This window comes from Microbacterium sp. TPD7012, from assembly GCF_003075395.1.
In the GTDB taxonomy this organism is placed as follows: Bacteria; Actinomycetota; Actinomycetes; order Actinomycetales; family Microbacteriaceae; genus Microbacterium.
In genome coordinates this window covers 56475-279856 of record NZ_QDFV01000001.1, presented here as the reverse complement: position 1 = coordinate 279856, position 223382 = coordinate 56475, and the positions used below count along the sequence as shown (strand labels likewise).

The window sequence follows — 223382 nt, the reverse complement described above, 5'->3', positions numbered from 1 at the left end:
CGGTGCTCTGCTGACCGTTCGCATCGGTGATCCGATACGGCGTCGACGCGGTGCCGGTGAAGCCGTCCGCCGGAGTGAACTCGACCTGCCCCTCCGGGGTCACGCGCCAGGTGCCCTCGGGTGTGACCAGAGACGTGCCGCCGTCGGTGGCGGCCGGATCGGTGAAGACCGTCGAGGTGGGGACGATCGCGCCCCCGGGTCCGGGGACGTCGTTGCCGACGACGTCGACGGTCACCGGGGTCGCGTGCGGCGTGGTGGTCGAATCGTTCACGGCCGTCGGAGTCACGGCCGTGACCGTGACCGTGATGGTCGACGCCGCGGGATTGCCCAGGCTGTCTGTGAAGCGGTAGGCGACGGGCGTCGTCGTCGGGCCGTCGAAGGTCGGATCCGGCGCGAAGGTCACGACGCCGGTCGTCTGGTCGATCGTGTAGACGCCCTCGCCCGGCACTTCGAGACGGCGGCCGTCGGAGCTCACGACGGATCCGGCCGGCTGCCCGGTCGTCTCGAAGACGACGGATGCCGGCGGAACGGCCCCCGGAGTGCCGTCGGCGTTCTGGCCGGGTGCATCGTTCCCGAGCACGGGGATCTGCACACTGGTCCCCTGCGTCGTCGCAGCGGTGTCGGCGACGGCCGTGGGACCGGGGCGCACCGTCGCGGTCTCCGTGGCGGTGGATGTCTGCCCGTTGTCGTCGACGATGCGGTACTCGGCGGTGGCGTCGCCGCTGAACCCGGGGGCCGGGGTGAAGGTGATCCCGCCGTCGGTGTCGATCGTCCAGACGCCGTCGGGGGTCTGGAGCCTCTTGCCGCCGTCGGTCGCGGTCGGATCCGTGAACACGGTCTGCTCGGGCAGGATGGTGCCGGTTCCCGGCTGGTCGTTCTTGGCTCCCGGGAGCGGGATGGGGGCGCCGAAGACGCCGATGCCGGCATCCGGGACCGCGACGAGCGGCGGGAGCACGTTGACGAAGGCGCAGACGATGTTCGCGCCGTCCGTGCCGGCCGGCGCGGTGAACGTGGCGCTGTTGCCGGTGCCGCTCGCGACGACGGCACCGGTCGCATCGGTGCACGTCCAGGTCGTCGTGTAGTCGTCGAGGTCCGTGGTGCCGACGGGCTCCTGCCGCATCGTGTAGGTCTCCCCCGGGATGATGAGGCCGGGTTCGCTGGGGTCGCCGTCGCCGTCGGGGCCGGAGTCGCTGTCCGGGAAGTCCGGCGTGGTCCCGTCAGGACCGTACGAGCCGCCCTCGAGCACGACGCGCACCTGATCGGTGGGCTGGGCGCGGGGGCCGTCGAATCCTGTGACGGTCTGTGCGGTGGACGGGTTCGCGCAGGAGCCGAGGTCGGTCGAGGTGGCGCCCGTGAGGGTGAACGTGGTCCCGGTCGGCGCGCCCGTGATCGGGTTCGTCTTCTGCAGCACGGTGAGACCGCCGAGGTAGAGGAAGCCGTCGGATCCGAAGGCGATGCCGTTCGTCGCCGCCGTGGTCGTGCCGCGCGACAGCTCGCGCGAGCTCAGGGTGGTGCCGGTGCCGGAGGTCGGGACCGTGCCGTCGGCGACGTACAGGGCGGCCTGGTTCGCGCCTCCGGCGACCACGTACAGCCGACCCGTCTTGTCGAACGCGATGTCGCCGTTCAGACCGGGCGGGTTGGTCGTCGTGATCGACACGACGGGCCCCGCCGGCGCGCTGTTCGTCGCCGGGTCGAAGACGTAGAGGTTGACGGTGCTCCCCGAGAATCCGCCGTAGTAGTACAGCCCGGTCGCCGGGTTGATCGCGCCCATCGTCCCCTGGGCGACGCCCGCCGTCTTGGGCGAGGCCGTGACCGTGCCGTCCGCGCTCGCCGCCGGTTCGTACTCGACGACGCTCGTGGTCGTTCCGGTGATCGCGACGGTGCCGTCGGCGCCGATCCCCAGCTGGTTCGTGCTCGTGCCCGCATTCGCCGGGGTCGCGAAGACCGGTGCGGCGGAGGTCGTACCCGTCGAGAGGTCCAGCTGACCGACGTTCCCCGCCGTGCCGTTGCTGAAGTACAGGGTGTTGATGCAGGCCAGGGGGGCCGCCGCTGCCGCCGGAGCGGCCGCTCCGGCGACCGTGAGGCCGGCGGCGACGAGCACGCCGGCGGTGACCGCGGCGATCGGTCGGGACCGAGGCGATCGCCTTTCTCTCGTGCCGATGATGCGGGCGAAGACGGATGACGGTGACACGCAGGGCCCCTTAGCGGTGGTCTGGTCGGAGGATGGCGTCGTCAGACGCTTCGGCGCGACTGCAGGAGGTCGCGGATCTCGATGAGGAGCTCGGCCTCGGTGGGCAGCGGCTCGGGCTCGACGACGGCGGGACGCAGGCGGTCGGCGCGCTCCTTCGCCTTGTTCATCGGAAGGACGAAGACGAAGTAGACGACGGCGGCGACCGCGAGGAAGTTGATGACCGCGCCGATGATCAGGCCGAAGGCGAAGACCGAGGTGCCTCCGCCGAGCGTCGGCACCTCCACCTGCATCGCCTCATCCAGGCTTCCCGCCTGGAAGAACAGGCCGATCAGCGGATTGATGAGCGCCTCGACGAGGACGTTGACGATGGCCGTGAACGCGGCGCCGATGACGACGGCGACCGCCAGCTCGATGACGTTGCCGCGAAGGATGAATTCCTTGAATCCGTTGATCATTGCTCTGTCCGCTCTCTCCGATGGTCACTGCGGGCGTGGGGAGTGAGAGCGGCTCCGGCCGCCTCACTCCCCGCCCTACCCCCATGTCCCCCACAGGGCCTCCGGGGCGACGGTGAATCGTCGTCGTCCCGGCGCGCAGAAAGCTATCAGCCGGCTGTTCACGCGAAATCGGCCTGCTGTGGAAGATGCTGGAATATCGGTTTCGGCTCTTCGTTCTGCTCTGAGCAGAACCGCTCGAACAGCGCGGATGTCTCGGCCTATCGTGAGGCATGGCCGACATCGTCCCGTTCCCCCGCGCCCCTCGTCCTTCCCGCCGCCCGCGGCCGAGCGACCCGGAGCCCCTCTGGCGCCAGCTCCTCGGCGATCAGCTGCGGCGGCGCCGGCACGAACGCGAGGAGACGCTCACCGAGACAGCAGAGAAGGCCGGTGTCTCGCCGCAGTACCTCTCCGAGGTCGAGCGCGGATTGAAGGAGCCGTCCAGCGAGATGATCGCCGCGATCAGCGGAGCGCTCGAGACCTCGCTCATCGAGCTCACCAGCGCGGTCGCCGACGACCTCCGGTCGACCGTCGCGCCGGCATCCGCCGTGGTCTCGGCCGGGCGCGCGATGTTCGCGCTGGCGGCCTGAGCCTGTCGAAGGGCCGTCAGCCTCGCTCGCCGAGCACCGTGTCGATGAGTCCGTAGTCGAGCGCGGCGGATGCCGTGAACACCCGGTCGCGGTCGGTGTCGGCACGGAGCTCCTCGACCGTGCGGCCGCTGTGCCTGGCGAGGATGGCCTCCATGTCGGAGCGGACGCGCACCACCTCGTCGGCCGCGAGGATGAGGTCGGGGATCGCACCGCGCGACTGCCCTGCGGGCTGATGCAGCACGATGCGCGCGTGCGCCAGGGCCGCCCGCTCTCCTGCGGCACCCGCGGCGACCAGCAGCGCGGCCGGTCCGATCGCCTGCCCCACGCAGGTCGTGGCGATGCGCGGACGGATGTGCTGCATGGTGTCGTAGATCGCCAGCGCGGCACCGGGGTCGCCGCCCTCGCTGTTGATGTAGAACTGGATGCCGCTCTCGGGGCTGTCGGCGTCGAGATGCAGCAGCTGCGCGATCAGCGCATTCGCGACACCGGCGTCGATGCCGGTGCCGAGGTAGATGACGCGCTCCGCCAGCAGGTGCGAGTAGACGTCCATGATGCGTTCCCCGCGCGGATGCTGCGCGATGACGTTCGGGATCGAGTAGGTGCTCATGCGGTCGTCCCCAGACCGACGCGCGCGCGTCGACGCGGCATGATGTCCGCGAGCGAACCGACGATCTCGTCGATGAATCCGTAGTCCAGCGCCTCGGCGGCCGTGTACCAGCGGTCGTGCAGGGAGTCCTCGAAGATCCGCGTGACCGGCTGGCCCGTGTCGTCGGCGATGAGGCCGAGCACGGTGTCGCGCATGTGCCGCAGATCGTCGGCCTGCGTCTCGAGCTCGCCGGCCGACCCGCCGATGCCCGCCGAGCCCTGGTGCATGAGGATGCGGGCGTGCGGCAGGGCGCGGCGCTTGCCCTTCGTGCCGGCGGAGAGGAGGAACTGCCCGGCGCTGCACGCCAGGCCGAGCGCGAGCGTGGACACGTCGTTGGGCACCAGCTGCATCAGGTCGCGGATCGCCAGCATCGACGGCACCGAGCCGCCCGGCGAGTGGATCCAGAGGGCGATGTCGGTCGTCGCGTCCTCCGCCGACAGCGCGAGCAGCTGCGTCATCAGCAGCGTGCCGTTGTCATCGTCGAGGGCGCCGTCGAGCACGAGCACGCGCTCGTGGAACAGGGCGCGTCGGGCTTCGGGCCCGAACTGCGGGATGGGGTTGTCTTCGCTCATGCCCCCAGCATCCGCCGCTCCCCGCACCGGCGGGCCGGTATCCGCCCCCGGCGGATCCGCCCTGAGCAGACGCGCGCCGCCGCCGACCGGCAGGAGAACGAAAACCGGCCGTAACACCCCCGACTCACGGCGCTCCTACGCTCGGGATCATGGCGAAGCAGACGGCACCGGCATGGCAGTGGTCGGAAGACGGGATCAACTTCCGCACCCGCAAGTGGGTGCGCCCCGAGGACCTCAACGCGAACGGCTCCCTGTTCGGAGGGAGCCTGCTGAAGTGGATCGACGAGGAGGCGGCGATCTACGCGATCGTGCAGCTCGGCAACTACCGCGCCGTCACGAAGCACATCTCCGAGATCAACTTCGAAGCGTCGGCTGTGCAGGGCGACCTGGTCGAGATCGGTCTCACGGCGACGCACTTCGGTCGCACCTCGCTCACCATGAAGGCGATGGCGCGCAACATGATCACGCGCAAGCGGCTCCTCACGATCGAGAAGATCGTGTTCGTGAGCCTCGATGAAGACGGCGCGCCCACTCCGCACGGCTACACCGACATCACCTACGACCGCGACCGCATGCCGACCGAGCGACTCGCGACCGGGACGATCCGACTGCCGAGCTGACGCCGAGCCACCCTCCTATGCGCGAACGGCCCCCGTATGGGCGTCGTTCACGGGGGCGGCCCGCACAGAAAGGGGTGGTTCGGCGGTCGTGGCGGCGGCCGCCGCGAAAGCCTGCGCGAGGTCGGCGATCAGGTCGTCGGCTTCTTCCAGGCCGATCGACAGCCGCAGCACGTCGGCGGCCGGTCGGGCCTCGGGCGGCACCGGACGGTGCGTGAGCGCCGCCGGATGCTGGATCAGCGAGTCCACCCCGCCCAGCGACACCGCGTGCGTGAAGAGCGCCGTCGCCGTCGTGATCGTCGACGCGGCGGTGAAGCCTCCTCGCATCCGCATCGCGATCATCGCGCCGGTGCCGCGCATCTGCCGGTCCAGGATGCCGTGCGGATCGCCGTCGAGCCCCGGGTAGAACACCTCGTCGACCTCCGGACGGTCGATCAGCCACTGCACGACGCGGCGCGCGGTCTCCTGCTGTCGCCGCATCCGCACCGGCAGAGTCGCCAACCCGCGGTGCAGCAGATACGCGCCGAGAGGATGCAGCAGGCCTCCGGTCACCGCACGCACCCGGCGCAGCGCCTCGGCGGTCTCCTCGCTGCAGGCCACGACGCCGGCGATGACGTCTCCGTGACCGCCGAGGTACTTGGTCGCGCTGTGCAGCGACATCGCGGCGCCCAGGTCGATCGGGTTCTGCAGGACGGGCGTCGCGAAGGTGTTGTCGACGACGACCGGCACCTCCCCCGCCTGGCGGACGACGTCAGCGATGTCGGCGATGTCGAGCGTCGGGTTGGCCGGCGTCTCGAGGACGACCAGTCCGGTGTCGGGGCGGATGCTGCTGGCCACCTCGTGCGGGTGGCAGTAGGTCGTCTCGGCACCCAGGAGTCCGGAGCCGAGAAGGTGATCGGTGCCGCCGTAGAGCGGGCGCACCGCGACGACATGCCCCTTGCCGACGGCGTTCGTGTGAGCGAGGATCACGGCCGTCATCGCCGCCATGCCCGACCCGAACGCGACGGATGCCTCGGCGTGCTCCAGCTCGGCGAGCGCGCCTTCGAAGCGCGCGACCGTCGGGTTCCAGAGACGGGCGTAGACCATGCTGCCACCCTCGGGCGGGCGCCCACCGGTCGCCATCGCCTCGTACGAGTCGCCCCCGCGCTCGATGTCGGGAAGCGGGTTCGTCGTCGACAGGTCGATCGGCAGGGCATGGACCCCGAGACCCTCGAGATCGGAGCGACCGCTGTGGACGGCGACGGTGTCGGGATGCAACGGTGCAGTCATGCCTCCAGGTTGCAGGAAATCCGGACATCTCGGTGAGGATCGACAGCATCCGCCATCAAACATGAGCAATTCGCTATTCTGAGCAACAGACGACCGTGGAGACGAGGCGACTTTGGCGAGAACACAAGGCTCACCGCTCGACGAGGTCGACCTCGCGCTGCTCGCCGCCCTCCTGGACGACGCGGAGGTCACGAACAAGGCCCTCGCGCATCGCCTCGGCCTCGCGGAGTCGACCTGCGCCCATCGGGTCCGAGCGCTCCGGGAACGCGGGGTGATCCGCGACACGCGCATCCGTGTCGACGAGGCGGCGCTCGGCTACCCCCTGCAGGCGATCATCAAGGTGCGCCTCGCCAACCACACCGGCCCCAAGGTCACCGCCCTGTTCGATGCGCTCGCGAGCATCCCCCGCGTGCTGCAGGTGTTCCACGTGGCGGGGGTCGACGACTTCCTCGTGCACGTCGCGGTGCAGGACGCCACGGCGCTCCGCGACATCGTGCTCGAGCACATCACGATCCATCCGGTCGTCCGCGGCACCGAGACCCAGCTCGTGTTCGAGCTGCGCGACGGCAGCGGCCTGCTCTCGCGCTGAGTCGTCAGGAGACGACGGCGATCGCCCCGGTCGAGGCGCTCTGCAACGCCGGTGCCGGCTTCACGACGGAAGGCAACGCCTCCTGCTCGCGCGCGCGGCGTCGCATCGTCCGACCGAGGTCGGCGGCGCTGACGATCGCGCGGACGACGCCGCCGATCACGAGCATGGCGACCAGCGCGGCGCACGCGGCGAGCAGCGGCAGCCACTGGTTCGCGAAGGATGCCGTGAAGCTCATCAGGGCACCGACGATCCACAGACCCACGGCACCTCCCGTGAGCCCTCCGGCGCCTCGCATGATCGCGATCGCCGCCACGACGGCGCAGACGCCGGCGAATGCGGCCCCCGCGATCCCGATCGGAACCATCACCTCAGCCAGATCGCTGGCCATTCTGAATGTCGTCATGACGACCCCCCGTCAGCGGAATATCCGCTCCTTCGACACTAAGAGAGTGCCAGCGGGAAGCCATCCGTCTCAAGTGCGACTGCGCATCATCCTCGAGAAGGATCTTTTTCCTGCGCGTTCCGTTCTTTTCGGTCAGCGACGGGCGCGTTCGGAGCGGCGCCGGCGCAGCGTGAGCTTCCGCAGTCGCGAGGTGCGGACGGTGGCGATGGGCTGCGTCACGACCGCGTCGACGACCATGGAGCCGTCGGTGGGGCCGACGATCGCGATGGCCGAGGTCTCGGTCGCCTCCGCCGGCTCGACGGGCATCCGGGCCAGCTCGCGGTGCGCGCGGACGTACGCGGGGATCAGCAGCACGATCGCGCCGACCCAGGCGAGCGGGTTGCTCAGCGCGACACCGGCGAAGCCGATCAGAGCGCCGAGCACGACCGCCGCGCCGACGCGCATCACGAGCTCGATCACACCGGTGACCGTCGGCACGAGCGTGTGGCCGAGTCCCTGCAGGGCTCCGCGGAGCACGAAGAGCATGCCGAGGGCCCAGTAGCCGCATCCGTTGATGATGAGCATCTGATGCGCGAGATCCACGACCTCGTCGGACCCGGCGCCGATGAACAGGCGCACCATCGGGGCGCCGAAGGCGATCAGCAGTCCGCCGAGCACGATGCCGGAGACGATCGCCATCCAGGTGGCCTCGACGACGCCGCGACGGATGCGGTCGGGACGGCGACCGCCGTGGTTCTGCGCGGCGTACATCGAGACGGCCAGGCCGAGCGACGACAGCAGCGCCACGGCCAGGCTGTCGACGCGCGAAGCGGTGGTGTAGGCGGCGACAGCGTCGGAGCCGAGGGTGTTCAGCGCGACCTGCACCGTGAGCGTGCCGATCGCGATGATCGACGCCTGGAAGCCCATCGGGAGTCCGAGGCGCAGGTGCTCGGCGACGTCGGCGCGGGTGACGCGCCAGTCCACGCGCCGCAGGTGCAGCATCGGGAGACGACGGCGGACGAACTCGAGGCACAGCAGGACCGAGACCGCCTGCGCGACGACCGTGGCGAGCGCCGCGCCGGCGACGCCCCACTCGAGCGGCCCGACCATGAGCACGACGAGCCCGACGTTCAGCGCGCACGACACCGTGAGGAAGACCAGCGGCGTGCGGGAGTCGCCGATCGCGCGGATGATCGCCGACAGGTAGTTGAAGAACATCGTCGCGCCGGCGCCGAGGAAGCTGATCTGCGTGAAGACCGTCGCCTCGGCCATCAGCTCGGGCGGCGTCTGCAGCAGCGCGAGCAGGGGTGCGGCGATGAGCGGAGCGACGACGGTCAGCAGCACGCTCGTGATGCCGGAGAGCATCACTCCGGTCGCGACCGAGCGACGCACCGCCGCATCGTCACGCGCCCCGAAGGCCTGAGCGATCGGGATGGCGAATCCGCTGGTGAGACCCCACGCGAAGCCGAGCAGCAGGAACAGCAGCGGCCCGGTGGCTCCCACCGCGGCGAGGGAGTCCACACCGAGGTGCCGCCCCACGACGATGGCGTCGGCGAAGTGGTACAGCTGCTGCACGACATTGCCGATGAGGAGCGGGATCGAGAAGGCGAGGATGACACGCCACGGGCGACCCGTGGTGAGAGGAGTGGCCATGAAGAAGCGGCTCGCAGAACTGGGGGGTGATCGGGGGAGGCTCCAGTTTATCGAATCGATTCGGCGCAGCGGAAGACCGGCTCTCAGGAAGTGCAGGGAAAGGAGGCGGGCCCCGGTGGGGGACGGAGCCGCGCGTCGCGGCATCCGTCCTTCCGGTCAGGGCTGGGCCTGCGCCATGGCGGCCGCCTCGGGAGCGGCCGCCTTCGCGACGAGGATCCGCTTGCGGAGCGCCAGGAACAGCAGCACCATGCCGGCGGTGAGCAGCATGTGGCCGGTGCCCGCGATGCCGGCGATCATCTTCGACGACTCCTGACCGAGCACCGTGAGGCAGCCGTGCCAGACGAGCATCGCCGAGGTCAGCACGAGGCCGGCGTTGTAGATCCAGAAGAACCAGCTGAAGAGCCGGCCCTCGGAGAGGGTGAACGCCTTCTCCAGGAGGAGGACGATGAGGAGGACGACGAAGCCCAGAACCAGCAGGTGCGTGTGCACGAGGCCGAGCTGCGTCGCCTCCCCCTCGGGGAAGCCGTTGATCTTGGTGAACTCTCGATAGAAGAGTCCGGAGGCGACGCCGACGAGCATGTAGGCGAACGCGGCGGAGAAGAGCCTGCGCATGGGTGTTCCTTTCGGGTCGCTTCCAGCCTCGGCGCAGCGGCCGATCCGGGGATCCATCGAACGGTTGAGATGCGGATGGCTCTGGGCTGCCCGCGCCTCAGAGCAGACCGGTGTCCCTGGCGATGGCGAGGGCGCGGGCGCGGCTGTCGGCCCCGAGCTTCTCGAACACGTGCACGAGGTGGGTCTTCACGGTCGCCTCGGTGACGAACAGGGTCTTCGCGATCTCACGGTTGGTCGCTCCGGTCCCGAGCAGGCCGAGGACCTCCCGCTCGCGCTCGGTCAGGCGCACGCGCGGAGCCCGCATCACCCGCCCGACCCGCTCGCTGAGCCCCGGCCCGAGCACGAGCCCTCCGGCCGCCGCCTGACGGATCGCGCGCACGATGTCGTCGGGCGCGACGTCTTTGAGCAGGTACCCCGCCGCCCCCGCTTCGATCGCGCCGAGGATCTCGGCGTCGCGATCGAACGTGGTCAGGATGATCACGGCGGGAGCCGGATGCTGCGCGCGCAGGGCGGCGGTGGTGGCCACGCCGTCCATCCCCTCGCCGAGGCGCAGGTCGCAGAGCACGACATCGGGATGCAGGTGCCGGGCGAGACGCACGGCTTCCTCCCCCGACGCCGCCTCTCCGACCACCTCGACGTCGTCGCGATGGTCGAACAGCGAGCGCACCCCCGCACGGACGATGGGGTGATCGTCGACGAGCAGCACCCGCACCACGGTCATCCGTCGCCTCCGGCACCCCGGGCCGGCACAGGGCCGCCGAGCGGGACGTGCGCCGAGAGCGCCGTGCCGTCTCCCGGGGCGCTCTCCACGTCGAGTCCTCCGCCGAGCTCCCGCAGGCGCGCGCGCATGGAACGCAGCCCATAGCCGCCGCCCATCCCGCCCTGGGCGTCCCAGCGGGTCGCGTCGAACCCGATCCCGTCGTCGACGATGTCGAGCCGTATCGCATCGCCCGCATCGGCAAGGGTGACCACCACCCGGGTGGCGTCCGCATGCGAGCGCACGTTCGCGAGAGCGGACTGCGCCGTGCGCAGCAGTGCGACCTCGGCGTCGATGCCGAGCGACGGCAGGTCGTCGTCGACGTGCAGCGCCGTCGCGATCCCGGTCTCCTCGGCGAGACGCACGAGCATCCGCCCGAGGGCGTCGCCGAGTGCTGTGGACTCGAGCTCCGCGGGCATCAGCGCGTTCACGATGCGGCGTGCGTCGGCCAGACCCTCTGCGGCGAGCGCGCCGATCTGCCCGAGCGCGCGGGCGCTCTGCGCGGCGTCATCCGCCTCCAGCGCGGAGCGCGCCAGCATCCCGATCGACGAGACGCTCTGGGCGACGGTGTCGTGGATGTCGCGGGAGACCCTCGTGCGCTCCGCGCTGGCACCCGACTCGCGCTGCGTCCTGGCGAGCTCGTCCTGCAGCGCGGCCATCTCCTGCTGCGTCGCGACGAGCGAGGCGATCAGCCGTCGCCGCTCGCGCCCGTCGCGCACGAGTTCGAGGTAGCCGCGCGAGATGCCGAACGCGAAGACGCCGCCCACGAGCGGACCGATCACGTTCGCATAGCTCGTCGCACCGGTGTGCAGCAGCGGGGCGGCGATGACGACGGCGAGGACCACGGCGCTGAGCAGCAGCGCCCACCGCAGGCGCATCACGAAGCCGGCGAGCAGCCAGAGCGGGAAGGCGAGCCACACGAATTCGGGCGAGACGGCGACCGTGCCGAGCCAGATCAGCGTCAGCCCGAGCAGCCACCAGGTCGCCAGGCGCCGATCCGCGGTGCGTTCACCGAGCAGCAGACCGCCGCCGTACCAGCCGAGGAACACCAGCGACAGCGCGAGGACCCAGGGAAGCGGGATGCCGTCGGCCGACGCGCGCACGGCCCCGATCACGAGCAGCACGACCGTGATGACCGCCTGGCCGATGCGGATCGACCCGATCAGGTTCGCCCACGTGTGCGCGGGCTCCCGCGGCGGCGGCTCGGTGGACGGCATCCTCACATTCTTCCCCCCGACCGGCATCCGGCGCCTCCATCGTTCGGTCGATCCGGTCGATCCGGTCGAGGAGGGAGGTTCCGCCAGGCCCTCCCTCGCGCGACGGGGCGCGCGTAGCGTCGATGGCACGGCCGCGCAGACGGCCGCATCTCCCGACGAAAGGACCACACATGCACATGCGCACGCTCGGACAGGGTCTTCAGGTCTCCGCGGTCGGACTCGGCTGCATGGGCATGTCGCAGAGCTACGGCCCGAACCCCGGCGACCGCGCCGAGATGATCGGCGTGCTGCGCTCCGCCCTCGATCACGGCGTGACGTTCTTCGACACGGCCGAGGTCTACGGCCCCTATGTGAACGAGGAACTGGTGGGCGAGGCCCTCGAGCCCCTCCGCGACGAGGTCGTCATCGCCACCAAGTTCGGCTGGCGCATCGAGGACGGTCGCAGCATCGGCCTCGACAGCAGGCCCGAGCAGATCCGCCGCGTCGCCGAGGAGTCGCTCCGGCGGCTGCGCACCGACGTGCTCGACCTCTTCTACCAGCACCGCGTCGACCCCGAGGTGCCCATCGAAGACGTCGCCGGCACGGTCTCCGAGCTGATCGCCGAAGGCAAGGTGCGCCATTTCGGGCTGTCGGAGGCGTCCGCATCCACCATCCGCCGCGCGCACGCCGTGCAGCCCGTCACCGCTCTGCAGAGCGAGTACTCGCTCTGGACGCGCGATCCCGAAGCCGACATCCTTCCGGTGCTGGGTGAACTGGGGATCGGCTTCGTGCCGTTCAGCCCGCTCGGGAAGGGATTCCTCACCGGGACGGTCGATCAGAACACGTCCTTCGCGGACGGCGACATCCGCGGCACGATCCCGCGCTTCAGCGAGGAGAACCGCGCGGCCAACCAGGCGCTCGTGCGACAGGTCGCCGACCTCGCCACGGCGAAGGACGCCGCTCCGGGCCAGATCGCCCTCGCCTGGCTGCTCGCCCGCGCGCCGTGGATCGCGCCGATCCCCGGAACCCGTCGCACGACGCGGATCGCCGAGAACGCGGCGTCGTCGGCCGTGGCGCTGTCGGCCGACGAGGTCGCCGACCTCGACCGGCTGGCCGACCGGGTCGGCGTCGCGGGCGACCGGTACAACCCGCAGCAGATGAGCTTCGTCGACCGCTGAACCGGGATGGCCGGACCTGCGTCGGAACCCCGTCACCGACGCAATAGCCTGGATGCTGCGGCGGCGGAAGGAGCGCGATGTTCGACAGCCCGCTCTCGGCGTCGGCCTACGAGGTGCTCGGCGTCCCGTCGACCACCGGCGACGACGACCTGCGGCGCGCGTACCGACTGCGGCTGCGGCAGACCCACCCCGACACCGGCGGCGATGCGGCCGTGTTCATCCGGGTGCAGCGCGCGTGGGAGCTGGTCGGCACCCCCGAGGGCCGGGCGGCGTACGACCGCAGCCACGGCATCGGCGTCGAGACGGAGTGGGGCGGATGGCGGGCCCCCACCGCTCGCACCGACACGCGCCCGCGCCCGAAGTCGTATGGCGAGCCCGGTGCGTGGCGGCGCGCCAGGTACGTGGCCCTGCTGCAGGACTGGGCTGGAGAAGAGGTCGCCGACCCGTATGCGCCCACCCTGGTGCGGGCGGCTCCGCGGGAGCTCAAGCGCCTGCTCGCCGACGCCCTCGCCGAGGAGGGGACGGCACAGGCGGTCGCAGGCCTCGGCATGGGCTTCACGCTCTGGCACGGCGTGGCCGTCTCGGCATCCGCCGATGCGGAGACGACGGATGCCGCGGACCGGCTCGATCACATCGTGCTCGGCCCCTCCGGCCTCTACGGGGTGATGTCGGCCGACTTCGGCGGCGTCGTCGGCTTCCGACGAGGAGAGATCACCGGCCCGAGCCTGGGCCACCGGGCGCCGGTCACGACGCTCCTCGCCCAGATCAACGTGGTCGCCCGCACCGCGCGGGTGCGGTTCAGCGGGGCCGTCGTCGCCCTGCCCGATGACGACCTGTCGCAGGCGGTCACCCCGCTCGGCAGCATCCGCGGCCTGCCGGTGGTCGTGGTGCGGCGCAGCGCGCTCCCCCTGCTGCTGCGAAAGGGCCTGCCGGGGTCCCGCGTGATCGGCGGCAACGAGCTGTTCGACATCCGCACGCGGCTCACCCAGCTGACCCGCTTCGCCTGAGCCGAGGGTTCTGCCCGTCTCCGATCAGGAGTAGCGTGCGCGAATGGCGATCTCGACCGCACTGCGCGACTGGCTGCTCGACTCCGATCCCGTGCTGCGCTGGCAGGTCGAGCGCGACCTCCTCGATGCACCACCCGAGGTCTGGCAGGCGACCAGGGCGCGGGTGGCGACCGAAGGCTTCGGTGCCGCACTGCTGGCTCGACAGGATGCCGATGGGCAGTGGGCCGGCGGCGCGCACTTCCCCGCGGGCTTCTTCGACAGCCCCGAGGCTGAGACGGAGGGTCAGCCCTGGGTGGCGACGAGCTGGTCGCTCAAGGATCTCCGGGAGTGGGGCGCGGATGCCGCTGCTCTCGACGGGACGGTCGAGAAGCTCGCCGCGAACTGCCGCTGGGAATACGAGGACCGCCCGTTCTGGGACGGCGAGGTCGACGTGTGCATCAATGCCTACACGCTGGCGAGCGGTGCCTGGCTCGGTGTCGACATGAGCGAGCTGGCACGGTGGTTCGTGGAGCATCGTCTGGCCGACGGCGGCTGGAACTGCGAGGCCGAGGAGGGGCGGTCGACACGGTCGTCGTTCCACTCGACGCTGAACGCCGCGGTCGGGCTGCTGGCCTACGAGCGCCTCACCGGCGACACGACCGTGCGCGACGCCCGTCACGGCGGCGAGGAGTATCTGCTCCGCCGCCGTCTCCTGTACCGGGAGTCCACCGGAGAGGTCGTCGACGGCTTCGTGTCGCGCTTCACGTACCCGCACCGCCATCAGTACAGCGCCCTGACCGCGCTCGACCACTTCCGCGACGCCGCGCTTCTCGAGGGCGCGCGCCCCGATCCCCGGCTGGCGGAGGCCGTCGAACTGGTCCGCGCTGCCCGCCGGCCCGATGGCACCTGGCTGCAGGGCTCGCCGCTCGCGGGCCGCACCTGGTTCGCGGTCGACGCTCCGGAGGGCGAGCCGTCGCGCTGGCTCACCCTGTTCGGAACCCGTGTGCTCGATTGGTGGGATGCCGCCGTCTGACGCGATGTTCCGCCACGGACACCGTTGACAAGGCAACGCAAACCGGTTTACTCTCAATCAAACCGGTTCAACGCTGATGCAGCATGCTCCGGTGCGATTCCACGAGGAGGTGTCATGAGCCGCACGACTATCGCCGATGTCGCCCGCGAGGCCGGCGTGACCAAAGCGACGGTCTCCCACGCGCTCAGCGGCAACCGCCCGATCTCGGAGGAGACCAGGGCGAAGGTCCTCGCCGCAGCCGCGAAGCTCGACTGGGTGCCGAGCCAGAGCGCCAGGGCACTCGCCACCCGCCGCGCCAATGCGGTCGCCGTCGTGCTGGCCCGCGACCCCGAGGTCATCGCGAACGACTCCTTCTTCCCCGCCTTCATCGCCGGCGTCGAATCCGTGCTGGCCGAGACCGAGACCGCGCTCCTGCTCCAGGTCGTGCCGGGGCGTGACGCCGAGGAGCGTGCCTACCGCGCCCTCAGCCATGGCCGCGCAGACGGCGCGCTCCTGCTCGACCTCCGCACCGACGACTGGCGCGTCCCTCTGCTCGACGAGCTCGGGCTTCCCACGGTCCTCGTCGGCGCCTACGACCAGCCGACCACCTTCTCGTGCGTCCGCACCGACGACGCCGCCCCCGTGCACGAGATCATCGCCCACCTCCGCGCCGCCGGGCACGAGCGCATCGCCCACGTCGCAGGGCCCCTCGACTACGTGCACTCGCGCGCACGCGCCGACGCCTACCTCGCCGAGATCGGCGACGACGAGCTGCTCCGCGAGGGCGACTTCACCGCCGCCAGCGGACGCGACCTCACCGAAGAGCTGCTCGCCCTGCCCGAGCGCCCCACCGCCATCCTGTACTCGAACGACACGATGGCGATCGCCGGCCTCTCATACGCCCGCTCGCAGGGACTCTCGATCCCACAGGATCTCGCGATCTCCGGATTCGACGACGACCACCTGTCGGCCCATCTCTCTCCGGCGCTGACCAGCGTCTCGTCGGACCCGGCGGCGCGCGGTCGCGCCGCCGCCCGCATCCTGCGGGAAGTCATCCTCGGAGCGCACCCGCGCACCGAGATCGTCGACTGCAACGTCGTGCACTTCCGCGAGAGCACCGCATAGTCGGCATCCGCATCACCCGCATCAGATCCACCACCTGTGTCGAGGAGGACACCATGAAGAAGATCCGTGCAGTCGCGCTCATCGGCGCTGTCGCGCTCATCGCCACCGGATGCTCCGCCGGCGGAGGCGGTGGCGGAGAAGGCGATGCCTCGGGCACCGGCCCCATCGACGTCTGGCTCTCGAACAACGAGCAGGAGGTCGAGTGGGGACAGGCCGTGGTGAAGGCCTGGAACGACGAGCACCCCGACGAGAAGGTCACCGCGCAGGAGATCCCCGCCGGGTCGTCGTCGGAAGAGGCCATCACCGCCGCGATCACCGCAGGCACCGCGCCCTGCCTCGTCTACAACGTGGCACCCGCAGCCGTCTCGGGATGGGTCAAGCAGGGCGGCCTCGTCGACCTCAGCACGATCGAGGGCGGCAGCGACTACATCACCGAGCGCGGCGGAGACGTCGAGTCGTACTCCAGCGACGGCAGCTACTACCAGCTGCCGTGGAAGTCGAACCCCGTCATGGTCATGTACAACAAGGCGCTGTTCACGGCCGCGGGCATCGATCCCGAGGACCCGCAGATGAACACGTACGACGCGTTCCTCGGCGGCGCGCAGAAGATCGTCGACTCGGGCGTGCAGAGCGCGATCTGGCCGGCGCCGACCAGCGAGTTCTACCAGCCGTGGTTCGACTTCTACCCGCTGTACCTCGCCGAGACCGACGGCACGATGCTCGTCGAAGACGGCAAGGCCACGATCGATTCGGATGCCGGCCGCACCGTCGCCGAGTTCTGGGCGAGCATCTACAAGGACAAGCTGGCGCCGAACGAGGCCGCAACCGATGACGCGATGTCGTCCGGCACGACCGCGATGCAGCTCGCCGGCCCCTGGGCGATCCCCTCGTACGCCGAGACCGTCGACGTCGGCTTCATGCCCGTGCCGACGAGCGATGGCCGCGAGAACCCGGTCACCTTCGCCGACTCGAAGAGCGTCTCGATGTTCACGGCCTGCGAGAACCAGGCCACGGCATGGGAGTTCCTGAAGTTCTCCACCAGCGTCGAGAGCGACGGCCAGTTCCTCGAGGCCACGGGCCAGATGCCGATGCGCACCGACCTGACCGGGACCTTCGCGGACTACTTCGAGGCCAACCCGAACTACGTCGCGTTCGCCGAGCAGGCCGAGGCCACGGCCGACGTGCCCAGCATCCCGAACTCGGTCGAGGCCTGGCAGGCCTTCCGCGACGCATACTCCCCCGCGGTGATCTTCGGCAAGGACTCGATCGACGACTTCCTGAAGAACGCCTCGTCCAAGATCGACGAGCTCGTCGCCGAGTGATCTGATGACCGACAACCGGCGGTTGCGCACCCGATGGCTGGGTGCGCAACCGATCGGCGGCCTGTTCGCGCTGCCGTACTTCGTGTTCGTGATCGCGATCTTCGCGTATCCGCTCGCGTTCGCTGTCTACATCGCCTTCCACGACTACTTCTTCACCGCCCCCGGCACCGAGGTCGAGCGGCCCTTCGTGGGCTTCGAGAACTTCGTCACCGTGCTCACCGATCCGCGCGTGCTCGGCTCGTTCCGCAACACGCTGGTGTTCCTGGTGATCAACGTGCCGCTGACCGCGGTGCTGTCGCTCGTCCTGGCGGCCGCCCTGAACTCCGGCATCCGCTGGGTCGCCGCCTACCGGGTCGCGTTCTACGTGCCGTACCTCACGGCGAGCGTCTCGCTGGTCGGCGTCTGGATGCTGCTGTTCTCGGGCAACGGGCTGATCAACTCGATCCTCGGCCCGCTCGCCCCCGATCCGTCCTGGCTCGTGAACAGCGGTCTCGCGATGCCGATGATCGCACTGTACGTGACGTGGAAGCAGTTGGGCTTCTACATCCTGCTCTATCTCGCGGCACTGCAGAACGTGCCGAAGGAGCTCTACGAATCGGCGGAGACCGACGGCGCCGGCGCGTTCAAGCGCTTCCTGCACGTCACCGTCCCCGGGGTGCGCAGCGCCACCACACTCGTGCTGATCCTGTCGATCATCACCGGCGCCAACCTCTTCACCGAGCCGTACCTGCTCACCAACGGCGGCGGCCCCGACGGCGCCTCGTCGACCCCGGTGCTGCTCATCTACCAGCTGGGCATCCAGCAGCAGAACCCCGACACGGCCGCAGCGATCGGCATGATCCTCGTGATCCTCGTCGGGATGCTGTCGCTGATGGCCAACCGCGCGACCAGGGAGCGATGATGAGACGCAGAAGCAAGGCCCCACGCATCCTGAGCATCGTCCTGCTCACGGTCGCCGCCATCGGGTTCGCCTTCCCGTTCTACTTCATGCTGGTCGGCGCCTTCCAGGAGAGTCCGACGAACGCGCCGAACGAGCTCTTCCCGACCAGCGGATGGACCGTCGACAACTTCGTCGCGATCGACTCGCGGATCGACCTGGTCGGCTCCCTGCTGAACTCGCTCATCTTCACGGCGGGCGTGCTGCTGGGCACCGTCGTCTTCGGACTCCTGGCGGGCTACGCCATCGCTCGACTCGACTTCCGCGGACGCGGCGTCGTCTGGGTGCTCATGCTGCTCGTGCAGATGGTGCCGTTCCAGCTGCTGATGATCCCGCTCTACGTGCAGATCACCCGCAGCTACGGCCTCGGCGACTCGTATCTGGGCATGATCCTGCCCTTCCTCATCAACACGACCGCGGTGTTCATCTTCGTGCAGTTCTTCAAGGCGCTGCCCGTGGAGATCTTCGAGGCGGCGCGCATCGACGGCGCAGGCGAGATCCGCCTGCTGACATCGGTCGCGATCCCGCTCATCAAGCCCGTGCTGGTGACCGTCGTGCTCGTCACGTTCATCGGTCCGTGGAACGAGTTCCTCTGGCCGTTCCTCATCACGAAGGACGCGACGCTGCAGCCGCTCGCCGTGTCCCTCGCGAACTACATCTCGAACGTGGCGCAGTCCACCGCCAACCCGAACGGGGCGATCCTCGCCGGTGCCACGGCGCTCGCGTTCCCCGTCGTCATCCTGTTCATCGTCTTCCAGCGGTTCTTCCGCGCCACCGACCTCGGCGCAGCCGTCAAGGGCTGACTCCACGCCGTCCAGCAGCCGCCGTCCAGCCAGAAAGGGCATCCACCATGTTCTCCGGAGCCTCCTTCCCCCTCGGTCCGTTCACCCCCTACGAGGGCAACCCGATCCTGCGGCCCCGCGGCGACAGCTGGGAGTCGGCGAACCTCTACAACCCGGCGGCGATCGTCGACGGCGACGAGGTCGTGCTGCTGTATCGGGCACACGCCGACGACATCGTCTCCCACATCGGCCTCGCCCGGTCGAGCGACGGCGTGAACTTCACGCGCGAGGACGCGCCGATCCTGTCCCCATCCGAGGATTACGAGACGTACGGCTGCGAGGATCCGCGCATCGCGCTGATCGACGGCACGTACTACCTCACGTACACGGGCTGGGATCGCCGGAGCGCCCAGCTGTGCCTCGCGACCTCGACGGATCTCCGCACCTGGACCAAGCACGGCCCGCTGTTCGACGACTTCGACACCTTCAAGACCATGGACCCTCGCGGGTTCAACTGGTCGAAGGCCGGGGTCATCGTGCCGCAGCGGATGCACGGCAAGTGGTGGATGTACTTCGGCGAAGGTGCGATCTACTGGGCGACCAGCGACGACCTCATCCACTGGACCCCCGGCACGGCCGACACCGAGCCGATGTACTCGCCGACCCCCGGCACCTGGGACGAGGCACTCGTCGAGATCGGCACGTCCCCGGTGGTCACCGACAACGGGCTGCTGCTGTTCCTGACGAACGGCGCCACCCGCGTCGTCAACGACGACGGCTCGGTGGACGTCGACTACCGCTGCGGGCAGATCGCGATCGACCCGGACGAGCCGACGAAGGTCATCGCCCGTCTGCAGGAGCCCTGGCTGCGCCCGCAGACCTTCGAGGACATGCACGGGCTCGTCTCGAACGTGACCTTCGTCGAGGGACTCGTGAAGTTCCAGGGCACCTGGTTCGCCTACTACGGGCAGTCCGACACGACGCTGGCGGTCGCGATCCACGACCCGTCTGAGCCGTGGGGCCGCGCACTGCGCGAGACGGAGAGCTGACGCCGGTCACGATCTGCCGACATGTGCCCGATCTGCCGAGGATTCCCGCAGATGTGTCGGCCGATCGTGACGGGCTCCGCTGATCGTGACAGCCTGACAGTGTGCCCACGATCGATCCGCTGCCCGACCGTCCCGCCCCCGACAACCCCACCGGGAAGCTCGTGCTCCTGCGCCACGGCGAGACGGAGTGGTCGAGAGCAGGTCTGCACACCGGATTGACGGATGTCCCGCTGACCCCTCGCGGGGAGGACCTCGCCCGGGGTGCCGGCGAACTGGTCGCCGACTACGACTTCTCGCTCGTGTTGACCTCGCCGCTGCAGCGGGCCCGGCGCACCGCGGAGCTCGCGGGACTCCACGCCGACGTGGATCCGCTTCTCGTCGAGTGGGATTACGGAGGATTTGAAGGCCGCAGCACGAAGGACATCCGCACGGAGCTCGGCTACGACTGGAGCGCCTTCACCCACGGCGTCATCCGGGGCAAGACCCCGGGAGAGACGGTGGAGGAAGTGGCCGCGCGGGCCTCACGAGTGCTGACGCGCGTGCTCCCCGCCCTGGTCGACGGAGATGTGGCGCTGGTCGCGCACGGCCATCTCCTGCGCATCCTGACCGCCGTGTTCCTGCGGCAGGCCCCGCGATTCGGCGCGCAGATCAGCCTGGACGCGGGATCCGTATCGGTCCTCAGCTACTACCGCGAGCAGCCCGCCATCCTCTCGTGGAACTACGGCCGCGAGCTGCCTCTGGCCCCGTCGGAGTCCTGACCCCGGCACGCAGAAGACCCCCGCAGCCGGCGGCTGCGAGGGTCTCGTCGTCGGATGGACTCAGGAGATGCGCGAGCGGTCGTAGGTCGCGGAGCCGAACCCGAGGATCAGGTATCCGATGACCGAGAGCAGCCAGAGCAGGAAGACGGAGAACACCGTGTCCTTGCCGAAGCCCTTGCCCACGCGGAGGGCGACGATGATGTGCAGGACGATGTTGACGATGGGGATGAGGTAGAGCAGTCCCAGCCACATCGAGAAGCCCGCGATCTTGACGAGCACGAAGGCGTTCACGATCGGGATGATCGCGAGCCAGCCGGGCTCGCCGGCCTTCGTGAAGACCTTCCACAGCGCGATCGCGATGATGACGTAGAGGACGAGGCTGATGACCCCGTAGACGCCATAGAGCGCCGTGAGGTCGGCTTGCGAGGTGATCGAATCCATAGCTGAAAGATAGCCTGAAAGTTTGCTGGGAAGCCAGCACCGATATGCCAGCATCCTTCTTTTGAATCACTCAAAACACCGTGTAGGGTCGAAGACATGGAGACAGCACTCGAGTCGGCACTGCGCGGTGCCGGACTGCGTGCGACCGCGGGCCGCGTCGCCGTTCTCGAGGCACTGGACTCCATGGCCCACACGGATGCGGAGCGGGTCTACCGCGCCGTGTCCGACGTGCTTCCGACCACGTCGATCCAGTCGGTGCACAACATCCTCGCGGACCTGACGACGGCGGGCCTCATCCGCCGGATCGAACCGGCAGGCTCCGCAGCGCTCTACGAGCGGCGCATCGGCGACAACCACCACCACGTCGTCTGCACCGGGTGCGGTGCGATCGGCGACGTGGACTGCGTGGTCGGCGAAGCGCCGTGTCTCACCCCGTCCTCGGCCGGGGGATTCACCGTCCAGACAGCCGAAGTCACCTTCTGGGGCCTCTGCCCCAGCTGCCAGAACGTCGCGCAGTAGTCCGACGCGCCCGCCTGCCCGCCCGGGCAGGGGTACTCGTCGCGCCTGCGCGCAGAAGGAGAAGAAATGACGAATCCGCACATCCCGGCGAAGCCGGCCACCACGACGCAGACCGGTACCCCGGCACCGAGTGACGCCCACTCGCTGACCGTGGGTGCCGACGGGCCCACCGTCCTGCACGACCGCTACCTCGTCGAGAAGCTCGCCTCCTTCAACCGGGAGCGCGTGCCGGAGCGCAACCCGCACGCCAAGGGCGGCGGCGCGTTCGGCACGTTCGAGGTGACCGAAGACGTCTCGGCCTACACGCGGGCGGCGGCCTTCCAGCCGGGCGCCGTGAGTGAGACGCTCCTCCGCTTCTCCTCGGTCGCCGGCGAGCAGGGCTCCCCCGACACGTGGCGCGACGTGCGCGGCTTCGCGCTGCGCTTCTACACGACCGAGGGCAACCTCGACATCGTCGGCAACAACACTCCGACCTTCTTCCTGCGCGACGCCATGAAGTTCCCCGACTTCATCCACTCGCAGAAGCGCCTGGGCGACTCCGGCCTGCGCGACGCCGACATGCAGTGGGACTTCTGGACCCTCTCCCCCGAGACCGCGCACCAGGTCACCTACCTGATGGGCGACCGCGGACTCCCCCGCAGCTGGCGGCACATGAACGGCTACGGCTCGCACACCTACCAGTGGGTCAACGCCGCGGGCGAGCGCTTCTGGGTGCAGTACCACTTCCTGTCGAAGCAGGGTGTCGAGGCGATGGGCGCCGCCGAGGCGCAGGAGCTCGCAGGATCGGATGCCGACTTCTACCGTCGCGACCTGTTCGACGCGATCAACACCGGCGACTACCCGTCGTGGGATGTCTACGTGCAGGTCATGCCGTACGACGAGGCCAAGGAGTACCGCTTCAACCCGTTCGACCTGACCAAGACGTGGTCGAAGAAGGACTACCCGCGCATCAAGGTCGGCACGTTCACGCTGGACCGCAACCCGCAGAACTTCTTCGCCGAGATCGAGCAGGCCGCCTTCTCGCCGGGCAACCAGGTTCCCGGCACGGGCATCTCGCCCGACAAGATGCTCATGGCCCGCGTCTTCGCCTACTCCGACGCGCAGCGCTACCGCATCGGCGCGAACTACAACCAGCTGCCCGTCAACCAGCCGCACGCGGCCGAGGTGCGCAACTACATGCACGAGGGCCAGATGCAGTACAAGCCGAACCCGGCCGAGCACCGCGTCTACACGCCCAACTCGTTCGGCGCTGCCGGCGGGCCCGAGGCCGACCCGGTGGCCGGCGTCGAGGCGAGCTGGGAGTCCGACGGCGAGCTCATGCGCAGTGCCGCGACGCTGCACCTCGACGATGACGACTTCGGTCAGGCAGGCACCCTGTACCGCACGGTCTTCGACGACGAGCAGCGCGCCCGGTTCCTCGAGACCCTGACCGGTCAGGGCCGCGGCATCACGATCGACGAGATCCGCGAGCGGTTCTTCCAGTACTGGACGAACGTGGATGCCGCGCTCGGCGAGGCCCTGCGCCGCGCAGTCTGAGACGGCGCTGCGCGGCGGGGCACGGCCTCGCCGCGCAGCATCCGCGTCTCCTCGCACGGAATGAAGGAGATCTCACGTTCTGCAGGACCGAATCCCACGGATGCTCCTTCAGAACCTGAGATCTCCTTCATCGTGTGAGGCCGCCCCGCTGGCATACCGGTATGCCAGCTCCGCCGGAACGCCGCGCAGTACCGTATCGGCATGCCCCTGTTCTCACGGAAGCCCCAGAGCTCCACGCACGCCGTGACCATCCATTTCGCACAGCCGATGTCGCCGCACGTGCGGCATGCGCAGGAGGACGGGATCGTCGGGACGCTGCTGCCCCAGCTCGACGCGTCCGCGGTGATCATCGGCGGCGGTACCGCACTGTCGGCCGAGGGCGAGCCCGTGGCGGCCGACATCGAGCTCACTGTGACGGCGGTCGACATCGACCGCGTGACCATCGAACTCCTCGGAGTCCTCGAGAGCAACGGCATCGCCCGCGGCTCATGGGTCGCTGTCGACGGGCGGAAGCATCCGGTCGGCTCCACGGAGTACGTGCTGCTGCGCACGCACCTCCACAGCGCGGCATCCGAGGATCTGACGGGTGTGACCATCGCCCTCCAGGCCGCCCTCGGATCCGGGGCGATCGGCTGGCACGACGAGACCTATGCCGGGGCGACCGGTCCGGTCTTCGTGTTCAGCGGGTCGTCGGCCGAGAGCATCCTCGCGGCACTCCGCCCGACGCTTCCGCTGCACTCGTCGCTCGGCGCGGCCGAACTCGCCTCCGTCACCGCGGGGGCCGCCGAATCCAAGTGAAGGCGGTTCGGGTCAGCCCGCCTCGGTCGCGAACATCGACCGATCAGACGGCGACCGCACGCGTGTGGAGCGAGCGATGACCGAACGCGACCACCGCGACGGTGAGCGCGCCCGCGAGCAGCAGCGGCACGGCCACACCGAAGCGCAGGAGCAGCGCGCCGACGAGCGCCCCGACGAAGATGATCGCGATCGCGGCGAAACGCCGGTTCCACACACCCTTCACCCCGCCGTCGACCAGAGACTCGCTCGCGAGAGAGGTGAGGGTGGAGGTCACGACGACAGTCGTCACGTCGGCGACGGCGAGACTGCGTGCGACCGCCGCCTGCATGCCCATCGCCGCGGCCGTGGTCGAGGAGGCGATGAGCTCGAGCACGTCGGACGCCGCCCAATCGGGGATGAGATACGCCACCCCGAGCAGGGCGAGGACGAAGGCCCCCGTGAGGAGCAGGAGAGACACCCCGCCGCTCCATTCCCTCCGACGGCGACGAAGGACCATCCCGCCGATGTACGCCCCGACGGTGAAGGTCCCCAGCGCGATCGCGGGCCCGAGCACCGGCAGATCGTCCGCCCCCGCGACAGCCATGCCGAGGATCACGATGTTCCCGGTCATGTTGCCTACGAACACTCGATCGAGCCCGAGGAATCCGACCGCGTCGACCAGCCCGGTGACGAACGTCAGCACCATCATCATCCAGAGCGTGACGGTGGGCGCACGCTCCCCCGACCGCGGGGCGATCACCGGTGTCGCCATCAGCGGATCCTCTCCAGACTCGTCCGGGACTCAGCGCCGAACCGCAGCACAGCGTCGGCGAGAGCACGGATGCCGTGGGCGGCATCTCCGCACTCACGCTCTCATGCGGTGATGGCTGACGCCATCAGGGTTACGGAGAAAGACCGCCCCGACCGCCCTGATCGACACCGGGTGGGGCCAGAATGGATGCCGTGGCTGTCCCTCTCTCCGACCTGACGAGCATGCCCGACCCGCAGCAGGTGTACGCGGCAGACGGCACGCGGCTCGCGACCTACACCTGGGGCGACCTCGATGCGCCGGTCGTCGTGGCCGTGCACGGCTTCGCGTCGAACGCGCGCGACAACTGGGTGCTCACCGGCTGGGTGCGCGAGCTGACGCGTGCCGGCTACCGGGTGCTCGCCCTCGATCAGCGGGGGCACGGGCGCAGCGCGAAGCCGCATCAGCCGGAGGACTACGGCATCCGCACCCTCGCGACCGACGTCGAGTCCGTGATGGACGCGTATCTCGTCGACGACGCGTTCTACGTGGGGTACTCGCTCGGCGCCCGCGTCGGCTGGGAGGTCGTGCGCGACCTGCCGCAGCGGATCGGCCGCGCGGTGCTCGGTGGCGTGCCCGACGGCATCCCCCTCGCACGGCTGGATCTCGACCAAGTGCGGGCGTACATCGCCGACGGCACCCCCGTGGCGGATCAGACGACGCAGAACTACATCGCCCTCACCGAGCGGGTGCCGGGCAACGACCTGCAGGCGCTCGTCGCGCTGGCCGAGGGGATGCGGGCATCCGGCACGATCGACCCGGATCCGGCGGATGCGCCCACCCGCCCGATCCTGTTCGCCACCGGATCGAAGGACGCGATCATCGAAGGTTCGCGCGCCCTGGCATCCGCCGCCCACGACGGGCGGTTCTTCGAGATCCCGAACCGCAACCACTTCAACGCGCCGGGCTCGCGGGACTTCAAGAAAGCCGCGCTGGCTTTCCTCGCGGAGGGCTGACGCCCAAGCCCGGGTCATGCGGCGCATCGTCGGGCTGAGATCACACGCATGGGCTGAGGATGCGAAGCATCCGCTCCTCCCGACGCGGAGATCTCCTCCCACGTCGCGCGCGGCGGTGGCTCCTACGAGGCCCGGGCACGATGAAGGCCCTCCGCCTTGAGAGACGGAGGGCCCTTCGACAGGCTCAGGGACCCAGCGGACGGGGCTGCTGAGCTTGTCGAAGCACCGTGACGGTCAGACGGTCGCGCTCTCACGCTTCGGCAGCACCCATCCCGCACGCGGGAAGTGGCAGGTGTAGCCGTTCGGGTACTTGATCAGGTAGTCCTGGTGCTCCTCCTCGGCCTGCCAGAACGGACCCTCGGGCTCGATCGTGGTCACGGCCTTGCCCGGCCAGAGACCGGAGGCGTCGACGTCGGCGATCGTGTCGCGCGCGACGGTCTCCTGCTCGGGGCTGAGCGGGAAGATCGCCGAGCGGTAGCTCGAGCCGATGTCGTTGCCCTGACGGTCCTTGGTCGACGGGTCGTGGATCTGGAAGAAGAACGCGAGGATGTCGCGGTAGGTCGTCTTCGACGGGTCGAACACGATCTCCACGGCCTCGGCGTGACCGGGGTGGTTGCGGTAGGTCGCGTGGTCGTTCGAGCCTCCGGTGTAGCCGACGCGCGTGTCGAGCACGCCGGGCTGGCGGCGGATCAGGTCCTCCATGCCCCAGAAACAGCCACCGGCCAGGACGGCGGTCTCGGTGCCGGGGGTGCGGGTGATGGTTCCGGTGTCGGTCATGACTGCTCCTCAGAGATATCGGTGGTGGTGTCGAAGAGGCGGCTGTAGCGACCGTACCCCTCTTCCTCGAGCCTGTCAGCGGGGATGAACCGGAGAGCGGCGGAGTTCATGCAGTACCGCAATCCTCCCGCGTCGCGCGGTCCGTCGTCGAAGACGTGGCCCAGGTGGCTGTCGGCGCCGGCCGAGCGCGCTTCGGTGCGCTTCATGAACAGCTTGCGGTCGGTGCGCGTGGTCACGGCATCCGCATCGATGGGCTTGGTGAAGCTCGGCCATCCGGTGCCGCTGTCGAACTTGTCGGTGGACGAGAACAGTGGCTCGCCGGAGACGACGTCGACGTAGATGCCGTCGTCATGGGTGTTCCAATAGGCGTTGCGGAACGGCGGCTCCGTCGCGTCCTGCTGGGTAACCTCGTACTGCAGATGCGTGAGGGCACTGACCGCCTCGGGGGTCCTGCCGTAGTCGTTCGACATGATCTGACTCCTTGTCCGACGTCGCTGGCTGCGCCGTCACTAGAGGAGAACGGATGCCGGTCCCGTTTTGGTCCCGTGGGACTGGGAGCGGGCTGTGAGTTTCACCCGACTCGATAGAGTTGCCCCCTGAACCACAGACCCTGGGGGAACACATGTCCGTTGGACTTCTCGCCGTCGTCGACGACATCCTGAGCGCCGCGATGAAGGCCTCCGCGAAGGCGGCGGGCGTCGTGATCGACGACGCCGCGGTCACGCCGCAGTACGTGCAGGGGATCACGCCCGCCCGCGAGCTGCCCGTCGTCGGCAAGATCGCGCTCGGGTCGCTCGCCAACAAGTTCCTCATCATCATCCCGGCGGCGCTGCTGCTGACGGCCTTCGCACCGTGGGTGCTGCCGTACCTGCTGATCCTCGGCGGTGCGTACCTCTGCTTCGAAGGTGCCGAGAAGGTGCTGGAGTGGTTCGGCGTGCAGCACGGCCACGCCGACGAGGGCGCGCGCGATGAGAAGAAGCTCGTGCTCGGCGCCGTGCGCACCGACCTCATCCTCTCCACCGAGATCATGCTGATCTCGCTCGCGAACCTCGAGGCGGGTCTCGACATCTGGACGACCCTCGCGATCCTCGCCGTGATCGCCCTGCTGATGACCGGCGTCGTCTACGGAGCCGTCGCACTGCTGGTGAAGATCGACGACATCGGCCTGAAGATGGCGAAGAACCCGGTGCAGCGCGTCCGTCACACCGGCACCCGGATCGTGCGATCGATGCCCGCGGTCTTCCGCTTCATCAGCATCCTCGGCACGGTCGCCATGCTCTGGGTCGGCGGCCACCTCGTGCTCGTGAACCTCGGCGAGGTCGGCTGGCACTTCCCGGTCGACGTGCTGCATGCCGTCGAGCACGCGCTCGAGCCGGCCGGCGCGGTCGTCGTCTGGATCGTCGACACCATCATCTCGGCGATCGCCGGCCTCGCTCTCGGCCTGCTGATCGTCGTCATCGTGCTCGGCATCGGACGGATGCTGGGCAAGAAGCCGAGCTTCCACGAGGGCGAGGAATCCCCCGCCGACGTGCACGTCTGACCCGCGAGTAGTCTCATCGCATGTCCGCATCCCCGAGCAACCGGAGCGCGAAGCGCGATGCCGATCGCTGGTTCCGCGAGCAGGGGCTTCCCACCTTCGTCCCGCTGAGGCGCTGGTTCACCGATCTCCCCCGCCGCGTCGCACCGCTGATCGTGGGCGTGGCGATCCTCGTCTACCTGGTCGGCGACGGGATCGAGCTGACCGTCGAGTTCGCCGAGGATTCGACGGCCGGCGAAGCCGCGCTGCTGACCCTCGTTGTCGTCGGCGTCCTCGCTCTCACCGTCGTCGCCACCTGGGGCGGCTACGTCGCGGCCCGCGCCATCCTGCGCCGGCTCTCGGTCGGCATCGGGACGCTCATCGCGCTCGCGCTCATCATCGCGTGTCTCGCCGGGATCATCGTCTTCGGCTACCAGAACAATCCGCGGGCGACCGTCGGCCCGGTCTTCTGGGCTCTGCTCGTTCTCATCCTCTGCGTGCTCGTCACCGGCATGGGCGGCGGCGCCCTGATCTCCTGGGCATCGCGCCTGGCTGTGCACAATGCCTCGGCGATCGGTCACATGGCGTCGATCGCCCTGCCCGTGATCCTGATGCTCGTCGTGTTCGCATTCTTCTCGGCCGAGGTGTGGCAGATGGCGTCGGCGCTGCACTGGGGGTCGATCGCCCTCGTGGGATTGGTCGTCGCGATCCTCGCGGGCATCGTCGTGCTCCGGGTCAGCGCGTCCGAGATCGACGACGACGCCCAGGCGCCCACCGAGGTCCAGCGGAGGGCGATGCTCGCCGACACCCCGGCCGAGCACCTTCCGGCGCCGGCGGAGCACCAGCGTCTCCGTGCACCGCAGCGCTTCAACATCCTGATCGCGATGACCATCGCCCAGCTGCTGCAGGCGCTGTTCTTCGCGCTGCTGCTCGCCGCCCTCCTGATCATCATCGGGAGCATCGCGATCCCGATCGGCGTCGTGGAGATCTGGCTCGGTCCCGGCAGCGAGTCCCAGCCGCTGATCGTCGAGCCGCTCATCGTCGCCGGCGTCGAGCTGCCGCTCACGGTGAACCTGTTGAAGGCCGCCATGCTGCTCTCTCTGATCGCTTCGCTGCCGTTCGTGTTCTCCGCCGTGAGCGAGGCCCGGTACCGCGAGCGGTTCTTCGATCCGATCATGGTCGACATGCGCCGCGCGATCCTCGTGCGGGATGCGCTCCGCACGAAGGCACCGCGCTCGCGCGACGTCTGACCCCCGGCATCCTGCTAGCGTCGGCGATGCGCACCCGAAGCGCAGAAGACGAGAGACCCCGATGACAGCCGTGCAGATCAGGGATGCCGATGAGTCGGACCTCCCCACGATCACCGAGATCCACAACCATGCCGTGGTGCACACCACCTCGATCTGGAACGAGGACGCGGTCGACGTCGCCGACCGCGCCGCCTGGCTCGCCGACCGGACGGCCCGCGGATATCCGGTCATCGTCGCCGTCGACGACAGCGGCCTGGTCGGATACGCGTCCTACGCGCAATGGCGACCGCACAGCGGCTACCGGCACACCGTCGAGCACTCCGTGTACGTGCGCGGCGATCAGCGCGGCCGCGGCATCGGGAAGACCCTGATGGCCGCGCTCATCGAGCGAGCCCGCGCGGCCGGCATCCACGTCATGATCGGCGGGATCGAGAGCGGGAACGTCGCCTCGATCGTGCTCCACGAGCGACTCGGCTTCGCCGAGGTCGGACGGATGCCGCAGGTCGGGGCGAAGTTCGGACGCTGGCTCGACCTGAGCATGCTCCAGCTCACGCTCGACGACCGCCCCGCGCCCGACGCGGCGCCCTGACCCCGATGGATCTGCTGCGCTGGCTCGCCGAGGCCTTCAACTCGCAATGGGTGCTGCCGGGCGGGCAGACGCTGCTCATCCGCGAGGTCGTGGGCAACGCCTTCGGCCTCGCGAGCGCGATCGGCGGCATGCGGCGGAAGATCTGGGCGTGGCCGGTCGGGATCATCGGAAACGTGCTGCTGCTCACCGTGTTCCTCGGTTCGATCCTCAGTCCTGACCACTCGCTGCCGCATCTGCTCGGACAGGCCGGCCGGCAGGTCATGTTCATCGCGGTCGCGATCTACGGATGGGTGCGCTGGCGGAACGCCGAGGGCGGCCGGGTGAGTCCCCGGTGGGCGCCGACGAGTGCGCGCATCGGACTGGTGCTCGGAATGGTCATCGGCACGGTGGCGCTCACTCCGCTGTTCCGCGCCCTCGGGTCGTGGGAGCCGGTCTGGGCCGACGCCTGGACCTTCGTCGGCTCACTGCTGGCGACCTACGGCATGGCCAGGGGCTGGACCGAGTTCTGGCTCATCTGGATCGCGGTCGACGTCGTCGGCGTGCCTCTGCTGTTCGGCTCGGGGTACTACGCCACCGGGCTGATGTACGTGTTCTACGGCGCCTTCACGGCCACCGGATTCGTGGTCTGGTGGCGGGCGCAGACTCGAACGCAACCACCGATGGTGATCCTTCCCCCCGATCCGAGCCCCCATCGCGGCGGCGACCGCACCGCCGAGTGAGCCCCACGCCCGGATCGGGTCGATAAATCCCAGGTCACCACCCACAGGTTAAGTGCAGCGTTATCTCCGACTGAGAACTCGAACTTCCCGCTTATCTCTGCCGTGGACATAATCGATCTGAAGGGTTCAGTTTCACCCCACGCCTTCACAACCCGACGAGCAACGGAGCCGTCGATGGTGACACTCCGTGTTTCGTGACATCTCGATCGATGGTGCCCGCCACCATGGAAGGACTCTGTCATGCCCATTTCACCGCGTCCCGCCCGACACGACCGCCGGACTGCTCATCGCTGGATCGGTGCCGTCGCCTTCGGCGCCGCCTCGATCCTCGTCCTCGCCGGGTGTGGAGGCTCGTCCGACTCCGGCGACGCCGACGGTTCGGATGGTCCGCAGACGCTGACCTTCGGCCTCTCCGCCGAACCGGCCACCCCGATCACCGGCATGCAGCAGGGCGGTGCGGTCAACCAGCTGCTCACGATGGTGCACCGCGGTCTGATGACCTACGACGAGGCGGGAGCCGTGGTTCCCGGTATCGCGGAGTCGGTCGACACCACGGATCCGACGAGCTACGTGTTCACCATCCGCCCCGATCTCACGTTCCATGACGACACCCCGCTCACCGCCGAGAACGTGAAGAACTCGCTGGACTACTACCGCGATCCCGCCAACGGATCGCAGCTCGCCGCCGGCCTCAAGGACGTCACCGAGATCACGGTCGCCGACGACACCGTCACGATCACCCTCGCCCAGCCGAACACGGCGTTCCTGCAGTACCTCGCCCTGCCGTTCGCCGCGATCGTGCCCGACACGTCGCTCAACGCCGACACCCCCAACTGGGTGGGCGCCGGGCCCTTCGAGATGACCGACCTGCAAGAGGGCATCGGCCTCACCGTCGAGAAGGACGAGGACTTCTACGACGCCGACGATGTCGCGCTCGACAGCATCGAGGTGAAGTTCTACCCCGACGGCGAAGCGCGCACCAACGCGCTGCTCAGCGGCGACGTCGACATGATCGAGTACGTCCCGTGGGAGAACTTCCAGCGGGTGGCGGATGCCGGACTCACGGTCGACGCGCAGCAGGGTCCGTTCCAGTACGTGCAGTTCAACGTGACGGAGGGCCCGTTCGCCGATCCGAAGGTGCGCCAGGCCGTGGCCTACGCGCTCAATCGCGAGAACGCCGTGCTCGCCGCGTTCCAGAGCAACGGCGCCCCGCTGGACGGCATCGTGATCCCCGAGGACGACCCCGCATACGACCCGTCTGCCGCCGAGCTGTGGAGCTACGACCCGAAGAAGGCCAAGGAGCTGCTCGCCGAGGCCGGGTACCCCGACGGCTTCGCGGCCACCCTGCTCTCGACCTCGCAGTACACGTTCCTGCAGGACAACGCCCTGTCGGTGCAGGAGGACCTCCGCGCGATCGGCATCGACGTGACACTCGACGCCCCCGACTGGTCCACCCGCGTCAGCAAGGGCAACGCCGGCGAGTACGACCTCGCCGTCTCGGGCGATGCCGGTGTGATCACCGACCCGTCGTACCTGCTCAACTGGGTGGTCGACAGCCGCAACTTCAACGTCGGCTGGGGCTACTCCAACGACACGCTGCGGGGCCTGATCGAAGACGGTCTGCGTGCCGCCGACGACGACGCCGCCAAGAAGGAGATCTACCAGGAGATCGCCGACATCTGGGCCGAGGACGTGCCGTTCGCCTCGATCAACACCCGTGAGCAGGCGTACGCCTACAACGACAAGGTGAGCGGATTCCAGACCCTGCCCGGCTTCCTGGTCTTCTACAGCTCGCTCAACCTGGCGCACGCCTCGGTGAAGTAGGACCCGTGCTCCTCTTCATCGCGAAGCGGCTGGCGATGGGGGTGGGACTGGTCCTGCTGGTCCTCACCCTCATCTTCTCCGCACTCCAACTCGTCCCGGGCGACCCCGCCGTGCTGCTGCTGAGCACCGGTGACGGCGGGGCGCCCAGCCCGGAAGCCGTCGCCGCGCTCCGCGAGCAGCTCGGCCTCGACCAGCCGCTGCTCACGCAGTACCTCTCGTTCCTCGGCGGCGTCTTCACCGGAGACCTCGGCGAATCGTTCCGCACCTCGCAGCCCGTGCTCGAGGCGATCGGCGCCCGCCTCCCCCGCACGCTGAACCTCGTGGTGTTCGCCACGCTGCTGTCGATCGTCTTCGGCGTCGCGATGGGCGCGATCGCCGCCCGACGCGGCGGCTGGGTCGACACCCTCGTCACCGCCCTGAGCTCGATCGGCGTCGCCCTTCCGGTGTTCGTGTTCGGCGCGGTGCTGATCCTGGTGTTCTCGATCACGCTCGGGCTGTTCCCCGCCGGCGGCTACGTCGATCCGTCGAAGGACTTCCTCGGATCGATCACGAGCCTCACCCTGCCCGCGGTGTCGCTGGCAGTCGGCTTCGCGGCGCAGATCGCGCGCATGACACGGTCGGCCGTCCTCGAGGTGCAGTCCCAGGACTGGGTGCGCACCGCGAAGTCGATCGGGCTGGCGCCGTTCACGGTGTTCCGCCGGCACGTGCTGCGCAACTCGCTGACCCCCGTGGTGACCGTGGTCGGCATCGGCTTCGGCACACTGCTCGGATCGACTGTCCTCGTCGAGAGGGTGTTCAACTACCCCGGCCTGTCGAGCCTGCTCGTCGACGGCGTCACGACGCGCGACTACCCGGTCGTACAGGGCGTCGTGATCGTGATCGCGATGCTGTTCATCGCGATCAACATCGTCGTCGACATCACCTACGGAATCCTCGACCCCCGAGTGAGGCGAGCATGAAACTCAGCCCCCGCGTCCGCCAGGCGATCACGCCTCTGCGGACGGTCATGGTGATCTACCTCCTGGTCATCCTCATCCTGATGGCGTTCGCCCCGCTGCTCGCGCCGTACGACCCCATCGCGCAGAACGTCGCCCTGCGACTGCAGCCGCTGTTCAGCCCCGGTCACCTGCTGGGCACCGACGAGCTCGGCCGCGACATCCTCTCCCGCATCATGTTCGGCGCTCAGGTGGAGCTGTTCATCGCCCTCGGAGCGACTCTGCTCGCGACCGTCCTCGGAACCCTGCTGGGACTGCTCGGCGGCTACTTCAACGGGCTCACCGAGATCGTGACCATGCGGCTCGTGGTCGACGTGATCCTCGCGTTCCCGCCGATCGTGCTCGCCCTGCTGGCCGTGACGCTGTACGGCCCCGGGCCGGTCACGCTCATCATCGCGATCGGGGTGCTCTTCGCGCCCATCTTCGCCCGCATCACCTACGGCCAGGTGCTCTCCACCAAGCGCGAGGAGTACGTGGACGCAGCGCGCACGTTCGGCGCTCCGACGATCGTGATCCTGTTCCGCACCGTGCTCGCGAACGTCTCCGCGCCGATCATCGTCCAGTTCTCTCTCACGATGGCTGCGGCGATCCTGATGGAGTCCGGGCTCAGCTACCTGGGCCTCGGCGTCGTGCCGCCCACCCCGTCCTGGGGCTCCATGGTCGCGCAGGGCCAGCGCTACCTCACCACCGATCCGCATGTGCTGCTCGTGCCCGGAGCCGTGATCGTGCTGACGATCCTCGCCTTCGGCATCCTCGGCGACGCACTGCGGGACCTCCTCGACCCGAAAGCGAAGAAGCGCTCATGACCGAACCGCTGCTGCAGGTCGACGGGCTGTCCGTCGAGTTCGCCACCCCCGATGGGCCGCGTCAGGTCACCTACGACGTGTCGTTCAGCGTCGACCGGCGCCAGACCCTCGCGCTCGTCGGCGAGTCGGGCTCTGGCAAATCCGTCACCGCGATGTCGATCCTCGATCTGCTCCCCCCGAACGCGCGGCGCAGCGGACGCATCCTGTTCGACGGCATCGACCTGGTGCCGATGCGCGACAAGGGGCTGCGCCCGCTGCGGGGCGCCCGCATCGCGACCATCTTCCAGGAGCCGATGACGGCGCTGAATCCCGTCTACACGATCGGGCACCAGCTGGCCGAGGCGCTCACGAGCCACCATGACCTCGACGCCAAGACGGTGCGTGCGCGCGCCGTGCAGCTGCTGCGCGACGTGCACATGCCCTCGCCCGAGGAGAAGGTCGATCACTATCCCCACCAGCTCTCCGGCGGCCAGCGCCAGCGGGCGATGATCGCGATGGCGATCTCCTCGGAGCCCGACCTGCTCATCGCGGACGAGCCGACCACGGCGCTCGACGTCACGGTGCAGGCCGAGATCCTGGACCTGATCGCCGAGATCCAGGAGCGGATGGGCATGGCCGTGCTGATCATCACGCACGACATGGGCGTCGTGGCGGATGTGGCCGATCAGGTCGTCGTGATGAAGGACGGCCAGGTCGTGGAGAGCGCCCCGTCGGCGGAGCTCTTCCGCCACCCGAAGGAGCCGTACACGCAGGCGCTGCTCGCGGCCGTGCCGCACCTGGGCAAGGCGGACGACTTCCTGTCGGCGGCGAGGAACAAGCTGCGCATCGACGGCGTGACCGCCGCCACCCCGCTGCCCGAGACCGTGCTGCGCCTGAAGGATGCCGTCATCCGCTATCCCGGACGCTGGCGGCGGCCCGGGTTCCAGGCCATCAACGGCATCGATCTGGAGGTCGCACGCGGCGAGATCGTCGGTCTCGTCGGCGAGTCGGGCTCGGGCAAGTCCACGATCGGCAAGGCGGCGATCGGGCTGCTGCCCGTGACCGAGGGCCTGCTCGAGGTCCGCGGCGAACGCATCACCGGTCGCCCGGGGCGGGCGCTGCGTCAGCTGCGCCGCCACGTGACGATGGTGTTCCAGGACCCGGCGTCGTCGCTCAACCCTCGGCGCACGATCGGGCAGGCGATCTCCGACCCGCTTCTGTGGCAGGGACTCGTCCGGGATCCCCGCGCACGCCGCACCCGCGCGAAGGAGCTGCTGGAGCAGGTGCAGCTGAACCCCGACTGGTGCGACCGCTACCCGCACGAGCTCTCGGGCGGTCAACGTCAGCGCATCGGCATCGCCCGAGCCATCGCGACCGACCCCGTGCTCATGATCGCCGACGAACCGACCTCGGCGCTCGACGTGTCGGTGCAGGCGCAGGTGCTGGACCTGTTCCTCGCGCTCCAGCGCGAACTCGGGTTCTCGTGTCTGTTCATCAGCCACGACCTCTCGGTGGTCGAGACCCTGTCGAACCGCGTCGTGGTCCTGCGTCATGGCGACGTGATCGAGGAAGGCCCCACGGAGGACGTGCTGCACCATCCGGTCGATGAGTACACCAAGCGTCTGATCGCGGCGGCGCCGGTTCCCGATCCCGAGATCCAGAGGGTGCGTCGCGCCGAGCGGCACGCACTGAGGGGGGCCTAGACATGGAGACGCGACGCCTCGAGCTGTTCGTCACGCTGGTCGACGCCGGCGGTTTCAAGCAGGCCGCCGACAGCCTCTTCATCACCGCCCCCGCACTCTCGCAGCAGATCTCACGGCTGGAGAAGGACGTGGGCGTCGCCTTGATCGACCGCTCCACACGGCCCATCACGCCCACCGAGGCCGGACGCGAGTTCTACTATCGGTGCCGGCGCGTGCTCGAGGCCATGCAGCACATCACGCAGCTGCTCGACGATCAGCGCAGCCATGAGTTCGGGCGGGTGCGGGTCGGGATCGTCCCGGCGATGATGTTCAGCTCGCCGGCGGGAGCCGTACGGCAGTTCATCCGCGCGCATCCGACCGCGACCGTCCAGGTGCGCAGCATCCCCACCTCCCTGCTGGTGGACGAGCTCGAGCAGGGGTCGATCGACGTCGCGATCCTGCTCACCGAGCCCGACCTCAAGGATCTCTCGTCGGCCGCGCTGTTCTCCGAGGACTACCTCGTGGCCCTGCCCGACGACCATCCGCTCGCCGGCGTGGAGGAGGTGGATTTCGCGATGCTGCGCAACGAGCGCATCCTCCAGGGTCCGCGCACCGCCAACCCGACCGGCTACGACGCCGTCGTGACGGCGTGCATGCGCGCCGGGTTCTCCCCGCGCTCGCTCGAGGTCATGGGCTCGTACCTCGACCAGGCCGCCATGGTGTCGGCGGGCATGGGCGTGTGCTTCATCCCGAAGTCGCTGTCGGACATCCCGCAGCACAACGTCGTGTACCGCACGCTGGTCAATCCCTCGGTGGGACTCACCACCTCGATCTCGTGGTTCGAGCGCCGACTCGACTCGGTCGGGCGAGCCTTCGTGCAGCACTGCATCACCGTGCTCTCCGATCCGGAGAGCCTCGTCTCGATCAAAGGAGAATCATGAAGTTCGCGATCGGCCAGATGGTCTCGGGCGGCGACAAGTCCGCCAACCTCGAGGAGATCACCCGTCTCACGGAGGAGGCGGCCGCCGCCGGCGCACGCCTGGTGGTGTTCCCCGAGTTCGCCATGTTCGACGTCCCGAACCTCGACGCCGAGTTCGTGAAGCAGGGCGAGGCACTGGATGGTCCGTTCGTGACGGCGCTGGCCGGACTGGCTCGCCGCACGGGAGTCGCGATCGTCGCGGGCATGCTCGAGTCGATCGACGACGAGTCGCGCGGATACAACACGCTCGTGCTGGTGACGCCGGATGACGGCCTCTCCCGGGTGTACCACAAGCTCCACCTGTACGACGCGTTCGGGTTCCTCGAGTCCGAGCACATCCGCCCCGGCGACATCGACGGCCCCGTGACGTTCACGATCGACGACGTGACGATCGGGATGCTGACCTGCTACGACCTGCGCTTCCCCGAGGCCGCGCGCGAGCACGCCGACGCCGGCGTCGACCTGCTGCTCTACCCCGCGGCGTGGATGCCGGGCGCCCGCAAGGAGGACCACTGGAACACGCTCGCCCGCGCCCGCGCGATCGAGAACACCCTGTATGTCGCCGCGGTGTCGCAGGGACCCGGCGTCGGCACCGGCGGCAGCATCATCGTCGATCCCATGGGCATCACGCTCGGCGAGATCGGCGAGAGCAGCGGCATCGCGGTCGCCGACGCCACGCCCGAACGCGTCGCCCAGGTGCGCTCCGTGAATCCCTCGCTCGCCAACCGCCGCTTCACCGTGGTCGCCTCGGCCTGACGCCGTCGGCACCGAAAGAAAGGAACAACATGTCTCATTCGCTCAAGCAGGGAGCCTGGCTGTCGGACGGCAGCAGCGCGATCGGCGAGATCGTCGCCGGTCTCGGATACGACTTCGTGGTGCTCGACATCGAGCACGGCTCGTTCGACCTCTCGATCCTTGAGCGCTTCATCCCGCTGCTCAAGGGCCTCGGGCTCGAGGTGCTGTCGAAGGTGCTGGTCCCCGAGCGCGGCGCGATCCAGCAGGCCCTCGACTTCGGCTCAGACGGTGTGATCATCCCCCACATCGAAGGGCTCGAGCACGCGAAGCTCGTCACCGACTTCGCGAAGTTCCCGCCGCTCGGCTCGCGAAGCCTCGCGGGCGGCCGCACGATGAGCTACCGCGGATACTCGGACGAGTGGATCGCCGCGCAGGACCGCGACATCAAGGTGTTCCCGATGGTCGAGGATCCGCGGGCCCTGCGCGACGTCGAGGCGATCGCGGCGCTGCCCACCGTCGACGGCATCTTCATCGGCCCCGGCGACCTGGCCGCCATGAGCGGCCGCGGCGCGTACCGGCAGACCGAGGCCGACTTCGACGACTTCCGCCGTGTGATCGCGGCGGCGCGCGCGAACGACAAGCCCTGGGTGCTGCCCGCCTGGACGACCATCGAGAAGGAGTTCGCGGTCGCCGAGAACGCCGACTACGTGCTGCTCGCGATGCAGCACGCCGCGATCGCGGAGGGCTACGGCAACGCCCGCTCGCTCATGGACGACCTGATCGCGACCGCATCGGCGCCTGTCTCCTCCTGATCACCCGCCCCCGCCGACGACGCCCGCTGCCTCCCCGGCAGCGGGCGTCGTCCGCTGTTCCGGCTCCCCGCTCCCGTGTGTCCGCGCGTTTCACCGAGGCTGGATTACTGAGGCCCGGTGACGTTTCATGGTCTCCATGACTCGTCAGATCCGCTTCAACGCCTTCGACATGAACTGCGTCGCCCACCAGTCGTCCGGGCTGTGGCGGCATCCGGAGGATCGTTCGCGCCAGTACAACACGATCAGCTACTGGACGGATCTCGCGAAGCTGCTCGAGAGCGCGACCTTCGACGGCATCTTCATCGCCGATGTGCTCGGCACCTACGACGTGTACGGCGGCACGAACGAGGCCGCGATCCGCAACGGCGCGCAGGTGCCCGTGAACGACCCGATCCTGCTCGTGAGCGCGATGGCCGCCGTCACCGAGCACCTGGGCTTCGGCATCACGGCCGGTACCGCCTTCGAGCACCCGTACCCGTTCGCCCGCCGCCTGAGCACGCTCGACCACCTCACCCAGGGCCGCATCGGCTGGAACGTCGTCACCGGCTACCTGCCCAGCGCCGCGCGGAACATGGGCCAGGAGGATCAGCTCGCGCACGACGACCGGTACGACCACGCCGACGAGTACGTCGAGGTGCTCTACAAGCTGTGGGAGGGCTCCTGGGAGGACGACGCCGTCGTCGAGGACCGCGAGCGGGGCATCTTCACGGATCACACGAAGGTGCATCCGATCGGGCACGAGGGCAAGCACTTCAGCGTTCCCGGCATCCACATCTCCGAGCCGTCTCCGCAGCGCACTCCCGTGATCTACCAGGCCGGCGCGAGCCCGCGCGGCGTGCGCTTCGCGGCCGAGAACGCCGAGGCCATCTTCGTCGCCGCGCCCTCGAAGGAGGTGCTCGCGGGAACCGTGAAGCGCATCCGCGACGCCCTCGAAGCCGCCGGCCGCGACCGCTACGACGCGCGCATCTACACGCTGCTCACGGTCATCACCGGCGCGACCAGCGAAGAGGCGACCGCGAAGCACGCCGAGTACCTCACCTACGCGAGCCCCGAGGGAGCGCTGACCTTCATGTCGGGCTGGATGGGCGTCGACCTGTCGCAGTACCGCGAGGACGAGCCCGTCGGCAACGTCGAGTCGAACGCGATCCAGTCGGTGCTGCAGCACCTGAAGGAAGAGGCGGATCTCGGACGCGAGTGGACGGTGGGGGACTTCGGCCGGCACAACGCGATCGGCGGCCTCGGCCCCACGGTCGTCGGCTCCGGCGAAGAGATCGCCGACGAGCTGCAGTCCTGGGTCGACGAGACCGACATCGACGGATTCAACCTCGCCTACGCGGTCACGCCCGGCACCTGGCAGGACGTCATCGAGCATGTCATCCCGGTGCTCCGCGCCCGCGGCGCCTACCCGGAGGAGTACACGCCGGGGACCCTGCGCCACAAGCTGCAGGGCAAGGGCGACCGCGTGCAGGACACGCACCGCGCGGCCAAGTACCGCATCGGGTCGCGCGTCACCGCGTAGGCCTGTGGGCCTCGCGCTCGGGGAGCAGCAGCACGACACCGAGCACGAGGCTCACGCCCAGCGCGACCATCTCGCCGATCGCGGACTCGAGCGACATGTGCTCCAGATGGAGCGCGTGGTAGAGGAAGTGCAGCACGCCGAACACCGTCCAGGCGATGCCGAGCACGCGGAAGCCGACTGTGCTGCGCCACAGCAGTCCGCCGATGCTCGCCGCGGCGAGCGCCAGGTACATCGCGCCGACGTCACGGATCAGATGCTCGTTGAAGGGACCGTCGACGGACACCCACGACCCGAGCGCGCCGGGGAACGAGTCGTAGAAACCCTGGGGCGCGAAGTACGCCCAGCCGCCGACGAACACTCCGAGCGCGGCGGAGAAGGCGAGGGCGAGGATATGGAGTCGTCTCATACCTCTCCGACGAATCACCGGGGATCAGTGTGAGCCTCGCGGCGATCAGGCGAGCAGCGCCCGGACGTTCTCGACCACGACCTCGCGCCGGCGCGCGGCGTCCGGAAGGGGCACGCGATTCATCTCCGGCGTGAGGGTGTGCCACGCCATCGCGAGAGCACGCACCGCCGTGAGCAGCTCGATCGGCGAGCGATCCGTCGGCAGATGGCCTGACCTCTGCGCGCGCTCGATCTGCGCGAGCTTCTCGGCGTGCGCCTTCGTCAGCACATCGAGCGCCGCGTCTCCGCGCTCGAGAATGTGCCAGTTCGTCAGACGGAGCGTGTTCGGGTTCTGCTCGTACAGGTCGAAGGAGCGAGCGGCGTATCCGGGGAGATCCTCCGCATCGAACGCGGTGGCGTCTCCGACCGCGACCACCCGCTGCGAGAACACCTCGTCGAACAGGCCGTCCTTGCTGTCGAAGTAGCGGTAGAGCATGGCCTTGTTCGCCTGCGCGTTCTCAGCGATGCGGTCGACACGCGCGCCGGCGATGCCGTAGCGGGCGAACTCCTCCTCCGCGGCATCCAGGATGCGCTTCTTCGTCGCCTCTGCGTCCCTGACCATGATCCCCATTCTAACAAGTAACCAGTTAGTTGACAAAGCCGATAACACGAGCGATGCTATGTAACGAACCAGTCAGTTACTTAGGAGTTCTCCATGTCCACCGCATCCGTCGACGTCCCCGTCGGCACCCCTCCCGCCTGGCGCAGGACCGTCGTCCTCGCCGTCATCATGGGCTGCCAGCTCATGATGGTGCTCGACACCTCGATCGTGACCACGGCGCTCCCCCACGTGCAGCGCGAACTCGGATTCACCGACACCTCCCTTTCCTGGGTGCAGAACAGCTACGCACTCGCCTTCGGCGGCCTGCTGCTGCTCGGGGCGCGCACGGGCGACCTGCTCGGGCGGCGGCGGGTCTTCGCTGCGGGCGTCGGCCTGTTCACCGCCGCTTCCCTCATGGCGGGCCTCGCGCCTTCGGCCGATGTCCTCATCCTCGCTCGTGTGCTCCAGGGCATCGCCTCCGCGTTCGCCATCCCGGCCACGCTCGCCCTCCTGGTGCAGTCCTTCCCGCAGCCGGAGGAGCGGACGCGCGCCATCAGCATCTACAGCGCGGTCATCGGCGCCGGCGGCAGCGCCGGCATCATCGTCGGCGGACTCTTCACCGATCTGCTGTCGTGGCGCTGGGGGATGCTCATCAACGTGCCGATCGGCATCGCGGTGCTGCTGCTCGCCCCCCGCTTCCTGCCCGAGACGCCGCGGGCCGCCGGCCGCGTCGACGTGCCGGGCGCCCTCACGGTGACCTCGGGCATGACCGCACTCGTCTTCGGTCTCGTCAGCGCCGCGGAGTCCGGCTGGACGGCCCCCGTCACGATCGCCACCCTCGGTGCGGCATTCGCCCTCCTCGTCGCCTTCGTCCTCATCGAGCGCCGGGCGATCCAGCCGATCACGCCGCTGGGGCTGTTCCGCGACGTCACCCGATCCGGCGCCTACCTCGTGCGGATCCTCATCGTCGGCGCGATGTTCTCGACGTTCTACTTCCTGAGCCAGTACCTGCAGAACGTGCAGGGCTTCAGCGCCGTGGTCGCCGGACTCTCCTACGTCCCGCTCACACTGATGTTCTTCGCGATGGTGTACCTCGTGCGCCCGCTGAGCGCGCGGATCGGCAAGCCGCTCCTCCTCCTGGTCTCGCTCGCGGTGGCCGGTGGCGGGATGCTGTGGCTGAGCGCGATCGACACGGACACGCCGTTCTTCAGCGGCATCCTGCCACCGCTCCTCCTCCTCGGCGTCGGGCAGGGGATCGCGATCATCCTGCTGACCGAGTTCGGCATGACGCGCGTCGCACCGGAGGACAACGGCGCGGCATCCGGTCTCGTCAACACGGCGCACCAGCTCGGCGGAACCATCGGCCTGGCGCTGCTGACCGTCGTCTTCACCGCTGCGGCAGCGAACGCGACGACGAGCGCGGGTGCGCAGGCGGACGCCGGCGCATACGCCGCCGTCTTCCAGTTCGCGACCTGGTTCTACGTTCTCGCCGTGGTCATCGCGGCCGTCATGGTCACGGCGGATCGACGGCGCGGGCGACTCAGTCGTCGGCGCGGCTGAAGACGCTCCGGATCACGACGAACACCACGACGGCGACCACCGCGACGATCGCCAGCTTGGCGATGAACCACAGCACGGAGAAGAGGGCGCTCACCAGCCACCAGGCGATCACGACGGCCAGGATCACGCCGAGGATGGTCCAGATGTTCTTGGTCATGAGTACAGCCTACGGATGCCGGAGCGCGCGAAGCGCCTCACATCTCCCGGGGCTGCGTCGTCGATCCTGGTGGGGCGCAGACGCGCCCGGAAGAAGGAGAGACCACGTGTCCCATGTGAACATCGGCAAGATCTACTCGGCTCCGTACCAGGCGATGCTGGAGTTCGCCGCGAAGGCCGCCGAGGCGGGAGCGGATGCCGGGCTGTCGCCGCTGCTCGTCGAACTGGTCAAGGTGCGCGCCTCGCAGCTCAACGGCTGTGCGTTCTGCCTGCGGATGCATTCGGCTGATGCCGTGAAGCACGGCGAGACGGCCGATCGCCTCGCGGTGCTCGCGGGCTGGTGGGAGTCGCAGTACTTCTCCCCCGAGGAGCAGGCGGCGCTGCAGATCGCCGAGCGGGTGACGCTGATCGGCGATCACGGTCGACGTCATGATCGCGGCATCGACGTCGACGGCATCCTGACCGAGAAGCAGATCGCCGCGGTGACCTGGCTGACGGTCGTGATCAACAGCTGGAACCGCATCGCGATCACCAGCCACTACCCCGTGGCTCCCTGAGGTCGGAGCCCTCCCGCGGCGGCGGCGTCGAGAAGGTCGTGCAGCGCGCCGGCGGCCGCGAGGAGGGCGACGCTCCGGCGGGTGAGCTCGACGAGCCGGTCGGTGAGGATCCGCTGCGCGTCGGCGGTCAGCGCCTGACCGCGCAGCTGGTCGAGGATGCGGGCGATCGGCGGGATGCCGTAGCCGCCGGCGCGAAGCGCCGCGATGACCCGGGCCTCCGTGATCGCCCTCGACCCGTAGGAGCGGGAGCCCGACGAACCGGTGCGCAGCGGATGGAGGATCCCCTCGCGCTCCCAGTGGCGCAGGGCCGAGGTGCGCACGTCGAGGGCCTGCGCGAGCTCGCCGATCGTCATCGCATCCTCGTCGCCGAAGACCTCGGTGGAATCCTGCACGGCGACGTCCAGACCGCGGAGCGCCTCGCGGACGCGGGAGCGCTCACCGGCCAGCGCCGCGTGGAGGTCGTCGATCTGCGCGGCCGCGCCTTCCACGGTGCCGCCGATCAGCACCGGCATCAGCTGCCGCGCCGGCACCGGGCCGATGGCTGCGGCGAGCGCCCGATAGGCCCGGAGCGCCACGAGGTGCTTCTCCTGATAGTGGCGGTACCCGTTGGCTCCGCGGGCGGCGGATGGGATCACCCCGAGCCGCTCGAGGTCGCGCACCTGCTGCGTCGAATAGCCGAGCATCCGCCCGACCTGCGCCGTCGTGAGGGAAGCCACTTGAGAGTTGGTCACGGCATCCTCCTGCCTGCTGGCGTCGAAGTCCACATAAGCACTTCAAGCTCATCATTGAAGCATGGAGATGCAGCAGATCATCGAGAACGTCCGCGGGTTCGACGGCGCACTGGTCGTCGCCCCCGAGATCGGAAGCGACTTCCCCGAGCTCTCGTGGGGCGACGCGTACTTCTACCACGCCCCCGACGGCCGGATGCCGGAACGCACGCAGCCCTACGGGACCATCATCACGAAGGACTACCCCGACGACACGTCGTCCGATCTCGGCACCCCCGGCCGGTTCCGCGTGAACATCCATGTCGGGCGGGAGCGCGCCGACGCCCTCGTCGTGACGGAGGCACACGCCACCGACGCCGATGTGTTCCAGCGGCATCCGCTCTACGGCACCGCCGGCTGGGTCTGCGTGATCGACCCGGCGGAGAACACAGCGGATGCCGTGCTCGCCCTGCTCCGCGACGCCCACGAGGCTGCCCGGTCGCGCACGGCTCGTCGGGCGCGGTGAGGGCGACATGGCCGGAACAGCCTCTCCCCAGTCGCTGAGCGACGCCGAGCGGCGGATCGTCGCCGCCTGGGCCGCCGACTGCGCGGAGCACGTGCTGCCGCTGTTCGCGGCGGAGGCTCCGGAAGACGACCGCGCCGCCGACGCCATCGCCCGAGCCCGGGCGTACGCCCGGGGCGAGCTCGACGCCGCGGGTGAGATCCGCCGCCGCTTCGTCGCGGGGCGTGCGGCGGCGAGTGCGCGCACGCCGGCGGGAGTCGCCGCCGCGCGCGCCGCCGCCCAGGCCGCCGGGGTCGCGCACATGGGCGCCCACGCGCTCGGGGCGGCGGCCTATGCGGCGAAGGCCGTCGAACTGGCGCACCCCGAGAGCCCCGGGGTGCGCGGCCGGGAGGTGGCCTGGCAGCTCGATCGCCTCTCCCCCGACGCGGCGGATGCACTCCGCCGGCTGCCGCTCCTCGGTGAGGACACGGCGGGCCCGCTCGGCCCCGGCCTGCTCGCCTCCGGGGTGCTCGGCGCTGTCATCCGCGAGATCCAGGAGCACCTCGGCCGGCCGTGACCCACCGCTCCCGATCCGCAGGCGTGCACGACTTCGGAGTCCGCGGACGACACCCCGAGCACGGCGACGTCCGAGCGGCGTGTCACGGCCGCATCTCCGAAGTCGTGCCCGCGGTGAGACCGCCCCGCCCCGGCTTCAGCCCCGATTCAGCGTAGGACCGCCACACTGGAGGAATGCGGATCCTGGTGGTCGACGACGAGGTGCGCCTGGCCGACGGCGTGCGGCGCGGGCTCGAGGCCGAGGGCTTCGCCGTCGACGTCGCGCACAACGGGGTCGACGGACTCTGGCGGGCGCGCGAGACCCGGTACGACGCGATCGTGCTCGACCTGATGATGCCGGGGATGAGCGGCTGGAAGGTGTGCGAGGCGCTGCGCGCCGAGGAGAACTGGACGCCGGTTCTCATGCTGACCGCGAAGGACGGCGAATGGGATCAGGTCGAGGCGCTCGAGACCGGTGCCGACGACTACGTCACCAAGCCGTTCTCGTTCGCGATCCTCGTCGCACGCATCCGGGCACTCGTCCGTCGCGGCGCGGTCGCCCGACCGGCGATCCTGGAGGCCGGCGACCTGCGCCTCGACCCCGCCGCCCACCGCGTCTGGCGGGGCGAGACGCCGGTGACCCTGACCGCCCGAGAGTTCTCGGTGCTCGAGTACCTGATGCGTCACCGCGGCCAGGTCGTGACCAAGCGGGCCCTGATCGACGGCGTCTGGGATGACGACTTCGACGGCGACCCGAACATCGTCGAGGTGTACGTCGGTCACCTGCGCCGCAAGCTCGACAAGCCGTTCGGGCGCGAGGCGATCGAGACGATCCGCGGTGCCGGATACCGTTTGGCGGCCGACGGTGGCTGACCGTTCGGTGGCCGGTCGCTGGTGGCGTTCTGTGCGCGGCCGCACGACGCTCGGCGCCACCCTGATCGTCGCGGTGGCCCTCGTCATCGGAGCCGTCTCGTTCTACGCCGTGCTGAGCAGCAGTGTGCGCGGCAGCACCGAGCAGGCGGCCCAGCAGCGCGCCGAGCAGCTCGGCGATCGCGAGGGCGCGTCCGACGGCGCCGGCATCGACACCCTCGACGACGAGTTCGTGCAGATCCTCGGAGCGGACGGCGCCGTGCGAGCGGCCAGCGAGGATGCCCGTGAGGCACTGGGGTCGACGCCCCTCCCGGTCGCCGACGACGCGCAGACGATGACCGTCGACGGCGAGCCGATGCTCATCGTCTCGGATGACATCGACGACGACCAGACGATCGTCCTCGCGGTGTCGGTCGAGGACGACGCCGAGACTTTGGCGACGGTCGCGACGCTGCTGGCCGTGGCGGTGCCTCTCGTGCTCCTGCTCGTCGCGGGCACCACGTGGTTCGTGACCGGTCGCGCGCTCCGACCCGTGACGCGCATCCGTCAGGAGGTCGAAGGCATCACGGCCGAGCGACTCCACCGGCGCGTGGCGGTGCCTGACTCGGCCGACGAGGTCGCCGCGCTCGCGACGACCATGAACGGCATGCTCGATCGGCTGGATGCCGCGGCGACGGCGCAGCGGAGATTCGTGTCCGACGCGTCGCACGAGCTGCGCTCCCCGCTCGCGACGATCCGACAGCATGCCGAGCTGGCGCAGGCGCACCCGGGCGTGACGAGCATCGGCGAGCTGGCCGAGGTCGTGTCCGAGGAGGGGGTCCGGCTGCAGGGGATCGTGGAGTCGCTGCTGCTCCTCGCGCGCCTCGACGAGGGCGTCACCCCGCACGACGAGCCGGTCGATCTCGACGACCTGGCCCTCGGCGAGGTGCGCCGGCTGCGCGCGGCGGGGCAGGAGGTCGACGGCTCCGGCATCCAGGCCGCCCGCGTCTCCGGTGACCCGCGTCTGCTCGGCCAGCTCCTGCGCAACCTGGCGGACAACGGCGCCCGGCACGCGCGCGGCCGCCTCGCGATCGGGGTGACGCCGGCGGACCGCCACGTGTTCGTGACGATCGAGGACGACGGCGACGGCGTGCCGGTCGAGGAGCGCGAGCGCATCTTCGAGCGCTTCGTCCGCCTCGACGAGGCCCGCAGCCGCGACGCCGGTGGCAGCGGCCTCGGCCTCGCGATCGCGCGCGGCATCGCGGCGGCCGAAGGCGGGACCGTCGTCGTCGACGACTCCCGCTGGGGCGGCGCCCGGTTCGTCGTCACCCTTCCCCTGAGCTCCTGACGGGTTCCTGAAGAGGTCTTCAGGACGCTTCAGGAAGGCTTCAGTGCCGGCGCGGGAGCATCGTCACATGGACGACAAGACACCCACCCCCGACCAGACTCCCCGCCACGGCGACGACCAGCCCACCGTGCCCGTCACCCCGACGACGGATGCCGCACCTCAGGCTCCGGCCGCCGGTCAGCACCCGGTGGCTCCGCCCGCCGCGTCCGCTGCGGTCGGGACCAAGCCCCGACGCACCCGAGCCCTTCTGATCGGCGGCGGGATCGCGGCAGCCGTGGTGCTCGTGGGAGGCGGCGTCGCCGTCGGCGCCGCGATCGGCGACGAGATCGGCGACGACGACGACCGGACCTCGGTATCGGACGGCCCTCGCCACGACGCAGACGACCGCGATGACGACGGCGGATCGACGTCGTCCGCCCAGGGTCCCGTCACCGGGATCGGCACGGATTCGGCCGACGAGCTCATCGAGATCGCGGATGCCGCGCGCGGAGCGGCCGACGGCGAGGTCACCTCGATCGACGCGAAGCGCGACGGCGCGTGGGAGGTGCAGCTGACCACCGCGGCGGGCGACGAGACCGAGGTCCGCGTCGACGAGAAGCTCGCGGCCACCGTCGTCTCGACCGAGGCCGCCGACGGCGATGACACCGGCCCGACGCTGGTGCTCGACGACGAGGCGATCCGCTCGCTGGTCTCCGCGGCGCTGGCCGAAGCCGACGGGTTGATCACCGACCTCGATGTCGACGGCGACGACGTGAGCCCCTACGACGCCTCCGTCCTCACGACGGACAACCGCTCGATCGACATCGACTTCACCGCCGAGTTCGCGGTCGTCGGCACCGACACCGACGACTGACGACCGACCCCGCGGCGTCCTCCGCCTCCACGTTTCACACCTTCCCGGAGAAACGTGGAGGCGGTTCTGGTCCACTGGAAGAGCAGCCGTCTCGGGAGGGGTCCCGGGGCGGAAGCGAAAGCGCCGCCCTCCCCTCATCGGGCGGCCGGTGGGCGGGGCTCTCCACTCCCCGCCCACCGCCTCTCCCGGTCATCGGTCGCGAGCAACCGTGTCGCGGCGAACACGGCCCGATCAACGACCGATTCTGAGGAATTCAATTCCTGGGAATATATACGCGGCTCGCACGTTGCATCCTTCATGGACTTCTTCGACGCCCTCGTCCGGTACGAGACCAACCTGTGGAACCACCTCGATGACGCCGTGCGGCACGCCGGAGCACCCGGCCTCGCGACCCTCTCAGCCCTGCGGGTCGTCGATCGATTCGCTCCGGCCGGCCGCGTGCAGGAGCTCCGGGACGAGCTGCGGATCACCGTGGGCGCGGCGAGCAAGCTCGTCGATCGCCTGGAACGCGAGGGGCTGGCGGTGCGACATCCGCATCCCACCGATCGGCGTTCCTCTCTGATCGCGCTGACCGCCGCCGGGGAGACCGTTCTGACTCGTGGCACACAGGCGATGGCGGATGCTCTCGCCGACCACCTCGCGGGGCAGGATCTCACCGAGGTCACGTCGCTCCTCGCCCGACTCGACCGATCGCTCTCCGGCGCGCCGGTCGTCACCGCGGAGGCGATCCGATGAACGAGTCGATGCGCGCCGTCGTGGTGGAGGCTCCCGGAGGCCCCGAGGTGCTTGCCGTGCGCACAGTGCCGAGGCCGCGAGCCTCGAACGATCAGGTCCTCATCCGCGTGAAGGCCTTCGGCCTCAACCGCTCGGAGCTGCACTTCCGAAACGGCCTGGCCTACAGCGGCAGTTTTCCGCGGATCCCCGGTATCGAGGCGACCGGCGTCGTGGAGGAGGCTCCGGGAGGGCAGTTCCTGCCGGGCCAGCAGGTGATGACCATGATGGGCGGCATGGGTCGCGAGTTCGACGGCGGATACGCCGAGTTCGTGCGGGTGCCCGCAGCGCAGGTCATCCCGTTCCGGAGCGAGCTCCCGTGGGAGGTCGTGGGCGCGGTGCCCGAGATGCTCCAGACCGCGTACGGCTCCCTGGCGATCGGCGTGCGAGCGGGCGACGGCGACAGTCTCCTGATCAGGGGTGGCACGTCATCGGTCGGCCTGGCGCTGGCGGTCCTGGCGAAGCAGCGCGGGATGCAGGTCCTCTCGACGACCCGCAGCGAAAGCCGCCGCCCGCTGCTGGAGAGCGTCGGCGTCGACCACGTGCTGATCGACGACGGAGACATCTCGGAACGAGTCCGTGACATCATCCCGGACGGCGTCGACGGAGCCGTGGAGCTCGTCGGGGTGAACGTGATGCGGGACACACTGCGCAGCGTCCGCTTGGGCGGCGTCGTCTGCTTCACCGGGATGCTGTCGGACCAGTGGACCATCCCCGACTTCTACCCCATGGACTGGCTGCCGAACGGCCTGCGGCTCACCTCGTACTCCGGCGAAGCCGCCGACCTGCCGCCGCGAGTGCTGCAGGAGTTCCTGGACGCGGTCGCCGCGGGCGAGGCGCGGATCCCCGTCGGCAGGACGTACGCCATGGACGACATCGCACAGGCGCACCGCGATCTGGAGGCGAACGTCGTGGGCGGCAAGGGCGTGGTGCTGCCGTGAGCACGCCCATCGACTGGGCCCAGGCGCAGTATCTGCGCCGTCGTGCAGCGCTGCCGCTCGCCGTGCCGGATCGCGACGCCGACTCGGCGGATCGGACCGAGGGAGAGTCCGTCGTGGCGGACGCCCGGCAGCACGTCCTTGTCGCCGAGCACTCGGCATCGTCGGTCATCCCAGATATCGCCCGCTCCTGATCGCGTTCGGTGGCGAGAGTCGATCAGCTCGCCGAAGCCGCGACCTCTGCCCGTCGACGGCGGCGCTCGCTGACGAGGAACACGATCAGCAGGATGAAGCCCGTGACGATGACGATGTACGTGCTCAGCGCGGGCAGGAGGACGAGCGGGTTGCCGCTGGTGGGGAACGCGCCGAAGAGGAAGATCGACGGATCGGTGCTCGCATGCACGAGCATCGGCGCGATCAGCGTGCGCGTCACCCGCAGGATCAGGTACATGCAGATGCCGAATCCGAACGTGTAGACGATCTGCAGGAGAGTCGTGCCGAGCCCCTGGTCCGACGTGAAGAGGTTCGTGAAGTGCAGGGCGGCGAAGATGCCCGCCGAGGCGAGGGCGACGGCGATCTCACGGTGGCCCCCCTTGCGCATGAGGTTGATCACGAACCCGCGCGTGACGAGCTCCTCGACCAGGCCGACGAAGAGCCCGGCCAGCAGCCAGGTGCCGACCAGGGTGATCCCCGCCTTCGCGTAGTCGATGGTGAGGAACGCACCGACGTTGATGACGAGCACGACGATCAGGGCGATCCACATCCACCGGCGGCCGCCGAGAGTCTGACGCGCGAACAGCTCCTTCAGCCAGCCGACGGATGCCGCGAACGCGAAGAGCAGGATGCTGGTGAGGATGATGGGCAGCGCCGTGGAGAAGAACACGTCCCCGGCGCTCCCCTTCTCGGCGCGGAGACCGCTCCCCTCGGGGACGGCGAGCCCGAGCAGGAAGCCGATCAGCTCATAGACGCCGAGGTAGACCGCGGCGAGCAGGAGCGCACGCCAGAATCCGCCCCTGCTCCAGAACCGCTTCCATGCCGATGACTGCTCGACTGATGTCTGCCCGGCCATGATGCCCTCCCTGAGGTCCCGAGCGGTCGTCGCCTCCCCGTCAGAGGCGGTCGCCGGTGTCTCGATTCGATGATGGCAGAGCGGCCAGCCAGACGTAGCCGAACGGCGCCAGCACGAGTCCGTCGTGATGAACCCCGCTCAGCAGGTCCGTGCCGCTCAGCGACTCCAGCGACACCGCCTCGTCGCTCACGTTCACGACCGCGACGACCTCATCATCGGTTCCCGCCGCGCGACGGACCACGAGCACACGGTCGTCGAGGAACGCGATCTCCTGCGCGGCGAACGGCGAGAACGCCGCTGTCCCCCGTCTGACCGCGAGCATCGCGCGGACGCCATTCAGCATGCCGGATCGACGCCCCGGCACCTGCAGCTCGGCGTGCAGGGTGTCGGCGTCGAGCACCTCGCGGTTGATGCGCCGCGCGATGTCGCTGTCCTGCACTCCCTGGTGGTCCTGCTGCGACCCGAGCAGCGAGTGGTGATAGATGGCCGGGACGCCGACGAGGGACAGCAGGATGGCGTGGGCCGCGAGCCCGCGCCGCACGGCCGAGGCATCCGGATCCGGGTCCGCCGGGTCGACCAGCGCCTCGAGGAAGTTCGTGTTGAGCTCGTACACCCCCTCGCTGCCGTCGGGGCGCTTGGCCATCGACACCCGTCCGCCGCGGGCGAGCGTCCGCTCGACGAGCAGTGCGCGATCGGCATCCGTCAGCAGCCCCTCGGTGGGGCGCAGGCCGATGCCGTCGTGGCTCGCGAGGAAGTTGAACCAGGTGGCGGTGTCGCTGACGGGTCCCACGCCGCTCGCCCACTCCGACAGCGCGGTCGCCCGGCCCGTCACGAACGCATGCAGCACGAGGGGCGGCAGCGCGAACTGGTAGACCATGTGCGCTTCGTCGCTGCCGTCGCCGAAGTAGGTGATGTTGTCGGCGTGCGGCACGTTCGTCTCGGTGAGGAGGAGGGTGCCCGGCGCGAGCTCGTCGACGAGGATCCGCCAGATCCGGATGATGTCGTGCGTCTGCGGCAGATGGATGCAGGTGGTGCCGGACTGCTTCCACAGGTAGCCGATCGCGTCGAGGCGCACCGTGGTGGCGCCGCGCGCGAGGTAGCCGAGCAGGATGTCGGTGAGGTCGAGGAGCACGGCGGGCGTGCTCGGGTCGATGTCGATCTGGTCGGGTCCGAAAGTGGTCCACGCCCGCGCCATGGTGCCGTCGGGACGCGCGTACTCGTGCACGAGCGGAGTGACGCGCGGCCGGACGACGTGCGAGACGTCGAATCCGGGCCCGTTCTCGGGGAAGGGATCGAGGAAGTATCCGTCGTACCGCTCGTCCCGCGCGAGCCAGGACTGGAACCACGGCGACGAGCTGGAGATGTGGTTGGCGACGAAGTCCAGCGCGAGCGCGTACTCGTCGCGGAGGTCCGCGATGTCGTCCCAGGTGCCGAGCGCCGGATTCACCTGGCGGTGGTCGACGACGCCGAATCCGTCGTCCGAGGTCCACGGATAGATCGGCAGCAGATGCACGTCGCTGATGACGTCGCCGATGTGGTCGCGCAGCACTCCGGCGAGCGTGTGCAGCGGCGTCTCCCCCGGCCGGCGGAACGAGTCGCCATAGGTGATGAGATAGGCGGTGCGCTCATCCGGTCCGACATGATCCGCGTCCTGTCGCGGGGAGGCCAGGCGGGCGCGCCAGGTCTCCGCCAGGTCGAGGAGCGCGGCGAGCACCTCGGCCGCGGCATCCGGGTAGAGCTGCGCGACGAGCGGGGCGAGGCGGTCCTGCAGACCGTTCTCCGTGGTCATGCCGATGTCTCCTTCAGAAGCTGACGGACGAGTTCCATCCCGCGCGCGTCGAGACCGTCGATGCGATCCGAGAAGCCACGGATGCCGGGGGCGGCGAGCACCACGTCAGCCCACTCCTCGCGCAGCGCGAACTCGGGCCGGGCGACCAGGCAGTCGGGGTCGTTGGTCCAGAACCGCCCGTGCTGCCAGGCCCGCGCCTCGACCGACATCTGTCCGCGCAGGCCCTGCGAGCCGTCCTCGCCGCCCTCGTGGAACGTGTCGCCGGCGACCCGCATCGCGTCGACGAGACCGACGCTGGGCAGGATCGGCGCGCCGCATCCGAGCAGGAACGCGTCGTCGCCGAGCACCTCGCGGATCAGCTCGAGACCCGAGCGGTAGGCCGAGATGGGTGTGGCATCCGCGTCGTGGCGGCTGCCGGGCAGCGCTCCGGAGTAGAGGAAGTCGAGCTTCACGTAGTCGATGCCCAGATCGCGGATGTCGGAGAAGACGCGGGTCAGGTAATCGCGCACGCCGGGGTGTGTGAGGTCGAGTCCTCGCATGTCGTCGCCCCAGTTGCGTCCGGCGTCGCCGAGCACCCAGTCCGCATGCTCGCGCGCGACCGACGAGGTCGCGCCGACCGAGAAGGGAGCCACCCAGATGCCCGCGCGACGGCCGCTGTCGAGGATGGCGCCGACCGCGGCGGGCAGCGAGCCGAAGCGCGGGTTCGGCGCCGTCCACTCGCCGGTTCCCAGGCTCCATCCGTCGTCGATCTGCACCACGTCGACGTCGAGCCCCGCGGCGTCGATCGCGCGCACGTTCTCGATGACGTCGGACGCGTGCACCTCTTCGAAGTACTGGTACCAGGTGCACCACACGCGCGGCGCGGCCCACCCGAAGCGGGCGCCGGCTGCTGCGCCGAAGCGGTCTCCGAAGGCGGCGAGCGCGGCGGCGCCCTTCGACAGGCTCAGGGACCCAGGGTTCGACAAGCTCAGGGACCCAGGGTCCGACAGGCTCAGGGACCCGGGGTCGGCATCCGTCTCCACGACGACCCGATCCTCCCGCCATGTCGCGCGGATCGTCGGCACCTCGCGGCTCGCGTCGAGGGTGCCGAACACACGCGCCTCACGCCCGTCACCGGGGTCGACGACCAGCAGGCCCTCCCCCTGCAACGCGTCGTCGGCGACGGGCGTGCCAGGACGGAAGCGCATGGCATGCTGCCACGGCTCCGCCGGCCGGTGGATCTCCTCCCCGCGAGCGGACCAGGTCGTCGGGCTCCAGCTCTGCCAGCCCTCCGCGTACACACGGGCGTCCGGCCCGACCGGGATCTCATCGATGACGGTCACGCTGCTGCCTTCCCTTCAAGGGCTGTCGTCAGTTCGAGCTCGGCCGGGTGCACCGGCATCCCACCGGCCTGCGCGGATTCGACGGCGGCGATCGTCGTCCTGACGGTGGCGGTGACGTGCGCGGCGGAGTTCTCCGGCTCGCGTCCCTCGGCGACGGCGGTCTGCAGCTCGCCCATCGCCCCGGCGAAGCCGTCGGTGAACCACTGCCCTTCCAGTGCGAACTCGCGGCTCTGACCATCCCGGTCGAGCGCGAGCCGGTCGGAGCCGAGCAGCACGCTGCCGCGCAGGGTGCCCTCCGTCCCGTGGATCCAGAACGGGCATCCCCCGGCTGACGCCACGGCGCTCCCGACGATGCGGATCGACGCGCTCGCGCCGGACGAGACGTCGACGCGCAGGTCCGCTCCCCACGGGTTGCGCGCCTCATCGGGCTGCGCGGGAACGCGATGATCGGATGCCGCGACGGCCACGACCGACGTGCCTTCGAGCCAGCAGCGGGTGATGTCGATCCAGTGCACGAGGTAGTCGTTCAGCAGCATGTGCGGCACGTCGTCGAACGGAGTGCCCGCGAGCGGCGGCAGCGGCTTGTCATGCAGGTGGGTGACGCCGACGACATCGCCGATGCGCCCTTCGCGGATCAGCAGCGTCGCGAGTCGCCAGGCCGGTGCCCAGCGCGCGTTCTGGTTGACGGCGACGCGGATGCCCTTCGCTCGGGCCTCGTCGAGCACCTCGGCGAGCCGCGGCAGTTCGGATGGGTCGCTGACCAGGGGCTTCTGCGCGAGCACATGCTTGCCTGCGGCGACGGCCGCCGCGATGAGCTCGAGGCGTCCCGTCGGCCCCGTCGCGAGGTCGACCACCTCGACGCGGGGATCGGCGAGCAGGGTGTCGAGCGAGTCGTGCACGGTCTCGATGCCGAAATCGGCGGCGAGCGCCTCGGCGTCGGCCCGGGTGCGAGAGGTCACGGCGACCACCGGCACATCCCAGGCCCGATAGGCGGGCAGGTGCGCGGAGCGCGCGATGGCCCCGGCGCCGACGAGCCCGACGCCGAGACGGCGGTCCGGAAACGACGGGCGGTACGAGGGGACGGCGTCGTCGGGGATCTCGGAGCTCACTGCACCTGCTCCGGTGCCGCCTCGAACCGCAGCACGGCCTGCAGGATCTCGGGGTCACCGGCATCCAGGCGCGCGAACACGCCGGCGACATCCTCCGCCGGCACGACATCCGACACGAGCGCGCCCGCGTCGACGTCGCCGGCGAAAACGAGGCCCATGACCGTGCGCACCAGCCGCCCCTGATTCCAGCGGCCCCCGAGCGAGACCGGCACGCCGGAGATCTGGCTCGCGACGATGCGCACGCGGTTGTGGTGGAACTCCTCGCCGAGGCGCAGGTTCGACGCCCCGCCCTGATAGAAGCCGGATGCCGCGACCAGCCCCTCGGTCACGACGGAACGCACGGCCTCGTGCAGCGCGCGGTCGGTGCCGGAGAGCTCGATGGCACTGTCGGCGCCCCCGCCGGTGAGCTCGCGGATCCTCTCCCCCGCGCCGCCTTCCCGCAGCGCATCCACCGCGTGGACGGCCCCGAAGGTCGTCGCCATGGCGAGGCGGGCGGCCACCGTGTCGACGGCGATCACCCGGCCGCCCGAGAGCGACGCGAGCCGGGTGGCGAGGAGTCCGATGACCCCCTGTCCGAAGACCGCGACCTGCTCGCCCAGCCGCACGTCGGCGGCGAGGACGCCGTTGAGCGCGATGGCGCCGACGCGGGCGAAGGTGCCGAGCACCGGGTCGACGCCGTCGGGCACGATGCGCCCGGCGACCGCCGCGGCCGGGACGACGGCGTCGCTGCGGTGACCCCAGATGCCGTGGACCACGTCGCCGACGTGCACGTCGGTCACGTCATCCGCGACCTCGACGACCTGACCGACCTCGGAGTAGCCCCAGCCGCTGACCGGGTAGCCGAAGCTCGGCTCGCCAGGCACGAACAGCCGCCGCTCGGCATCCCACGTCGACGTGAGGTACGGATTGGTCCCGCGATACGCGGTCAGCTCGGTCCCTGCCGAGATGCCGGAGTACCAGGTGGCGATCCGGACCGATCCGGGTGTCAGAGGCTGGGCCTCGATCTCGACCAGCTCGACCTCGCGGACGGCGGAGAACTGCACGACATGGGGCACGGGCTGTGCCTTCCTTCCAGGATCGACGGGTGATTCAGCCCTTCTCCGCACCGGCGGTGAGGCCCCCGACGAGGAGCCGCTCCGATGCGAAGAAGAGCAGGATGATGGGCAGGGTGAGGATGACGGACCCGGCCATCAGCACCGTGGTGGGGACCTCGATGCTGCCGGCGAGCTGGGACAGACCGAGCGACACCGTCCACGAGTCGCGCTTCTCGACGAGGAACAGCAGCGCGAACAGGAACTCGTTCCACGCGATCATGAAGATGAACAGGCCGTTCGACACGATGGCGGGCATCGCGAGCGGGATGCTGACCTTGCGCATGATCTGGAACCTGCTGGCCCCGTCGAGCGCCGCCGCCTCCTCCAGCGAGACCGGGATCGTCGCGAAGTAGTTGCGGAGCGTGTAGATCGACACGGCAGCGACCTGCGAGACGTACACGATGAGCAGGCCGACCAACGAGCCGCGCAGCCCGATCTGCGTGAAGAACACGAAGAGCGGCACCGCGAGCAGGATCGCCGGGAAGAAGTACACCGCGAGGAAGAGTCCCGACACCTGACGGCGTCCGAAGAACGCGAGCCGGCTGACCGCATACGAACCCGGGATCGAGACCAGCAGCGTGAGCACGACGGTCGCCAGCGCGACGAGCAGCGAGTTGCGCATGAAGACGATGAAGCCCTGCCCACCGGCATCCACGGGGGCGAGCACGTCGAGATACGTCGAGAAGTCGAGCTCCTCGATCGTGATCCACAGCGCCCCGGGGTTCTGCAGCAGCGAGTCGAGCGACCGGAAGCTCAGCAGCACCATGTAGTAGAACGGCACGACCGCGGCGAGCACCAGGAGCACGATCACGATCGGGCGGAGCACACGGAACAGGCCGTTCTCGAAGCTGTCGCGGGTCAGGCCGCGGCGCGGGGCGCGGGTCGTGGTGGACGCGCTCATGCCTGCTCCTCCTGCTTGCCGAAGAACTTCAGGTAGATGCCGACGAGCACGGCGAGGATCGCGGCCAGCACGAGCGCCTGCGCGGCGGCTGCACCGATGTCGCCCCGCGCGGTGAGCAGGTCGAACACCCGCACCGAGACGACCTCGGTGCCGGCTCCGCCGCCCGTGAGCAGGTAGATGTCGTCGAAGTTGTTGAACGTCCAGATGAAGCGCAGCACGCAGAGCACGGCGATCGTGGGCAGCAGCTGCGGCAGGAGGATGTGGCGGAAGCGCTGGGTGGGCGTCGCGCCGTCGACGCGCGCGGCCTCATCGAGCACGCCGGGCACGGCCTCGAGACGGGCCGTGAGGAAGAGGAACGCGAAGGGGAAGGAGCGCCAGGCCTCGAAGAGGATGACGGTGATGAGCGCGATCGGCAGCTCCACCTGCCACCCGAAGATGCTGACCGGCAGGGAGCGGTCGGAGAGGAAGGCGACCGGGTCCTCCCAGCCGAGCACGTTCTGGCCGAACCAGTTCACGATGCCGAACTGCGGGTTGAGCATGGTCGACCACACGAAGGTGGCGGCGACGACCGGGGCGACGTAGGGCAGCAGCAGCGAGGCGCGCACGAGACCGCGGCCCCGGAACGGCTTGCGGAGGGCGACCGCGGCGATGAGGCCGATGCCGATCGCGAGCCCGGTGCCGCACACGGAGTAGACGATGGTCGTCCAGAGGGCGCTGAAGAAGCCGGGCGAGGTGAGCACGTCGATGAAGTTGTCGAGCGTGTACTCGCCGATGATGCCGGTGCCGCGGATGTTGATGAGCCGCACGTCCTGGAACGCCAGCGAGATCGCCCAGATGATCGGCAGCACCACGGCGACGAGGATGATGATGAACGTCGGCGAGATGAGCAGAAGGCCGGCGCGGTTCTCCTCGCGGTTGTGCCGCGAGCGCCGGCGCGGCTTCGTGGTCCCGGGACCGAGGCGCGCGGCCTCGGTCCCGGATCCGTTCTCGAGAGTGGTCACTTGAGCGACTCGCCGATCGAGCGCACCGCCTCGGCGGCCGTCGCTGCGGCCTCGGCCGGGTCTCCGCCCTGCGCGACATCGCTGACGGCGGTCGAGACGGGGAGCTCTCCCTGGAGGGCGCCGAGCAGGCTGCCCTGACCCTGCGTGATGCCCCAGCGTGCGAGATCCTGCGGACCGGCGGCCACAGCCTCGAGCACCTCGGGCGTGTAGAAGTCCGACAGCGGCGCCTTGGTGTCGACTCCGGCGGGAAGCGTGCCCCACAGGTCGGAGAACTTCGTCGGCTCGTCCGGGGTGCCGGTGCGCACCGGCACCTTGCCCTCGGGAGCGATCGCGATCCACGGCTCATAGCCGTCGCCCATCATGTACTCGATGAACGACTGCGAGGCCTCGGCGTTCGCGCCCTCGGTGATGGTCCACGAGGTGATCTCGCCGAACTGCGCCGGTGCGTCGCCGTCGGGACCGGCGATCGAGGTCACCACGCCGGTGTTCTGCGCCAGGAAGGCGGGGTCGGCCACGCACTCGGGGCACGACGGCTTGGCGTCTTCCCGGAGCCCGGCCATCTCGTCGAGGACGAAGCTCGACCAGATGAACATGGCCGCTCCGCCCGCGAAGTAGGTCGCGCGGGTGGTGTCGACGTCCTGCGCACCGGGCACGGAGTAGTTCTCGGTCAGGTCGCCGTAGAACTCGAAGGCGCTGACGCACGCGTCGGAGTCGAGCTCCACGTCGCCGTCCTTGTTCACGAGCTCGCAGCCGTTGCCGAGCGCGATCTGCTCGAAGGTCTGCTCCGTGAAGGCGTCGCCCGGCGCCGTGGCACCCACGAATCCGGCGACCTCCGGCGAGTCGAGCTTCTCGGCCGCGGCGAGGATCGACTCGTAGGAGTCGGGGGCCTCGAGGCCTGCCGCCTCGAAGAGGTCGGTGCGGTAGAAGAGCATCTGCGTCCACGACTCGCTCGGCACGGCGAGGGCCGTGTCACCGTCGGAGGTCAGCGTCAGGGCGTTCTCCGAGAACGTGGACGGGTCGAGGGCGTCGATGGTCGCAGCCACGGCGTCCGTGTCGACGAACTCGTTGGCCGACAGCGTGCGCACCTGCGGAAGCGAGATGCCGCCGATCACGTCGGGGAGGTCGCCGGCGGCGGCCGACGACGTCAGGAGCTGGGCGAACTGATCCTCGGCGACCGAGACGAGCTCGACGTCGATGCCGGTCTTCTCGGTGAACGCGTCGACGATCTCCTGCGTCGCGGCGACGCGGTCGGGAAGGTCCTCCTGCAGCCAGAAGGTGATGCCGTCGCCTCCGTCGCCGCCTCCCTCGTCGCCGGAGCTGGTGCATCCGGTGAGGGCGAGCGCGGTCAGGCCGACCACGGCCATTGCTACTGCTGTCGCACGGGTCTTCACTATGCGCCTCCTTGCGCTGAGGTCCTGCAGGTCTCTTCGGGGCTCGGTCGGAATGTCACGACCATTAAGACTAAAAGCTAGACATAAGTCGCATAGCTGTCAAGCATTATGCTGAGAACGACCCCCATGGAGGTGGAGATGTCCGGTCCCGGCGATGTGCTCGAGCTGATCCGCGAGCGTCGCGCCTTCACGCGCGGCGACGTCCTCGAGGTGACCGGCCTCTCGCGGATGACGGTCGCGACCCGCATCGACGCCCTGCTGGACGCCGGCCTGATCATCGAGTCCGGCACCGAGAGGGTCTCGGCCGGCCGGCCGTCGCGCCGCCTCGAGTTCAACACGGCGCACGCCCACGTGATCGCCGCGAGCGTCGACACCACCCACACCACCGTCGCCCTCACCGACCTGGCCGGCCGGATCACGGTCGAGGAGCGCGTCGAGGTCGCGGTCGCCGACGGTCCCGACCTGACGCTCAACGCCATCGCCGACCGGGCTGCCCACCTTCTCGCGCGCGCCGGGATCGCGCGCGACGACGTCGCGGCCATCGCGCTCAGCATCCCCGGCCCCGTGGATCCCGACACCGACCGGCCCAGCCAGCCGCCGATCATGCCGGGGTGGGACGCCTACCCGATCCCCGACCATCTGAACCGCGCGCTCGGCGTCCCCGTCCTGGTGTCGAACGATGCGGATGCCGCCGCCCTCGGCGAGCAGCGGGCCGCGCATCCGAACTCGCGGTCGCTGTGCTTCCTCAAGGTGTCGTCCGGTATCGGCACGGGGATCGTGCTCGGCGGACGCGTGTATCGCGGCGCCGACGGAGGCGCAGGCGACATCGGGCACGTCAAGATCGCCGGGCACGGCGACCTGCTGTGCCAGTGCGGAGCACGCGGATGCCTCGCCGCCGCGGCATCCGGTCGCGCCGTGGCCCGCTCCCTCACCGCCCTCGGAAAGCCCGCCGCATCGGCATCCGACGTCGGCGCCTACCTCGCCGACGGAGATTCGGATGCCGCCAACCTCACGCAGGAGGCCGGCCGCCTGATCGGCGAGGTCGTGGCCACGGTCGTGTCCCTCCTCAACCCCTCCGAGGTCGTGCTCGGCGGGATGCTCGCCTCCCCGCCCCTGCTGGCGGGCGTGCGCGAGACGCTCTACCCCCGTTCGCTCCCCCGGGCGACCCGGCACCTCAGCATCAGCCAGTCGACGCTCGGCGAGAAGGCGACGGTGGTGGGTCTCGCGGCGATGGTGGTCGAGCGCGAGTACTCGGTGTCCGCGGTCAACGCCGATCTCGCGCGATCCTGACGGGGATCGAAGACGCCTAGCGGTCGGCGAGCGGCGCGGCGGACGACGGCGGGGCGCCGATCGCCTCCACCGGGATGGCAGCGGCCCGCTCCTTCGTCAGTCGCGCACCGACGACACGATCGGTGCGGAACCAGCGGATGCCGTCGGCCAGGCGGCAGTGGCCGACGAAGTACCAGTGCCCGCGGGTGAACGCGAGGAGGATCGGGTCGACCTTCCGTGTCGTGGCCGCCCCCTGGTGGTCGACGTAGTCGACGGTCACGACCCGCATCTCGTTCAGGGCGTGCTCGAGAGCGCGCTGCACCTTCGGGGTCGCGGGAGCGTCGCTCGTGTCGATCCAGATCCGATCGGTGAGAGAGGTCGCGCGGTCGCGGGCCCCGCTGTCCATCACGCCCAGCACCTTGTTCAGCGCGCCGCGCAGGTGCTCGGCGAACGGCTGCTCCCGATGGACCGCCGCGGCGGCGGCGAGGCCGGCGACTTCCGCCTCGGTGAAGTTGACCGGCGGGAGGGTCGCCTCGGCGTCGACGACGTAGCCGCCACCCGGCCCCGGTCGCGCCCAGGCGGGAAAGCCGGAGTGCTGCAGCGTCGAGATGTCGCGCTTGATCGTGCGCGTGCTCACCGCGAAGGTCGCCGCCAGGCGCTCGGCCGTGCGACCGGCCTGACCGGCGCGCCGCAGCTCCTCGCGGATGGCGTAGAGCCGATCGGTGCGATTCACGGATAAATAGTGACATAGGAGTGACATTCAGGCGAGGAAGGATCGGAGAATGATCACTTCATCGGAGACCATCCTGTTCCTCAGCGGCGCGGGGCTCAGCCCCCGGATCTGGGACGGCGTGCGTGATGACCTCGCCGTCGCGTCGGTCGTCGCGCCGCGCCCGACCGCAGGCGCGTCGTCGCTGAGCGACCACGCGGAAGCGGCGATCGCGTCCGTCGACGGCCGCAGCTTCACGATCGTCGCCCACTCGATCGGCGGGGTGATCGCCAGCGAGATCCTCCGGCTCGCCCCGGAGCGGGTCGACGGCCTGCTGGCCGTGTCGGCCGTGATCCCGCGCGCCGGGGAGTCCTTCGTCTCCGCGATGCCGGCGCCGAACCGGTGGATCCTGCCGGTGGCGCTCCGACTCGGCGGGACCCGGCCGCCGGAGTCCGCGATCCGTCGCGGTCTCGGTCACGGACTCGAAGAGACGGAGGTCGACCGGGTCGTCGCCGAGTTCACCCCGGAACCGCGACGACTCTACCTCGACAGGACGCGCGGCCACGCCTGGACCGGGCGGACCGGGTACCTGACGACCACGCACGATCGCGAGCTGCCCGCGGCGATGCAGCGGCGCTTCGCCGATCGCCTCGGCGCGGAGGGGAGGGAAGACCTCCCGACGGGCCATCTGCCGATGCTGCAGGAGCCCGCGCAGACCGCATCCGCCATCCGTCGCTTCCTGGACGCCTGATGACCGACCCGGCGGCTAGCATTCAAGGATGACGAACAACGGCCCGATCGACGACGTCTCCATCGGCGGCGAGATGATCCGTCTCGGCCAGTTCCTGAAGTTCTCGGGTCTGCTCGACTCCGGCGGAGACGCCAAGGAGGTCGTGATCGACGGCTACGTGACGGTCAACGGCGAGGTCGATCGCCGCCGCGGCCGACAGCTCCACGACGGTGATCTGGTGACGTTCGAGGGACGCACGGTCCGCGTCCGGCCCTGAGGCCGATCACCAGCCCAGGAGGGCGAGGAGTCCGGTCGCGGCCGCAGCCACGGCCCCGGTCCACAGCACGATCGCGACGACCTGCCACAGGGTGACCCACTCCTTGCGCACGCCCGAGGCGACGAAGAAGGCGGCGGTCAGCATCGTCGGTAGGGCGAGGGGCGCGATGATGCTCGCCCCGGGGACGCCGAAGCGCACCAGCCAGCGGCGCAGCTTGTCCCGCCCCTTGGAGGCGTGGGTCGGCTTCGCATCGCCGGCTCTCTCGTTCTCGGCGCCCTCGTTGTCGGCGACGACGGTCGCGGTCGCTGCTGTCGCGGCATCCGTCTCGCCGAGACCCGACGACGTCACACCGGCCCCGCCCGGGGATCCCACCCGCGCCTGGCGACGCGCGACGACGCCGCCGCGGATGCGAGAGCCGAGCAGGACCACTCCGATCACGCAGAGGATGTTCCCGGCAGCAGCGGCGACCGCCGCGACGATCGGGTTGATGCCGGCGATGATGCCGAACGCCGCTGCGCCCTCCCCCTCGATGTAGGGGATCATGGCGACGACCGCGACCATCAGCGGCTGGAGGATGTCCGGGACCTGGTTGATGAAGTCCTGCAGCCAGGGGTACGGGTTGTCCATGTCTCTTCTCTCTCGATGACGGATGCCGCGGATCGGCATCCGTTTCCCTCACGAAGTGAAGACCGTGTTCTCAGAACAGGGTCAAGTCCCTGCGTGATCGTCACTGCGGTACTTGACCCTGTTCCGGGAACAGGGTCTTGAATGGACCCGAAGAGAGGACGTGACCCCGATGGCTTGGAGCACGAGCGAACTGGCGGACCTCGCCGGGACGACCGTCAACAGCGTGCGGCACTACCACCGCACAGGTCTGCTCGACGAGCCGGAACGCCTGTCCAACGGATACAAGCAGTACAGCGCCCGGCACCTCGTGCGCCTGCTGCAGATCCGTCGGCTCCGTGAACTCGGCGTGCCGCTGGCGCAGATCGAGGCCGTCGGATTCGAGAGCGGCGGGAACTCCGGTCAGGCCCTCCTCGCGATCGACGCCGACCTCGCCGCCAGCATCGAACGTCTGCAGCGGGCGCGTGCCGAGATCCGGGCCATCCTCGAGGGCACGACCGGGATCGACGTTCCGCCGGGATTCGAGGATGTCGCAGGGAAGCTCTCCGGACCCAATCGGTCGCTCATGCTGGTCTATTCGCAGTTGTACGACGAGTCCGCCATGTCCGATGTGAAGAGGATGGTGCAGGATGAGCCCGACGATCTGAACGATGAGTTCGACACACTCCCGCCCAATGCCGACGAGGCCACTCGCGAGCGCATCGCCGTGGCCATGGCTCCGCAGCTCGCCCAGCACATCGCGGACTACCCCTGGCTGATGCAGCCCGCCGAGCACCTGTCGAAGGGCATGCGGGTGACGCAGGAGACCTTCATCGCCACGGTGAGAGAGCTGTACAACGAGGCTCAGCTCCACGTCCTGGCGCGCGCCAGCATCCTGGCGACCGAGAAGAGAGCAGCGGATGCCGAGCCGGCATCCGCCCCGGACGACGCCGGCGCCCTGGGCGACGCGAGCGCCCTGGGCGACGCGAATCACGAAGGAGAGCACCATGACCGATGACCTCGAGCCCCAGGCGGCGGCCGCACCGGGCGCAGCCGCCGGGGATGCCGAACGGATCTCCCCGGATCCACTGCTCGTCGAAGACACGCTGCTGCTGCTCTTCCAGCCGGATTCCGGATCGATCGCGGGCGAGAACATCCTCTTCTACGTGCTGGGTGGTGCCGTGCTCGGCGACCTCGCACTCGCCGGGCGCGTCGAGACGGAGAAGCGAGCCCTCTCGACGCGGGTGCAGGCGACAGGAGCGGGAGCCCTGCCGGACGCGCTGCTCGAGCCCGCGTGGTCGTTCCTGGCTCCGAAGCCGCGCGGCGTGCAGACGGCGCTCGCGGCGATCGGGCCGGAATTGCGTGGCCCCGTCCTTGATCGGCTCGTCGCACGAGGCGACCTGAACCGAGAGGAGGGGAAGACTCTCGGCATCTTCCCGACGACGAAGCTCACGCTGGGAAGTGGCCGGCGGGACGCTCTGATGGGGCGCGTGCGTGCGGCGCTCGTCGACGGGGAGGCGCCCGACGCCCGCACGGCGGCGAGCATCGCGCTGCTCTCCGCGAGCGGCACGCTTCCGCAGTTTCACCGCGAGATCCCGTGGAGCGGCGACGTCTACACGCGGGGCAAGGAACTGGAACGCGGCGACTGGGGCGCCGCAGCAGCCTCTTCGGCGGTCACCCGCACGATGGCCGCCATCATCGGCAATGCGGTAGTCGCGGCGACAGTGCTGCCGCGGAGCTGAGACGGCCTCCCGCGGGCGGTTGTATGCCGCCATATTAGTACATATGTTCTAATCTGTGGGTATGGCACAGCGGCAGACGGATCTTCACCTCGACCTCGATAAGCGGCGTCGCGTGCTGGAGGCGTGGGTGGAGAAGAAGCGGCAGATCGCGGTGCTGGAGTGCGAGGCGCTGGAGGTGATGGTCGAGCAGATCGGGTTCCATGAGGCGGATGTCGCGGGGAACGGGTTCCATCGGGATGCGATCTATCGGTCGATGGTCGCGGAGTTCTCCGCTGCCGCTCGGATCCCGACCGGGTCTGTGGAGTTCGCGTTCACGGATGCCCTGGTGGTGTCGACGGCGTTGCCGGAGGTGCGGGCGGCGTTCGCCGCGGGCCGGGTGGCTGCGGGGCATGTGCGGGAGATCGTGCGGGAGAGTGCGATCGTGGCGGAGGCGATCCGGAACAAGCGGGTGGATGCCGGCGTGATGGCGTTGTATGAGGCGGCGGTGCTGGTGTTCGCCGAGCAGGAGACCGCGGCGCGGACGAAGGCGCATGCGGCGCAGGTCGCGGCGGCGTTGGTCGGGGAGACGGTCACGGACCGGCACCAGCGGGCGGCCTCGGAGCGGTGCGTCAAGGTGCGTTCCGTCGGCGACGGGCTGGCGTTGTTGACGGCGGTGCTGCCGGAGTGGGTCGCTGTCGCGATCGCGGACCGGCTGCGCCAGATGACCCGGCAGGTGATCCGGAACCGTGCGCATGCCCGCGACGATGCCGAGAGTGCACGCGACGACGGAAGCGTGATCGTCAGCGACGACACGTTCGCCACCGACCCCGACACAGACACAGGCGCGGACACAGGCGCGGATGCCGAGGATGTCGCCGCGGACACGCGCACCTGGGATCAGGTGCAGGCGGACCTGCTCGCCGATCTGCTGCTCACCGCCGACCCCAGCGCCATCCACGGCGACGGGCTGGACAACATCCAGGGCCGCATCCAGGTGACGATCGCCGGGACCACCCTCGCCGGCGCGGATGATCGACCGGCGGACCTCGACGGATACGGCCCCCTCCACCCCGACATCGCCCGCGACCTCGCCGGACGCAACACCGGGTGGTCTCGCCTGTTCCTCGACCCCGACGGGATGGTCCGAGAGACCGACACGTACACCCCGACCGAGGGTATGCGGAGGTTCCTGCGCGCCCGGGACCAGCACTGCCGATTCCCCGGCTGCCGGATGCCGGTACACCGGTGCGACATCGACCACACCCACGACCACGCCCGAGGAGGCAAGACCAGGCTCGACAACCTCGCCCACCTCTGCCGCGCCCACCACACCCTCAAACACCCCGACATCGCCGACACACACCGGTGGACAGCCCGACAAGAACGCGACGGCACCATCACCTGGCACAGCCCCCTCGGCCGCACCTACACCGACCGACCCACCCACCGCGTCATGTTCACCTGATGCAAGCGGGCATCCCACGGGCTCGGATCTGTCGCCTGCGGTCCGTGCCAGAGAAGACCGGGCTTCCACCGAAGGTGTGACGGCAGGTTAGGGTTGCGCGCATGGATCACGACGCCGACGTGCCGACGTCCACCCCTCTGGACGGGTGGCTGGCGCAGCTCGGTCAGCCGAACGGGGCGCCCGGCGGGGGCGCGGCGGCGGGGGTGATGCTGGGGATCGCCGCGTCGCTTCTGCGCATGGTCGCGGAGTACACGCCGGATGATCCCCGCGCGACGGAGTGCGCCGGCCGGCTCGCCCGCATGCGCGAGGAGGCTCTGGACGCCGCCGAGGCCGACGGCATCCTCTCGGCAGGCTTCGGCGCCGCACTGGCACTGCCGGCGGACGACCCCGAGAGGAGCCGTCGCGTGCGGGATGCCGCGCTCGAGGCGGCCGACTCGTCGACGCGTCTCGGGGCCATCGGCATCCGACTGCTGCCCGAGGTGCGCGTTCTCACCGAGATCGGGAATCCGCACCTGCAGGCGGATCTCGCGGTCGCAGCGGAAGCCCTGCGCGCCGGTCTCGCCGGCGCGACGATCAACCTGCGCGCGAACCTGCAGATCGCCCGGAAGCACGACGCCCCGGCGCCGCTCCGGTCAGATCTCGACGCCGAGGCCTCACGCCTGACAGAGGCGCAGAACGCGGTCGCCCGCATCGCCGACGAACTCGCGGCGCGCGCCGGCGAGTGAGCACGCGCAGCATCCGACGACACGGACTTCGTGAGACGTTTCACTATGGTGGACGGATGACCATACGAGTCGCGTTCCAGCTGCAGATCGCCCCGGGGATGATCGACGAGTACGTCGCCCGGCACACTCCGGTCTGGCCGGAGATGCTCGCGGAGATCGCCGCGTCCGGACGCCGCAACTACTCGATCTTCCTCGGTGAGGGCGGCCGGCTCTTCGGCTACTACGAGACCGACGACGACGAGGCCGCCCGCGCCTACCTCGCGGCATCACCCGTCGCCGCGAAGTGGGAGGCCTCGATGGCCGAGTTCTTCGTCGGACTCGAGGGCCGCGCCGACCAGGCCGCCACCCCGCTCGTCGAGGTGTTCAACCTGCATGATCAGCGGGAGGCATCCGGCGCGTAGACGCACCGCCTCGGGATTCCTAGCATGGGGAGGACACACCGCGACGGCCGGAGGACGACCTATGAACGTGCCCTTCTTCTGGGTGGACGTCTTCGCAACCGCCCCTCTCGCCGGGAACCCTCTCGCGCTCGTCCCGGACGCCGACGCGCTGACGGCCGAGACGATGCAGGCCATCGCTCGCGAGTTCAACCAGTCGGAGACGACCTTCCTCGTGCGTCCGACGCTGCCCGGCGCGGATCATCGCCTGCGGTCCTTCACCCCCGGCGGCTTCGAAGTGCTCGGCGCGGGGCACAACGCGATGGGCGCGTGGCTGTGGCTGGCGGCATCCGGTCGGCTGGATGAGAACGGTGGGCGGTACGTGCAGCAGATCGGCGACGAACTGCTCCCGGTCAGCGCCACGCGCGATGGCGCGGGCCGAGCGGTCGTCACGATGCAGCAGTCGGAGCCTCGATTCCTGACGGCGGTCACCGGCGAGCGACGGGGCGCCCTCGCCGCGGTCCTCGGGCTCGATGCGACCGACCTCAGCGACGATCGCGCGGCGCAGGTCGTCTCCACGGGTGCCGAGCATCTGCTCGTCCCCGCGCGGAACCCGGATGCCGTCGATACGGCCCAGCCCGACACCGCGGGCCTGCGCGAGTTCCTGGCCGACGTCGGCGCCGAAGGCTGCTACCTCTACACGACCGCCGTCGAGCCGGGATCAGGGCTCGACGCCTACGCACGGTTCTTCAATCCGACCGTGGGGATCGTCGAGGACCCCGCGACCGGCACGGCCGCGGGTCCGCTCGCCGCACTCCTCGTGCGCGACGGACTCGCACACGAGGGCACTCCGATCACGGTGGAGCAGGGCACGGCCCTCGGCCGCCCGAGCCGCATCGGCCTGCAGGTCGACGGTGCCGTGGTGACGATCTCCGGAACGGGGATCATCGTGGGCGAGGGCGTGCTCCGCCTCTGACCGGGGCGTCCGCTCTCGGCCTGCGCGCGCCTCCGAAGCGAGCACCATCCCGACACCCAGACCGCAGAGCAGGAAGCCGAGCAACGTCACGACGGTCAGCGTCTCTCCGAGGAGGACAGCTCCGGCCACCGCGGTGAACGGGGCGATGAGGAAGAGCAGCGCGTTGAGCGCCGTGATGCCGATACGGCGCAGCAGCCACCAGTAGAGCCCGTACGCCGCGAGCGTCGGGAACGCCGCGGCGAGCGCGGTCGCCACCCAGAAGGATGCCGAAGCGGGCGGCAGGAGGGTGCCCGTCGCGGCGGCGAGCACCACGAGCGCGACCGCTGACACCGCGGCGTGGATCGCCAGGGTCGGGAGCACAGCGGTCCTCGGGTCGCGCCGACGCTGGATGATCGTGCCGGCGATCAGGCACGCCATCGCGACGGCGAGAAGGAGGTACACGAGCGGATGCGCGTCGGACTGGCCGAGCTGCGACTGCACGACGAACACGACGCCGACGGCCCCGAGGATCAGTCCGATCCACTGGATGCCGCGCACGTGCAGGCCGAGGAGAGGACCGACGAGCAGGGCGATCACGAGAGGCTGCACGGCGTCGATCAGCGCGACCGTTCCCGTCGCGATGCCGGCGGCGAGCGCGGCATAGGTCGCCGTGCAGTAGCCGAACTGCGCGAACAGGCCGACGGCTCCCTGCCAGCGGAGGTCGGACACCGTGGTGTCGCGGAAGGCCCCCGTGGCGAAGGCGACGATGAGCAGGACGCCCGCCAGAGGCACGAAGCGCCAGACGAGCAGCGTCACCGGCGCGGCGTCGACGGTCGCGATCGCCGCGATGAGGAACCCGGAGCTCCAGGTGACCACGAAGGCCGTGGCTGCCGCGACCGTGAGGAAGGCAGATACTATACCGATCTGTTTACTCATCCCTCGACTATACAGGTTGGTATACTCGAGGCATGAAGCAGCCGGTCCCGGAACTCGCCCCGCTGACCCCCGGCGCACGCCGGGTGCTCGATGCCGCGTCGCATCTCTTCTACGAACGCGGCATCCATGCGGTCGGGGTCGATACGATCGCGGAGGCCGCCGGCGTCACGAAGAAGACCCTCTACGACCGATTCGGCTCGAAGGAGACGCTGGTCGTCGCCTACCTCCAGCACCGCGACGCGCGATGGCGCGACCACGTGGCAGCGAATCTCGCGCGCGTACCGGCACCAGGCGTGGAGCGGATCCTGACGATCTTCGATGCCGCCGAGTCGTGGTCCGACGACAACAGCTCCAAGGGGTGCAGCGCCATCAACGCCCGCGCCGAGATCGGCGACGGGCACGACGGGCACCCGGTCTTCCCCGAGGTGGCGCGCCAGAAGGTGTGGCTTCTCGACGTCTTCGAAGATCTCTGCCAGGAGGCCGGAGTGCCGGACGCACGAGCGATGGCAGAAGCACTGATGCTGCTCTACGAGGGCGCCATCGTCACCGTCGGGATGGAGACCTTCCCGAACCCGTTCCCCGCGGCGCGACGGGTGGCGAAGTCGTTGCTCGAGCAGGTGGCGTAGCGCTACTCGGCGGGCGGTGCCGCGTCGATCACGCGGATCTCCCTGGTCGCCGCGTCTCCGAGGGTGCGCAGCGCCTGCTGATAGGCGTCCGAGTGATACGCCGCGACAGCGGCTTCCAGGTCGGGGAACTCGATGATGGTCGTGCGCAGTGCCGACTCGCCCTCGAGCACGGCGAGTGGCTCTCCGCGAGCGATGAAACGCCCTCCCCCGGCGAGCATCGCCGGACCGGCGAGATCGACGTACAGACGGAGACGCTCCGGATCACGGATGCTCGTGAAGGTATTGACCCAGTAGACCGGCATGCGCTCAGTCTGCCACCGGCTCCACGGCGCGGGGCCGGATCAGTCGAGGCGGCGGGCGCGTAGGGTGGGACGTCTGCCGACGAGAGGCTCCGCGATGATCGCACGATACGAAGAGCTGGACTGGCAGAGGACGCGTATGGGCGAGCTCATGCTCCGCCGTCGCGCGGACCCGGCGACCAGCGAGATGATCTACGAGGTCAAGCTCGAGGACGAGTACCTCATGTCGAGCCTCTTCACGGTGGCCGAGGAGGAACTCGCGACGCTGGGGCTCGCCGCCGCGACGGGTGACCACCTGAACGTGCTCGTCGGCGGGCTGGGCCTCGGGTACACGGCGGTGACCGCGTTGGCCGATGCCCGGGTGGCGCGACTCGAGGTGATCGACGCGCTCCCCGCGGTGATCGGATGGCACGAGCGGAAGCTGCTGCCGGTGTCGGCGCAGCTCGTGGACGATTCTCGGACGACGCTGACCCACGACGACTTCTTCGCGGTCATGCGCCAGGAGCCGGATGCCGATGCCCGCCGTCACGATGCGATCCTGCTCGACGTCGACCACTCGCCGCGCCACACGCTCGACCCGTCGCACGCCGACCTCTACACCGAGGCGGGGCTCACCGCGCTCGCCCGGCACCTCGCCGACCATGGCGTCTTCGCCCTGTGGTCCGATGATCCGCCCGACGAGGAGTTCCTGAACACGCTGGGCGCGATCTTCGACGACAGCCGCGCGCACGTCGTCGACTTCGACAACCGCCTCACCGGCGGGGTCTCGTCGAACACGGTGTACGTGGGCGTGCGGCGCTGACCGACCTCGCCCCGACGAGCGAACGCGCGCTCTCTGAGTCACCGTCGATGCGATGTCCGCCGAGCTCCCGCTCAGCCGCGAGCCACGTCGGTGTCCCGCAGATGATCGGGCAGGTCGTCGGCCTCTTTTCCCATCTCCCGCGCGACCGCGGAGTCGGCACCGAGCGTCTGCTCGAGCTCGTGCGCCAGGGAATCGAGCTCGGCGCCGCCTGCCATGAGGCTCGTGAGCTCCGACAGGGTGATCTCCGACTTCTCGTAGTTCCCCATGCTCGTGCCGCGGTTGAGCAGCAGGAAGCGATCACCCACGGGGAAGGCATGATGCGGATTGTGGGTGATGAACACCACACCGAGTCCTCGGTCGCGAGACCTCGCGATGTACTTCAGCACGACGCCGGACTGCTTCACACCGAGCGCCGCTGTCGGCTCGTCGAGGATCAGCACCCGTGCACCGAAGTAGACCGCGCGAGCGATGGCCACGCACTGGCGCTCTCCGCCGGACAACGTTCCGATCGGCTGGTCGACGTCCCGCAGATCGATCCCCATGTTCGAGAGCTCGGTGTACGTGACCTCCTTCATGCGCTTCACATCGAGCCGACGGAGCGGACCGAACCCCTTCGTGAGTTCGGACCCGAGGAAGAAGTTCCGCCACACCGGCATCAGCGGGACGACGGCGAGATCCTGGTACACCGTGGCGATTCCCGCATCCAGCGCCGCTCTCGGCGAGGCGAAGCTGACCGGCTCCCCGTCCAGGAGCATCTCGCCCTCGCTCGGCGTATGAGCACCGGCGAGCATCTTGATGAAGGTCGACTTGCCGGCGCCGTTGTCGCCGAGGACGCACGTCACCTGACCGGCGTTCACCGTCGTCGAGACGCCGCTGAGCGCATTGATCGCGCCGTAGCTCTTGCCGACGTTCCTGACTTCGACGACCGGGACCGTCGCCACCCCAGACGTGGTCATTTCGTTCCTCCCGCTCGAAGACGCACCCAATGGTTGAGGAAGACGGCGAGGAGGAGCATCGCGCCGAGGAATGTGCGGAGCCAGTTGGTGTCCCACTGCGCGAACGTGATGCCCTGGAAGACCATGCCGTAGATGAGCGCCCCCAGCGCCGCACCGATGGCCGATCCGAATCCACCGGTCATCAGGCATCCGCCGACGACGGCGCAGATGATGTAGATGAACTCCTGGCCGACTCCCGTGTTGGCCTGCACCGTCGACGTGCGGAACAACGAGATCATCCCGACGAGCCAGGCGGCTCCTGCGGTGACCATGAAGAGGCCGATCTTGGTCTTGAGCACCGGCACACCCACCTGACGCGACGAGTTCAGTGCTCCGCCGACGGCGAAGATCCAGTTCCCGGCGCGCATGCGCAGGAGGACCCAGGTCGCCAGTGCAGTGACGACGAACCACCACAGCACGGAGATGTAGAAGGTGCCGTCGCCGATGCGGATCGACGAGCCGAACAGCGGCTGGATCGTCTCGTAGTGCGGCACATCGGTCATGCCCTGGATGGCCACCTGACCTGTGATGAGCTTCGTCACGGCGAGGTCGATGCCGGCGAGCACGAAGAACGTCCCCAGAGTGATGATGAAGCTCGGCAGACCCGTCTTCATGACGAGATAGCCGTTGAGCGCACCGATGGCCAGCGCCGCCGCGAGAGACACCACGGCGGCGACCCAGATGTTGAGGCCGTAGTGCGTGGTCAGGACGCCGACGATGAGGGCGGTGAACCCCGTCATCACACCCGCGGAGAGATCGAACTCGCCGCCGATCATGAGGAGCGCGATGGCCACGGCCATGATGCCGAACGTCGACGCCGACTCGAGCCATACGCCGGCACCCGCCAGGGTCATGAACGTGCTCGTGTACACCGAGAAGAAGATCATCACCGCCAACGCGGCCACGAGGGCACCGATCTCTGGCCGGGCCAGCAGACGCCGGATCGGCCGGCGCTCCAACCGTGGTCGCGTGGCGACCGTCACTATGTCCGTCGTGGTCATCGTCGACTCCTTTCCAGTGCCGGAACCGGAGGCTGCGCCCCCGGTTCCGGCGAGATGATCAGCGCGTGCCGTTCTTCGCGAACTCGGCGACCTCGGCCGCGTTGTCCTTGGTGACGAATGCCGGGCCGGAGTACACCGGCTGACCGCCGCCGATGTCGTTGCCGTTCAGGCTCTTCAGGTAGAGCGCCGTCACTCCGAGGAATCCCTGCACGTAGGGCTGCTGATCGACCGCGAACAGGATGCTGCCCGCCTCGATGGCACTGACGACGTCTTCGGAGAGGTCGAAGGTCGCGACGGTCGCGGCGCTGCCGGACTCGTCCACAGCACCGACCGCATCGATCGCATACTGGCCGCCCAGCGTCAGCACGGCATCGATCGAGGGGTCCGCCTGGAGCTTCGACTTGATCGTCGCCTTGACCTCTGCGTCGTTCGTGCCGTCGACCTGAAGGTTCTCCATCGAGCCGCTGAACGCGCCGGCCGCGGCCGCGCAGCGTTCCTCGAGACCGATGTTCCCCGCCTCCTGGATGACGCAGAGCGCCTTGGTCGCACCCTCTTCACCGAGCCGTTCCCCGACGGCGGCACCCGCGATCGACTCGCTCTGGCCGATGTGGGTGATGGCGCCGAACTCCTGGAACTTCTCCAGACCCGAGTTGATCGTGACGACCGGGATCCCGGCCTCGACGGCCCTTTCCACACTGGCCTTGACGCCGTCCGGGTTCGCCATCGAGACGACGATCCCGTCCACGTCCTGCGCGATCGCGTTGTCGATGAGCTGCGACTGCTTCGCCGGGTCGGGGTCGGAGTTGTAAGTGACTTCGACCCCGTAGTCGCTGCCTGCCTGCTCCGCGCCGGACTTGACGCGGTCCCAGAACGCGTCGCCCGCGGCGGAGTGGGTCACGACAGCGTAGGTGAAGCCTTTCGACTCCGTATCCCCCGTCCCACCGCCGTTTCCTTCGGTGGATTCCTGGCCGGTGCCCGAGCAGGCCGTGAGCAGCAGGACCGCGGAGACCGCGAGGCCGAGCCCGCCGAGAAGGCGCTTGTTCATGTGAGTTCCCTTTCGATGAGGACGCTGTCGACATCGACTGATCGCATCCCGTGACGTCGGTGTCGGGGAGATTCTGACATCGGGGAGGAATGTTTGTCAAGACATTCTGTCAATGACTAGGATGGACCCACGATCTCGCTGAAAGGACAGCCATGACCAGCAGGGCACACATCGGTGTGGGGCTCATCTCCGTCGGATGGATGGGACGCCTCCATTCCCGCGCGTATCTGGCAGCGCCCCGCCACTACCCCGATCTGCCGGCGACCGCCGAGCTCGTCGTCGCTGCGGATCCCGATGAGGCAGGCCGCGCCCACGCCACCGAGATCATCGGCTACCGCGACGCGGTGTCCGACTATCGGCACGTGCTTGATCGAGACGATGTCGACGTGGTCTCCATCTGCTCGCCGAACTTCCTGCATCACGAGATCGCCATGGCCGCGATCGCCGCCGGCAAGCCGTTCTGGATCGAGAAGCCGATGGGACGAGGCGTGCACGAGTCGCGCGAGATCGCTCAGGGAGCGGCGCAGGCCGGGCTGATCACCGCCGTCGGCTTCAACTACCGCCACGCACCCGCTGTCGCGCACGCGAGGAAGCTCGTGCGCGAAGGAGCTCTGGGCACCATCACGAACGTGCGGGTCGCGCTCATCGCCGACTACTCGGCCGACCCTGACGGCGCCCTCACCTGGCGGTTCCAGCGCGAGCGAGCCGGAACGGGAGTGCTGGGCGACCTCCTGTCGCACGGCGCCGATCTGGCCCAGTACGTCGTCGGCCGCATCTCCTCCGTCAGCGGGATGACCGAGACCTTCATCCGTGAGCGCCCTCTGCCCGCATCGGGGGCGGCCAGCCACTTCAGCAAGGGCGCGAGCGGCGGTCCGCGGGGCGACGTCGAGAACGAGGACTACGCCGCCCTCCTGGCGCGATTCGACTCCGGGGCGGTCGGCGTGCTCGAGTCGAGTCGCGTCGCGATCGGACCGCGCGCGGAATACCGGCTCGAGGTCTACGGCACCGAGGGTTCGCTGCGGTGGGACTTCCAGCGTCTCAACGAGCTCCAGCTCGCCGACGACACCTCCGGCTACCGCACGATCATGGTCGGGCCAGGGTACGGGGACTTCGCGAACTTCCAGCCGGGCGCAGGGACCGGCATGGGCTTCGACGACCTGAAGACGATCGAGGCGTCGCTGTTCCTGCGGTCGGTGCTGGCGGGCCGACAGCTCGCGCCGTCCGCGGCCGACGCCTGGTCGGCGGCGGAGATCGTGGACTCGGCCGTGCGCAGCTCGGCATCCGGCTCCTGGACTCCGGTGACCGCCGTGGACGGAGCTACGACCTACGACGCGTGAGGGGTCGGTGGCGGGTCGCCCGCCACCGACCCGCCGGTCAGACGACGAACGCCTGCCGGAAGGCGCGGAGCGCGACCTCGGAGTCGGACGCCGCCCAGGCTTCGAGCCCCACGACGCCGTCGTACCCGAGGTCGCGCAGCACCGCGGCGATCGCCTCGTAGCGGATCTCCCCGGTGCCGGGCTCGCAGCGACCTGGCACATCGGCGACCTGGATCTCGCCGATCCAGGGCAGCGCCGTGCGGACGAGCTCGATGAGGTTCCCCTCGCCGATCTGCGCGTGGTAGAGGTCGAGATTGAGTCGCAGCGCCGGCGAATCGACGGCGCGGACGAGCGCGAGCGTGTCGGCCGCCCGAGCGAACGGCGTTCCCGGATGGTCGACGGCCGTGTTCAGATTCTCGAGGGTGAACACGCGCCCCGCTCGGCGTGCGAGCTCGGCGAGCCTGGCGAGAGTGTCGGCCGCCGCGATCCAGTCGCTCCCGGTCGGGGTCTCCCGCGGGCGCAGCGGGAGACCGTTCGGGTCCAATCCGGTCCCGTGCAGATTCAGCCGCGGCGAATCGATGACATCGGCCCTGCGCAGCGACTCCTCCGCTGTGCTCAGGAGCTCCGCGATTCCGTCCTCCGTCGTCAGGTCACCGCGCAGATAGCCCGTCATCGAGGAGAAGACGGCCCCGGTCGCCGCGAGAGCCGGCAGATCCTTCGTGCTCCAGTCCCAGATCTCCACCTCGAAATCGAGGTCGTGCAGCCGTCGCACCCGGTCGACGAAGGGAAGCTCCGTGAAGAGCATCTCGGCCGATGCGGCGAGTCGGAACGAGCCGGGCACCGTCACGGCGTCTCCGGTCGATCCAGAGTCACGGGCACGACGACACGGTCGGTGGCCGAGCGCTGTGCCGCATCCGCGAGCACGAGCGCCGCACGGCCGTCCTCGAACGTCGGGCTCGTGGACGCCTCCCCCCGCGCGAGCTTGATGAATTCGCGCAGCTCGGCCGCATACGCCACGGCATACCGCTCGAGGAAGAACTGCTCATACGGCGGCTTCGCCTCGACCGCGTCGGCGGTCGAGAGGCTCACCAGACTCGACGGGGCGTTCGCCACCTGCAGCACGCCCCGTCCGCCGAAGGCCTCGATCCGCTGGTCGTAGCCGACCGAGCTGTGCCGGGAGTTGATGATCGTCACGATCGCACCGGATGCCGCACGCAGCGTCGTCACCGCCGTGTCGAAGTCGCCGTGCTCACGAGCGCCGTCGTCGAACGTCGTCGTGCCCACCGCCGACACCTCCACGATCTCGGGGAGGAAGAAGCGCGCCATGTCGAAGTCATGGATGGTCATGTCGCGGAAGATCCCTCCCGAGACGCCCACATACGCCGCCGGCGGAGCGGAAGGGTCGCGGCTCACGATCGTGAGCTGCTCCAGCGCGCCGATCTCGCCGGCGGCGACGCGAGCCCGCGCACTGGCGAACGAGGGATCGAAGCGACGGTTGAAGCCCAGCGCCACCGGCACACCGGCAGCCGCGACCTTCGGGCGCAGCGCATCGACCCGCGCGATGTCGAGATCGATCGGCTTCTCGCAGAGCACCGGGATGCCGGCATCCACGGCCTGAGCGATCAGGTCGACGTGCGTCGGCGTCGGCGAGGCGACCAGGACGGCGTCGACGCCGCCCGAGGCGAAGAGCTCATCGGCGTCGTCGGTCGCCGTGCCGCCGTACAGCTCGGCCACACGCCGAGCGCCGTCGACGAACGGATCGGCGACCCAGCTGAGGACCGCTTCGGAGTCGGCGGCGATGCTCGCCGCGTGGACCTGGCCGATGCGACCGGTGCCGATCAAACCGAAGCGGAGGGGTGTACGAGTCATCGGGATTCCTTGTCGTGAGGGGAGGAGGGCGGATGAAGGGTCAGGCCCAGGAGCGCAGGACGGCGCGGTTGCGGACCTGGTCGGCGGCGCGAGCGGCGCGGAAGTCGGCGAGGGAGATGTCCGGCCCGTTCAGCACGTCCTGCTCCACCACGATCCACCCGTCGAATCCTCGCCGGTCGACCGCATCCATCACGGCGGCGAGATCGATGTCGCCCGCGCCGAAGGCCACGAACGCACCGGAGGACCATACCTCCGGCATCCCGCCGCCGGCGGCGAGGACACCGCGCAGCACCGCGAGATCCACATCCTTGAGATGAAGGTGATTGATGCGGTCGCCCCAGCGCGACACCGCCTCGAGCGGGTCGCCCCCCGCGATGAACAGGTGGCCCGTGTCGAGCGTCAGGTCGATGTCGACGTTCGCCAGGAACCGGTCGATCTCGTCGGGGGATTCGACGAAGGTGCCGGCGTGGTGGTGGAACGTCGGCTCGAGCCCTGCTGCTCGGACCAGCGCGGCGGCGCGTTCCGTGTTGGCGATCAGGCGCTCCCACGCGATCTCGGTGAGCGGATCGACCTCGGCTCCGCGGCCGGGAGAGGCCCGGCGCGTGGCTGAGCCGTCGTCCGCGAGGGTCGGAAGCGGCAGCCGCGCAGGTCCGCGCTCCGCCGCGTCGGCGAACACCCGCAGGGCATCCTCCAGTTCGGGCAGCGCCGCCTCGAAGGCGTCGTCGTCCGAGAGCGGCAGCTGCACCCAGCCGCCTGCGAGGTCGAGACCGTGGCCCTCCAAGCGTGAGCGCAGGTGCGCCGAGCGCCCGAAGTAACCCAGCGGCCCCAGATCGACCCCCTGGTAGCCGGCACCGGCGAGGATCTCGAGCATGTCGTCCGGCTCGATGGTCTCGGAGCCCTCCGGGGTCATCTCGAACACACCGAAGCTCACCGGGGCTCCCGCGACGGTCGCCTTCATTCGCCCTCCTCCTCTCCGAGCAGCGGACGCTGCGCGACTCGCGACCGCTCGTAGTCGGCGCGCGCCCGCTGCGTCGACGGAAGCGTCGAGACCTCGGGGACCGGGACGTCCCACCAGCCCTCCCCGCCCGGCGCGTACACGCGGGGATCACTCTCGATGTGGATGACGGTCGCATTGTCGGATGCCTTCGCCGCCGTGATCGCGGCCGAGAGGGCGCTGATCGCGTCGGGGCCCGGCGCGATCTCCACGACGTCGACACCGTAGCTGCGCGCGTTCATCGCGAGATCGACAGGGAGCTTCGTCTCACCCTGGAAGTTCCGTGCGGAGGCGTCGTACTCGCGGTACAACGTGCCGAACCGCTCAGACCCGACCGTCTCGGACAGATGCCCGATCGAGGCGAAGCCGTGGTTCTGGATGAGCACGACGATGATCTTGATGCCTTCCGCGACCGCGGTCACCAGCTCGGTGTTGAGCATCAGATACGAGCCGTCGCCCACCATGACGATGACGTCGCGATCGTCGCCGTCGGCGAGCAGCCCGCGCTTGACCCCCAGCCCGCCGGCGATCTCGTATCCCATGCAGGAGAAGGCGTACTCCACGTGATAGCCGAGCGGATCCCGCACGCGCCACAGCTTGTGCAGGTCTCCGGGGAGCGATCCGGCGGCCTGCACGATCACATCCTTCGGCGCACTCGCCGACTGGACGGCGCCGATGATCTCGGGCTGACCGGGCACGGACAGTCCGCTGGGTGCGAAGGCCTCGTCGACGAGCGCGTCCCAGCCCGCCTTCTCCTGCGCGATGCGTTCGGCGTACTCCGCTGAGATCCGATGACCGTCGAGCTCGATCGAGAGTTCGGCCAGTGCCTCTGCCGCGTCAGCGATGACAGGAAGCTGCGTACCGTGCTTGTATGCGTCGAACGAGGCGACGTTGATGTTGACGAACACGACATCGGGGTTCCGGAACGCCGTGCGCGACGCGGTGGTGAAGTCGCTGTAGCGCGTGCCGATGCCGATGACGAGGTCGGCCTCGGCCGCGAGTCGATTGGCGGCCAGTGTTCCGGTGGCGCCGATGCCGCCGAGGTTCTGCGGGTGATCCCACGCGAGCACTCCGCCGCCGGCCTGCGACGTGCCGACGGGGATGCCGGTGGCTTCGACCAGCGCCCGCAGCCGGTCCTCGGCGCCCGAGTAGATCACCCCTCCGCCGGCGACGATGATCGGCCGCTTGGCCCGGCGAATCGCCGCGACGGCGCGGGCGAGCGGAGCGTGTTCGGGGCGCGGGCGGCGAACGTGCCATTCACGGTCTTGGAGGAAGGCGATCGGCACGTCGATCGCTTCGGCCTGCACATCTTCGGGGAGTGCGATCGTGACGGCACCCGTCTCGACCGGATCGGTGAGCACGCGCATCGCGGCGAGAGCGATCGAGTAGAGCTGCTCGGGACGCTGGACGCGGTCGAAGAACTTGGAGAGCGGCCGGAAGGCATCGTTGACCGTGAGCCCGATGTCCCAGGGCTGCTCGAGCTGCTGCAGCACCGGATCGGCGACGCGCGTCGCGAAGGTGTCGCTGGGCAGGAGCAGTGCCGGGAGCCGGTTCGTCGTCGCCAACGCGGCGCCCGTCAACATGTTCGCAGCACCGGGTCCGACGGAGGCTGCCGAGGCGAGCGTGGCGCGACGTCGATGCATCCGGGCGAAGCCGACGGATTGATGCACCATCGCCTGCTCGTTCCGTGCCTGGTAGTACGGCATGAGGTCGGGCTGCTCGACGTTCACCTGCTTGAGGGCTTGGCCGATGCCCGCGACGTTGCCGTGGCCGAAGATGCCGAACATGCCGGGGATCGTGCGCTCGCGGATTTCGCCGTCGACCGTCCATTGATGGCCGAGGAACTCAACGAGAGCCTGGCTGACCGTCATCCGCTTCGTCGCCGCCATCAGTGTGTGCCTTCCGGGTTGTGTGCGAAGGGCAGTCGAGGGTCTACCCGCTGCTCCGTCCAGGTGTCGCGCACCCATGCGTGGGCGGGGTCGTCGCTGATGAGCCATTCCCGTTCGGGGTCGGGTCCCGCCATCACGTTGAGGTAGTAGAGGTCGTACCCCGGCGCCGCGGCGGCGGGGCCGTGGTAGCCGAACGGCACGAGCGCGATGTCTCCCGAGCGCACCATCGCATCGATCTCGATCTCGCCGGCCGGCGAGGAGTAGGCGCTGAACATCCCGAATGCCGACGATGCGGAGGCCGCCGACCCCGCCACGGGAGCGGCTTCGAAATAGTAGATCTCCTCGAGACGGGATTCCTGGCCGGGCACATGCTCGTCGTGCTTGTGCGGAGGGTACGACGACCAGTTCTCGGCGGGGGTGATGACCTCGCAGACGATGAGGCGCGCGGTGTCGAGCGCCTGCGGCGTTCCGAAGTTGTGCACCTGACGACTCGAGGCGCCGGCACCCCGCAGTTCGACAGGGATCTCGGCGGAGGAGATGTGCCGGCTCGGCTCCACGACGGTGGTCGGCGACGTCGCGACGGCGACCCGGCCTTCGCCCGTCAGCTGCGCCGTGGAATCGGACGAGAGGTAGAGCACATCCGTCGGACCGTCGAAGACGGAGGCACGGCCCGTGAGATGGGTGGAGCTGGTCGATCCCGCCGCGGTGTGGACGACGTCGAACGAGCCTGCGAGCGGCACCACGATGCGCTCGACGCCGGTACCCGACAGGTTCAGCGAGTCACCGGAGCGCATCTCGGCGACCCGGATCCCCGTGTGTGCCCAGCCCGGGGTCTGCTCGTCGACGACGCTCTCCCAGCCGTCGTGGCCGAGGGTTCCTCGCCGGTGGAACCAGCGCTGGTCCGTGGTGCTCATGTGTCTCTCTCGTGTGGAGTTCGGATGCCGCAGCCTTGAAGCGATCATGCCGGGCTGCAGCATCCGTCGTCATCAATCGTTCTGCGGGAAGCCGAGATTCAGGCCGCCGTGCGTGGCCGGATCGAGCCAGCGGCTGGTGATGGCCTTCTCGCGCGTGAAGAAGCCGAAGCCGTGCACACCGTAGGCCTTGGCATCACCGAAGAGGGACTGCTTCCAGCCGCCGAACGAGTGGTAGGCGACGGGAACCGGGATCGGGACGTTGATGCCGATCATGCCGACCTGCACCTCGTTCTGGAACCGGCGGGCCGCTCCTCCGTCGTTCGTGAAGATGGCCGTGCCGTTGCCGAACCGGCCGGAGTTGATCAGCTCGACGCCTTCGTCGTAGGACTGCACACGCACGACCGAGAGGACGGGTCCGAAGATCTCCTCCTGGTAGGCACGGGACGTCGTCGGAATGTCGTCGATCAGGGTGGGACCGAACCAGAATCCGTCTTCATGCCCGTCGACCACGAGCCCGCGTCCGTCGACGACGATCTTCGCGCCGTCCGCCTCGGCGATGTCGACGTAGGAGGACACCTTGTCGCGGTGCACATCGGTGATCAGCGGCCCCATGTCGGGCTCGCCGTTCGCGTCGCCCGCGCCGTTGCCGATCCGCAGACGGGCGATGCGGTCGGTGATCTTCTCGATCAGTTCGTCGGCGACCGGCTCCACTGCGAGCACGACCGAGATCGCCATGCAGCGCTCGCCCGCCGCGCCGTAGCCGGCGTTGACGGCCTGGTCGGCGACGAGGTCGAGGTCGGCGTCCGGGAGGACCAGCATGTGGTTCTTGGCCCCGCCGAGGGCCTGGACCCGCTTGCCGTGCTTCGATGCGGTCTCGTAGATGTACTGCGCGATCGGCGTCGACCCGACGAACGAGATGGACTGGACGACCGGGCTCGTGAGGAGTCCGTCGACCGCGAGCTTGTCCCCCTGCAGCACGGTGAAGACACCGTCGGGGAGGCCCGCTTCCTGCCAGACCCGCGCGAGCCACAGGGCGGCGGACGGGTCCTTCTCGGACGGCTTGAGGATCACCGCGTTGCCGGCCGCGATCGCGATCGGGAAGAACCACATCGGGACCATGGCGGGGAAGTTGAACGGCGAGATGACACCCACCACACCGAGGGGCTGCTTGAGGGAGTACACGTCGATGCCGGTCGACGCGTTCTCACTGAACGCGCCCTTGATCAGGTGCGGGAACCCGGTCGCGAGCTCCACGACCTCCTGCCCGCGGAGGATCTCGCCCATCGCATCCGAGACGACCTTGCCGTGCTCCGCGGTGATGATCTCGGCGAGCTCCTGCTTCCGGGAGTTGAGCAGCTCGCGGAATGCGAACAGCACGGTCTGCCGCTTCGCGATCGAATAGCGGCTCCACACGTCGTAGCCGCGCTGCGCGGAGGCGATCGCCTCATCGATCTCGGCCTGGTCCGCCAGCGCCACGTGTGACTGGACGGCACCGGTCGCCGGGTTGTACACGGGCGCGGTCCGCCCACTCGTGGAGGTGTGCGCGGCACCATCGATCCAATGCGGGAGGATCCGGGCACCGGACTCGGTGCCGTCGAGGATGGGGGAGGTCTGCGTCGTGCTCACGGGATCTTCCTTCGGGTCAGCGGGATGGGTGGACGAGGCCGGCAGCGATGTCCACGGCTGCGGCGACGTCGCCGTCGGGCGGATAGAGAAGAGTGCGACCGACAGTGAGTCCTCGCACCCCGGGGAGAGACAGCGCGTCCTCCCATGCGGCGAACGTCTCGTCGGGGTCGACCCCCGAGTCGCCGCCGAGCAGGAGGGTCGGCATCGTCGTCGCAGCCATGACGCGCTCCATGCCTTCCACGACGGGGAGCTTCATCCACGTGTACGCGCTCGACGAGCCGAGACCGGAGGCGATCGCGATCGACAGGATCACCGCATCCGTCGACAGGTCGTTCACGATACGGCCGTCGACCCATCGACTCAGGAAAGGCTCGAGCATGATCGGGAGCCTCGCCGCCGCGGCCTGCGTGACGACATCGGCCATCGCGGCGAGGGTCGGAGATGTGCCGGCATCATCGAGGTTGACCCGCAGGAGGGTCTTGGCGACGTCGATGCCGGCGTCGACCATTCCGGGAACGTCGTATGCCGTCATCCGGTCGTCCATCTCGAAGGATGCGCCGCGCAGGCCACCTCGGTTCATCGAACCGACGATGATCTTGTCGTCGAGCAGGCCGAGCACGGCGAGGTCGTCGATGATGTCGGGGGTACCGAGAACGCCGTCGACGCCCGGGCGGCTGAGCGCGAGGGCGAGCCGGTCGAGCAGGTCGTAACGGTCCGCCATGGCGGACGGGTTCGCGCCGACGGCGAGAGCACCACGCGCAGGATGGTCCGCCGCGACGATGAACAGCCGGCCATCTCCGCGGAGCACATCGCGGCGACGGCGACGAGCCAGCGCTTCGGCCACGGTCTGCGGCGCCGATGCGCGCGCATCGCGGAGACGTTCGAAGGCCTCGGGTGTGAGGAACTGCGGAGTCATCAGCGCTCTCCGGCCTGGATCAGGGCCGAGACCTCGTCTTCGGTCGGCATCGCGGTGGAGCATTCGAGTCGTGATGCCACGATCGCCCCCGCGACATTCGCGAAGCGCAGGGTGCGTTCGAGATCCCATCCAGAGAGGAGTCCGTGACACAGCGCGCCGCCGAACGCATCGCCGGCACCGAGACCGTTGAGGACGTCCACCGGATGAGGAGGGACCTCGACCGTCTCGTCACGGGTCTTGGCGAGAACCCCCTTGGGACCCTGCTTGACGATCGCGAGCTCGACGCCGCGCTCGAGCAGTGCATCCGCTGCTCGCTGCGGTTCCGTCTCGCCGACTGCGATCTCGCATTCCTCGCGATTCCCCACGGCGACGGTCGCGGACTCGAGTGCGCGCCCGACCTCCGCACTCGCGGACGCGGCATCCGTCCAGAACATGGGCCGGTAGTCGAGGTCGAACACTGTCGTTCCCGCTGTCCGGGCGCGCAGGGCGGTGTGATGAGCGGCTCGGCTCGGCTCCTGGCTGAGCCCCGTGGCCGTGAACCACAGGATCCGCGCTGTGCGCACGGCGTCCAGATCGACGCCCGCGGGATCGATGTTCAGATCGGGCGCCTTGGGCTCGCGATAGAAGTAGAGCGGGAAGTCGTCCGGAGGGAAGATCTCGCAGAAGGTCACCGGCGTCGGCAGCGACGGATCGACGGCGACGTAGCGCGGATCGACCCCCAGCCGGTCGAGTTCCCGCAGGAGATAGCGGCCGAAGGGGTCGTCCCCGACGCCGGAGACGAGGGCGACTGAAAGTCCGTAGCGTGCTGCGGCGACCGAGACATTGGCGGCGCTGCCGCCGAGGTACTTCCCGAAGGTCGCCACGTCCTCGAGACCGACGCCGGCCTGGAGCGGGTAGATGTCGACGCCGAGCCGGCCGAAAGCCAGCAGGTCGAGCGGGGAAAGGTTCTCGGTCATACTCCGGTGTACAACTCTCTGCGGCGTCTGGGGATCCGCGTCGTGGAATCAATTGTCCTGACAATAGCACAAGCCGAGTCCATCGCAAGAGGTCGATGGATCGGTTACCGGACATAAGGGCACCCATGTTAGATTGTCGTGTCAATAACGCGAGGGTGGGTCGGACAGATGACAGACGACGTGGTGCAACTGGACGAGCTGCTGGCGTCGCTGGATCGCACGGGGCCGGTCCCGCTCTACTTCCAGGTGTCGTCCGCGATGGAGCGGGCCATCCGCTCCGGCGAGATCGCACCGGGCGCGCGTCTCGAGAATGAGATCGCGATCGCGAAGAGGCTGGGACTGTCGCGACCGACGATCCGTCGCGCGATGGAGGAGCTCGTCGACAAGGGACTCCTCGTCCGCCGTCGCGGGATCGGCACCCAGGTCGTGCAGGGACAGGTGACCCGACAGGTGGAGCTGACGAGCCTCTACGAGGACCTGCAGGGCTCTCACCACGAGCCCGGCACGCGGGTGCTCGAACACGACACCCGCCCAGCGGATGCCGCGATGGCCGAGGCACTCGGCGTCGCTGTCGGCTCCGACCTCGTGCACCTGCGCCGGCAGCGCTCCACGGACGGGGTGCCTGTCGCACTCCTGACCAACTACCTTCCGCTGGAGTTCTCCGACATCACGACGGAGCAGCTCGAGGCACGGGGGCTCTACCAGATCCTCCGGACGCGCGGCGTCATCATCCGCGTCGCGAACCAGCGCATCGGCGCCCGTCGCGCGCAGGGAGACGAGAGCGCCCTGCTCGACATCGACAAGGGCGGCCCCGTCCTCACCATGGAACGCGTCGCCTACGACGCATCGGGAAAGGCCTTCGAGTTCGGCCACCACTGCTACCGGCCCGACATGTACAGCTTCGAGACCACGCTCGTCGCGAAGTAGCGGCGGCGCCGCGACGGCGACGACGACGACTCAGTTGAAGTCGCCGCCCGGGGCCATGTCCATGAAGCGCGAGTAGTGGCCCTGGAACGCCACGGTGATCGTGGCGGTCGGACCGTTACGGTGCTTGGCGACGATGAGGTCGGCCTCGCCGGGACGCACATCCTTGTCGTAGACCGAGTCGCGGTGCAGCAGGATGACCATGTCGGCATCCTGCTCGATCGAGCCGGACTCACGCAGGTCGCTGATCGCGGGCTTCTTGTCCTGACGCTGCTCGGGACCACGGTTCAGTTGCGACAGTGCGATGACGGGGACCTGCAGCTCCTTCGCGATGAGCTTGAGGCTTCGCGAGAACTCGGAGACCTCCTGCTGACGCGACTCGACACGCTTTCCCGACGTCATGAGCTGCAGGTAGTCGATGATGACCATGCGCAGGCCCTCGCGCTGCTTGAGACGACGGCACTTGGCGCGGATCTCCACGAGCGTCATGTTGGGGCTGTCATCGATGTAGAGGGGCGCGTCGTTGATGCGACCACGGGTCGCGGCGACGGTGGTCCAGTCGCGCGGGTCGAGCGTTCCCTTGCGCATGTTCTGCAGCGGGATGCCGCCCTCGGCGCTGAGCAGACGCATCGCGATCTCGCTCTTGCCCATCTCGAGAGAGAAGAAGATCGACGGGAAGTCGTGGCCGATGGATGCCGCGCGGGCGAAGTCGAGCGCGAGCGTCGACTTACCCATGGCGGGACGGGCCGCGACGACGATCATCTGACCACCGTGAAGGCCGTTGGTGAGCTCGTCGAGCTCTTTGAACCCGGTCGGGATGCCGGTCATCGAGCCGTCGCGGCCGTTCGCGGCCTCGATCTCCTCGATCGCCGCATCGACGGCCGTGGTCAGCGGCACGTAGTCTTCGGCCGTCTCGGTTCCGGTGACCGAGTAGATCTCGGCCTGGGCGTTGTTGACGATGTCGGTCGCGTCGCCCTCACCGGCATACCCGAGCTGCACGATGCGCGTGCCCGCGTCGACCAGGCGACGGAGGATGGCTCGTTCGTTGACGATCCCCGCGTAGTACCCGGCGTTCGCCGCGGTCGGGACGATCGAGGTGAGCGTGTGCAGGTAGTCGGCGCCGCCGGCCCGGCCCAGCTCGCCGGTCTTGATGAGCTCATCGGTGACGGCCACGACGTCGGTCGGCTCGCCGTGCGAGTACAGCGACAAGATCGCCTCGAAGATCAGCTCGTGCTTCGGGATGTAGAAGTCGGCGCCCTTGAGGGTCTCGATCACGTCGGCGACGGCGTCTTTCGACAGCAGCATGCCGCCCAGCGCGCTCTGCTCGGCGAGGAGGTCGTGCGGAGGCGTGCGCTCGGGCGGGCGCTGCCCTCCCAGGCGCTCCTCTGAGATGTCCGCGATCGACACGCTTTTCCCTTCGATGCGACGTTTCCGAATGCGCCGCCCCGGAGGGCGGAGCCGTGTCCGTCCGGCCGTTCCGGCCGCCGTGCACAGCGAATCAGGAGCCCCCGACATTCGGTCGCTCGACCACGGTACGAGCGGCATGATTCGGGTGCAACACAGCCTGTGGATAACCCTGTGGAGAGCGTGCGGACAAAGCCGGAGTGTCTGTGTAGAACCGGTGTGGATAACCCGGTGGATGGCATCGCATATCGGTTTTCTTAATCGCGCTGACCTGGGTTTTCTCGATTCCCCAGCCTGTGGATGAGAACCGGGTTCAAGGGTTGATTGAAGGTTTTGCCGTCACGGGACGACATGTGCAGAACCTGGGGAAAGTCAAGCCGAGATTCTGCCGGGCGCGTCATCGCGCGATGAGCGTTCGCGGCTGCGCGAAATAGCCCTGGACAACCGCCTTAAGCGCGAGTATCGTCGGCCCATCGACGCACGTTCGTGTCGATGGTGCGTTGCCTTCAGAGGGGGAGGTTGACGTGAACGTTCGGGCCACCCGACGCGGCATCCCCACCGCCGTCAAATGGGGCGGTCTCGTCGCGCTCGCCTGGGCGACGCTCACCGTCGTCGCCGGCGGAGGCACAGCGCACGCCGACGAGCAGTCCGACGGCCCGCTCGACGGGCTCACGTCGATCGTCGGCGAGACGGTGTCGGCCGTCACGACCCCCGTCCTCTCCGACGTGGTCGCCCCCGTCGTGACCGAGGTGGTCGCCCCCGTCGTCACGACCGTCGTCGCTCCCGTGCAGCAGGAGGCACCCGCCGTCGTGAGCACGGTCACCAGCATCGCCACCGAGGTCCCGCTTCTCGGAGAAATCGCCGCACCGATCGTCCAGGCGGTGTCCCAGACGGCGCAGAACGCGGTCGCACCGGTCACCGACGCTCTCACACGCGCTCCCGTCGCGCAGATCACCGACCCGATCCTGGATGCCGTCACCGGCCTCCCGATCGTCGGAGAACTCGTCGACGACGTCGGCGCCGCCGACCTGGTCCGTGACGTCATCGGCATCGTCGACACCGCGACCGGCGTGATCGGCGAGGCGGCGGAGGAGACCGTGCCGCCGATCCTCGTGAGCCTGGACCCGACAGCATCCGTTCCGGCCGAACCCGCGGCACCGGGTGCCGGCTCCGCCGCGCAGCTCGTGACTGCCACGGCATCCGCCCGCGCTCTCCCGTCCACGACCCCCGCGCTCGCCTCCGCTTCGCCCGTAGTCCCCGCTACCATCCCCAGGGGCACTGTGAGCGAGCGCGGGGCGTCGGACGCGCCCTCCGGGCCGTCCTCCGGCGCCCCGCCAGGAGGTCCTGGAACGCCTTCCTCCTTCGCCGGTCCCGGCGGAGGGAACAGCAGCGCCCACGCTCGCGTCAGCGACGTCGGCGCGTCTCCGCTCCGTGCCTGGGAGCGGGCTGCCGGTGCATCCGACGACGCCCTGCCGACGTCGCCGGTCTTCGCCACCGACGTCTCTCCTGACTGACTGACAGTCGCGCCGCCCTCACCCCGAGGACGGCAGATGCTGTGCTGCGCGCGCACTTCGCCCGCACCCATCCAGACTCCCCCAGTCCAGTCAGGAGAATCATCATGCGTACCTATCTGAAGCGGGCCCTGTGGGGCACGCTCATCGCCGGGGGCATCACGCTCTGCGGCGCGACGGTCGCCAACGCGGCCGAGACATCCGGAGACGACAGCCTTCTCTCCGGCACACAGGCGGTGGCCGTGGTCACCGCGCCGATCACGATCGTCGACAACGCGATCTCGGTGCTCGGCACCTCCACCGCCGAGGCATCCGCTCCGGCACCCGCCGACGACGCCGCGCCCACTCCTCCGCCTCCTGCCCCCGCACCCGCGGCGGACACGAGCGGCGACTCGGGCGCGGCATCCGGCTCCCAGGCCGTGGTGTCCGTCACCGTCCCCGTCACCGTGACGGACAACGCGGTGAGCGTTCTCGGAACCTCCTCGACCAGCACCCCGGCCGCGGCTTCCCAGAGCGAGGCTCCCCAGGCCTCGACTCCCGCCGCCGGGGTGCCGTCCGTGACGACCAGCGGCATCGACGGCGTGCTCTCGGGCACGCAGGCGGTGCTGCAGGTCGACATCCCGATCACCGTGTCGGGCAACGCCGTCTCGGTCCTCGGTGAAAGCAGCGCGACGACGCAGGGATCCGCGGCACCGGCCCCTGCAGCGACGACGCCCGTGGCCGCCGAGACCGACGGAACGGATGCCGTCGCCAGCGGCACCCAGGTGGTCGCACCGGTCACCGCACCGATCACGGTCGGCGGCAACGCCATCTCCGTGCTCGGGGAGAGCGCGGCCTCCGGATCGTCCTCGGGCGAACCGACGGCGGGCGCCGCGCCCGCGGCGGAGGGGACGACGTCGGGAGACGACTCGATCCTCGGCGGCACCCAGGTGGTGGCGCCGGTCAGCGCACCCATCTCCGCCGTCGGCAACGCGATCGCGATCGGTGGCGACAGCACGGTCACGGGTTCGCCGGGCGCAGCGCCCTCCGGTGGTCAGGCGGGCGCTCCCGCCGATGCGGAGACCTCCGGCACCGACGGCATCGCCGGCGGCACGCAGGTCGTCGCTCCCGTCACGGCACCCGTCTCGGTGCTCGGCAACGCCGTCTCGGTCCTGGGCACCAGCGCGGTGACCGGCGGAGCAGGTGCAGCCCCGGCACCGGCATCCGGCGGTGACGCGTCGACGGGCGGGGATGACTCGCTCGCCGGCGGCACGCAGGTCGTGGCACCCGTCACGGCACCCGTCTCGGTGCTCGGCAACGCCGTCTCGGTCCTCGGCACCAGCGCGGTGACCGGCGGAGCAGGTGCAGCCCCGGCACCGGCGGTCCCTGCCGTCGGCGGGATCGATACGTCCGGACTGGGAGGGCTTCTCGGCGGCAGCCAGGTCGTGCTCCCGGTGAGCATCCCGATCACCGTCGGCGGCAACGCCATCGCGGTGGTCGGAGAGAGCACCGTCACCGGACCTGGGACGAACCCCGGAACGGACCCGGGAACCGACCCCGGCACTGACCCTGGAACGGATCCCGGAACCGACCCCGGGACTGACCCCGGAACCGACCCCGGAACCGACCCGGGCACGACGCCGGGAAGCGGTCCGGCATCCGGGGCGGCCACGGCCGTTTCGGCAGCCGGCGCAGCGGAAGGCCTCGCCATGACCGGCGGCGCCACCGCCTCCGGTCTGGTCGCACTCGCCGCACTCCTGCTCCTCCTCGGAGGAGCGGGCCTGCTCCGCCGTCGCACGACGGCGTAGCGCAGACGCCGGCGGTGCGCTCGTCCTCGGGGGAGGAGGCTCCGCACCGCCGGTGCGTCGGCGCGGCCAGTGCGAACGGCTCGCCGTCCGCTCTCGCGCCGGCGCGCGGATGCCCCGTGGCGCAACCACGGGGCATCCGTCACGCCCTCGGGACGGCAGGTTCTCAGTGAGTCGTGCGTTCGTCGGCGAGATCCACCGCCGGCGCGCCCAGGAACGCGGCGAGCCTCCGCGCCTCGGCGAGGAGATCGTCGGCGGCCACCGCCGGCAGGGCCTGATCCGGACGGATCCGGAGCACACCGGCATCCACCCGCCAAGTCCCGCGCAGGAACCCGTCGCTGAGGAAGGTGCCTTCCCTGGCTCCCTTGCCCGGAGGCAGCGGCACGCGCTGCGGCGTGTCGATGATGCGCGCACGATCCCGGTGGGAGAAGAGCACGTTGTCGTACTCCGGGAGGAACCGCGGTGGTGCCGGATGCTCGGCATCGGGGCGCGGTCCATCGGCCACGTCGTACAGCACCTGCCCGCTCTCGGAGACGAAGACCCGCAACTGCGGGGTGAGCCGGTCGAACACCTCACGGAGTCCCGTGAGCCCCGACCAGGTCTGAGCGTCGTTGACACTCGCCGGTCCGAACGCCGCGAGGTAGCGGAGCACGACGGCATCGATCGACGGTGCGGTGTCCAGCGGACGCCCGACCCACGACTCCAGCAGCGCCAGCTGCGGCGCGCCCTGCGGCCTCCCCCACATGCCTCGCGGCGTCGGCTGCACCGTGGGCACGAGGTAGCTGATGGCATACGCCATGGCATCCGCATCGAGGTGCGGCCAGCGCTCCTGGAACGCGCGGCGCAAATCGGTCCGCGTGCGCGCCGCTTCGCGCAGCAGCTCGCGCCCCACCGCGATCACCTCCGACTCCTGCGCGCTCGTGAGCCTCCCGGTGAAGCCGCCACGGAACCCTCGGACGATCGCGGGTTCCACGAGCCGCCTCAGTGCCAGCGCATCATCGACGGTCACCAGATGCACGGTGCCGCGCATCAGTGTCGCGCGCACCACGCGCCGGTCCTCGAGCGCGTCCGCCAGCTCCTCCGCCGCGAAGCCCTCCAACCGCGACCACAGACCGACGTAGGGCGCGAGCGGCGCCTGCCCCTGCATCCCGACCAGCAGACGGACCGTGTCCACCACGGAGTCGTCGGACCGCTCGAGCAGGAGCTGCCGCGCGAGGAGTGCCCGGTTGAGGGCGCGGTCGGTGAGCATCGGTGTCCGCATGATCAGCGGCATCCGTCGAAGAACCGGCGGAGGTCGGCGACCAGGAGCTCCGGCACCTCCATCGCGGGGAAATGCCCGCCGGCATCGTGCTCGGTCCAGGAGTCGAAGGCGGATGCCGGATCGACCGCGCTGCGCACGGAGAGATCCGCAGCGAAGATCGACGCGGCGGCCGGTGGCATCGGGGGCGCCTGCCAGCCACCCGACCCGCCGCTCTCCTCACCCCAGGCGCCATCGCCGGCGTGCTCCTCTGCGCCATCGCCCGCCGCGCCGCCGGCCGCAGCTGCAGCGAAAGCGCGATACACCTGCATGCCCTCGTGGAGTGCATGCGCCGATGACCAGCCCGACTGCGTGAACCAGAAGATGCTCACCGTGGTGAGCAGGCGGTCGATGTCGACGGCATCCCCCGGGAGAGCCGCCGACGGATCGGTCCACTCCTGGAACTTCTCGACGATCCACGCGAGCTGCGCGATCGGAGAGTCGGTGAGCCCGTACGAGATCGTCTGCGGTCGCGTGGCCTGGATGTGCAGGTAGCCGGCGCCGTCTTCCCGGAACCTGTTGAACCGCACAACGCGCTCGCGCTCTCCCTCCGGCAGGGCGTCGACGGGGAGGGCCGGCCCGAGCGGGAAGGGGCTGGGACCGTTGACGTGGGTCGCGATGACCCGCCCCGGCGCCGCCATCGGCAGCATCCCGACGATCCCCGAGCCGACGTCGGTGCCCTGGGCGAGGAAACGGTCGTAGCCCAGTCGCGTCATCACCTCGGCCATGGCTCCGGCGATGCGGAAGAGATCGCCCCACCCGGCATCGGCCAGCGTCGAGAACCCGTAGCCGGGGAGCGATGGGATGACGACGTGCACGGCATCCTCCTCGCGCCCTCCGTGCGCCAGCGGGTCGGTGAGCGGTCCGATCACATCGAGGAACTCGACGAAGGAGCTCGGCCAGCCGTGCAGGAGCAGGAGCGGCCGGGCTCCGGGCACGGCCGAGTGGACATGCACGAAGTGGATCTGCTGACCATCGACCTCGGTGACGAACTGCGGCAGCTCGTTCAGTCGGGTCTCCTGCGCTCGCCAGTCGAAGCTGTCACGCCAGTACTCGGCCAGCGGGCGGAGGTAGCTGACCGGGATACCCCGATCCCAGCCGGTGCCATCGAGGTCACGGGGCCAGCGTGCCAGCGTGATCCTCTCGTGGAGATCGTCGAGATCCTGATCGGTGACCTCGATGCGGAAAGGGCGGATGCTGCTCGTGTCGTTCGTCATGATCTGACAGTAGAATCCATTGCGGAACGTTCGCTTCCGCAATCAGGAAGAGACTGAGAACATGTTGAAGACGTCAGAACGACTGCTCCAGATCCTGTCCCTCCTGCAGGTTCGCCCGTTCTGGCCCGGGCGTGTTCTGGCGGAGCGGCTCGAGGTCTCGACCCGCACGATCCGCGCGGACGTCGAGAGGCTCCGCGCCCTCGGCTACCCGATCACGAGCACGCCGGGAGTGGCCGGCGGCTATCAGCTCGGCGCCGGGGCGGCCCTCCCCCCTCTCCTCCTGGAAGACGACGAGGCGATCGCCGTGGCCCTCGGGCTCAGCACGGCAGCGGCCGACGGGTCGATCGCCGACCTCGAGGAGGCCTCTCTCCGCGCACTGGCCAAGATGTACCAGGTGCTGCCCTCGCACCTCCGGCATCGCATCACGACGCTGCAGTCGACGGTCGTCCCGGTTCCCGGCCATGGACCCGCCGTGGACCCTGACGTGCTCCTCACGCTGGCCTCTGCCTGCCGCGACACCGTGCAACTGCGGTTCGACTACCGCACCCACTCCGAGACCGAGTCGCGGCGCATCGTCGAACCGTACCGACTCGCCCTGCGCGCCGGGCGCTGGTATCTGCTCGCCTTCGACCTCGAGCGCGACGACTGGCGCACCTTCCGCGTCGACCGGCTCACCCCGCGCATCCCTCTGGGGCGACGCTTCACCCCTCGCGAACTGCCGGCAGAAGGCGCAGCCGACCACGTCGATCGCGGCGTGGCCTCCGCCCCCTGGGAGTTCCGTGCCACGGTCGTGATCCACGCGTCGGCAGACGTCGTCGCCGAGCGGCTGCCGAGAGCGGCGGGCGTGGTCACCGCGCGGGATGAGCAGTCGTGCGTGCTCGAGAGCGGGTCCGACGACCCGGCCGCGCTGCTGCGACACCTCAGCATGCTCGACCTGGATTTCTCGGTCGCCGGCACTCCCGCGCTCGCGGCGGAGGCGCGACGGCTGTCCGAGCGCTTCGCGCGCGCAGCCGGGGCGTGAACGGCATCCGCCCTTCCGGCGCGCAGGTCCCGACACGCAGAACGCCCCCTGTCCCGGCAGAAGCCGGAGAACAGGGGGCGCACTTCGACGGGCTCAGTGGCCCACCGGGAACTACTTGGCGGCGACGACCTGCAGCGTGATGACCGCGGTCACGTCGTCGTGCAGACGAACGGTGGCCTCGTGGTCACCCGTCGACTTGATCGGCGAGGTGATCTGCACCTTGCGCTTGTCGATCGTGCCGATGCCGGCAGCCGCGACGGCGTCGGCGACGTGCTCGGTCTTGACCGAGCCGAAGAGACGACCTTCCTTGCCGGCCTTGACCGTCAGGCGCACCTTGGTGCCCTCGAGAGCGTTCTTCAGTGCGACAGCGTCGTCACGATCGTGGATCGCGCGTGCCTGACGCGCGGCCTGGATCGAAGCGACCTGCTTTTCGCCACCGCGGGTCCACGCCGTAGCGAAGCCCTGCGGGATGAGGAAGTTGCGGGCGTACCCGTTCTTGACCTCGACGACGTCACCGGCGCTACCCAGACCTGCGACCTCGTTCGTGAGAATCAGCTTTGCCATCTCGATACCCCTTACCGGCCGGCGCCAGCGTAGGGCAGGAGCGCCATTTCGCGCGCGTTCTTGATCGCCGTGGCGATCAGACGCTGCTCCTGCACCGAGACACCGGTGATACGACGGGCGCGGATCTTGCCGCGCTCCGAGACGAACTTGCGGAGGGTGGCGACATCCTTGTAATCGATGACACCGACCCGGATGGACTTCGCGGGAGCGGTGGGCTTGCCACCCTTCCGCGGCTTGCGGCGGTCGCCGCTCGACTTTCCAGCCATTGGTTTTCCTTAATGATGAGCGGCCCTTCGACAAGCTCAGGGGCCCATGGGCCCCGGCTCAGACCGCGGGAGATGAGTTTAGAAGGGAGTGTCGTCGCCGAAGCTGCCGGGAGTGCTCCAGGCATCCGCGCTGGTCGACGAGCCGGGCGTGGACCACGGCTCCTCCGACACCTGCTGCTGCGCGGGACGGGACTGTCCGCCGCCGGCACCACCGGCACCGCCGGTCGACGCCGCACGGGTGACCTGCGCGGTCGCGTACCGGAGCGAGGGGCCGATCTCGTCGACCTCCAGCTCGATCGCGGTGCGCTGGTTGCCCTCGCGGTCCTGGTAGGAGCGCTGACGGAGGCGACCCTGCGCGATGACGCGCATGCCCTTCGTCAGCGAGCCCGCCACGTGCTCGGCGAACTCGCGCCACACGGACGCACGGAGGAACAGCGCATCGCCGTCCTTCCACTCGTTCGCGGCACGGTCGAAGTTCCGAGGCGTCGATGCGATGGTGAAGTTCGCCACCGGCAGCCCGTTCTGCGTGTAGCGCAGCTCGGGGTCGGCCGTGAGGTTTCCCACCACGGTGATGACGGTTTCGCCGGCCATGGCGCTTAGGCCTTCGCAGCCTTGGCGGCCTTGCGGGCAGCCTTCTCTTCGGTGCGCTTGGCCTCGAATGCGACCATCGCCTGAGCCTCTTCCGAACGGAGGACCTTGGTGCGCATGATCTGCTCGTTCAGCTTCAGCTGACGGTCGAGCTCCTGCGTGGCCTCGCTGGTAGCGGTGAAGTTGACGACGGCGTAGATGCCCTCGTTCTTCTTCTGGATCTCGTAGGCCAGACGGCGCTTACCCCAGATGTCGACCTTGTCGATCGAGCCACCATCGTTGGTGATGACCTTCAGGAACTTGTCGAGCGTAGGTGCGACCTGGCGCTCGTCGATCTCGGGGGTCAGAATGACCATGAGTTCGTACTGGTGCGTCACTTACCCACCTCCTTCGGACTAGAACGGCTTCCGCGTATCTCGCGGAAGCAGGAGGGTGTGTGAACGTGTCCGCCAGAAGGCAGACAACCTCGTCAGTCTAGCGGAAGCGCGCGCCCGTCGCGAACGCGTGCTCAGAAGCGCCGCCGGGCCGTGCGCACGACGAGGAAGATGAGGTAGACGCCGCCGAGCACGAGAGTCACCACGCCGACGGGCAGCGCGCGCCCCGGGAAGGCGTTCTGCCCGATGATGTCGGCCAGCGACAGCAGTACCGCTCCCATCAGTGCCGTGGCGACGAGATGGAGTGGGCCGTTCTTCACGATGAGCCTCGCCAGGTGGGGCGCGGCGAGGGCGACGAAGGCGATGGGGCCGATCGCGGCCGTGACGACGGCGCACAGAGCGACCGCGATGGCGACGAGTCCCGCCTTCGTGAGGGCGATCCGTCCGCCGAGGCTCGTGCCGATGTCGTCGCCCAGCTCGATGAGCCAGAGCCCGCGGCGCGACAGCACGAGGACGACGATCAGCGCTGACACGATGATGATCGGAGCGATCGCCTGCGCCCACCCGACGCCGTTGAGCGATCCCGCACCCCAGATGGCGGCGGAGACGGCGACCTCGAGTCTGGCGCGCAGCAGCATCCAGGCGTTCACGGCCCCAAGCACGGCGCTCACCCCGATGCCGACGATGACGATGCGATAGCCGAGGGCGCCTCTGCCGGCGACGAGCGCGGCGACCAGTGCCGCGGTCGCGAAGCCGCCGAGGATCGCGGCGATCGACACGGCGACACCCGACGAGCCGCCGGTGGTCATGACGATGAGGGCGCCGGTGTAGGCGCCGGTGGTGAGCCCGATCACGTCGGGACTGCCGAGCGGGTTGCGGGTGATGGTCTGGAACACGGTGCCCGACAACGCCAGGGCCGCGCCGAAGAACAGTGCGGCGAGCGCGCGGGGCAGCCGCCAGTCGACGACGACCATGCGCACGCCCCCCTGCGTCTCGAACAGGGCCTCGATGACACGGATCGGAGAGATCACGCGGTCGCCGATCGACAGGCTCGCGAGGAACGAGGCCAGCACGGCGACGCCGAGGAGGCCCAACGCCCAGCGCGCGCGTCGATCGAGCGGACGACGGAGGCGACGGATGCCGGGCCGCGACGAGGCGTTCACAGCTGCACCGGGTTCTTCCGGCGGCCGATCCAGATCAGGAACGGCGCGGCGACGAAGGCCATGACGATGCCGACCGGTACCTCCTGCGGCGCGATGACGACGCGCCCGACCACATCGCCGAGCACCACGACGATCGCGCCGATCACGGCGGCGAGAGGCACGATCGCCTTCTGGGAGGAGCCGACGACGCCTCGGGCGATGTGGGGTGCGGCGAGCCCGAGGAACGCGACGGGTCCGGCGACGGCGGTCGCGGTTCCGGCGAGGAGCGTGACCGAGGCCACCGCGCCGGTCCGCAGCGGTCCGATCCTGACTCCGAGGGCAGCGGCCGTGTCGTCGCCCAGGGCGAGCACGTCGAGGCTCCTCGTGATCGCGAGGGCGAGCACGAGTCCCACGGCGATCGTCGGGCCGGCGACCGTCAGGATCGACAGGTCGCGACCGGCGAGGGCGCCGGACTCCCAGCTGCGCATCTGCAGGAACGCGGTCGGGTTGAGCAGCACGAGGGCCGTGGTCACGCCGCCGAGCACCGCCGCGAGGGCGACGCCCGCCAGCACGAGCGTGACCGGGCTGCCGCCGCCCGCCGCTCCCAGCAGGACGACGCCGATGGTGGCGACGAGCGCTCCGGCGAGCGCGGCGGCCATGAGTGCCGGGAAGTCGTCGATCCCGAGCGCCGCGACCGCGACGGCGACCGCGACCGAGGCACCCGCATTGACCCCGAGGATGCCGGGGTCGGCGAGCGCGTTTCGGGTGAGCCCCTGCATCACGGCGCCCGCGGCGCCGAGGGCGAGACCGACGAGGATGCCGAACACCGTGCGCGGGATGCGGGACTCCCGCACCACGAGCTGCAGGTCGCTGCCGTCGAAGCGCACGTTCGCATCGATCACGGTGTCGATGCCGACGAGCTTGGTGCCGACGGTGAGGCCGATGCCTGCCGTCACGATGAGCGCGGCGGTGGCGAGCACGACGACGAGCGCGATCCGCCCGGCGGATGACCGGGACGGATCGCGTCGTGTGCGTGCGGGAGAGGTCACTCCGCGGTGCGCGCGGGACCGTTCCCCGCGATGGCGTCTGCGAGAGCCGGCACGAGGGCGTCGATCACGTACGGAAGGCTCAGCGGCGAGGTGAAGTAGATCGCACCGGCCGTCACGCCGTCGGTGTAGACCACAGAGCCCCTCTTCATCGCCTCGACCGCCGTCACGAAGGCCTCGCCCTCGAGGGCGGTGATGTCGTCGTCGGACTCAGTGCCCCAGATGAGCACGTCGGCCGCGTTCAGCACGTCGAGGTTCTCGACCGGGATGTACGCCTGGCCACCGGACTCGTCCTCCGGCGCGTAGGCGTCGATCTCCGACGGGATCGAGAAGCCGAGGTCGGTGAGGAAGTCGGTGCTGAGACCGTCCTGGTAGGCGATCGCCGCGCCGTCGTAGATCGCGTTCTGCAGGAACACGACCGAGGCGCCGGCGAACTCGGGGTGCGCCTCGGCGGCTTCGGCGAACTGCGCGTCGATGTCGTCGACGAGCCTCTGCGCGTCCTCCGAGCGGCCGACGGCCTTGCCGATCTGCAGCGTCTGCACGTCCCACGGCTCGAAGTACATCGAGTAGTCGCCCGAGTGCGCGATCGTCGGCGCGATGTCGGACAGGCGGTCGAAGTCCTCTTCCGTCATGCCGGCGTTGGTGCCGATGATGAGGTCGGGGTCGAGCAGCGCGATCGCCTCGAAGTCCAGTCCGTCGCTGGTGCCGAGCACCTCGGGCTCGGAGTCGCCGCGGGCCTCGTCCGCCCACGGCCACGAGGCGAAGTCGTATCCGCCATACCACTCGGTGACGCCGACGGGCTCGATGCCCAGCGCCCAGAGCGTGTCCTGCTCGGTGTAGCCGACCGTGACCACTCGCTGGGGCTGCGCGGAGATCTCGGTCTCGCCGTAGGCGTGCTCGACCGTGACGGGGAAGGCCCCGTCGTCGGCTGCGGGTGCCGTACCGCCGCCGTTCTCAGCGGCGGGCGCGCAGGCGGTGAGGGCCGCCGCGGCGACGGCGACGGCGAGGAAGGCGGTGAGCGCCCTCGTGCGTGTGAAGGACATGGCGAACCTGTTCGTCGAAGTAAGGGTTGGCTAAGCTTATCGACGCCCTGCTCTTGGCGCATCCGTCGACCGCCATGGGGAGCGGTACCCGGCCTCGGTGTCCGAGGAGATGCGAAACATTTGGCATGCTGGAAGCCGTGCCTCGATGACCGTCATCGGGGCATACGACCGAAGGGGGGACGCCATGCGCGTCAACAAATTCGGGGTCGGCGTGATTCTCGCCGCCTCGGTCCTGCTCACCGGCTGCGCGGCCGGGGGCTCCGACAAGCCCGCCGACGCGAAGCCCAGCGCCGGAGCTTCGCAGGAAGCCGAAGCCCCGACCTCGGATTGCCCCGAGCTGTCGGATGGCGCGACGGTCGACGGAACGGCCCTCGGCACCTGCATCGCCGACGCCATGTCGGACACCGCCGGATACGCGGCGACGAGCACCGTGATGGGCATGGAGACCCAGGCGAAGTTCAACCCGTCCGAGAAGGCCCTCGAGTCGATCTCGCCCGTCGGATCCGTCATCGCGATCGGCGACGACGTCTGGGTGAAGTCCGGCGATGGAGCATGGCAGGCCGCCGACACCGCGTCGAGCGACCCGATCATCGCCGCGCTCAGCGCCGCCGCCGCCGACGTCTCCGCCCTGGACCCCGCCGCGGCCGCAGCAGCGATCACGGGTGACTTCACGGTCACCGGCACCGGCGAACGCCTCGGCCAGAAGGTCTTCCTCCTCAGCGGCACCGTCGAGCAGCAGGGCACCGAGGTTCAGGTCGTGTACGAGGTCACCGCCGACTACATCAACCTCGCGTCGACCAGCACCGCCTCGCTCGAGGGCCAGTCGGTCGAGGTCACGATGGAGATCACCGAGTGGGACGTGAAGCAGGACATCGTCGCACCGGTCTGATCCGGAGCTGAGAACAGGCGGGCCGAGGCTGATGCCTCGGCCCGCCGTGTTTCTGGGCACGCGACGGTGCAGAGCAGCCGTCAGCCCTCGCTGTTGATCGCGGGGGGCGCGTCGACGATCTCGTGCGTGAAGCGTCGGATGGTCGTCGGCGCTCCGTCCTCGACGAGCGGACTCGTGCCTACCGGCACGTCCTGGCCGGCATCGTACGCCTCGGTCAGATGCTGAGACACTTCCAGCAGCTGATCGGTCTCCGTGTCGAAGACGAGTCGACGCAGAGCCCGGTCGTCATCGAGGCGGACAGTGGTGACGGTTCCCACCACCGACTCGATGTGCAGGCCGTCCGAGAGTGCGATCACACCGAGGAGCACCGCGCGGTAGGCGGCCGAGGCGGTGGCGATGTCGCCGGTGACCAGGCTCTCGAAGACCACGGCGATGGCCTTCTCCTCGGTGGTCCCGGCGGGGAGCTCCGCCAGGACGTCGTCGAGGAACTCCTGCGGCTCGGTCGCGAACGTGCCCCAGTCGTCGATTCGAGAGTCGTCGGGGTCGTCGATCACCTGCCACTCCGAGAGATCGTTGCTCCACAGACGGGCATGCGCGACACCATCCATCTGGAACACCGCCGACGGGCGAGGAGTTTCGATGACCTCATCCCAGAGCCCATAGGTCGAGCCGTAGTAGGAGTTCCACGCGTCCTCTACGGCCTGGACGTCGCCGTTCGCCCCGACAGGCTGATACTCGCTCATCTCCAGGATCGGCGGGACCTCGGGGTCGGACGAGAGGAAGGTCGACGTGATCCACCTCGTCGTCAGAACGCCGGTCGCGTCCTGCAGCACATAGGAGAAGGGTTCCGCCTCCATCGGCCCGTGGAAGCCCATGACCTGCTCGAACGTCTCGGTCGTCTTCAGGTACTTGCCGGCCGGTATCTCGGACGCCCGGAGCTGTGCGGCAGCACTCAGGACGATCGTCTCCGCTGCCGACGCCGGAGGCGCGACGACAGCGCCGACGGTGAACGTGCCCGCAACGACCGCTGCCACCGCGGAGACGCCGAGGACGCCACCTGCTGTGCCGAATGCGATTCCGAGACCACGGCGACGTCGCCGGCGCCCCTCGCCGGCCATCGCCCGATGAAGCGAGTTCCGCGCACCGACGATGCCGGCGGAGGGGTCTTCCACTCCGAGTTCGCGAACGCTATCCAAGATGTCCATATTCGACCTCCGATGAGTGCAGTGCGTTGATTGATGTCCGGTCGGCCGCGCGCGCCGGCGCGAGCAGCCGACGGACGCGATTGAGGCGCGACTTCACGGTTCCCACCGGAACGCCGAGAGCCTGCGCCGTCTCCTCATAGCTCAGATCCCCCCAGGCGAAGAGGAAGAGGGTGTCGCGGTCCTTCTTCGCCAGTGCCGCGACCCGAGGAGCCAGCTCCCGGAGCGCCGCACTCGCGTCGAGACGGTCCGACAGACCGTCGGAGTCGTCGGGGAGCGCTCGCTCGGGTTGCTGCGCGATCAGGCTCCGCAGCTGCTTGGCCTCGCTCGCGCGGTGTCGGTGGATGACCCGGGTCGCGATGCCGAGCAGCCACGGGCGCGCGGAATCGACGCGGAGATCGAAGCTCGCGCGCCGGCGGAACGCCACGAGGAACGTCTCGCTGAGCACGTCTTCCGCGACATCCGGTCCGACCCGTCGAGAAGCGAAGCCCGCCACGGCGCGGGCGTGCCTCTCGAACAGCTCGCCGAACGCGGCCGCCTCGTGTCTCGATCGTCGAACGATCTCGCTATCAGTAGTCACGTCAGATATTCCTCGGCCCGCGCGATCAGGTTCACGCGCCGTCAGCATAGGCCTCCGTCGAGGCGAGGCGGCGCGACAGGAAGGCGCGGCTAGGTTATGAGCATGCGACGACATCGCGCTCCTCTAGTGGTGGTCATTCTGCTGGCAGCGTTGGGTACCTCTGGCTGCATCCAATGGGGCGAGTACGCGATGGGTTCGGAGTGCGAGAGCTTCTCGCAAGAGGTCGAAGAAGCTGTAGACGCCGCCTACGGCGACGCGCCTCAGATCGACAGAATGTGGGCCGGCGAGGCCGAGGTCTGGTGCAGTTTCGACGTGCTCACCGGTCAAGACCTCGCGGTCGACGATCAGACGCGAGTCGATCTGCGAAGCACGCTGCAGGCGCTTCTCGAGGAGACCTTCAGCAGCGGCGTGGAAGTCACGGTCGTCTACGCGGCGGACCAGGACTTCATCCTGTTGGACACTCGGGAGAGCGTCGCTCGAGCGGAATGCACGACGATTTCCCAGCAGGTCGAGAGCCTCGTGGTCGAACTCTACGGTGACGAGGCTTATGTCTTCACCGTCCGAGCGCCGGCGGCCTCACCCGGCGACGCCGAGTGCAGCTTCGACGTGCTCACACAACAGGACATGCCTGCAGGTGAACCCGCACGACTGGAAGCCAGTCGAGCAGTTCAGGCCGTGCTCCCGCCCGATGTCGAAGCCAACCTCGTGTACGCGGACGGCCGCGACCGGGTACTCGATTCTGGTGTGACGACGGAGCTGGCGCCCAGCGATCCGTGAGCCCCGGCCGCCGGTTCCCGCTCAGTTCAGGACGGGCGGGACCTCGGCCCAGACCGTGCGGTCGCCCACCGACGGTGCTGCCGGGATGCGTCCGGCGCCGTCGGGCTCCGGGATCGCGGCGAGCAGCGCGCGGGTGTACGGATGCTGCGGCGCCGACCACACCTGATCGGTCGGACCCGACTCCAGCACGCGGCCGGCGAACATCACGAAGGTGCGGTCGGCGATGCGTCGCACCACGGCGAGGTCGTGCGAGATGAAGAGCATCCCCGCTCCGGCCTCTGCCACGAGGTCCCGCATGAGGCCGGCCACGCTGGTCTGCGTCGAGGCGTCGAGCGCCGAGATCGGCTCGTCGGCGACGAGCAGCGACGGACGCGCCGCGAGCGCACGGGCGATCGCGATGCGCTGCTTCTGCCCGCCGGAGAACTGATGCGGGAACCGCGAGGCGACGTCGGCGGGGAGACCGACCCGCTCCAGCCACTCGGCCACGGTCGACCCCTCGGCGCCGCGCGCGCGAGCGGTCGCGATGCCGTCGGCGATCTGGTCGCCGACGCGGCGACGCGGGTTCAGCGAGGTCGACGGGTCCTGGAACACCATCTGGATGCCGGTCAGCGCGGTCGACCGACGGCGGATGCCGAGCGGCGACACGGGGGCGTCGCGGAAGAGCACGGTTCCCGCCGCGGTCTTCTCGATGCCGACGACGGCACGCGCGAGGCTCGACTTGCCGCTGCCGGACTCGCCGACGAGCGCCACGGTCTCGCCGGGCGCGACCTGGAGCGACACCCCGTTCACCGCGATCACGGGCGGGTTGCCCGGGTAGCGCACGACCACGTCCTGCGCGTCGAGGACGGCGACCTCACTCATCTGCATCCCCTTCACCCGTGATCTCGGCATCCGCTCGCTCGACGAGCTCGGCATCCGCGATCTTCGATCCGGGGAGCGCCGCGAGCAGCGTGCGCGTGTACTCGTGCTGGGGGTCGCGGAACAGCGTCTCCCCGTCGGCGAGCTCGACGACCCGGCCGTCCTTCATCACCGCGACCTCATCGGCGATCGCGCTCATGACGCCGAGGTCGTGCGTGACGAGCAGCACCGCGAGGTTCCGCTCGATCGCGAGGTCGCGCAGCAGCTGCAGGATCCCGGCCTGCACGGTGACGTCGAGGGCGGTGGTGGGCTCGTCGGCCAGCAGCACCTCGGGGTCGCATGCCAGGGCGCAGGCGATCGCGATGCGCTGACGCTGTCCGCCGGAGAACTGGTGCGGGTAGCGCCCCAGTGCCTCGGTCGGATTCGGCACCTGCACGGTCTCGAGCAGCTCGATCGCTCGCGCTCGCGCCGCCGCGCCCTTGAGCCCGAGGTGCACGCGCATGTGGTCGGTGAGCTGCCGACCGACCGGCAGCTGCGGATGCAGCGATGCGGAAGGGTCCTGGAACACCATCGCGATGCGCTTGCCTCGCACGCGGTTGAGTGCACGGCGGCCGAGGCCGACCAGCTCCTCCCCCGCCAGGGTGATCGACCCGCCGGTGCGTGCCTGTCGCGGCAGGAGCCCGAGCACGGCGAGCGAGGTCAGGGTCTTGCCTGATCCCGATTCGCCGGCGAGGCCGTGGATGCGACCGGGCAGCAGCTCGAGAGAGACGCCGCGCACGAGCGGACGGCCGATGTCGATCGTGAGATCGCGGATGCTGAGCGTCGCGTTCCGTGCCTCGACGGTGCCGGCGGTCATGCGGACACCCCGGCCGATGCCTTGTGCTCGGCCTGCTTCTCGTGCGTGACCTCGGCGGTCGGGTCGAGCACGTCGCGCATCGCGTCTCCGAGGAAGTTGAACGCCAGCACGACCGTGAGGATCGCGAGGCCGGGGAAGACGCCGAGCCACCAGGCGTCGAAGTTCTGCATCGCGCCCGAGATCATGGAGCCCCACTCCGCCGTGGGCGGCTGGGCGCCGAGGCCGAGGAAGGAGAGTCCGGACAGGAGCAGGATCGCCGCGCCGATGTCGAGCGTCGCGAGCACCAGGACGGGGCCGGCGATGTTCGGGAGGATGTCGACGAACAGCGTGCGCAGCGGGGAGTGCCCCAGGAGGCGACCGGCGATCACGTAGTTCTGACCGCGCAGGCTGAGCACGATGCTGCGCGTGACGCGCGAGTACTGCGGCCACGAGACGACGATCGCCGCGATCACCGCGTTGAACAGGGACGGGCCGAGGGATGCCGCGACGACCATCGCGAGGATCACCGTCGGGAACGCCATGAACAGGTCGGTGATGCGCATGAGGGTCTCATCGAGCCATCCGCCGAAGTATCCGGCGAGCGCGCCGATCACGGTGCCGATGATCATCGCGGCGATCACGAGCATGAGCGCGAGCGGGAGGCTCACGGTCGCGCCCGTCATGAGCCGGGAGAAGATGTCGCGGCCGTTGCCGTCGGTGCCGAGGAGGGTGTCGATGCCCGGGGGCTGCAGACGCGGCAGCACCTGGGCGTTCGGACCGAAGGGCACCCACCACTGCGCCGTGAAGGCGACGATGATCCAGGCACCTGCGATGACCGTGCCGATGATGCCGAGCGGCGTGCGCCAGGCGCGGGGCCAGCGGAAGCGGAAGCGCCCGGCCGGGGATGCGGCGGCGATGCGGCTCATGCGATCCTCACTCTCGGGTCCAGGACGCCGTAGAGGAGATCGACGACGAAGTTGATGAGGAGGTAGATGACGCCGACCACGAGACCGACGCCCATGATGCCGGGGAGGTCGAGGTTGGCCGCCGAGTTGTAGGCGTAGGTGCCCAGGCCCGGCCAGGCGAACACCGACTCGACGAGGACCGTTCCGGAGAGCAGCGAGCCGAAGGCGACGCCGACGATCGTGAGGATCGGCAGCGAGGCCCCGCGCAGCACGTAGTCGAGGATGACGCGCATGGCCGGAAGGCCCTTGGCCCGTGCGGCGCGCACGTAGTCGCTGCCCAGGACCTCGAGCACCGAGGTGCGGATGAAGCGCGTCAGCAGGCCGATCGTGACGAGCGACAGCACCAGCACCGGGAGGGCGAGGTGGGCGAGTGCATCGAAGAAGCCGACGCCGTCGCCGTTCAGGAGGTAGTCGACGGTGTAGAGGCCCGTGATCCGCGGCGGCGGGGTGATCGAGGGCGAGATGCGCCCCGACCCCGGCGCGATGCGCAGCTCGAGGAAGAACACGTAGAAGCTGACGAGCGCCAGCCAGAAGGTCGGCACGCTCAGTCCGACGAGCGTCACGACGCGGATGACCTGGTCGGTCACGAGGCCGCGGCGGTAGGCCGCGAGGGTGCCGAGCACGATGCTGACCGCGAGGCTCAGGATGATCGCGCCGATCGCGATCTCGATCGTCGCCGGCACCGCGGTGGCGAGGTCGCTGGTGACCGGGCGACCGGTCACCAGCGACGTGCCGAGGTCCCCGCGGAGCAGGTTCCCCATATAGATGAAGTACTGCACGAACAGCGGCTGGTCGAGTCCGTTGGCCTTGATGAAGGCCTCGCGAGTCGCCGGGTTCTGCGACGCGCCCTCACCGAGCGCCGCCGAGACCGGGTCTCCCGGCACCAGGTTGGTGAGCGCGAACGTGACGATCGTCACGCCCACCAGCAGGAGCAGGGAGGTTCCGGCCCGCCGCAGCAGGTACCCGACCAGAGGCGATCTGCGCCGCTGCGCCTGCCTCTGCACCGCCACCGTCGTCATGGGGATCCCGCTCAGCCGGCCGGGGTGATCTCGGCGATGTCCATCTCCCAGACGGAGTTGTACACGGCACCGGCCACGTCGCCCGCGGTCGCGATGTTGCGGCCGGGGACGATCAGCGGGACGAACGGGCCCTCGGCCTGCATCGCCTCGGCGAACGAGGTGAAGGCGTCGGCACGCACAGCCTCATCGGTCGCGCTGGCGGCACCCGCGGCGATCCCGGCGATCTCCGGGTTGGCCTCGGCGGCCCAGCCCGCGCGCAGGCCGACCTTGAGACCCGGGGCGAAGGGGAGGAAGTTCGCGGAGTCCGCGTAGTCCGGGCCCCAGAACCAGAGGCCGAAGCCCTCGGTGCCGTTCACGTAGGCGTCGAGCTCGGTGGCGAACGGTGCGGGAGCGAGTTCGACCGTGATGCCGGCCTCCTCGAGCTGCGCCTGGATGCGCTCGGCGAGCGGCGTGAACTCCACGCCGCCGACCGGGTAGTCGTTCGGGAACTGCAGCTTCAGCGTCTGACCCGTGTAACCGGCCTCGGCGAGCGCGGCCTTGGCCTTGTCGAGGTCCTGCTTCACGCCGGAGTCGAGAGCGCCCTCGAATCCGGGCGGGATGACGCCGCTCGCCTGGACCGCGCCGGCACCCGCCAGCTCGAGCAGGGCGTCGTAGTCGAGTGAGTACCGGATCGCCTCGGCGATCTTCACGTTCGCGAGCTCACCGGCGACGGCATCCGACTGGTTGAGCAGCAGGAAGATCGTCTGGCCCGAGGGAACGGACTCGACCGTCAGGTCGTCGCCGAGACCGGCGACCTGGTCGCCGTTCAGGTCCATCGCGACCATCGAGTCGCCGCCCTTGAGGTTGGCGAGCTGCGTGGCGCTCTCCGAGACGTTGCGGACGACGACGCGGGAGTAGGCCGACTCCTCGTCGCCGTTGTACTCGTCGTTCTTCGTCAGCACGACCTGCGAGCTGAGGTCGAGGGTGTCGAGCACGAAGGGCCCGGAGCCGGCGGACTCGCCGTCGAGGAAGCCCTGTGCCGAGTCGGCGCCGTCGGTGGTGCCGCCGTTCTCGATCACGACGTCGGAGTTGACGATGCCGAGCGCAGGGTTCGCGAGGATCGCGGGCAGCTGCAGGAGCGGGGTCTCGGAGACGAACGAGATCGTCTTGTCGTCGACCTCGGTGATGGTGAGGCCGCCGAGGAGGAAGTTCGGCTTGGCCTCGGTCATGCCCTGGATGCGCTGCAGCGTGAAGACGACGTCCTTCGCCTCGATCGGCGAACCGTCGGAGAAGACGCGGTCGCCCTCGAGCGTGAAGGTGAACTCCGTCGCGGCGGCGTTCTGCTCCCACGACGCGAGACCGGGGACGGGGGTCGAGACATCCGAGCCCTCGAAGTCGACGAGGGTCTCGTACAGGGCCTTCGCGATCATGTTGCCGGTCGGGTCGTAGGTGTGCCCCGGGTCGGCCGTCTCGATCGAGAACGCGGTGTCGATGACGAGCGAATCCGAGCCCGAGGACTGGTCGCCGTTATTGGCGGAGTTGCCTCCCGAGCAACCGGCGAGCGCGAGGAGCGCGACCGCTCCGATCGCGATGACTGACGTGCTGCGACGTGACGACATGAGAGCCTCCAGAGGCGAGGAGTACATTCGGGTGTGGTCGACCCAGATGTGGACGACCGGTGATCAGATTCGCATCATATGCGACGATGTGTCCAGCAAGGGTGGGTCGCACCGACACGCTCTGTCCAGAACGTCCCTCGTGAGGAGCAATATGTCCAGCAAGGATGCGGAACAGTCGAAGCATTCTGGACGAAGTGCCGCCCCATTGGACGAGACCGCGTACAGAATCCTCGATGTGCTCCGTGATAACGGTCGCGTCTCGATCGCCGCACTCGCCGACAAGGTGGGCATCTCGAGGGCGAATGCGTACACGCGGGTCGAGTCGCTCGTGCACGACGGGGTCATCACCGGGTTCAGCGCCCGGGTCGATCAGGCCAAAGCCGGCCTCTCGATCGGCGCCCTCGTGTTCGTCACGGTCCTCCCCCAGGCCTGGGCGTCGTTCCGCGACCGCGTGCTCGAGATGCCCGATGTCGAGTGGTGCGCGATCACGACGGGCGAGCACGATGCGATGCTGCTGATCCGGGCCGTCGACGTCAGCGGTGTGCACGAGTTCTCCACCGGAGTGATCGCGCAGCTGCCCGAGGTGCGCACGGTCGTCAGCGTCGTCGTGCTCGACGAGGTGATCCGGCGGCCGTACCTGCTGCCTGCGGATCTGCCCGAGCGCAGCCTGGAGGTGCCGCTCGGGATGACTCGCTGGACCCCGGCCTCACCCGGCCGCGACGCGCTGCCCCCGCGCTAGGTCAGTCCGCGATCTCCTCGCACACGCTGAGCTGCGGGAGCCCGTGCATCTCGTAGTGCTCGACGAGGCGGATGCGGCCGTCGTCGGTGAGCTCCAGCTCGCTCTCGCCGTCTCCTGTCACGACGCTGCCGTCCGCGACGAGGACGTGCACGAAGGACACCCAGATGGTGTCGCCCGTGCGGGTTCCGACGAACTTGCCGAACGTGACCGTGTCGCCCTCATACCCGCCCCAGATCGCTCCGTCGCGTTCGAAGTACTCGAAGACGCTCGGCGCATCGGGGTCGACGGCCGAGGTCGTCGACGACACCATCCGGAATCGGCGGCCGTCGAGGGAAGGGAGCGTTGCAGTGGCAGTCACCCCTCGATTATGGGGGATGCCGTCAGGCCGAGGCCGCGCCGCTCCTCCCGCGCCACTCGTCTTCGAGCTGCGCGTAGACGAGCATCGTGGTCCATTCGCCCTTGAACCACTCGCTCTCGACGAGCCGTGCCTCACGGCGGAATCCGAGCCGTTCGACGACGCCGACGGACGGCGTGTTCCGGTCGTCGATCCGCGCCGCGATGCGGTGCAGGCCCAGTCCGTCGAACCCCAGGGCGAGCAGCGCATCGACCGCCTCGGTGGCATATCCGCGACCGGCGAACCGGGGGTCGAAGATGTAGCCGACCTCTCCCGCGCGATCCGTCTCGCTGCGCCAGAACAGCACGACGTCGCCGAGCAGGGCGCCGGTCTCCTGCTCCTCGACGGCCAGGCAGACCGCGTCGCCCGGTTCGGCGAAGCGCGTGCGCGACCAGGTGGTCCCGATGCGCTCTTCGACCTCGGCGAGCGACAGCGGCTCGTACGGCACGTAGCGCACGGCATCCGGATCCGACTTGTAGACGTGCATCGCCGCGGCGTCGCCGGGCGCGATCGGTCGAAGCAGCAGCCGTTCGGTGCGCACCGGATAGTCGGGCGCGAGTCCTCGCGCTGTCTCCGCGGTCACTCGAGGTCCAGGGACAGGAGGCCGGGCAGATGCGCGGTCTGCGCCCGCACCGCCTGGAGGAGGTCGGCGTAGTCCGGGGTGATCGCGACGCGCGACGACGAGAGCAGACGGGTGCTGCGCGCGCCGCCCGCACGTTCGAACCGGATCCGTCGGACGGGGTACGCCGGCGGCGTCATCCAGATGCGGGTGAGCTGCCCGTACGGCTGATCGGCATCGTCGAGGCGGATGCCGTGCGGACTCACCGTCACGCGCTCGGGGATCCCGCGCGCGACACGGCGACGCTGCAGCGCACCGATCGTGAAGCCGATCCCGGCGACGGCGGCCATCGGGACGATCAGCACCAGTGCCGACGCCTCGCTCTCGAGGAAGCCGGGCACGGCGGCGAGGAGGCCGAAGCCGAGCGCGACGGCGAAGAAGGCGACAGCGCCGATCGTGAGCCGTGCGGCCAGCCGACGCTCCCCTGTGGCGTCGATCGTGAACGTCGTGGGCAGGTGGGCGCGTGCGCGAGCGGCCTCGACCGGGTCGGCGACGGGAGGCGGCGCGATCGGGTTGAGCTCGGCCATGAGCTCGCTGAACGTCGCCCTCGTGAACCCGGGCAGCTCGATGGTGATCTCCCGGTCACCGCTGTACACCACGAGCGCCCGTGTCGTGCCGCTGGGCAGGCCGTTCGTGCGGTGTTCGGTGACCTTCGACCGGAAGGCGGTCGTCGCCCGCGGGAACGCCTCACGGTTTCCCGCGCGACCGATCTCGACGCTGTCGGGACGCACGACGACCCGGATGTTCCGGAACCAGAAGGCACCGACGAAGACCGCCGCGGTCAGGGCGATCGCCACCACGAGCACGATGGTCCCGCGGGTCGAGATGTTCATCGTCCGCGGGAGGAACCGTGGGAGGAGGAAGAGCGTCGCCGCCGACAGCGCCGCGGCGAGCAGGATGGCGCCGAGGAGGATGCGCAGCGGATGCCGCCGGAAGACGCGCTCGCCCGGAGCGACCTGAACCTGATTCACCATGCGGGATCTCCCCCGAGATCGTGGACTGTCAGCAGCACGCCTCTTACCGTAACGCCGGTACCGTGGTCGCATGGAGTGGATCGCAGACACGAGCATCGGAGCATGGCTCCGCGAGCGCCTCGACGACGGCCACTCGACCATGCACGGCGTCGTCCCGCACGGCTTCCCCGCGTATGCCCGGGTCGTCCATCCCGCGATCGTGCGGTCGCTGCCGGATCGCCCCGTGCCGTCGCCCGTCGAGTGGGAGGGCCTCCCGGATGCCGAGCGGCAGCGCCTCCTCGAGCAGTTCGTCGACGAGCCCGCGACGTGGGCCGAGACCGCCGCGGCCTTCGGCACGACCATGCATCCCTTCGCGCAGTGGCGGCGGATCGTCCGCACCCCGGATGGCGAGGACTGGCGCGCCCGCATCTCCCCCGACGGCCGCGAGTTCAGCGCACCGATCGAGGGCGGGCTCGGTGCCGAGATGCTGGCCGCGATCGCCGGGCACCTCGTCGCTCACACGAGCACGCCGGATGCCGGATTCGCCGCGCTCTGGGAGGGCTACGGCGGTCTGCTCGGCTTCTTCGGCGAGACGCCGTCGCAGACGTTCCTCCCCTTCACCGACGATCCGAACCACCAGGCGATGCTGAACCGCAGCACGCGGGATCCGTTCAACAACGTCTTCCGCAAGCCCACCTGGCAGGACGGCATCCTCTCGCGCGAGGTCTCCGAGGGACCGCGTCTCTCGCTGCCCGACCGCGACCATGTGCTGTTCTCCGCGCCGCCGCGCCTGTTCGCCGACTCGGGGTGGGTGCGGGAGGTGCCGTGGCGCGACCCTTCGACAGGCTCAGGGACCGCGGGCGAAGGGGACGGCTTCCCGCCCTCTGCCCTGAGCCCCAGCATCCTCTGGCCGGAGGACCGCGCGTGGGTGATGGTGTCCGAGATCGACTTCGACTCGACGATCGTGGCGGGTCCGGATGCCCTGATCCGCGAGATCTGCGCCGACGACCGTCTCGAGGCGGCGCAGATCCCCGAGGGCACCGACCTGACCTGGGACGCCGACCGGGTGAACCGATGACAGCGCCGCAGCCCCCGATCACGTTCGACGCCCGACCGCTCACCGATCCGGTCGATGCCGCAGCCGTCCGGGCGTTCACCGCCGAGCTGCGGGCGCGGCAGTCGACGACCGTCTCGACGTCGACCATCATCGGCATCGTGGCCGTGTCGGTCGCCGGCGTCGTGGTGCTGCCGATCTTCGTGACGATCATCCTCAGCCTGGCGTCCGCGAGCGGGTCGTCCGGGATCGCGGCGGTCCCCCTGGTGCTCATCGGCCTGGTGCTGATCGCGGTGGTCCTGATGATCTGGCTCGGCGTGCGCAACGGGCAGGCGACGCGGTACCGGCTGAGCCGCTTCGCCCAGGCGAACGGCATGTCGTACGAGGCGAGGATCGCCGATCCCCCGCTGCCCGGCATGATCTTCAGCCTCGGCCGCTCCCGTCAGTCGACCGACCTCGTCCGCGGCACGCACCCCCGTTTCGTCGAGTTCGGCAACTACCAGTACACGGTGCAGTCGGGGAAGAACTCGACGACCTATCGCTGGGGATACGTGGCCGTGAAGCTCGACGTGCCGCTGCCGAACATCGTGCTCGACGCGAACGGCAACAACAGCTTCGGATCGAACCTGCCCGCGTCGTTCCAGAAGGAGCAGCGCCTATCGCTCGAGGGCGACTTCGACCGGTATTTCACGCTGTACTGCCCCACGGGGTACGAGCGCGACGCGCTCTATCTGTTCACGCCCGACATCATGGCGAGGTTCATCGACAACGCCGCCCAGCTCGATGTCGAGATCGTGGACGACTGGCTGTTCCTCTACACGCAGCGCAAGGTGTCGACGCTCGACCCCCCCACCTGGGCGTGGTTGTTCGGTGCGGTCGGCGCGCTGCTGACGAAGTTCGATCAGTGGGCGCGGTGGCGTGACGAGCGCCTGCTCGCCGAGAGCGCGGGTGCCGTCGCGGCGACGGCATCCGTCCCTTCTCCGGCGATGAGCGCGCCGCTGCCGTTCGCCCCGCCGGTCGGTCTGCTCACGCCTCCGCCGGGCGTCGCGCCGCAGGGGCGCCGGCTGAAGCGCAGCACGACATGGCTGCCGATCGTGGTCGTGATCGGGTTCGCCCTCTTCTGGTTCTGGAGCCGGCTGAACTGAGGCGGCCGGACGCACCGGAGACACGGAGGGGGAGTGTGGGGGTGGGTGTCGGCTGGGGACCGAACTCCCACCCCATCCCCCCTCGGGATCGAAAGAAGATCGACTCTCCCTCCGCATGACGGCTTGCGCCGTCCGCGCCCGCGGTCAGCTGGGGACTGACGCTGCTCGGCGCATACGTGAATGGTATACCGGGGCAGGTTGCAACGGGTTGCGTCCATGCACCCGCATGCGGTCTGCGGATCACGCGTGTCTCTTCCGGCATCAGGGGGTGAGGCCGAAGTACTCCAGCTCCGCCTCGTTCAGCATGCGCGATCGGATGAGGAACCGCATGCCCGTGGGCCCCTCGACGCTGAAGCCGGCACCGCGTCCGGGCACCACATCGATCGTCAGGTGCGTGTACTTCCAGTACTCGAACTGCGACCCCGACATGAACACTTCGACCGGGCCCTCGAGTCCGACGTCGAGGGCACCGAGGAGGACGTCGCCCGGTCCCGTGATGAACATGCCGACGGGGTAGCACATGGGCGACGAGCCGTCGCAGCATCCGCCGGACTGATGGAACATCAGCGGACCGTGCTGCGCGCTGAGCTCGCGCACGAGGGATGCCGCGGCATCCGTCACGTCCACCCGCTGGTACGTGCCGATGGTGACCATGTCCGTGCCTTTCGAGGTCGGTCGTTGAGCGAGCGGAGCGAGACGAAACGCCCCGCTCGCTCAGCGGCCCATCGGATCGAGCTCAGAAGAAGCCCATCGGGCCTTCCGCGTACGAGACGAGGAGGTTCTTCGTCTGCTGGTAGTGGTCGAGCATCATCTTGTGGTTCTCGCGTCCCACGCCCGACTGCTTGTATCCGCCGAACGCGGCGTGCGCCGGGTACTGGTGGTAGGTGTTCGTCCAGACGCGGCCCGCCTCGATCGCGCGGCCGGCGCGATAGGCGGTGTCTCCGTTGCGGCTCCAGACACCGGCGCCCAGACCGTAGAGGGTGTCGTTGGCGATCGAGATCGCATCGTCGAAGTCGTCGAACGAGGTGACCGACAGCACGGGCCCGAAGATCTCCTCCTGGAAGATGCGCATGTCGTTCGTGCCCTCGAACACGGTCGGCGCGACGTAGTAGCCCTCGCTGAGATCGCCGCCGAGATCGACCCGCTCGCCGCCGGTGAGCAGACGCGCGCCGCCCTGCTTCCCGATGTCGATGTAGCTGAGGATCTTCTCCAGCTGGTCGTTCGACGCCTGCGCGCCGATCATCGTCGCCGGGTCCAGCGGGTTGCCCTGCACGACCTTCTTCACCCGCTCCAGGCCGTCGGAGAGGAAGCCGTCGTAGATCGACCGCTGGATGAGCGCGCGTGACGGGCAGGTGCAGACCTCGCCCTGGTTCAGCGCGAACATCGTGAACCCCTCGAGCGCCTTGTCGTAGAAGGGGTCGGCGGTCGAGCGCGCGACGTCTTCGAAGAAGACGTTCGGGCTCTTGCCTCCGAGTTCGAGCGTCACCGGGATGAGGTTCTGCGAGGCGTACTGCATGATCAGGCGGCCGGTGGTGGTCTCGCCGGTGAAGGCGACCTTGCGGATGCGCTTGTGCTGCGCGAGCGGGGCGCCCGCCTCGATCCCGAACCCGTTGACGATGTTCACGACGCCGGCCGGAAGCAGGTCGCCGATGATGTCGAAGAGGAAGAGGAGGGATGCCGGAGTCTGCTCGGCCGGCTTGATGACGACGCAGTTGCCCGCGGCGAGCGCGGGCGCGAGCTTCCACACCGCCATGAGGATCGGGAAGTTCCAGGGGATGATCTGGCCGACCACGCCGAGCGGCTCGTGGAAGTGGTACGCCACGGTGTTCTCGTCGAGCTGGCTGATGCCCCCCTCCTGCGCCCGCAGCACTCCGGCGAAGTAGCGGAAGTGATCGACCGCGAGCGGGATGTCGGCGGCGAGGGTCTCGCGCACCGGCTTGCCGTTCTCCCAGGTCTCGGCGACGGCGATCTCCTCGAGGTGCTGCTCGATGCGGTCGGCGATCCTGTTCAGGATCACGGAGCGCTCGGCCGGGCTGGTCTTGCCCCAGCTCGCGAACGCCTTCCAGGCGACATCGACCGCGCGGTCGATGTCCTCGCTCGTGCCGCGGCCGACCTCGGTGAAGGGCTTGCCGTTGACCGGGCTGACGTTCTCGAAGTACTGGCCCTTGACGGGATCGACGAACTCGCCGCCGATGTAGTGGCCGTAGCGGGCACGGTAGTTCGCGAGGGCGCCCGGTCGTCCCGGGGCCGCGTAGGCGGTGGACACGTCTTCTTCGACGATGGTCATCGTGACTCCTTCGACGGGCCGCGCTTCGGTGCGGCGGCTGTTGTCACGAAGCTACGTCGCAGGACGTTGCACCCCGGTGCGCAACGTTGCAGGGGGTTGCAGTGCCCTCCGACTCCGGCAGGGGCCCTGGTGCGCCGCTGCTCCGACGACATAGCATCCTGGGAGATCGCCCGCGATGGAGGAGGCCCTCAATGACGCAGCACACGCTCGATCTCCCGGATGTCGACCTGGTCTACGACGTCCACGGCCCTCTCCCGGCGACAGACGCTCATCCCCCGCTGCTGATGATCGGCCAGCCCATGGACGCGAGCGGCTTCCGCGACCAGGTGAGGCTGTTCGAGGACCGGACGGTCATCACCTACGATCCTCGTGGTCTGGGCCGGAGCATCCGCAAGGACGGCGGGGTGACGAACGAGCCCGAGACCCAGGCCGAGGACCTCCACGCTCTCATCGAGGCGCTCGGTGCCGGCCCCGTTGACCTGTTCGCGAGCAGCGGCGGGGCGGTGGCCGCCCTGGCACTCGTCACGGCGTACCCGCACGATGTCGTGACCCTGGTCGCCCACGAACCGCCGATCGACAGCGTGCTGCCGGATGCCGAAGCCGTCCAGCGAGCGCGCGCGGCGTACACCCAGGTCTATCAGGACAAGGGCTGGGGAGCCGGGATGGCCGCGTTCATCGCGATGACCTCGTGGGAGGGCGAGGTCACGGACGAGTACTTCGCGCAGCCGGCACCGGACCCGGCGGCGTTCGGGATGCCGACCGAGGACGACGGCACCAGAGAGGATCCGCTGCTGTCGAAGCGATCCTGGGCGGTGTGCCTGTACGAGCCGGACATCGAGGCGCTGAAGGCGTCGCCGACCCGGGTCGTCATCGCGGTGGGCGAGGAGTCGAAGAAGGTCTACACCGGCCGCACCGCGATCGCGTTGGCGGAGCAGCTCGGCCAGGAGGCGACGGTCTTCCCGAGCCACCACGGCGGCTTCCTGGGCGGCGAGTTCGGCTACGCCGGTCAGCCCGAGGCCTTCGCCGTCAGGCTCCGCGAAGTGCTCGACCAGGGCTGAGACCGCGAGGCCCCGACCGCGGTCAGCCGCGGTCGAGGCGCTCGATCCGGGCGACCAGCGCTGCGCGCTTCGGCGAGCGCGCCGGGAGCATCTCGAGCGCGAGCCGCAGCGCCTCGGCGTCGCCCTGCCCTTCGGGGATCTCGGCGTAGGCCAGCAGCACGTCGAGGCTGGCCTCCGAGAGCATGACCTCGCGGAGCGCGCCGCGAACGGACTCGCGGAACTCCTCCACGCCGGGCGACGTCGACTCGGGGAGCACGGGACCGCGATACGCGGTGAGCGCGACCCGGTGCGCGCCGCGGTCGAGCAGCGAGAGCACGTCGTGCGCGTCGGTCTCGAGCGCCACCGGCAGTCGATACGGCCGCGACTCCGGCACCAGATCGGGGGCCGTGCGCTCGAGCACCTTGCGCAGGCGCACCATCTCGGGTCGCAGGGTGTCAGGAGAGACGCCGGGGCCGTACACCAGCTCGCAGAGCCGCTCGGCGGAGAGGCCCTGGCGGTGCACGGCGAGCATGAGCAGGATGGCCGCGTGCCGGGCGCTGAGCTCGATCATCGACTCGTCGTGCTCGGATTCGGTCTCCAGCCGTGCGCGATCCCTGCCCAGCACGTGCAGCGTCGCCCTGGCGGTCTTCAGCGTGCGGGCTCTCACCGGCGTCGGACGCTGCCGGGCGGTCTCGCTGCGCTCCCGGAGGCGCGTGACCATCAGCTCGGACTCGACGGCGCGCGCCGTGGCGTCGACGAGCAGGCGCGCCTGCGGGGACACGACCTCGGAGCCGCCCGTGATGTCGATCACGCCGAGCACGCGCTGCGTCTCGGGGTCGCGCACCGGAGCGGCCGTGCACGACCACGGATGCACGAGGCGGTTGTAGTGCTCGGCTCCGCGGATCTGCACCGACTGCCCGAGCGCGAGCGCGGTTCCGGGGGCGCTCGTGCCGACGGCATCCTCCGACCAGTTCGCTCCCGCCACGAACCCCATGTCGTCGGTGAGCGACCGCAGCTGCCGGTCTCCCTCGATCCAGAGCAGCCGTCCCGCCTTGTCGCCGATCGCGATGATGACGCCCGAGTCCTCCTCGGTGTCCGGCAGCAGCAGGGCGCGGATCATGTCCATCGCCGAGGCGAGCGGATGCGCGAGCCGATAGTCCTCGAGCTCCTCGGTGTGCAGGTCGAGAGGCGGCGGGCCTTCCGGCCCCACCCTCCCCCGCCAGGATCTCTCCCACGACTCCCGTACGAGGGGGCGCACCTCCTGCAGGCGGCGATCGTCGAGGTTCCCCGCCAGCATCTCCTCGTGAGCGCGCTCGATGAGCAGCCGCGATGCGTGGGGCAGCGCGTCGCGCGAGACCTGCCACGGTGCAGACACAGCGTTCTCCGATCGTCGAAGATGGTGCGTTTTCCTCAGTGTAGGAGCCGGATGCCGCGGGCGAAACCGGTATATCGGTGTGTCCGTAGCGGGTTCCCGGCCTCCTGGCAATGCCGTTCTCAGAATCGCCGAGCCCTTCTACCGTGAGGAACATCCCGAGTCAGGAGGTCTCATGTCCGTCAGAACCCCCGTCCCCTCCGGCTCCGAAGTGCGCGCCGCGCACGAGCCGGTCCCGTCGAATGAGCAGCAGCGCCCGGCGACGCCCACGGCCGAGCTGTTCGACTTCGACCGCTACGTCGTGAGCCAGGACGGCCCCATCGGCTACGTCGAGGTCGTCTCCCCCGTCTTCGTCTGCTACCTGGGCCACCCCTATGCGCTGGCAGAGGAGATCGCGCAGGTTCTCGACTTCGACCGCGCGGTGCAGATCGTCGCAGAGCGGGCCGCCACGTCGCGGCGGCCTAAGCTCGCCCCATGAGTCACGAGATCTGGCCTGGATCGGCATACCCCCTCGGAGCGACCTTCGACGGACAGGGAACGAACTTCGCGCTGTTCAGCGAGGGCGCGGAGAAAGTGGAGCTGTGCCTCTTCGACGACGACGGCGGCGAGCAGCGTGTGACGCTCACCGAGGTCGACGCCTTCGTCTGGCACGGCTACCTCCCCTCGGTGCAGCCGGGGCAGCTCTACGGGTACCGGGTGCACGGTCCCTTCGCCCCCGCCGAGGGCAAGCGCTTCAACCCGAACAAGCTCCTCCTCGACCCGTACGCCAAGGCCGTCTCCGGCCGGATCGAATGGGGACAGGCCCCCTTCGGATACGACTTCGGCGACCCCGATTCCCGGAATGACGACGACTCGGCGGCATCCATGGTGAAGGGCGTCGTCATCAACCCGTTCTTCGAGTGGGCCGGCGACCGCCTGCCGAAGACGCCCTACGCGCAGACCGTCATCTACGAGGCGCACGTCAAGGGGCTGACGGTCCGACACCCCGACGTGCCGGAGGAGCTCCGCGGCACCTACGCCGGCATCGCGCACCCCGCAGTCATCGAGCACCTCGGCCGCCTCGGAGTGACCGCTCTCGAGCTCATGCCGGTGCATCAGTTCGTCGACGACTCGGTCCTCGAGGACAAGGGACTGTCGAACTACTGGGGCTACAACACGCTCGGCTTCTTCGCACCGCACAGCGGCTACTCGTCCAGCGGCGAGCACGGGCAGCAGGTGCAGGAGTTCCGGGCCATGGTCCGCGCCCTGCATGCCGCCGGGATCGAGGTCATCCTCGACGTCGTCTACAACCACACGGCCGAGGGCAACCACCTGGGTCCGACCCTCTCGATGCGCGGCATCGACAACGAGGCGTACTACCGCCTCGAGAAGGACAAGCGCTATTACACGGACTACACGGGCACGGGGAACAGCCTCAACGCGGGCAGCCCGCACGCACTGCAGCTCCTGATGGACTCGCTCCGCTACTGGGTGACGGAGATGCACGTCGACGGCTTCCGCTTCGACCTCGCGTCGACGCTGGCGCGCGAGTTCTACGACGTGGACCGCCTGTCGACGTTCTTCGAGCTCGTGCAGCAGGATCCGGTGGTCTCGCAGGTCAAGCTCATCGCGGAGCCGTGGGACGTCGGCCCCGGCGGATACCAGGTCGGCAACTTCCCGCCCCAGTGGACGGAGTGGAACGGCAAGTACCGCGACACGGTCCGGGACTTCTGGCGCGGAGAGCCACAGGCTCTCGGCGAGTTCGCGTCGCGCCTGACCGGTTCGGCCGACCTCTACGAGCACTCGGGGCGCCGCCCGGTCGCGTCGATCAACTTCGTCACCGCGCACGACGGCTTCACCCTGCGCGACCTCGTCTCCTACAACGAGAAGCACAACGAGGCCAACGGCGAGAGCAACAACGACGGCGAGAGCCACAACCGCTCCGACAACATGGGCGTCGAGGGTCCGACGGACGACGAGGCCGTGAACCGTCGACGGGCCCGCCAGCAGCGCAACTTCCTCGCCACGCTGCTGCTGTCCCAGGGCGTGCCGATGATCTCGCACGGCGACGAGCTCGGACGCACCCAGCGGGGCAACAACAACGGCTACGCCCAGGACAACGAGACGACCTGGATCGACTGGGAGTCGGCCGATCTTCCTCTCGTCGAGTTCACGGCCGCCGTCGCCCGCCTCCGCCGCCGGCATCCGACGTTCCGGCGCAGCCGGTTCTTCAACGGCCGTCCGGTGGAACTCGACGACGAGCGCATCGCCGACGTGGTCTGGCTGCGTCCCGACGGCAGCCCGATGGCGCCCGCCGACTGGGACTCCGGCTTCGGCCGCCTGGTGGGCATGTTCCTCAACGGCCAGGGCATCCGCGAGAAGGATCTGCGCGGCCGGGCGGTCACCGACGTCAACTTCATCGTCTACTTCAACAGCGGCGACGAGCCCGTCGACATCGTGCTCCCGGACGAGCGCCACGGCGAGCACTGGCACGTGGCCGTCGACACGGCCGGCGAGATGGCCGACGGATCGGACCATGCGGCCGGCACGCAGCTGACGATCGAGGCGAAGGCGCTCCTCGTGCTGCAGGAGGTCGACGGTCCGGAGCCGTCGACGGACGACTCGGTGGACGCGTCCCTCCGGATGCAGAACGATCAGGCGGACGGCGTGGCACCCGCGCCGAGAGCGGAGCAGGCGACCTCATGACACAGCGGCCCCTCTCGACGTATCGACTGCAGATCAGTGATCGGTTCCCGCTCGACGATGCGGCCGCCGTCACCGAGTACCTCGCCGATCTCGGCGCGGGCTGGGCATATCTGTCGCCGCTCCTCGCCGCGGTGCCGGGCTCGAACCACGGGTACGACGTCGTCGACCACTCCCGCGTCGACCCCGATCGCGGCGGGGCCGAGGGGCTGGAGCGCTTCGCTGCCGCCGCCCGCGCCGCCGGGCTCGGCATCCTGGTCGACATCGTGCCGAACCACGTCGGCGTCGCGAAGCCGCGGCTGAACAGCTGGTGGTGGGATGTGCTGCGACTCGGACGCGCATCGCGGCACGCGGTCGCGTTCGACATCGACTGGCCGGCCGGAGGCGGGAGGCTGCTCCTGCCGATCCTGGGCGCCGCGCCCGACGAAGTCGTCGCGAACGGCGAGCTCGTGGTCGACGCCTCCCCCGCCGACGACGCACCGGACGGCACCCTGACGTACTACGACCACGTGCTGCCGCTGGCCCCGGGGTCGGGAGAGCACGCCGACGACCTCCCCGCGCTCCTCGCCGCCCAGCACTACGAGCTGCGGTTCTGGCAGGACCAGAACACCGCGCTCAACTACCGGCGCTTCTTCGCGGTGGTCGAGCTCGCCGCCATCCGGGTGGAGCTGCCCGACGTGTTCGCGGAGTCCCACCGGGAGATCGTGCGGTGGGTGCGCGACGGCCTCGCCGACGGCATCCGCGTGGATCACCCCGACGGACTGGCGGATCCGGGTGGCTACCTCGAGCAGCTGGCGGATGCCACGGGCGGGGTGTACACGCTGGTCGAGAAGATCCTCGAGCCGGGCGAGCCCCTGCCGTCCTGGTGGCGCACCGACGGGACCACCGGGTACGACGCGCTCGCGGAGCTCGACCGGGTGCTCGTCGACCGCGACGGGGTCGAGGCGCTCGATCGGCTCGATGCACGCCTCCGCGCGGAGACCGGTTTGCCCGAGGCGCAGCCGTGGCCGGACCTCATCCACACCACCAAGCGGATGATCGCCGACGAGCTGCTCGCTTCGGAGGTGCATCGCCTGGTCCGCACGCTCCCGCACGGCGTCGTGCACGCGGAGGATGCTCTCGCCGAGCTGCTCGCCTGCTTCCCGGTCTACCGCTCGTACCTGCCCGACGGCATCGCGCACCTGCAGCATGCGTTCGCGGAGGCCCGACGGCGGCGCCCGGATCTCGCGGAGGCGTTCGACGAGCTGGAGCCGCTGCTCGCGGATCCGTCGCTGGAGGTCGCGCAGCGCTTCCCGCAGACGAGCGGGGCGGTCATGGCGAAGGGAGTGGAGGACACGGCCTTCTACCGGTGCACGCGTCTGGGGACGCTGACCGAGGTCGGTGCCGATCCGTCGATCACCGCGCTGTCGGTCGACGACTTCCACGAGGCGCAGGCGGCTCGTCTGGCCGCGTGGCCGCATTCGATGACGACGCTCTCGACGCACGACACGAAGCGCTCGGAGGATGTGCGGGCCAGGCTCACGGTGCTGTCCGAGATCCCCGAGCGCTGGGCCGAGGTGCTCGACGAGCTCCGCGAGGTCGCCGGCACCGGGCATGGTCCGCTCGACGCCCTGATCTGGCAGGCCGCCGTCGGCGCCTGGCCGCTCTCGTCGGAGCGGCTCCTGGAGTACGCCACGAAGGCCGCGCGCGAGGCGTCGGAGTCGACCGCATGGCAGCATCCGGATGCCGCCTTCGAGGAAGGTCTCGCTGTGATCGCGCGGTCGGTCGAGGGCGACGCCCGCGGCATCCTCGACCGCTTCGTCGCCGAGATCACGGATGCCGGGCGCTCGAACTCGCTGTCCGCCAAGCTGCTGCAGCTCACCGGCCCCGGGGTCCCCGACGTCTACCAGGGCAGCGAGCTGTGGGACCTGTCGCTCGTCGACCCGGACAACCGCCGCGCGGTCGACTTCGCCGCTCGGGCACGACTGCTGAAGGAGGTCGACGCTGACGCGGCGCGCGGCATCCTTCCTCCGGTCGACGACTCGGGCAGGGCGAAGCTGCTCGTCACGTCGCGCGCCCTGCGCCTGCGTCGCGACAACCCCGAGCTCTTCCGCGTCTATCGCTCCGCGGTGATCGAGGGCGCCGCCGCCGAGCACGGCGTCGCCGTCCATCGCGGAGGTGTGACCGCGGTGGCGACGCGCCTCCCGGTCGGGCTGGCCCGGCGCGGCGGCTGGGGCGACACCGTCCTGATGCGCGCCGACGTCCCGGGGACGGACGTACTGACCGGGCGACGGATCGAGCGGGGACCCGTACGTCTCGCAGACCTCCTGGCGACGTACCCGGTGGCGTTGATCGAGGACGCCCGGTGATCGGACTCGCACGGTGATCGAGGTCTGGGCTCCGCGCGCACGACGGATGCGGGTGCGGCTGCTCGACGGCGACGGCGCGACGATCGAGGAGCGGGAGCTGGATGCCCGGGCGGAGGGCTGGTGGGGCATCGATCTCGCTCTCGCCGACGGCGACCGATACGGCTTCCTGATCGACGACGGCGAGCAGCTGCGCCCCGATCCGCGTTCGCGACGGCAACCCGAGGGGGTGCACGGCCCGTCAGCGGCATTCGACCCGGCGGACTTCGCCTGGACGGATCACGCGTGGACCGGTCGGCAGCTCGCGGGCGGACTGATCTACGAGCTGCATCTCGGCACCTTCACGTCGGAGGGCACGCTCGACGCGGCGATCGGACGCCTCGGTCACCTCGTCGACCTCGGCGTGACGCACGTGGAGCTGCTGCCGGTCAACGCCTTCAACGGCGTCTGGAACTGGGGCTACGACGGCGTGCTCTGGTACGCGGTGCACGAGGGGTACGGCGGTCCGCGGGCGTACCAGCGGTTCGTGGATGCGGCGCATGCGTGCGGACTCGCGGTGATCCAGGACGTGGTCTACAACCATCTGGGCCCGAGCGGGAACTACCTGCCCGAGTTCGGTCCGTATCTCCGGTCGGGCGACGACACCGGCTGGGGCGACTCGGTCGATCTCGACGAGCGGGCCGTGCGCGAGTACATCGTCGACAACGCGCTGATGTGGCTGCGCGACCTCCACGTCGACGGTCTGCGGCTGGATGCCGTGCACGCCCTGCACGACGAGCAGCCGGTGCACATCCTGCGCGAGCTCGCGGAGCGCGTCGACGCTCTCTCGACGCAGCTCGATCGTCCGCTCAGCCTCATCGCGGAGTCGGATCTGAACGACCCGACCCTGATCCTTCCTCGAGAGGCCGGCGGCTACGGACTCACGGCCCAGTGGTCCGACGACTGGCATCACGCCGTGCACGTCGCCCTCACGGGAGAGACCGCCGGGTACTACGCCGACTTCGCCGCGGAGGATGCCGTCGCCAAGGTCTCGGAGGGTGGGTTCTTCCACGACGGCACCTTCTCGTCGTTCCGCGGGCGCCCGCACGGCTCGCCGATACCGCGGGAGGTCCCGTCCTGGCGTCTGGTCACGTTCGCGCAGGATCACGACCAGATCGGCAATCGCGCTGCGGGCGACCGCCTGTCCGCGACGCTCTCGGCCGAGCGGCTCGCGGTCGCCGCGGTGCTCACCCTGACCGCGCCCGGCACACCCATGCTGTTCATGGGCGAGGAATGGGGCGCCTCGACGCCCTGGCAGTTCTTCACCTCGCATCCCGAGCCCGAGCTCGGCCGCGCCGTGTCGGAGGGGCGCAAGGCCGAGTTCGCGAAGATGGACTGGGACACGGATGCCGTGCCCGACCCGCAGGACCCGGCGACGTTCGAGCGCTCGCACCTCGAGTGGCGCGAGCTCGCGGAACCCGCCCACGCGCGGCTGCTCGCCCTGTATCGGGAGCTCGCGGCGCTGCGGCGGGAGCGCCCGGAGCTGACGGATCCCGATGCGTCACGCACCGAAGTGTCCGTGCAGGAGTCCGACGGCTCCCCTGCGCATCGCGTGTACCGGATCGACCGCGGTGGGCTCGCGGTGCTGGTCAATCTCTCGAGCGGGTCGGCGGAGTTCGGACTCGCGGCGGATGCCGCGGTGCTGATCTCGACCGCACCGGTCGTGGCGGATGCCGGAACGCTGCTGCTGCTGCCGGACTCGGCCGCTGTCGTCGGGCCGACGCTGCGGCGCTCGACCTAGTTCCAGAAGACGGGAAGGAACGATGCGGCGAAGCCGATGACGGCCGCTCCGAGCATCACGAACGAGATCGTCATGCAGGCCCGCTCGAAGGGGGACCGGGCTTCGAGGCGCAGACGCTCGGGATCGCGGTCGGCGACGTAGCCGAACGGCTCCGCGGTGTCGGCGAGGTGGCGTGTCTCCGAGGGCGTCAGCGCTCTCGTGTACGTGCGGTCGCCCGCCGACCAGAGCGCCATCGGCCGATCCTCGAGGTCCTCGAGGACGGTGATCCTGATGCGGGTGTGGCCGCCTTGGATGCTGCGCGTCAGCAGAGCGATCAGGAGCAGCGGGAGGCCGACAATGAGGCCGACCCAGCCGATGACCTCACCCACCACGCCGATGCTGTCGATGATCTCCACGGTCAGCCCGACGGCGGGGTCTGCGGCGAAGTGATCACGGAGCCGAGCCTACCCGCGGTGACCCGATGACGGTTCGCAGGAAGGCCGCATGGGTTCCGTGTGGAGGCGTTCCCCGTGCGTCGTCCCGCACCTAAGACAGAGACATGACTCTCACCGAGATCCTGCCCACGATGCGATTGAGCATCCCGTCCCCGCTCGCCGTCGACTCCTGGCCGGTGCACACCCAGGCGACCGTCTCCGACGTCGTCGTCGCGGGCGTCTCGCTCATCAGGCTCGCCGAGGTCAGCGGCACCCCTGCCGTGCTCACCGGGGACCTTCCTCGTCCGGGGCGACCGCGCGAGCGCGCACTCACCGGCGGGACCGACGTGACCGTGCTGGTCTTCCGCATCACGCTGCGCGTGGACACCCAGGAGGACAAGAGGATCGCCCTGACCGACTGCAGGTTCGAGGGCGTCACCGCGCAGTGGAGCGAATGCCGGCTCATCGGACGCGCCTCGTGCAGCAGGAGCGCGCGCATCGAGCTCATCCCCGGCGACGTCGGCGATGCGTCGTGGCCGCATCCGGTCGCGATGCTTCCGGGGGATCTGCGCGAAGGAGACCTCGTCGCCGTGCCCTGCCTCGGAGCCGTCGCCCTGCACGATGTGCGCCCGTGATCCTTCCGTCAGACGGCGAGGACCCGGCCGTTGATGACGCCCTCGACGGCGCGCACATAGGCGGTACCCACCTCGTCGTCCGTCACGGGGCGGTGTCCGGGGAAGGCGGCGTGATAGCCGGGCGAGTTCGCGAGCACGTCGGGCGAGACGGCGTTGATGCGGATGCCGCGCGGCGCCTCGGCGGCCGCCGTGAGCACGAACGACTCGAGGGCCCCGTTCGCCATCGCCGCGGCTGCCCCGGTCGCGATCGGCTCGCGGGCCAGCACGCCGCTCGTCAGCGTGATCGACCCGCCGTCGCGCACGTGCGCGAGGGCCTGCGAGAGGACGTCGATCTGCGCGAGGGTCTTCTTCGTGAACGCGGCGAGAAAGTCGTCGCGCGTGAGTTCGGTGAGCGGCTTGAAGCCGACGGAACCGACCGCGACCACCACGGCGTCGAGGTCGCCGACGGCGGCGAAGAGCTCACGGACGGATGCCGGGTCGGTGACATCGACCGAGGGGTCGGAGCTCCGCGAGGCTCGGATGACCTCATGCCCACGGTTCTCGAGAGTGGACGCGACGACGCCGCCGATGCTGCCTGTCGCGCCGATCACCAATGTGCGCATGTCCGGGTTCCCCTCCGTCGAGCTCCCCGCGCGACGGCCGCGCGCGGAGTCTCCAACGTACCTCCCGAGGGTGTGCACACGGGTCAGACGGTGCGCGCCGGCATCCGCATCGCGAGCGCAGAGGCCGGCACGGCTACGGCGACGACGACCACATGCATCAGCATCAGGGCGACCACCGCGGACGTGGTGGTGCCGGGGATGAACCCGAAGGCGAGGAGCAGCGCGTCTGGCACGAACGACAGCACCGTCAGGACCGGCACCAGGACTCGGAGCGTGCGTCGTGGATCGCGGGCGCGGCGGTGGACGAGCACCCATCCCGCCCACCCGGCAGCGACACCGAGAGTCGTGAAGAGGCCGTAGGCGGGAAGGGTGAGCGGGCCGTAGGTCGATGGTGCGCCCGCCGCGATCGCGACGGCGGCGATGGCCGCGTTCACGGCGACGGCGACGATCACGGCGGTGATGAGGATGACGGCGGTACGGAGCCGGGGTCGCGATGCGACGCGCTCGGCGGTGGGTGATGCGGTCATGGCGTGCTCCTTGGTCGGTGAAGATGGACCGAGGAGGTATTACGGTTCTCAACGGTCCCGTTATTGCATTACGGTACCAGCCGGTCCCGGAATGTACAATGGGTGCTCATGGACAGTGGCGAAGAGTCGAGAGCATCGGGTCGTCCGCGCGATCCCGAAGTCGAGCGCGGCATCCTCCTCGCCACGCAGGATCTGCTGGTCGAGAGCGGATATGCGGGAACGACGATCGCCGGCGTCGCTCAGCGGGCCCAGTGCGGCAAGTCGGCGATCTACCGACGGTGGAGCTCGAAGGTCGATCTCGTCGTGGCCGCCGTGCGCGCCCTGCACATCACGACCGAGACCCCCGACACCGGAACCCTGCGCGGGGATCTGATCGCCGCCGCGATGCACTTCGCCCGATCGGACGAGCGCTCGGGACACGTGCTCGCGAGCCTGCTGAGCGAGATCGGACGCGACCCGGAGCTGCGTGACGTGGCATACCGGACCATCGGCGAGCCTCCGGTGGCCGCACTGGTCGCCGTGATCGAGCGGTGGATCGAGCGCGGCACGGTTCCCGCCGACGTGCCGGTGGCGCTCGTCGCCGGCATCGTGCCCACCGCGGCCTTCGGCAGCGTGATGCTCCGTCAGCGCTCCCTCGAGGCCGAAGCGGTCGCGGAGCTCGTCGACTTCGTGCTGCTCCCCGCGCTCCGCGTGCCGGCCGCACGGGCGGTCGAGGAATGAGGATCTCCGAGGCCGCGTCGATCAGCGGCACCAGCGCGCGATCGCTGCGGTACTACGAGGACCAGGGCCTGATCGTGCCCGGTCGCACGGAGGGCGGATACCGCGACTACTGTGCAGGGACCGTGGATCGCGTGCTCACGATCCGCTCTTTGCTCGACTCCGGCCTGCCCGTGCGACTCATCCGACGGGTGCTGCAGGAGACGCAGGGGCAGCACGTCACCGACGAGGAGCTGCTGCGCGACGTGCAGCGCTATCGCGATCGCCTCTCCGTGCGCATCGCCGCGCTTCGGGAGCAGGAGGACGCTCTCGATGCCTACCTCGACGAGTTGGAGAGCCGGGTCGACGGGGGTTGACCTTGCCACTGGTGGCAGGCTCGTAGATTCGCGGCATGCGCGACACTCACACCGACATGCGTGCCCTCGTTCAGCAGACACTCGACGGTCCCGAGGACCTGATCCTCATGCGGGTGCCCCGACCCCGACCCGCGCCGGGTGAGTATCTGATCCGGGTCGGCGCCGCGGGCGTGAACTTCGCCGACGTCTCGCAGACCCGTGGGCTCTACGGCGGCGGTCCGCAGGCGCCGTATCGCGCGGGCTTCGAGGCGGTGGGGGAGATCGTCGAGATCGGCCCTCGCGTCGCAGACCCGCTGCCTCTCGGCACGCGCATCATCGGGAGCGGGCCGGGTGCTTTCGCCGAGTACGCGGTGGCGACGGCGGCGGAATCGATCAGGGTACCCGCGGACTGGAGCGACGCGCAGACCCTCGGCATGATCCTCAACTGGGCGACCGCGTCCGCCGCGTTGCGCACCGTGGGCGGTCTCGAACGGGGAGAGACGGTCCTCATCCACGCTGCGGCGGGTGGCGTCGGTCAGGCCGCGGTCCGTCTCGCCCGCCACCACGGTGCGCGCGTCGTGGCATCCGCGGCATCCGCGAAGCACGATGTGCTCCGGACGCTGGGAGCCGACGTGATCCTCGACAGCCGACGGCCCGATCTCGGGGAGACGGTGCTCCACGCGGTCGGACCCGTCGACCTCGTGCTCGAATCCGTCGGACAGGCGACTCTCGGCGTCAGCCTGGCGGTCGCGAAGCCCTTCACCGGACGAGTGGTGATCTTCGGCTCCGCCTCGGGCCCCGCCCGTGTGTCGACGCAGGAGCTGATCTTCGAGCATCACGCACAGCTGCGCGGCCTGCACATCGGCGCGCTGGCAGCCGCGGCGCCCGCCGCGTACCGCGATCTGCTCACGGAGCTCGACGATCTCATCGCGCAGGGCGTCTACACCCCCGGCTCCGCGCAGATGCACGCGCTCGACGAGGGCCCCGCGGTGCTCGCCCGACTCGAAGCCGGGTCGACGATCGGCAAGCACGGCCTCGATCCCTGGCGCTGAGTGCGTCCGACGGGGTGCGCGCGAGGCGTTCCGTTCAGTCCTGACTCTCGCCTTCGACGACGGCTTCCTCCGCCGCCTCTTCGGCCGCAGCGCCCTCTTCCGGGGATTCCGCTCCTCCGCTTGAGGCGGATGCATCCGATGCTGCCTCGCCAGGCTGCCGTGCGGCATCGTTCGTGTTCATGATCTAGCCTCCCGACGGGTTCTCGAGGGGTTTCCCGTTCTCGTCCGTCGTCTCCTCGTCGAGAAGCTCCTGGACGTCGTCAGGAGTGCCACCTGCCGGCACCTCGGCCGCTTCGACCGCATCCGGGTTCTCCTTCTGATTCCGCTGATCGCTCATCATCCGGCGAACGTACGCGCACCCCTCACGCGCGTCGAGGGGGTTGACGATGCTGCTCGAGCGGCAGCGGCAGGGCAGATCAGCTCCGGTTGCGTAATCACTACATCCGTTGTAGTTTCAACTGCGACAGCTGTTGTGAATGGAGAGATCATGCGAGAACTCGTGTACTACGTCGCCGTCAGCCTCGACGGCTTCATCGCCGGACCGCAGGGCGAATTCGACGCGTTCCTCATCGAGGGCGACCACATGGACGCGATCAACGATCGCTTCGCCGACACCATCCCGACGGATGCCGCCGCCGCTCTCGGCATCCATCAGGAGCGCACCGAGTTCGACACCGTGCTGATGGGGTGGAACACCTACGCGATCGGCGGAGTGCCGAGTCCGTATCGCCACCTCCGGCAGATCGTCTTCAGCCGCACCCGCACGGCGGAGGGTGAGAACCTCCAGGTGACGGCCGAAGATCCGCGGGCCGTGGTCCAGCGGCTCAAGCAGGAGGAGGGCGGCGCGATCTGGCTCTGCGGCGGCGGGGAGCTCGCCGCCACGCTCGCCGAAGAGATCGACCGACTCGTCCTCAAGCGGCAGCCGCTGCTGTTCGGAGACGGCATCCCGCTGTTCGGCGACCGCCCCTACCGACCCGAGCGGTTCGAGCCCGTGGAGACGACCGCGTTCCGGACCGGTGTCGTCGTGTCCGAGCTCGTACGCCGACGCGAAGGATGACCGCCGACGGCAGCTGAGCACGTTCGAATAGGCCGGAATACGATTCGGCCAGCAGGGCTGAAGCTCTTCTCCGGGCTGGTGCGGATTGCTAGCATTGTGCTGTCAAGGAGGTGCAGCATGGCGACGGTGACGATCCGGAACCTGAGCGATGAGGTGGTGGCCGCGCTCAAAGAGCGCGCACGGCGCAACTCCCGCTCCATGGAGGCCGAAGCCCGCGAAGCGCTCATGCGCGTCGCGAAGGGCGAGGACCTCACGAGCGGTGCGGAGGAACATCTCGCCGCACGAATCCGACCGCGATGGTCTGTGCCGGCGAACGAGCTGATGGCGCGAATCGCTCAGAGCCCCCCACCTCCCGTCGACGCTGAAGCCTGGCTCGCCGACATCCGTGCAGACGACGATGCCGAAGACTTCCGCGATCCCTGGGACCGGCATGCTGCTTCTTGACACGTCAGTGCTCATCGACGTGGAAAGGGTCAGCCTTCCCGACGAAGCGCTCGCCTTCAGCACAGTGACATATTCCGAGTTGTTGTTCGGTATCGAGGCCGCGGCGACCGAAGCGCTTAGCCGTGAGCGCACCACACGAATGGCATGGCTTCGAGACACCCTCGAGGCGGAGTGGCTGCCTTTCGACACCTTTGCCGCCGAGAGCTGTGCGCGGCTCGCGGCACGCGTCGCGCGGCAGAGGCCGCGCCATGCGCGGAGCAAGGACATCATGCTTGCGGGGCACGCGGCCGCGATCGGCGCCCGCATCGCCACTCTCAACCCCAGAGACTTCGAGCTCGTCAGCGATTTCGTCGAGATCGTCGTGCCCGAGCTTCGCTGAGCGCAGGTCAGGCGCGCGCGGCCCACCAGTCGCGCAAGCGCTGCTCCGCGACCTCGGCTCCGAGCACGCCCTCGTCGAGCCGCAGATCGAGCAGGAAGCGATAGGCCTCGCCGACCTCGCGGCCGGGCTTGATGCCCAGGACCTTCTGGATGCGATTGCCGTCGAGCTCGGGGCGGATGGAGTCGAGCTCCTCCTGCTCGCGCAGCGCCGCGATCCGAGACTCGATGTCGTCGTAGGCGCTCGCGAGGCGTCCGGCCTTGCGCTTGTTGCGCGTGGTGACGTCGGCGCGGGTGAGGATGTGCAGCCGCTCGAGCCGCTCGCCGGCGTCGCGCACATAGCGGCGCACCGCGGCATCCGTCCACGTTCCCTCGGCGTAGCCGAAGAAGCGCAGGTGCAGCTCGATGAGGGTGGCGACGGCATCCGTCGTCTCGGTGTCGAAACGCAGTGCCTGCAGGCGCTTGCGCGCCATGCGCGAGCCGACGATGTCGTGGTGGTGGAACGTCACCACGCCGCCGTCTTCGAGCTTGCGGGTGCGCGGCTTGCCGATGTCGTGCAGCAGGGCGGCGATGCGCAGGGGCACGTCGGGTGCGGCACCGGGATGCCGGGAGTGCTCGAGTTCGATCGTCTGCTTGAGCACGGTGAGCGAATGCTCGTAGACGTCCTTGTGGTGGTGGTGCTCGTCGACTTCGAGACGCAGAGCACTGACCTCGGGCAGGAACTCGTCGATCAGGTCGGTCTCGACCAGCACGCGGATGCCGCGCACCGGGTCGTCGGTCTGCATGAGGCGCACGAGCTCGGACTGGATGCGCTCCGGGCTGACGATCTCGATCGTCTTCCGCAGCTGCGCGATCGCGTCGAAGGTGTCGTCGTCGACGCGGAAGCCGAGCTGAGCGCTGAAGCGCGCGGCGCGCAGCATCCGCAGCGGGTCGTCGCCGAACGAGACGTGCGGATCGGCGGGTGTGCGCAGGATGCCGGCGAGGAGGTCCTCGACCCCGCCGGTCGGATCCACGAGCTTGACGGACGGGACCTGCAGCGCCATCGCGTTGACCGTGAAGTCGCGGCGCACGAGGTCGCCCTCGATGGAGTCTCCGAACTCGACGGTGGGCTTGCGGGTCACGCCGTCGTAGCTGTCGGCGCGGTAGGTCGTGATCTCGACCTGCTCGCCTTGCACGCGTGCGCCGATCGTGCCGAACGCACGGCCGATGTCCCAGTGCGCCGTCGCGATGGGCTTGACGATCTTGAGGATCTCGTCGGGCGACGCGTTCGTGGTGAAGTCGAGGTCGTGCGTCTCGCGACCGAGCAGCGCATCGCGCACCGGTCCGCCGACGACCGCGAGATCGAACCCGGCATCGGCGAACGCCGCAGCGAGGGTGCGGACGACCGGATCCTCGGCGAGCGCGCCGAGACGGAGGAGGCCGTCGGCCATGTTGAGCATGGGTTCCAGCGTACCGGGGCGGGTCAGAACAGCGGATTCTCGCCCTTGGCCTGCGCGATGGCCCGGGTGCGGGCCTGCATCAACCGCACCAGGAACATGCTCAACAGGAACCCGCCGAGCAGTGCGACCGCCACGATGTACCAGATGCCGATCTCGGGATCGATCAGCCCGAACCCGTAGATCACAGCGACGAGGACGGCGAGCACAGCGCCCTCGACGAGCGCGAAGGTGACGAAGAGACGGGTCTGGCGGCGCCCGAAGTCCGCGACGACCTCACGGACGCGGGCATCGATCGAGGAGTCACCGGCGTAGGTCATGAGCCCAGGGTAGCGAGCACGCCGACCCGCCGGGCAGCGTGAGAGGCCGCGCGGATTTATGGATCCCCCGAAACGAACCGCTGGTTTCCCGCGTTCCGGCGGGCCGGCGCCTCTCCCTAGAGTCCTAGACGCGCGGGGTGCCCGCGGCCGTTCCCCACACGAACCGAGGTCATCATGACTGCGTCTTCCCCACGCCCGAGAACTTCCCGCTCGATCACCGCCGACGTCACGTGGTTCTTCGCGATCGCCGTCCTACTGTGCTTCGCGCTGTCCGTGCCGATGGTGTTCCGGTTGGTCCCGGAAGACGTCAACAACCTGATCACCCCGCTCCTGCAGCTCACACCCCTGCTCGCCGCGATCATCATGTGGCTCGTCCGACGGCCCGGGACGTTCCGGCAGACCTTCGCCACGGGCTGGCGCGGCACAGCCCGGTGGATCGGGATCGGCATCGCCATCATCGCCGCGATCGCCGCGATCCAGACCGCGATCGCCCTGACGGCGGGGATCTGGCAGCTCAACCCTCTCGAACAGATCGCCGCCGCGACCATCTGGGTCGTCCCGGTACTGCTCATGCAGTCGATCTTCGCCATCGGCGAGGAGTTCGGCTGGCGCGGGTGGCTCGTGACGCGCGCCGCATCGTGGGGCTTCTGGCCCTTGGCGCTCGTCAGTGGCCTGGTCTGGATCGTCTGGCACCTGCCCGTGCTCGCCGTCATCGGCGATCGACCGTTCTGGGACATCGTCATCTACTTCGCGGGCATGCTGCCCTGGGCGCCGCTGCTGCTCGCGCTGCGCTGGCGGTCGGGGAGCGTCTGGCCGGCAGTTCTGACGCACGGCGCCATCAACAGCATCCGGGTCTACCTGCTGCAGTCCGTCCCGAACGCGACGGATCACCTGCTCATCGAGGTGATCGGCTGGGTGCTCACACTCGCGGCGGCCGCGTGGCTGATGCGTCCGAGCAAGGCGCGGTTCGTCGAGGCGAGCTAGACGGCACCGGATGCCGCGGCATCCGCTCTGTTCATGTTCCCGTCGCCTCGAAGTCAGCCGGGCGTCATCCGTCTTCGATGGGCTGAGGGGGCCCCGTGCGGCTGAGCACGAACCCCCACCCCACAAAGGACTGACATGACCTCCCCCACCCCTGCGGTGCGGTGGCGGCGTCGCGGACTGACGTCCGTCGCGCTCCTCGCCCTGCTCGGCGGCGCCGTCGTCGCCCCCGCGGCCTTCGCCGCACCGGATGCCGCACCCGAGGTGCCGACCGGATCGCTGATCACCGGCGACACCGCCTGGCACTACCTCGACGACGGCTCGGACCCGTCCCCCGCACCCGCGGCGCTGCGCGACTGGACGCTCCCCGGGTTCGACGACAGCGCCTGGAAGACCGCACCCGGTTCGTTCGGCGCGAAGAACGGCAAGCTCGCCGCGGTCGGCCCCGTCACCCCGAAGACGCTCCTGAACCACTACCTCGACGGCAGCACCGCCCCGACCGTCCCCACCTACTTCTTCCGCAGCACGTTCGAGCTGGAGGCGGGCGTCGCGGAGCAGGTCGCGTCGCTGTCGAGCTCCGTCACGTTCGATGACGCGCTCGTCGTGTGGATCAACGGGGAAGAGGTCGCCCGCTTCGTCGACGGCCGCATCACCGACACCGCGAACGTCGAGTACGCCGGCGACTCGAACGGCGACCCGCTGACGAGCACCATCACGGCGGAGGGCGACGTGCTGCAGGACGGCACGAACACGATCGCGGTCGCGCTGTTCCAGGACCGGGAGACGAGCTCGGACATCTACTTCGACATGTCGTCGCTCACCCTGGTGAAGGCATCCGAGCCGGGTACCCCGGTGGTCGCCCCGCCGACCCGCGTCATCCTGACGCCGACCGAGCAGCCCGAGATCTCGCAGTCCTTCTCCTGGCTCGCGGGTGACGCCTCGCACACGATCGGCCAGGTCGAGATTGCCCCGGCCGCCGGTGGCGACACCCGCACGATCGAGGCCTACGACGTCGGCGTCGTCAACGGCAACCCGAACCACCACTTCTCCGCCACGGTCACCGACCTCGCCGCGGCGACCGCCTACCGCTACCGGGTAGGACTCCCGGGCAGCTGGAGCGACTGGTTCGAGTTCACGACGGCCGACCCGAACGCGACCGACTTCCAGTTCGTCTACTACGGCGACGCGCAGATCGGCCTCGACACCACCTGGCCGAGCGTCGTGAAGCAGGCCGAGGCGAACGCGCCCCGGTCGATCGGCTCCGTGCACGCCGGTGACCTGATCAACAAGTCCAGCAACGAGGACGAGTGGCTGAACTGGTTCAAGGGCATGGAGGACTCGGCGACTCACACCAACGTGATGGCGGCGCCGGGCAACCACGAGTACTCCGGCGACAAGCTGCTCACCGCCTGGAAGGCCGCGTTCGAGTACCCGCACAACAACCCGTCGATGGAATCGATCGGCGAACTGGCCGACCTCGCCAAGGGCGACACCGAGGTCGCGGCGCAGTACCGCTCGCTGTTCGAGCACTGGAGCGCGTTCGCTGCTGAGACCGCGTACTACACGGACTACCAGGACGTGCGCTTCATCACGCTCAACGCGACGCGCGACGCGACCTTCCTGACCCCGCCGGCTCTGCCGTCCTGCACGGGTGACGACTGCCCGATCAACAAGGGCGAGGAACTGTGGATCCGATTCCAGGGCGCCTGGCTCGACCTGCTGCTGCAGAACAGCCCGTCGAAGTGGAACGTCGTCACGTTCCACCAGCCGGTGTTCTCGGCATCCGAGGGTCGCGACGAGCCGAAGCTCCGCGCCGACTGGGTGCCGGTCTTCCAGCGCAACGACATCGACCTCGTGCTCATGGGCCACGACCACACCTACGCCCGCGGCTACGTGAACACCGACGCGACCGAGACCCCGGGCCTCACGACCGGCCCGGTCTACGTCGTCTCGAACTCGGGTGCGAAGCACTATGAGCTCGAGACCCCCGAGAAGAACGTCTGGACCAACAACGGCGCCACCCAGGTGCTGCGCGGTCAGGGTGTCACGACCTACCAGGTGATCGACGTCTCGCACGACCAGCTCGTCTACCGCTCGTACCTGGCCGAGAAGCAGCCGAATGCCACGACCGATCTTCCCGTCGGCGCCGTCTACGACACCTTCACGGTGACGAAGTCGGATGCCGGTGAGAAGTGGGTCACCGAGGCCGGGGTCACGCCCCCGACCACCGAGCCCGAGGAGCCCGCCGAGGTCGAGCTCGGGGCGGCATCCGTCGCGGCCGGCGGCACCGTCACGGTCTCGGGTACCGGATTCGACGCGGATGCCGAGCTGCGGCTCGAGCTGCGCTCCGACCCGGTCGACCTCGGCACGGTCACCGCGGGCGCGGACGGCGCGTTCTCGCGCACCGTCACGATCCCGACGGCCACCCCCGCCGGCGCGCACACCCTCGCGGTGATCCTCGCCGACGGCACCGAGGTCACGACCTCGCTCACCGTCACGGCGGCGACGTCGGGCGGCGGCGCGGTGACTCCGGGGAACGGCGGCGCATCGACCGGCGGCCTCGCCACGACCGGTGCCGACAGCACCCCGTACGTGGTCGCCGCGGTGGTGCTCCTCGCGCTGGGCCTCGGCCTCGTCGCTCTGCGGCGTCGCCGGCAGCGCGCCGAGTAGTCTGCAGCATCCGTCCTCAGGGCGCCGTCGGGGCTTCGGCTCCGGCGGCGCCCTCTGTCTCCGGACCCGACGTTTCGCGGAGTCCGTGACGAATCGCGGACCCTTTCACGGAGAATCCTCCGTGAAACGTCACCTCCTCCGTGAAACGTCACCGGACGCGGTCGTAGGATCGGCCTCGTGACCGAAGACGACTCTCCTCCCGTTCCCTCCCGCCGAGGGTTCCTCAAGATGGGCGGGGCCGCGCTGGCCGGAGCAGTGGTCGGCGGAGCCGGAGGCGCCGCCATCGGAGCGACGATCGCCGGGGGCCACCGCGACGGCTTCGCCTCCGACCCCGATCCGTTCGCCGCTCTGACCCCGCGCAGCGAACCCGGCTTCGACCACCTCGTGGTGGTGATGGGCGAGAACCGCTCGTTCGACAACCTGCTCGGCTACCTCTACTCGAAGGAGAATCTGCCCACAGGCGAGACCTTCGAAGGGCTCGCCTTCGGCGACCACAGCAACACCGCTTCCGACGGGACCGTCGTCGCCGCCCATATCCACCAGGGCGACACCGACAGGATCATGAGCCTTCCCGACCCGGACCCGGGCGAGGAGTACCCGCACGTCAACACGCAGATCTTCGGCACGATCGACCCGAAGACGAACGCCGACCTCTTCGTCGACCAGATGACCGCGCCGTTCAACGCTCCGACCAAGGGCGAGAAGGCCACGATGTCGGGGTTCCTCGAGGACTACATCATCAACTTCCGGCGCCTCCGACGTGGGGTCGAGCCGCGGCCGGAAGAGGCCGCGCACATCATGGGCTCGTTCTCGCCCGAGATGCTGCCCGTGCTGTCGACGCTCGCCGCCGAGTTCGCCGTGTTCGACCACTGGTACGCCGGAGTGCCGTCGCAGACGTTCTGCAACAGGTCGTTCTTCCATGCCTCGACCTCGCACGGCTTCGTCACGAACCAGGGCGACGGCGGGTACCGGAAGTGGCTCGACGCCCCGGCCGCGCCGACGGTCTTCAACCGGCTCGAAGACAAGAAGCTGACGTGGAAGATCTATCTCGACAAGCTCCAGCTCGTCTCGTTCACCGGGATGCTGCATGCGGCCGTGCTCGAGAAGTACTGGCGCACCGAGCACTTCGGCACCATGGAGGACTTCTACGCCGAGGCGAAGGACGGCAGGCTCCCCGCCTATGCGTTCATCGAGCCGCGGATGGTCTACGACCACAACGACTTCCATCCGCCGTTCGGCGCGGTGCGCGAGAGCACGGTCGACGGCGAGGAGATCTTCGACAGCGCGGTGTCCGACGTGCGTGCGGGCGACCGTCTGATCCACGACATCTACGAGGCGGTGCGCACGAGCGCCTCTCCCGACGGTTCGAACGCCGTCAACACGCTGCTGCTCATCACCTTCGACGAGCACGGCGGATGCTACGACCACGTGCCTCCGCCCGCCGCGACGAAGCCGACAGCAGACACGAAGGCCGGCGAGATGGGCTTCACGTTCGACCGGCTCGGATGCCGTGTCCCGGCGATCGCCGTGTCGGCCTACACGAAGCGCGGCACGATCATCCACGACGAGATGCACCATGGCTCGGTGACGGCGACGCTCTCCCGCCTGCACGGGCTGAAGCCGCTGAACGACCGTGATCAGTCGGCCAACACCCTGCAGAACGTGGTGAACCTCGACAAGCCGCGGCATCCCGCCGACTGGCCGGTCACCACCCCGGCCTATACCCCGCCCAACCCCGAGCAGACGCCGCCGCAGCCGAACGAGGCAGATCAGACCAAGCCGCTCACGCCGCCCGCGCGCGGCCTGCTCGGTCTGCTCATCGCGCGCTACGGCAAGCCAGGTGAGCCCGAGCCGCAGACCTTCGCCGACGCCTACCGGCTGCTCCACGAGCACGGCGAAGAGCTGTTCGGGCCGCCGAAGGGCAGCTGAAGACGATCCTGCTCAGTCCCTGGTCGACCGACGGCGCGAGACGACGAGCAGCGCGACTCCGATGACGAGCACGGCCGCGCCTCCCGCCGCCCAGGCGAGCGTCTCGGGGCCGAGGCCCGTGGCCGGGAGCGGCTTTCCACCACCGTTCCCGCCGCTGACGGGCGGATCGGGATCAGGCGACGGAGGTGTGACGACGATCGCCGCGACGACGAAGTCCTGCTCCCCCACGGCCTCGCCCGCGGCGGTGATCACGACGGTCCTGGTCGCCGAACCGACGACCGTGGTCCCCGTGGGCGGCACGACGGTGAACGTGTAGGTGCCGGGCGGGAGATCGCCGAGGCCGAACGATCCGTCGGCATCCGTGATCAACTGGGCGGGCACACCCGGACCGGTGACCTGGATGACCGCTCCGGGTACCGGCGCGCCGCCGTCGGTGCGCACCGTGCCGTCGACGGCGCCGAGGCGGGCGAGCTCGAAGTCGACGTTCTCGACGTCGGCTCCCGCGATCTGCTCGTTCCGCGTGATCGGCGTCACCGCCACGTACCCGCCGGGCGTCGTGATGGTGACCTCGTAGTCACCCGCCGGAAGACGCGGGAAGGCGTAGCCGCCGCTGCCGTCGGTCACGGTCGTGAGGACCGTGCCGCCGGGGCCGGTCGCCGTGACCGTCACGCCCGCGACGCCGGTGCCGTTCGACGAGACCGCTCCGCTGAGGCTGGGGTTCTCGGCGACCTGGAAGTCGACGTTCTCGATCGGATCCTCGCTCCCGGGCGGGATCGTGAAGGCGGGGGGTGACGTGACGAGCGTGTACCCGTCGGGCGGGGTGATGGTCGCGGTGTGCGTGCCGACCGGGATCGAATCGAACAGGTAGCGCCCGTCCGCATCCGTCGTGGTGGTCTGCCCGTCGATCGTCACGGTGACGCCGGCGACCGGCCCGCCGCCGGCATCGGTCACCTGCCCGGAGACCGCGACCGGGACGATGTCGCGCACGGTGAAGTCCGCGACGGCGTCAGTGGTCGTCAGATCCGCGGCCACCGTCACGGGTCCCGTCGAGATCTTTCCGGCCGGAGGCGCGACGCGCACGAGGTACCCGTCGGTCGCGATGAAGCCCGGGAACGCGTATGTGCCGTCAGCCGCGGTCGTCGTCGTGCCGACCACGGCGCCCGTGCCGTCGATCAGCGTGAGGCCCACGCCCGCGAGGGGTCCGTCCACCACGTCCACGACCGAGCCGGTGATGTCTCTGGCCTGTGACGCGAACCACGTCTGGTAGACGGGGAAGCCCGCGCGACGGGTGAAGAAGAAGGTGAGGGAGGTGATCGGCGCGGCCGGCTCGAACCACGCCGCAGAGCCGCTGGTGTCGGCGGCGGCCGCGTTCCCGGTGAGGGTGAGGGTCGCGGGGTCCCAGCTCGGGATGTCATCGGCCGCGCCGGTGCACGAGGGCTTCCCGACGACCCCGGGTGCGCAGTAGTTGAAGCCGCCCTGGAAGCCGAGCTCGGTGGCGTCGAGCGCCTGTCCGTCTGGCCCGATGGCCTGGATGCGCACGGAGTCCGCGTCGATGTCGCCGAGCGCGAACGCCCATCCGGAGGAGGGCGTCGGCGTCGCGAACGAATACGTCGTGGTCGACGGGCTCGCCGCGTTGTCGGCCTTCGGCCGCAGGTTCAGGTACGCCTGGTCGCGACTCGATCCGTACTTCGCGCCGATGGGCGTGCCTTCGGACAGCCAGGTGGATGCTCCCGAGATCACGCCGGGACCGCCCCCGCGGGAGTCGCTCGTCATGGTGGCCGTGAGCGCGGGCTGGGCGGCGATCTGCACGGTCGTCGTATACGCCCCGGCGCCGCCGGCGAGCGGCTGCCAGGTCGCCCAGGCACTGGTCGTCGCCGCCGCGGCGGGAATGGCCCCGACCAGCACCGCCACCAGTACGATCGCTCCGGCGAGGACTCCACTTCGACGCACACGCATGCGGCCAGCGTACCGATATACCGGAATCCCGTGAAGAGACCTTCGGGCGGATGCCGCGGCATCCGCCCTTCCCTACTCGACGTCGCCCGGTGCTGCGGCGGAAGCGAGAACCTCGCTCGCAAGCGCTTTCGAGGCCACGAGAACCTCCACCCCGAGAAGCCGCCCCGCGGCATCGAAGTCGAGGTTCAGCTGCGATTCACCGTTCGGAGTATCGATGAAGGAGACCTGCTGAACCGCATCGCCCGCGCCGATCCTCTCGACGATCGAGATATAGGCGGCATCCGCTTCCGCGTCATACGTGATCTTCATGTCAGCCCTTCGTCACGGTGATGATGTTGCCCGTCTTGTTGTCGACGATGACTCGGATTCGGTTCGCACTTCCTTCGATCACATAGTCGGTTCTCACGGGTGCACCGTTGGCATCGGAGGCCCAAGGGGCAGAGATCACACCCGCAAGTTCACCATCCGCGGTTCGCACCGTGATCCCCCCATCTTCCAAAGGGACCAGTTCGAAGTCGTCATCGATCTCGAAGCGGTACTCGGTCGGAGAGCTCGCGTCAGGAATGTGGAAGAGAGCGCGGAACGCTCCGTCCCCCTCGTCCATCACCGCAACGGCGAAGTCCTCATTCTCGGACTGGGCGGAGACCCCGACCTGCTCGAGATCCTTGAGAGGAAACGAGAGTTCGAGCTCAGCGTGTCCGGCTGCGGGCGCCGTGATGACACCGCGAGAGACATCGACCTGCCCCTCCGGAATCGATGAGGTGTCCATGAACACCTCGGGCCGCGATTCGAGCGCCTTCTGAATGTCGGAGTCGGTGTCGGGTGCGGCATTCACACCAGCAGTCGGCATCGTTGTTGTCAGCACGAGTGCAACTGCGGTGGACAACGCGGTCGTGGTGAGTATTTGCATTGTTCGTCTCCCTGACTCTTGGCGTACCGAGGAGCCGGTACGACCCGGGGAACGTAACGTCGAGATGGAGCGTCGCTCGGAATCGCCTCGCTGCGAGCCATAACCACATACCGGTATTCCGGGAGAGCGGATGCTGCAGCATCCGCTCTTTCAACGAGCTAGACCGCGTCGCCCTGGACGGGTCCCTCGGTGTTGGGCTTCCACCCCAGCGCCGGAGCCACATGCGTCGCGAACGACTCGAGCACGTGGAGGTTGTAAGCCGGTCCGAGCTGATTCGGGATCGTCAGCAGCAGGGTGTCGGCACTCATGACGGCCTCGTCGCGCTTCAGCTGCTCGATGAGAACGTCGGGCTCCGCGGCGTACGTCTTCCCGAAGGTCGAGCGGAACCCGTCGATGACGCCGATCTGGTCGCCGTTCTCCTCGCTGCGCAGGCCGAAGTAGGCCCGGTCCATGTCGGAGATCAGCGGGAAGACGCTGCGGCTGACCGAGACGCGCGGCTGACCGGTGTGCCCGGCCTCCTTGTACGCGGCGCGGAAGAGCTCGATCTGCTCGCGCTGCAGCTCGTGGAACGGCTGGCCGGTGGCCTCGGTGACGAGCGTGGAGCTCATCATGTTCAGGCCCTTCCGGCCGGTCTCCTCGGCCGTGGCACGGGAACCCGACCCCCACCAGATGTGATCGCGGAGCGTCGGCGACTGCGGCTCGATCGCGAGGTACCGTCCCTCTCCGACCATGCGAGGGTCTCCGGCGGCGATCCGCTCGCCCTCGATCGCGCGGAGGAAGATGTCGAACTTCTCGCGGGCCAGCACGCTCCCGCGCTCCGGGTCCTCCTCATCGACGTAGCCGAAGGTCTCGTAGCCGCGCAGCGCGGTCTCGGGTGAACCACGGCTCACGCCGAGGGCGATCCGGCCGTCGGCGATCAGGTCGAGCGCGGCTGCCTCCTCGGCGAACTGCAGCGGGTTCTCGTAGCGCATGTCGATCACGCCGGTGCCGACCTCGATGCGCTTCGTGCGCGCCGCCATGGCCGACAGCAGCGGCATCGGAGACGCCGCCTGCCGCGCCCAGTGATGCACGCGCACCGAGGCGCCGTTGACGCCGATCTCGTCTGCGCCCTCGGCGATCTCGATCGTCTGCTTCAGCATGTCGCCCGCCGTGCGGGTCGCCGAGCCGGGCACATCCGCATAGTGCCCGAAGGAGAGGAATCCGAAAGCCTTCATGATCTATTCCAACGCATGGATGCCGACCCTATTCCCCCGGCACCAGGAGGCCGTCGAAGACGAGCGCGCGGATGCGCGGCTCGAGCTCGGACCAGAGATCGGCCAGGGGAACCTCGAAGAGGTCGGAGAGCGCGGCGACGATCTGCCCGACGGTCAGCTCGCCGTCGCAGGCGCCGACGAACGCGGCGAGCGCCGGATCGACGTTCACCGTGCGGGCGAATCCGCTGCCCTGTCGCAGCTCGATGACGCTCGGATCATCGTTGCCCGGCAGCAGATGCCTCGCCTCGGTGACGTCGGCTGCCGTCACGAGCGTCGCCGGCATCCCCTCGGCGAGAAGATCGTGGGCGGCGAGTCCGGTGGCGAGCGCGGCGCCGACGTTCGACACCGGCTGCGACACCTTCTCCACACGACGGATCGGCGCGTACTGGGTCCCTGAGCCTGTCGAAGGGCCCGTCGAGGGGCGTCGGATCAGCACGTAGCCGAAGCCGATCGAGGTGACCCCACGCGCCGCGAAGTCGTCGAGCCAGGCGGAGAGCAGCGGGGTGAACTCGGGATCCCGCGGCGTCGTCCCTCCGTCGCGGATCCACAGCTCGGCGTATCCGAGAGGCGAGAGCTGCTCCCTCTCGATCACCCAGAGGTCGAGCTCGGCCGGCACCCAGGCGTCGAGACGCGCCAGCCCCGCGACGCCCGCGCGGGACTCCCAGTTGCCGAGCAGCTGCGCGATGCCGCCGACGGTGAGGAACGCCGGGGCCGTCCGCACGAACTGCTCGACCAGCGCATCGCCGACCAGTCCCCCGTCGCGGTACTCGTAGGCGGGCACGTCGTCGCCGCGCGGCGTGATCACGAAGGGCGGGTTCGACACGATCAGGTCGAACGCCTCTCCCTCGACAGGGTCGAACATGCTCCCGAGGCGGAATTCGATGTTGCCCACCCCGTTGAGCCGGGCATTGAGCTCGGCGTAGGCGAGAGCGCGTGCGGAGACGTCGGTCGCGACGACGGTCCGCGCGCGACGGGCCACGAGGAGCGCCTGGATGCCGCACCCGGTGCCGAGGTCCAGGGCGCGATCGACCTCGATCGGCACGATCGTCTCGGCGAGCGTGCGCGAGGCCCCGCCGACGCCGAGCACGTGGTCCGCGGGCAGCGCGCCGTCGAGCGCCACCTCGTCGAGATCGCTGGCGATCCACCACTCCCCGACACCGTCGGCGTCGACGAATGACTGCGGGCGCAGCAGGGCGGTGGGCGTCACGGTCTCGGCATCCGCCGTCGCGAGGCCGAGGGCGATGAGCCCGTCGACACCCAGGCGCGGCAGGGCGGCACCGACAGCGGCCCTCGGCTGCGGCATCCCGAGCACGAGCAGGCGTCCGAGGGTGGCGAGGACACCGGCGTCACCGGCGATCGCGCGCAGGATCGGCTCGCGCATTCCGCGCGCCAGAGCGTCGTCCGCCTCCTCCCCCCACAGGCGTCGCAACGGCTCCGAACGGAGGTCGGCGGCATCGAGATCGGCGGCGAGGTCGGCGCTGCGCAGCGGCTCGGGAACGGGTGCGGGGGTGTCGGACACGGCCGTCACTCTACGCGTCTTCAGGGTTCTCCTTCCTCGGGCCTCCTAGAATCACAAGGTCAGTACTCACGAGCAGCCCTCGTCCCGGGGCGTTCGAGGAAGACCTTCATGTCCGTGAACACCCCCGAAACCGGCTTCCGTGCGCGCCTGCAGCGGCTCGCACGCAGGACCGTCGTCTTCGCGATCGCACTGACCCTCGGCGGATCCGCGGTTCCGAGCGCCGTATCCGCCGCCGAGACGCCGTCGCCCGACGACGAGCAGAGCATCGAGCTCCACGTCTCCGCCGGTCTCCGCGGCACGATCGCCCCCGGCTCATCGACCTCCGCGACCATCACCGTGCGGAACAGGACCGATTCGGAGCTGAGCACCGGGCGCGTCCAGGTCGAGATCGGAAGCACTCCGCTGGCCGACGACGAGGCCGTCACGAACTGGCTCGACGACGAAGAGGCACCGGGAGACTTCACGGCGCTCGGCACCGACAGCACCGCGTCGATCGACGCCGGCGAATCCGCCACCACGACGGTGTTCGCGCCCGAGAGCGCGGTCGGTGAGCTCGCTCCCGGCATCTATCCGCTGCGGGCGGAGCTGACCGGTGCGACCACCGGCGGTCCTGCCGCAGACGACACCGTGGCCAGGGACGCGACGGCGACCAGCGTTCTCGTCGTGACCGCGACGCAGAGCTCCCTGATCGGCGTGCTCGTGCCGATCACGGCGACACCGGCCGGCGGATCACTCCTCACCTCCGAAGAGCTCGCGGCCCTCACCGCGCCCGAGGGTGCCTTGACGGCGCAGCTCGACGGCGTCGCGGGAACCACGGCCGTGCTCGCGATCGACCCGTCGATCCCCGCCGCGATCCGTGCCCTCGGCACCGCCGCGCCCGAGCAGGCGACGGCGTGGCTCGCGCGCCTCGACGACCTCCCGAACCAGCGTTTCGCCCTTCAGTTCGGCGACGCCGATGCCGCCGTGCAGGCGCAGGCGCAGCTCTCCGAGCTGCTCCAGCCGACGACGCTCGCGCCTTTCCTCGATCCCGCGAACTTCCCGGTCGCGCGTGTCACCACACCCCCGACCACCGCCGCCGATGAGACGACCGCGCCCACGCCTGCTCCGACCGAGGCCCCGGTCGTCCCGACTGACGAGGAGCTCGCGGCCGTCGACGGCGCGCTGCCCCGCATCCTGTGGCCGCGTGCCGACGTGACAGCGGATGATCTCGCCGCCTTCCAGACCTACCTCGGTGAGGGAACGACCACGATCGTCTCATCCGCCACGGTGGGCGGACAGAGCGCGGCGCACGCGACAGCCGCGGGCCAGGATCTGCTCGTCACCGATGCGGCGGCGTCCTCCGCCCTCTCGGATGCCGCAGCCGAGGCCGACCCCGCCGCCCGCCAGCGTCTTCTCGCCGAGGGCGCCGCGCGACTGTTCCTCGCCGAGGCTCGGGCTCCCGGGGCGCCGCTGCTCATCGGGCTGGACCGTGACGAGACCCGGACGCCTGATGCACTGCGCGAGGTGATCTCGGCGGCGGACTCGATCGGCTTCGAGTTCGGCGCGCTGCGCGACATCCCCGCGGCCGCCGCGGCGCTCTCCGTCGAGACGGGCACTCCGGGGGCGGCGGACGTCATGAGCCTGCTCGCCGACGAGCAGACCCTCGTCGCCTTCTCGTCGATCCTCACCGACCCGCGGGTGCTGCTCGGCCCGGAGCGGATCAGGATCCTGCGCACGCTCGCGGTCGGCACACCGGCGGAAGCCTTCGCTGCGAGCGTCGCCGCGCACCGGGCGCAGACCACCGCCACGCTCGGTGCGGTGAACATCCCGCCGTCGAGCACCATCCAGCTGCTCTCGGCCAACGCCGACCTGCCGATCCGCGTACGCAACGATCTGCCCTGGCCGGTGACGGTGCAGCTGACCGCCTCGCCCAGCGATCCTCGCCTCGAGGTGAAGCCGCTCGTCGAGACGGTCGTGCAGGCGAACAACACCGCACGCGTCAAGGTTCCCGTCTCGGCCCGCGTCGGCAGCGGCGAGGTCGACCTGCGCCTGGGCCTCGTCAGCCCCACAGGTGTGCAGATCCAGGGCGACCAGACCGTGCGCGTCGCGGTACGCGCGGAATGGGAAGGCATCGGTCTCGGCATCTTCGGCGGACTCGCCGTGCTGCTGATCGGCCTCGGCGTGATCCGCACCGTGCGTCGCAAGCGCCGCGAGGCGGCCGAGGAGGCAGCAGCGGATGCCGCAGCGCTGGAAGCAGCAGAGCCGAAGGACGGACGTGGTGAGTAGCCTCGGGCGCGCGAGCGCCGTCATCGGCGCCGGCACCCTGGTGTCGCGCGTCACGGGACTCCTGCGGAGCATCGTGCTCGTCGGAGTGCTCGGGGCCGTCGGCTCGGAGGCCGCCGACGCGTTCACGTTCGCCAACACCCTGCCGAACAGCGTCTTCGGCCTGATCTCCGTCGGTGTGCTCACGGCCGTGATCGTCCCGCAGATCGTGAAGGCGACGGCGGATGCCGACGGCGGAAACGCCTTCATCTCCAAGCTCTTCACTCTCGGCACCGTCGTGCTCGTCGTCACCACGTTGATCGCGACCATCGCCGCGCCCTGGCTCGTCGTGCTGGTCGCCGGCCAGGCGCCTCCCGAAGCTCAGGCGCTCGCGACGGCCCTCGCGTACTGGTGCCTGCCGCAGATCCTCTTCTACGGGCTCTACGCCCTGCTCGGAGAGGCGCTCAACGCCCGCCGGATCTTCGGGCCCTTCACCTGGGCGCCCGTCGTGAACAACATCGTCTCGATCGTCGGCTTCCTGCTTCTCGGCGCGCTCTTCGCCCCGGTGCCGACGAAGGCCGCGGAGTGGACGCCGGCGATGATCACCACCCTCGGCGCCACGGCGACCCTGGGCATCGCGCTGCAGGCGGTCGTGCTCCTGGTGTTCTGGCGGCGCACCGGGCTCGCGCTCAAGCCCGACTTCCGCTGGCGGGGCGTCGGACTCGGGGCCGTCGGCAAGCTGGCGGGCTGGACGTTCCTGATGGCCTTCGCGAGCCTCGCCGCCGGTGTGCTGCAGGGCAACATCGTGAGTGCGGCCTCGGGAACCGGCGCCTCGGCGACCGTGACCGCCAACGCCTGGCTCATCTTCATGCTCCCGTACTCGGTGATCGTGCTGTCGATCGGGACGCCGTACTTCACCCAGATCAGCGAGCACGCAGCAGCCGGGCGTCACGTCGAGGTCCGCGAGGACATCTCGCGCAGCATCCGCACCCTGCTGTTCTTCATCGTCGCGGCCGTCGCCGCCGTCGCCGCGGCCGCGATCCCCGCGTCCCGGGTCTTCACGAGCTCCCCCGCGGATGCCGAAGCGGCAGCCCTGGTGCTGATCTGCTATCTCGTGAGCCTGATCCCCCTCACGATCCTCTTCATCGTCCAGCGGACGTTCTACGCCTACGACGACACGCGCACGCCGTTCTGGTTCACGATCTTCCAGTGCTGCCTCATCGTCGCCACAGCCCTGATCGCGTGGGGACTGCTCCAGGCCGACATCATCCCGATCACGGGTCTGGCGGCCGCCGTCGCACTCGGACAGTCCGTCTCCAGCACCGTGCAGACGATCGTCGCCACCTGGCTGCTGCACCGCAAGATCGGCAGCCTCGGTGTGCGGTCCTGGCTGGCCACGCTCGGCCGCTTCGCGGTCGCCGCGATCCCCGCGGGACTCGCCGGCTGGGGCGTCTTCGTGCTGTTCGGCGGAAGCGCCGGCTGGACCGTCGCCGACAAGATCCCCGGCGCTCTCGGCACCGCGGTGATCGGGCTCGTGGTGCTCGTCGTCTACCTCGCGATCCTCGCCCTGCTGCGCGCGCCCGAGCTCAAGGTCGCCGGTACTCTGGTGCGCCGGTTCCTCCCCGGTCGCTGACTCCCGCCGGGCACTCAGCGCAGGGAATGCCGCGCGGTTACCATGGGTTGAATCACTCGGGACGTCTTTCGACGCCACCGCAATTTCTCAGACGGAGAGCACATGCGTCAGGTCATCATCATCGGTTCCGGCCCCGCCGGATTCACGGCCGCCATCTACGCTGCACGCGCGAACCTCAAGCCGCTGCTCATCGCGAGCTCCGTCGAGGTCGGCGGCGAGCTGATGAACACCACCGAGGTCGAGAACTACCCGGGCTTCCCCGAGGGCATCCAGGGGCCTGAGCTCATGGCCAAGTTCCAGGAGCAGGCCGAGAAGTTCGGCACCGAGGTGCTCTACGACGACGTCACCGAGCTCGCCCTCGACGGCCCCGTCAAGACGGTCACGCTCGGCAGCGGCGCGGTGCACGAGACGCAGACCCTGATCTACGCGACCGGTTCGGCGTACCGCAAGCTGAACATCGCGGGCGAGGAGCGCCTCTCCGGCTACGGCGTCTCCTGGTGCGCCACCTGCGACGGCTTCTTCTTCCGTCAGAAGACGATCGCGGTCGTCGGCGGCGGCGACTCCGCCATGGAAGAGGCGACCTTCCTCACGCGCTTCGCCGACAAGGTCTACGTGATCCACCGCAAGGACACCCTGCGTGCCTCGAAGATCATGCAGGAGCGCGCGTTCGCGAACGAGAAGATCGAGTTCGTGTGGAACAGCGAGGTCGCCGAAGTCCTCGGCGGCGACTCCGTCACCGGTGTGCAGCTGCGCAACACCGTCGACGGCACGCTGAGCGATCTCCCGCTCGACGGCCTGTTCATCGCGATCGGCAACGACCCGCGCACGCACCTCGTGCACGACAAGCTGAAGCTGACCGCCGAGGGCACCATCTGGGTCGACGGCCGCTCGTCGGTCACGTCGGTGCCCGGGGTGTTCGCCGCGGGTGACGTCATCGACCCGACCTACCGCCAGGCCATCACGGCTGCCGGCTCCGGAACGGTCGCGGCCCTCGATGCGGAGCACTTCCTCGCGGATTTTGACGACGCCTCGGTCGAGTTCCCGGCCGCGGAGGCCGCCGAGATCCTCACCGCCTAGGCGCGCGGGAACAGTTTCACCTCGTCTGCTGTTGTAGCAGGCGAACCTCGAATCAAGGAGAGACTCTGATGAGTGCAAAGGCTACGAGCCAGGCGACCTGGGAGCAGGACGTTCTGCAGGCCGACGGTCCCGTGCTGGTGGACTTCTGGGCCGAGTGGTGCGGTCCCTGTCGCATGGTGGCCCCGGTGCTGGACGAGATCCAGTCCGAGAACCCCGACAAGATCACCATCCTCAAGCTCAACGTCGACGAGAACCCCGAGCTCGCGATGAAGTACCAGATCACGTCCATCCCGGCGATGAAGGTGTTCGACGGCGGTGAGGTCAAGACGACCATCATCGGCGCCAAGCCCAAGTTCGCGCTCGAGAAGGACCTCGCCGCATTCATCGGCTGATCCACTGAGACCCAGCAGGGCCGTCACCTCTCCGGAGGTGGCGGCCTTTTCTGCGCCCGGCTCTCGGTCGTTGAGCGAGCGAAGCGAGACGAAACGTCTCCCCGCATTGAAGTGGGTTCTCGTGATTCCGGGCGCAGCCGTCTGGGATGCGCCATACAGAGGTCGTGGCGGGGCGACGATCTGCGGACGGTGTCCCGATCTGCGGGCGCTTTGCGCGAAAGCATCCGCGGATCGGGACGCTGTCCGCGGATCGGGGCAGGCGGATGCTGCGACGCGGCTACCTGTCGGCGACGGGGACCGAGGGCAGGCCGCGGGCGGCACGGGCACGGTCGACGAGGTCCTGGATGACGGGGGCCTTGGCGGCGTTGTACGTGGAGGTGCCGCGGGCGGCAGCGGCCACGGCGTCGCACTTCGCGTGCGTGTAGCGGTCGGCATCCGCGGGGTGAGCCAGGAGCCAGTCGCGCAGGATGCGCTGGTTCACGGTGTCCCAGTCGGATGCGGGGAAGAAGTGCGCGATGCGGGTGCGGATGCCGTCCTCCTCGAACACCATCACCGGATGGCTCTGCACGCTGCTGCCGCGGCGCCAGCCGATCTCCTCGAGGGCCGGTCGGTGTCGTTCGAAGTCCTCGGCACCCTCGATCCGCACGGCGAGGTCGATGATCGGCTTGGCTCGCATGCCGGGAACCGCCGTCGATCCGATGTGCTCGATCAGCCAGCTCGGTTCGCCGTGCGCGCGCAGCTCTGCGGCGATCTCCTCGAAGCGAGCCGGCCAGGACGGATCGTACGAGACCAGCATCCGAGGCATGTCAGGACGCGTCGGCGACCGTCGGGTCCCACCGGCGGTGACGCTGCTTCTCGTCGAGGAGTCCCCAGACGGCGGGGGTCAGCTCGGGGTATTCCAGGGCGATCTGGCGCAGCACCCGATAGTGCCGGGCCGCGTTCGGCCGCACGCCGTCGTTCGCGGTGATGTTATCGGCCCGCAGGAGGTAGACGACGAGCTCGTCGACGCTCGGGAGCTCCTCCATGAAGTCCCACGGGTCCTCGCCGCCGAGCAGACGCTCCTGGATGAGGACCGCGAGCTCGTCCGCCGCTTCCGCACGCAGCACTTCGAGGCTGGCGCGGCGCTGGACGGACTCTGACATGCTTCCAGCCTACGTCCGACTGGGGCGACGCCGGCGCTCGACCTTCGTGTCTTCGCGCATGTCCTCGAGCTCCTTGCCCTTGGTCTCCGCGACCTTGAAGTACACGAAGAAGAACGACAGCAGGGCGAAGAACGCGTAGAACCCGTAGGCGAAGGGCAGCCCGATCGCCGAGAAGGCCGGGAACGTCGTCGAGATGAAGAAGTTGGCGACCCACTGCGCTGCCGCGGCGACGGCGAGGGCCCCGGCGCGGATCGAGTTCGGGAACATCTCCCCCAGCAACACCCACACCAGCGGCCCCCACGTGGCACCGAAGAACACGACGAAGCCGTTCGCGCAGATCAGGGCGACCGTCGCCCAGGGGTCGGGGAGCGTCACCGCGCCCGCGGCATCCAGTGTTCCGAAGGAGAAGGCCAGCGCCATCAGCCCCAGCGTGAGCGTCATGCCCACGGATCCCACGAGGAGCATGATCCGTCGGCCGACCCGATCCACGAGGAGGATCGCCACGATCGTGACGACGATGTTCGTCACCGAGGTGATCACCGTGATCAGGAGAGCCTGCGACTCCCCGAAGCCGACCGACTGCCACAGCGTCGTGGAGTAGTAGAAGATAACGTTGATGCCCACGAACTGCTGGAAGACCGACAGCAGGATGCCGACCCACACGATCGGCTTCAGACCCAGGCGGTTGCCCCGCAGATCACGCAGCGATTCCGAGCGCTCGGTGTTGAGCGTTCCGGTGATCTCGGCGATCTTCGCCTTCACGTCGACCGCACCGGTGACCGTGGTCAGAACTTCGGAGGCCTTCTCGAGCTCCCCCTTCGCGACGAGATAGCGCGGAGATTCGGGGAGTCTCATCGACACGACGCCGTAGACGATCGACGGAACCGCACCGGCGATGAACATCCAGCGCCACGCGTCCAGTCCCCAGAGCGGCTCTGCGGCTCCTCCTGCGACGTTCGCGAGCATCGCATCGGACAGGAGGGCGATGAAGATACCGGTGACGATGGCCAGCTGCTGGAGCGAGCCGAGCCGTCCGCGGATGTGCGCCGGCGAGACCTCGGCGATGTAGGCGGGCGCGATGACGGATGCCGCGCCGACGCCGAGTCCGCCGATGACGCGCCAGAAGATGAGGTCGATGACCCCGAACGCGAACCCGGAGCCCAGCGACGAGAGCAGGAACAGGACGGCGGCCACGACCATCACCGGGATTCGGCCGAACCGGTTGGCGAGGGGCCCGGCGAACCAGGCGCCGACGGCGCAGCCGATCAGCGCCGACGACACGGCGAAGCCCTTGAGGCCCACGCCGAGGTCGAACCCGGACTGACTGCCGGCCAGAGCATCGACCGCACCGTTGATCACGGCGGTGTCGAAGCCGAACAGGAAGCCGCCGAGAGCGGCGGCGACGCTGACCGCGATGACGCGGCCTCGTATGGCTGATCCGGGTTGTGTGCGCGACATTGTGCCCCTCCTCGACATCATCTGACGCGAGTCTAGGCCTCCCCCTGGCGCCGAGGGCGGTCAGCCGCGCCCGTATCCCTGTTCGCCGAGTTCCTCAAGAATCCGGTTCAGATCCTGAATCGACGCGAAATCGATCGTGACCTGGCCTTTACGAGCACCCAGAGCGATCTTCACGCGAGTGTTCAGGCGGTCGCCGAGCTTGCCGGCGACCTCGTCGAGGTAGGCGCGTCGCGCTCCCGGGGTGGGTTTCGGAGCCTTCCCCGCGGTCGACGGCTGCGACTTCGCGACCTCTTCCGTGGCGCGCACGGAGAGATCCTCGTTCACGACCTTGTCGGCCAGACGCTGCATCGCCTCGGGAGTCTCGAGGCTGAGGATCGCGCGAGCGTGGCCTGCCGTGAGCACTCCGGCGGCGACCCGCTGCTGCACCGGGACAGGGAGCTTGAGGAGCCGGATCGTGTTGCTGATCTGGGGTCGCGACCGCCCGATTCGGGTCGCGAGCTCCTCCTGCGTGATGCCGAAGTCCTCGAGGAGCTGCTGGTACGCGGAAGCCTCTTCCAGCGGGTTGAGCTCGGAGCGATGCAGGTTCTCGAGGAGGGCGTCCCGGAGGAGATCCTCGTCTGCGGTCTCGCGGACGATCACAGGGATCGTGTCGAGCCCGGCCTCCCGGGCTGCGCGGGTGCGCCGCTCCCCCATGATGAGCTCGTACTCGCCGTCGGAGTTCTTCCGCACGACGACCGGCTGCAGGACGCCGAACTCACGGACGCTGTGCACCAGTTCCGCGAGGTCCTCCGGATTGAAGTGCGTACGCGGCTGTCGCGGGTTCGGGACGATGGTGTTCGGATCGACCTGGACGAGGTGGATGCCGGGAACGGCTGCCAGCTCCTCCTGCTCGCGAGCGACCGTGCTGACCTGGTCCTCGCTCGGACGGAGATTCGCGCCCGGGAAGAACACGTCGACGGGACGCTCCGCCTGATCCGCCGTCGGAATCAGGGCGCCGATGCCCCGACCCAGTCCAGTGCGCTTCGCCATCATTTCTCCTTGCTCTGCGTCGCTGTGCGCGACGCGATCTCGACAGCGGCCTCGCGATACGCGATCGCGCCGGCGGACTGCCCATCGTAGGCGATCACCGTCTGGCCGAAGCTCGGTGCCTCCGACACACGTACCGAGCGCGGGATCACGGTCTCCAGCACCTGCGTCGGGAAGTGGGTCCGCACCTCATCCGCCACCTGCTGGGCCAGACGGGTGCGCCCGTCGAACATCGTCAGCAGGATGGTGGAGAGGTGCAGCGAGGGATTCAGGTGCTTCTGGATCATCTGGATGCTGCCGAGCAGCTGGCTCAGGCCCTCCAGTGCGTAGTACTCGCACTGGATCGGGATGAAGACCTCGGATGCCGCGGTGAAGGCATTGATCGTCAGCAGCCCGAGTGACGGCGGGCAGTCGATGATGACGAAGTCCATCGGGCTGTCGACGAGGTAGTCCTCCAGGGCCCGGCGGAGCCGATGCTCCCTCGCGACCTGAGCGACGAGCTCGATCTCGGCGCCGGCGAGGTGGATGGTGCTCGGAGCACAGAAGAGGTTGGGATCCTCGGGGCTCTGCTGCACGATGTCCGCCAGCGGGAACTCCTCGATGAGCACGTCATAGACGCTCGGGACCTCGGCGCTGTGCGGGACGCCGAGCGCCGTGGATGCGTTGCCCTGTGGATCGAGGTCGATGACCAGAACCTTGGCGCCGAGTCCGGCGAGAGCCGAAGCGACATTGACGGCCGTGGTCGTCTTCCCCACGCCGCCCTTCTGATTCGACACCGTCAGCACGCGGGTCTCCCCCGTGAACTCGACCTTCGCGGCTTCGAGCGCACGGCGCCGAGCAGACAGGTCGGCGAGCTCCCGCGCGAGCGGTGTATCCATCCCGAACGACTCGTTCGGTGATGCCTTCTCGGATTGTTTCACGTGAAACATCCACTCCTTTCGGGGCCGCGTACCACTCTAATCGCAGGAGGCGACCTTGGACTTACCGAGGGTCTCCGAGGCCCTTCGGCTGACACCCTCGGTCACACTCCTTCGGTCTCTGCAGGGTGCCGGAGTGCTGACTCTTCCACTCAGGGCGCCGGTGTCCACCCAGGGCTCTGCGGATGCAGCTCCGGGAATCAGTCCACCCACGTCTCGAGCCGCGACCGCAGCAGGCGGCCGACGATACATGTTTCACGTGAAACATGTATGCTCGCGAAGCCCCAGCGTCGCGCTGAAAGCGCCGTGGGAGACGGGAGGGAAGTTCTCTCTTCGCAGCGCAGGCACCCTCCCCTGCCGCATTCTCTCCGATACGCGCGCCAAGGACTTCACGCACCTGCGAGATCAGGCGCTCACGCAACTGCGGTCCTACAACCGGCCACCGATGCCAACCTCACGTGGACCGGGTGCTCGCCCAGCACGGCGCCGAGCTGCCTGTTCCGCAGGGATCGATTCTGTTCATACACCCCCCGGACCTCTCCCCCGCGAGGTCCCGCGGAGGACCATGCGCCGTGCCCGCCCACCTCCACCATCACGGTTCTGGGGAGGCTGCACCCGAAGAGCCGTGCGGTGTCACCTTCTCCGGCGAACGGAGACCGCCCTCGATGGGCGTATCTCGGGAGCGCCCGCATCTTGAGAGCGCTGTTCATCCTCCCGTGAAGCGCCTCTTGACGCTCGGAACACCCGCCCACCCCGCCGCAGGAGTCACGCGACGGTCAGGCGAGACGATCAAGCGAGATGTTTCACGTGAAACGGATGCTCGCGGCTGGTTGTCTTGCAGTCCTCACGCGGGACTCTTCCAGGCACTCACATCAGCGAGTCGCGCAGTCGCGGCGTGACCCGTGCGCGTCTTGCATGTCTGCGTGCGGGAGTTCTCAAGATGCTCGCCGGACAGGATCCCCCCATCACGAATCCCCGGATTCGGAGATCCACCCTCCTTCGAACATCGATCGAGTGCGCGACGCCGGGCTGATCCGCCGTACTCGCGTCCACAGGGCGACCCACCCCAGACTCGGTCAGGAAGACGGATCTCGGTCAGGAGGACAGACGTTTCACGTGAAACGGTGGGCATGAGTCCCTGCCAGGCGCAACCTCCCCAGGTCTCCCTGGAGCCATCGACGCATGTCGGTGAGCCGGCAACCAGTCAGGGATGCACCCTTACCCGGTGCGTTGAAGGTCCCTCGCAGTCCAGATTCCCCAGCTCGTCGACATCGTCGATCTCGTAGGTGGCCCCGACCTCGGTCTCGACGTCATGTTTCACGTGAAACATCGCCCCCCGAGGAAGGCCTCCTCGCGCTCGCCTCCATCACGGAGCATGTAGGCGCGGGAATAGGCGACGGCTGGCACCCTATTGCAGAGCAGAGGGCACCATATGCATACCGACGTTGATGACGCTCCCACCGGCATCGCGGTAGAAGAAGCGCGTGACGCCCCAGGGTTCGTCCGTCAGCGGATACACGATCTCCGCGCCGGCGGCGACGGCCCGGCGCAACGCCTCCCCCACGTCATCCACGAAGACCGAGACATCCGGGTTCACCGCAGCGGACGCATCATGGGTCATGACGCTCAGCTGTCGACCGGCATCATCGGCGAGCGTCACGATCCATCCGTGATCCATGACCACCGACATGCCCAACACCCTCCGATGAACCTCGACCGCGCTCGCGACGTCCGCCACAGTCAGGATCGGCACCACTCGCTCCACATGCATGCCCCCTATAAGACCTCACTGCCCGGGGCAACCACCAGTCCTACCCGTTGAGACCGACCTCGCGATCATGGACTGCATGGAAGCTCGTCCGCGGGTGCGGGATCGCTCCCGGCGTGAGCATCGGGAGGGATCCCCGCTTGCGGGGAGGGTGCCCGCTTTGCGAACGAAGGGAGCGATCCCGCACCCGCCCACGCGCAACACCGCCCACGATGGACCCACATGTGAACTGCGACAAAGGCGATGTTTCACGTGAAACATCCGAACCCGACTCAGCGGACGACGGCCCGCACGACTCGCGTAATTTCCGGCAGCACACCCTCGCCCAGCACCTCGACGCGCACGTCCGAGAGGCGGAACTTCTTGATCTGCTTCTGTGCCGCGGCGATCTCGTTCGCAGCGTTCATGCCCTTGAGAAGCGTGAGCTCTCCCCCGTCGCGCACGAGGGGTGCCGTCAGGGGGATGAGCGTGCGGAGTGCACTTACTGCTCGCGCCGTCACGACATCGAAGCCATCGGCAGGGCGCACGTCCTCCGCCCGAGCTCGCACCACATCGACATTGTCCAACCCGAGAGCAGTGACCTGCTCGTTGAGCCAGGTGACCCGTCGCTCCATGGGCTCGATGAGCGTCCACTGCACGTCCGGTCGGGCGATCGCCAGTACCAGGCCCGGCAGTCCCGCACCGGAACCGATGTCCGCGACGGATCCATGGAAGAGCGGCGCAGCGAGCACGCTGTTCAGGACATGGCGGGTCCACAGGCGCGGGAGCTCGAGCGGGCCGATGAGACCGCGCTCCTCGCCTTCTCGCGCCAAGGCTGCCGTGAACGATCGAGCCACATCGATCCGATCCCCGAAGAGCTCCGCAGCGATCTCGGGCTCGACCTCGAGCTCGGCACCATTCGCACTCACGGACATGGGATCAGACCCTCGCCACTCGATGTTTCACGTGAAACATCAACGGCGACGCAGCACCGTGTGCCGGTCAGCGCCCTCACCGTACGACTCGGAGACGAGGCCCCGGTCGGCAGCGATGTCGTGAACCAGCTTGCGCTCGTAGCTGGACATCGACGGCAGGGATGCCTGAGACGAGCCCTCGTCGAGCTTCGCGGCCGCAGCATCCACCAGCGTCTCGAGCTGTCGGCGACGCGTGTCGCGCGATCCGCCGATGTCGAGGATCAGACGCGAGAACGAACCCGTGCGGTTCTGCACCGCGAGACGCGTGAGCTCCTGAAGAGCCTGCACGGTGTCGGGCGCCGAGAGCAGAGCGAGTCCATCGCCCTCTGCCTCGACCGACACATAGGCGCGACCCTGACGGACATCGAGGTTCAGATCCCCATCGATGTCGGCGATGTCGAGCAGCTCCTCGAGGTAGTCCGCGGCGACGTCACCCTCGTTCTCCAGCTGTGCCACCGTCGGTTCGGTGGTCTCGGTCACGACCTCACTCATGAACCGCTCCCCTTCTTCTTCGCGCGCTTCTTACCCACCGGCTGCTGACGCTTCGGTGCCTCTGCCTTGGCCTTCTCCGCCTCGTCCAGCAGGCGCTTCTGCTCCGCCTCGTACGCAGCCATCGGGACGACCTTGCCGGACGAATCGATCGCCTTGCCCTTCTTCGCGAGGCGCTCCTCGCGCGCCTTGGCGGCTTCGGAACCGGGAGTCGGCATCTCGCGGATGACGAGGAACTGCTGGCCCATCGTCCACAGGTTCGAGATGAACCAGTAGACGACGACGCCGAGCGGGAAGAAGATGCCCGAGAAGATGAAGCCGAGCGGCAGCACGTAGAGCATGATCTTCTGCATCTGGTACGCCTGGCCGGTCTTGGCCTCGGGCGACAGGTTCTTCGAGATGATCTGCAGCTGGGTGAAGAACTGCGATCCGATCATGAGCACGACCAGCGTGACCAGGATGATGATCGCCGTGGTGTTCTGCGCATCCACGGCATTGCCGAGAGTCTCATGCAGCGAGGCGACGCCGAACAGCTTGGCGTCGTAGAACTCCTTCGTCAGTTCCGGGCTGAGGAACCCGACGCCGCCGATCCCGGCCTTCGCGTGCTTGCTGACGTCGCTCAGCACGCTGAAGAGCGAGAAGAAGATGGGCATCTGCACGAGGAGCGGAAGGCAGCTCGACATCGGCGTCGTGCCGTGCTTCTTGTACAGCGCCATGGTCTCGCGGCTCATGGCCTCGCGAGAGAGCTGATCCTTCTTGCCGCGGTACTTCTCCTGGACTTTCCGCAGCTCAGGAGCGATTTCCATCATCTTTCGCTGGCTCTTGATCTGCTTGACGAACAGCGGGATCAGAGCGGCACGGACGACGATGACGAGACCGACGATCGACAGGACCCAGGTGAGACCGGATGCCGCGGGCAGACCCACCGCGGTGAGGAGCCAGTGCCACGCGACGAGGATCATCTCGACCAGCCACTTCAGCGGCCAGAGGATGGTGCCGATCAGGTCGAAACCACCTCCCGCAGCGTCGGGGCTGGGTGTGGTGCTGGCGAGCAGAAGGTCAAGACCCACCGTTCAGTCCTTTCGGGAAGGGACGACGAAACCGTGAGCAGTCAGGTCGTAGCGGAAGTGTTCGTGCGGACGGACGTCATCGACGCCGCCGCGAGTCCAGGGATTGCAGCGGAGGATGCGCCACGCAGAGAACAGCGTTCCCCGCACGGCGCCGTGCTGCTGCACCGCACCTACAGCGTAAGCGGAACAGCTGGGGTAGTACGCACAGACATCTCCATACAGAGGAGAGATGGTCTTGCGATACGCGGTCAGGAATCCCAGCACAAGATTCCGCGGTATCAGAGGGATGCTGCGCACGAGGTCGCGGGACTGCATCCGAGCCGAGCCGATCGACGATGCCGGCAGTGCGGTCATGAGGTGCCAGCCGTCGACACCGGCGCCAGCCGGCCGAGACAGCGGTTCACATCCGCGCTGAGCTCGGCGAAGGACGCCGTCGCGGATGCAGGAAGGGCACGGATGACGACATCCGTGCCCTCGGGTACGCGCGGGAGCGCATCCGCGCAGACGGCTTTCAGACGCCGACGCACGGTGTTGCGCACCACGGCGGTGCCCACCTGCTTGCTGATGATGAATCCGAACCGTGCGGCCCTGCTCTCACCCGTCGACATCATCGACGTGATGACGCTCGACCCGCCACAACGCGATCCGCGGCGAACGACCAGTCGATAGTCGCTCCCGCGGGTCAGCCGATACGGGCGGGCGAGCACAGCGGACTACGCGGAGAGCTCGGTGCGGCCCTTCGCGCGGCGGGCAGCGAGGATGCCGCGGCCGGCGCGCGTGCGCATGCGAGCGCGGAAGCCGTGCTTCTTGGCGCGACGACGGTTGTTGGGCTGGAAAGTGCGCTTAGTCATGGAATCACTCCGGGAATACTGCCACCGGGTTCACTGCGACCGGAGACATGGGGAACTGCCAAAAAAATGGCATAAGTCAACCAAGTAAGGGTACGTCCTGCCGGCGCGCAGAGCAAATCTGCGCGCTGGAGCGGCGGGGACCCGTCACGAACCGCACAGCCATTATCCACAACCGGGGCGCGCCCGGGGCGCATGACACGCGCGCGGAATTCCCGGGGCAGGTTGCCGTTCCCAGCCGCGATGACTACCGTGGCAACCGAAGTTATCCACAGGGGCACGGCACGTCGGAGCCCTCATCGAATCCCCGTCCGGAGCGTCATGTCCTCACCAGCCCAGCCCGACGTTCCGATCTGGACCACGGTGCAGGAGCTCCTGGTGGACGATGACCGGGTCACGCCGCAGCTGCAGGGCTTCCTGAGCCTGGCGGTCCCGGCCGGTGTGATGGCCGCGACCCTCTACCTCGAGGTGCCCAACGATCTCACCGCCGCGCAGATCAACAAACGTCTGCGGCTGCCGATCATGGAGGCCCTCTCCCACATCGGCGAGGAGGTCACCTCGTACCGCGTCGTCGTGAACCACGAGCTCGCCGAGCAGCCGACCGCACCGATCGCCGTCGCCGACTTCGGCCGACACGAGCCCGTGCGCGTCGAGTCACCCATGGAGCAGCCCACACAGCTGCGCCACGAATCCCGGCTCAACCCGAAGTACACCTTCGACAACTTCGTCATCGGCCAGTCCAACCGCTTCGCACACGCGGCGGCGGTCGCGGTCGCCGAGGCGCCGGCCAAGGCCTACAACCCCCTCTTCATCTACGGGGACTCGGGACTCGGCAAGACGCACCTCCTTCACGCCATCGGCGACTACGCCCAATCGCTCTACGCCGGCGTCAAGGTGCGCTACGTCTCGAGCGAGGAGTTCACGAACGACTTCATCAACTCGATCGCGAACAACCGCGGAGCCGCGTTCCAGGCGCGCTACCGCGACGTCGACATCCTCCTCATCGACGACATCCAGTTCCTGCAGGGTCGAGCCGAGACGCAGGAGGCGTTCTTCCACACCTTCAACACGCTGCACGACCACAACAAGCAGGTCGTGATCACGAGCGATGTCGCCCCGAAGCACCTGACCGGCTTCGAAGACCGGATGCGCAGCCGCTTCGAGTGGGGTCTGATCACCGACGTGCAGGCTCCCGACCTGGAGACGCGCATCGCGATCCTCCGCAAGAAGGCGCAGAGCGAGGCTCTCCACATCCCCGACGAGGTGCTCGAGTACATCGCGACCGTGGTGTCGTCGAACATCCGCGAGCTCGAGGGCGCCCTCATCCGGGTCTCCGCCTTCGCGAGCCTCAACCGCTCGTCGCTCGACATCTCCCTCGCGCAGACCGTGCTCCGCGACATCATCGACACGGCCGAGGACAACATCATCTCGCCGACCGACATCATCACGGCCACCGCGCAGTACTTCAAGCTGACGGTCGACGACCTCTACGGCTCCAGTCGCTCGCAGCAGATCGCCACCGCCCGTCAGATCGCGATGTACCTGTGCCGTGAGCGGACCAGCCTCTCGCTGCCCAAGATCGGACAGCTCTTCGGCAACAGGGATCACACCACGGTGATGTACGCCTACAAGAAGATCAGCGAGCTCATGAAGGAGCGACGTTCGATCTACAACCAGGTCACCGAGATCACGACGCAGCTCGGCCGGCGCTGACCTCACGCCGCCTCCGGAGGGGGACACGACACCGATCCCGGTGCCGTGTCCCCCTTTTCGTTGTCCCGACACGCCTGCGCAGCATCCGATAAATGCCTCTATGCACATGTGGATAACTTGTGGATGATCCGGGAAACCATCGGGACGAATGTGAGCTCAGACGTCAAACCTGTGGATAACTACGGGGACGGCGAAGAGAGGGCGGATGCCGTGAACCCGCGGATTCCTCAGGGATTCCACAAGTGACAGCCGTGTAGTTCCTTACTCGCGTCTGCTTTCCACCGAGTTATCCACAGAATCCACAGCGGTTAACACCGTTAAGGAGTTAACCCTTTGAAGCGGCGATCCGATCACCAGACGATGGGGACGAGCGCCGAGCGGATCACAAAACCTCCGAGCGTAGGGATACGCGGGAGTGTGGGGCTAGCATGGGAAGCCCTGCACCGGCAGGACTGACGACGACATGTCACAGATCGACGACAAGGGAGCACCCGTGAGGTTTCAGGTCAACCGCGATGTCTTCAGCGAGGCAGTGTCGTTCGTCGTCAAGCTCCTCCCGCAGCGGAACCCGCAGCCGATCCTCGCCGGTGTGCTGATCGAGGCAGACGGCTCAGGCCTCACCCTCTCGGCTTTCGACTACGAGGCATCCGCTCGCACCACCATCGAGGCCACGGTCGAGACGCCCGGCACGATCCTCGTCCACGGCCGCCTGCTCTCCGACATCGCCAGCCGTCTGCCGAACGCTCCGATCGAGATCGCGGTCGAAGACGACGGTGGGATCACCGTCACCTGCGGCTCTGCCCGATTCACCCTCGCCGCCATGCCCGTCGAGGAATATCCGTCGATCCCCGAGGTCTCCGGATCCTCCGGTGTGGTTCCCGCCGACGACTTCGGCACGGCGATCGCGCAGGTCGGCTTCGCCGCGTCGCGCGACGACGTCACCCCCGTGCTGACCGGTGTGCAGCTCGCCGTCTCCGGCCAGAGCCTCAGCCTCGTCGCGACCGACCGTTACCGGGTCTCGATCCGCGACGTGCCGTGGGACGGCGAAGAGGTCGAGGCCACCGCGCTCGTCCCCGCGCGCACCCTCGTCGAGGTCGGGAAGACCTTCGGCCACGCCGGCACGATCCAGATCGCCTTCTCGGGTGCCGGTGAGCGTGAGATCATCGCCTTCACCGCGGGGAACAAGACCGTCACCTCGCTGCTGATCAAGGGGAACTTCCCGCCGGTCCGTCGTCTCTTCCCCGAGCAGACCGATCACTACGCGGTGGTCAACACGGCAGATCTCGTCGAGGCCGTGCGTCGTGTGTCGCTGGTTCTCGACCGTGCCGCTCCGCTGCGGTTCACGTTCACGAGCGACAGCGTCACGATGGATGCCTCAGGCAGCGAGCACGCCCGTGCGTCCGAGTCGGTCGACGCGATCCTCTCGGGCGGCGACGAGGTCACGCTCGGTCTGAACCCGCAGTACCTGATCGAGGCGCTCGGCGCCGTGAAGAGCGAGTTCGTCCGCGTGACCTTCACGTCGAGCGACAACGCCAACAAGCTGAGTCCGGTCCTCATCACGAGCCAGACCTCGGTGGATCAGGCCGGTCTCGACTCGTTCAAGTACCTGCTGCAGCCCAACCTCCTCCTTCGCTGACCTACCCGTCGCCGTCCCGGCGCCCTTCGACAAGCTCAGGGCCCCAGCAAGGCGGCACGTTTCGTCTCGCTCCGCTCGCTCAACGACCGGGCGACCGCGGATATCGCACGCAGTAGAAGAGCGAAGCGAGCCGCTGCCACCCCGGTACCCCTCGCATCTCCCACGCGAAACCTCGCGATACGCGAAACCTGAGGACGTGGGGATGCTCCCGGAGTGAGTCCGCCTCGACGCCACCCTGCTCACCCCAAGACTGTCGGACCCCGAAGGTAGGCTGACCCTCGTGATTGTGGAACACCTGAGCTTGGTCGATTTCCGCAACTACGCGACCGCTGAACTCGCTCTTCACAGCGGCCCGAACGTTCTCGTCGGCCGCAACGGCCAGGGCAAGACGAATCTGGCTGAGGCCGTCGTCTTCCTCGCGACCCTGGGTTCGCACCGGGTGTCGTCGGATGCGCCGATGGTGCGCGACGGCCAGGAGTACGCGATCATCCGCGCGCGGCTGTCGCACGGAGAGCGCAAGGTCCTCGTCGAGGTGCAGCTGAATCGTCAGGGATCCAACAAGGCGCGCATCAACGGCTCCCCGTCGAAGGCGAACGAGCTGCCGCGGTATGCGCACGTCGTCCTGTTCGCTCCGGAGGATCTGCAGATCGTGCGCGGCGACCCGTCCGCACGTCGACGTTTCGCCGATCAGCTCCTCATCCAGCGCACACCGCGGATGGCGGCGGTGCTGGGCGACTACGACCGGGTGCTGAAGCAGCGGAACGCCCTGCTGAAGTCGGCGCGTGCGCGCGGCATCCGCGGAGAGGGTCTCAGCACCCTCGATGTGTGGGATGACAAGCTCGTCGCGCTGGGCTCCGAGATCATCACCGCTCGTCAGCGTCTCGCCGCCGATCTTCAGCAGCCGGTGGCCGATGCCTACGCGGCGATCGCCGGCGAAGACCATCGTCCTCAACTCGAGTGGGCCCTGTCGGTGAGCGGCGGCGACCCCGAGGAAGACGTCTCCGAGCCGACGGATGCCGATGGGCCGGCGCCGTATGACAAGGTCGGCGAGACACGTCTGATCGCCGAGATGTTCCGCGCCTCTCTCGCCGCCAAGCGCTCGAGTGAGCTCGACCGGGGCCTCACGCTCACCGGTCCGCATCGCGACGACCTCGTGCTGCGGGTGCGGGATCTGCCGGTGAAGGGCTACGCCTCGCACGGCGAGTCGTGGTCGGTGGCTCTGGCGCTGCGCCTCGCGTCGGCGGAACTGCTGCGGAGCGAATCCCCGGCCGGTGACCCGGTGCTCATCCTGGACGACGTGTTCGCCGAGCTCGATGCCGACCGTCGTCAGCGACTCGCGTCACTGACCGCGGCGTACGAGCAGGTGGTGGTCACGGCGGCGGTGGAGGAGGATATCCCCGCGGTGCTGCACGCCCATGTGGTGCGGATCAGCGCCGGCACGATCAGCGATGAACGAACCCCTGGACAGACCGAGGGACCCAGCGCAGAGGAGACGGGCGAAGATGACTGACGCCGCGTCCACTCCTGCGGCCGCCGAGGTTCCCGAGACGGTGGCCACCTATCTGCGTCTGCGAGGACTCAAGCCGAGTTCCACGTCGTGGAGGCGCAAGCGCCGGATCGTCGACGACGAGAACGCGCCTTTCACCCCCGGCCGGGATCCCGGATCCCTGGGTGCCGTGCTCGATCGGCTGAGTCGCGACTCCGGGTGGCAGACGACCCTGGCACGCGAGGACCTGGTGCGCCAGTGGGCCGATCTTGCCGGTGCCGACACGGCGAAGCACTCCGAACCGGTCTCCCTGGAGCGCGGACTGCTGACCGTGAAGTGCGATTCGACGGCCTGGGCGAAGAACCTCCAGTTCATGCGCGCGACCATCCTCACCGAGATCGGTCGGCGCTATCCGGATGCCGGTGTGGAGAACCTCCGCTTCATCGGACCGGACGTTCCCTCCTGGAAATGGGGTCCCAGAGCCGTTCCAGGACGGGGCCCACGCGATACCTACGGGTAGGGCACCATGCGAGGGGTCTGAAACGCTCAGAGGGCCACACGCGGCCTCTGAGCCGCATATCGTGACGAAATCCCGCTAGAATGGGAGTTCGTGATATCGATGTGGAGAATGCCCTCTGATGACGCCTGAATCCCCCGCAGACGAGACGGAATCGACCAACGGAGGGACCCCCGAGAACGGCTCCGTGAACGGACACTCGCCGATCTCACCCACCTCGAAGCAACCCGGTGAATACGGGGCCGACGAGATCCAGATCCTCGAAGGACTCGAGGCCGTCCGCAAGCGCCCCGGCATGTACATCGGCTCCACGGGTCCGCGCGGTCTGCACCACCTCGTCTACGAGATCGTCGACAACTCCGTCGATGAGGCCCTCGCCGGCTACTGCGACGCGATCATCGTCTCCCTTCTGGAAGACGGCGGAGTGCGCGTGGTCGACAACGGCCGCGGCATCCCGGTCGACCCGCACTCCTCCGACCCGAACAAGTCGACGGTCGAGGTCGTCCTGACGATCCTGCACGCCGGCGGAAAGTTCGGGGGCGGCGGATACGCGGTCTCCGGCGGTCTGCACGGTGTCGGCTCGTCGGTCGTCAACGCGCTCTCGACGCGGTTCGAGATCGACATCAAGCGCCAGGGATACACCTGGCACCACAGCTTCGCCGACGGCGGTCACCCGCAGCAGGCCCTGGAGCGCGGCGCCGAGACCGATGAGACCGGAACCGACATCACGTTCTGGCCCGACCCCGCCATCTTCACCGAGGGCGTCGAGTTCGACTACGAGACCCTGCGCACGCGCTTCCAGCAGATGGCGTTCCTGAACAAGGGGCTGCGCATCGAGCTGCACGACGAGCGCGCCGGACACACCGAGGTCATCGAAGAGGACGGCACGAGCGTCGAGCAGCAGCGCGGCGACGTCTTCCTCTACGAGCGCGGTCTGGTCGACTACGTCGAGTACCTGAACAAGGTGCGTCACGCCGAGGTCGTGAACGACGAGATCATCGCCTTCGAGTCGGAAGACGCGGAGCGCAAGATCTCCCTCGAGGTCGCGATGCAGTGGACGACCTCGTACACCGAGAACGTCTTCACCTATGCGAACACGATCAACACGCACGAGGGTGGCACGCACGAGGAGGGTTTCCGTGCGGCGCTGACCACCCTGGTCAACAAGTACGCCCGTGCGAACAACCTGCTCAAGGAGAAGGACGACAACCTCTCCGGCGACGACGTGCGCGAGGGGCTGACCGCGGTCATCTCGATCAAGCTCGGTGAGCCGCAGTTCGAGGGCCAGACGAAGACCAAGCTCGGCAACACCGAGGCGAAGGCGTTCGTGCAGAAGGTTGTCGGCGATCAGCTCGGCGACTGGCTCGACCGCAACCCGAGCCAGGCCAAGAACGTGATCCGCAAGGCCATCGACGCCGCGACCGCGCGTCTCGCTGCCCGCAAGGCGCGCGAGACCGCCCGCCGCAAGAGCGTGTTCGAGTCGGCGGCGATGCCCGACAAGCTCAAGGACTGCACGAGCAAGGACCCGTCGATCAGCGAGATCTTCCTCGTGGAGGGCGACTCGGCCGGCGGTTCGGCGGTGCAGGGTCGCGACCCGCACACGCAGGCGATCCTGGCGCTGCGCGGCAAGATCCTCAACGTGGAGCGTGCGCGTCTCGACAAGGCGCTCGGCAACCGCGAGGTCCAGGCGATGATCCAGGCCTTCGGCACGGGTATCGGCGAGGACTTCGACATCGAGAAGGCCCGCTATCACAAGATCGTCCTGATGGCGGATGCCGACGTCGACGGTCAGCACATCACGACGCTGCTGCTCACGCTGCTGTTCCGCTACATGCGCGGACTCATCGAGGCGGGCTTCGTCTACCTCGCGATGCCTCCGCTGTACCGCCTGAAGTGGTCGAACTCGGCGCACGAGTACGTGTTCAGCGACGCCGAGCGCGACGCCCTGCTCAAGCACGGCCTCGACAACGGCAAGCGCATCCCGAAGGACGCCGGCATCCAGCGCTACAAGGGTCTCGGCGAGATGAACGCCAAGGAGCTGTGGGAGACCACGATGGATCACACCACGCGGACGCTCCGCCAGGTGACCATCGAGGATGCCGCGGCCGCCGACGAGATCTTCAGCGTACTGATGGGTGAGGACGTCGAATCCCGGCGCAGCTTCATCCAGCGCAACGCCAAGGACGTCCGCTTCCTCGACATCTAGCGAAACCCTGGGTCCCTGAGCTTGTCGAAGGGCACCCAGACGCTTCGACAAGCTCAGCGACCCAGAACTGAACGACCGGAATCGAAAAGACATGACTGACGAAGAACGCCCCGAGCCGGCGCACGATCACGGCAAGATCGACCAGGTCGACCTGCAGTCCGAGATGCAGCGCAGCTATCTCGACTACGCGATGGCCGTCATCGTCGGCCGTGCCCTCCCGGATGTGCGCGACGGCCTGAAGCCCGTGCACCGCCGCGTGATCTACGGCATGTACGACGGCGGTTTCCGTCCCGACAAGTCCTTCTCGAAGTGCGCCCGCGTGGTCGGCGAGGTCATGGGGCAGTACCACCCGCACGGTGACACGGCGATCTACGACGCGCTCGTGCGCCTGGTGCAGCCGTGGGCGCTGCGCTACCCGCTCGCGCTCGGTCAGGGAAACTTCGGCTCCCCCGGCAACATGGGGGCGGCCGCCCCCCGATACACCGAGACCAAGATGGCTCCGCTCGCGCTCGAGATGGTGCGCGACATCGAGGAAGACACGGTCGACTTCCAGGACAACTACGACGGTCAGACGCAGGAGCCGACGGTCCTCCCGGCCCGGTTCCCCAACCTGCTCGTCAACGGCTCCGTCGGCATCGCGGTCGGCATGGCGACGAACATCCCCCCGCACAACCTGCGCGAGGTGGCGGATGCCGCGCTCTGGGCGCTCGACAACGCGGGTATCAGCCGCGAGGAGCTGCTCGACGGCCTGATCCAGCGCATCCCCGGTCCGGACTTCCCGACCGGCGCGCAGATCCTCGGCACCAAGGGCATCCACGAGGCGTACCGCACGGGACGCGGCTCGATCACGATGCGCGCGGTCGTCAACGTCGAGGAGATCCAGGGCCGCACGTGCCTCGTGATCACCGAGCTGCCGTACCAGGTCAACCCCGACAACGTCGCGGTGAAGATCGGCGACCTGGCGCGCGACGGCAAGATCACCGGTATCGCCGACATCCGCGACGAGTCGTCCGACCGCACCGGTCAGCGTCTCGTCGTCGTGCTCAAGCGCGACGCGGTCGCGAAGGTCGTGCTGAACAACCTCTACAAGCACACGCAGCTGCAGGAGAACTTCGGCGCCAACATGCTCGCGATCGTCGACGGCGTGCCGCGCACGCTCGCGATCGACGGCTTCGTCTCGTACTGGATCACGCACCAGATCGAGGTGATCGTCCGCCGCACGCAGTACCGCCTCATCGAGGCCGAGAAGCGCATGCACATCCTGCGCGCGTACCTGAAGGCCCTCGACGCGCTCGACGAGGTCATCGCGCTCATCCGCCGGTCGCAGACGACGCAGGAGGCGAACGAGGGACTCCAGAAGCTCCTCGACATCGACGACATCCAGGCCGACGCGATCCTGCAGATGCAGCTCCGTCGCCTTGCGGCGCTCGAGCGTCAGAAGATCATCGAGCAGGCGGAAGAGCTCGAGGCGCTGATCACCGACTACAAGGCGATCCTCGCCGACGAGGGCCGGCAGCGCACCATCATCCGCGAAGAGCTCACGGGCATCGTCGACCGCTTCGGCGACGAGCGCCGCACGCACATCCTGCATGGTTTCGACGGCGACGTCTCGATGGAAGACCTCATCGCCGAAGAGGAGATGGTCGTCACCGTCACGCGCGAGGGCTACATCAAGCGCACGCGCAGCGACAACTACCGCTCGCAGCACCGCGGCGGCAAGGGCATCAAGGGCGCGCAGCTCCGGGCCGACGACATCGTCGAGCACTTCTTCGTGACGACGACGCACCACTGGCTGCTCTTCTTCACCGACAAGGGCCGCGTCTATCGCGCGAAGACCTACGAGGTTCCCGAGGCCGGCCGCGACGCGAAGGGCACGCACGTCGCGAACCTCCTCGCGCTCCAGCCCGACGAGAGCATCGCTCAGGTCCTCGACATCCGCGACTACGCGGTCGCCGAGTACCTGGTGCTCGCGACCCGAGAGGGCCTCGTCAAGAAGACGCGTCTCGACGCCTACGACACCAACCGCCAGGGCGGTGTGATCGCCATCCGCCTGAACGAGGAGGATGAGCTGGTCAGCGCTCTGCTGGTCGACGCCTCGGACGACATCCTCCTGATCAGCCGCCGCGGCATGTCGGTGCGGTTCGAGGCGACCGACGAGGCGCTGCGTCCGATGGGGCGTGCGACCGCGGGTGTGCGGGGCATGAAGTTCAAGCTCGATGACGACAGCCTGCTCTCGGCATCGTTCGCCGCACCCGGCAAGTTCGTGTTCGTCGTGACCGACGGCGGCTATGCCAAGCGCACCGCCGTCGAGGAGTATCGCGTGCAGGGACGCGGCGGAACGGGCATCAAGGTCGCCAAGTTGAACGACGATCGGGGCACCCTCGCGGGGGGTCTGATCGTCTCGGAGGACGACGAGGTCTTGGTGGTTCTGTCCAGCGGCAAGGTGGTACGCTCTGCCGTGGCCGAGGTGCCCGCCAAGGGCCGAGACACCATGGGAGTGGTGTTCGCACGGACGACGGAAGCCGACCGCATCCTCGCCATCGCCCGAAACGGCGAGCGAGGCCTCGCAGATGACGAGGCGGAGGCGGACTCCGAGACCGCGGCCCCCGAGACGACACCGACACCTGAGGAAAGCACGGACGAATGAGCACAGTAGCCGACAAGCTGGCGAAGAAGTCCACACGCAAGACCGGCGGCAAGCAGGTCAGGCTGCGTCTGGTCTACGTCGACTTCTGGTCGGCCGTGAAGCTCTCGTTCCTCGGAGCGGTCGCCCTCGCGGTCGTCACGATGGTGTCGTTCTTCCTGATCTTCCTGGTGCTGCAGGCGACGGGCATCATGGCCACGGCCGATGAGTTCGTGCGCAGCTTCACCGATGGAGCCGTTCCGCTCTCCGAGATCGTGGGCCTCCCGCAGGTGATGGCGTTCGCCGCCGTCGTCGCGATCCTCAACCTGATCGTGTTCACCGTGCTCGGCGCCGTGATCGCAGGAATCTACAACCTCGCCGTGAAGGTGACGGGCGGACTGCTCGTCGGCTTCATGTCGAACTGACCTTCGGAACCCTGGGCCCTTCGACAGGCTCAGGGACCCAGAGTCGAAAGGGGCGGATGCCACGGCATCCGCCCCTTTCGTGTTCCTAGACGATGCCGGTCGTGCCGAGCAGCGTGCCGATCAGCCAAGTCGCGAGCAGGGCGAGCGCGCCGCCGACGACCAGACGGACGGATGCCCGCACCGGTGCGGAACCGCCGACCACGGCTCCGACCGCGCCCGTCGCCGCGAGGGCGAGGAGCACGGCGGCGAACGTCACCGGGATGCGCCACTCGGGCGGCGGCAGCAGGATGGCGAGCAGCGGCAGCAGCGCGCCCAGAGTGAAGGCGACGGCTGACGACAGGGCCGCATGCCAGGGGTTCACGAGGTCGTCCTGATCGATGCCCAGCTCCACCTCGAGGTGCGCCGACAGCGCATCGTGCGCGGTGAGCTCCTCGGCGACCTTCTGCGCGGTCGCCTCGGAGAGCCCGCGATCACGGTAGAGCGCCGTGAGTTCGGCCAGCTCCTCTCGCGGCATCGTGCGGAGCTCCTCGCGCTCCTTCGCGATGAGTGCGCGCTCGCTGTCGCGCTGGCTGCTCACCGAGACGTACTCGCCCAGAGCCATGGACACCGCGCCGCCGACGAGTCCGGCGAGCCCCGCCGTCAGCAGAGCCGCGTTGTCGGTCGTCGCGCCGGCCACACCGACGACCAGTGCTGCGACCGAGACGATGCCGTCGTTCGCTCCGAGCACGCCGGCGCGGAGCCAGTTCAGGCGCTGTCCCATCTTCGCCGCGTGCGGTTCCCCCTGATGAACGGTCATGGCCTCAGTGAAGCAGATGCATCTCCCGGCGGACAGCCCGACCGGCGGCTACGGAAAACCCGAAGACAGGAGTCCGGATGCCTCGGTGTCGCAGCGATGACCCCGCCCGTACCTTGGAACCATGACGACACACACTGCGCCTCCGCCGCAGGCCGCGGCCGCGAAACCGCCGCTGCGCATCTTCCTCACCGTCCTGCATCTCGCAGGGGTCGGCGTCCTCGGCGGCATCATCTTCACCATGCTCGGCGGGCTCCTCGGAACCGGTCTGGGTCTTCTCTTCGCCTTCGGCGTCGGCATCGTCCTGCTCGTCGGTCTGGTCTACGCCCTGTTCGGTGTCGGCTGGTTCGAGGTCGCCCGCGTCGGGGCGCTCTACGGCATCCCGATCGCGCCGCTCCGCCTGCGCCCTCGCGAGCGCCCCGGCTTCGGCGGCTGGCTGCGGTCCCTCGGACGTCAGGCCATCGACGGACGGATGTGGCGGGCCGTCGCGAACTTCGCGATCACCGCGATCCTCGGCTTCATCGTGCTCCGGCTCTTCTGGGCCCTCATCTGGTCGATCTTCATCTCGTTCGCCCCGCTCACCGACGCGGAGTCCGTCATGGGCCCGTTCGGCGGCACCGGCATCGGCGTCGAGTGGGCGCCGCTGGTCGGGATCCTCGGCATCGCGGCATCCGCCTTCGGCATCTTCTGCCTCGCACTCCTGCACCGCACGCTGTCGCTCGCGATCGTGATCCGCAGCCGTGAGGCCGAGCTCACCGAGCGCGTCCGCACCACGACCGCACAGCGTGAAGGCGCTGTGCGAGCGGCGGATGTCGAGCGCACCCGCATCGAACGCGATCTGCACGACGGCGTCCAGCCTCGGCTGGTGTCGGTCGGCATGACGCTCGGCCTCGCGCAGCAGAAGATCGACAACGATCCCGATGCCGCGAAGGAGCTCATCGCGGAGGCGCACACCTCCACGAAGGCGGCCATCACCGAGCTGCGGCAGCTGGCTCGCGGCATCCATGCCTCCGTGCTCGACGACCGCGGCCTCGACGCGGCGCTCTCCGCCCTCGCCGGCCGGTCGCACATCCCCGTGCACCTCGACGTCCGCATGGACGGGCGATGCAGCCGCGAAGCGGAGGCGGCCGTGTACTTCGCGATCGCCGAGTCGCTCACCAACGCGGCCAAGCACTCTCGCGCCAGCGAGTCGCGGGTCATCGTGCGACTGCGCGAGGGGAACACCCTCTGGGCCCGCGTCGAGGACAACGGCATGGGCGGCGCGCAGGTGCAGCCCGGCGGCGGACTCGACGGCATCGCGAACCGCATCCTCGCAGCCGGCGGTACCTTCCGTCTCGACAGCCCGCTCGGCGGACCGACGTCGCTGGAGGTGAACGTGCCATGCGCATCCTGATCTGCGAGGACTCCGTCCTGCTGCGCGAGGGGCTGGTCCGTCTCCTCGAAGACGCCGGCCACGAGGTGGTCGCCGCACTCCCCGACACCGTCGGCCTGCCCGACGCGGTGGAGTCGACCGACCCGGAGCTCTGCATCCTCGATGTGCGGCTTCCCCCGACGTTCACCGACGAGGGCATCCGCGCGGCGCTCGGGCTGCGGTCCACGCATCCGTCGCTCGCGATCCTCGTGCTGTCGCAGTACGTCGAGGAGCGGTACGCGTCCGACCTGATCGCGGCGCAGGGCGGGCCGCTCGGCTACCTGCTCAAGGATCGGGTCGCCGATGTCGCGGAGTTCCTCGCCTCGGTGCAGCGGATCTCCGAGGGGGCGACGGTGCTCGATCCTGAGGTCGTCGCCCAGCTGCTCACGCGGCGGAACCGCGACGATCGGATGCTGCGCCTCACCGAGCGCGAGCGCACCGTGCTCGCGCTGATCGCGGAGGGCAAGTCGAACCAGGCGATCGCCGGGCTGCTCTTCCTCTCGGAGGCGAGCGTCGAGAAGCACATCACCTCCATCTTCCAGAAGCTGGGCTTCGAGCAGGGCGAATCGGGAAACCGTCGCGTGCTCGCCGCCCTCGCCCACATCGAGAACACCGGCGGGCCGACCCCGCCGACCGGCCCGACAGGAGCGGCACGATGACGAACGAACAGAACGACCTCACGGGCGGGCACACCCCGCTCACTCCCCCGCAGGCCTCCGCGCCCCAGGCCGCGGCGCCGATCGAGATGCCGTCGGCGACACCCGAGTCGGGTCGGTCGCCCGGAAGCACGGCGATCCTGACCGTCACGGCCGTCGTCGGCGGATTCGCCCTCCTCGGTGCAGGCGGCACGGCGGCGTTCGCCGCGACCGGCGACCTGAGCAACGCGAGTCGACCGGATTCGGTGCAGACCGTCGACGTGGAGGGGATCGACTCCGTCGACCTCGACGTCAACGCGAGCAGCACTCGGATCGAGTTCGGCGACGTCGACGAGGCCGAGCTGTCGATCACGAACGGACGCGGGCCGGCGTGGACCTTCGAGCGCGAGGGTGATGAGCTCGTCGTGCGCAGTCCGGAGTCCCGGTGGGGATGGTGGTTCGGCACCTGGTTCGGCGACGAGGAGATCGCCGTGGTGACGCTTCCGGAGGAGCTGCGGGGCGAACAGCTGGACGGCGACTTCACGGTGAACTCCGGCAGCCTCGACGTCAAGGGCGCATTCGGAGACCTGGGGATCGACGTGAACGCGGGCTCGATCGATGTCGAGGGCGAGGCCACGGGCATCGACGTCGACATGAGCGCGGGTCGAGCGGACGTCACGCTCGACGGTGTGCAGCGGGCCGTTCTCGGCGTCTCGGCGGGATCGCTCGATGTGGAGCTCACCGGCACCCCGCCCTCGCAGACGACCATCGACGTGAGCGCCGGCTCGCTGGATCTGACGGTGCCCGATGTCGGGTACGCCATCACGCAGGACGTCAGTGCCGGCTCGCTCGACGTGAAGGTCGACCAGTCCGGCAGCGACCGCCGGATGATCGATGTCACCCTGTCGGCCGGGAGCGTGACCATCCGCCCCGGGAACTGACCGAGCTCGAGCGCGGGGCCTCTCCAGGGCGGCCCCGCGCTCGATTCGGATTTTCCGTCTTTCTCCGGTAAAGTCTTGGAGGTTGACGGGGCTATAGCTCAGGCGGTTAGAGCGCTTCACTGATAATGAAGAGGTCCCAGGTTCAAGTCCTGGTAGCCCCACCCTTTCAATTCAAGAAACACCCTCACGGGGCCTTAGCTCAGTTGGTAGAGCGCCTGCTTTGCAAGCAGGATGTCAGGAGTTCGAATCTCCTAGGCTCCACACTCTTCTTCATCCACAGGTGTTAACAACTCTGTTAACAACTCGCCTCAGAGCGCAGGCCCGCGGATGATCCGCACCGGCCCCCGCGCCTCCTCCATCCGCACCGGTTCGCCCTTCTGCGTCACGACGATCTCGTCGCGGTCCGCCAGCTCGGCGACGACGCGTCGCACATCGTCCATGCGTGTGCGCCAGGACGCGCCGCCGATCGCGCGCGCCACGTCGCTCGGACAGATCGACGATGCGCTGCGCTTGCGGACGAGGGTGCGCACGGTGGCTGCGGCGCGCTCCTCGAAGGCGGCATCCGTCTGCTCCTCCCACCAGGGTTCCCCGCGCTCGCCGAGGGCTGTCTTCGCGTCGTGCACCCGCCGTCGTGCGTCCGGCTCGTCGGCCTTCACCGCGCGGCGGGCCGCCATCAGCTCGTCCACGAGCTCTTGACGGAAGGTGTCGGGGATGGACGGATCGGTCGCAAGCCAGCGACGACCGTCGACGACGATGTGATGCCCGTCGGGAGTGTGCTCCGTCATGTCGATCAGTCTGGCCGCAACGGAGCCGGCGGCCCAGGGCCTTGACCCGGCTGCCTCGCTTCTGCCGCGCGGGCGTTCAGTCGTGGGTGATCTGGTAGTGGATCATTCCCGTGCGCGTGGCGACGCGATCGTAGAGCGTCCGCGCCGTCGTGTTGGTCTCGGCCGTGAGCCAGTACGTCTTGGCGGAGCCGTGAGCGGACGCCCAGTCGCGCACGTGCGCGATCAGTGCCTTCCCCGCGCCGGTGCCGCGAGCCTCGGGTGAGACGAACAGATCCTCGAGATAGCAGTAGTCGGTCGTCGTCCACGTGGCCGCGTGCGTGAGCCAGTGAACCAGGCCGATCGCGGTTCCCGCGTCGTCGCGGGCGAGCGCACCGTGGATCCCGCCGTCGACGAGTCGCGCGAAGGTCGCCGCGGTCGTCGCGTCATCGAGCCGGGCCTCGTAGAACTCGAGGTATCCCTGCCACAGAACCAGCCATTCCGAATGGTCGGCGGGGGTGAGGGGGGTGATCTGCACCATGTCATGAGCCTATTCGGATGCGTCGTCAATCGCGGCGGCGGAAGAATCTCGCCCGGGCCGCGGCATCCGACGGCGTGTAGACGACGAGCTGGATCTCGGTCTGATCCGACGGCCGCAGCTGGTGGTGCTCGAAGACGAGGCGGCCGAGGGTCGGATGCTGGAACACCCGCTCCCGCGACTCGAAACCGCGCACGTCGTGACTCTCCCACCGCTCCCGGAACTCGGGGCTCGTCTCCATGAGGCGCCCGACCAGGTCGCGGTAGCGCGGGTCGCCCAACCGCGGGCCCGCCTCGGCGCGGAACTCGGCGAGGAAGCGGCGGCTGGTGTCGTCCCAGTCGTCGAGCAGTTCGCGCACCGCCGGATCGGTGAAGATGAGCCACAGGAGATTGCGCTTCTCCGGCGGGGTCGTGGCGACGTTCGGGTAGAGAGCCTCGTAGGCGCTGTTCCAGCCGGCCACACCCCAGTCGGGTGCCAGCGCATACGCGGGGTGCTCCTCCAGCGCATCGAGGAAGCGCTGCACGTGCGCGGGCGCCGTCTCGACCGCCTCTCCCGAGCCGGGCCGTGTCGGGGTGAAGCCGGCCAGACGCAGCGCGTAGTCGTGCTCGGCGACGCTCAGGTGCAGGGCGGTGGCGACGGCGTCCAGCACCTGACGCGACGGATTGATGTCCCGCCCCTGCTCGAGCCAGGTGTACCAGGTGACGCTGACGCCGGAGAGGTACGAGATCTCCTCCCGGCGCAGGCCGACCGTGCGGCCGCGCCCGGCAGGCGGAAGGCCGTACGCGCCCCGATCGAGCTGCTCGCGCCGGGCACGGAGGAAGGCTCCGAGCTCCTTGCGCTGCTCCTCGTCGGTCGCCATGGAACAAACCTAGTGCTCTCACTACTAGTGTCAGCGCCGTCTTCCGGCATCCGCTCCTCGAGGCGAGAGTGGGATCATGCCCACCCCTCTTCGCTCCCGTACCGTCACGCACGGCCGCAACGCCGCCGGGGCCCGCGCCCTCTTCCGTGCCGCCGGCGTCAACGCCGCCGACTTCGGAAAGCCGATGATCGCCGTCGCGAACAGCTTCACCGAGTTTGTCCCCGGCCACACGCACCTGCAGCCGGTGGGACGCATCGTCTCGGACGCGATCTCGGCGGCGGGCGGCATCCCCCGCGAGTTCAACACCATCGCGGTCGACGACGGCATCGCGATGGGCCACGGCGGGATGCTCTACTCGCTGCCGTCGCGCGACCTGATCGCCGACTCGGTCGAGTACATGGTCAACGCGCATCAGGCCGACGCCCTCGTGTGCATCTCGAACTGCGACAAGATCACGCCCGGCATGCTGATGGCAGCCCTGCGCCTGAACATCCCGACGGTGTTCGTCTCGGGCGGTCCGATGGAGGCCGGCCGCGCGACGCTCGTCGACGGCTCGGTGCGCACGCTCGACCTGGTCGACGCGATCTCCGAGGCGGCTAACGACACCGTGTCGGATGCCGACATGAAGCGCATTGAGGAGAACGCCTGCCCGACCTGCGGCTCGTGCTCGGGCATGTTCACCGCGAACTCGATGAACTGCCTCGTCGAGGCGCTGGGTCTCGCCCTCCCGGGCAACGGCTCGGTGCTGGCCACGCACACCGCCCGTCGCGCCCTCTACGAGCGGGCCGGCGAGGTCGCCGTCGAGATCACCCGCCGCTTCTACGACGAGGACGACACGTCGGTCCTCCCCCGCGAGGTCGCGAGCTTCGCGGCGTTCGAGAACGCCATGGCCCTCGACATCGCGATGGGCGGGTCGACGAACACGATCCTGCACCTGCTCGCCGCGGCACACGAGGCCGGCATCGCCTTCGGTCTCGACGAGATCGACGCGGTCTCGCGTCGCGTTCCCTGCCTTGCCAAGATCGCGCCGAACCCGGCGTATGGCCGCATGTACTACATGGAGGACGTGCACCGCGCCGGCGGCATCCCCGCCGTGCTCGGAGAGCTGCGCCGCGGAGGACTGCTCGACGAGAACGTGTCGACCATCCACTCGACGTCGTTCGCCGGCTGGCTCGACGACTGGGACATCCGCGGCGGCAAGGCGATGGAGGCCGCGTACGACCTCTGGCACGCAGCGCCCGGGGGTGTCCGCTCGTCGAGCGCCTTCTCGCAGTCCGAGCGGTGGGCGGCGCTCGATGAGGATGCCGAGACCGGATGCATCCGCGACGTCGAGCACGCCTACTCGGTCGACGGCGGTCTCGCGGTGCTCCGCGGAAACCTCGCGATCGACGGTGCGGTCGTGAAGACGGCCGGCGTCGACCCGTCGATCCTCGTGTTCTCGGGCCCTGCGGTCGTCTGCGAGTCGCAGGAGGAGGCCGTCTCGAAGATCCTCGGCAAGAAGGTGCAGCCGGGCGACGTGGTCGTGATCCGCTACGAGGGACCGAAGGGCGGGCCGGGCATGCAGGAGATGCTGCACCCGACGTCGTTCCTCAAGGGACGCGGCCTGGGCAAGGTGTGCGCGCTGATCACCGACGGCCGCTTCTCGGGCGGCACCTCGGGCCTGTCGATCGGCCACGTCTCCCCCGAGGCGGCCGCCGGCGGAGTGATCGCGCTCGTCGAGGACGGCGACATCATCGACATCGACATCCCCTCCCGCGGCATGACCCTGCGCGTGAGCGACGCAGAACTGGAGGAGCGACGCGCGCGGCTGCTCGACGGCACCGGGTACCGACCCGTCGACCGCGCGCGGCCGGTGTCGCTCGCGCTGCGCGCCTACGCCGCGATGGCGACGTCGGCCGACCGCGGTGCGGTCCGCGACGTGGAGAAGGTCGAGCGCGCCCTGCGCGAGCAGGAGCTGCGCGACGCGGCTGCTCTCGTCTGACGCCATCGGCACGAATCCGCCGCTCGCTTCGGGAGGAGATCCGCGCTTCGGGAGGACGGATGCCGGGGAGACACCCTTCCGAAGCGCCCGAATCCTCTCGAAGCGGGCGTCAGCGCTCGCCGGATGCCGTGGAACGCCGCGCGATGAGCCGCATCGGCAGCACCACGTTCTCGAAGCTCCGGGTGCGATCGCCGAGGCGGGCAACGGCCAGCCGGGCGGCTTGGCGTCCGAGGGCCTCGACGTCTCCGGTCACCGCGCTGATGCCGAGCACCTGCGCCCATTCCGGTTCGTCGAACCCGATCACCGCGGGCGACGGGGAGGAGGACTCCGCGATCTCCTCCATCACACCCAGGAGGATCCGGTTGTTCCCCGCGACGACCGCGGTCGGCGGGTCCGCGAGGGCGAGCAGGTCGCGCATGCACGCGCGTGAGGAGGCGATGTCGTGCGCGTCGGTCCGCAGGAGGTCGCGCCAGTCGGCATCCGTGCTGTCGAGGACGTCGCCCATGCCCGCCAGGCGCTCGCGGTAGGTCGGGAGCCAGGCGTAGTCGCCGATGAAGGCGATGCGGCGGTGGCCCGCGTCGATCAGGTGGCGAGCGGCGAGACGCCCGCCCTCGCGGTTGTCGAACACGACGGAGTCGGCCTCGACGTTCTCGGCGGGGCGATCGACGAACACGACGGGGATGCCGCGGGCCTGGAGCTGCGCGTAGTCGGCGTGGTCCTGTGTGGCCGAGACCGTGATGACGGCCTTGGTCTGCCGGTCGGCGAGGTCGTGCGCGACCCGTTGCTCCTGCTCGGCGGATTCCCGGGAGTTCGCGACGGAGAGATGCATCCCGTGCGGGCGGATCTCGTCCTCGATCGCCTGTGCGAGGGCGGAGTAGAACGGGTTGGTGAAGTCTCCGGTGATCAGGCCGATCGAGTCGGCCAGGCGCCCGCTCGCGAGCAGGCTCGCTGCGGCGTTGCGCTGGTAGTCGAGTTCGGCGGCGGCGGCCAGCACGCTGGCGAGGGTCTTCTCGCTCACGTACGACTCGCCGCCGAGCGCGCGCGAGGCCGTCTTCAGGCTCACCCCGGCGCGGGCTGCGACCTGCGCGAGCGTCGGACGCGGCACGACGGCCTGGTCCTCTGGTGTGGTCATGCGTCCCCCTGCCGCCCGGGCGGCGGATAGCTCATTATGACGGTCGGCGGATGCGAGATGCATCTTCCACACATCACCGGCGCTGTGATAGCGTCCTCATCATATGACAGCGGTGTCATAAACCGTCCAGCCGCCTCGCGACGCGATCCACGGCAGACGAACGACACAGAGCAGTGAAGTTTCGAGGAGCAATCATGAGGGTCCCCAGCCCCGTTCATGCACGACCCGCGCGCCGATCATGGGCCGCGGCCGGCATCGCCGTCGCGGTCACCGCGGCGCTGCTGACGCCGATGCAGGCCACCGCCGCCGGCCCGACCGCGTTCGCCTCGTCGTTCGAGACGGATGACGCAGCGCCCGTGCTCGCCGGCACCGGTGAGGCGGTCAACGTCACGGGCAGCCGCTTCGTCCCGGGCAGTGTGCTCGGCGCGGTCACCGCCGTGACGGCATCCGATCAGAACACTCCCAACGAAGGCGCGGCGTTCCTCGCCGACGGCAACGCCGGAACCAAGTGGCTCGCCTTCAAGAACGCCGCGTGGGTGCAGTACCAGCTCTCCGCCCCGCAGCCGATGGTCCGCTACACGCTCACGTCCGGCAATGACGAGCCCGACCGCGACCCGAAGGACTTCCGCGTCCAGGGATCGAACAACGGCACCGACTGGGTGACCGTCGACGAGCGGTCCGGCGAGCTGTTCTCCGGCCGCGGCGAGACGCGCTCCTTCACCCTCGCGGCGCCGAGCGACGCTTTCGTCTACTACCGCCTCGACGTGCTCGCCACGAAGAACCCGAGCAAGAACATCGTGCAGCTCGCGGGTTGGGAGCCGATCGCCGTCGACGGCGCGACTCCGGAGCCCGCCGACCTGATGCTGCAGATCGGGAACGGCCCGACGAGCTCCGACACGGCCAAGACCGGCGTCGGCTTCTCCGGCACCAAGGCCCTGCAGTACACCGGCCGCCACCTCGATGCCGGTCCCGCCTCGTCCACGAGCGTGCTCTACGACGCCGCCGACGTCACGGTCGAGCAGGACAGCGAGCTCTCGTACCTCGTCTTCCCGGTTCTCGACGGCGAGCAGACGTACGCCGCGACCTTCGTGGCCGTCGATCTGCTGTTCGACGACGGGACGACGCTCTCCGCCGGCGGAGCCGTCGACTCCTACGGCTACGGCGCGAACGCCCGTCAGCAGGGCCAGTCCAACGTGCTGTGGCCGAACCAGTGGAACAAGGTCACGGTCGACCTCGGCTCGTTCGCCGGTCGGACCGTCGACGACATCCTGTTCCGCTACGACCACCCGGGCGCCGAGGTCAAGGGCGTCGAGGTGCCGACCGGCGCGACCGCCTTCACCGGCTGGCTCGACGACATCGCGATCGGCGCGGCCGAAGAGCTCGATACATCCGACGGCCTCGTCTCCTACGTCGACACCCGTCGCGGCACGAACTCGACCGGCGGATTCTCTCGCGGCAACAACCTGCCCGCGACCGCCTGGCCGAACGGCTTCAACTTCATCACGCCGATGACCAACGCCGACAACGTCGGCACGATCTACCAGTACCAGCGGGCGAACAACGCGCAGAACCTGCCGGCGCTCAACGGCATCGGACTCTCGCACCAGCCGAGCATCTGGATGGGCGACCGCAACCAGATCGCGGTGATGCCTGCGGCCAACGCCGACCCGACCTCGTCTCTCAACGACCGCAAGCTGACGTTCCACCACGAGAACGAGACCGCGCGGCCGGACATCTACGGTGTCGAGTTCGACAACGGCATCCGCACCGAGGTCACCGCCACCGATCACGGCGCGATCTACCGGTTCGAGTTCACCGGCGACGCGAGCTCGGTGCTGATCGACCAGCTGGTCGACTCGTCGAAGCTGACGATCTCGGGCGACACGGTCACCGGATGGGTCGACGGCGGCTCCGGCTGGCCCGGACGCACGCGCATGTACGTGTACGGCACCTTCGACCGGGAGCCTGCGAACGCGGGCGCGACCACGCGCGGAGACCGCAACGGCTCCGCCCGCTTCGCCGCCTTCGACACGGCCACCGACCGTACGGTCGAGCTGCGGCTGTCGTCGTCGTTCATCTCGCAGGATCAGGCGCGGACCAACCATGCGTTCGAGCTCGAGGGCGTCTCGTTCGACCAGGCGCACGCCGACGTGCGCGACGCCTGGAACGAGCGGCTCAGCGTCGTGCACGACGTGAAGGGCGCCACCGACACCCAGCTCGTGACCCTCTACTCGAGCCTGTACCGCCTCAACCTTTACCCGAACTCGCAGTTCGAGAACACGGGCACCGAGGCAGACCCGGTCTACAAGTACGCCAGCCCTGTCTCGGCGACGAGCGGATCGGCGACAGACACCCAGACGAACGCCAAGATCGTCGACGGCAAGATCTACGTCAACAACGGATTCTGGGACACATATCGCACGGCCTGGCCGCTGTACTCGCTGCTCTACCCCGATGTCACGGAAGAACTCGTCGACGGCTTCGTGCAGCAGTATCGCGACGGCGGCTGGGTCGCGCGGTGGTCATCCCCCGGCTACGCCGACCTGATGACCGGAACCAGCTCCGACGTCGCGTTCGCCGAGGCGTATCTGGCCGGTGCGCTCAGCACCGACACGGCGCTCGAGGCCTATGACGCGGCCGTGAAGAACGCGACCGTGCTCCCGGCGTCGAACGCCGTCGGACGCAAGGGCCTCGGCCAGTCGATCTTCCTCGGTTACACCGAGGCGACGACGCACGAGAGCGCGTCGTGGGGTCTGGAGGGCTACATCAACGACTTCGGCATCGCCGAGATGGCGAAGGCCCTCTCCGAGGACCCGAAGACCCCGGCCGAGCGCGTCGAGCAGCTGAAGGAGGAGGCGACCTACTTCGAGGCGCGTGCCGAGCACTACGTCGAGATGTACAACCCGGAAGCGGGCACGTTCACCTCGCGCAACGCCGACGGCTCCTGGACCTCGGGTGCGGACTTCGACCGCAAGGCCTGGGGTGGTGCCTTCACCGAGGCGAGCGCCTGGACCTTCGGTTTCCACGCTCCGCACGACGTCGACGGACTGGCCGCTCTGTACGGCGGGCGCCAAGGACTGGTCGACGAGATGCACGAGTTCCTCACGGTTCGCGAGAAGGCCGACTACTCCGGCATCCACGAGGCACGCGAAGCGCGTGACGTCCGTCTCGGGATGCTCGGCATGTCGAACCAGATCGCACATCACATCCCCTATGTGCTCGCCGAAGCCGGCGACCCGTCCGGGGCGCAGGAGCTGATCCGCGACATCCAGGACCGCCTCTTCGTGGGCTCCGACATCGGCCAGGGCTACCCGGGCGATGAGGACAACGGCGAGTTCTCGGCCTGGTACGTCTTCTCGGCACTCGGGTTCTACCCGCTCGAGGTCGGCTCCGGCGACTACACGGTCGGCACGCCGCTGTTCGACAGCGCGACGCTCTCGATCGGCGACAAGGAACTGGTGATCAACGCTCCCGGTGCTTCCGAGGGTCAGGACTACGTCGCCGGTGTCAGCATCAACGGCGAGGCGATCTACGAGACCACGTTCGACGGCGACCTGGTTCGCGAAGGGGGAACGCTCGACTTCACGATGAGCGCCACTCCCTCGGCCTGGGGTGCCAAGGACCTCGGCGAGCAGCTCGAGGTGCCCACGACCCTCGTGGACGCCACGAAGCCCGGCCGCGGAACACTCGCGGCGACCGACGGCACGTCCGTCGCCTCCCTCGTCGACGACAACATGAACTCGAAGGTGACGTTCTCGGGTGACACCGCAGAGCTCGTGTGGACCTCGCAGTCCGGTCCGGTGTCGATCGGGCAGTACACGCTGACGAGCGCGGCGAAGGCCGATGCCCCGTCGAGCTGGACGCTCGAGGGGTCGATGGACGGCACGACCTGGACCGAACTCGACAGCCGAGACGGCCAGGCGTTCGCCTGGGACACTCAGACCCGCCCCTTCACGGCGAAGAACGACGACGGCTACACGAGCATCAGGCTCACCCTGCAGGGTGCGAGTGCGACGCTCGGCCTGTCGGAAGTCGAGCTGTTCGCCTCCGCCTCGGCGGCCGACGGCCTCTCGATCGCCGCCGGCCCCGCACAGCGGGTCGCCGTCGGCACCGAGTTCGCCGGTCAGCTCGCGACGATCGTCGGAACGGAGACGGATGCCAGCGGCTACACCGTCACGGTCGACTACGGCGACGGTGAGGAGCAGGCCGACGCGCAGCTCACCCGAGACGACCTCGGCGGCTGGAAGGTGAGCGCTCCGCACACCTTCACCGCTCCGGGGACCTACTCGGCGACGATCACGGTGCGCGACTCGGCGGGTGCGGTGGCGCAGGCCACGGCGACCGTCACGGCCTTCCGCGACGAGACCTTCGTGGGCGCCTTCAACAACGTCTGCATCGGCGACCTCGGTCTGACCGCGGCGAACTGCGACTCGCAGGGCCACGGCTACTACCGCGACAAGCTGGCGGCCGACGGATTCGTGCAGGGCCAGACCCTCACGATCCCCGGCACGGAGCTGACCTACGACCTTCCGGCGGTGGCGGCGGGCGCGCCCGACAACATCACCGGCGAGGGTCAGACCGTCAAGCTCTCGCTGGGCACCGGGGCGACGCAGCTCTCCTTCATCGGCACAGCGACCGAGAGCAACCGCGACTCCGAGGCCACGCTGCACTTCACCGACGGCAGCACGCAGACGGTGACGATCAGCCTGGGCGACTGGGTCGGTGCATCCGGCAACCCCTACAAGAACAACACGGTGCTGACGATCTCGGAGGGTCGCCTCTCCGGGACCGGTGCCGAGGGCGGGGGCGCCAAGAACACCGCGATCTACGCGACGGCGCCGATCACGCTCGACGTCGACGACGCCGGTGCGCCGAAGGTCGTCGAGTCGGTGACCATGCCGCAGGAGCCGGGTGAGCTGAACGACGGACGGGTGCATCTGTTCGCGTTCGCCTCGGACGGCGACAGGGCGGCGGCCGCCCCGCTGAGCGTCGAGGCCGGCAGTGTGCCCGGTCAGATCGCCGGCGAGGAGTTCGACGCGACCCTGGCGACCGTCACCGGCGGCACCGGCGACGTCACCGCGGTCGTCAACTGGGGCGACGGGTCTCCCGTCACCGCGGTCGATGTCGCAGAGGGCGCCGTGAAGGCGGGCCACACGTACGCCACGGCCGGCACCTTCACGGTGACGATCACGGCGGACGACGGCGTGAAGTCGGCGGATGCCGCGCTCGAGGTCGTCGTCACCGAACCCGAGCCGCAGTACGACCCGCAGATCACGGTGCCGGCGGAAGCACGCCCCGGCGACGAGGTCTCGGTCACGGGCACGGGCTTCGCCGGTGGCGAGAGCGTCTCGATCCGCATCGACGACGAGGAGCCGGTCGTCGTGACGGCCACGGATGCCGGTGCCATCAGCGCCGAGATCCAGGTTCCGAAGAAGGCCGTCGACGGTGATCACCCCGTGGTCGCGATCGGAGACGTCTCGAAGATCGAGGCCAGGGCGTCGATCCGGGTCACGAGCGACACCCCGGCGCCGCAGCACACGAACGTGAAGCTGACGGCAGGGTCCGACGACCCGGTCGCCGGCGAGTCGGTCGCGCTGACCGCGAGTGTGAAGCCGAAGAAGGCGGAGGGCACGGTCGAGTTCCTCGAGGCCGGCGTCGTCGTCGGTTCGGCCACGGTCACGGGCGGTGAGGCGACGGCCGATGTGCTGGTCGCCACGTCGGGAGCGCACACGTTCGTCGCCCGGTTCGTGCCGTCCGACCCGAAGGAGTGGGCGGGTTCCGAGTCGGAGCCGCTCACGATCGAGGTGCGCAGCACCCCGGTGCTGGACGCCGAGCTCGTGATCGGGCAGAGCAGCGTCGTGCAGGGTGGAAGCCTGGAGATCATCGGCCGCGGCTTCGCAGCGGGTGAGACCGTCACGGTCACTCTCCACTCCGACCCGATCCGTCTCGGTCAGGTGACCGCTGACGGGACCGGTGCCTTCCGCATCGCCGTGACCGTGCCGGCATCCGCTCCGGCGGGTGCGCACACGCTCGTCGCCGAAGGCGCGGACTCGGGCCTGAGCGCCCGCGTCGCGCTGCAGGTGACAGCGGCCGCAGGCGACGGCGGCGGACTCGCAGGAACGGGTGGGGCGATCCCCCTCTCGCTCATCACCCTGTTGCTCGTGCTGCTCGCAGCCGGAGGCATCCTGGTGGTCCGTCGGCGGCGTACGGAGGCCTGACCCTCACAGGCCCCACGTCACCGCCCTCCCGGAGTTCTCCGGGAGGGCGGTGGCTTTCTCGTTCCGGTCGCGATACGACAGGCATCCGTCCGCGGAATCGCTGCCGCTCTGCGATCTGAGCCGTCAGTGGGCGTGGCCTGCGGCGGGAGCCGTCGTCGGCTCCCAGAGCGACAGGGCGGTGATCCAGGTCTCGTCGCCCCAGCCGCGGTGCGACTGGACGGCGCGGTAGACGACGCCGAGATGCTGGACGAGATCGCCGCGCGTGTACGCGGCCGTCGCCGACCACTCCGGGATGCCGTCGACAGGGCCGGTGGGCTCTTCGGCATCCGTCGTCGCGGTGAGCACCGAGCTCGCGGTCTCCCCGGCGTCGGACACGGCCACGACGCGGTAGCGGTAGGTCGTCGCGGCGGTGAGGCCGCTGTCGAGGAAGCTCGTCGACGCGGTGGTGCCGACGGCGGTGAAGCTCACGCCGTCGAGCGATCGCTCGATGCGGTACTCGTCCGCACCGGCGGCCGCCGACCACATGAGGTCGACGGTGGTCGCCGTGCGATCCATGGTGTGCAGCCCACCCGGCGCGGCCGGAGCCGACGGGTCGACCGGGTCGACCGGATCGACGGGGTCGACGGGGTCGACCGGATCGACGGGGTCGACCGCTCCGCCGCCGCGCACGTCGATGTCGATCGTGTTGTAGAAGGCGTTCTGCGTGTCGGCGATGTCCCAGACGGCGTAGATCACGTGGTAGCCGGTGTGGTCCGCCGGGATGTTCAGCGTGTGCACGGTCGGCACGGTCGGGATGCCGCCGCCGCCGTCGAAGCTGGTCAGCAGCTCGAGGTCGTCGCGCTCCAGCGGGTCGTTGGGGTCCCATCCCTGCTTCGTGATGAAGTAGCGCCATTCGGCGGTCCGATGCGCGGCGGTCAGGGACCATGCCACCTGGACAGGACCCGGCTGGACGAGGTTCTTGGCCCATCGGGTCGCCGACTGCTCGTCGAGGTCGCCGCCGAACAGGCCCCCGGCCGAGGCAAGCTTCCCGTCGACCGGACCGGCGGCGGGGAAGCCCTTCGGGGCTTCGAGGCTCTGCGGCTCGTACTGCACCGCACCGCGATCGGCGTTGGCCGACCAGGCGGCCCGGGCGATGAGCGACGACGACGTGCCGCCGACGTAGCCATGGGCGGATGCCGGGGGCGCCGGTGCGATGAACAGGCCGGCGGCGGCGAGGGCCACCACGCCGAGCGCGGCGGATCCGAATCTCGAGAAGGATGTCATACATCCTTCCTAGGGTATTTCTGGACTCAGGCCAATATTTCGTCACACCGAGGTCAACGTGTGCGGTGCGACGTTGAGGCGCTCGCAGCCGTCCGCTGTCACGACGACGATGTCCTCGATACGGGCGCCCCACGAGCCCGCGAAGTAGATGCCGGGTTCGATGCTGAAGGCCATGCCCTCGCGCAGCTCCAGGTCGTTGCCGGGGGCGATGTACGGCTCCTCGTGCACCGAGACGCCGATGCCGTGACCCGTGCGGTGCAGGAACGCGTCTCCGAGACCGGCCTGCGCCAGGACGCCCCGGGCGGCGGCGTCCACCTCGGATGCCGTCGCGCCGGGGCGGACCGCATCGACGGCCGCCTGCTGCGCGCGCACGAGTACCGCGATGCGCTCGGCAGCGGCGGGGTCGGGCGTGCCCACGACGTAGGTGCGGGTGCTGTCGGAGTTGTACCCGCTCGGCACGGCACCGCCGATGTCGACCACCACGATGTCGCCGTCGTCGATCACACGATCCGACACCTCGTGGTGCGGATCCGCACCGTTCGGGCCGGAGCCGACGATCACGAACTCGACCGTGCGATGGCCCTCGGCCACGATCGCCTCCGCGATGTCGGCGGCGACCTCCCGCTCGGTGCGACCGGCGCGCAGCCACTCGGGCACCCGCCGATGCACGGCGTCGATCGCCCGGCCGGCGCGACGGAGCTCCGCGATCTCCGTCGCATCCTTGATCATGCGGCTCTCGCGCAGCACCGGGGTCGCGAGCTCGAGCGTCAGACCGAGGCGCGTGCCGAGCGGGATGACGTGCAGCGCCGGGAGGGCGTCCGAGACGCCGATCCGGGAGGCCTCTCCGACGGCCGCGGCGACCAGGTCGTAGGGGTTCTCGCCGTCGACCCAGTCCGCGACCGCGAGGCCGAGCTCGCCGACCGCGGTCGAGCGCACCTTCGCGAGCTCCATCCGCGGGACGACGACCGTGGGTGCGGCCGCTCCGATCACCAGGGCGGTGAGGCGTTCGATCGTGTCGCCCTCGACCCCGACGAGATACTGCAGATCGGGGCCGGGACCGACGATGATCGCGTCGAGGCCGGCCGCTGCGGCGAGGGCCGCCGCCCGCTCGAGTCGGGCGGCGTACACGGAGGCGGGGAAGGGCGGTGTGCTCACGGCGTCCACGCTACTGCGCACCGCCGCGCCTGTCTCCGGGCTTCCAGCCGCGGCCGCGAACGTCAGCTGATCGCGAGACGAATGCGCTCCGCGAGGAGCTTCCTGTTCGCAGATGTCAACTCGAGCAGCGCGTACGCGGTCGGCCACATCGTGCCGTCGTCGAGGTTCGAGATCGGTTCGAAGCCGAACGTGCCGTAGCGCACCTTGAACTTGCTCGCGGGCTGGAAGAAGCACACGACCTTGCCGTCCTTTCCCCACGCCGGCATGCCGTAGTAGGTGCGGGGCACGAGGTCGGGAGCGACCTCGGAGACCAGCTCGTGCAGCCCCGTCGCGAGCTTCCTGTCGGAGTCGTCCGACAGCTTGGCGATGGCCTCCTTGAGGTCGGCCTCGCCTTCGGCGCGCTGCTCCTCGGGCGTCTTCTTCGCCCGCGAGCGCTTGGTCTTGGCCTCTTTCGCGGCGGCCTGCATGGCCTCGCGCTCTTCGGCGGTGAAGTTCTTCGTGTCCTCGGCCATGATCGGCTCCTCTCGTCGTGCTCCGTCGATGTGTTCCAGGCTACGGACGCGCTCGGTCGCCGCGCTTCTCGATTCGTGATCGATCTCGCCCGCGCTCACCCCTCGGCGAGGAGGAAGGCGAGCTCCGTCGTCCAGGCGGTCTTCCGCGGCTCGATCCGGGGATCCGTGCGGAGGACCTCGAAACGGCCGGCCCACGCACCGGTCGACGGGTCGGCGTCGAAGTCCCGCGTCGACTCGTCGACCCATCCGAGCAGCATCCGATTGGCCTGGAGCGAGCTGCCGCGATACGCGAGCAGGGCGTAGTCGCCGGGCGGCTGCGTGCCCGCTCGCACGCGTCCGTCACCGGGGTGATCGATGCCGAAGACGCCGACTTCGATCTCCATGTCGGCGGCCATGTCGACGTGGTGGAGTCGCAGGAAGAAGGGCCCGTCCGTGTGCAGATCGCGCTCCGTGAGCCAGGCGGCGAGCTCCGCCAGGAGCTGATCCCGGACGCCGAGCATGCCGCGGAACGGCGTCACCAGACGGATGCCGACGGTGGGTGCCGCATCCCGGTGCTCGATGCGGGGGCCGTCGGAGACGTCGAAGGTCATGGGTCCATGATGCTCGCCGCCTCGCGCATCGTCCAGGTCGCCGCGGCCTCAGGTCTCCGGCGACCAGGTCGCGTCCGGACCGATGGCGGCGGAGATGCGCCGGCTCGCCTCGCCGAGCTGGCGGGCCTGGGCGGCGGTGAGCGCGTCGAAGACCAGTCGCTGCACGAGGGCATGATGCCCCGGTGTCGACTCCACGATCGCCTCGTGACCCTCGTCGGTGAGGATGCCGAGAGTGAAGCGGCCGTCGGTCGGGTCGACCTGTCGCCGGACGAGTCCCTTGGCCTCGAGTCGGGAGATCGCCCGCGACAGGCGGGAGAGCGTGCTGTTCGCGTATCCGGCGAGCGTGCTCAGGCGCAGTGTGCGCTCCGGGGCGGAGTCGAGGGCGAAGAGGATGCCGTGCTCGAAGTGGGTGAGGCCGCTGTCGCGTTGCAGCTGCGCGTCGAGCGCGACGGGCAATCGCTCCAGGAGCGTGGCGACGGCCGACCAGGTCTGCAGGTTCTCTGCGCTGAGGGAGTGGTGACTCGGCTGCGGGGGCATGACGCCAGCGTACGGGATGCTGACACGACGATGACGGTCTTTTGACTTGCGTAAGCAAGTGAAACGAGCGTATATTGACTTTCCTAAGCAAGTAAAACGACGATGCGTGGGCATCGAGGAACGGGAGTGGTCATGGACATGGGTCTGCAGGGGAAGTCGGCGTTCATCAGCGGTTCGAGTCAGGGGATCGGCTATGCGGTCGCGTCCGCGCTCGCCGCAGAGGGCGTCGCGGTCACGATCAACGGACGCGACGCGGCGCGGGTCGACGCCGCGGTGGCACGACTGCGCGGCGAGCACCCGACGGCCACCGTGTCGGGAGTGGCAGCGGACTTCTCGAAGCCCGAGGAGGTGACTGCGCTGATGGACGCGGTTGGCGATGTCGACATCCTGATCAACAACGTGGGGCTCTTCGGCCTCGCCGAGTTCGCCGCCGTCGCCGATGACGAGTGGCAGCGGTACTTCGACGTCAACGTGATGAGCGGCGTGCGGCTCTCCCGACGGATGCTCGGCGGGATGATCGAGCGCGGCTGGGGACGGATCATCTTCCTCAGCAGCGAGTCCGGGGTCAACGTGCCGGCGGACATGGTGCACTACGGCGTCACCAAGGCGGCGATGATCGCGCTGGGGAACGGCCTCGCCAAGCTCACCCGCGGCACGGCGGTCACGGTCAACACCGTCCTCGGCGGACCCACCTACTCCGACGGCGTGGCGGCCACGGTCGCGGCGGTCGCCGAAGCGCAGGCGCTGCCCGCCGATGCCATGAAGCAGGCCATCATCGGGCAGAACCGCACCACGCTGCTGGAGCGGTTCATCGAGCCTGCCGAGATCGCGAACATGGTCACGTACCTGGCGAGCCCACGCGCGTCGGCGACCAACGGCGCCGCGCTGCGGGCGGACGGCGGAGTCCTGACCGCGATGCTCTGAGCCCGGATCCGAGCATCCTGTGAGTCGGACGCCTCGTCGTCCGACTCACGGTCGGGCCCTGTCTCACGCGGCGGATAGGGTGAGTGGCATGGACCTGCGTGTCGCGGCATACGCGGTCGTCACCGATGACGACGGCCGGCTGCTGCTCGCGCGCTGGACCGAGGGACGCCGTGTGGCGTGGACGATGCCCGGCGGCGGGCTCGAGCCCGGCGAAGCGCCGGAGGATGCCGTGCGGCGCGAGCTCCGCGAGGAGACCGGCTACTCGGTCAAGGTCGGCGAGCTGCTCGGCATCCACTCCCGGGTGATCCCCGCCAGCCGGCGCGTGCACAAGGCCGCCGTGCCCCTGCACACCCTGCGCATCGTCTACCGCGCCGAGGTCACCGGCGGGAAGCTCACCTTCGAGGCCGACGGGTCCACGGACATGGCCGAGTGGTTCCCGCTGAAGGCGGTCGCCGAACTGCAGCGGGTGAAGCTCGTCGACATCGCGCTGCGGATGGCCGGCATCCTCTGACCCGGTTCTGGGTCCCTGACGCGACCCAAGATCGCTCAGCGACCCATCCCGGCGATCAGCGCTCCTCCGGCACCGAGATGTCGGCGACCGTCGCGCCGTAGGCGGCGATCAGGTCGTCGGCCTCGACGAAGAGGCTGAAGCCGTGCGCGCCGGCACCCATGGCGATGCGCTGACCGACGATAGTCTCGTCCGCGTACACGGGCCAGTCGGTGGTGCTGCCGATCGGCACGATCGTCCCGCGCTCGTACCCCGTCGCCGCGAGAGCCAGCTCCGGTTCCGGAAGGCGCAGCTTGTTGACGCCGACCAGCGCGCGCAGCTTCGGCCAGGAGATCGAGCGACCACCGGGCACCAGCGCGAACAGGTACGTGTCGTCCGACCGCTTCACCACGAGGGTCTTGACGATCCCCGACGGATCGATGCCGAGCAGCTCGGCGGCTTCGAACAGGCTGTTCGCCGCGGGACGCTCGCGGATGTCGATGGTCAGGCCGCGAGCGGCCGCCGCATCCCGCACCCGGGCATGCTGATCCCCTCCGGCACCCGAGGCGACGGAGGGGAGATCAGGCGAGGTCACGCGTCCGGCGCGGAGAGCGGGTCGTCCGCGACCCAGAGCTCGTCGTCGGCGCGGAGTGCCTGCCAGGCGGCGTAGAGCACGCCGACGGCGGCTGCGGCGCCGAGGATGATCGCGACGACCGAACCGAGCCCGGGGCCCGACTTCTGCTTCTTGCCGAACGCTCCGCGGGGTGCCGGGGCAGCGACGCCGTGACGCTTGGCGTTCGCGTAGTCCCACGCGGTGAGAGCGCTGCCGACGACACCGCCGACGATCGGGACGACCTTGTCGTCGACGACGTGACGGCCGATCTTCACGCCCTGGTCGACGACGGGGGCGACGCGACGGTTGTACGTGTCCTGAACGACGGGGAGCACCTGCTCGCGACCGAGGCTGCCGAGCTGACGGCTCGCCTCACGGGCGACGTCTGCGGCGTGGCCGACGACGACCTGCTGCGACTCCCAGAGCTGGGTGGCTTCCTTCTGCAGACGACGCAGTTCCTTCTTCCGCTTGCGGCTGAGGCTCACGATGTTCTCCTGTCCATTGCAGTGCGGGTTCCCCATCTTGCCAGACGAGGCTGGGTGGGAGTCGGGAAATTGCGTCCCCTTGCCAACGGACGAGCCGAGCGGTAGCGTACGTGCCCCGCCGCGGGCGCGCCATGAACGGGCGAACTCACCGGAAGCTCTGCGAGAATGAGCACATGGCTCACGCTTCCCACGTCGCAACTCTGCACACCAACCACGGTGACATCGTCATCAACCTCTTCGGCGACCACGCTCCGAAGACGGTCAAGAACTTCGTCGGCCTGGCCGACGGGTCCCAGGAGTGGACGCACCCCGCCACCGGCAAGCCGGGCGAGGGCGCTCTCTACAAGGACGTCATCTTCCACCGCATCATCCCCAACTTCATGATCCAGGGCGGCGACCCGCTTGGACAGGGCGTCGGCGGTCCCGGATACAACTTCGACGACGAGATCAACATGGAGCTCGACTTCAACGAGCCCTACATCCTCGCGATGGCGAACGCCGGCCTCCGCCGCAACGCCATCACCGGCAAGCCCGAGGGCACCAACGGGTCGCAGTTCTTCATCACCACCGACCCGACCCCGTGGCTGCAGGGCAAGCACACGATCTTCGGCGCCGTCGCGGACGACGCCTCCAAGGCCGTCGTCGACGCCATCGCCGCCGTTCCGACCGCGGCGGGCGACCGCCCGATCGAGCCGGTCGTGCTGCAGTCGATCGACATCGTCGCGGCCTGACGACAGCTGCGGCCGATCCGGATGACGACGCCTGAGTTCGCGGACAACCGCGACAACTTCTGCTACCGGCATCCGGGTCGGCAGAGCTTCGTGCTCTGCCAGCGCTGCCTCCGCACGATCTGCCCCGAGTGCCAGACGCAGGCACCCGTCGGCGTGATCTGCCCGGAGTGCATGAAGGAGCAGCAGAAGAATCGCACCCCCGCGCAGAAGCGGGCGCAGCGACGCTGGGGCGCGAGGAGCTCCAGCACGACGATGACGCTCGCCCGCAGCGGCAGGCCGCTCGTCACCTACATCCTGCTCGCGGTGACCTCGTTCATCGGGTTGGTGCAGCTCATACCCGGCATCGGGCGTGAGATCACCAACACCCTGCTCTTCGCCGCACCGTATCTCTATCCGAACCTCTTCGCCCTGCCCTTCGAGCCCTGGCGGCTGCTGACCGCGATGTTCGTGCACGGCGGCTTCATCCACCTGGCGCTGAACATGCTCGCCCTGTGGATGCTGGGGCAGAGCCTCGAGCCCATGCTCGGCCGCGCCCGCTTCCTCGCGCTGTATCTGATCAGCGGTCTGGGCGGGTCCGTCGCGGTTGCGGTCATCGCCCCGGGAACGTCGACGGTCGGTGCGTCCGGCGCGATCTTCGGTCTCATGGCGGCGCTGCTGATCATCGGCCGTCACATCGGCGCCAACGTCACCGGGCTCCTGGTCATCCTCGGCATCAACCTGGTCTACGGGTTCGTGTTCTCGCAGAACATCGCCTGGCAGGCGCACCTCGGCGGGCTCGTGATCGGTGCGCTGATCGCCTTCATCTTCACCCGCACCAAGCGCCGAGAACAGCGCGTCTGGCAGATCGTGCTGCTCGCCGCCGTCACGGTGCTGTTGATCGTGGTCGTGGCCTTCGTGCCGCCGCTCATCATCCTGGCCTGATCCACGCGTGTCGACAGGGTGAATGACCCTGTGAATAACACCGGTGTAATTCTCCCCAGGCTGTGCACAAGGCTGTGGATAACTTCTTGGGGGGACGGTCGGACGTGGCCGCCTTATTCGACGCCGACTCGAGGCAGGGGAAACGAAAGGCCCCTCGCGATGCGAGGGGCCTTTCGGAAGAACTCGGAGGCGGGTCAGCGCCAGCGGGTGGTCATGAGGAACCCGATGAGAGCGATGCCGAGGCCGATGGCCAGATTCCAGTTGTCGAGTCCCGGGATCGGGAACTGCATGCCGGAGATGTAGAACACGAGGATCCATGCGAGGCCGAGCAGCATGAAGCCGATCATCACCGGCTTGAACCACACGGCGTTGGGAGCGGCCTCGCCTTCGGCGCGCTCGACGGCGGGTTCTTCGGTCTTACGCTCACGTGCCATGCCGACATTCTACCCATGACGCCTATCCCGCACCCAGACCTTCGTCCGGCGGCCAGCTGCGGACGATAAGATCGCGCCATGACTGCATCCGTCGTGCCTGGGGGGCGACGCCCGCGACGCGAGCGCCCGCGCTCCCGCGCGACCTTCGCGAGCGTTCTCGGCGAGCTCCTGCTCACCGCCGGCGTCGTCGTGCTGCTGTTCGTCGCGTGGCAGATGTGGATCGGCGACATCATCATCAGCGCCCAGAAGAACGACGAGGGTGCCGCGATGTCGCAGCAGCTCGCGCAGGGCGAGGCCCCCGAGCCGCCCCCGCTGATCGAGACCGACGACGGTGCGACGGTGTACCAGGCTCCGATCCCCGCGGCCCCGGCCGACGGCGAGTGGTTCGCCCAGATGCACATCCCGCGCTTCGGCGCCGACTACAACTTCGGGATCTGGGGCGGCACCAGCAGAGCGGGCACGCTCGACCAGCTGGGGATCGGCGTCTACAAGAACTCCAAGATGCCGGGCGAAGCCGGGAACTTCTCGATGGCCGGTCACCGCACCACCTGGGGCAAGCCGTTCAACCAGCTCGACAAGCTGCAGCTGAACGACGCGATCGTCGTCGAGACGGCCGACGGCTGGTACACCTACCGGTTCCGGAACCTCGAGTACGTCACGCCGACCCAGACCGACGTGCTGGCCGACGTGCCCCAGATGCCCGAACAGCAGACCGGCGAACAGTACATCACGCTCACGGCCTGCTCCCCGCTGTACTCGCTCGCCGAGCGCATCGTCGCCTACGGGGTGTTCGAGAGCTTCCAGCCGCGGGCCGAAGGCCCGCCTCCCGCCCTCACCGACCCGCCGCCGCCCCCGGCCGCACCGTCGATCTGACCATGGCCGCCTCCGAGGGAGAAGACTGATGTACTCCGCACTCTGGCGCCTGCTCCCCGGTCCCTGGTGGGTGCGGGTGATCATCCTGCTCGTCGTGATCGCCGCCGTGCTCTACGGGCTGTTCTGGTACGTGTTCCCCTGGGTGAGCCCGCTCATCACGCCGGGCGAGGTCGACGTCGAATGACGCGAGTCCTCGTGGTCGACAACCACGACAGCTTCGTGCACACCCTGGTCGGGTACCTTCACGAGCTGGGCGCCGACACCACGATGATCGAGTCGGATGCGACGGATGCCGACGCCCTCGGGCAGCTCCTCCCCGGATTCGATGCGGTGCTGCTCTCGCCAGGGCCCGGCACCCCCGCCGACGCCGGGGCCTCGATGGATGCGGTCCGCGTGGCGATGCGCCTGCGGATGCCGCTGCTCGGCGTCTGCCTCGGCCATCAGGCGATCGGCGAGGTGTTCGGCACGGCGGTGACCGAGGCTCCGGAGCTCATGCACGGCATGGTCTCGGCCGTGAGGCATGACGGATCCGCGCTCTTCGCCGGCATCCCCTCTCCGTTCGACGCCGGGCGCTACCACTCGCTGTCGCTCGCGGCATCCGCTCTTCCGGCCGACGTGGTCGTGACCGCGTGGACGGAGACCGGCACCGTGATGGGTCTGGCACACCGCGACCTCCCGATCCACGGCGTGCAGTTCCACCCCGAGAGCGTGCTCACCGAAGGCGGCTACCGACTCCTCGCGAACTGGCTCGACATGTGCGGGGACACGGATGCCGTGGCGCTCTCCGAGCACCTGCATCCGCTCTCCCGCTGACGTGCGCCGAGCGCGCTTCGACAGGGCTCAAGGCCCTTCGACAGGCTCAGGGACCCAGGGCGTGTGCGACGCCCTACGGTCCAGTGCAGAACCGGAGTTCGACCGCTGAGCCGATGGGCACGTCACCCGGTGCGACCGACATGGAATGGACGGTCGCCGGCTTCGTGGCCGGGCAGTCCGCCGCCTCCACGGGCGTGGGGGTGAGTCCGAGATCGGTGAGGTTCGTCGAGGCGGCATCCACCGTCCAGCCGGTGAGGTCCGTCAGCGTCACCTTGCCGCTCGCGACGACCAGGTCGACGACGGTCCCCGGAGGAACCTCCGCGTCGGCCGCCTGACTGGCCGTCATCACGGTGTCGGCCTTCGTGCCCTTGTCGTTGCGCTGCACCACCGTGCCGAGTTGGAGACCCGCATCGGCCAGGGCCTTCTTCGCATCGGTGAGCGCCATGCCCTCCAGCTGCGGGACGACGACGACATCCTCGCCGGATGACACGTAGAGCGTGACGGCCGTGCGCGCCTCGACGGCGACGCCGGCTTCCGGATCGGTGCGGATGACGTTCCCCTCGGCGATCTCCGAGCTCGACTCGATCACGATGGTCGAGGTGAGATCGAGTGCCGCGAGGTCGTCCTGCGCTCGCTCGGACGAGACGTTCACGAGGTCGGGGACGACCTTCGAGGAGCTGGGCACCTCGGGAGGACGCATGCTGATCGTGACGACCCAGAACAGCACCGAGGCCAGCAGCACGGCGAGCAGGGCGACGCCGGCCCAGATCCACGCGACCGGAGGACCGGACTGCGTGCGGGCCATCGTCGTGTCGGTGCTGAGCTGACGCAGCGAGCGCGCCGTCTCCTGCGCCTGGCGAGGGCTCGGACCGTAGAGCTCGCTGGTCAGCGCGCCGACCTGCTTGCGCGTGGGAGCGGCCCCGGTGAGCGCAGAGTCCAGTGCCGAGCGGAAGTGCGCGGCATCCGGGAACCGCTGGTACGGATCCTTCGCGAGGGCTCGCAGGACGATCGGGTCGAGTGCGCCCGGTGCGTCTTCGTTGACCTCAGTCGGCGGGACCGGCGTCTCGCTGACGTGCTGGTAGGCGACAGCCACGGGGGAGTCGCCGCGGAACGGCTGTCGTCCCGTGAGCAGCTCGTACAGGACGACACCGGTCGAGTACAGGTCGGCGCGCGCGTCGACCGGCTCGCCCTTCGCCTGCTCGGGCGAGAAGTACGCGGCCGTGCCGATGATCTGCGTGGTCTCGGCGACCGTCGACGAGGAGTCGGAGACGGCTCGGGCGATGCCGAAGTCCATCACCTTGACCTGGCCCTTGTCGGTGACCATCACGTTGCCGGGCTTGATGTCGCGGTGCACGACGCCCGCCCGGTGCGAGTAGTCGAGGGCTTCGAGGATGCCGTCGACGTAGCGGACGGCGTCGTCGACGGGTACGGGACCCCGGGCGATGATGTCCTTCAGCAGGGTTCCGCTGATGAGCTCCATCACGATGTAGGGCGGATCCTCATCCGGCTGGGTCGCTGAGCCTGTCGAATGCGCGCTCGAGGAGGGGTCGCCGGCATCGAAGACGCGCACGATCGACGGGTGCGCCATGCGCGACGCCGCCTGCGCCTCGAGACGGAACCGGGTGCGGAACGCCGTGTCACGGGCCAGGTCGGGGTCGAGGATCTTGATCGCGACGGCGCGACCGAGCGTCAGGTCGTATCCGCGGTAGACCTTCGCCATGCCGCCGTGCCCGATGAGCTCGTCGACGCGGTACCTACCCGCGAGAACGCGCGGCTCTGTGGACACGGAATACCCCCCTTGGAACGACGATGACTGAGCTGGAACTAGGCTACCCGGCGGCTCCGCCGTCGCCGTCACCCTCGCCGTCCCCGCCCGGGGCCGTGATCGTGACCGACAGCGGGGGCGACGCGTCAGAGGTGCGCTGATCGCCGCCGGAGCACATGCCCTGGTAGGTCACGATGAGCTGCTGGCCCGCGGCATCCGCCACCTTGATCTGCGTGTTGCGCTGCGTCGGCTGGAAGGTGGGGCCGCCCGACACGAACGTGCCGTTCTGCACCGAGACGACGTAGCCCGAGAGGGTGGAGCCGCTCGGGCAGGTGAAGCCGGTGCCCCACGCGACCGTCACGGTGCCTCCGGCGACCGGGTCACCCGTGATCGTGGGGGCATCCGTCGGCGTGGGCAGGGCGGTGCGAGCCGCGTAGACCGTGAGCACGATCGGCGTGGTGGTGAGCACGTTGCCCGAAGGCGCCACGTTGTAGACCTTGCCGACCTCGCCGTCGCTCGGAGCCGGGTCGCCGTCGACGCACGTGATGTCGCTGACGAATCCGGCGCCCGTGAGCGTCGCGGTCGCGCCGCCGCAGTCCATGCCGCCGAGGTTCAGCGCGGTCACATCGACACGCGTCTCCTTGGGCGTCGGTGGCGGGGTGGGCGTGGGTGTCTTGCTCGGCGGCGCCGAGGTCGTCGGCGACCCCGTCGGGTCGGCGTTCGGGTCACCCTGCTGCGACAGCGCCCAGATGGTGCCGCCGAGCACGATCACGAGCAGCGCGATCAGGGCGATCAGCGGCCACGTCCACGGGCTGCGCTTCTTCTTCTCCTTCTCCTCCGCCGCTTCCTCGGTGGGGAGCTGGGCGGTGGTCGGGAGGATGCGGGTGGCGCCCTCATCACCGGTGGCGGACAGCATCCGGGTCGCGTCGTCGTTCCCCGCGATCCCGCCGGTGGCGATCGCCGGCACGGCGATCGCTGCGGAGTTCAGGTCACCGCGACGCAGGGCCTGCGCGGCACGCGCCACGGTCGCCGAGGACGACGGGCGGTCGGACGGCTTCTTGGCGATCATCGCCATGACGAGGTTCTGCACCGGGATCGGCACGGTCGGCGGCAGCGGCGGAGGCTGCTCGTTGATCTGCGCCATCGCGATCGCGACCTGCGATTCGCCCGTGAACGGACGCTTGCCCGCGAGGCACTCGTACGCCACGATGCCGAGCGAGTACGTGTCGGTCGCGGGGGACGCCGGGTGGCCCGACGCCTGCTCCGGCGACAGGTACTGCACGGTGCCCATGACCTGACCGGTCGCGGTCAGCGGCACCTGGTCGGCGATGCGCGCGATGCCGAAGTCGGTGATCTTGACGCGGCCGTCGGGCGTGATCAGCAGGTTGCCCGGCTTGATGTCGCGGTGCACGAGACCGGCGGCATGCGCCGCCTGCAGAGCGGATGCCGTCTGGGCGACGATGTCGAGCGTCTTGTCGGCGCTCAGCGCGCCGTCGCGCTCGAGCACGGTCGACAGCGCCTCACCGGGGACGAGCTCCATGACGAGGTACGCGCTGCCGTTCTCCTCGCCGTAGTCGAACACGCTGGCGATGCCCTCGTGGTTGACGAGAGCCGCGTGCCGCGCCTCGGCGCGGAATCGCTCGAGGAACCCGGGGTCCCCCATGTACTCGTCCTTGAGGATCTTGATCGCGACGGTACGTCCGATGACGTGATCCGTCGCCTCCCACACCTCGCCCATGCCGCCGATCGCGATTCGCGACTGCAGCTCGTAGCGACCACCGAACGACACACCCTGCGTCGGTCTCATCTGCCCAGCACCGCCTCTATGACCTTCTTCGCAATCGGAGCGGCGATGGTGTCGCCGCTTCCGGACTGCCCTTGTCCGCCGCCGTCTTCGACGACGACCGCTACTGCGACCGCGGGGTCGTCCGCCGGTGCGAAACCGGTGAACCACAACGTGTGCGGCCTGTTTCCGTTCTCTGCCGTCCCGGTCTTACCCGCCACGTCGATCCCGTCTATTCTTGCACCCTGCGCGGCGCCGTTTGAGACGCTCGCGACCATGGATGCGGTGATCTGGTCGGCCGTCTCCGCTTCCATCGCCCGGCCGAACTCGCTGTTCTCGAACGAGCGGATGACCGAGAGGTCGTTGCCGATCACGGCGTCGACCATCTGCGGGTTCATGACGACCCCGTCGTTGGCGATGCCGGCGGCCAGCATGGCGATCTGCAGCGGCGTCGCGGTGACCTGGCCCTGCCCGAATCCGGAGAGCGCGGTCTGCGCGTCATCGAGGGCCCGAGGGTAGCTCGACGGTGTGGACTCGAGCGGCGTCGAGAAGCTCTTGTTGAAACCGAACTTCTCCGCCATCTCGCGGATCCGGTCGTCGCCCAGCTCGACGGCGAGCTCCGCCATCGGGATGTTGCAGCTCAAGCGGATAGCCTCGGCGATCGTGACCGTGTCGCCGGACCCGCAGGTTCCGCCCCAGGCGTTGGACACCGTGTTGGAGGAGCCGGGGAGCGTGTAACGGGAGGGGTTCGGCAGGGTCGAGTCGGGTGTCCACTCCCCGCTCGCGTACGCGGCGGCGGCGGTGATGAGCTTGAACGTCGAGCCCGGAGGGTTCAGGTCGCCCCGGAGTGCGCGGTTGGAGAGCGGCTTGGTGGGATCGGACTCGAGCTGGTCGTAGGTCGCGTTGGCGGCATCCGCATCGTGCGAGGCCAGCAGGTTCGTGTCGAAGCCCGGAGTCGAGACCATGGCCAGGATGCGCCCGGTCGCCGGCTCGATCGCGATGACCGCGCCCTGGTACCCCTGGAGCGCGTCGTAGGCGGCCTGCTGTGCGGCGGTGTTCAGCGACAGCTCCACGCTGAAGCCACGCTGCGGCTGGCCGGAGAGGATGCGCTCGACCTCGGCGAGGAAGGCGTTCGAGCCCGTTCCGGAGAGGTCGGCGTTCATCGCCTCCTCGATGCCGGTCGCGGAGCCGAGCGCCGGGTTGAACCAGCCGGTCACCGGCTCCCACATCGGCGCGTCGGAGTAGACCCGCTGGAACTGGTACTGGTCGTCGCTCGGGATCGAGGTCGCGATCGCGGCGCCGTCGACGATGATCGATCCGCGCTGGATCTCGTAGCTGTCCAGGCGCGTGCGCTTGTTGTGGCTGTTCTGGGCGAGGCTGTCGGCCTCGACCACCTGGATCCAGCTGCTCGCGGCGAACAGCGCGATGAACATGAACAGCATCACGATGCTGAGGCGGCGGAGCTCCTTGGTCATCCGATCACCACCCGGGGCTGGCGGCGCACGCCGTCGGAGATGCGCAGCAGGAGTGCCACGATGAGCCAGTTCGCGACGAGCGACGAGCCGCCGGCCGCGAGGAACGGCGTCGTGAGGCCGGTCAGCGGAATGATGCGCGTCACGCCGCCGACCATGATGAACACCTGCAGCGCGATCGTGAACGACAGCCCGGTGGCGAGGAGCTTGCCGAAGTCGTCCTGACCGGCGAGACCGATGCGCATGCCGCGGCTGACGAACACCATGTAGAGGCAGAGGATCGCGAACAGCCCGATCAGGCCGAGCTCTTCGCCGAGGCTCGTGATGATGTAGTCGCTGTGCGCGAGCGGTGTGATCTCGGGGCGGCCCTGACCCCAGCCGGTGCCGATGAGGCCGCCGCGGGCGAGTCCGAACAGGCCCTGCATGGGCTGGTAGCCGGCGCCGTCGGGGTCGACCTGCGAGGAGTCGAACAGGAAAAGCCAGTTGATGAAGCGTCCCTGCACGTAGCTGAGGATCTGGGTGGCGAGGGCGACGCCGGCAACCACGAGGGTCAGACCGATGAGCACCCAGCTCGTCTTGCCCGTCGCGACGTACAGCATCGCGACGAACATGCCGAAGATGAGGGTTCCGGTGCCGAGGTCGCGCTGGAAGATGATGATGCCGAGCGAGATGACCCAGACGACCAGCACCGGCCCGAGTTCGCGCATGCGCGGCCAGGTGATGCCGAGCACGCGCTTGCCCACCGACGTGAGGCTCTCGCGGGTGCGCACCAGGTAGCCGGCGAAGAAGATCGCGAGGGCGATCTTGGCCAGCTCACCGGGCTGGAAGGCGAAGACGCCGCCGAGCGAGACCCACACGGCCGCGTTCGCGTCGTCGATGCGCAGGCCCGGCACGAAGGGCAGCAGGAGCAGCACGATGCCGGTGAGGCCGAAGATGTAGGTGTAGCGGAACAGGACGCGGTAGTTGCGCAGCAGGATGACCACGGCGATCGCGCCGGCGAGCGAGATCGCCGTCCAGGCGAGCTGCTTGGTCGAGTAGGCGTCCCAGCCCGTGTTCGCCTTCGCGATGTCGATGCGGTAGATCATCGCGATGCCGATGCCGCTGAGCAGGGTCGCGATCGGCACGACGAACGGGTCGGCGTCGGCGGCCACGACGCGCAGCACGAAGTGCAGGGCGAAGGCGAGCACCGCGAGTCCGCCACCGATCGCGAGCACGACCGGGTCGATCACGCCGAGTGCGCCGAGCTGGACGAGGGTCAGCGCCGCACCGCTGATCGCGCACGCGAAGAGCAGCAGCCAGAACTCGCGGTTGCGCTGCGTCTGCGGCATCCGGATGCGCTTGAGGGCCTTGATGACGCTGGTGTCGGCGGCGACGTCGGTGCTCATCCCTCACCTCCGCCGGCGGGAGTCTCTTCCGGAGTCGGGACGGGCGTGGGCAGCGGAGTCGGGAGGGGCGTCTGCTCGATGGCGTTCGCGTCGGCGCCGGCGCGCAGACGGTCGACGATGGCCATCGCGTCGGCGAGCGAGCGGGCCGTGATCGTGCGCTCGACGGATGCCCGCTGGTACGGGGGCAGGTTCGCCAGGAGGATGTCGGTGTCTTCGAGCGGGGTCGACAGCGTGATCGGACCGATGTTCTGCTGCACGCCCTGGAAGATCACGACGCTGTCGTCGTCGGCGCCGATGAAGTACCGCGTCTGCGTCCAGCTGTAGGCCGCGAACGCGGCTACACCGAGCATCACGAGGACGACGAGGACTCCCGCGATCCAGCCGAGGCGGCGGCGCTTGGCGCGACGACGATCCTCCTCGATGAGCTCCTCGAGGTACTCGGGGGCCGGCTCGAAGTGGCTGGGCTCGTTGGCGGCCTGACGCACCGGGTGCAGCCAGTTGCCGCGCGTCGGGCGCACGGGCGGCACGTAGACGCCGGACGGGTTCGACGCCGAGCCGACGACGGTCGCGGTGCCGGTGTGGATCGGATGCTGTCCGCCGACGTCGACCAGCACGATCGTGACGTTGTCGGGGGCGCCGCCGTCGAGGGCCTGCTTGAGCAGGTTGTCGGCCGTGCGCCCGGGGGCGAGGCCGAGTTGCATCGCCTTGAGGATGTGGGCCTCGTCGACCACGCCGGACAGGCCGTCGGAGCAGAGCAGCCAGCGGTCGCCGGGCTGCGTGTGCATGACGAACATGTCGAGCTCGGGGTCGGAGTCCATGTCGCTGAGCACGCGCATGAGCACTGAGCGGCGCGGGTGGTAGCGGGCTTCTTCCGGCGTGATGCGACCGGAATCGACCAGGCGCTGCACGAAGGTGTGGTCGGCGGTGATCTGGGTCAGCGCGTCGTCGCGGTACAGGTAGATGCGCGAGTCGCCGATGTGGCCGATGACCGCGTACTCGTCGACCATGATGATCGCGCTGAGCGTGGTGCCGAGGCCGGCGAGCTCCGGTCGGTCCTTCGCGGCGCGGATGAGATCGCCCGCGGCGGTGGTCGCCGCCGCCTGGAGGGACGCCTGCGCGTCTTCGGTGGAGGCGTAGGGCTGGTCGAGGGGCTCGAGTCGGTGGATCGCGATGCTCGAGGCGACGTCGCCTCCGGCGTGGCCGCCCATGCCGTCGGCGACGACGAACAGGTTCGCTCCGGAGTAGCCGGAGTCCTGGTTGTTGGAGCGGACCTTCCCGGTGTGGGAGATCGCGACGCTCGAGCCTTCGAAGACCATGCCGGGGTCAGGCTCGCAGCTCGAAGGTCGTGGCGCCCACCTTGATCGGGGTGCCGAGCGAGAGGTTGACGGGTCCGCCGGTCACGCGCTGGCCGGCGACGAAGGTGCCGTTCGTGGAATCGAGGTCCTGGATCGCCCAGGCATCGCCCCGGAGCATGAGGCGCGCATGATGGCTCGACGTGTAGTCGTCGCGGATCACGAGCGCCGATTCGCTCGAGCGGCCGATCGTCATCGAGTCGGCGCCGAGGGGGAGCTCGAGGCCCGTCTTCGGTCCGGAGGTGATGACCAGGCGCTTCGCCGTCGCGATCGTCGCGGGTCCCGTCGACGGCTTCGCGGATGCCGGACGAGCCGCCGCCGCGGGCTTCGCCGGAGCGACCGGAGCGGATGCCGCGCCGGCGGTCGCCTCGGCGGGGAGCTTGCGCACCTTCACGCCGAACAGGTCGGCGCGCAGCGAGTACACGACGCCGAACACGAAGAACCACAGGACGATGAGGAACCCGACGCGCAGCAGGAGGAGGATCAGTTCACTCATCCGAAGCCCCCGAACGCGCGGGTGGAGTCGTCGGTCGGGCGCGACGGCGCCGACACGGGGACGATCTTGAACACCAGGTCGGTGCGGCCGATCGTGATCGTGGTGTCGGAGGGGAGCGCGGCTTCGCGGAGCTTCTGGCCGTTGACCTTGGTGCCGTTCGTCGAGCCCAGGTCGCGCATCATTGCGCGCTCGCCGTCCCACAGGATCTCGACGTGCTTGCGGCTCGAACCGGCATCCGCGATGGTGATGTCGGCATCCGAACCACGCCCGATCACGGTGCGGGCGCGCGAGAGCGAGTGGCGACGGCCGTCGACGTCGACGACGGCCTGCCAGCTGACGCGGCCCTCGACCGTTCCGGAGTCGACGCGGACCGTGCCGGTGGCGACCTTGTCGTCGGCCTCGAGGCTGATCGAGAGCGGCCCGGAGAAGCTGTAGCCCTGGGACTTGGCGTGCTTGTTCAGCAGCGCGTGCAGCTCTTCGGTGAGGGCTCCGCCGAGGCTCCGCATGCGCTCGGCGTCGTCGGTGCTCAGACGCACCACGAAGCTGTTGGGCGCGATGATGCGGTCGCGGCTGACGACCGCCGCTTTCGTGTCTGCTTCACGACGGACCGCCGAAGCGATCTCCACGGGCTGGATGCCGCTACGGAAGGTCTTCGCGAACGCGCTGTTGACTGCGCGTTCGAGACCCTTCTCAAAGCTGTCAAGTAGTCCCACTGGGCTCCTCTGGCATGCTGACCGGTAGGGACATCGTAGCCAGGTGACCTGGGGGAACGCCGCCGATGACGGTTTCCGGGTGTGCGAAGAGGCCGAAATCGCGTGATATCCTCGGGAAGTTGAGTTCTTCGGAACGAGACCACTCGCGCGAGTGGCGGAATGGTAGACGCGCTGGCTTCAGGTGCCAGTGTCCGTAAGGACGTGGGGGTTCAAGTCCCCCCTCGCGCACAGTAACGAATGAAGGCCGGGCCCGGAGGGTTCCGGCCTTCATTCGTCGGTGAGCGCGAGTGAGGCCCCTTTGTGATCCGGCGGTCAGGACCGCCAGAATCCGTTGGCCGCCGCGACGGTATGGAAGTTCGTCGCGACGACATGCGATATGGCGATGAGCGCCCCGAAGTCCTCGGCGTAGTCGGCGCGAACCCGCTCGCGGACCTCGGCTGAGGGCTGGGTGAGCTTGACCGCCGTTCGGGAGAGTCTGACGGCGAGGGCGTATCCCTCCTCGGAGGTCTCGGTCAGCAGGGTCGGAAGCCAGGAGTCGGTCATGGGACTGCCTTTCGTGGGTGTTGATGGGGACGGAGGAGGGCCTGGGTCAGGTGCAATTCCCGCCGATGTCGCAGAAAGCGCTATCGGATGCCACGCTCTCGGCGGGAGCGCGGACGAGTTCCGCGGCGGGTTCAGCGAGCAGCCGACCGAGGTAGGCGCCGAGGGCGAGCTCGTCGACCGTGCCGAAGGCGATGTCGCGCAGGTATCCGTCGCGATCGATGATCAGCATCGAGGGTGTGCCACGCAGCCCGTACCTCTGCATGGTCGCGGGAATCGCCTGCCCCGGGATCGGACGGTCGATCGCGACGGGAAACTCGATCCGATACTCGGAGAGGAAGACTTCGAGGGCATCGCAGCCCATCACGGCATGATGTTCGAACACCGTGTGCAGACCGAGAACGACGACCTCATCGCGGTCGAAGGTGCGGTGGATGCGTTGAGCGAGGGGCAGGCCGTGGCTGATGCAGCCGGGGCAGAGCATCTGGAACGCCTCGATGACGACGACGCGTCCCCGCAGCGATTCGATCGAGATCGGGGCGCTGTTCAGCCACGACGAGACATCGAGGGTGAACGGATCGGTGGAGAGGGTGGATTCAGGCATGACGATCTCCTGTTCTTCGCGGAGCGGTCGATGGGACGTGTTGTTCGAGCCAGGCGTGGAGCACCTTGGCGGCGGCCTGCCGGAGTTGCGGTCCATGGGCCCCGGCCTGGGCTCGGATGCTCCTCGGATCGAAGCCGTGGTGGCTCAGCTCGTGCGCGTGGCCGATGAGCCAGCGCTCGATGAGTTCGGAGTCCGCCTCGAGATGGAACTGAAGGCCGAGGACGTTCGGGGAGCTGAAGGCCTGGTGCGGAAAGCCGGGTGTGCTTGCGAGATGCGCGGTGCCCTCAGGGATTCCGAACTCGTCCCCATGCCAATGCAGCACGGGCACGCCATCGAGGTGACGGAGGGGAGACGTGCGCCCCTCAGGAGTGAGGTGCAGGGGCGCGTAACCGATCTCGGCCGAACCCGTCGGCCTGACCGCTGCTCCCATCGCGTCCGCGATGAGCTGAGCGCCGAGGCAGATCCCCAGCATCGGCGTTCCGCTGCGGAGCCGCTGAGCGATTGCCGTCTTCGTGTCCCTCAGCATCGGGTAGCGATCGTCGTCGTGGACGCCGATCGGGCCGCCGAGGATCACCAGGAGATCTGCGGCCTCCACGTCGCCGGGGTCGACGCGGCCGATCCCGGCGTCGGCGTATCGAACGGTGTACCCCCGCGCGGCGAGCGCCGGCTCAAGGATGCCGAGGTCTTCGAACGCGACGTGGCGAAGGGCGAGCACGGTACGGGGTCGGAAGATGTCAGACATTCGTGTTCCTCTCGTGCTCGCCCTGCGAGCCGTCAGTTCGCGCGGCGGAGCGGCACGTTCGGGAAGTCGATCGGAACGTCGAGCGCGATGTTCACGTAGTTCGTGAACAGGTTGAGCGCGACCTGCCCGATGGTCTCGACGATCTGCTCGTCGTTCCAGCCCTGGTCGCGTACGGCCTGCACGTCGGCTGCGGAGAGCTGACCGCGGTCGTTCACGAGCTTGAGCGCGAAGTCGAGCAGGGCCGCCGTCTTGGGGTCGTCGGACTGGCCGTCCTGGGCTGCGGCGAGAGTGTCGCGTGAGAGGCCCGCCTTCTTGCCCAGAGCGGTGTGGGCCGCGAGGCAGTACTCGCAGGAGTTGCGGTTGGCGACCGCCACGGCGATCTGCTCGCCGAGAGCCGCGCCGAGGGTGCCGCCGCCGAAGGCTCCGAAGGAGCCCCACATGCTCGCGAGGGCGGCGGGCGAGTTGGCCACGGCCTTGAACATGGCGGGCACGGTGCCGAAGGCGGAGGTGATCTGGTCGAGGTGCTCCTTGACGGATCCGGTGGTGGCGGCACGGTCGACGAGGGGGACGTTGGGCATGATGCTCCTTGGTGGAAGATGGGCCCGTCGTTCGGGCTTGTTTCCAGCCTTCCGTTCCGGGCAGGACGATGCGCACCTTTCCGTCTTGACTTCTTGACGAATCGTCCACAAACTAGCGGAATGGCCTCCGTCGATCGGCTCACTCCCCTGCTGCAGCGATTCCGCGTTCAGACCCGGCTCTTCCACGCCGGCCCGCTCTGCGGGGTGACGGCCTTCCCGCCTGAAGCCGGTCGCGGTTTCCTGCACGTGCTCCGCCGTGGGGAGATGGAACTGACGGTGACCGACGAGCGCGGCGGCACGGAACGACTGCAGATCGAGCGCCCGAGCCTGCTCTTCTTCCCGCGGCCGAGTGCGCACTCTTTCCTCAATGCGCCGACCGAGGAGTCCGACTTCGCGTGCGCCACTCTGGAGTTCGCCGGGGGCGCCACGCATCCGCTCGTCCAGGCGCTGCCGCCGGTCATCGTCCTCCCGCTCGACGAGGTGTCGACCCTCAGCCCTGCGCTCGATCTGCTCTTCTCCGAGGTCGACAACGTGGCGTGCGGCCACCCGATCCTGGCGGATCGCCTGTTCGAGGTCGTGCTGATCCAGCTGCTGCGATGGATGCTCGACAACCCCACGCACATCGCTCTTGATCAGAGTCTGCTGTCGGGCCTCGCCGACGAACGCCTCTCGCCGGCTCTCGTGGCCGTCCACGAGTCGCCGGGCGACCCCTGGACGCTGCAGTCGATGGCGCGGGAGGCGAACATGTCGCGCAGCGCCTTCGCCGCTCACTTCAAGAAGGTCGTGGGTCAGACGCCGGTGGACTACCTCACCGAATGGCGGCTGACGATCGCGCAGGAGAACCTGCGCGCGGGCATGTCGGTGAGCACCATCGCTGCGGAACTCGGCTACGCGAGCGCCTCAGCGTTCTCCCGGGCCTTCGCGCAGCGCCTCGGGCGCTCGCCACGCGCCTGGCTCGCGCTCGCTGCCTGAGCGCGCCTCCGGCATCACCCTTCTTCGCCCGAAGCTGCGACGAGGCTCTCCCGACGCGCGTACGCCGCGAACCGATCGGCGACCGGATTCCGTACCCGCTCCAGCGACGAATCGCCTTCGACGAGGTCGAACAGACCCATCGTCAGCAGATGATCCGCTCGAGGCTTAGTGCTGTGGCGATACGTCCATTCGTACATGTCGAAGAGCGGCCACCAGGTGTAGCCGACGACGTCGGTCCCTTCGGCACGCAGGTCCTCCACCGCCCGCACCGATGCGTCCATCCACGCGATGCGCGTCGCCGCGTCATCCGTGACGCATGTCTCCGCGAGCATGACCGGTGCGCCGTAGCGGTCGGCGTAATGTCGCAGCATCTCCTTCAAGCCGTCGACCCCATCGTCACGGGTAGGGCGCGGGTCGGCAAACCCTCCGCCATGGTGCACGCCGGCTTCGAACAGCTCGGTCGAATGCCGCGGGTAGTAGTTCACTCCCATCACGTCTGGCTGCACGGCGTTGTCGCAGAACCACTGCAGCAATGCAAGCGGTGCACCGCGCGATCGCAGGAAGTCGAAGAGCGGATGCCGATCGTCCACCTTCCCCGTGACGAGATCTTCGACCAGGAAGCCCTGATGGGTGTACCGCCTCGCGGTCTCCCAATGCTCAGGAGCATCGATGTCCCCCGCATACCGCATCGACGCGTCCACGTGCACGAAAGTCGCTCGATCGCCGAGCGCATCGGCGATCGAGCGCTGAGTGAGCACGAACCCTTTCGCGATCGCCGTCGCGATCTCGACCAGGCCTTTCGCGCCGCTGCGGTACGGCGGCCAGTAGGCGTACTCCCCGCTGAACAGCGAATGCAGCATGGGTTCGTTGACCGGGGTGTAGTCCGTCGCGACATCCCGGTAACGGTCTGCCGCACGCGCCGCGTACTCGGCGACGAACTCCGGGTAGTCCGGGTGCGCGAACTGGTCCTCGATCCACAGCGGAGTGCCGTAGTGGAGCACGTCGACGACCGGACGGATGCTGAGCTCACCGAAGCGGTCCATCACGCGGTCGGTCCACGACCAGTCCCATCGGCCGCGCTCGGGAGAGACGAGGTGCCAGGGGATGCCCCAGCGCATGAATTCGGCGCCGACGGACGCGGCGAGACCGAGATCCTCGCTCCACTGGTCGTAATGCTCGGTGAGCGCATACTCGTCGATGGCGCGCTCGCCGGAGCGCTCCTGAGGGATGAACGTGTTCTCGATGCCGAGGCCGAAGCGCAGGCGGCCGTCGCGGTACCAGGTCATAGGGATGTCACTTCAGTCCGGTCGAGGCGATGCTTTCGACGAAGCGTCGCTGAATGAGCAGGAAGACGATGGCGAGCGGCAGGACGGCTATCAGCGAGCCGGCCATCATGACCCCCTGCGGAATGATGCCGCCGGGGCCGGTGAGGAGGGTGAGACCGGAGGTGACCGTGCCCATCTCGGCATCCGTCGTGAACACCAGCGGCCAGAGGAGGTCGTTCCAGTTGTTCACGAAGATGTAGATCCCGAGCGTCAGCAGTGCAGGCACGGCATTCGGCAGCACGACGCTGCGGAAGATGCGGAACTCACTCGCGCCGTCGATGCGGGCCGCGTTGTCGAGGTCGCGGGGGAGGGAGAGGAAGAACTGCCGCAGGAAGAAGATGCCGAAGGCATCGGCGGCACGCGGGGCGATCATCCCCGCGTAGGAGTTCACCCACCCGAGGTCCGACACGAGCTGGTAGATCGGGATCAGCGTCGCCTGGAACGGGATCATCAGGCTGGCGATGATCGCGATCAGGAGCACCCGGCTCCCGCGGAAGTCCAGTCGTGCGAGCGCGTAGGCGGCCAGCGAATCGAACACCAGCGCGAACAGGGTGACACCGCCGGCGAACACGAAGCTGTTCACGATGAGTCGCGCGAACGGCAACTCGGTGAAGATCCGCGTGAAGTTGTCGAGCGTCCAGGATCCGGGGAGAAGAGTGGGCGGGAACGCATTCACCTCGGAGACGGGCTTGAACGCGGTGAAGACGATGATGAGGATCGGGAGCATCACCGCCAGCGTCGCCGCCGCGGCGACGATCAGCAGAGCGACGGATGCCATCCGCCGACGCGTCGCGTGCGGCGAACGACGGGGAGCTGTGAGGGGGGCGACGGCGGTCACGAGGCATCCTGCTCTCGGCGGGAGAAGAAGAGGAACTGCACGAGGCTCAGCACGAGGGTGATGAGCAGCAGGACGTAGGAGAGCGCCGAGGCGAAACCGAGCTCGAGCTTGCGGAAGCCGGACTCGTAGATCTCCATGACGATGGTCTGCGTGCTCCCGTAGGGGCCGCCGCCGGTCATCACGTAGATCTGGTCGAAAGCCTGCAGCGCGGCGATGAGCGCCACGATGAGCACGAATCCGAGGGAGTTGCTGAGCATCGGGAGGGTGATGCTGCGGAACCGCTGCCACGCGCTCGCCCCGTCGACGCGGGCGGCCTCGTACAGGCTTCCGGGGATGTCCTGGAGCCCGGCGAGGAAGATCACCATGTAGAAGCCGAAGCTCTTCCACACCGCGACCAGCACGACCGTGGGCATCGCCAGTACGGGATCCTGCAGGACGTTCCCCAACTGGATGCCGAATCCCCGCAGCCAGTGGTTGAGCAGGCCGATCTGGGGGTCGAGCAGATAGGACCAGGCGAACGCGGCGACGGCGAGCGAGACGATGAACGGCAGGAAGAGCATGGTGCGGAACACCCCGCGACCGGGGAGGAGCCGGTTGTTCAGGAGCAGCGCGAAGGACAGCGCCAGCACCACGACCAGCGGGGTGAAGAGCAGTGCGTAGAGGGCGGTGTTGCCCATCGCGCCGAGCACGCCGGAGTCGGTGAAGACGTCGACGTAGTTCTGTAGTCCGACCCACTCCTCATCACCGAAGCCGCTCGCGTCGGTGAAGGACAGCCGCAGCGCGGAGACCATCGGCCAGGCGACGAACACCGTGAGGATGATGATCGCGGGAAGGAGGAACGCGATCACCGTCAAGCGGTAGCTTCGGCTGCGGCGGAGAGGCGTCCGTCCGCCCAGCGGTGCAGGCGGGCGGTACGAGCGGCGGGTGGGAGGCACGGTGGCCTGCGTCGTCATCGGCGCTGCTTTCTGGAGAGGGCCCGTGGGAAGGACGCCGTGGACGCCCCTCCCACGGACGGGATCACTTGAGGGCCTGCTGGATCTCGCTCTGTGCGGCGGAGAGCAGCTCCTCGATGTCGCCGCCGGCGACCGCCTTCTGCGTGAGCGTGTCGATCGCGGCGAGCACGTCGACGCTGTTGACCACGCCCGGCAGCAGAGCGCGACCGGTCGGGGCGATCTCGGTCAGCGAGACGACGACGGGGTTCGACTCGACGGACTCCAGCGGGATGTCGGTGCGCAGCGGCGGCCACCCCGACGCGAGCGACCACTCGGTCGCCACGTCGTCCTGGAAGAAATAGGAGAAGAAGGCTTCGGCACCGGCGACCTGTGCGTCGTCCGCCTGTTCGGTGATGCCCATGGCCACCCCGATGGCCGAAGCGGCCTGGTCGTCGGGACCGGCGGGAATCGCCGCGATGCCGTAGTCGATGTCGTTGTCGGCCGAGATGAACGACATCCAGGGACCGCCGACGTGCATCGCCGCCTTGCCGGAGCTGAAGAGCTCGTCGGCGCCGATGCCGTCCAGTCCGGTCGGGGAGATCTTGTCGTTCGTGATGGCATCGACCCAGTACGCGAGCGAGTCGGCGTTCTCCTTCGAATCGATGACCGCGTCGGTGGAGCCGTCGACGATGCCGCCACCGCCGCTGAGCAGGAGGCTCGGCCACAGTCCGTTCGCCACGGTCGCGTGGTCGGGAAGCGCCAGGCCGTACTGCTCGGGCGTTCCATCGCCGTTCTCGTCGACGGTGAGCGCTTTCGCGGCGTCGACCCAGGCGTCCCAGGTGGTCGGGAACTCGTCGATGCCCGCCGCCGTGAAGAGTGCCTTGTTGTAGAACACGGACAGCGGGACGAAGCCCGTCGGCACGCCGTACGGCGCCCCGTCGACCGTCACCATCTCGACGGACTGCTCGACGAGTTCGGAGGTGTTGCTCTCCGCTGAGCCGTAGAAGTCGGTCAGGTCGACGAAGGCACCGCGGTCGGCGTACACCGGCATCCGCTCGGCAGGCATCGCCACGATGTCCGGACCCTCGTCGGAGGACAGGGCTGGGAGCAGGGTGTCGTCGATGACCGCCCACGTCTTCGTCTCGGTCTCGATGACGTAGTCGTCCTGGGACGCATTGAAGTCGGCCACGATCTGATCGAGGACTTCGCCGTCGGCCTCGGTGTAGCCGTGCCAGAACGTGAGGGTGGTCGTGCCTTCCGGGTCTTCGTCCGCCGGGGCGGAGCATCCGGCCAGGGCGAGAGCGGTCGCGCTCACCGCTGCAGCGGCCATGATCGTTCGTCTCATCATCTTCGATGCCCTTCTTGTGACTGCATTGTCGGGTTCGGCTCGATGCCGTGGTGCTCAGGGTTTACAACGTTGGAGGTAAACGTTGTAAATGGATGATCGCTCCTCGCGGGACCGATGTCAAGTGCTAGCGCGGAGTGCTCAGTGACGAGGCACGGTCGACTCGCGCTCGACGAGGGTGAAGTCGGTGAAGACCTCCCGGGGAGGTCCGGCATCCGCGCCGCCGATCCGCGATGCGAGGAGCTCGACGGCCGTCCGAGCGATCTCGGAGCGTCCAGGGTTGATCGTCGAGAGCGCCGGCAGGCTGTAGCGCGTCTCGTCCAGGTCGTCGAAGCCGATCACGGCGACGTCGTCGGGTACGCGGATGCCGCGCTCGAGAAGGACCCGGAGTGCGCCGAGTGCCAGCGAGTCGTTGAATGCGACGATGCCGTCGAACGCCACGCCCGCGTCGAGCACCGCGCGCATCGCCTCTGCGCCGTCGGCACGGTGCCAGAGGTCGACGGGGATCACGAGCGCCGCGTCGAAGGGGACGGCCGCGTTCTCGAGGGCATCGGCATACCCGCGCAGGCGCAGGCTCGGAGAGCCCATCTCCTCGCTGGGGTGCGACCCGAGAGCGAGGATGCGGCGTCGGCCGAGGTCGAGCAGGTGGGCGGTGGCTGCCTGCGCGCCCTCAGTGTTCCGCATCGTGACGTGATCGCGCGAGGAGTCGAAGATGCGCTCACCGAGCAGCACCAGGGGGACGGGGACGCGCTCGAGCAGGGCGGCATCCCCCGGCTCGAGGGTCAGGACGGAGTGCAGGATGCCGTCGAGCCCGCGCAGGTGGGCGTTCCGCAGGGCCGCGAGCTCGCTCTCGCGGTCGAGGTCGAACTGCTCGATGAGTACGGAGAACCCCCGCTCGCGTGCCGCGCGCATCACGTCATCCGCCAGTTCGGCGAAGTAGGGGTTGCGCAGGTCGGGGACGATCAGCCCGATCATGTCGGTGCGCCCTGAGCGCAGGCTCCTGGCCGCACGGTTGGGCTGGTAGTTCAGCTGGGCGATCGCCGCCTCGACCCGTTCGCGGGTCTCGGGGCGAATGTGCGGGTATCCGTGGATGACGTTGGAGACCGTCTTGATCGACACGCCCGCCGCCCTCGCGACGTCGTGCAGAGTCGCCGTCGTCTCTGCCCCTGGTTTCATTCTGGGCACTCTACAACGTTTCCCTTCGCTCTCGGACGGGCCTGTACCGGCGCCGAGCGGGCGGGGAAGAATGACTCCCATGCGCCTCCACTCCACCACCACCGGATCCGGCGAACGCCACGTCGGACTGATCCATGGGCTCGGCGGCGCGGGAGCGACGTGGCAGCCGCTCATCGACCGGATGCGGACCACCGGCCGCTACACCGTCACCACGCTCGACCTCCGTGGGCACGGCGAGAGCGACCGCGCGCCGTCGTACACGCTCGACGACCTCGCGGGCGATGTCGTCGAAGCCCTCCCGACCGGACTCCACAGCGTCGTCGGTCATTCGCTCGGGGGAGCGGTGCTCGTGCGCGCCGTCGCGCGCCTCCAGCCCGAGCGCGCGATCTACCTCGACCCGGGGTTCGAACTCTCGCTCCCCACGACCGGGTTCAAGGGCCGCGCATTCTGGGCCGTGCCGCCGCTCTCGCTCGGCGTCATGGGTCTGCTTCAGGCGCGGCGGAGCGCGCCCCAACGCGCGGCCTTGGATCCGAGCATCCGCGAAATCATGAAGCAGGCGCAGCAGCAGTTCGACGCCAAGATGGCGATCGGGATCTTCCGCGAGGTGGCGTTCCACCCGATCGCGATCGCCCCGCCCGCCGTGCCGTCGACGATCGTCCTCTCCGACGAGTCACCGGCCGTCCTGTCCGACGCCATGGCCACAGCGCTCGAAGGCGAGGGATGGGACATCCGCCGTCTCGCCGGCATCCATCACGACATGCATCTGGAGGATCCGGATCGCACCTTCGCGGCGATCGAGGACGTGCTCTGAGGCCTTCGTCCGCGCGTCCGGCGACAGTAGGGTGGCCGTGTGACCGATTCGGAGGCGACGCTCATCGCAGCGGTGATCGCTGCGGTCGTGGCCGGTGGCGGACTCGTCTGGTCGGTCATCGCCTTCCTCCTCACCCGTCGGAACCAGCAGGCGACCGATGCCCGCGCGCAGTGGTCGCAGCGATTCGAGCAGGCGTACGCACTGGCGCTGAGCACGGATGCCAGGGAAGCCCGCACCGGGCTGATGCTGATCGAGGCGCTGACGAAGGAGCAGTGGGTGACCGATGAGGACCGTGCGACGGCCGTGAGCGTTCTCTCGTCGCTCTCGCCGGGTGCGGATGCCGATACGGCGGAGCGGCTGCGCACCAGCATCCTCGGCGACATCGGGAATCGTGAGGTCGCGGCGGAACTCGCCCAGGCATCCGACGGGCCTCGAGGGCGCTTCGAGATCTCTCAGGATGCTGCGGGCGCGTACCGCTGGCGGCTGCGGGCCGCCAGCGGAGAGATCGTCGCGACAGGAGAAGGTGCGTCGACCAGGGTCGAGGCGCTCCGCTCACTCGAGCAGGCCCGCCGCGCGCTCGGTGGTGGGACCGCGGTCGACGAGTGAGCTCTGGCGCGGCGCGAGACGCACAGCCCGAGACGCCGGAGCGTGGTGAGAGGATCGGACCATGACCGACGATAGATGGCTGGCACGGCTCGAAGCCGAGCACCTCGCCCTCGACCTTCCCCGATTCGACCGGCGCGATGCGTGGCGACTCGGCAGTTCGATCGCGGAGCGCGCGCTCGCCGCAGGGCATCCGGTGGCGATCGATGTGCGCACGGCATCCGGCATCCTCTTCCATGCGTCGATGCCGGGCGCGACGGCCGACAACGACGAGTGGGTGCGGCGGAAGGCCGCGACGGCGTTCCGCTTTGAGACGAGCACGGCACTGCTGGAGGCCCGCGTCGCCGCCGGTGGACGCGACATGTTCGAGCCGGGATGGCTGGACCCCGCCGAGTACGCCGTCGCCGGCGGAGCGGTTCCCGTCCGGGTGACCGGCGTCGGTGTCGTGGCCGTCGCGACGGTCTCCGGCCTGCCCTCGGCCGATGATCACGACCTGGTCGTGCAGGCGCTGAAGGAGCTGCAGCAGGGGTAGTCGTGTCCCCCGAAGACCCGACAGACACGACGGGGCGCGCGACCGTACGCTCTCCCTGGTGCGGCTGCGAAGGTCGCGAGGGGACAGGACGGATGAAGGCGGTTCACGCGGGCGCGGTCGCGGTGCTCCTCGCGGCGAGTGCGCTCGTCGCCTGCGCGCCGCTGACCCCGGATCCGGCATCCGCACCGTCCGCGAGTCCGAGTTCCCCGCCGACCGCGACAGCATCCGCTCCCCCGACATCGAACGTGCTGACGGTCTCGATCCCCCGGGATGAGAATCTCGTCGGCGAGCTCCCCGCGATGCGAGGCTCGGCGCAGGCCGGACCCTTCGACAACCCGACGGGGCGGGTGGCTCTGTACATCCGGTGCGTCGGCGAGGGAGACGTCGTGGTCGAGATCATCGGGGCCGCCGCAGTGACGCAGGCATGCCAGGGCGATCCGGACGATCCGGGGTCGCGGAACATGCTCGACGTCGGAGCGAACGAGGACATCGTGATCACCGGCTCGGCCGAGAGCACCGCTCTCTGGACCGTCGCGGTGACATCGATTCCGAATTCCTGAGTCCGAGCATCGAGCCTGAGGCGACCCCGCCCCGGTCGGAGCCGGGCAGACTGGGATCGACGACTCGCCATGAATCCGGAGACCCGATGACACAAGAGCAGCCGCGCCGCGCACCCGAACAGGCCGTCCTCACGGTTCAGCAGGTGGAGCAGGTGAGCCCCGACCTGATCCGGATCACGGCCGGCGGCGACGGGTACGCCGCGTTCCGCGACAACGACTCGACCGACAAGTACGTCAAGATCCTGTTCGCCGATCCGGCTCACGGGCTGACGCCTCCGTACGATCTGGCGCAGCTGCGGGAGGAGAGCCCGGAGAAGCTCCCGACGCGGCGGACGTACACGATCCGCTCGGCCGATCCCGTCGCGCAGCGCCTCGTCATCGACTTCGTCGTGCACGGCGACGAGGGTGTTGCAGGACCCTGGGCGCGCGCAGCGCAGCCCGGAGACGTGCTCGTGGTGAGCGGCGCCGGCGGCGGCTACCGCCCGGATCCGACGGCACCCTGGCACCTGCTGGTGGGGGATCACACGGCCCTGCCCGCGATCTCCTCCGCCGTCGAAGCGATGGATGCCGGGGCTCGGGGCCACGTGCTGCTCTCGGTCGCCGATCCTGCAGACCGCGTCCTTCCCGCGCCGCCGGCGGGGCTGACGGTGACCTGGATGCAGACCGACGACGAGCTTCTCGCAGCGCTCGTCGACCTTCCCTGGGCCGACGGCCACCCGCATGTCTTCGCCCACGGAGAGCGCGGGGCCATCAAGGAGGTGCGCGCGATTCTGAAGCAGCGCGAGGTTCCGCGTGAATCCCTGTCGATCTCGGCGTACTGGGCCCGGGGCCGCGCCGAGGATCAGTTCCAGGCCGAGAAGCGCGAGCCGATCGGTCAGATCGAGTAGACGCGTCCTTCCCGTCGAGCGGCCCCTCTGTGTGCGAGCGGCGCCCTTGCGGGAAGGGGCCGGGTCGGCACGGTCGCGGAACGTGCAAGGCTGGAACGACACGCGCTGACGACAGAGGAGAGAAGACGGATGCTGGAGACGACCGACAACGTACGGCTGGGGAACACCGGACTCCGCATCTCGCCGGTTGTGCTGGGCTGCATGAGCTTCGGCGCGCCCGACCGCGGCACCCACCGCTGGTCGCTCGATGAGGAGACCAGCCGTCCCCTCATACGGCAGGCGCTCGAAGCCGGCATCACGACGTTCGACACGGCCGACGTGTACTCCGACGGCACGAGCGAGGAGTTCGTCGGCCGCGCGCTCGCCGATTTCGCCCAGCGCGACCAGGTCGTGATCGCCACGAAGGTCCACGGCCGCATGGGGCAGGGCGCGAACCAGGCCGGGCTCAGCCGCGCGCACATCCTCTCCGGCATCGACGCCAGCCTGCGGCGGCTCGGCACCGACTTCGTCGACGTCTACCAGATCCACCGCTGGGACCCGGAGACGCCGATCGAGGAGACCATGGAGGCGCTCCACGACGTCGTGCGCTCCGGGAAGGCGCGCTACATCGGCGCCTCGTCGATGTGGACCTGGCAGTTCGCGAAGGCACAGCACGTCGCCGTGAAGAACGGGTGGACGCCGTTCGTCTCGATGCAGGACCAGTACAACCTGCTGCAGCGCGAGGAGGAGCGCGAGATGCACCCGTACTGCCTCGACTCCGGCGTCGGCGTGCTCCCCTGGTCGCCGCTCGCGCGGGGTCGCGTCACCCGCGACTGGGAGGAGACGACCGCTCGTACGGCGACCGACGAGTTCGGCGCGACCCTGTATCGCCGAGAAGAGGAGTCGAACCGGGCCATCGTGGATGCCGTCGGCCGCGTGGCCGCGGAGCGCGGCGTCTCGCGCGCGCAGATCGCCCTCGCCTGGGTCGCACAGCAGTCGGCCGTCACCGCGCCGATCGTCGGCGCCACCCGTGCGCAGCACATCGAGGATGCCGTCGCCTCCACCGGCATCCGTCTGGAATCCGCCGAGCTGGCGCAGCTCGAGAGCGCCTACACGCCGCGGGAGCCGGAGGGCTTCTGAGCCCCTGCGCCCCGAGCACTCGCGGCCCTCGGGGTCCCAGGGTCGCCGTTCGCGCCCCCCGTAGACTGGTCGGGACCCCTACCCTCGGAGCCTCATGTCACGTCTTTCCCTCGGGACCCGCATCCACTATCTGCTGGGACGCGCGCGTCGCATCGACATCGGATCGGTGATGGAGCGGGCCAAGGAGGCCTCGAAGCAGCACCACAAGGCGGTGCCGGTCATCGTCGTCGACATGCTGTGGTCGGCCGCTCGGCACAACGTCGGGTTCCAGGACTACATCGACTACGACTTCGCCATGCTCACGAAGGCGGAGCGCGAGACGTACATGACCCACCCCGTCTCCAACCTGCTGTCGCACCGCTACGACCACCCGGACTTCCGCTGGATCTTCCAGGACAAGGTCGCGTTCGACCGGCACTTCGCGCAGCACCTGCACCGCGAGTGGCTGGTCGTGGAGGAGGGCAATGCGGATGCCGTCCGCGAGCTCACCCAGCGCCTCGGCACGATCGTCACCAAGGAGCCGGTCGGCCAGGCGGGGACGGGCGTGCACCGCTACCACGCCGCCGACGTCACGGACTGGGACGACTTCCACCGCGGTCTGCTCGCCCGCGGCGAGCTGCTGATCGAAGAGGTCATCCGTCAGCACGACGACCTGGCGGCCGTCTGCCCCGGCACCGTCAACACCACGCGCGTCACCGCGTTCTTCGACGGCGAGAAGGCGCACATCCTCGCGATGGCCCAGAAGTTCGGTCGCGGCGCGGTGAGCGACCAGATGACGTTCGGCGGCTTCTACACGATGCTCGACGAGAACGGCCACGCGGTCAGCGCCGGCTACGACTCGCACGGCCATGTGCACGAGAACCACCCGGACAGCGGCTTCCGCATCGCCGACTTCCAGCTGCCGTACATGGACGAGGTGCGGGCCTTCATCGACGAGGTCGCGCGCGTCGTGCCGCAGGTGCAGTACGTCGGATGGGACATCGTGGTGTCTCCCGACGGACCCGTCCTCGTGGAGGGGAACTGGGGCGCGGGCGTCTACGAGAACAAGCCCAGCGTCACCGGCATCCGCACCGGGCACAAGCCGCGCTACCGCGAGATCATCGGCTTCTGACCTCGCGGGCGCGCCACCGTCTACCGGTACGCTGAGCGCATGAGCGAGGCCCCCGCGCGCAAGCCCCACCCTGTCGTCTCCGTCGTGCGGCGCATTCCCGCGACCCTGACGATGGTGCTGCTGATCCTCGTCGTGGGGGTCGTCTGGGCGGGGCTGTGGACGTCGTTCGAGGACTCCGCCCTGTTCCGGAACGTGGCGTACGGGCTGCCGAACCTCGCCGAAGGCAAGTGGTGGACGCCGCTGACGGGCACGTTCTTCGTGAACCAGCCGTGGGTGTACATCTTCACCATCACCGGCTTCTGGGGCATGGCCTACGTGGAGTTCCGCCGCGGGTCACGCGTCGCTCTCGCGTACTACTGGATCGGCCAGCTGTTCGCGATCTTCGCCACCGCACTGCTGCTGTTCGCGCTCTCCCAGTTCCCGTGGGCATGGGCGACGACGCAGGCGCAGGCGCTCGACGTGGGAGCATCCGGCGGGACCATGGCCTGCATCGCCGCGGCCGTCGGCCTGTTCCGGCCGCCGTGGCGGGTGCGCGGGTGGCTGATCCTGCTCGGATTCGTGTTCATCGCGATGCTGTTCTGGGGCAAGGTCGCCGACCTCGAGCATCTGCTCGCCGTGCTGCTGATCCTGGTCGTCGACCGGTCGATGCGCGTGCGGCACACGACCGTGCGCGAGCAGAGACTGATCGCCGTGGTCGCGCTGCTCGTGCTCGGTGCCGTCGAGATCATCACGACCTTCGTCCCGACCGACGGCCCGTTCGGAGAGACGGAACCGGCATCCGGAGGGTTCATCGACCTGGCGATCGACGTCGTCGTGATCCTCGTGATCGCGAACGGCCTGCGCCGCGGACGGCGGTTCGCCTGGGTGCTCGCGCTGCTGCTGGGCATCTTCAACGTGCTGGTCGCGGCTCTCGTGCTCACCCTCATCACCGTGTTCAGCCAGGCTCAGCTCGACCTGCGCTGGGACGGCGAGACCGAGCTCGCCCTCGCGAGCGGATTCCTCTGGTTGATCATGCTGGGGTACCTGGTGTGGGTGCGCCGCGCGTTCCGTGCGAAGCGACGCTCGACCCTGGGAGCCCAGCCAGCCCCGACCCTCGACGACGTGAAGAAGGAGCTGCGCACGCACGGCGGCGGCACGCTGTCGTGGATGACGACCTGGGAGGGCAACAGCTACGCGCGCGTGCCCGGCGGCGTGGTCGCCTACCAGCGCCGCAACGGGGTCGCCCTCGCGCTCGCGGATCCGATCGGCCCCGCTGCGGAACGAGCGGATGCCGTCGCCGGCTTCATCAGCGCCGCCGAGCACGCGGGTCTCGTGCCCTGCTTCTTCAGCGCCGACGCAGCGACGCTCGCCGCGGTGCCGTCGACGTGGCGGAGCATCGTCGTGGCCGATGACACCATCGTCGACCTCGCCGGCCTCGAGTTCACCGGCAAGCGCTGGAACTCGGTGCGGTCCTCGCTCAACCGTGCCGGCCGCGAGGAGATGACGTTCAAGATGACGCAGCTCAAGGCCGAGTCATGGGGCGTGCAGCAGCAGCTGCGCGCGATCTCGGAGGCCTGGGTCGGAGACAAGGACCTGCCCGAGATGCGCTTCACGCTCGGCACGCTCGATGAGGCGGAGGACCCGGAGGTGCGGCTGGCCCTGGCTCTCGCGCCGAACGGGGATGTGGACGGATTCCTGTCCTGGCTTCCGGTCTACGGCGACGAGGGCGTCGTGCGCGGCTGGACCCTCGACCTCATGCGACGACGAGACGGCGGCTTCGGCCCGGTGATGGAGTACCTCATCGGCTCCTCGGCCCGGCAGTTCTCGGAGGAGGGGGCCGAGATCATGTCGCTCTCGGGTGCTCCGCTCGCGCACGACTATCCGCCGGATGCCGGAGTGATCGCCGCGCTGAGCGACAAGCTCGCCGAGGCGCTGGAGCCCGTCTACGGCTTCGGCTCGCTGCACCGGTTCAAGCAGAAGTTCCACCCGCGCTACGAGACCATGTACCTGCTGTTCCGCGACGAGAGCGACCTCACCCGCATCGGCGGCGCGCTCACGCGGGCCTTCCTGCCCGATGCGACCCTGCGGCAGTTCGCCGGGGCCGGGCTCGAACTCGTCCGTGGCGGCAAGGACTAGGAGCCGGCGGCCGCGGCGTCGATCCCGAACACCCGGACGGCATTGCGGTAGTACACCTTGTCGATGACGTCGCGCGGCAGCGCCAGGCCGGGGACGTCGGCATCCAGTGCCGTGACACTCTGGCTCTCGGCCGTCGCCAGATAGCGCCAGTCCGAGGTCCAGATGGCATGCGCGGCGCGGCAGAACCTCACCGGATCGGCGCTCGGGTGGAAGGACAGGTCGGTGCCGTACAGCACCCGATCCTGGTACCGGATGAAGAAGTCCCGAGCGCGCTCACGATCCTGCAGCGACTGGAACTGCAGCTGGCTCATGCGCGAGGACATGTCGACCGTGGCATCCGGGAAGCGGTCGAGGAAGGCGCTCAGCTGATCGACGTCGTGCTCCAGGCTGCCCAGGTGCGCGCCGACGAAGCGCAGTCCCGGCAGCGCGGTGAGGAAGCGGTCGCGCATGGCGATCAGCTCGTCGTGGCCGGGCAGATCGGGATGCAGGTACATGTGGTACTGGGGCCGACGGCTGAAGTACCGGCGGTCGTTCTCGGTCGTCATCTGCTCCAGCGGCAGCCAGCAGTTGTGCGGCTCGCCCTGGTGGCCGATCAGCACCAACCCGAGCTCGCGCGCCCTTTCCGCGATCGCCACGAGTCCCGGGTGGTCCAGCATGACCAGGCGACCGTCGGGGTCCTCGGCACCCATCCCGATGTCCTTCCAGAACTTCACCGCACGCGCGCCCTCGGCCGTGGCCGTGGCCAGATCGGCGGTCACGTGCTCGGCCCACCCCGGCTCACCGAAGCCGTGCATCGAGAAGGACGTCGACCAGTGCACCTCCGACGGGTAGGCCTCGGCCATCGAGATCGCGATCGCACGCTGATCGGCGATGGGCGTGAAATCCGGCGCGTCGACGTTGATCGTCAACAGCTCGAAACCGTCCTCGAGCGCCAGTTGGACGAGAGCCGGGTCATCGACGTTGATGTGCACGTGGGCGTCGAACTTCCGGACACGAGCGAAGTCCGCCATCCCGTAATGCTCGGAGGTCAGGGTGCGGGGACCCTCGTCCTGACCGGACGGGGATGCGCTGGGAGAGTTCACGCCCCTCATACTGGCAGGAAAGCCGTCGGAGGCGGCGCAAGCGCCGCGCGGGAACATCGGTGACGACGCCCGGCGAAGAGCGGCGGCTAGTGGGCGGCCTCGGCATGCGGCTCAGAGCCGGACTCGTGCGCATGTCTCGAGCGCACGGCCATGGCGAGTCCATGCAGGATCAGGCTTCCGAGCACGACGACCACCATCACGTAGACCGCGATGTCGGCGTCGTCGTCGTTCATCGCGTTGTAGGCGAGCAGGCCGAACACGATCGATGAGGTGCCGCGAGGGCCGAGCAGCCCGAGGCCCATGCGTTCCCGCCACGGCAGACGGCTGCCGAGCAGGGAGATCAGCACCGGGAGGAGACGGACCAGGGTGAGGGCCAGCAGCGCGAACAGGATCCACGTCCACTGGAACCCGATCTCGAGGACCAGGACGCCGACCGCGCCGAAGACGAACCACATGATCAGCGACGTGGTGGTGGCCAGGTCCTCGACCGCGCTCAGCTCTGCGGCGGGGATGTCGGTCTGGCCGTCGGCGCGAGCGTTGCGGCAGAGCTTGTACGCGATGCCCGCGAGGAAGGCGGCGACGAAGCCGTTGCCTCCGAGGGGGGTGGCGATGGCGTAGACGATCAGCGGGACGAGCACCATGACGATCCGGACGCCGCTGGTGCGGGTCCAGCCTCGTCGGACGGACACCCAGACCAGGGCTCCGGATGCGGCCCCGATGACCACGCCGACCAGGAGGGCGATCCCGGCGGCCTCGAGTGCGGCGCCGACGGCGGTTCCGAGGTCCTCGGTGTGGGACTGCGACAGGTACAGCAGGGCGAACGCGAACACCGGAGAGAAGATGCCGTCGTTGTACCCGCTCTCGACGGCGACGGTGTGCCGGACGCGCCGCGGCCATCGCCCGTCGCGCAGCAGATGCGCGGCCGGCGCGAAGTCGATCGGCATCACCACGCAGGCGATGGCCAACGGGACCGCCCAGGACGAGCCGTCCAGGAGCAGCACGCCCAGACCGAACGCCACGACGATGGTGAGGGGCAGGGCGATCCCCAGGAGACGGCCGACGAGACCGCGCTCACCGGCGAGGAATCCGCCGCGCACCTCCGTCGCATCGACGAAAAGCAGCACGGCGAGGATGAGCTCGGCGGTCTTCTCGGCGATGTCGGTGTTCAGGTCGGTTCCGATGTCGGGACCGACCAGCAGGCCCGTGACGATCCCGGCGCACGCCATCGCGACGGGTCCCGACACATGCCAGCGCTCGAGCCGCGCGGCGAGCACCGCCCAGATGAGGATCGCCACCAGGCTCGCGACGATCACCATCAGCATGGTTCTGACGATAGCGGACCCGGGGGATGGACGCGCTTCCCCGCCCGACCTCGCCGTCCTAGTAGTTCTCTGCGGGAACTCTCTCGTACCACCAGAAGGGGTGCGTGAGCACGTGCATGAGGGGCTCCCTGCCGACCCACGAGCCGAAGTGACCCTCACGCCAGCTCATACACCGTGTCCGGCGTGATGATGGCGAGGCTCGCAACGGCAGCGTCGAGCTGCGGAAGAAGCGCGGAGAACGGATCGATGTCTGGCTAGACTCCTCAGCATGACGACGAACCCGCCGAGCGGCTCACGTCGCGGCGTCGCGATCGGCTCCGTGATCGCGGGTGCTCTCGCCACCGTTATGATCATCGCCTTCTGGCTCATCGCGGGCGGTTCCGACGGTCAGGGGCTGTCGACAGGGTCCGTTCTCGCCGTCCTGTTCTTCTACGCGGCGCCCGTCGTCGGCGCGATCGCCGTTCTTCTCGGCATCGTCGCAGCGATCATCTCGCGGTCGAAGCTTCTGGCCGTCGTCGGCATCGTCCTGGGTGTCGTTCCGATCGTGGTCGTCCTCGTGTCGCCGTTCTCTGCGAGCTGAGAAGGATCAGCGAGAAACCTGCCTGCGGTACCTTCTTCAGCGCCGAACCGGGTCCGCGTCGCCGTCGAGGAAGCGCTCCAGGTCGCGCCCCGTCGGTGCTGCTTCCCAGTCCCCGGGCGTGAGGCAGGCCATCGCGCCGCAGGCGTTCGCCCGGTGCAGCGCCGCGTCGACGTCGAGGCCTTCGAGCAGGGCGCTCAGGTAACCCGAGACGAACGCGTCTCCGGCGCCGACGGTGTCGATCGCGTCGATCGTGAAGCCCGACGCCTCGAACGCCGCGTCACGGACGAACGCCGTCGCGCCCGCCGGTCCGCGCTTCAGGACGATGGTCGTGCAGCCGGCATCACGCAGCAGTGCCGCGGCCTCGGGCGGCGCTGCATCCGGGTACAGGATCGAGAACTCGTCCTCGCCGCCGAACACGATGTCGGCGCGCTCCGCGATCTCTCGCAGGATCGGGCCGGCCACGGCCGCCGGAGCCAGCGCGGCTCGGTAGTTGATGTCGAAGCTCACCGGCACGCCGACGGATCGCGCACGGGCGACGGCGGTGAGCACGGCGTCCTGCGCCGTCGAC

Annotated in this window: 226 protein-coding genes, 3 tRNA genes and 1 pseudogene (2 of these 230 cut by a window edge); 110 read left to right on the top strand and 120 right to left on the bottom strand. The window is 69.0% G+C overall.

All coding sequences use genetic code 11. From position 1 onward, the window contains the following. Nucleotides 1-2191 carry the beginning of a tandem-95 repeat protein gene (locus tag DC434_RS01400; RefSeq protein ID WP_133192760.1) on the bottom strand. 2897 nt of this gene lie to the left of the window's left edge, so 2191 of the gene's 5088 nt are visible here — the first part of the coding sequence; it begins with the start codon at nucleotides 2189-2191; its stop codon lies off the left edge, out of view. A 41-nt stretch (nucleotides 2192-2232) separates the two neighbouring features. Then, nucleotides 2233-2646, bottom strand: coding sequence for a large conductance mechanosensitive channel protein MscL (gene mscL / locus DC434_RS01395; RefSeq protein WP_116633483.1), 414 nt, complete (start codon nucleotides 2644-2646; stop codon nucleotides 2233-2235). A gap of 269 nt (nucleotides 2647-2915) precedes the next feature. On the opposite strand from mscL, the gene DC434_RS01390 reads away from it, so the two are divergent. Continuing rightward, nucleotides 2916-3272 carry a helix-turn-helix transcriptional regulator gene (locus tag DC434_RS01390; RefSeq protein ID WP_116633482.1) on the top strand — a complete coding sequence of 119 codons (357 nt, stop codon included), beginning with the start codon at nucleotides 2916-2918 and terminating at the stop codon, nucleotides 3270-3272. Between the two features lie 16 nt (nucleotides 3273-3288). Here DC434_RS01390 and DC434_RS01385 read toward each other — a convergent pair whose 3' ends face one another. After that, nucleotides 3289-3879 (bottom strand): ATP-dependent Clp protease proteolytic subunit, encoded by a 591-nt coding sequence (locus DC434_RS01385; protein WP_116633481.1) that lies wholly within the window; start codon nucleotides 3877-3879, stop codon nucleotides 3289-3291. Continuing rightward, complete coding sequence (locus DC434_RS01380) at nucleotides 3876-4490, bottom strand: ATP-dependent Clp protease proteolytic subunit (RefSeq protein ID WP_116633480.1); 615 nt, start codon at nucleotides 4488-4490, stop codon at nucleotides 3876-3878. The genes DC434_RS01385 and DC434_RS01380 overlap by 4 nt, the downstream gene beginning before the upstream one ends. Before the next feature lie 149 nt (nucleotides 4491-4639). Between DC434_RS01380 and DC434_RS01375 the strand changes: the two genes are divergently transcribed. Beyond that, the gene (locus tag DC434_RS01375) at nucleotides 4640-5110 is read left to right on the top strand and encodes a hotdog domain-containing protein (RefSeq protein ID WP_116633479.1); all 471 of its coding nucleotides are present in this window, start codon (nucleotides 4640-4642) and stop codon (nucleotides 5108-5110) included. 15 nt (nucleotides 5111-5125) lie between these two features. Here DC434_RS01375 and DC434_RS01370 read toward each other — a convergent pair whose 3' ends face one another. After that, on the bottom strand, nucleotides 5126-6376 hold the full coding sequence (locus DC434_RS01370; RefSeq protein WP_116633478.1) for a PLP-dependent transferase: 1251 nt from the start codon (nucleotides 6374-6376) through the stop codon (nucleotides 5126-5128). 112 nt (nucleotides 6377-6488) lie between these two features. On the opposite strand from DC434_RS01370, the gene DC434_RS01365 reads away from it, so the two are divergent. Continuing rightward, nucleotides 6489-6965: an Lrp/AsnC family transcriptional regulator gene (locus DC434_RS01365; RefSeq protein WP_116633477.1), complete on the top strand. Its 477-nt coding sequence runs from the start codon at nucleotides 6489-6491 to the stop codon at nucleotides 6963-6965. A gap of 4 nt (nucleotides 6966-6969) precedes the next feature. Here DC434_RS01365 and DC434_RS01360 read toward each other — a convergent pair whose 3' ends face one another. The 5 genes from DC434_RS01360 to DC434_RS01340 form a co-directional block, all read right to left on the bottom strand. Then, the gene (locus tag DC434_RS01360) at nucleotides 6970-7368 is read right to left on the bottom strand and encodes a hypothetical protein (RefSeq protein WP_133192759.1); all 399 of its coding nucleotides are present in this window, start codon (nucleotides 7366-7368) and stop codon (nucleotides 6970-6972) included. Nucleotides 7369-7500: 132 nt separating this feature from the next. Further along, on the bottom strand, nucleotides 7501-9000 hold the full coding sequence (locus DC434_RS01355) for an MATE family efflux transporter (RefSeq protein ID WP_116633475.1): 1500 nt from the start codon (nucleotides 8998-9000) through the stop codon (nucleotides 7501-7503). A gap of 156 nt (nucleotides 9001-9156) precedes the next feature. Beyond that, on the bottom strand, nucleotides 9157-9612 hold the full coding sequence (locus DC434_RS01350) for a DUF2871 domain-containing protein (RefSeq protein ID WP_116633474.1): 456 nt from the start codon (nucleotides 9610-9612) through the stop codon (nucleotides 9157-9159). Nucleotides 9613-9709: 97 nt separating this feature from the next. Further along, nucleotides 9710-10333, bottom strand: a complete 624-nt coding sequence (locus tag DC434_RS01345; protein WP_116633473.1) for a response regulator transcription factor — start codon at nucleotides 10331-10333, stop codon at nucleotides 9710-9712. Further along, a complete protein-coding gene (locus tag DC434_RS01340) occupies nucleotides 10330-11586 on the bottom strand; it encodes a sensor histidine kinase (protein ID WP_243408748.1) in 1257 nt (418 codons plus the stop codon). The genes DC434_RS01345 and DC434_RS01340 overlap by 4 nt, the downstream gene beginning before the upstream one ends. A 170-nt stretch (nucleotides 11587-11756) precedes the next feature. Here DC434_RS01340 and DC434_RS01335 point away from each other — a divergent pair, with 170 nt between their 5' ends. From DC434_RS01335 to DC434_RS01295, 9 genes are all read left to right on the top strand, one after another. Further along, a complete protein-coding gene (locus tag DC434_RS01335; RefSeq protein ID WP_116633471.1) occupies nucleotides 11757-12743 on the top strand; it encodes an aldo/keto reductase in 987 nt (328 codons plus the stop codon). A gap of 77 nt (nucleotides 12744-12820) precedes the next feature. Next, on the top strand, nucleotides 12821-13750 hold the full coding sequence (locus DC434_RS01330) for a DnaJ domain-containing protein (protein ID WP_116633470.1): 930 nt from the start codon (nucleotides 12821-12823) through the stop codon (nucleotides 13748-13750). Between the two features lie 43 nt (nucleotides 13751-13793). Further along, entirely contained in the window at nucleotides 13794-14762 is a 969-nt protein-coding gene (locus tag DC434_RS01325; RefSeq protein WP_116633469.1) for a squalene cyclase, read from the top strand. A 114-nt stretch (nucleotides 14763-14876) separates the two neighbouring features. Continuing rightward, the gene (locus DC434_RS01320) at nucleotides 14877-15866 is read left to right on the top strand and encodes a LacI family DNA-binding transcriptional regulator (protein ID WP_116633468.1); all 990 of its coding nucleotides are present in this window, start codon (nucleotides 14877-14879) and stop codon (nucleotides 15864-15866) included. A gap of 53 nt (nucleotides 15867-15919) precedes the next feature. Next, nucleotides 15920-17188, top strand: a complete 1269-nt coding sequence (locus DC434_RS01315) for an extracellular solute-binding protein (RefSeq protein WP_116633467.1) — start codon at nucleotides 15920-15922, stop codon at nucleotides 17186-17188. 4 nt (nucleotides 17189-17192) lie between these two features. Beyond that, nucleotides 17193-18089, top strand: a complete 897-nt coding sequence (locus DC434_RS01310) for a sugar ABC transporter permease (RefSeq protein ID WP_116633466.1) — start codon at nucleotides 17193-17195, stop codon at nucleotides 18087-18089. Continuing rightward, nucleotides 18086-18928 (top strand): carbohydrate ABC transporter permease, encoded by an 843-nt coding sequence (locus DC434_RS01305; RefSeq protein ID WP_116633465.1) that lies wholly within the window; start codon nucleotides 18086-18088, stop codon nucleotides 18926-18928. The genes DC434_RS01310 and DC434_RS01305 overlap by 4 nt, the downstream gene beginning before the upstream one ends. A gap of 47 nt (nucleotides 18929-18975) precedes the next feature. Beyond that, entirely contained in the window at nucleotides 18976-19956 is a 981-nt protein-coding gene (locus DC434_RS01300; RefSeq protein WP_116633464.1) for a glycoside hydrolase family 130 protein, read from the top strand. Nucleotides 19957-20057: 101 nt separating this feature from the next. Next, nucleotides 20058-20714 carry a histidine phosphatase family protein gene (locus tag DC434_RS01295; RefSeq protein ID WP_243408747.1) on the top strand — a complete coding sequence of 219 codons (657 nt, stop codon included), beginning with the start codon at nucleotides 20058-20060 and terminating at the stop codon, nucleotides 20712-20714. Nucleotides 20715-20774: 60 nt separating this feature from the next. Here the strand turns inward: DC434_RS01295 and DC434_RS01290 are convergent, their stop codons facing one another. Continuing rightward, on the bottom strand, nucleotides 20775-21155 hold the full coding sequence (locus DC434_RS01290; protein WP_116633463.1) for a DUF5684 domain-containing protein: 381 nt from the start codon (nucleotides 21153-21155) through the stop codon (nucleotides 20775-20777). Nucleotides 21156-21251: 96 nt separating this feature from the next. On the opposite strand from DC434_RS01290, the gene DC434_RS01285 reads away from it, so the two are divergent. From DC434_RS01285 to DC434_RS01275, 3 genes are all read left to right on the top strand, one after another. Beyond that, nucleotides 21252-21674 carry a Fur family transcriptional regulator gene (locus DC434_RS01285; protein ID WP_116633462.1) on the top strand — a complete coding sequence of 141 codons (423 nt, stop codon included), beginning with the start codon at nucleotides 21252-21254 and terminating at the stop codon, nucleotides 21672-21674. Nucleotides 21675-21740: 66 nt separating this feature from the next. Then, a complete protein-coding gene (locus tag DC434_RS01280) occupies nucleotides 21741-23210 on the top strand; it encodes a catalase (protein ID WP_116633461.1) in 1470 nt (489 codons plus the stop codon). Between the two features lie 201 nt (nucleotides 23211-23411). Then, complete coding sequence (locus DC434_RS01275; protein ID WP_116633460.1) at nucleotides 23412-24008, top strand: hypothetical protein; 597 nt, start codon at nucleotides 23412-23414, stop codon at nucleotides 24006-24008. A gap of 43 nt (nucleotides 24009-24051) precedes the next feature. Here the strand turns inward: DC434_RS01275 and DC434_RS01270 are convergent, their stop codons facing one another. Further along, nucleotides 24052-24759: a YoaK family protein gene (locus tag DC434_RS01270; protein WP_165807962.1), complete on the bottom strand. Its 708-nt coding sequence runs from the start codon at nucleotides 24757-24759 to the stop codon at nucleotides 24052-24054. Between the two features lie 191 nt (nucleotides 24760-24950). Here DC434_RS01270 and DC434_RS01265 point away from each other — a divergent pair, with 191 nt between their 5' ends. Beyond that, the gene (locus DC434_RS01265; RefSeq protein WP_207769867.1) at nucleotides 24951-25751 is read left to right on the top strand and encodes an alpha/beta fold hydrolase; all 801 of its coding nucleotides are present in this window, start codon (nucleotides 24951-24953) and stop codon (nucleotides 25749-25751) included. A gap of 234 nt (nucleotides 25752-25985) precedes the next feature. On the opposite strand, the gene msrA is transcribed toward DC434_RS01265, so the two are convergent. Then, on the bottom strand, nucleotides 25986-26528 hold the full coding sequence (gene msrA, locus DC434_RS01260; RefSeq protein WP_116633458.1) for a peptide-methionine (S)-S-oxide reductase MsrA: 543 nt from the start codon (nucleotides 26526-26528) through the stop codon (nucleotides 25986-25988). Further along, nucleotides 26525-26998, bottom strand: a complete 474-nt coding sequence (msrB, locus tag DC434_RS01255) for a peptide-methionine (R)-S-oxide reductase MsrB (protein WP_116633457.1) — start codon at nucleotides 26996-26998, stop codon at nucleotides 26525-26527. The genes msrA and msrB overlap by 4 nt, the downstream gene beginning before the upstream one ends. Before the next feature lie 152 nt (nucleotides 26999-27150). On the opposite strand from msrB, the gene DC434_RS01250 reads away from it, so the two are divergent. The 12 genes from DC434_RS01250 to DC434_RS01195 all read left to right on the top strand — a co-directional run bounded on the left by DC434_RS01250 (nucleotide 27151) and on the right by DC434_RS01195 (nucleotide 39933). Further along, nucleotides 27151-28068 (top strand): DUF808 domain-containing protein, encoded by a 918-nt coding sequence (locus tag DC434_RS01250; RefSeq protein ID WP_116633456.1) that lies wholly within the window; start codon nucleotides 27151-27153, stop codon nucleotides 28066-28068. Nucleotides 28069-28088: 20 nt separating this feature from the next. Further along, nucleotides 28089-29294, top strand: coding sequence for a hypothetical protein (locus DC434_RS01245; RefSeq protein ID WP_116633455.1), 1206 nt, complete (start codon nucleotides 28089-28091; stop codon nucleotides 29292-29294). A gap of 61 nt (nucleotides 29295-29355) precedes the next feature. Further along, nucleotides 29356-29883: a GNAT family N-acetyltransferase gene (locus DC434_RS01240; protein WP_207769866.1), complete on the top strand. Its 528-nt coding sequence runs from the start codon at nucleotides 29356-29358 to the stop codon at nucleotides 29881-29883. Nucleotides 29884-29888: 5 nt separating this feature from the next. Beyond that, on the top strand, nucleotides 29889-30602 hold the full coding sequence (gene pnuC, locus DC434_RS01235) for a nicotinamide riboside transporter PnuC (RefSeq protein WP_116633454.1): 714 nt from the start codon (nucleotides 29889-29891) through the stop codon (nucleotides 30600-30602). A gap of 240 nt (nucleotides 30603-30842) precedes the next feature. Further along, nucleotides 30843-32426 (top strand): ABC transporter substrate-binding protein, encoded by a 1584-nt coding sequence (locus tag DC434_RS01230; protein ID WP_116633453.1) that lies wholly within the window; start codon nucleotides 30843-30845, stop codon nucleotides 32424-32426. A gap of 5 nt (nucleotides 32427-32431) precedes the next feature. Beyond that, nucleotides 32432-33385, top strand: a complete 954-nt coding sequence (locus DC434_RS01225; RefSeq protein WP_207769865.1) for an ABC transporter permease — start codon at nucleotides 32432-32434, stop codon at nucleotides 33383-33385. Beyond that, a complete protein-coding gene (locus DC434_RS01220) occupies nucleotides 33382-34227 on the top strand; it encodes an ABC transporter permease (RefSeq protein WP_116633452.1) in 846 nt (281 codons plus the stop codon). The genes DC434_RS01225 and DC434_RS01220 overlap by 4 nt, the downstream gene beginning before the upstream one ends. Then, nucleotides 34224-35909 (top strand): ABC transporter ATP-binding protein, encoded by a 1686-nt coding sequence (locus tag DC434_RS01215; protein WP_116633451.1) that lies wholly within the window; start codon nucleotides 34224-34226, stop codon nucleotides 35907-35909. Before DC434_RS01220 ends, DC434_RS01215 begins: the two co-directional genes overlap by 4 nt. A gap of 2 nt (nucleotides 35910-35911) precedes the next feature. Next, nucleotides 35912-36829: a LysR family transcriptional regulator gene (locus DC434_RS01210; RefSeq protein WP_116633450.1), complete on the top strand. Its 918-nt coding sequence runs from the start codon at nucleotides 35912-35914 to the stop codon at nucleotides 36827-36829. Further along, nucleotides 36826-37623, top strand: coding sequence for a carbon-nitrogen hydrolase family protein (locus tag DC434_RS01205; RefSeq protein WP_116633449.1), 798 nt, complete (start codon nucleotides 36826-36828; stop codon nucleotides 37621-37623). Before DC434_RS01210 ends, DC434_RS01205 begins: the two co-directional genes overlap by 4 nt. 29 nt (nucleotides 37624-37652) lie before the next feature. Then, nucleotides 37653-38414, top strand: coding sequence for an aldolase/citrate lyase family protein (locus DC434_RS01200; RefSeq protein WP_116633448.1), 762 nt, complete (start codon nucleotides 37653-37655; stop codon nucleotides 38412-38414). A gap of 136 nt (nucleotides 38415-38550) precedes the next feature. After that, nucleotides 38551-39933 (top strand): LLM class flavin-dependent oxidoreductase, encoded by a 1383-nt coding sequence (locus tag DC434_RS01195; protein ID WP_116633985.1) that lies wholly within the window; start codon nucleotides 38551-38553, stop codon nucleotides 39931-39933. Here DC434_RS01195 and DC434_RS01190 read toward each other — a convergent pair. After that, on the bottom strand, nucleotides 39923-40339 hold the full coding sequence (locus DC434_RS01190) for a hypothetical protein (RefSeq protein WP_116633447.1): 417 nt from the start codon (nucleotides 40337-40339) through the stop codon (nucleotides 39923-39925). The two genes, DC434_RS01195 and DC434_RS01190, sit on opposite strands and share 11 nt — an antisense overlap. Before the next feature lie 45 nt (nucleotides 40340-40384). Continuing rightward, on the bottom strand, nucleotides 40385-40939 hold the full coding sequence (locus tag DC434_RS01185; RefSeq protein ID WP_116633446.1) for a TetR family transcriptional regulator: 555 nt from the start codon (nucleotides 40937-40939) through the stop codon (nucleotides 40385-40387). A 93-nt stretch (nucleotides 40940-41032) separates the two neighbouring features. Here DC434_RS01185 and DC434_RS01180 point away from each other — a divergent pair, with 93 nt between their 5' ends. After that, nucleotides 41033-42478 carry an MFS transporter gene (locus DC434_RS01180; protein WP_116633445.1) on the top strand — a complete coding sequence of 482 codons (1446 nt, stop codon included), beginning with the start codon at nucleotides 41033-41035 and terminating at the stop codon, nucleotides 42476-42478. On the opposite strand, the gene DC434_RS20040 is transcribed toward DC434_RS01180, so the two are convergent. Continuing rightward, on the bottom strand, nucleotides 42459-42635 hold the full coding sequence (locus DC434_RS20040) for a hypothetical protein (RefSeq protein ID WP_165807961.1): 177 nt from the start codon (nucleotides 42633-42635) through the stop codon (nucleotides 42459-42461). The genes DC434_RS01180 and DC434_RS20040 overlap by 20 nt on opposite strands. A gap of 106 nt (nucleotides 42636-42741) precedes the next feature. Here DC434_RS20040 and DC434_RS01175 point away from each other — a divergent pair, with 106 nt between their 5' ends. Then, a complete protein-coding gene (locus DC434_RS01175) occupies nucleotides 42742-43191 on the top strand; it encodes a carboxymuconolactone decarboxylase family protein (RefSeq protein ID WP_116633444.1) in 450 nt (149 codons plus the stop codon). Here DC434_RS01175 and DC434_RS01170 read toward each other — a convergent pair. Beyond that, a complete protein-coding gene (locus DC434_RS01170; protein ID WP_243408746.1) occupies nucleotides 43173-43922 on the bottom strand; it encodes a MerR family transcriptional regulator in 750 nt (249 codons plus the stop codon). The two genes, DC434_RS01175 and DC434_RS01170, sit on opposite strands and share 19 nt — an antisense overlap. Before the next feature lie 61 nt (nucleotides 43923-43983). On the opposite strand from DC434_RS01170, the gene DC434_RS01165 reads away from it, so the two are divergent. The 8 genes from DC434_RS01165 (at nucleotide 43984) to DC434_RS01130 (ending at nucleotide 49908) form a co-directional block, all read left to right on the top strand. Next, complete coding sequence (locus DC434_RS01165) at nucleotides 43984-44424, top strand: DUF6194 family protein (protein ID WP_116633443.1); 441 nt, start codon at nucleotides 43984-43986, stop codon at nucleotides 44422-44424. Nucleotides 44425-44431: 7 nt separating this feature from the next. After that, on the top strand, nucleotides 44432-44977 hold the full coding sequence (locus DC434_RS01160) for a putative immunity protein (RefSeq protein ID WP_116633442.1): 546 nt from the start codon (nucleotides 44432-44434) through the stop codon (nucleotides 44975-44977). Between the two features lie 173 nt (nucleotides 44978-45150). Beyond that, nucleotides 45151-45828: a response regulator transcription factor gene (locus DC434_RS01155; RefSeq protein ID WP_116633441.1), complete on the top strand. Its 678-nt coding sequence runs from the start codon at nucleotides 45151-45153 to the stop codon at nucleotides 45826-45828. Further along, nucleotides 45821-47152: a HAMP domain-containing sensor histidine kinase gene (locus tag DC434_RS01150; RefSeq protein WP_243408745.1), complete on the top strand. Its 1332-nt coding sequence runs from the start codon at nucleotides 45821-45823 to the stop codon at nucleotides 47150-47152. Before DC434_RS01155 ends, DC434_RS01150 begins: the two co-directional genes overlap by 8 nt. 67 nt (nucleotides 47153-47219) lie before the next feature. Further along, nucleotides 47220-48005 carry a hypothetical protein gene (locus DC434_RS01145; RefSeq protein WP_243408744.1) on the top strand — a complete coding sequence of 262 codons (786 nt, stop codon included), beginning with the start codon at nucleotides 47220-47222 and terminating at the stop codon, nucleotides 48003-48005. Nucleotides 48006-48302: 297 nt separating this feature from the next. Then, a complete protein-coding gene (locus DC434_RS01140; protein ID WP_116633440.1) occupies nucleotides 48303-48740 on the top strand; it encodes a MarR family winged helix-turn-helix transcriptional regulator in 438 nt (145 codons plus the stop codon). Then, nucleotides 48737-49717, top strand: a complete 981-nt coding sequence (locus tag DC434_RS01135) for a zinc-binding dehydrogenase (protein WP_116633439.1) — start codon at nucleotides 48737-48739, stop codon at nucleotides 49715-49717. The genes DC434_RS01140 and DC434_RS01135 overlap by 4 nt, the downstream gene beginning before the upstream one ends. Beyond that, the gene (locus DC434_RS01130) at nucleotides 49714-49908 is read left to right on the top strand and encodes a hypothetical protein (protein WP_116633438.1); all 195 of its coding nucleotides are present in this window, start codon (nucleotides 49714-49716) and stop codon (nucleotides 49906-49908) included. Before DC434_RS01135 ends, DC434_RS01130 begins: the two co-directional genes overlap by 4 nt. Nucleotides 49909-49931: 23 nt before the next feature. Here the strand turns inward: DC434_RS01130 and DC434_RS01125 are convergent, their stop codons facing one another. The 8 genes from DC434_RS01125 to DC434_RS01090 are packed head-to-tail and all read right to left on the bottom strand — an operon-like array spanning nucleotide 49932 to nucleotide 59363. After that, complete coding sequence (locus DC434_RS01125) at nucleotides 49932-50783, bottom strand: CPBP family intramembrane glutamic endopeptidase (RefSeq protein ID WP_116633437.1); 852 nt, start codon at nucleotides 50781-50783, stop codon at nucleotides 49932-49934. 40 nt (nucleotides 50784-50823) lie between these two features. Further along, a complete protein-coding gene (locus DC434_RS01120) occupies nucleotides 50824-52572 on the bottom strand; it encodes a sugar phosphorylase (protein WP_116633436.1) in 1749 nt (582 codons plus the stop codon). Continuing rightward, entirely contained in the window at nucleotides 52569-53894 is a 1326-nt protein-coding gene (locus tag DC434_RS01115) for a glycoside hydrolase family 36 protein (RefSeq protein WP_116633435.1), read from the bottom strand. Before DC434_RS01115 ends, DC434_RS01120 begins: the two co-directional genes overlap by 4 nt. Then, entirely contained in the window at nucleotides 53891-55003 is a 1113-nt protein-coding gene (locus DC434_RS01110) for a Gfo/Idh/MocA family oxidoreductase (RefSeq protein WP_116633434.1), read from the bottom strand. Before DC434_RS01110 ends, DC434_RS01115 begins: the two co-directional genes overlap by 4 nt. Beyond that, on the bottom strand, nucleotides 55000-56058 hold the full coding sequence (locus tag DC434_RS01105) for a zinc-binding alcohol dehydrogenase (protein WP_116633433.1): 1059 nt from the start codon (nucleotides 56056-56058) through the stop codon (nucleotides 55000-55002). The genes DC434_RS01110 and DC434_RS01105 overlap by 4 nt, the downstream gene beginning before the upstream one ends. A 34-nt stretch (nucleotides 56059-56092) precedes the next feature. Next, the gene (locus DC434_RS01100) at nucleotides 56093-56998 is read right to left on the bottom strand and encodes a carbohydrate ABC transporter permease (protein WP_116633432.1); all 906 of its coding nucleotides are present in this window, start codon (nucleotides 56996-56998) and stop codon (nucleotides 56093-56095) included. After that, entirely contained in the window at nucleotides 56995-57999 is a 1005-nt protein-coding gene (locus DC434_RS01095; protein ID WP_116633431.1) for a sugar ABC transporter permease, read from the bottom strand. The genes DC434_RS01100 and DC434_RS01095 overlap by 4 nt, the downstream gene beginning before the upstream one ends. Beyond that, entirely contained in the window at nucleotides 57996-59363 is a 1368-nt protein-coding gene (locus DC434_RS01090) for an extracellular solute-binding protein (protein WP_116633430.1), read from the bottom strand. Before DC434_RS01090 ends, DC434_RS01095 begins: the two co-directional genes overlap by 4 nt. A gap of 165 nt (nucleotides 59364-59528) precedes the next feature. Here DC434_RS01090 and DC434_RS01085 point away from each other — a divergent pair, with 165 nt between their 5' ends. Next, the gene (locus DC434_RS01085) at nucleotides 59529-60680 is read left to right on the top strand and encodes an ROK family protein (RefSeq protein ID WP_116633981.1); all 1152 of its coding nucleotides are present in this window, start codon (nucleotides 59529-59531) and stop codon (nucleotides 60678-60680) included. A gap of 16 nt (nucleotides 60681-60696) precedes the next feature. On the opposite strand, the gene DC434_RS01080 is transcribed toward DC434_RS01085, so the two are convergent. Continuing rightward, nucleotides 60697-61392, bottom strand: a complete 696-nt coding sequence (locus DC434_RS01080) for a WYL domain-containing protein (RefSeq protein WP_116633429.1) — start codon at nucleotides 61390-61392, stop codon at nucleotides 60697-60699. Nucleotides 61393-61441: 49 nt separating this feature from the next. On the opposite strand from DC434_RS01080, the gene DC434_RS01075 reads away from it, so the two are divergent. After that, complete coding sequence (locus DC434_RS01075) at nucleotides 61442-62119, top strand: alpha/beta hydrolase (protein WP_116633428.1); 678 nt, start codon at nucleotides 61442-61444, stop codon at nucleotides 62117-62119. Between the two features lie 28 nt (nucleotides 62120-62147). Further along, nucleotides 62148-62375 (top strand): RNA-binding S4 domain-containing protein, encoded by a 228-nt coding sequence (locus DC434_RS01070; protein ID WP_116633427.1) that lies wholly within the window; start codon nucleotides 62148-62150, stop codon nucleotides 62373-62375. A gap of 6 nt (nucleotides 62376-62381) precedes the next feature. Here the strand turns inward: DC434_RS01070 and DC434_RS01065 are convergent, their stop codons facing one another. Continuing rightward, the gene (locus DC434_RS01065) at nucleotides 62382-63002 is read right to left on the bottom strand and encodes a small multidrug efflux protein (RefSeq protein WP_116633426.1); all 621 of its coding nucleotides are present in this window, start codon (nucleotides 63000-63002) and stop codon (nucleotides 62382-62384) included. A gap of 169 nt (nucleotides 63003-63171) precedes the next feature. Between DC434_RS01065 and DC434_RS01060 the strand changes: the two genes are divergently transcribed. The 6 genes from DC434_RS01060 (at nucleotide 63172) to DC434_RS01035 (ending at nucleotide 68242) form a co-directional block, all read left to right on the top strand. Further along, entirely contained in the window at nucleotides 63172-63996 is an 825-nt protein-coding gene (locus tag DC434_RS01060) for a MerR family transcriptional regulator (protein WP_116633425.1), read from the top strand. Continuing rightward, entirely contained in the window at nucleotides 63986-64720 is a 735-nt protein-coding gene (locus tag DC434_RS01055; protein WP_116633424.1) for a GPP34 family phosphoprotein, read from the top strand. The genes DC434_RS01060 and DC434_RS01055 overlap by 11 nt, the downstream gene beginning before the upstream one ends. A gap of 61 nt (nucleotides 64721-64781) precedes the next feature. Then, the gene (locus DC434_RS01050; protein ID WP_116633423.1) at nucleotides 64782-66164 is read left to right on the top strand and encodes an HNH endonuclease signature motif containing protein; all 1383 of its coding nucleotides are present in this window, start codon (nucleotides 64782-64784) and stop codon (nucleotides 66162-66164) included. A gap of 101 nt (nucleotides 66165-66265) precedes the next feature. After that, nucleotides 66266-66889: a cyclodeaminase/cyclohydrolase family protein gene (locus DC434_RS01045; protein WP_116633422.1), complete on the top strand. Its 624-nt coding sequence runs from the start codon at nucleotides 66266-66268 to the stop codon at nucleotides 66887-66889. A 56-nt stretch (nucleotides 66890-66945) separates the two neighbouring features. Beyond that, nucleotides 66946-67290, top strand: coding sequence for an L-rhamnose mutarotase (locus DC434_RS01040; protein ID WP_116633421.1), 345 nt, complete (start codon nucleotides 66946-66948; stop codon nucleotides 67288-67290). Nucleotides 67291-67351: 61 nt separating this feature from the next. Continuing rightward, on the top strand, nucleotides 67352-68242 hold the full coding sequence (locus DC434_RS01035) for a PhzF family phenazine biosynthesis protein (protein WP_116633420.1): 891 nt from the start codon (nucleotides 67352-67354) through the stop codon (nucleotides 68240-68242). Between the two features lie 51 nt (nucleotides 68243-68293). Here the strand turns inward: DC434_RS01035 and DC434_RS01030 are convergent. Further along, a pseudogene (locus tag DC434_RS01030) lies at nucleotides 68294-69157 on the bottom strand (DMT family transporter); the annotation flags it as partial. 32 nt (nucleotides 69158-69189) lie between these two features. Here DC434_RS01030 and DC434_RS01025 point away from each other — a divergent pair. Beyond that, on the top strand, nucleotides 69190-69783 hold the full coding sequence (locus DC434_RS01025; protein ID WP_116633419.1) for a TetR/AcrR family transcriptional regulator: 594 nt from the start codon (nucleotides 69190-69192) through the stop codon (nucleotides 69781-69783). 2 nt (nucleotides 69784-69785) lie between these two features. On the opposite strand, the gene DC434_RS01020 is transcribed toward DC434_RS01025, so the two are convergent. After that, on the bottom strand, nucleotides 69786-70085 hold the full coding sequence (locus DC434_RS01020) for a DUF1330 domain-containing protein (protein WP_116633418.1): 300 nt from the start codon (nucleotides 70083-70085) through the stop codon (nucleotides 69786-69788). Between the two features lie 94 nt (nucleotides 70086-70179). Here DC434_RS01020 and DC434_RS01015 point away from each other — a divergent pair, with 94 nt between their 5' ends. After that, nucleotides 70180-70884, top strand: coding sequence for a spermidine synthase (locus DC434_RS01015; RefSeq protein ID WP_116633417.1), 705 nt, complete (start codon nucleotides 70180-70182; stop codon nucleotides 70882-70884). A gap of 71 nt (nucleotides 70885-70955) precedes the next feature. Here DC434_RS01015 and DC434_RS01010 read toward each other — a convergent pair whose 3' ends face one another. Genes DC434_RS01010 through DC434_RS01000 form a run of 3 tightly spaced genes read right to left on the bottom strand, consistent with a single transcriptional unit; the run spans nucleotide 70956 to nucleotide 73925 of the window. Beyond that, nucleotides 70956-71840: an ATP-binding cassette domain-containing protein gene (locus DC434_RS01010; RefSeq protein WP_116633416.1), complete on the bottom strand. Its 885-nt coding sequence runs from the start codon at nucleotides 71838-71840 to the stop codon at nucleotides 70956-70958. Further along, nucleotides 71837-72880, bottom strand: coding sequence for an ABC transporter permease (locus DC434_RS01005; protein ID WP_116633415.1), 1044 nt, complete (start codon nucleotides 72878-72880; stop codon nucleotides 71837-71839). The genes DC434_RS01010 and DC434_RS01005 overlap by 4 nt, the downstream gene beginning before the upstream one ends. 58 nt (nucleotides 72881-72938) lie before the next feature. Continuing rightward, on the bottom strand, nucleotides 72939-73925 hold the full coding sequence (locus tag DC434_RS01000; RefSeq protein WP_116633414.1) for a sugar ABC transporter substrate-binding protein: 987 nt from the start codon (nucleotides 73923-73925) through the stop codon (nucleotides 72939-72941). A 152-nt stretch (nucleotides 73926-74077) separates the two neighbouring features. Here DC434_RS01000 and DC434_RS00995 point away from each other — a divergent pair, with 152 nt between their 5' ends. Next, nucleotides 74078-75262 (top strand): Gfo/Idh/MocA family oxidoreductase, encoded by a 1185-nt coding sequence (locus DC434_RS00995; RefSeq protein ID WP_116633413.1) that lies wholly within the window; start codon nucleotides 74078-74080, stop codon nucleotides 75260-75262. 37 nt (nucleotides 75263-75299) lie between these two features. On the opposite strand, the gene DC434_RS00990 is transcribed toward DC434_RS00995, so the two are convergent. The 8 genes from DC434_RS00990 to iolC all read right to left on the bottom strand — a co-directional run bounded on the left by DC434_RS00990 (nucleotide 75300) and on the right by iolC (nucleotide 84405). Next, nucleotides 75300-76046 carry a TIM barrel protein gene (locus DC434_RS00990; protein ID WP_116633980.1) on the bottom strand — a complete coding sequence of 249 codons (747 nt, stop codon included), beginning with the start codon at nucleotides 76044-76046 and terminating at the stop codon, nucleotides 75300-75302. Between the two features lie 38 nt (nucleotides 76047-76084). Continuing rightward, nucleotides 76085-77110, bottom strand: a complete 1026-nt coding sequence (gene iolG / locus DC434_RS00985; protein ID WP_116633412.1) for an inositol 2-dehydrogenase — start codon at nucleotides 77108-77110, stop codon at nucleotides 76085-76087. A 40-nt stretch (nucleotides 77111-77150) separates the two neighbouring features. Next, complete coding sequence (locus DC434_RS00980; protein WP_116633411.1) at nucleotides 77151-78068, bottom strand: sugar phosphate isomerase/epimerase; 918 nt, start codon at nucleotides 78066-78068, stop codon at nucleotides 77151-77153. After that, the gene (gene iolD, locus DC434_RS00975) at nucleotides 78065-79993 is read right to left on the bottom strand and encodes a 3D-(3,5/4)-trihydroxycyclohexane-1,2-dione acylhydrolase (decyclizing) (protein ID WP_116633410.1); all 1929 of its coding nucleotides are present in this window, start codon (nucleotides 79991-79993) and stop codon (nucleotides 78065-78067) included. The genes DC434_RS00980 and iolD overlap by 4 nt, the downstream gene beginning before the upstream one ends. Next, nucleotides 79993-80907, bottom strand: a complete 915-nt coding sequence (gene iolB, locus DC434_RS00970; RefSeq protein WP_116633409.1) for a 5-deoxy-glucuronate isomerase — start codon at nucleotides 80905-80907, stop codon at nucleotides 79993-79995. Before iolB ends, iolD begins: the two co-directional genes overlap by 1 nt. A gap of 72 nt (nucleotides 80908-80979) precedes the next feature. Beyond that, nucleotides 80980-82533 carry a CoA-acylating methylmalonate-semialdehyde dehydrogenase gene (locus DC434_RS00965; protein WP_207769863.1) on the bottom strand — a complete coding sequence of 518 codons (1554 nt, stop codon included), beginning with the start codon at nucleotides 82531-82533 and terminating at the stop codon, nucleotides 80980-80982. A 16-nt stretch (nucleotides 82534-82549) separates the two neighbouring features. Beyond that, entirely contained in the window at nucleotides 82550-83449 is a 900-nt protein-coding gene (locus tag DC434_RS00960) for a deoxyribose-phosphate aldolase (protein ID WP_116633408.1), read from the bottom strand. Beyond that, a complete protein-coding gene (gene iolC, locus DC434_RS00955; protein ID WP_116633407.1) occupies nucleotides 83449-84405 on the bottom strand; it encodes a 5-dehydro-2-deoxygluconokinase in 957 nt (318 codons plus the stop codon). The genes DC434_RS00960 and iolC overlap by 1 nt, the downstream gene beginning before the upstream one ends. A gap of 168 nt (nucleotides 84406-84573) precedes the next feature. Between iolC and DC434_RS00950 the strand changes: the two genes are divergently transcribed. Further along, the gene (locus DC434_RS00950) at nucleotides 84574-85332 is read left to right on the top strand and encodes a GntR family transcriptional regulator (protein ID WP_116633406.1); all 759 of its coding nucleotides are present in this window, start codon (nucleotides 84574-84576) and stop codon (nucleotides 85330-85332) included. A gap of 30 nt (nucleotides 85333-85362) precedes the next feature. Here the strand turns inward: DC434_RS00950 and dnaB are convergent, their stop codons facing one another. Next, on the bottom strand, nucleotides 85363-86736 hold the full coding sequence (gene dnaB / locus DC434_RS00945) for a replicative DNA helicase (protein WP_116633405.1): 1374 nt from the start codon (nucleotides 86734-86736) through the stop codon (nucleotides 85363-85365). 521 nt (nucleotides 86737-87257) lie between these two features. On the opposite strand from dnaB, the gene DC434_RS00940 reads away from it, so the two are divergent. Further along, entirely contained in the window at nucleotides 87258-88247 is a 990-nt protein-coding gene (locus DC434_RS00940; RefSeq protein ID WP_243408743.1) for a hypothetical protein, read from the top strand. Between the two features lie 104 nt (nucleotides 88248-88351). Further along, the gene (locus tag DC434_RS00935) at nucleotides 88352-90031 is read left to right on the top strand and encodes a chaplin family protein (protein ID WP_116633403.1); all 1680 of its coding nucleotides are present in this window, start codon (nucleotides 88352-88354) and stop codon (nucleotides 90029-90031) included. Nucleotides 90032-90194: 163 nt separating this feature from the next. Here DC434_RS00935 and DC434_RS00930 read toward each other — a convergent pair whose 3' ends face one another. Both DC434_RS00930 and DC434_RS00925 read right to left on the bottom strand, forming a co-directional pair. Further along, nucleotides 90195-91289, bottom strand: a complete 1095-nt coding sequence (locus DC434_RS00930; protein WP_165807960.1) for a winged helix DNA-binding domain-containing protein — start codon at nucleotides 91287-91289, stop codon at nucleotides 90195-90197. A gap of 2 nt (nucleotides 91290-91291) precedes the next feature. Further along, the gene (locus DC434_RS00925; protein WP_116633401.1) at nucleotides 91292-92542 is read right to left on the bottom strand and encodes an epoxide hydrolase; all 1251 of its coding nucleotides are present in this window, start codon (nucleotides 92540-92542) and stop codon (nucleotides 91292-91294) included. A gap of 61 nt (nucleotides 92543-92603) precedes the next feature. Here DC434_RS00925 and DC434_RS00920 point away from each other — a divergent pair, with 61 nt between their 5' ends. Further along, nucleotides 92604-93563 carry a transcriptional regulator gene (locus tag DC434_RS00920; protein WP_116633400.1) on the top strand — a complete coding sequence of 320 codons (960 nt, stop codon included), beginning with the start codon at nucleotides 92604-92606 and terminating at the stop codon, nucleotides 93561-93563. Nucleotides 93564-93674: 111 nt separating this feature from the next. Here DC434_RS00920 and rplI read toward each other — a convergent pair whose 3' ends face one another. The 7 genes from rplI to DC434_RS00885 form a co-directional block, all read right to left on the bottom strand. Beyond that, a complete protein-coding gene (rplI, locus tag DC434_RS00915; RefSeq protein WP_116633399.1) occupies nucleotides 93675-94127 on the bottom strand; it encodes a 50S ribosomal protein L9 in 453 nt (150 codons plus the stop codon). A gap of 11 nt (nucleotides 94128-94138) precedes the next feature. After that, nucleotides 94139-94393, bottom strand: a complete 255-nt coding sequence (gene rpsR / locus DC434_RS00910; protein ID WP_017829850.1) for a 30S ribosomal protein S18 — start codon at nucleotides 94391-94393, stop codon at nucleotides 94139-94141. 78 nt (nucleotides 94394-94471) lie between these two features. Beyond that, nucleotides 94472-94984, bottom strand: coding sequence for a single-stranded DNA-binding protein (locus DC434_RS00905; protein ID WP_116633398.1), 513 nt, complete (start codon nucleotides 94982-94984; stop codon nucleotides 94472-94474). 5 nt (nucleotides 94985-94989) lie between these two features. Continuing rightward, on the bottom strand, nucleotides 94990-95358 hold the full coding sequence (gene rpsF / locus DC434_RS00900) for a 30S ribosomal protein S6 (RefSeq protein WP_042541520.1): 369 nt from the start codon (nucleotides 95356-95358) through the stop codon (nucleotides 94990-94992). A gap of 131 nt (nucleotides 95359-95489) precedes the next feature. Then, on the bottom strand, nucleotides 95490-96518 hold the full coding sequence (locus DC434_RS00895) for an iron chelate uptake ABC transporter family permease subunit (RefSeq protein WP_116633397.1): 1029 nt from the start codon (nucleotides 96516-96518) through the stop codon (nucleotides 95490-95492). Continuing rightward, nucleotides 96515-97546, bottom strand: coding sequence for an iron chelate uptake ABC transporter family permease subunit (locus DC434_RS00890; RefSeq protein ID WP_116633396.1), 1032 nt, complete (start codon nucleotides 97544-97546; stop codon nucleotides 96515-96517). Before DC434_RS00890 ends, DC434_RS00895 begins: the two co-directional genes overlap by 4 nt. After that, on the bottom strand, nucleotides 97543-98586 hold the full coding sequence (locus DC434_RS00885) for an iron-siderophore ABC transporter substrate-binding protein (RefSeq protein ID WP_116633395.1): 1044 nt from the start codon (nucleotides 98584-98586) through the stop codon (nucleotides 97543-97545). The genes DC434_RS00890 and DC434_RS00885 overlap by 4 nt, the downstream gene beginning before the upstream one ends. A gap of 184 nt (nucleotides 98587-98770) precedes the next feature. On the opposite strand from DC434_RS00885, the gene DC434_RS00880 reads away from it, so the two are divergent. Continuing rightward, nucleotides 98771-99475, top strand: a complete 705-nt coding sequence (locus tag DC434_RS00880) for a hypothetical protein (protein ID WP_243408742.1) — start codon at nucleotides 98771-98773, stop codon at nucleotides 99473-99475. A gap of 80 nt (nucleotides 99476-99555) precedes the next feature. Here the strand turns inward: DC434_RS00880 and DC434_RS00875 are convergent, their stop codons facing one another. Both DC434_RS00875 and DC434_RS00870 read right to left on the bottom strand, forming a co-directional pair. After that, a complete protein-coding gene (locus DC434_RS00875; protein ID WP_133192758.1) occupies nucleotides 99556-100680 on the bottom strand; it encodes a hypothetical protein in 1125 nt (374 codons plus the stop codon). Continuing rightward, nucleotides 100664-101257 carry an RNA polymerase sigma factor gene (locus DC434_RS00870; RefSeq protein WP_116633392.1) on the bottom strand — a complete coding sequence of 198 codons (594 nt, stop codon included), beginning with the start codon at nucleotides 101255-101257 and terminating at the stop codon, nucleotides 100664-100666. Before DC434_RS00870 ends, DC434_RS00875 begins: the two co-directional genes overlap by 17 nt. Before the next feature lie 129 nt (nucleotides 101258-101386). Between DC434_RS00870 and DC434_RS00865 the strand changes: the two genes are divergently transcribed. After that, the gene (locus DC434_RS00865) at nucleotides 101387-102034 is read left to right on the top strand and encodes a hypothetical protein (RefSeq protein WP_133192757.1); all 648 of its coding nucleotides are present in this window, start codon (nucleotides 101387-101389) and stop codon (nucleotides 102032-102034) included. A 21-nt stretch (nucleotides 102035-102055) separates the two neighbouring features. Here DC434_RS00865 and DC434_RS00860 read toward each other — a convergent pair whose 3' ends face one another. From DC434_RS00860 to DC434_RS00840, 5 genes are read right to left on the bottom strand one after another with little or no spacing between them, the layout of a single operon-like run. Further along, complete coding sequence (locus tag DC434_RS00860; RefSeq protein ID WP_116633978.1) at nucleotides 102056-102895, bottom strand: ATP-binding cassette domain-containing protein; 840 nt, start codon at nucleotides 102893-102895, stop codon at nucleotides 102056-102058. Continuing rightward, nucleotides 102888-103748, bottom strand: coding sequence for an ABC transporter ATP-binding protein (locus DC434_RS00855; protein WP_116633390.1), 861 nt, complete (start codon nucleotides 103746-103748; stop codon nucleotides 102888-102890). The genes DC434_RS00860 and DC434_RS00855 overlap by 8 nt, the downstream gene beginning before the upstream one ends. Continuing rightward, nucleotides 103745-104653: an ABC transporter permease gene (locus tag DC434_RS00850; protein WP_116633389.1), complete on the bottom strand. Its 909-nt coding sequence runs from the start codon at nucleotides 104651-104653 to the stop codon at nucleotides 103745-103747. The genes DC434_RS00855 and DC434_RS00850 overlap by 4 nt, the downstream gene beginning before the upstream one ends. Next, entirely contained in the window at nucleotides 104650-105711 is a 1062-nt protein-coding gene (locus DC434_RS00845) for an ABC transporter permease (RefSeq protein WP_116633388.1), read from the bottom strand. Before DC434_RS00845 ends, DC434_RS00850 begins: the two co-directional genes overlap by 4 nt. Nucleotides 105712-105722: 11 nt before the next feature. Further along, nucleotides 105723-107309, bottom strand: a complete 1587-nt coding sequence (locus DC434_RS00840; RefSeq protein ID WP_116633387.1) for an ABC transporter substrate-binding protein — start codon at nucleotides 107307-107309, stop codon at nucleotides 105723-105725. A gap of 151 nt (nucleotides 107310-107460) precedes the next feature. On the opposite strand from DC434_RS00840, the gene DC434_RS00835 reads away from it, so the two are divergent. Next, nucleotides 107461-108048, top strand: coding sequence for an Lrp/AsnC family transcriptional regulator (locus DC434_RS00835; protein WP_279303198.1), 588 nt, complete (start codon nucleotides 107461-107463; stop codon nucleotides 108046-108048). Between the two features lies 1 nt (nucleotide 108049). On the opposite strand, the gene DC434_RS00830 is transcribed toward DC434_RS00835, so the two are convergent. The 3 genes from DC434_RS00830 to DC434_RS00820 are packed head-to-tail and all read right to left on the bottom strand — an operon-like array spanning nucleotide 108050 to nucleotide 110035. Beyond that, on the bottom strand, nucleotides 108050-108406 hold the full coding sequence (locus DC434_RS00830; protein ID WP_243408740.1) for a hypothetical protein: 357 nt from the start codon (nucleotides 108404-108406) through the stop codon (nucleotides 108050-108052). A gap of 22 nt (nucleotides 108407-108428) precedes the next feature. After that, nucleotides 108429-109025 carry a GNAT family N-acetyltransferase gene (locus DC434_RS00825; protein ID WP_116633384.1) on the bottom strand — a complete coding sequence of 199 codons (597 nt, stop codon included), beginning with the start codon at nucleotides 109023-109025 and terminating at the stop codon, nucleotides 108429-108431. Then, nucleotides 109022-110035 carry a hypothetical protein gene (locus DC434_RS00820; RefSeq protein WP_116633383.1) on the bottom strand — a complete coding sequence of 338 codons (1014 nt, stop codon included), beginning with the start codon at nucleotides 110033-110035 and terminating at the stop codon, nucleotides 109022-109024. The genes DC434_RS00825 and DC434_RS00820 overlap by 4 nt, the downstream gene beginning before the upstream one ends. A gap of 70 nt (nucleotides 110036-110105) precedes the next feature. On the opposite strand from DC434_RS00820, the gene DC434_RS00815 reads away from it, so the two are divergent. Further along, nucleotides 110106-111092 carry a hypothetical protein gene (locus tag DC434_RS00815; protein WP_116633382.1) on the top strand — a complete coding sequence of 329 codons (987 nt, stop codon included), beginning with the start codon at nucleotides 110106-110108 and terminating at the stop codon, nucleotides 111090-111092. Beyond that, nucleotides 111089-112213 (top strand): hypothetical protein, encoded by a 1125-nt coding sequence (locus DC434_RS00810; RefSeq protein WP_116633381.1) that lies wholly within the window; start codon nucleotides 111089-111091, stop codon nucleotides 112211-112213. The genes DC434_RS00815 and DC434_RS00810 overlap by 4 nt, the downstream gene beginning before the upstream one ends. 261 nt (nucleotides 112214-112474) lie before the next feature. On the opposite strand, the gene DC434_RS00805 is transcribed toward DC434_RS00810, so the two are convergent. Together DC434_RS00805 and DC434_RS00800 are read right to left on the bottom strand one after the other, a co-directional pair. Beyond that, nucleotides 112475-112867, bottom strand: a complete 393-nt coding sequence (locus tag DC434_RS00805; RefSeq protein ID WP_116633380.1) for a DUF779 domain-containing protein — start codon at nucleotides 112865-112867, stop codon at nucleotides 112475-112477. An 82-nt stretch (nucleotides 112868-112949) separates the two neighbouring features. Next, a complete protein-coding gene (locus tag DC434_RS00800; RefSeq protein ID WP_116633379.1) occupies nucleotides 112950-114500 on the bottom strand; it encodes an aldehyde dehydrogenase family protein in 1551 nt (516 codons plus the stop codon). A gap of 191 nt (nucleotides 114501-114691) precedes the next feature. On the opposite strand from DC434_RS00800, the gene DC434_RS00795 reads away from it, so the two are divergent. Continuing rightward, nucleotides 114692-115558: an alpha/beta hydrolase gene (locus DC434_RS00795; RefSeq protein ID WP_116633378.1), complete on the top strand. Its 867-nt coding sequence runs from the start codon at nucleotides 114692-114694 to the stop codon at nucleotides 115556-115558. 22 nt (nucleotides 115559-115580) lie between these two features. Here DC434_RS00795 and DC434_RS00790 read toward each other — a convergent pair whose 3' ends face one another. Continuing rightward, entirely contained in the window at nucleotides 115581-116912 is a 1332-nt protein-coding gene (locus DC434_RS00790) for a GAF domain-containing protein (protein ID WP_116633377.1), read from the bottom strand. A gap of 172 nt (nucleotides 116913-117084) precedes the next feature. Between DC434_RS00790 and DC434_RS00785 the strand changes: the two genes are divergently transcribed. From DC434_RS00785 to treZ, 4 genes are read left to right on the top strand one after another with little or no spacing between them, the layout of a single operon-like run. Next, nucleotides 117085-117387 (top strand): hypothetical protein, encoded by a 303-nt coding sequence (locus DC434_RS00785; protein WP_116633376.1) that lies wholly within the window; start codon nucleotides 117085-117087, stop codon nucleotides 117385-117387. Beyond that, complete coding sequence (glgX, locus tag DC434_RS00780) at nucleotides 117384-119594, top strand: glycogen debranching protein GlgX (RefSeq protein WP_116633375.1); 2211 nt, start codon at nucleotides 117384-117386, stop codon at nucleotides 119592-119594. The genes DC434_RS00785 and glgX overlap by 4 nt, the downstream gene beginning before the upstream one ends. Next, nucleotides 119591-121939 carry a malto-oligosyltrehalose synthase gene (treY, locus tag DC434_RS00775; protein ID WP_116633374.1) on the top strand — a complete coding sequence of 783 codons (2349 nt, stop codon included), beginning with the start codon at nucleotides 119591-119593 and terminating at the stop codon, nucleotides 121937-121939. The genes glgX and treY overlap by 4 nt, the downstream gene beginning before the upstream one ends. 13 nt (nucleotides 121940-121952) lie before the next feature. After that, nucleotides 121953-123716, top strand: coding sequence for a malto-oligosyltrehalose trehalohydrolase (gene treZ, locus DC434_RS00770; RefSeq protein WP_116633373.1), 1764 nt, complete (start codon nucleotides 121953-121955; stop codon nucleotides 123714-123716). Here treZ and DC434_RS00765 read toward each other — a convergent pair. Next, nucleotides 123713-124111, bottom strand: a complete 399-nt coding sequence (locus DC434_RS00765; protein WP_116633372.1) for a hypothetical protein — start codon at nucleotides 124109-124111, stop codon at nucleotides 123713-123715. The genes treZ and DC434_RS00765 overlap by 4 nt on opposite strands. 143 nt (nucleotides 124112-124254) lie before the next feature. Between DC434_RS00765 and DC434_RS00760 the strand changes: the two genes are divergently transcribed. Continuing rightward, nucleotides 124255-124764 (top strand): hypothetical protein, encoded by a 510-nt coding sequence (locus DC434_RS00760; RefSeq protein WP_116633371.1) that lies wholly within the window; start codon nucleotides 124255-124257, stop codon nucleotides 124762-124764. A gap of 8 nt (nucleotides 124765-124772) precedes the next feature. Here the strand turns inward: DC434_RS00760 and DC434_RS00755 are convergent, their stop codons facing one another. Both DC434_RS00755 and DC434_RS00750 read right to left on the bottom strand, forming a co-directional pair. After that, nucleotides 124773-125366 carry a short chain dehydrogenase gene (locus tag DC434_RS00755; RefSeq protein WP_116633370.1) on the bottom strand — a complete coding sequence of 198 codons (594 nt, stop codon included), beginning with the start codon at nucleotides 125364-125366 and terminating at the stop codon, nucleotides 124773-124775. Nucleotides 125367-125449: 83 nt separating this feature from the next. After that, nucleotides 125450-125893, bottom strand: a complete 444-nt coding sequence (locus DC434_RS00750; RefSeq protein ID WP_116633369.1) for a DUF6069 family protein — start codon at nucleotides 125891-125893, stop codon at nucleotides 125450-125452. Nucleotides 125894-126001: 108 nt separating this feature from the next. Between DC434_RS00750 and DC434_RS00745 the strand changes: the two genes are divergently transcribed. The 3 genes from DC434_RS00745 to DC434_RS00735 are packed head-to-tail and all read left to right on the top strand — an operon-like array spanning nucleotide 126002 to nucleotide 127997. Beyond that, nucleotides 126002-126613, top strand: coding sequence for a TetR/AcrR family transcriptional regulator (locus DC434_RS00745; protein WP_116633368.1), 612 nt, complete (start codon nucleotides 126002-126004; stop codon nucleotides 126611-126613). Further along, the gene (locus tag DC434_RS00740) at nucleotides 126610-126966 is read left to right on the top strand and encodes a MerR family transcriptional regulator (protein WP_116633367.1); all 357 of its coding nucleotides are present in this window, start codon (nucleotides 126610-126612) and stop codon (nucleotides 126964-126966) included. Before DC434_RS00745 ends, DC434_RS00740 begins: the two co-directional genes overlap by 4 nt. A gap of 35 nt (nucleotides 126967-127001) precedes the next feature. Then, nucleotides 127002-127997, top strand: coding sequence for a zinc-binding dehydrogenase (locus tag DC434_RS00735; RefSeq protein WP_207769862.1), 996 nt, complete (start codon nucleotides 127002-127004; stop codon nucleotides 127995-127997). A gap of 34 nt (nucleotides 127998-128031) precedes the next feature. Here DC434_RS00735 and DC434_RS00730 read toward each other — a convergent pair whose 3' ends face one another. Together DC434_RS00730 and DC434_RS20035 are read right to left on the bottom strand one after the other, a co-directional pair. Further along, on the bottom strand, nucleotides 128032-128178 hold the full coding sequence (locus DC434_RS00730) for a hypothetical protein (protein ID WP_207769861.1): 147 nt from the start codon (nucleotides 128176-128178) through the stop codon (nucleotides 128032-128034). A gap of 3 nt (nucleotides 128179-128181) precedes the next feature. Beyond that, nucleotides 128182-128337, bottom strand: coding sequence for a hypothetical protein (locus tag DC434_RS20035; RefSeq protein WP_165807950.1), 156 nt, complete (start codon nucleotides 128335-128337; stop codon nucleotides 128182-128184). Between the two features lie 147 nt (nucleotides 128338-128484). Between DC434_RS20035 and DC434_RS00725 the strand changes: the two genes are divergently transcribed. From DC434_RS00725 to DC434_RS00715, 3 genes are all read left to right on the top strand, one after another. Beyond that, nucleotides 128485-129054, top strand: a complete 570-nt coding sequence (locus tag DC434_RS00725) for a dihydrofolate reductase family protein (protein WP_116633366.1) — start codon at nucleotides 128485-128487, stop codon at nucleotides 129052-129054. A gap of 117 nt (nucleotides 129055-129171) precedes the next feature. After that, nucleotides 129172-129498, top strand: coding sequence for a plasmid stabilization protein (locus DC434_RS00720; RefSeq protein WP_116633365.1), 327 nt, complete (start codon nucleotides 129172-129174; stop codon nucleotides 129496-129498). Further along, a complete protein-coding gene (locus tag DC434_RS00715) occupies nucleotides 129485-129877 on the top strand; it encodes a PIN domain-containing protein (protein WP_116633364.1) in 393 nt (130 codons plus the stop codon). The genes DC434_RS00720 and DC434_RS00715 overlap by 14 nt, the downstream gene beginning before the upstream one ends. A gap of 7 nt (nucleotides 129878-129884) precedes the next feature. Here DC434_RS00715 and DC434_RS00710 read toward each other — a convergent pair whose 3' ends face one another. Then, entirely contained in the window at nucleotides 129885-131312 is a 1428-nt protein-coding gene (locus DC434_RS00710) for a CCA tRNA nucleotidyltransferase (RefSeq protein ID WP_116633363.1), read from the bottom strand. 23 nt (nucleotides 131313-131335) lie between these two features. Next, on the bottom strand, nucleotides 131336-131629 hold the full coding sequence (locus DC434_RS00705) for a hypothetical protein (protein ID WP_116633362.1): 294 nt from the start codon (nucleotides 131627-131629) through the stop codon (nucleotides 131336-131338). A gap of 174 nt (nucleotides 131630-131803) precedes the next feature. Here DC434_RS00705 and DC434_RS00700 point away from each other — a divergent pair, with 174 nt between their 5' ends. From DC434_RS00700 to DC434_RS00690, 3 genes are all read left to right on the top strand, one after another. Then, a complete protein-coding gene (locus tag DC434_RS00700; protein WP_116633361.1) occupies nucleotides 131804-132613 on the top strand; it encodes a CPBP family intramembrane glutamic endopeptidase in 810 nt (269 codons plus the stop codon). 135 nt (nucleotides 132614-132748) lie between these two features. After that, on the top strand, nucleotides 132749-135280 hold the full coding sequence (locus tag DC434_RS00695; RefSeq protein ID WP_116633360.1) for a metallophosphoesterase family protein: 2532 nt from the start codon (nucleotides 132749-132751) through the stop codon (nucleotides 135278-135280). 177 nt (nucleotides 135281-135457) lie between these two features. Next, entirely contained in the window at nucleotides 135458-137209 is a 1752-nt protein-coding gene (locus DC434_RS00690; RefSeq protein WP_243408739.1) for an alkaline phosphatase family protein, read from the top strand. 12 nt (nucleotides 137210-137221) lie between these two features. Here the strand turns inward: DC434_RS00690 and DC434_RS00685 are convergent, their stop codons facing one another. From DC434_RS00685 to DC434_RS00665, 5 genes are all read right to left on the bottom strand, one after another. Continuing rightward, nucleotides 137222-139165, bottom strand: a complete 1944-nt coding sequence (locus DC434_RS00685) for a carboxypeptidase regulatory-like domain-containing protein (protein WP_116633359.1) — start codon at nucleotides 139163-139165, stop codon at nucleotides 137222-137224. Nucleotides 139166-139237: 72 nt separating this feature from the next. After that, nucleotides 139238-139474, bottom strand: a complete 237-nt coding sequence (locus DC434_RS00680) for a DUF2283 domain-containing protein (protein WP_116633358.1) — start codon at nucleotides 139472-139474, stop codon at nucleotides 139238-139240. Between the two features lies 1 nt (nucleotide 139475). Continuing rightward, complete coding sequence (locus tag DC434_RS00675) at nucleotides 139476-140075, bottom strand: hypothetical protein (protein ID WP_207769860.1); 600 nt, start codon at nucleotides 140073-140075, stop codon at nucleotides 139476-139478. A 158-nt stretch (nucleotides 140076-140233) separates the two neighbouring features. Further along, nucleotides 140234-141289 carry an LLM class flavin-dependent oxidoreductase gene (locus DC434_RS00670; protein WP_116633357.1) on the bottom strand — a complete coding sequence of 352 codons (1056 nt, stop codon included), beginning with the start codon at nucleotides 141287-141289 and terminating at the stop codon, nucleotides 140234-140236. 28 nt (nucleotides 141290-141317) lie between these two features. Continuing rightward, on the bottom strand, nucleotides 141318-142856 hold the full coding sequence (locus DC434_RS00665) for a methyltransferase (protein WP_116633356.1): 1539 nt from the start codon (nucleotides 142854-142856) through the stop codon (nucleotides 141318-141320). A 99-nt stretch (nucleotides 142857-142955) separates the two neighbouring features. Between DC434_RS00665 and DC434_RS00660 the strand changes: the two genes are divergently transcribed. From DC434_RS00660 to trxA, 4 genes are all read left to right on the top strand, one after another. Next, a complete protein-coding gene (locus DC434_RS00660) occupies nucleotides 142956-145112 on the top strand; it encodes a DUF6049 family protein (protein ID WP_116633355.1) in 2157 nt (718 codons plus the stop codon). Beyond that, the gene (gene murJ / locus DC434_RS00655; RefSeq protein WP_116633974.1) at nucleotides 145105-146721 is read left to right on the top strand and encodes a murein biosynthesis integral membrane protein MurJ; all 1617 of its coding nucleotides are present in this window, start codon (nucleotides 145105-145107) and stop codon (nucleotides 146719-146721) included. The genes DC434_RS00660 and murJ overlap by 8 nt, the downstream gene beginning before the upstream one ends. 102 nt (nucleotides 146722-146823) lie before the next feature. Next, a complete protein-coding gene (gene trxB, locus DC434_RS00650; protein ID WP_116633354.1) occupies nucleotides 146824-147798 on the top strand; it encodes a thioredoxin-disulfide reductase in 975 nt (324 codons plus the stop codon). A 68-nt stretch (nucleotides 147799-147866) separates the two neighbouring features. Then, on the top strand, nucleotides 147867-148190 hold the full coding sequence (trxA, locus tag DC434_RS00645; RefSeq protein WP_116633353.1) for a thioredoxin: 324 nt from the start codon (nucleotides 147867-147869) through the stop codon (nucleotides 148188-148190). 277 nt (nucleotides 148191-148467) lie between these two features. On the opposite strand, the gene DC434_RS00640 is transcribed toward trxA, so the two are convergent. The 12 genes from DC434_RS00640 to rpmH all read right to left on the bottom strand — a co-directional run bounded on the left by DC434_RS00640 (nucleotide 148468) and on the right by rpmH (nucleotide 157864). Beyond that, entirely contained in the window at nucleotides 148468-148995 is a 528-nt protein-coding gene (locus tag DC434_RS00640) for a GrpB family protein (RefSeq protein WP_116633352.1), read from the bottom strand. A 1-nt stretch (nucleotide 148996) separates the two neighbouring features. After that, a complete protein-coding gene (locus tag DC434_RS00635) occupies nucleotides 148997-149332 on the bottom strand; it encodes a tryptophan synthase subunit alpha (RefSeq protein WP_116633351.1) in 336 nt (111 codons plus the stop codon). Between the two features lie 9 nt (nucleotides 149333-149341). Beyond that, nucleotides 149342-150790 (bottom strand): sugar porter family MFS transporter, encoded by a 1449-nt coding sequence (locus DC434_RS00630; RefSeq protein ID WP_116633350.1) that lies wholly within the window; start codon nucleotides 150788-150790, stop codon nucleotides 149342-149344. Nucleotides 150791-150850: 60 nt separating this feature from the next. Continuing rightward, nucleotides 150851-151819 carry a ParB/RepB/Spo0J family partition protein gene (locus tag DC434_RS00625; RefSeq protein WP_116633349.1) on the bottom strand — a complete coding sequence of 323 codons (969 nt, stop codon included), beginning with the start codon at nucleotides 151817-151819 and terminating at the stop codon, nucleotides 150851-150853. Beyond that, complete coding sequence (locus DC434_RS00620; protein ID WP_243408738.1) at nucleotides 151819-152694, bottom strand: ParA family protein; 876 nt, start codon at nucleotides 152692-152694, stop codon at nucleotides 151819-151821. The genes DC434_RS00625 and DC434_RS00620 overlap by 1 nt, the downstream gene beginning before the upstream one ends. Nucleotides 152695-154141: 1447 nt before the next feature. Then, complete coding sequence (locus DC434_RS00615; RefSeq protein WP_243408737.1) at nucleotides 154142-154489, bottom strand: VOC family protein; 348 nt, start codon at nucleotides 154487-154489, stop codon at nucleotides 154142-154144. A gap of 284 nt (nucleotides 154490-154773) precedes the next feature. Continuing rightward, nucleotides 154774-155415 (bottom strand): 16S rRNA (guanine(527)-N(7))-methyltransferase RsmG, encoded by a 642-nt coding sequence (gene rsmG / locus DC434_RS00610; RefSeq protein ID WP_116633346.1) that lies wholly within the window; start codon nucleotides 155413-155415, stop codon nucleotides 154774-154776. 39 nt (nucleotides 155416-155454) lie between these two features. Continuing rightward, on the bottom strand, nucleotides 155455-155946 hold the full coding sequence (locus DC434_RS00605; protein WP_116633345.1) for a R3H domain-containing nucleic acid-binding protein: 492 nt from the start codon (nucleotides 155944-155946) through the stop codon (nucleotides 155455-155457). After that, entirely contained in the window at nucleotides 155943-157013 is a 1071-nt protein-coding gene (gene yidC / locus DC434_RS00600) for a membrane protein insertase YidC (RefSeq protein ID WP_116633344.1), read from the bottom strand. Before yidC ends, DC434_RS00605 begins: the two co-directional genes overlap by 4 nt. A 3-nt stretch (nucleotides 157014-157016) precedes the next feature. Continuing rightward, nucleotides 157017-157367, bottom strand: a complete 351-nt coding sequence (gene yidD / locus DC434_RS00595; protein WP_116633343.1) for a membrane protein insertion efficiency factor YidD — start codon at nucleotides 157365-157367, stop codon at nucleotides 157017-157019. Continuing rightward, nucleotides 157364-157720, bottom strand: coding sequence for a ribonuclease P protein component (rnpA, locus tag DC434_RS00590; protein WP_116633342.1), 357 nt, complete (start codon nucleotides 157718-157720; stop codon nucleotides 157364-157366). Before rnpA ends, yidD begins: the two co-directional genes overlap by 4 nt. Before the next feature lie 6 nt (nucleotides 157721-157726). Next, nucleotides 157727-157864, bottom strand: a complete 138-nt coding sequence (rpmH, locus tag DC434_RS00585) for a 50S ribosomal protein L34 (RefSeq protein ID WP_045278552.1) — start codon at nucleotides 157862-157864, stop codon at nucleotides 157727-157729. Between the two features lie 318 nt (nucleotides 157865-158182). Between rpmH and dnaA the strand changes: the two genes are divergently transcribed. From dnaA to DC434_RS00550, 7 genes are all read left to right on the top strand, one after another. Further along, complete coding sequence (gene dnaA / locus DC434_RS00580; protein WP_116633341.1) at nucleotides 158183-159574, top strand: chromosomal replication initiator protein DnaA; 1392 nt, start codon at nucleotides 158183-158185, stop codon at nucleotides 159572-159574. Nucleotides 159575-160067: 493 nt separating this feature from the next. Then, nucleotides 160068-161210 (top strand): DNA polymerase III subunit beta, encoded by a 1143-nt coding sequence (gene dnaN / locus DC434_RS00575; protein WP_116633973.1) that lies wholly within the window; start codon nucleotides 160068-160070, stop codon nucleotides 161208-161210. A 280-nt stretch (nucleotides 161211-161490) separates the two neighbouring features. Then, nucleotides 161491-162720, top strand: coding sequence for a DNA replication/repair protein RecF (gene recF / locus DC434_RS00570; protein WP_116633340.1), 1230 nt, complete (start codon nucleotides 161491-161493; stop codon nucleotides 162718-162720). Continuing rightward, nucleotides 162713-163216, top strand: coding sequence for a DciA family protein (locus DC434_RS00565; protein WP_116633339.1), 504 nt, complete (start codon nucleotides 162713-162715; stop codon nucleotides 163214-163216). Before recF ends, DC434_RS00565 begins: the two co-directional genes overlap by 8 nt. A gap of 118 nt (nucleotides 163217-163334) precedes the next feature. After that, the gene (gene gyrB / locus DC434_RS00560; protein WP_243408736.1) at nucleotides 163335-165419 is read left to right on the top strand and encodes a DNA topoisomerase (ATP-hydrolyzing) subunit B; all 2085 of its coding nucleotides are present in this window, start codon (nucleotides 163335-163337) and stop codon (nucleotides 165417-165419) included. A gap of 91 nt (nucleotides 165420-165510) precedes the next feature. Beyond that, on the top strand, nucleotides 165511-168066 hold the full coding sequence (gene gyrA / locus DC434_RS00555) for a DNA gyrase subunit A (RefSeq protein ID WP_116633338.1): 2556 nt from the start codon (nucleotides 165511-165513) through the stop codon (nucleotides 168064-168066). After that, on the top strand, nucleotides 168063-168467 hold the full coding sequence (locus tag DC434_RS00550) for a DUF3566 domain-containing protein (RefSeq protein ID WP_116633337.1): 405 nt from the start codon (nucleotides 168063-168065) through the stop codon (nucleotides 168465-168467). The genes gyrA and DC434_RS00550 overlap by 4 nt, the downstream gene beginning before the upstream one ends. A gap of 85 nt (nucleotides 168468-168552) precedes the next feature. On the opposite strand, the gene DC434_RS00545 is transcribed toward DC434_RS00550, so the two are convergent. Next, nucleotides 168553-169263, bottom strand: coding sequence for a VIT family protein (locus tag DC434_RS00545; protein WP_116633336.1), 711 nt, complete (start codon nucleotides 169261-169263; stop codon nucleotides 168553-168555). Nucleotides 169264-169384: 121 nt separating this feature from the next. On the opposite strand from DC434_RS00545, the gene DC434_RS00540 reads away from it, so the two are divergent. From DC434_RS00540 to DC434_RS00520, 5 genes are all read left to right on the top strand, one after another. Further along, entirely contained in the window at nucleotides 169385-170653 is a 1269-nt protein-coding gene (locus DC434_RS00540) for a histidine kinase (RefSeq protein WP_116633335.1), read from the top strand. Beyond that, entirely contained in the window at nucleotides 170641-171330 is a 690-nt protein-coding gene (locus DC434_RS00535; RefSeq protein ID WP_116633334.1) for a response regulator transcription factor, read from the top strand. Before DC434_RS00540 ends, DC434_RS00535 begins: the two co-directional genes overlap by 13 nt. Next, nucleotides 171327-172247: a DUF4097 family beta strand repeat-containing protein gene (locus DC434_RS00530; protein WP_165807958.1), complete on the top strand. Its 921-nt coding sequence runs from the start codon at nucleotides 171327-171329 to the stop codon at nucleotides 172245-172247. The genes DC434_RS00535 and DC434_RS00530 overlap by 4 nt, the downstream gene beginning before the upstream one ends. Nucleotides 172248-172334: 87 nt before the next feature. Then, nucleotides 172335-172408: transfer RNA gene (locus tag DC434_RS00525), tRNA-Ile, on the top strand. Nucleotides 172409-172435: 27 nt separating this feature from the next. Next, nucleotides 172436-172508 (top strand) — tRNA-Ala (locus tag DC434_RS00520). 47 nt (nucleotides 172509-172555) lie between these two features. On the opposite strand, the gene DC434_RS00515 is transcribed toward DC434_RS00520, so the two are convergent. The 3 genes from DC434_RS00515 to DC434_RS00505 form a co-directional block, all read right to left on the bottom strand. Then, nucleotides 172556-173032: a DUF3253 domain-containing protein gene (locus DC434_RS00515; protein WP_116633333.1), complete on the bottom strand. Its 477-nt coding sequence runs from the start codon at nucleotides 173030-173032 to the stop codon at nucleotides 172556-172558. 76 nt (nucleotides 173033-173108) lie between these two features. After that, complete coding sequence (locus tag DC434_RS00510) at nucleotides 173109-173549, bottom strand: GNAT family N-acetyltransferase (RefSeq protein WP_116633332.1); 441 nt, start codon at nucleotides 173547-173549, stop codon at nucleotides 173109-173111. A 25-nt stretch (nucleotides 173550-173574) separates the two neighbouring features. Continuing rightward, the gene (locus DC434_RS00505; RefSeq protein ID WP_116633331.1) at nucleotides 173575-174405 is read right to left on the bottom strand and encodes a helix-turn-helix transcriptional regulator; all 831 of its coding nucleotides are present in this window, start codon (nucleotides 174403-174405) and stop codon (nucleotides 173575-173577) included. A gap of 76 nt (nucleotides 174406-174481) precedes the next feature. On the opposite strand from DC434_RS00505, the gene ilvD reads away from it, so the two are divergent. Further along, the gene (gene ilvD, locus DC434_RS00500) at nucleotides 174482-176386 is read left to right on the top strand and encodes a dihydroxy-acid dehydratase (RefSeq protein WP_116633330.1); all 1905 of its coding nucleotides are present in this window, start codon (nucleotides 174482-174484) and stop codon (nucleotides 176384-176386) included. Between the two features lie 109 nt (nucleotides 176387-176495). On the opposite strand, the gene DC434_RS00495 is transcribed toward ilvD, so the two are convergent. Continuing rightward, nucleotides 176496-177518 carry a LacI family DNA-binding transcriptional regulator gene (locus DC434_RS00495; RefSeq protein ID WP_165807957.1) on the bottom strand — a complete coding sequence of 341 codons (1023 nt, stop codon included), beginning with the start codon at nucleotides 177516-177518 and terminating at the stop codon, nucleotides 176496-176498. Nucleotides 177519-177712: 194 nt separating this feature from the next. On the opposite strand from DC434_RS00495, the gene DC434_RS00490 reads away from it, so the two are divergent. Continuing rightward, nucleotides 177713-183736, top strand: coding sequence for a GH92 family glycosyl hydrolase (locus tag DC434_RS00490; protein ID WP_116633328.1), 6024 nt, complete (start codon nucleotides 177713-177715; stop codon nucleotides 183734-183736). A gap of 123 nt (nucleotides 183737-183859) precedes the next feature. Here the strand turns inward: DC434_RS00490 and DC434_RS20405 are convergent, their stop codons facing one another. The 5 genes from DC434_RS20405 to DC434_RS00465 form a co-directional block, all read right to left on the bottom strand. After that, nucleotides 183860-184999 (bottom strand): lytic polysaccharide monooxygenase, encoded by a 1140-nt coding sequence (locus DC434_RS20405; protein ID WP_116633327.1) that lies wholly within the window; start codon nucleotides 184997-184999, stop codon nucleotides 183860-183862. A gap of 42 nt (nucleotides 185000-185041) precedes the next feature. Next, on the bottom strand, nucleotides 185042-186154 hold the full coding sequence (locus tag DC434_RS00480; protein ID WP_116633970.1) for a Xaa-Pro peptidase family protein: 1113 nt from the start codon (nucleotides 186152-186154) through the stop codon (nucleotides 185042-185044). 62 nt (nucleotides 186155-186216) lie between these two features. Further along, nucleotides 186217-186666 carry a DUF1801 domain-containing protein gene (locus DC434_RS00475; protein ID WP_116633969.1) on the bottom strand — a complete coding sequence of 150 codons (450 nt, stop codon included), beginning with the start codon at nucleotides 186664-186666 and terminating at the stop codon, nucleotides 186217-186219. A gap of 95 nt (nucleotides 186667-186761) precedes the next feature. Next, nucleotides 186762-187256 carry a hypothetical protein gene (locus DC434_RS00470; protein WP_116633326.1) on the bottom strand — a complete coding sequence of 165 codons (495 nt, stop codon included), beginning with the start codon at nucleotides 187254-187256 and terminating at the stop codon, nucleotides 186762-186764. A gap of 48 nt (nucleotides 187257-187304) precedes the next feature. After that, nucleotides 187305-187793, bottom strand: a complete 489-nt coding sequence (locus DC434_RS00465; RefSeq protein WP_116633325.1) for a MarR family transcriptional regulator — start codon at nucleotides 187791-187793, stop codon at nucleotides 187305-187307. A gap of 132 nt (nucleotides 187794-187925) precedes the next feature. Between DC434_RS00465 and DC434_RS00460 the strand changes: the two genes are divergently transcribed. Together DC434_RS00460 and DC434_RS00455 are read left to right on the top strand one after the other, a co-directional pair. Further along, nucleotides 187926-188717 carry an SDR family oxidoreductase gene (locus DC434_RS00460; RefSeq protein WP_116633324.1) on the top strand — a complete coding sequence of 264 codons (792 nt, stop codon included), beginning with the start codon at nucleotides 187926-187928 and terminating at the stop codon, nucleotides 188715-188717. Between the two features lie 88 nt (nucleotides 188718-188805). After that, entirely contained in the window at nucleotides 188806-189228 is a 423-nt protein-coding gene (locus tag DC434_RS00455) for an NUDIX hydrolase (RefSeq protein WP_116633323.1), read from the top strand. A 55-nt stretch (nucleotides 189229-189283) separates the two neighbouring features. Here DC434_RS00455 and DC434_RS00450 read toward each other — a convergent pair whose 3' ends face one another. Both DC434_RS00450 and DC434_RS00445 read right to left on the bottom strand, forming a co-directional pair. Further along, entirely contained in the window at nucleotides 189284-189739 is a 456-nt protein-coding gene (locus DC434_RS00450) for a YbaK/EbsC family protein (protein WP_207769890.1), read from the bottom strand. 56 nt (nucleotides 189740-189795) lie between these two features. Then, complete coding sequence (locus DC434_RS00445; RefSeq protein ID WP_116633322.1) at nucleotides 189796-190302, bottom strand: DNA helicase; 507 nt, start codon at nucleotides 190300-190302, stop codon at nucleotides 189796-189798. 173 nt (nucleotides 190303-190475) lie between these two features. Here DC434_RS00445 and DC434_RS00440 point away from each other — a divergent pair, with 173 nt between their 5' ends. Further along, nucleotides 190476-191033 carry a peptidylprolyl isomerase gene (locus DC434_RS00440; protein ID WP_116633321.1) on the top strand — a complete coding sequence of 186 codons (558 nt, stop codon included), beginning with the start codon at nucleotides 190476-190478 and terminating at the stop codon, nucleotides 191031-191033. Nucleotides 191034-191054: 21 nt separating this feature from the next. After that, nucleotides 191055-191954, top strand: coding sequence for a rhomboid family intramembrane serine protease (locus DC434_RS00435; protein WP_116633320.1), 900 nt, complete (start codon nucleotides 191055-191057; stop codon nucleotides 191952-191954). 194 nt (nucleotides 191955-192148) lie between these two features. On the opposite strand, the gene DC434_RS00430 is transcribed toward DC434_RS00435, so the two are convergent. Further along, nucleotides 192149-192388, bottom strand: coding sequence for a cell division protein CrgA (locus DC434_RS00430; RefSeq protein WP_116633319.1), 240 nt, complete (start codon nucleotides 192386-192388; stop codon nucleotides 192149-192151). A 78-nt stretch (nucleotides 192389-192466) separates the two neighbouring features. On the opposite strand from DC434_RS00430, the gene DC434_RS00425 reads away from it, so the two are divergent. The 3 genes from DC434_RS00425 to DC434_RS00420 are packed head-to-tail and all read left to right on the top strand — an operon-like array spanning nucleotide 192467 to nucleotide 194074. Further along, a complete protein-coding gene (locus DC434_RS00425) occupies nucleotides 192467-193261 on the top strand; it encodes a class E sortase (protein WP_116633318.1) in 795 nt (264 codons plus the stop codon). Nucleotides 193262-193289: 28 nt separating this feature from the next. After that, the gene (locus DC434_RS20030; protein WP_165807956.1) at nucleotides 193290-193445 is read left to right on the top strand and encodes a hypothetical protein; all 156 of its coding nucleotides are present in this window, start codon (nucleotides 193290-193292) and stop codon (nucleotides 193443-193445) included. Continuing rightward, nucleotides 193442-194074 (top strand): gamma-glutamyl-gamma-aminobutyrate hydrolase family protein, encoded by a 633-nt coding sequence (locus DC434_RS00420; RefSeq protein ID WP_116633317.1) that lies wholly within the window; start codon nucleotides 193442-193444, stop codon nucleotides 194072-194074. The genes DC434_RS20030 and DC434_RS00420 overlap by 4 nt, the downstream gene beginning before the upstream one ends. A gap of 73 nt (nucleotides 194075-194147) precedes the next feature. Here the strand turns inward: DC434_RS00420 and pknB are convergent, their stop codons facing one another. The 7 genes from pknB to DC434_RS00385 are packed head-to-tail and all read right to left on the bottom strand — an operon-like array spanning nucleotide 194148 to nucleotide 203040. After that, nucleotides 194148-195860 carry a Stk1 family PASTA domain-containing Ser/Thr kinase gene (gene pknB, locus DC434_RS00415; RefSeq protein WP_116633316.1) on the bottom strand — a complete coding sequence of 571 codons (1713 nt, stop codon included), beginning with the start codon at nucleotides 195858-195860 and terminating at the stop codon, nucleotides 194148-194150. Between the two features lie 43 nt (nucleotides 195861-195903). Next, entirely contained in the window at nucleotides 195904-197646 is a 1743-nt protein-coding gene (locus DC434_RS00410; protein ID WP_243408735.1) for a serine/threonine-protein kinase, read from the bottom strand. Then, nucleotides 197643-199097 (bottom strand): penicillin-binding transpeptidase domain-containing protein, encoded by a 1455-nt coding sequence (locus DC434_RS00405; protein WP_116633314.1) that lies wholly within the window; start codon nucleotides 199095-199097, stop codon nucleotides 197643-197645. The genes DC434_RS00410 and DC434_RS00405 overlap by 4 nt, the downstream gene beginning before the upstream one ends. After that, complete coding sequence (locus DC434_RS00400; RefSeq protein ID WP_116633313.1) at nucleotides 199094-200479, bottom strand: FtsW/RodA/SpoVE family cell cycle protein; 1386 nt, start codon at nucleotides 200477-200479, stop codon at nucleotides 199094-199096. Before DC434_RS00400 ends, DC434_RS00405 begins: the two co-directional genes overlap by 4 nt. Further along, the gene (locus DC434_RS00395; protein WP_116633312.1) at nucleotides 200476-201795 is read right to left on the bottom strand and encodes a PP2C family serine/threonine-protein phosphatase; all 1320 of its coding nucleotides are present in this window, start codon (nucleotides 201793-201795) and stop codon (nucleotides 200476-200478) included. The genes DC434_RS00400 and DC434_RS00395 overlap by 4 nt, the downstream gene beginning before the upstream one ends. A gap of 7 nt (nucleotides 201796-201802) precedes the next feature. Next, on the bottom strand, nucleotides 201803-202327 hold the full coding sequence (locus DC434_RS00390; protein WP_116633311.1) for an FHA domain-containing protein: 525 nt from the start codon (nucleotides 202325-202327) through the stop codon (nucleotides 201803-201805). Further along, nucleotides 202324-203040 (bottom strand): DUF3662 and FHA domain-containing protein, encoded by a 717-nt coding sequence (locus DC434_RS00385; protein WP_116633310.1) that lies wholly within the window; start codon nucleotides 203038-203040, stop codon nucleotides 202324-202326. The genes DC434_RS00390 and DC434_RS00385 overlap by 4 nt, the downstream gene beginning before the upstream one ends. Before the next feature lie 145 nt (nucleotides 203041-203185). On the opposite strand from DC434_RS00385, the gene DC434_RS00380 reads away from it, so the two are divergent. Then, nucleotides 203186-203268 (top strand) — tRNA-Leu (locus DC434_RS00380). A gap of 84 nt (nucleotides 203269-203352) precedes the next feature. Here DC434_RS00380 and DC434_RS00375 read toward each other — a convergent pair. From DC434_RS00375 to DC434_RS00360, 4 genes are read right to left on the bottom strand one after another with little or no spacing between them, the layout of a single operon-like run. Then, entirely contained in the window at nucleotides 203353-203583 is a 231-nt protein-coding gene (locus DC434_RS00375; RefSeq protein ID WP_116633309.1) for a hexameric tyrosine-coordinated heme protein, read from the bottom strand. A gap of 46 nt (nucleotides 203584-203629) precedes the next feature. After that, nucleotides 203630-204184: a redoxin domain-containing protein gene (locus tag DC434_RS00370; protein ID WP_116633308.1), complete on the bottom strand. Its 555-nt coding sequence runs from the start codon at nucleotides 204182-204184 to the stop codon at nucleotides 203630-203632. Then, nucleotides 204177-204926 carry a glutamine amidotransferase gene (locus tag DC434_RS00365; protein ID WP_116633307.1) on the bottom strand — a complete coding sequence of 250 codons (750 nt, stop codon included), beginning with the start codon at nucleotides 204924-204926 and terminating at the stop codon, nucleotides 204177-204179. Before DC434_RS00365 ends, DC434_RS00370 begins: the two co-directional genes overlap by 8 nt. 32 nt (nucleotides 204927-204958) lie before the next feature. Next, nucleotides 204959-205504 carry a peroxidase-related enzyme gene (locus DC434_RS00360; protein WP_116633306.1) on the bottom strand — a complete coding sequence of 182 codons (546 nt, stop codon included), beginning with the start codon at nucleotides 205502-205504 and terminating at the stop codon, nucleotides 204959-204961. Nucleotides 205505-205624: 120 nt separating this feature from the next. On the opposite strand from DC434_RS00360, the gene DC434_RS00355 reads away from it, so the two are divergent. After that, a complete protein-coding gene (locus tag DC434_RS00355; protein ID WP_116633305.1) occupies nucleotides 205625-206476 on the top strand; it encodes an AraC family transcriptional regulator in 852 nt (283 codons plus the stop codon). A gap of 14 nt (nucleotides 206477-206490) precedes the next feature. On the opposite strand, the gene DC434_RS00350 is transcribed toward DC434_RS00355, so the two are convergent. The 5 genes from DC434_RS00350 to DC434_RS00330 form a co-directional block, all read right to left on the bottom strand. Next, nucleotides 206491-207762 (bottom strand): family 1 glycosylhydrolase, encoded by a 1272-nt coding sequence (locus DC434_RS00350; RefSeq protein WP_116633304.1) that lies wholly within the window; start codon nucleotides 207760-207762, stop codon nucleotides 206491-206493. 7 nt (nucleotides 207763-207769) lie between these two features. Then, the gene (locus DC434_RS00345) at nucleotides 207770-208639 is read right to left on the bottom strand and encodes a carbohydrate ABC transporter permease (protein WP_243408734.1); all 870 of its coding nucleotides are present in this window, start codon (nucleotides 208637-208639) and stop codon (nucleotides 207770-207772) included. Further along, nucleotides 208636-209592 carry a sugar ABC transporter permease gene (locus tag DC434_RS00340; RefSeq protein ID WP_116633303.1) on the bottom strand — a complete coding sequence of 319 codons (957 nt, stop codon included), beginning with the start codon at nucleotides 209590-209592 and terminating at the stop codon, nucleotides 208636-208638. Before DC434_RS00340 ends, DC434_RS00345 begins: the two co-directional genes overlap by 4 nt. A 64-nt stretch (nucleotides 209593-209656) precedes the next feature. Further along, nucleotides 209657-210919, bottom strand: a complete 1263-nt coding sequence (locus DC434_RS00335; protein ID WP_207769859.1) for an ABC transporter substrate-binding protein — start codon at nucleotides 210917-210919, stop codon at nucleotides 209657-209659. 138 nt (nucleotides 210920-211057) lie between these two features. After that, nucleotides 211058-212092, bottom strand: a complete 1035-nt coding sequence (locus DC434_RS00330) for a LacI family DNA-binding transcriptional regulator (RefSeq protein WP_116633301.1) — start codon at nucleotides 212090-212092, stop codon at nucleotides 211058-211060. Nucleotides 212093-212171: 79 nt separating this feature from the next. Here DC434_RS00330 and DC434_RS00325 point away from each other — a divergent pair, with 79 nt between their 5' ends. From DC434_RS00325 to DC434_RS00290, 8 genes are all read left to right on the top strand, one after another. Further along, a complete protein-coding gene (locus DC434_RS00325) occupies nucleotides 212172-212903 on the top strand; it encodes an alpha/beta hydrolase (protein ID WP_116633300.1) in 732 nt (243 codons plus the stop codon). A gap of 39 nt (nucleotides 212904-212942) precedes the next feature. Next, entirely contained in the window at nucleotides 212943-213509 is a 567-nt protein-coding gene (locus DC434_RS00320) for a DUF1508 domain-containing protein (protein ID WP_116633299.1), read from the top strand. Nucleotides 213510-213570: 61 nt separating this feature from the next. Continuing rightward, nucleotides 213571-214038 carry a heme-degrading domain-containing protein gene (locus DC434_RS00315; protein ID WP_116633298.1) on the top strand — a complete coding sequence of 156 codons (468 nt, stop codon included), beginning with the start codon at nucleotides 213571-213573 and terminating at the stop codon, nucleotides 214036-214038. Between the two features lie 92 nt (nucleotides 214039-214130). Beyond that, a complete protein-coding gene (locus DC434_RS00310) occupies nucleotides 214131-214598 on the top strand; it encodes a hypothetical protein (protein WP_116633297.1) in 468 nt (155 codons plus the stop codon). A gap of 86 nt (nucleotides 214599-214684) precedes the next feature. Next, nucleotides 214685-215485 carry a siderophore-interacting protein gene (locus DC434_RS00305; RefSeq protein WP_116633296.1) on the top strand — a complete coding sequence of 267 codons (801 nt, stop codon included), beginning with the start codon at nucleotides 214685-214687 and terminating at the stop codon, nucleotides 215483-215485. Nucleotides 215486-215614: 129 nt separating this feature from the next. Further along, nucleotides 215615-216604, top strand: coding sequence for an aldo/keto reductase (locus tag DC434_RS00300; RefSeq protein WP_116633295.1), 990 nt, complete (start codon nucleotides 215615-215617; stop codon nucleotides 216602-216604). 94 nt (nucleotides 216605-216698) lie between these two features. After that, on the top strand, nucleotides 216699-217715 hold the full coding sequence (locus DC434_RS00295; protein WP_116633294.1) for a sugar-transfer associated ATP-grasp domain-containing protein: 1017 nt from the start codon (nucleotides 216699-216701) through the stop codon (nucleotides 217713-217715). Between the two features lie 39 nt (nucleotides 217716-217754). Next, nucleotides 217755-219830, top strand: coding sequence for a DUF2156 domain-containing protein (locus DC434_RS00290; protein ID WP_116633293.1), 2076 nt, complete (start codon nucleotides 217755-217757; stop codon nucleotides 219828-219830). On the opposite strand, the gene DC434_RS00285 is transcribed toward DC434_RS00290, so the two are convergent. Continuing rightward, nucleotides 219827-220912, bottom strand: a complete 1086-nt coding sequence (locus tag DC434_RS00285; protein WP_207769858.1) for an amidohydrolase family protein — start codon at nucleotides 220910-220912, stop codon at nucleotides 219827-219829. The genes DC434_RS00290 and DC434_RS00285 overlap by 4 nt on opposite strands. A gap of 86 nt (nucleotides 220913-220998) precedes the next feature. After that, nucleotides 220999-222234: a cation:proton antiporter gene (locus DC434_RS00280; RefSeq protein WP_207769857.1), complete on the bottom strand. Its 1236-nt coding sequence runs from the start codon at nucleotides 222232-222234 to the stop codon at nucleotides 220999-221001. 268 nt (nucleotides 222235-222502) lie between these two features. Between DC434_RS00280 and DC434_RS00270 the strand changes: the two genes are divergently transcribed. Then, nucleotides 222503-222814, top strand: a complete 312-nt coding sequence (locus DC434_RS00270; protein WP_116633291.1) for a hypothetical protein — start codon at nucleotides 222503-222505, stop codon at nucleotides 222812-222814. Nucleotides 222815-222850: 36 nt separating this feature from the next. On the opposite strand, the gene DC434_RS00265 is transcribed toward DC434_RS00270, so the two are convergent. After that, nucleotides 222851-223382, bottom strand: the 3' portion of a protein-coding gene (locus DC434_RS00265) for a sugar kinase (RefSeq protein ID WP_116633290.1). It continues 422 nt past the right edge of the window; 532 of the gene's 954 nt are visible here — the last part of the coding sequence; the start codon falls outside the window, past its right edge; the stop codon is at nucleotides 222851-222853.

What these genes read in the sequence shown, in the direction of transcription:
- mscL (WP_116633483.1), bottom strand. Translation starts at nt 2,646, where the DNA reads ATGATCAACGGATTCAAGGAATTCATCCTTCGCGGCAACGTCATCGAG.
- DC434_RS01390 (WP_116633482.1), top strand. Translation starts at nt 2,916, where the DNA reads ATGGCCGACATCGTCCCGTTCCCCCGCGCCCCTCGTCCTTCCCGCCGC.
- DC434_RS01385 (WP_116633481.1), bottom strand. Translation starts at nt 3,879, where the DNA reads ATGAGCACCTACTCGATCCCGAACGTCATCGCGCAGCATCCGCGCGGG.
- DC434_RS01380 (WP_116633480.1), bottom strand. Translation starts at nt 4,490, where the DNA reads ATGAGCGAAGACAACCCCATCCCGCAGTTCGGGCCCGAAGCCCGACGC.
- DC434_RS01375 (WP_116633479.1), top strand. Translation starts at nt 4,640, where the DNA reads ATGGCGAAGCAGACGGCACCGGCATGGCAGTGGTCGGAAGACGGGATC.
- DC434_RS01370 (WP_116633478.1), bottom strand. Translation starts at nt 6,376, where the DNA reads ATGACTGCACCGTTGCATCCCGACACCGTCGCCGTCCACAGCGGTCGC.
- DC434_RS01360 (WP_133192759.1), bottom strand. Translation starts at nt 7,368, where the DNA reads ATGACGACATTCAGAATGGCCAGCGATCTGGCTGAGGTGATGGTTCCG.
- DC434_RS01355 (WP_116633475.1), bottom strand. Translation starts at nt 9,000, where the DNA reads ATGGCCACTCCTCTCACCACGGGTCGCCCGTGGCGTGTCATCCTCGCC.
- DC434_RS01350 (WP_116633474.1), bottom strand. Translation starts at nt 9,612, where the DNA reads ATGCGCAGGCTCTTCTCCGCCGCGTTCGCCTACATGCTCGTCGGCGTC.
- DC434_RS01345 (WP_116633473.1), bottom strand. Translation starts at nt 10,333, where the DNA reads ATGACCGTGGTGCGGGTGCTGCTCGTCGACGATCACCCCATCGTCCGT.
- DC434_RS01340 (WP_243408748.1), bottom strand. Translation starts at nt 11,586, where the DNA reads ATGCCGTCCACCGAGCCGCCGCCGCGGGAGCCCGCGCACACGTGGGCG.
- DC434_RS01335 (WP_116633471.1), top strand. Translation starts at nt 11,757, where the DNA reads ATGCACATGCGCACGCTCGGACAGGGTCTTCAGGTCTCCGCGGTCGGA.
- DC434_RS01330 (WP_116633470.1), top strand. Translation starts at nt 12,821, where the DNA reads ATGTTCGACAGCCCGCTCTCGGCGTCGGCCTACGAGGTGCTCGGCGTC.
- DC434_RS01325 (WP_116633469.1), top strand. Translation starts at nt 13,794, where the DNA reads ATGGCGATCTCGACCGCACTGCGCGACTGGCTGCTCGACTCCGATCCC.
- DC434_RS01320 (WP_116633468.1), top strand. Translation starts at nt 14,877, where the DNA reads ATGAGCCGCACGACTATCGCCGATGTCGCCCGCGAGGCCGGCGTGACC.
- DC434_RS01315 (WP_116633467.1), top strand. Translation starts at nt 15,920, where the DNA reads ATGAAGAAGATCCGTGCAGTCGCGCTCATCGGCGCTGTCGCGCTCATC.
- DC434_RS01310 (WP_116633466.1), top strand. Translation starts at nt 17,193, where the DNA reads ATGACCGACAACCGGCGGTTGCGCACCCGATGGCTGGGTGCGCAACCG.
- DC434_RS01305 (WP_116633465.1), top strand. Translation starts at nt 18,086, where the DNA reads ATGATGAGACGCAGAAGCAAGGCCCCACGCATCCTGAGCATCGTCCTG.
- DC434_RS01300 (WP_116633464.1), top strand. Translation starts at nt 18,976, where the DNA reads ATGTTCTCCGGAGCCTCCTTCCCCCTCGGTCCGTTCACCCCCTACGAG.
- DC434_RS01290 (WP_116633463.1), bottom strand. Translation starts at nt 21,155, where the DNA reads ATGGATTCGATCACCTCGCAAGCCGACCTCACGGCGCTCTATGGCGTC.
- DC434_RS01285 (WP_116633462.1), top strand. Translation starts at nt 21,252, where the DNA reads ATGGAGACAGCACTCGAGTCGGCACTGCGCGGTGCCGGACTGCGTGCG.
- DC434_RS01280 (WP_116633461.1), top strand. Translation starts at nt 21,741, where the DNA reads ATGACGAATCCGCACATCCCGGCGAAGCCGGCCACCACGACGCAGACC.
- DC434_RS01275 (WP_116633460.1), top strand. Translation starts at nt 23,412, where the DNA reads ATGCCCCTGTTCTCACGGAAGCCCCAGAGCTCCACGCACGCCGTGACC.
- DC434_RS01270 (WP_165807962.1), bottom strand. Translation starts at nt 24,759, where the DNA reads ATGGCGACACCGGTGATCGCCCCGCGGTCGGGGGAGCGTGCGCCCACC.
- msrA (WP_116633458.1), bottom strand. Translation starts at nt 26,528, where the DNA reads ATGACCGACACCGGAACCATCACCCGCACCCCCGGCACCGAGACCGCC.
- msrB (WP_116633457.1), bottom strand. Translation starts at nt 26,998, where the DNA reads ATGTCGAACGACTACGGCAGGACCCCCGAGGCGGTCAGTGCCCTCACG.
- DC434_RS01250 (WP_116633456.1), top strand. Translation starts at nt 27,151, where the DNA reads ATGTCCGTTGGACTTCTCGCCGTCGTCGACGACATCCTGAGCGCCGCG.
- DC434_RS01245 (WP_116633455.1), top strand. Translation starts at nt 28,089, where the DNA reads ATGTCCGCATCCCCGAGCAACCGGAGCGCGAAGCGCGATGCCGATCGC.
- DC434_RS01240 (WP_207769866.1), top strand. Translation starts at nt 29,356, where the DNA reads ATGACAGCCGTGCAGATCAGGGATGCCGATGAGTCGGACCTCCCCACG.
- pnuC (WP_116633454.1), top strand. Translation starts at nt 29,889, where the DNA reads ATGGATCTGCTGCGCTGGCTCGCCGAGGCCTTCAACTCGCAATGGGTG.
- DC434_RS01230 (WP_116633453.1), top strand. Translation starts at nt 30,843, where the DNA reads ATGCCCATTTCACCGCGTCCCGCCCGACACGACCGCCGGACTGCTCAT.
- DC434_RS01220 (WP_116633452.1), top strand. Translation starts at nt 33,382, where the DNA reads ATGAAACTCAGCCCCCGCGTCCGCCAGGCGATCACGCCTCTGCGGACG.
- DC434_RS01215 (WP_116633451.1), top strand. Translation starts at nt 34,224, where the DNA reads ATGACCGAACCGCTGCTGCAGGTCGACGGGCTGTCCGTCGAGTTCGCC.
- DC434_RS01210 (WP_116633450.1), top strand. Translation starts at nt 35,912, where the DNA reads ATGGAGACGCGACGCCTCGAGCTGTTCGTCACGCTGGTCGACGCCGGC.
- DC434_RS01205 (WP_116633449.1), top strand. Translation starts at nt 36,826, where the DNA reads ATGAAGTTCGCGATCGGCCAGATGGTCTCGGGCGGCGACAAGTCCGCC.
- DC434_RS01200 (WP_116633448.1), top strand. Translation starts at nt 37,653, where the DNA reads ATGTCTCATTCGCTCAAGCAGGGAGCCTGGCTGTCGGACGGCAGCAGC.
- DC434_RS01195 (WP_116633985.1), top strand. Translation starts at nt 38,551, where the DNA reads ATGACTCGTCAGATCCGCTTCAACGCCTTCGACATGAACTGCGTCGCC.
- DC434_RS01190 (WP_116633447.1), bottom strand. Translation starts at nt 40,339, where the DNA reads ATGAGACGACTCCATATCCTCGCCCTCGCCTTCTCCGCCGCGCTCGGA.
- DC434_RS01185 (WP_116633446.1), bottom strand. Translation starts at nt 40,939, where the DNA reads ATGGTCAGGGACGCAGAGGCGACGAAGAAGCGCATCCTGGATGCCGCG.
- DC434_RS01180 (WP_116633445.1), top strand. Translation starts at nt 41,033, where the DNA reads ATGTCCACCGCATCCGTCGACGTCCCCGTCGGCACCCCTCCCGCCTGG.
- DC434_RS20040 (WP_165807961.1), bottom strand. Translation starts at nt 42,635, where the DNA reads ATGACCAAGAACATCTGGACCATCCTCGGCGTGATCCTGGCCGTCGTG.
- DC434_RS01165 (WP_116633443.1), top strand. Translation starts at nt 43,984, where the DNA reads ATGGAGATGCAGCAGATCATCGAGAACGTCCGCGGGTTCGACGGCGCA.
- DC434_RS01160 (WP_116633442.1), top strand. Translation starts at nt 44,432, where the DNA reads ATGGCCGGAACAGCCTCTCCCCAGTCGCTGAGCGACGCCGAGCGGCGG.
- DC434_RS01155 (WP_116633441.1), top strand. Translation starts at nt 45,151, where the DNA reads ATGCGGATCCTGGTGGTCGACGACGAGGTGCGCCTGGCCGACGGCGTG.
- DC434_RS01145 (WP_243408744.1), top strand. Translation starts at nt 47,220, where the DNA reads ATGGACGACAAGACACCCACCCCCGACCAGACTCCCCGCCACGGCGAC.
- DC434_RS01140 (WP_116633440.1), top strand. Translation starts at nt 48,303, where the DNA reads ATGGACTTCTTCGACGCCCTCGTCCGGTACGAGACCAACCTGTGGAAC.
- DC434_RS01135 (WP_116633439.1), top strand. Translation starts at nt 48,737, where the DNA reads ATGAACGAGTCGATGCGCGCCGTCGTGGTGGAGGCTCCCGGAGGCCCC.
- DC434_RS01125 (WP_116633437.1), bottom strand. Translation starts at nt 50,783, where the DNA reads ATGGCCGGGCAGACATCAGTCGAGCAGTCATCGGCATGGAAGCGGTTC.
- DC434_RS01120 (WP_116633436.1), bottom strand. Translation starts at nt 52,572, where the DNA reads ATGACCACGGAGAACGGTCTGCAGGACCGCCTCGCCCCGCTCGTCGCG.
- DC434_RS01100 (WP_116633432.1), bottom strand. Translation starts at nt 56,998, where the DNA reads ATGAGCGCGTCCACCACGACCCGCGCCCCGCGCCGCGGCCTGACCCGC.
- DC434_RS01090 (WP_116633430.1), bottom strand. Translation starts at nt 59,363, where the DNA reads ATGGCCGTGGTCGGCCTGACCGCGCTCGCCCTCACCGGATGCACCAGC.
- DC434_RS01085 (WP_116633981.1), top strand. Translation starts at nt 59,529, where the DNA reads ATGTCCGGTCCCGGCGATGTGCTCGAGCTGATCCGCGAGCGTCGCGCC.
- DC434_RS01075 (WP_116633428.1), top strand. Translation starts at nt 61,442, where the DNA reads ATGATCACTTCATCGGAGACCATCCTGTTCCTCAGCGGCGCGGGGCTC.
- DC434_RS01070 (WP_116633427.1), top strand. Translation starts at nt 62,148, where the DNA reads ATGACGAACAACGGCCCGATCGACGACGTCTCCATCGGCGGCGAGATG.
- DC434_RS01065 (WP_116633426.1), bottom strand. Translation starts at nt 63,002, where the DNA reads ATGGACAACCCGTACCCCTGGCTGCAGGACTTCATCAACCAGGTCCCG.
- DC434_RS01060 (WP_116633425.1), top strand. Translation starts at nt 63,172, where the DNA reads ATGGCTTGGAGCACGAGCGAACTGGCGGACCTCGCCGGGACGACCGTC.
- DC434_RS01055 (WP_116633424.1), top strand. Translation starts at nt 63,986, where the DNA reads ATGACCGATGACCTCGAGCCCCAGGCGGCGGCCGCACCGGGCGCAGCC.
- DC434_RS01050 (WP_116633423.1), top strand. Translation starts at nt 64,782, where the DNA reads ATGGCACAGCGGCAGACGGATCTTCACCTCGACCTCGATAAGCGGCGT.
- DC434_RS01045 (WP_116633422.1), top strand. Translation starts at nt 66,266, where the DNA reads ATGGATCACGACGCCGACGTGCCGACGTCCACCCCTCTGGACGGGTGG.
- DC434_RS01040 (WP_116633421.1), top strand. Translation starts at nt 66,946, where the DNA reads ATGACCATACGAGTCGCGTTCCAGCTGCAGATCGCCCCGGGGATGATC.
- DC434_RS01035 (WP_116633420.1), top strand. Translation starts at nt 67,352, where the DNA reads ATGAACGTGCCCTTCTTCTGGGTGGACGTCTTCGCAACCGCCCCTCTC.
- DC434_RS01025 (WP_116633419.1), top strand. Translation starts at nt 69,190, where the DNA reads ATGAAGCAGCCGGTCCCGGAACTCGCCCCGCTGACCCCCGGCGCACGC.
- DC434_RS01020 (WP_116633418.1), bottom strand. Translation starts at nt 70,085, where the DNA reads ATGCCGGTCTACTGGGTCAATACCTTCACGAGCATCCGTGATCCGGAG.
- DC434_RS01015 (WP_116633417.1), top strand. Translation starts at nt 70,180, where the DNA reads ATGATCGCACGATACGAAGAGCTGGACTGGCAGAGGACGCGTATGGGC.
- DC434_RS01010 (WP_116633416.1), bottom strand. Translation starts at nt 71,840, where the DNA reads ATGACCACGTCTGGGGTGGCGACGGTCCCGGTCGTCGAAGTCAGGAAC.
- DC434_RS01005 (WP_116633415.1), bottom strand. Translation starts at nt 72,880, where the DNA reads ATGACCACGACGGACATAGTGACGGTCGCCACGCGACCACGGTTGGAG.
- DC434_RS01000 (WP_116633414.1), bottom strand. Translation starts at nt 73,925, where the DNA reads ATGAACAAGCGCCTTCTCGGCGGGCTCGGCCTCGCGGTCTCCGCGGTC.
- DC434_RS00995 (WP_116633413.1), top strand. Translation starts at nt 74,078, where the DNA reads ATGACCAGCAGGGCACACATCGGTGTGGGGCTCATCTCCGTCGGATGG.
- DC434_RS00990 (WP_116633980.1), bottom strand. Translation starts at nt 76,046, where the DNA reads ATGCTCTTCACGGAGCTTCCCTTCGTCGACCGGGTGCGACGGCTGCAC.
- iolG (WP_116633412.1), bottom strand. Translation starts at nt 77,110, where the DNA reads ATGACTCGTACACCCCTCCGCTTCGGTTTGATCGGCACCGGTCGCATC.
- DC434_RS00980 (WP_116633411.1), bottom strand. Translation starts at nt 78,068, where the DNA reads ATGAAGGCGACCGTCGCGGGAGCCCCGGTGAGCTTCGGTGTGTTCGAG.
- iolD (WP_116633410.1), bottom strand. Translation starts at nt 79,993, where the DNA reads ATGGCGGCGACGAAGCGGATGACGGTCAGCCAGGCTCTCGTTGAGTTC.
- iolB (WP_116633409.1), bottom strand. Translation starts at nt 80,907, where the DNA reads ATGAGCACCACGGACCAGCGCTGGTTCCACCGGCGAGGAACCCTCGGC.
- DC434_RS00960 (WP_116633408.1), bottom strand. Translation starts at nt 83,449, where the DNA reads ATGACTCCGCAGTTCCTCACACCCGAGGCCTTCGAACGTCTCCGCGAT.
- iolC (WP_116633407.1), bottom strand. Translation starts at nt 84,405, where the DNA reads ATGACCGAGAACCTTTCCCCGCTCGACCTGCTGGCTTTCGGCCGGCTC.
- DC434_RS00950 (WP_116633406.1), top strand. Translation starts at nt 84,574, where the DNA reads ATGACAGACGACGTGGTGCAACTGGACGAGCTGCTGGCGTCGCTGGAT.
- DC434_RS00935 (WP_116633403.1), top strand. Translation starts at nt 88,352, where the DNA reads ATGCGTACCTATCTGAAGCGGGCCCTGTGGGGCACGCTCATCGCCGGG.
- DC434_RS00930 (WP_165807960.1), bottom strand. Translation starts at nt 91,289, where the DNA reads ATGCGGACACCGATGCTCACCGACCGCGCCCTCAACCGGGCACTCCTC.
- DC434_RS00925 (WP_116633401.1), bottom strand. Translation starts at nt 92,542, where the DNA reads ATGACGAACGACACGAGCAGCATCCGCCCTTTCCGCATCGAGGTCACC.
- DC434_RS00920 (WP_116633400.1), top strand. Translation starts at nt 92,604, where the DNA reads ATGTTGAAGACGTCAGAACGACTGCTCCAGATCCTGTCCCTCCTGCAG.
- rplI (WP_116633399.1), bottom strand. Translation starts at nt 94,127, where the DNA reads ATGGCAAAGCTGATTCTCACGAACGAGGTCGCAGGTCTGGGTAGCGCC.
- rpsR (WP_017829850.1), bottom strand. Translation starts at nt 94,393, where the DNA reads ATGGCTGGAAAGTCGAGCGGCGACCGCCGCAAGCCGCGGAAGGGTGGC.
- DC434_RS00905 (WP_116633398.1), bottom strand. Translation starts at nt 94,984, where the DNA reads ATGGCCGGCGAAACCGTCATCACCGTGGTGGGAAACCTCACGGCCGAC.
- DC434_RS00885 (WP_116633395.1), bottom strand. Translation starts at nt 98,586, where the DNA reads ATGTCCTTCACACGCACGAGGGCGCTCACCGCCTTCCTCGCCGTCGCC.
- DC434_RS00880 (WP_243408742.1), top strand. Translation starts at nt 98,771, where the DNA reads ATGCGCGTCAACAAATTCGGGGTCGGCGTGATTCTCGCCGCCTCGGTC.
- DC434_RS00875 (WP_133192758.1), bottom strand. Translation starts at nt 100,680, where the DNA reads ATGGACATCTTGGATAGCGTTCGCGAACTCGGAGTGGAAGACCCCTCC.
- DC434_RS00860 (WP_116633978.1), bottom strand. Translation starts at nt 102,895, where the DNA reads ATGAGTGAGGTCGCCGTCCTCGACGCGCAGGACGTGGTCGTGCGCTAC.
- DC434_RS00855 (WP_116633390.1), bottom strand. Translation starts at nt 103,748, where the DNA reads ATGACCGCCGGCACCGTCGAGGCACGGAACGCGACGCTCAGCATCCGC.
- DC434_RS00850 (WP_116633389.1), bottom strand. Translation starts at nt 104,653, where the DNA reads ATGAGCCGCATCGCCGCCGCATCCCCGGCCGGGCGCTTCCGCTTCCGC.
- DC434_RS00845 (WP_116633388.1), bottom strand. Translation starts at nt 105,711, where the DNA reads ATGACGACGGTGGCGGTGCAGAGGCAGGCGCAGCGGCGCAGATCGCCT.
- DC434_RS00840 (WP_116633387.1), bottom strand. Translation starts at nt 107,309, where the DNA reads ATGTCGTCACGTCGCAGCACGTCAGTCATCGCGATCGGAGCGGTCGCG.
- DC434_RS00835 (WP_279303198.1), top strand. Translation starts at nt 107,461, where the DNA reads ATGTCCAGCAAGGATGCGGAACAGTCGAAGCATTCTGGACGAAGTGCC.
- DC434_RS00820 (WP_116633383.1), bottom strand. Translation starts at nt 110,035, where the DNA reads ATGGTGAATCAGGTTCAGGTCGCTCCGGGCGAGCGCGTCTTCCGGCGG.
- DC434_RS00815 (WP_116633382.1), top strand. Translation starts at nt 110,106, where the DNA reads ATGGAGTGGATCGCAGACACGAGCATCGGAGCATGGCTCCGCGAGCGC.
- DC434_RS00810 (WP_116633381.1), top strand. Translation starts at nt 111,089, where the DNA reads ATGACAGCGCCGCAGCCCCCGATCACGTTCGACGCCCGACCGCTCACC.
- DC434_RS00805 (WP_116633380.1), bottom strand. Translation starts at nt 112,867, where the DNA reads ATGGTCACCATCGGCACGTACCAGCGGGTGGACGTGACGGATGCCGCG.
- DC434_RS00800 (WP_116633379.1), bottom strand. Translation starts at nt 114,500, where the DNA reads ATGACCATCGTCGAAGAAGACGTGTCCACCGCCTACGCGGCCCCGGGA.
- DC434_RS00795 (WP_116633378.1), top strand. Translation starts at nt 114,692, where the DNA reads ATGACGCAGCACACGCTCGATCTCCCGGATGTCGACCTGGTCTACGAC.
- DC434_RS00785 (WP_116633376.1), top strand. Translation starts at nt 117,085, where the DNA reads ATGTCCGTCAGAACCCCCGTCCCCTCCGGCTCCGAAGTGCGCGCCGCG.
- glgX (WP_116633375.1), top strand. Translation starts at nt 117,384, where the DNA reads ATGAGTCACGAGATCTGGCCTGGATCGGCATACCCCCTCGGAGCGACC.
- treY (WP_116633374.1), top strand. Translation starts at nt 119,591, where the DNA reads ATGACACAGCGGCCCCTCTCGACGTATCGACTGCAGATCAGTGATCGG.
- DC434_RS00760 (WP_116633371.1), top strand. Translation starts at nt 124,255, where the DNA reads ATGACTCTCACCGAGATCCTGCCCACGATGCGATTGAGCATCCCGTCC.
- DC434_RS00755 (WP_116633370.1), bottom strand. Translation starts at nt 125,366, where the DNA reads ATGCGCACATTGGTGATCGGCGCGACAGGCAGCATCGGCGGCGTCGTC.
- DC434_RS00750 (WP_116633369.1), bottom strand. Translation starts at nt 125,893, where the DNA reads ATGACCGCATCACCCACCGCCGAGCGCGTCGCATCGCGACCCCGGCTC.
- DC434_RS00745 (WP_116633368.1), top strand. Translation starts at nt 126,002, where the DNA reads ATGGACAGTGGCGAAGAGTCGAGAGCATCGGGTCGTCCGCGCGATCCC.
- DC434_RS00740 (WP_116633367.1), top strand. Translation starts at nt 126,610, where the DNA reads ATGAGGATCTCCGAGGCCGCGTCGATCAGCGGCACCAGCGCGCGATCG.
- DC434_RS00735 (WP_207769862.1), top strand. Translation starts at nt 127,002, where the DNA reads ATGCGCGACACTCACACCGACATGCGTGCCCTCGTTCAGCAGACACTC.
- DC434_RS00730 (WP_207769861.1), bottom strand. Translation starts at nt 128,178, where the DNA reads ATGAACACGAACGATGCCGCACGGCAGCCTGGCGAGGCAGCATCGGAT.
- DC434_RS20035 (WP_165807950.1), bottom strand. Translation starts at nt 128,337, where the DNA reads ATGATGAGCGATCAGCGGAATCAGAAGGAGAACCCGGATGCGGTCGAA.
- DC434_RS00725 (WP_116633366.1), top strand. Translation starts at nt 128,485, where the DNA reads ATGCGAGAACTCGTGTACTACGTCGCCGTCAGCCTCGACGGCTTCATC.
- DC434_RS00720 (WP_116633365.1), top strand. Translation starts at nt 129,172, where the DNA reads ATGGCGACGGTGACGATCCGGAACCTGAGCGATGAGGTGGTGGCCGCG.
- DC434_RS00715 (WP_116633364.1), top strand. Translation starts at nt 129,485, where the DNA reads ATGCTGCTTCTTGACACGTCAGTGCTCATCGACGTGGAAAGGGTCAGC.
- DC434_RS00710 (WP_116633363.1), bottom strand. Translation starts at nt 131,312, where the DNA reads ATGCTCAACATGGCCGACGGCCTCCTCCGTCTCGGCGCGCTCGCCGAG.
- DC434_RS00705 (WP_116633362.1), bottom strand. Translation starts at nt 131,629, where the DNA reads ATGACCTACGCCGGTGACTCCTCGATCGATGCCCGCGTCCGTGAGGTC.
- DC434_RS00700 (WP_116633361.1), top strand. Translation starts at nt 131,804, where the DNA reads ATGACTGCGTCTTCCCCACGCCCGAGAACTTCCCGCTCGATCACCGCC.
- DC434_RS00695 (WP_116633360.1), top strand. Translation starts at nt 132,749, where the DNA reads ATGACCTCCCCCACCCCTGCGGTGCGGTGGCGGCGTCGCGGACTGACG.
- DC434_RS00685 (WP_116633359.1), bottom strand. Translation starts at nt 139,165, where the DNA reads ATGCGTGTGCGTCGAAGTGGAGTCCTCGCCGGAGCGATCGTACTGGTG.
- DC434_RS00680 (WP_116633358.1), bottom strand. Translation starts at nt 139,474, where the DNA reads ATGAAGATCACGTATGACGCGGAAGCGGATGCCGCCTATATCTCGATC.
- DC434_RS00675 (WP_207769860.1), bottom strand. Translation starts at nt 140,075, where the DNA reads ATGCAAATACTCACCACGACCGCGTTGTCCACCGCAGTTGCACTCGTG.
- DC434_RS00670 (WP_116633357.1), bottom strand. Translation starts at nt 141,289, where the DNA reads ATGAAGGCTTTCGGATTCCTCTCCTTCGGGCACTATGCGGATGTGCCC.
- DC434_RS00660 (WP_116633355.1), top strand. Translation starts at nt 142,956, where the DNA reads ATGTCCGTGAACACCCCCGAAACCGGCTTCCGTGCGCGCCTGCAGCGG.
- trxB (WP_116633354.1), top strand. Translation starts at nt 146,824, where the DNA reads ATGCGTCAGGTCATCATCATCGGTTCCGGCCCCGCCGGATTCACGGCC.
- trxA (WP_116633353.1), top strand. Translation starts at nt 147,867, where the DNA reads ATGAGTGCAAAGGCTACGAGCCAGGCGACCTGGGAGCAGGACGTTCTG.
- DC434_RS00640 (WP_116633352.1), bottom strand. Translation starts at nt 148,995, where the DNA reads ATGCCTCGGATGCTGGTCTCGTACGATCCGTCCTGGCCGGCTCGCTTC.
- DC434_RS00635 (WP_116633351.1), bottom strand. Translation starts at nt 149,332, where the DNA reads ATGTCAGAGTCCGTCCAGCGCCGCGCCAGCCTCGAAGTGCTGCGTGCG.
- DC434_RS00630 (WP_116633350.1), bottom strand. Translation starts at nt 150,790, where the DNA reads ATGTCGCGCACACAACCCGGATCAGCCATACGAGGCCGCGTCATCGCG.
- DC434_RS00625 (WP_116633349.1), bottom strand. Translation starts at nt 151,819, where the DNA reads ATGGCGAAGCGCACTGGACTGGGTCGGGGCATCGGCGCCCTGATTCCG.
- DC434_RS00620 (WP_243408738.1), bottom strand. Translation starts at nt 152,694, where the DNA reads ATGGATACACCGCTCGCGCGGGAGCTCGCCGACCTGTCTGCTCGGCGC.
- rsmG (WP_116633346.1), bottom strand. Translation starts at nt 155,415, where the DNA reads ATGTCCGTGAGTGCGAATGGTGCCGAGCTCGAGGTCGAGCCCGAGATC.
- DC434_RS00605 (WP_116633345.1), bottom strand. Translation starts at nt 155,946, where the DNA reads ATGAGTGAGGTCGTGACCGAGACCACCGAACCGACGGTGGCACAGCTG.
- yidD (WP_116633343.1), bottom strand. Translation starts at nt 157,367, where the DNA reads ATGACCGCACTGCCGGCATCGTCGATCGGCTCGGCTCGGATGCAGTCC.
- rpmH (WP_045278552.1), bottom strand. Translation starts at nt 157,864, where the DNA reads ATGACTAAGCGCACTTTCCAGCCCAACAACCGTCGTCGCGCCAAGAAG.
- dnaA (WP_116633341.1), top strand. Translation starts at nt 158,183, where the DNA reads ATGTCCTCACCAGCCCAGCCCGACGTTCCGATCTGGACCACGGTGCAG.
- DC434_RS00565 (WP_116633339.1), top strand. Translation starts at nt 162,713, where the DNA reads ATGACTGACGCCGCGTCCACTCCTGCGGCCGCCGAGGTTCCCGAGACG.
- gyrB (WP_243408736.1), top strand. Translation starts at nt 163,335, where the DNA reads ATGACGCCTGAATCCCCCGCAGACGAGACGGAATCGACCAACGGAGGG.
- gyrA (WP_116633338.1), top strand. Translation starts at nt 165,511, where the DNA reads ATGACTGACGAAGAACGCCCCGAGCCGGCGCACGATCACGGCAAGATC.
- DC434_RS00550 (WP_116633337.1), top strand. Translation starts at nt 168,063, where the DNA reads ATGAGCACAGTAGCCGACAAGCTGGCGAAGAAGTCCACACGCAAGACC.
- DC434_RS00545 (WP_116633336.1), bottom strand. Translation starts at nt 169,263, where the DNA reads ATGACCGTTCATCAGGGGGAACCGCACGCGGCGAAGATGGGACAGCGC.
- DC434_RS00540 (WP_116633335.1), top strand. Translation starts at nt 169,385, where the DNA reads ATGACGACACACACTGCGCCTCCGCCGCAGGCCGCGGCCGCGAAACCG.
- DC434_RS00535 (WP_116633334.1), top strand. Translation starts at nt 170,641, where the DNA reads ATGCGCATCCTGATCTGCGAGGACTCCGTCCTGCTGCGCGAGGGGCTG.
- DC434_RS00530 (WP_165807958.1), top strand. Translation starts at nt 171,327, where the DNA reads ATGACGAACGAACAGAACGACCTCACGGGCGGGCACACCCCGCTCACT.
- DC434_RS00515 (WP_116633333.1), bottom strand. Translation starts at nt 173,032, where the DNA reads ATGACGGAGCACACTCCCGACGGGCATCACATCGTCGTCGACGGTCGT.
- DC434_RS00510 (WP_116633332.1), bottom strand. Translation starts at nt 173,549, where the DNA reads ATGGTGCAGATCACCCCCCTCACCCCCGCCGACCATTCGGAATGGCTG.
- DC434_RS00505 (WP_116633331.1), bottom strand. Translation starts at nt 174,405, where the DNA reads ATGGCGACCGACGAGGAGCAGCGCAAGGAGCTCGGAGCCTTCCTCCGT.
- ilvD (WP_116633330.1), top strand. Translation starts at nt 174,482, where the DNA reads ATGCCCACCCCTCTTCGCTCCCGTACCGTCACGCACGGCCGCAACGCC.
- DC434_RS00495 (WP_165807957.1), bottom strand. Translation starts at nt 177,518, where the DNA reads ATGACCACACCAGAGGACCAGGCCGTCGTGCCGCGTCCGACGCTCGCG.
- DC434_RS00490 (WP_116633328.1), top strand. Translation starts at nt 177,713, where the DNA reads ATGAGGGTCCCCAGCCCCGTTCATGCACGACCCGCGCGCCGATCATGG.
- DC434_RS20405 (WP_116633327.1), bottom strand. Translation starts at nt 184,999, where the DNA reads ATGACATCCTTCTCGAGATTCGGATCCGCCGCGCTCGGCGTGGTGGCC.
- DC434_RS00475 (WP_116633969.1), bottom strand. Translation starts at nt 186,666, where the DNA reads ATGGCCGAGGACACGAAGAACTTCACCGCCGAAGAGCGCGAGGCCATG.
- DC434_RS00470 (WP_116633326.1), bottom strand. Translation starts at nt 187,256, where the DNA reads ATGACCTTCGACGTCTCCGACGGCCCCCGCATCGAGCACCGGGATGCG.
- DC434_RS00465 (WP_116633325.1), bottom strand. Translation starts at nt 187,793, where the DNA reads ATGCCCCCGCAGCCGAGTCACCACTCCCTCAGCGCAGAGAACCTGCAG.
- DC434_RS00460 (WP_116633324.1), top strand. Translation starts at nt 187,926, where the DNA reads ATGGACATGGGTCTGCAGGGGAAGTCGGCGTTCATCAGCGGTTCGAGT.
- DC434_RS00455 (WP_116633323.1), top strand. Translation starts at nt 188,806, where the DNA reads ATGGACCTGCGTGTCGCGGCATACGCGGTCGTCACCGATGACGACGGC.
- DC434_RS00440 (WP_116633321.1), top strand. Translation starts at nt 190,476, where the DNA reads ATGGCTCACGCTTCCCACGTCGCAACTCTGCACACCAACCACGGTGAC.
- DC434_RS00435 (WP_116633320.1), top strand. Translation starts at nt 191,055, where the DNA reads ATGACGACGCCTGAGTTCGCGGACAACCGCGACAACTTCTGCTACCGG.
- DC434_RS00430 (WP_116633319.1), bottom strand. Translation starts at nt 192,388, where the DNA reads ATGGCACGTGAGCGTAAGACCGAAGAACCCGCCGTCGAGCGCGCCGAA.
- DC434_RS00425 (WP_116633318.1), top strand. Translation starts at nt 192,467, where the DNA reads ATGACTGCATCCGTCGTGCCTGGGGGGCGACGCCCGCGACGCGAGCGC.
- DC434_RS20030 (WP_165807956.1), top strand. Translation starts at nt 193,290, where the DNA reads ATGTACTCCGCACTCTGGCGCCTGCTCCCCGGTCCCTGGTGGGTGCGG.
- DC434_RS00420 (WP_116633317.1), top strand. Translation starts at nt 193,442, where the DNA reads ATGACGCGAGTCCTCGTGGTCGACAACCACGACAGCTTCGTGCACACC.
- DC434_RS00410 (WP_243408735.1), bottom strand. Translation starts at nt 197,646, where the DNA reads ATGAGACCGACGCAGGGTGTGTCGTTCGGTGGTCGCTACGAGCTGCAG.
- DC434_RS00405 (WP_116633314.1), bottom strand. Translation starts at nt 199,097, where the DNA reads ATGACCAAGGAGCTCCGCCGCCTCAGCATCGTGATGCTGTTCATGTTC.
- DC434_RS00400 (WP_116633313.1), bottom strand. Translation starts at nt 200,479, where the DNA reads ATGAGCACCGACGTCGCCGCCGACACCAGCGTCATCAAGGCCCTCAAG.
- DC434_RS00395 (WP_116633312.1), bottom strand. Translation starts at nt 201,795, where the DNA reads ATGGTCTTCGAAGGCTCGAGCGTCGCGATCTCCCACACCGGGAAGGTC.
- DC434_RS00390 (WP_116633311.1), bottom strand. Translation starts at nt 202,327, where the DNA reads ATGAGTGAACTGATCCTCCTCCTGCTGCGCGTCGGGTTCCTCATCGTC.
- DC434_RS00375 (WP_116633309.1), bottom strand. Translation starts at nt 203,583, where the DNA reads ATGACCGACTCCTGGCTTCCGACCCTGCTGACCGAGACCTCCGAGGAG.
- DC434_RS00370 (WP_116633308.1), bottom strand. Translation starts at nt 204,184, where the DNA reads ATGCCTGAATCCACCCTCTCCACCGATCCGTTCACCCTCGATGTCTCG.
- DC434_RS00365 (WP_116633307.1), bottom strand. Translation starts at nt 204,926, where the DNA reads ATGTCTGACATCTTCCGACCCCGTACCGTGCTCGCCCTTCGCCACGTC.
- DC434_RS00360 (WP_116633306.1), bottom strand. Translation starts at nt 205,504, where the DNA reads ATGCCCAACGTCCCCCTCGTCGACCGTGCCGCCACCACCGGATCCGTC.
- DC434_RS00355 (WP_116633305.1), top strand. Translation starts at nt 205,625, where the DNA reads ATGGCCTCCGTCGATCGGCTCACTCCCCTGCTGCAGCGATTCCGCGTT.
- DC434_RS00350 (WP_116633304.1), bottom strand. Translation starts at nt 207,762, where the DNA reads ATGACCTGGTACCGCGACGGCCGCCTGCGCTTCGGCCTCGGCATCGAG.
- DC434_RS00340 (WP_116633303.1), bottom strand. Translation starts at nt 209,592, where the DNA reads ATGACGACGCAGGCCACCGTGCCTCCCACCCGCCGCTCGTACCGCCCG.
- DC434_RS00335 (WP_207769859.1), bottom strand. Translation starts at nt 210,919, where the DNA reads ATGATGAGACGAACGATCATGGCCGCTGCAGCGGTGAGCGCGACCGCT.
- DC434_RS00330 (WP_116633301.1), bottom strand. Translation starts at nt 212,092, where the DNA reads ATGAAACCAGGGGCAGAGACGACGGCGACTCTGCACGACGTCGCGAGG.
- DC434_RS00325 (WP_116633300.1), top strand. Translation starts at nt 212,172, where the DNA reads ATGCGCCTCCACTCCACCACCACCGGATCCGGCGAACGCCACGTCGGA.
- DC434_RS00315 (WP_116633298.1), top strand. Translation starts at nt 213,571, where the DNA reads ATGACCGACGATAGATGGCTGGCACGGCTCGAAGCCGAGCACCTCGCC.
- DC434_RS00310 (WP_116633297.1), top strand. Translation starts at nt 214,131, where the DNA reads ATGAAGGCGGTTCACGCGGGCGCGGTCGCGGTGCTCCTCGCGGCGAGT.
- DC434_RS00305 (WP_116633296.1), top strand. Translation starts at nt 214,685, where the DNA reads ATGACACAAGAGCAGCCGCGCCGCGCACCCGAACAGGCCGTCCTCACG.
- DC434_RS00300 (WP_116633295.1), top strand. Translation starts at nt 215,615, where the DNA reads ATGCTGGAGACGACCGACAACGTACGGCTGGGGAACACCGGACTCCGC.
- DC434_RS00295 (WP_116633294.1), top strand. Translation starts at nt 216,699, where the DNA reads ATGTCACGTCTTTCCCTCGGGACCCGCATCCACTATCTGCTGGGACGC.
- DC434_RS00290 (WP_116633293.1), top strand. Translation starts at nt 217,755, where the DNA reads ATGAGCGAGGCCCCCGCGCGCAAGCCCCACCCTGTCGTCTCCGTCGTG.
- DC434_RS00280 (WP_207769857.1), bottom strand. Translation starts at nt 222,234, where the DNA reads ATGCTGATGGTGATCGTCGCGAGCCTGGTGGCGATCCTCATCTGGGCG.
- DC434_RS00270 (WP_116633291.1), top strand. Translation starts at nt 222,503, where the DNA reads ATGACGACGAACCCGCCGAGCGGCTCACGTCGCGGCGTCGCGATCGGC.